Below are 230,060 nucleotides of genomic sequence, written 5' to 3' on the forward strand. Positions count from 1 at the left end.
CCGAACGCACTCCGTCGTCACGGAACGCACCTGCTATTGGGGCGATGGGGTGGGTAGGGTCCCTGCATGGGGCAGGTCGATGACGTTCCGGAGAAGGTGGCCTGGATTCTGGTACGCGAGGGGCGGGTGTTCGTAACGCGGAACCGTGGTGTGGATCTCTTCTACTTTCCGGGTGGGAAGAGGGAGCCAGGTGAATCCGATACCGAGACTTTGGCGCGCGAGATCGCCGAGGAACTCCAGTCCCACGTCGATACGGCAACGATGGTGCACGTCGGCACCTTCGAGACGCGGAGGGATCACGACGGAGGCGCCGAGTTCCGGATGATCTGTTACACCGCCGAGTACACCGGTCCGCTGCTGCCCTCGGCGGAAATCGCGGAGTCGGCTTGGTTCGGCTATGACGATCGTGCGCGGGTGTCACCCGTAGATCAGATGGTGTTCGACGTTCTTCATACCTCTGGCCAACTGCTTTGAGGAGTTCTGAACGGCGATCGCCGCGAAGACCGGCTTCGCCCTTGAAGGCGTACGGCGCCGAGCGTCGCTCCACACCGCAAGGGAATCCCCTCAGCGCGGGCGCCCGCGGCGTCGCAGCTTGTGGGTGAAGCGGTGCATGTGCGGGTCCATGCTTTCCAACGGCTCGTCGAGGATCTGTGTCTCGGTCAGCCACCGGATGCCGTCGAACTCGCCCTGGTCGTAGGAGGTGACGCTGTCCCGGCCGGCCCGGAGCAGGTACCAGAGGGAGACATCCGTGTGGGAGCCCGGCCCTCGGGTCGGCGTCACTGTGACGAAGAACGGCTGCTGCCCGGTGAGTGGCGAGGCGACGGCATCCATGTGGAGTTCCTCGCGGCATTCGCGGACCACGGTGGTCCACGGATCCTCGCCGGGCTCGACGTGCCCACCGGGCGGCAGCCACAGGCCGGCCTTGCGGTGCGCGACCAGGAGCAGCTCGTGTCGGGTTTCGTCGTGGACGGCGAAGTAGCTCACCAGGTGCATCGCGGGCACATCCGGCTTCCGGGTCCGGTGGAGGGGCGCGCCGCTGCTCGCCCACTGTGCTGCGCTCTGTAGATGGGCGCGTTCCTGTTCGTCCCACGGCTCGATGGCCTGCAACGTGTCCAGCAGGCGGGTACGCAAGAGGTCGTCGTGCAAGAGGTCGTCGTGTGAAGGGCCATCGTGCGAAGGGCCTTGAGGAGGCAGGTCTGCAGGCATCCGGTCATCGTGGCAGGCAGCACTGACATCCCGGCTCGCGCACGTGCTCCGCCCACGCGATCCGACGACGCGGGAGGGAGTGACACCGTGGCCACTCCCCCGCACCGCGCCCCTCCGCCATGGTCCTGATCAGCCCTGCCCCAGCGGGCGGGCCCGACGAAGGTCTCCCAGGTCAGACGAGGAGCTTGGCCTTCAGGGCTGCGACGGTTGCCGCATCGATCTTGAGGCCGTCCCGTACGTAGGCGTCGAAGCTGCCGTAGAGGTGGTCGACCTCGCTGAAGGCCGCGCGCAGCCAGGACAGTTCCACGGCGTCCGTGCGGCCCAGGTACGCGTTGCTCGCCAGGAAGTCGGCCTCCACGGTGGACCGGGGGACGCCGAGGAGCGTCAGCAGCACGGCGTTGCTCCAGCCGGTGCGGTCCTTGCCGGCGCTGCAGTGGAAGACGGTGGCGCCGTCGTTGGCGGCGACCGCTGTGAGCAGGTCGTGGAACGCGTAGTCCGCACCGACGAAGTCGACCATGAACGGATAGCCGATGGACTGGCCGAGGTCCGAGGATCCGGACAGCAGGCCCGCGGCCAGTGCCTTGACCAGCGTGATCGTGGCCGACTCGTGGAACTTCAGTCCGTGGCTGACCGAGACGACGTCGGCGACCTGGTAGCGGATGCCGGCCGGGAGCGCGTCGGGGTCGTCGTAGCGTTCCTTGATGTTGCGCAGGTCCACGTCCAGGGAGATGCCCTGGGACAGGAGCGTGGTCTGCTCGGCCGCGGTGAGCGTGCTGAGCTTGTTGGACCGGTAGACCTTGCCCATGCGGACCCAGTGTCCGTCGGTGGTGCGGTAGCCGCCGGCGTCGCGGAAGTTCTTCGCCGAGGCGAGGCCCAGCGAACGGTCGGCGACGACGAGCGCCGCTCCCTGGTCGGGTACGAGCCGGAAGTACCAGCGTGCGGCGGACGGCAGCTTTCCGGCGGGGACGTCGAGGGTTGCCGTGCCTGCCGTGGTGCCGACCGTCGTACCGGTGACGGCGTTCGGATCGGTGACGGCGACGACGGTCACGGACTGCGCCGGTGAGGCGTAGCTGAGGGTGTAGCCGCCGTCGGCGGCCTGGTGTGCTTCGGCCGTGGTGAACGGCACGGCAGCGGTGATCGAGCTGGCCGCGGCAAGGGGCGCGGCCGCGGCCGGTGCGCCGAACGCGGTGCCGGTGCCGACGCCGGCGAGCAGTGCCGCAGCGACGGCGACTCCGGTCAGCTTCGGATGTGTGCGCACGAGGTGGGGGTCCTCTCCGATGAATGCGGGGGGGCGGATCGGGGGCGGGGACTCAGGCGCCGAGCCGGTTGAGGACGATGTCGGCGTAGGCGGCTTCACCGGCCGCGTTGGGGTGCAGGGGCGCCGCGAGGTTGCCGGGGATGTAGCCCTCGACCCACCGCACGCTCGCCGACTGGCAGGAGTCGTGGCCCTTGCTCGGCGTGCGGACGTCCACGTACTCGGCGTTGTTGGCGGCGGCCTGGGCGGCGATCACGCTGTTCATGCCGTCCACGCTCCCCTGGAGCCAGTCGGCGTCCTTGCCCAGGACTGGCACGCGCGGCCAGCAGCCGCCTGGCTTGATGTAGTCGCCGTATCCGGTCACCAGGACACGGGCCTGGGGTGAGCGCGCGTGGATCTCGTCGAGCACGGCGTCGAGTTTGGGACCGAGGGCGGCGATGCGCTGCGCGACCTGGTCGACCCCGTCCTTGACGAACTCGTCCTTGCAGGGGTCCGCGAACGGGTTGAGCTGCAGGCAGTCCTGGGCCACGCCGACCAGGCCGACGTCGTTGCCGCCGATGGTGAGGGTGACCAGGGTGGTGTCGGCGCTGAGCGCGTCGAACTGCGGGGCGGCGGTACCCGCGTCGATGCCGCCGACCGACAGCGGCTGGGGGTGCGTCATGTCCTGGGTGTCGGCACCGCTGCACGTCACGTCGCGGAACGCGTCCACCTGCAGCTTCGCGGCGAGCAGGTGTGCGTAGTTCCGCTCGGACCGCCCGCAGGCGATCGGCCCGGTGATCGGCGGGACGAGCGGCCCGGAGGCCATCGAATCGCCCAGCGCCACGTAGACCTCCCGGTCGGCGGACGGGGCGGCCGCGGCCGGGGTGCTCAGGGAGGCACCGAGGGCCGCGACGGCCAGGGTCACCGCCGCGAGGGAGGCGCGGGCCGGACGGTGGGAGCGGTGCTGGGTTCTGGAACGAGCAGGTGAGTTCAAGGCGACCCTCCAGGCAGATTCCGAGCGGATACGGAGCAGATTCCGGGCACGTTCCGATGGGGAAGTGCTGTCGGACAGCCTGATGGCCTGGGCAACGGCGGTGTACTGGCAGGTAATGCAGAGTCTTGGCGGCATGTTTGTGACGCGTGACAACACGGCTGATCCGAACCGACGACTTCCGGCCGTCCCCTCTCCTGCCTCGGCCCACGGCCCGGCCGCACCGGAATCGTTCAGGTGGTCACGGTGAGCGGTCCGGGCCGGGGACGGGATGACGGCTGCGTCGCGCGACCAGCGCCGCGTTGATCTGGTGAAGGTCGGACGTGCTCGACGGAGACAGGCCGGTCAGCTGCGTGATGCGCCGGATCCGGTAGTCCACCGTGTTCGGGTGGATGAACAGCGCGGCCGCGGCGGCGCGCCGGTCCAAGTCGCAGGCCAGGTACACCTCCAGGGTCCGCAGCAGGCCCGGCTTCGGCTCCAACGGAGCCAGAAGGTTGGCGAGTTCGTCGAGGGCCGCGCCGGGGCGGGACAGTTGGTAGTCCAGCAGGACGTCCGCCAGCCGGTACAGCCCGGGCGGACGACCTGTGCGGCGGACCAGCTCCACGACCTCCGCATTGCGCCGGACCGCCTCTGGCAGGGCCGCGGTCTCTACGACGCTCGCTGCCGCGGTGATGGCGACGGCCGCCGATCGGGACGCCTGTTCCACCACACCGCACAGTTCGCTCCAGGGCGGCGGTTCGGTCACCGGCAGCAGTACCGTGCCGCCCTCGCTGTCCAGGGCGGTGAGGGCGGGCTCGTGGCCGCCGCGGTCGATGGCGGCGCGCAGCCGACGGATCTTGCGGCGTGCGGCGATCGCGGCGCCGGGCCCGGCTGCCTTCTCGTCCGGGTGCAGGTCGACGGCGAGGGTGAAGGCCGCGTAGTACGGCGTCGGGCGGGGCGCGCCTCGGCCGCCCGGTTCCTCTCCGGACAGCAGCGCGGCCATCAAGGCTCGGCGCCCGTCCTGTTCCTGACTGTCGATGAGCAGCCGGGTCTCCAGATAGGCCGCGCTCACCGCGGCCGTCAGCTGCTGCAGCAGGGTCAGCACGCGGTCGATCGCTTCCTGCACCGCCGGGAGCTCGTGCGGTTCCGCGTCGGCCGTGATCTCGCGCCAGCACATCGCCGAACCCATGTGGTACGCGGTCAGGATGGCGTCGAGCGGAACTCCCTCCTCGGCGCGCTGCGAGGCGGAGTCGCGCTGCTCGGTCAGCTCGGACTCGGTGGCCGGCCGGCGGTGTTCCAGGACGTCCGCGCACAGCCGGAGGTTGTGCTGCACGATCTCGGTGATGTCGCCGGACATCGCCTCGGCCGGAAGTCCCGCGTAGACGGGCAGTTCCGTGCGCAGGCGACCGACCACCGCGCGGCTGAGTTCCGGGACGCGGGCACGGAGGTACGGGCCGATCTGCCGCCCGGCGATCTGCAGCGGCGCCCGTCGCCGGCTTGCCGCTGAAGCGCGTAACGCCTGCTCACCCATCACACCAGCTCCCGGCGAGGTCCCTGCTCATCGGTATCGGCCGGGGCCGAGTGTGCCGAAAGATTCATCGCAAAGCGATGGGCCGGCGAAAACCGGCACGTGCCCCGCGCGGGAGGCGCCGAGACGATCGCCCTCCTCGATGAGGCCCAGGAGCAACGACTTCCGCGCCCCGGCGGTGTGCCCCGCGGCAGATTGCGTGTCCAAGGCGTTGACGCGCCGTCAGGCCGTACGCCATAACTTCTCTTACAACGATGTAAGGGCGGCGTGACGATCCGTACCTCCGGCACGCCTCCTCCCCACTGGGATGCCTGAATCCGACCCTTTCAGCACCTCTCCCGTACAGCGTTGTAAGGATCGACGACCAGAACCGGGCACCCCGCGTGCTCCAGCACCTCCGTACCGCCGTCCGGCGGCCCGTCCGGCCGCGCCCTGCGACACGAGGAGCCCCGATGCACCACCCGTCCACCCCCCTCAGACCGGCACGCCTCCCCCGTGCCCTGTCCGCGTCCCGCTGGGGCCGCGCGCTCGGCATCCTGCTGACCGCCCTCGCGCTGCTCCTGGGCGGCGCCACCGTCGTGGCCCCCGCCGCGCAGGCCGCGGCCACCGCCTGGACCCCCAAACCGGCGCCGATGACGACGCCGTGGACCGACCAGGTCTCCCGGGACAATCCGCTGCCGGAGTATCCGCGGCCGCAGCTGACCCGGCCCGACTGGGCCAATCTCAACGGCATCTGGGACTTCGCCGTGACCTCGGCGGACGCCGGGCAGCCGGCCTCCTTCACCGAGCAGATCCGGGTCCCGTTCGTCGCGGAATCCGCGCTCTCCGGCATCCAGCGCAAGATCACCCAGAACGACAAGCTCTGGTACAAGCGCACGTTCACCGTTCCCGCCGCGTGGAACGGCCGCCGCGTCCAGCTCAACTTCGGCGCCAGCGACTGGCGTACGACGGTGTGGGTCAACGGCCAGCAGGCGGGCACCGCCCACAGCGGCGGCTACGACGCATTCGGCTACGACATCACGCCCCTGCTGAACGGCGGCACCAACACCATCGTGGTCTCGGTGTTCGACCCCACCCAGACCGGCGGCCAGGCCGTGGGCAAGCAGCGCATCAACGACGTGACGCCGCACCCCGGTGGCGGCATCTTCTACACCGCCGCCTCCGGCATCTGGCAGACCGTGTGGCTGGAGCCCACCGCCCCGGCCCACGTCACCCGCCTCGACATGGTGCCGAACCTCGCCGACTCCACCCTCCGGGTCACCGTCCGCGGCGACGGGATCAGCGGCCAGAGCGCACGCGTCACCGTCAGCTCGGGCGGCACGACGGTCGGCACGGCGACCGGCGCGGTCGGCTCGCAACTGACGGTCCGCATATCCAACCCGCACCTCTGGTCCCCCGACGACCCGTTCCTCTACGACGTCAAGGCCGACCTCCTCTCCGGCTCCACGGTGTCCGACTCCGTCGGCAGCTACGCCGGCCTGCGGTCGATCTCGCGCGGCACGGTCGACGGAAAGCAACGGCTGCTGCTCAACGGAAAGTTCCTGTTCCAGACCGGCACCCTCGACCAGGGGTACTGGCCCGACGGCATCTACACCGCGCCCACCGACGACGCCCTCAAGTACGACCTCCAGAAGCACAAGGACCTCGGCTTCAACATGGTCCGCAAGCACATCAAGGTCGAACCGCAGCGCTGGTTCTACTGGGCCGACCGGCTCGGACTGCTCGTGTGGCAGGACATGCCCGCGATGGACACCCGCACCCCGGACGCGGCCGCCCGCACGCAGTGGGAGGCCGAGTACGACCAGATCATCGACGAGCACCGCAGTTCTCCCTCGCTCGTGATGTGGGTCAATGAGAACGAGGGCTGGGGCCAGTACGACCAGGCCCGCATCGCCGACAAGGTGAAGGCGGCCGACCCTTCGCGCCTGGTCGACAACATGAGCGGCATCAACTGCTGCGGCTCGGTCGACGGGGGCAACGGCGACGTGATCGACCACCACATCTACGTGGGCCCTGGCGTGACCACCCCGTCCTCGACCCGGGCCGCCGTCCTCGGCGAGTACGGCGGCCTCGGACTCCGGGTGTCCGGCCACGAATGGTCGCCGGGCAACGGCTTCTCGTACGAGGACCAGGCCGACGCCGCCCACCTCAACAACCGCTTCATCGGCCTGATCGACGCCCTGCGCCTCCAGCAGATGCCGGCCGGCCTGTCCGCGTCGGTCTACACCGAGATCACCGACGTCGAGAACGAGGTCAACGGCCTGCTCACGTACGACCGCCAGGTCGTCAAGGTCGACGCGGGACGGGTCAAGGCGGCGAACCAGGCGTTGATCAACGCCTCGAAGAGTCCGACGGCGCCGACGACCCTGCCCACCGGTCTCAAATCCCTGCGGGTCACCACGCCCGGCTACACCGACCGCTACATCCGCCACAAGGACGCCCTCGCGTACACCGAGGTCGTGAACAGCGGCAGCAGCGACCTGCTGAAGAACGACGCCACTTGGCGGATCGTGCCCGGCCTGGCCGACAGCTCCTGCTACTCCTTCGAATCCCGCAACTACCCGGGCGAGTACCTGCGCCACCGCGAGTTCCGTGTGCACCGGGAGGCCGGTGACGGATCGGCACTGTTCCGCGCGGACGCCACGTTCTGCGCGGTGCCGGGGCAGGGCGGCGTGCGCCTGATGGCCCAGAACTACCCGGGCCAGTACCTGCGCCACTACAACTCCGAGGTGTACCTCGCCGTCCCCGGCGGCTCCCGCGCCGCGGACAACCCCAGTCTGTTCACCGAGGACACCACCTGGGCCGTGGAAGCGCCCTGGGCTCCCTGATCCGTCCCGTTCCTCGTTCCCCCGGGCTGCCGCGCGCATCTCCCCACAAGGGGCATGTGCGCGGCAGCGTCTCTGAGGGGCAGAATCGGCAATCCCGGGAAGTACGGGGACGGCGCGTGCTTGTCTGACCACATATACGGGGGGTAGGTCATGCCGGAGCCATCTCCAGGAGTTTCACACCGCACGAGCAATCAGGTCTCGGGGAGCGGTTCGTTCCACGGCCCGGTGATTCAGGCCGGTCGTATCCACGGCGACATCAACATCCACCCGACGGACCCTCCCCCGGAGGTCCCCCTCCTGGTGTCCGTCGAGGATCGCAGGCGGTCGAACGACATCGTCGAACTCGACGACGGCACCCTCCTCGGCCTCGGCATGGGCGTCCGTGTGCAGATCGAGGGCCTCACCCAACAGGCCGTCATCCTCAAGGAGTTGCGCCCCATCGTTCTGTCTCGCACGCCTCCGCGTCCCGCCGTGGACAGGGGCTTCACGCACGGCAGGCTCGAAGTAAAGGGCTTCGAAGCCGACTTCGATCGCACGCCCCCTTCGTTGAAGCCGCTTCGCTCCGCACCACAGAGCGGGCAGACCTCGGGCCCGCCCGCAGAACGGCCCCCGGACTTTCTGTTCACGGTGACGAGCAGCGATCCGGAAGTGTTCGAGATCTACCCCTGCTCGCGGTCCGATGCCACCTGGCGCCTGGAACTGGACTGGAGCAGCGCCGGCCGGAGCGGCACGGTCACCATCACGGGCCCTGAGGGACCGTTCCGCTACTGGGCCGACCCTCCGATGGCGCCGGAACTGAAGGGATAGGTTCTCCGCATGCCTGCACATCTCAGCCCCGGCGCTTCGGGAGCCCTGCGTCGCTTCGCCGGCTGGCTCGCCCGCGGGTCGGTGGGCCAGCCGATGCTGGATGGGATCGACTACTGGGAAGAGTTGCGCGCGTCGCCCTCACAGATGGAGATCGTCGTCGCGATCTTCGTCAACGTCCTCGAACTGGACGAGGAGGGAGAACCGGTCAACGAGAAGCACGCGGAGCGTCGCGCTGCCGCTTGGCTCCATCGATACTGCACCGGGGAGCTGCCCCCGGGAGAGCCCGACATCGAGCCGTGGGAATGCCGGCTCCACTGAGCAGAGCACCAGCCCCCAACCCTCTCACCTGCCCTCCGCCAGGGCTTGGACCTGCTGACGCAACTGCCTGACCTCGGCGATGAGTCGGGGCACGCTCTCGCGGGCGGCGGCTATGAAGCGCGCGTTCTCGTCCCACTGCTTGTCGGCGACGTCGACGTAACGCGGCTGCTGGACCAGGGTGGCGGCGACGATCTCGCGGTGGTCGAAGTCCGGCCATCGCTCGCCCAGGCCGGTGTCGGGGACGGTGCTCACCGCCACGAGGTTCATGGCCCAGTCGTCATCGAGGAAGCGGACGTACCAAGGCCCTGGGGTCGCGGCCTGCACCGCCTCGTCCAGTTCGTCAAGTTCCGCCTCGGTAAGGGCAGGTGGGATCGTCATCGACTTCGTGCTCCTCTCAGCACCGTGAACAGGGCCATTCTCGATTGACGCAATCCTTCGGGCCAACGGATTTCCTTCGAGGGCGACGGCACTGACCAAGCGGCAGCCTATCGGCACCCGGGTTCCTTTTACGAGAGCGCACTGCTACCTTCCTACGTAACGGAACCACGATCCCGTTAGTGGTGGCGATGGCGGTTCCGAACCTACTCAGCCCTGCCCTGCCCTGCCCTGCCGCGCACCGCCGCATCGGCGAGCGGAGGGAACGAAAGGAAGTCCCGCCATGGCCATGGTCAAGACGAAGGCCGCAGCCGCCCCTGACGAGTCGCGACCGGCGCACGGCACGACCACTCCCTCGGGAGACGACCCAAGACCCCAACCACAGCTCCTGACCGGCCGGTTGAAGCTGATCCTGGCCGTCCTGCTCGTCTCCCAGTTCATGCTGGCCGTCGACTTCTCGATCCTGAACGTCGCCCTCCCCGCGATCGGTGACGGGCTCGGCTTCTCGCTGTCCAACCTGCAGTGGATCGCGACCACGTTCGCCCTCTCGGCAGCCGGATTCACGCTCTTCTTCGGGCGGATCGGCGATCTGATCGGCCGCAAGAAGATCTTCGTCGGGAGCCTGGCGCTGCTCGGCCTCGCCTCACTCGTCGGAGGACTCGCCACCTCGCCGGAGGTGCTGCTGGTCGCTCGCGTCGCGCAGGGTCTGGCCACGGCTGCCGCCACTCCGGCCGGGCTCGCCCTCCTGACCACGTCCTTCCCCGAAGGGCCCCTGCGCCAGAAGGCGCTGGGCATCAACGGCGCTCTGATGTCCGCAGGATTCACCGCCGGCGCCATCCTCGGCGGCGTCCTCACCGACCTGCTCTCCTGGCGCTGGGCCTTCTTCATCAACGTGCCCGTCGCACTGGCCGTCGTCCTCATCGCGCCCACCGTCATCAAGGAGTCGAAGCCGGCCACCCGCCCCAAGCTGGACCTGCCCGGCGCGCTCACGGTCACCCTCGGTCTGCTCGGTCTGGTCTACGGCCTCACCCAGGCCGGTGAACACGGCTGGACCGACACGCACGCGGTCGTCGGCCTCGGCGGCGGTGCCGTGCTCCTCGCCGCGTTCTTCCTGATCGAGCGCAAGGTCGCCGATCCGCTCGTCCCGCTGAAGACGCTGGGACGCCGCAACGTCGCCTGGGGCAACGTGCTCGGTCTGCTCGCCTTCGTCACCGAGACCTCGCTCGTCTACCTGCTCACGCTCTACCTGCAGAAGACCCTCGACTTCTCCCCGCTGACCGCCGGCATCTCGTTCGGCGTCCTCGGCATCGGTACGGTCGCCGGCGGACTGCTCGCCCCCAAGGTCATCGCGAGGACCTCCACCCTCACCGCCCTGGTCGCCGGCGGCGTCATCCAGACCGTCTTCACCGCCGCCCTGTTGTTCCTGGGCACGACCACCACCGCCTCCATGGCCCTGCTCCTGCCCGCGACCTTCTTCGGCGGCATCGGCAACATGCTCGTCATCGTCGGCTTCATGGTCACCGCCACCAGCGGGCTCCCGGACGAGGAACAGGGCCTGGCCACCGGTCTCGCCTCGATGTCCCAACAGGTCGGCATCACGCTCGGCACGCCCATCATGTCGACGGTGGTGACGGCCACCGCAACCGGCGCGACGACCGCCTCGGCCATCCACCACGGCGTCACCCTCGCCATCGCCGTCAACGCGGCTCTGGTCTTCCTCGGCGTCGTCCTCGCGGCGGTGTTCCTGCGCACGAAGCGGCAGCCAACTGGTGCCGCATCAGGCGACGTTCGCCCTGGCGAGTAGCCAAGCCAGCACAGCCACACCAGTGGGTAACCCAACAAGGTAGCCGACGAGCACTCCGACGCCCGGATCAGCCAGCGCAGGAAAAGCCCAGTTCAATGCTGCCGCCACGAACAGTCTCACCGCTACCAGCGCAAGGAGGGCGGCAACAGCGGCAAGGCGACGCGGCGGGCCCGCCCGGCTGTACAACTCAGCCGCGGGCCCGATCGCGATCACGCCGGTCACGATCCCGACGAAACTGGTGTCGGGCAGCCACCCGAACGGCCACCCCACCAGAGCGACCAGCCCGGAGACAGCGAGACCGAACAGTTCCAGCGCGACGGTGGACACCACCGGGTCCCACGAGCGGCGCCGGATCGAGCCGCTCCCACTGTCCTTCTCATCGGCCACGTCGTCAGAGTAGCCACCGACAAGGTGAACATCGCCCCAGCGGATCCGCAATCGACGGAACCACTACGGGTCGGCGAACGCGCCCTCCACGCCCCGGCGTTGCTTGCCCGCGCCGGGGCCGTGCTCGGTGCCGCGGCAGGCGATCCGCGGTTTCACGCCGAGGTTCCAGACGAGGCACAGCCTGAAGGCGTGAGGGAACGTGCCGTTGGCCGCGCTCTTACCCAGGGCGCGGCACGAACCGGCTCAGCCGGTAGGTGGTCGGAAGCTCCAGGCGCCCGCACAACGTGTCGATCCGGATCATCGACCCGTCGACTCCTGCTTCCCGAAGGCGGCGGAGCTGCGTGCGCATCTCCGCCTGATCGCGAGTCTCGACGACCAGCTCCCACTGACCCGCGTCCGGCGCGGTGCGAACGGCGAGCTGCCGCCTGGCGGCCTCTTCCCGCCGCCTTCTCTTCCCCTGTCCTGGCATCGGCCCACGATCACGGATCGGCATCAGGACGGCAAGCCGATTTGGATCAGCCGGGCCCGCGCATGCATGTCAGGCGCGTGGCGGTAAGGTGAAGGTCCGTGAGAGAACATGCTGCTCAGCGCCCGTTCCACCCGCTCCCCTCGCGTCCGATTCGCATCGCTGCCGCACAGGCTCAGGCAGTGGCCGGCGACGTCGAAGCCAACGTGGCCACCGTGGCCGACATCATCCGTGACGCTGCGAGGGCCGAGGCCCAGCTCGTGGTTCTTCCGGAGAAGTTCCTCAGCGGCTACGAACCCGACCTCATCCGGGCCGCCCCCGACACGTGCGCCGTACAGCCCGGTGACCCGCGGCTGGCCCCGATCGCCGACGCCTGCCGGGAGACCGGCACGGCAGCCGTCGTCGGCGCCGCCTTCCACGACGGCGGGGACCTGTACGTCTCGGCGCTGGTCTTCGATGCGAGCGGCGAGCTCGTCACCCGCTACGACAAGCAGCACCTGTTCAAGTCGGAACGCGAGATCTATCGCGACGGTGCGGCCGGGTGCACCCTGCAGATCGAGGGCTGGCGGCTCGGCCTGGGCATCTGCTACGACTCCGGCTTCCCCGAGCACGCGCGTGCGGCGGCGCTGGACGGCTGCCACGCCTACGTCGTCGGCGCCCTGTTCAGCGTGGGCAACGGCTACCACGAATCGCGCACGTGGTTCCCGGCACGAGCCCTGGACAACACCTGCTACGCCGTACTGGCCAATCACATCGGCACGACCGGCGGCTGGCACGCCTGCGGCTCCAGCGCCATCTGGGGCCCGGACGGGCGCCCGCTCGCCGAGGCCGGCACGGACCGGCCCGAGCTGATCACCGCCGACCTCGATCCGCAGGCCCTGCTCGCCGTCCGCGACTCCGAGCCCATGCTGCGCGACCTGCACAACTCGACCGGTCACGCGCGCGCCAGCCATCAGCTCGGCTGACTCGCTGCCGGCGGCCCGTCACGGACTCCTTTCCGCGTCCAGGTGACGGAGCCTTTCCCGGGTCCGCTCGGCGTCCACGCGGTCGAACTCCTTGAGAATGGCCAGCGCCTCCTGCCAACTCTCGCGCGCCCTGTCGGGCCTGCCGGTGGCCAGGTGGACGTGGCCGAGGTTGTCGAGAGCGTGAGCCTGCCCCAAACGGTTGCCGATCTCATCGTGGTGGTCGAACGCCTGCCGGTAGCACTCGATCGCGTCGTCGTGGTGCCCGAGTCTCCGGTGGGCGGTGCCGAGGAACTCGAGGGCGACGGCTTCGCACCAGCGGTCGCCCTCGGCGCGCAGGACGGGCAGCGCCTGCTCCAGGACGCCGATGGCCTCGTCGAACCGCCCGAGCTGCTGGTAGGAGTCGCCCAGATTGGCCAGGACGTTCCCCTTGCGGAAGTCGTCACCGAGGACCCGGAAGACGGCCAATGCCCTGCGGCAGTACTCGACGCTCTTCTCCGGTCGGCCGATCCGGCGGTAGATGTAGCCCAGGTTGACCAGGGACTGGCACCTGCCGTATTCGTCCCCGAGTTCCCGGCAGCGGGCCATCGACAGCCGGAAGTGGTCGATGGCCTCGTCGTACCGGTGGTTCTGGGTCAGGGCGCAGGCCACGTCGCTGAGGCTCCACGCCTCGCCCCTTCGGTCGTGGGCGTCGCGGACGGCGACGAGCGCGGTCTGAGCCGTGTCGAGCCAGTCGTGCAGATAACCGCGGAGGTAGAAGAACCCCCACAAGGCACCGGCCAGTCTCCAGGCGGCCCCCGGCCGGCCGACGGCGACGGCCTGGTGCACGGCGGCGACGAGGTTGGCATGTTCCTCTTCGCACCATTCCAGGGCCTGGTCGTAGGTGCTGAACGCAAGGGGATGACACGAGGCGGGCAACGGGCCGAGGGGAACCCGCCGTCGGTACGGGGTGAAGAACGGATAGGCGGCGTCCGCGGTGTGCAGGTACCAGGTGAGGACCCGCTCGACGGCCCGGTCCCGCTCCGCCGATGTCTCCTCGGCGAGGGCGCGTTCGGCGCCGTAGACCCGCAGCAGGTCGTGCCGCGTGTACCGCCCGGGCAAGTGCTCGGTGAGCAGGTGGGCGCGGGTGAGTTCGACGAGCAGCCCAGAGGTCTCCCGGAGCGGCATCCCGGCGAGGGCGGCCGCGGCGGCCGTGCGGATGTCGGGTCCTGCGTGCAGGCCCAGCAGGCGGAACAGACGGGCGGCCGGGGCGGACAAGGCACGGTACGACCAGGAGAAGACGGCCCGTACGTCGGTGGTGAGGTCGCCCCCGGTGAAGGCGTCGAGACTGCCGTGGCTGTCGCGGAGCTCCGCCGCGACGGCGCTGAGCGGGAAGCCGGGGTGGGTGGCGGCGCGGGCCGTGACGATGGTCAGGGCCAGCGGTAGCCCTGCGCAGCGCGTGATGATCTCCCGCACGGCGTCCGGTTCCGCCGCCACCCGGTCTTCGCCGAGCCGGTGAGCGAGCAGATCGTGGGCTTCGGCCGGGGAGAGCAGGTCCAGGACCAGCGGGTGAGCGCCCTCGGTGGCGACCAGTCCCGCGAGCTGGCTCCGGCTGGTCACCACGGCCAGACAGCCGGCCGAGCCGGGGAGCAGCGGGCGGACCTGGTCGGCGTCGCGGGCGTTGTCCAGCACCACCAGCACCCGCCGCCCCGCCAGCATGCTGCGGTACAGGCTGACCCGCGTCTGCAGGTCCGCCGGGACCTGCTGGGCGGGCACGCCCAACGCGTCGAGGAAGCTCCGCACGGCCTGATCGGGCGCCACCGCTGCCTGGGAGGGATCGAAGCCGCGCAGGTTCACGTACAGCTGGCCGTCCGGGAAGCGGTCGGCCGTCCGGTGGGCCCAGTGGACGGCCAGCGCCGTCTTGCCCACGCCGGCGGTGCCCGACACGGCCGAGACCACCACCGCGGCCGGCCGCTCGACGGTGGTGGGCAGGATCCCGTCCAGCCGGGTCAGTTCCTCCGTCCGGCCGGTGAATCCCCGCGCCCTCAGAGGCAACTGGGCCGGGACCACGCGATCGGCTCTCGTGACGGCGGACGGCCGCATGCCGCTCGCCACGGTCGGGGCGGATTCGCCGCGCAGAATCGCCTGATACAGCTGCTGCGCCTCTGCATTCGGGTCCGTACCCAACTCCTCGGCCAATCGCTTCCGCAGGCTGGCGTAGCGCGCCAGGGCCTCCGGATTGCGACCGGCGGCCTGCAGAGCCCGCAGGAGCGCCACGGTCAGCGGCTCCACCAGCGGATGCTCGTCGACCAGAGCGGTCAGTTCGTTGATCACCACCGCGTGACTGCCCACGCGGATCTCGGCATCCGCCCAGGCCAGTACCGTCTCGATCCGCTCCTGGGCCCAGCGCTGCCGGGTGCGCCGGACCCATGCTCCGCTCAGCTCGGCCAGCGGTTCGCCGCGCCACGTCTCGAGTGCCTCCCGGAGCAGCAGCACCCGCTCGGCGTCCGTGTGGTCCACGGCGCGGGCCTGCCCGACCAGCTGCCGGAACCGGTGCAGGTCGACCCGGTCCGCCGGAACGTCGAGCAGATAGCCGCCGGGGCCACGCCGTAACTGCGGCTCCGCATCGGCACCCGTCGAGCCGCCCGCGCCGAGAGGTGCCGCCGTCGCTGCCAGCATCCGGCGGATCCGGGCGATGTACGCGTAGAGCGAGGGGCGCACCTGGGCGGGGAGATCCTGCCCCCACACCCGGTCGATCAACGTCTCGGTCGCCACCCACCGGCCGGCGTCCACCAGCAACGCCACCAGCACGGCGCGCTGCTTGGCCGGACCCGCATCGACGGCCACGCCGTCCGCACCCCGCACCTCGACCGTTCCCAGCAGCAGAAACTCCGTCATTCCCGTTCGCCCCGCAGTCGCTCTGCATCATCCCGTGCACTGGGTCTCCGTCGTCCCGCCCGCTTCATGACTCAACCCGCCCTGACCAGTGAAGCAAGGTTCACGCAAGGTTCCTGCCCACATTCACGCCACACCCTGGGACCACCGGCCGCCGGCCATGCCTACCGGTCGTGATCGCCGTGCCCGGTACCTCAACTGCCAGTCGATGGGACACAGATGAAGAAGCCAATCCCGTTCGTGACCATGCTGGTGTCGGCGCTGCTCCTCGCAGTGGTCGGATCCACCACAGCCACGGCGTCAGCCACAGCCACGGCCCGGACAGCCCGCGCCGGATACGTCGCGCAGGCGCAAGCGGCGGGGCTCTCCGCCGGTCAGGCGACGGCCCTGCAGGCCAAGGTCGACGACTACTTGGTCACGTTCGACGGCCAGGGCACCCAGGTGTCACCCAACCAGGTCGACCTCGACGGAGCCGTCCTGAACGTCACCGTGCCGGGCGAGAACCGACCGCGACCGCTGGGCGACCAGTCCGCGCAGGTGTACAACGCCTACGACTGCACCGGCTGGACGAACTACGGATGGTTCTGCGCGTACAAGTACGAGAACCGGTCCGGCGACAACATCGGCATGTACGCCTGCGCCAAGTACGCCATTCCCTGGGTCACCGTCGGGTCCTGGGTGAACAACCAACTGACCGGCACCGAGCCGATGATGTACTACTCGAACCACGGCAGCGAACTGCTGCCTCCCGCCTACAGTTCCCGCAGCAAAGGCGTGAAGTGGCGTGACGTGACACAGATCCGCAACTGTGTATGACGCCTCCGGCGGCTCACGGGCGTGCCGCGGCGAAGCGGCCCTCCGACAAGTCCTGGCCCCGCTCCTCGGAGCGGGGCCAGGACTGTGTGCGCCCAGCAGCCCCAACTGCCGGACCCACGAGGACGAGCCACCGGGCCTCCCAGCACAGCCCGCCCGGGGGCCGTACGCACCGGATGTCCCCAATCGCACGGATCAAACCTCCGTCCGCCACAACGCGCTCGGCCCCTCCCGCCATCTGCGCGATGCCCACCCCTCCGTCACGGCACCTACACACCACCGCACTCGTGATCAGAGCCGGGCCAGGGCACCCGACCAGCACAGCTGACCGGGAGGACCTTCGCCGTGATAGCCGTGGCCGTGCTGCTCCTGCCCACACTCGCCCTCATCCTCTTCGGACTCGACCGCATCGAGGACCGGATGTTCCACCCAGCCCGTCCCCCAGCCCCGGGCCACGCCCGGCGTCGTCGACACCTACGGCTGATCACCAACCCGGTGCAGAACAACCAGCCCGACGAGAGTCGACATCGCAGGGACGCGGCGTGAGCCGTTGAGACACAATCCCCTGGACCGCGCCGGCGTGCCGTTCGATCACGGTGTCCTGGTGGAACGAGGGGAGCAGGCCGCATGGACAGCCACACCATCCAGCAGGTCCCGGATGAACACGTTCGCTTCTCGGCCTACCTCACGGCGCTCCAGCAGGTCGCCGAACCGGACGAGTTCGACCTGGTCAGTCGCGTGCTCACAGATCCGGACCACACGATGGCCCAGTCCGCCGTGCTGCGGCACCTGGACCGTCGAGCCGCCGACCTCTGTACCGGGCCCGCCTACGAGGGGTGGGTGCGGGCGATGACCCGGGCCACGAGCGATCGTCCCTTCCTCACTCAGCGCCTGCGGGAGTGGTCACTCTTCCGCGCCATCACTCTCGAGCTTTCCTGGCAGCCCGACGACCTGCTCGCCTCGTCCAACTGGCTCCAGCTCAAGACGGCCGACGGGACGAACACCGAGGCCATGGAGATCCTGGCCGCGGCGGGCCGCACCAAGCGGATCCGCTACACCGCCGAGACGCGTCGCGACCGCCTGAGCAAGGCCTGAATTCCAGACGTCGGTGGAGAAGCACCAGTGGTGGGTGACCTCGTGCAGGAAGGTCAGCAGTTGCTCGGGCGGGCCGTGGCCCACGGGCCGAGCCACTGCCGGGAATCCTCTTTCAACCGCTTTGCCCTCATCAGCCCAGTGGGTTTCGCCAACCCCTGAGTGCACGGGAAGACCGGGTCCGGGCCCGCCGTCAGTGGGCCGCGCCCTCCCAGCCGTCCCCGCACGGTCCCCCACCCACGGCCTCGGGGATCGTGACGTCGGCTCCGGTGGACACCTCGACGAGTGGCAGGTACCAGTGGGAGACCTCTTCGCTGGCCGTCGGCACGTAGTGGAAGATCAGGGAGCGGCGGAAGCGGGTTGCGGAGGTGTTCGGGAGTGAGCCGTGGACCGCGCTGCCGTGGAAGAACAGCACGTCGCCGGCGCGCATCCGGGTCTGCCTGCTCACCGTCCCCGCCGGGGCGCGGACGAGTCCGTGGGTGAACGACTCGCTGGAGTCGGCCTGTTCGGGGCAGGCGACCTCCATCGTGTGGGAGCCGGGGACGACGGCGAGCGCGCCGTTCTCCGCGTCGCAGTCGTCGATCGCGATCCAGGCGGCGATGCAGGTCTCGGGGTGGGCCCGCAGGAAGAAGTTGTCCTGGTGCATCGCCTGGCCCCGGGCCGTGGGCGGCTTGAAGTAGAACATGGACTGGGCGCCGTGCACGGGGCCCACGAGTTCCTGGACGACATCGACGATCCGTGGGTCCGTGAGGTAGCGCCGGGCCAGTCTCCCGATGGCGAGGTCGGCGCGCCGGTGCGGTTGCATGAAGCGTGGATAGCGCGCGAGTACGTCGTCCGGTGCCACCTCGTCGACCGCGCCCACTGCCCCGCGGTCGCGGGTGACCTGCTCCATGAACGCCTCGCGGATGACGTCGGTCTCGGGGTCCGGGAGCAACGCGTCGACCTGGATGACCCCGTCGCGCTCGTAGCGTGTCCGGCGGTCCGTGGGTGAGTTCGTCACTGTCGTCATGCCGTTCAGACTGCCGGTCCACCTCGGTGCAGGGCATGGACGGGAGCGTCGAGTGCATGGAGAATCCTGCTGTGCCCGCCTCCCCCTTCCGCCGGGACGACGGGAGCCCCGACGTCGACCGGATCCTTCCCGGCCACTTCGTCTCCGGCGCCGACTACGACACGTTGCGCCCGCACGGGACCAGCGAGTGGCTGATCATCCTCACCGTCGACGGTGCCGGCTGCGCATGGAACGGCTCCACGACGGTCGCCGTCCCGCCGCGGTCGATCGTGGCGTTCACGCCGCACACCCCGCAGCACTACGGAACGAACCCGGCCGTCGGACGGTGGGACCTGCTCTGGGCGCACGTGCGGCCGCGCCCGGAGTGGTCGGCGCTCCTCGAATGGCCCGAGGCCGCCCCGGGGATCCTCCGCCTCGACCTGACTCCCGTCATCGCCGAACGGGTCGCCGCGGCGCTCCGGTCCGCCGTCGCCCATCACGGGGCGAGACTGCGGCAGGGTCCGGCCTTCGCCATGAACGCCATGGAGCAGGCCCTGTTGTGGTGCAGCACCCAGAGTCCCCGGCGGGACGGCCTCGACCCGCTCGTCCTGGCCGTGGTCGAACACGTCGGCGCGCACCTGGACCGGCCCCACACGGTGGCGTCCCTGGCCGCCCACGTCGGCGTCTCCGCGTCCCGGCTCGCGCATCGGTTCCGCGAACGGGCCGGAACGTCGGTGATGGCGCGGGTGCATCAGATGCGGATCAGCGCGGCGAAGGAGCTGCTGGAACTCACCGACCTTCCTGTGGCCCACATCGCCGCACGGGTCGGCTTCACCGACCCTTTGTTCTTCTCACGGCGTTTCCGTCAGACGACAGGGTTCGCGCCGACGGCCTATCGCGCCAGTCGTTGACTCAGCAGGTGCCGGGCCACCTCGACGTCGGTGATCAGGATGTTGATCCATCCGCCACGTACCGCGCCCCGGATCGCGGCGACCTTGTCCATGCCGCCCGCCACCCCGATGCGGCGTTCCACCTCGTGCAGCTGATCGGGCCCGATGCCGATCAGGCGGTCGTTGAAGGGAGCGTCCACCGGGTTGCCGTCGGCATCGAAGTAGCGGGCACAGACGTCCCCCACCGCGCCGAGCTTCCGGAGCTGTTCCTGGTCACGATCGGTGATGGCGTTGCCCGAGCGGCGCAGAAGTGGTGAGGGGTCCAGGCTGCCGATGCCCAGCAGGGCCAGGGTGAGGCGGGACCAGGATTGAATGACGTCGGCCATCGCGGGCTCCTGGGACAGCAGGTCACGCAGCTCACGGCTGCCGACCAACGCCGCGGACGGCGCGAACACCGGCCTGGCGCCCGTGAGTTCGGCCAGGCGGCCGGCGAGCCGGGTGGCGTGCAGCTGGACCTCCGGGCTGCCGGATCCCCCGACCAGTTGCACGACTTCGCCTGCGACCGACGACGTCTTCGCCCTCATGACCTTGACCGCTTCGAGCAGGGTGGCGCTCCACGAGGAGACACCGATGACGTCTCCGCCCTTGAGCGTCGCGTCCAGGTACGTGGCCGTCGCCGCCGCGAGCGCGGGGATGACGTCGGCCCCTGCTCCTTCGACCTCCACGACGACGGCGTCGCGCAGTCCGTACCGCTCGACCAGCGCGTCTTCGAGTTCAGCGTGGACGCCGTCGGGTGACACCACGACGGTGCGCACCACTCCCCGGTCGACCGCCTCTTTCAGGAGGCGCGAGACGCGGGGCTGGGACATGTTGAGGTGCGCCGCTATTTCGGGCTGGCGCACTCCGCGCTCGTGGTACATGCGGGCCACTTTCACCAGCAGCCGCAGGTGGTCCGGGCTGGGAGTGGACGACGCTGCCGCCACCATGTCTCCGTTCTCGTTCTCGGTCGCTCTTGTCCTTCTGGGCGGCCGGGCCGTTTGCCGGGCTGCCTGGCTGCGCCGCTCGACAGCCTAGCGTCGGGTGCCGAGGTGTCGGGCGGCTGTGAGGCGCTGGTGCCAGTGTCCCAGCGCGCTGCGGCGCTGCTCGTCGCTCCAGGTCGGTTCGAAGGTCTGCAGGTCGCTGTCGGCTCGCTGTGCCAAGTCTTCGGTGGTCCACCAGCCGAGTCCCAGTCCGGCCAGATGTGCGGCGCCGGCGGCGGAGAGTTCGTGGTGGCGGGTGCGGGCCACGGTGACGCCGCTGATGTCGGCCTGGAGCTGCAGGAGCGCGTCGCTTCGGCTCAGGCCGCCGTCGGCGACGATCTGTCGCGGCCCGGGGAGGGCCGCCAGGACGTCGCCGACCTGGAAGGCGACGGATTCCAGGGCGGCGCGGGCCAGTTGGGCGCGTCCGGTTCCCAGGCCGAATCCGGCCAGGAGGGGGACGGCCTGGGCGTCCCACCACGGTGCGCCGATGCCGCCGAAGGCCGGCACCAAGGTCACATCGCCCGCGTCGGCGTCGGCCGCGAGCCGGATGAGGTGTTCCGGCTCGGTGCCGAGCAGGTCCGCCAGCCAGGTCAGGGTGCGCCCGGCCGAGCGGATGTTGGCTTCGTGGGCGTAGGCGGGAAGCCCTGTGGACCAGGCGATGGTGCTGCACACATCGGCGGCGGGCGCGGGTGAGTCAGCGATGGTCATCACCGACGAACCGGTGCCGTACGTGGCTTTCACGGTGCCCGGCCGCCAGCCGGCGTGGGCGAACAGAGCGGCATGCGAGTCGCCCATGACGGCCAGCACCGGGGTGCCGTCGACGAGCGGGGCGAACCCTCGAAGTGTCCCGAAGGGGCCGGTGGAGGGGACGATCCGGCTCAACGCCGCCCGCGGGACGTCGAACCAGTCGAGCAGTTCGTCGTCCCAGTCGCCGGTCGCGAGGTCGAGCAGCTGGGTGCGGGAGGCGTTGCCCGCCTCGGTGACCGGCACTCCGGTGAGTGCGTGCAACAGGTAGGCGTCCACGGTGCCCAGGCGCAGGGAGCCGGCGGTGCTGTGTGCACGGGAGGGGTCATGGCTGTCGAGCAGGGCCGCCATCCTCAGAGCGGAGAACATCGGATCGAGTGGGAGGCCCGTCCGGCGACGGACTTCCTGACCGACTCCCGCGGCGGCGAGCCGGGCCGCACGTTCTCCTCCCCGCTGGTCCTGCCAACTGACCAGCGGGCAGACCGGCTTGGTGGTCGCGGCGTCCCACAGGACCACCGATTCGCGTTGGGTGCTCAGGGCCAGGCCGGCCACGTCGCGCGGGTCGGTGCCCCGTACGCAGTCGGCGACGGCGGCGCGCACGCCGTCGAGGAGCTCTGTCGCGTCCTGCTCCACCAGACCCGGGCCCGGATGGAACTGGCCCAGAGCCGCTCGGCCACGGGAGACGATGCCGCCCGCGGCGTCCACGAGCAGCGCCTTGGTGGAGCTGGTTCCCTGGTCGACGGCGAGAACGTACGGCTTCATCAGGCCCGCCCCAGGACCTGGCGGGCGGTGCCGGCGATGCCGTCGGCGGTCAGTCCGAAGTGGTCGAGCAGGAACGCCGCGCTGCCGGTCGGGGCGAAGGCGGGCACGCCCAGCATGCGTACGGCGACCGGGTGGCTCTCGGCCACGACCTTGGCCACGGCCGCGCCCAGGCCGCCGGAGAGCAGTCCTTCCTCCACGGTGACGATCGCTCCGGTCTCCCGCGCGGCGGCCACCACGGCGTCCACGTCGAGCGGCTCCACGAAGGTCATGTTGAGGACGCGGGCACGGACGCCTTCCTGAGCGAGGAGGGCTGCGGCTTCCAGGGCACGCGAGACCATCGTGCCCACGGCCATCAGCGTGATGTCGCTCCCGTCGGTGAGGCGCACGGCCCGGCCGGCCTCGAAGGGTGCGTCCTCGGGGGTGACGGCGGGAACCTTGAACCGGGGCACGCGAATGTAGGTGGGCCGGCCCGACGCGGCGGCCCGGCGCACGGCGCTGCGGGTCTGCGCCGGGTCCGCCGGCACGATGATCTCCAGGCCCGGGACGGCGCGCATCCAGGACAGGTCCTCGATGGAGTGGTGGGTGGGCCCTAGCTCGCCGTAGGCCATGCCGGGGCTCTGGCCGCACAGCACGACATGGCGGTGCGTGTAGGCGATGTCGGCCTTGATCTGTTCCAGGGCGCGGCCGGTCAGGAAGGGCGCGGCTGCGGATGCGAAGGGGATGAACCCCGCGTTGGCGAGGCCGGCCGAGACGCCGACCAGGTCCTGTTCGGCAATGCCCACGTTGACCAGTCGGGTGGGGAACTCCGCGCGGAACCCGGTGAGGTTGCTGGAGCCCACCGAGTCGTTGCACACGGCCACGATCCGCTCGTCGGCGCGGGCCAGTACGGCGAGCTCGTCGGCGAAGTCGACCCTGCAGTCGAACGTGGCGGCCGGGGCGGCGACGGTGCTCATCGGCTCAGCTCCTCGAGCGCACGGCGTACCTGCTCGTCGGTGGGCACCTTGTGATGCCACTCGACCCGGTCCTCCATGAACGACACGCCCTTGCCCTTGGTCGTGTTGGCGATGACGGCGACCGGGCGACCGGTGGTGGACGGCGCGTACGCCTCCTTGATCGCCCGGTGGTCGTGGCCGTCGATGACGCGGACCTCCCACCCGAAGCTGGCCCACTTCGCGTCCAGCGGTTCGAGGGACTTGGTGTCCTCGGTGCGGGCTCCCTGCTGCAGGCGGTTGCGGTCGACGACGGCGGTGAGGCCGGCCAGTTCGTGGTGGGCCGCCGTCATCGCGGCCTCCCAGTTGCTCCCTTCCTGCATCTCTCCGTCGCCGAGCACGACGACGGTCCGCCAGGTCTCGCCGCGCAGCCTCGCACCGAGCGCGCAGCCGGTGGCGATGGGGAAGCCGTGACCGAGGGGGCCGGTGTTGGTCTCCACGCCGGGGACCTTCAGCCGGGCGGGGTGGCCGTTGAGCGGGGACAGCGGGGCCATGAAGTCGGTCAGCCGGGCCCGGGGGAAGAAGCCGCAGGACGCCAGCGTGGAGTAGAGGGCCGCGGCGCAGTGGCCCTTGCTGAGGATGATGCGGTCGCGTTGCGGGTTGCCGGGCTGGGTCGGGTGCATGCGCAGGGTGCCCCACATGGCGGTCACCAGCAGGTCGGTGACGGACAGGTCACCGCCGACGTGTCCCATGCCCGCCGCTTGGACGGCGGTGAGGATGTCGCGCCGGACGGAGGCCGAGATCTCGGCGAGCTCGTCCGCGGCGTCGGCGGGCGACGCGGCGCGCAGGCGTGCGCTGCGCCGGTGATAGGCGCGGGCTGCGTCCCCGTCGGCCCTGAGTGGCCCCGCCGCCTCCCGGACGGTGGTCACGGGGCCTCGCTTTCCGCGAGGGCGCGAAAGAGGGCCCGCTTCGCGAGGCGCTGCGCGGTGAGGGCGTCCTGCGCCGCCTGCGCGGCGGCGAGTTCCTCCCGGTCGAGGTAGCCCAGTGCCTGGTGGAAGGCGCGCATGGTGCGGATGCCGGTGCGGGCGGCTTCGACCGGGTCCTCGCGGAAGGGGAACTGGTCGAGCTGCCAGACGCCGTCCCAGCCGGCGTCCTGGAGGGCGAAGAAGAACTCGAAGGTCTCCAGCAGGTGGACGGAGCCGACGACCATGTCGTCGTCCCAGCCTCGGAAGTTGTCGTTGACGTCGATCGCGAACAGCTTGTCGCGGGCGATCGCGAGGCGGGCGGCTTCGGCCGGTGTCTCGCCGCCGTACAGGGAGTGTCCGAAGTCCAGCAGGATCCCGACGTTGTCCACGCCCATGTCCTGGATCGCCAGCAGCGTGCGGGCGACGGAGGAGAAGACCATGCGGTTGCGCGGCTCGCGGGGCTTGTACTCGATGGCGAACTTCACATCCGGGTAGCCCTGGGCGAGTTCGCGGAGGGCGTCCACCGACTTCGTCCACAGGTCGCTGTAGTCGGCCTGGAAGGGGTAGTCGTACCCGTCCTGTCCCGGCCAGATCTTGATGTAGTCCACGCCCAGCTCGCGGCCGACCTCGGCGGAGGCGGCGACCAGGTCGACGGCCTGGCGGCGGACGGCGGCGTCGGGGTTGGTGAAGCCGCCCTTGGCGAACTTGCCGGTGTAGAACTCCGGTGTCACGGCGATGGCCCGCAGGTTCTGCTCGGCCAGGGCCGCACGCACTTCTGCCGTGCTGATGTCACCGGGCGGGAAGGGCCAGTTCAGGTCGAGGACGGACAGGTCGCCGACGGCGCCCGCGAGTTTGATGGCGTCGAGGACGGTGCGCGGTTCGCCGTATCCGTCCGTGGCGTACCGGTCGACGTAGGTCGCGAAGTGCCAGACGCCCGCGCCGTAGACCGGCTCGCTCCGTAACGACTCTCGAATGTCTATGCGTTGTTGAGTCGACATGCGGGACAAGGTACGAACGCACGTCTGACGCGTCAACCCCTCAGAACCCGGGAACCGCTCCTCCGGATCCTGCGTGACCTTCCAGATGATCCCGACCGCCGCGATCAAGGCCTCCGTCACCTTCTCCGAGGGCCAGCTCGGCGGCAGCACCCTGGAGTACCTCAAGAACAACTGGTTCATCACCGACTGAGCCCAGCCGCACCGTCCTTGGAGTCGCCTGCCGCCGGGATGCCGGGGGTCACGACGTGGTTGACGCGGCGTCGGTCAGCGGCTTCGGCGGATACTCGCGAAGCACCAGTGACGTGGTGACCGGGCCGTAGCGGGCACATGCGTCGACGACTTCTTCGAGCCGTCCTGCCTGCGGGCAGTGGACTTCCAGGATGAGGCAGTCCTCCCCGGTGACCCTCAGGGTGGAGGTGACCTCGGGCGTTCTCGCAGCGAAGTCCAGGGCGCGTCGGAGCTGGGCATGCGTGGTGCGCAGGCGGATGACGGCGTGAATGTTCAGGCCGAGTGCCGCCGGATCGACGACGGCCCGGTAACCGGTGATGACGCCGTTCTTCTCCAGTCGCTGGATGCGCGCGCTCGCCGCGGGCTGCGAGAGTCCGACGCGGCGGCCCACCTCGGCGCCGGTCAGCCTGCCGTCGGCCTGGAGCAGGCTGAGGATGTCCTGGTCTATCCGGTCGAGTGATTCCATCGTCGTCAGCACCATCTTCTTTGAGATCACTTGCGCCGCTGTCGCCGCGCTGCTGCTGCCAACAGAATGTGGGCCAGGCATCCCCAGGATCGCAGCGGGGTGACGAGTGGAACGGTGGCAAGCAGTGGTCGCATACGTCGTCATCCCCGGTATCGACGGCTCCGACGGTCAGCACTGGCAGACCCTGTGGGAGCGCGCGTGGGGCGCCGATGCCGTGCGGATCTCCCCCGCCTCGTGGTCCGCACCCGATCTGGACGACTGGGTCGACGCCGTGCAGGAGGCGTACGACACCGCTTCTCGGCGGGACAGCCGCGTCGTGCTGGTGGCGCACAGCCTGGGCTGCTGGGCGGCATCCGTCTGGTGGAGCAGGAACCCGGCGAGCCCGGTCGCCGGCGCCTTCCTGGTCGCACCGCCCGACCCCCAGGGGCCGGCGTTCCCACGCCGGGCGGCCGCGACGTTCGTCGAGGTGTCCCCGCAGCCGTTGCCAGGGCCGGCCCTGGTGGTGGGCAGTGCCGACGACCCGTACTGCACCGACGATGCGGCCACCGCCTTCGCGGCGCGGTGGGCGGCGCGATGGCACCTGGCGGGCTCCTTCGGACACCTCAACTCCGCCAGCGGCCTCGGTTCGTGGCCGCACGGCCGTGAGCTCCTGGACGCGCTGACGCAGCAGTGATCAGCGAACTCCAGAACCGTCGGCCACCACCCCTGCGCAGGCCCGGCCGGGCTCATCACGGTGCTTCTTCTTCGGGCGTGCCGCAGTCGCAGGGCTCGCGGGGTACGAAGGGGTGGCCGATCGGGGACGGGGGCCAGGGCGGTGCGGCGTAGGGGACGGAGAAGGCGTGGCGCCCGGAGCCGCGTTCCCACGTCTCCCCCGTGTCCGGGAGCGTGATCTCCGCCCGGGTGCCGGGCGGGACCACCGCCTCCACGACGAGCCGGCCCTCCTCGATGCGCCAGCCCGCCTCGGTGATCCCGTACGGGGTGCGGTGCGTGGCCCGGGCGTGGGCGAGGGTGCCGCCGGGGCGCGGTGCGATCCGGATGCGGCGCCACCCGGGCTCGGCAGGGGCGAGTCCGGCGACTGTGCGGTGCATCCAGTCGGCGACGGAGCCGAGGGCGTAGTGGTTGAAGGAGGTCATCTGCCCCGGGTTGACCGTGCCGTCGGGCAACAGGGAGTCCCAGCGCTCCCAGACGGTCGTCGCGCCCATGGTCACGGGGTACAGCCAGGACGGGCAGTGCCGCTCGGCCAGCATCCGGTGGGCGAGCTGCGGTGCACCGGCGTCGCAGAGGGCGTCGCAGATCAGCGGGGTGCCCGCGAAGCCGGTGGCGATGCGGAAGCCCGCCCGGCGCACGAGGTGGGCCAGGCGCTGACCGGCCGCACGGCGGCGCCTCTCGTCGGTGAGCAGGCCGAAGCGGAGGGCAAGGGCGTAGGCGGTCTGGGAGTCGGAGGTCAGGCGTCCGGCCGGGGTGACGAACTCGTCGGTGAAGGCGGCCCGCCAGCGCGCGGCCAGGGCGGTGAGGTGGGCTGCTTCGTCCTTCTCGTCGAGCAGGCGGCAGGCCTCGGCGACGAGGTCGGCGGCGTGGACGGCGTACGCGGTGGCGACGAGGTCGGGGTCGGTGCGGGCGGCGGCGGGGTCGTCGGGCGGGGCCGCGGGGTCGAGCCAGTCGCCGAGCTGGCCGGGGTCGCGCCACAGTCCGCCGCCCGCCTCGATGCGCTCGGCGACCTTCGCCAACCAAGCTGTCATTGAAGGCAGTTGGGTGCGCAGGAGCTGCAGGTCCCCGCTCGCCCGGTACAGGGCCCAGGGCACGAGGACGGCGGCGTCGCCCCACAGGGCGTGCGCGCCGTCGGCCATGGGCGGGTCGAGGATGTCGGGGACGACGAGGGGCACGGACCGGTCGGGGCGGGCGAGTTGTTCGGCGGCGAGGTCGCGCAGCCAGCCGGTGAGCATGCCGGAGCAGTCGTGGAGGAAGGCGGCGGTGGGGGCGAAGACGGCGATGTCGCCGGTCCAGCCGAGCCGTTCGTCGCGCTGCGGGCAGTCGGTGGGCAGGTCGAGGAAGTTGCCGCGCAGGGAGTGCACGACGTTCTCGTGGAGCCGGTTCAGCAGCGGGTCACTGCTCTCGAACCAGCCGGTGCGCTCCAGGTCGGTGTGGAGCACGACGGCCTCTACGCAGGCGGGGTCGAGCGGGCCGGGCCAGCCGTCGACCTCGGCGTAGCGGAAGCCGTGGAAGGTGAACCGCGGCTCGTAGGTCTCGGGTTCCGGTCCGCCGCGCAGGGTGTAGGTGTCGGTGGCGGCGGCCCCGCGCAGGGGACGGCGGGCGAGCTCGCCGCCTTCGAGGACTTCGGCGTGGCGGAGGGTGACGGTGTGTCCGGCGGGTCCGGAGACGCGGATGCGCAGCCGGCCGACGAGGTTCTGGCCGAAGTCGAGGACGGTCCGCCCGGACGGTGTCGTGTGCACCGCGCGGACGGCGACGGTCTCGGTACGCCGCGTCGGCGGCCCGGTGGGAGCAACCAACTCGGCTTCAGGAAATGGCAGTTCAAGCACGGAGCGCCAGTCGTGGGCGTCGTGTCCGGGGCTCGACCAGCCGGGACGTTCGCGCCGCGCGTCGTACTCCTCGCCGTCGTAGAGCTCGGAGCGGAGCAGCGGGCCGGTCGTCCAGTGCCAGGTACCGTCCGTGGCGACGGTGGTGGTGCTGCCGTCGGTGTGGCGGAGCTCCAGTTGGGCGAGGAGGGCGCGGTGCGGGCCGTAGCGGGCCCGCCGGCCGCCGTCCCAGCCGAGGCGGCCTGTGTACCAGCCCTCGCCCAGGAGCGCGCCGATGACGTTCTCGCCGGGGCGGACCAGTCCGGTGACGTCGTGGGTGCGGTAGCGCAGGCGGTGGTGGTAGGAGGTCCAGCCGGGCTCGAGGACCTCGTCACCGATGCGCCGTCCGTTGAGTTCGGCCTCGTACACGCCGTACGCGGTGCTGTAGAGGCGGGCCGCCGCCACCGGCTTGGTGACGGTGAATCCCTTCTTCAGCAGCGCGACCGGGAGCGGTCCCTGGGGTGCGCTGGTGTCAGGGGTGACGGGGCGGGCGATCCAGTCCCCCGGGTGGAGAAGACCCGTCTCCACCGCCACGGGCGCGGACCAGTCGGCCGGCTCGTCGCGCGCGCCGCCCCACACGCGGACACTGACGGTGGCGCGCTGCCGGGAGGCGAGCGGCGGGCCGGGCCACGGCACCAGGACGGATTCGGCGCTCGGGACGCGCCCGGTGTCGGTGAGGACCCGCCCGTCGGGACCCGTCACCCTGATCTGGTGGGCGCTCTGGGTCCAGTCGGGTTCGTCGGTCTCGGTGCGCCAGGTCAGTCGGGGCACCGCCGTGCCGATGCCGAGGGCGTCGCGGAGGTGCTCGATGACGACGGGGGTGGTGAGGGCGGGGCTCATGGGCACCTTTCAGGCCGAGGCGAGGCGCAGGACCTGGACGTAGGGGGTGGGTGGCCGGTCGGGCAGGCGCACCTCCAGGCCGTCGGGTCCGCCGCGCCAGGTGACGGGCTCCGGTGAACCCAGCAGGGTGACGGTGGCGGGGGTGGTGTCGAGACTGCGGATGCGAACCTTGCGGTCGTCGGGCCAGGACATGACGAAGGCGTACACGACGCCCGGTTCGGCGGCCCGGGTGAAGCGGAGGTCCTGAGCGGTGTAGTCGAGCCGGGCCTCGCGGGAGCGCTCACCCGAGACGTTGGTGGGGCCTTCGCCGTACACGGTCCAGGGGCGGGTGCCGTAGATCGCTTCGCCGCAGGTGCGCAGCCAGGCGCCGAGCGAGTCGAGGACGTGGCTGACCTCGTCGTCGAGGGTGCCGTCGGGCAGCTGGGGCACGTTCAGCAGGAGGCAGCCGTTCTTGCTGACGGTGTCGACGAGGAGGTGGACGATCTCCTGTGCGGACTTGTACGTCTCGCCGTCGCTGTGGAACCAGTCGCCGATGCTGGTGTCGTACTGCCAAGGGTGCGGGTCGAGCCCGCCGAACTGGTGGCGCTCGACGTCGAGGAGGACGGCGCCGCGGTCCGCGCCGGCGACGGTCTTGATGCTGACGGCTCCTTCCGGGGTGCGGTTGTAGTAGGCGGCGAGGAAGTCCAGGCCGCGGGCCCGGTCGGCCGGCGCCGCCTCGCACACGCTGCCGTCGTCGAAGGGGAGCCGGGAGTCGTCGAGGTACACCAGTTCCGCGCCGTACCGTTCGGTGACCTCGGTGAGCCGGGCGTAGAAGTCCTCGACGAACGCCGTGGTGGGGGTGTCGCCTGGCCGGCGCGGCGGGCCGTACAGGGCGCGCGGGTCGAGCCCCTCCCACCAGGTGCCGTGCCCGTCGGCGGCGGTGAGGTGCCCGTCGTAGGGCCCGTCGGAGTCCCGGCCGAACGCGGCGTCGAGCCAGCGCCAGGTCCACGATCCGGCGTGCATGCTGATGCCGAAGCGCAGCCCGGCGGCGCGGGCGGCGGCCTCCCAGCGGGCGACGACGTCCGTGCGGGGGCCCACGTTCACCGCGTTCCACGGCTGCCGGGTCGAGTCCCACAGGTCGAAGTTGTCGCAGTGCGCGGCGAGGGACACGAAGTAGCGGGCTCCGGCGCGCCGGAAGCGGTCCATCAGGGCATCGGGGTCGAAGCGTTCGGCGCGCCAGGTGTGGCAGAGGTCCTTGTGGCCGAAGCGGGAGGGGTGTCCGTGGCGTGCGCGATGGTGGGCGGTCTGACGGGCGGTGCGGTCGCGTTCGAAGTCCTCGGTTCCCGCGTAGGGGCCGTACAGGTGGCGGGCGTACCAGTCGCCGCGGCGGGCGGCGGACTGCGGCCCCCAGTGGGCCCAGATGCCGAGCTTGGCGTCACGGAACCAGTCGGGCACGTGGTGGCGGCGCAGCGATGCCCAGTCGGGCGTGTAGCGGGCGCCGGTCGCGTCCGTCGGCTCGCGCAGTTCGTCGATGCTCACGCAACTCCCTCTCGCTGTATGGCGGTTGTGGTGTCGGCCGGATTGACCGGGCCGGGGTGGCATGCCACCTTCTGGGCATGTCGAACTCTGAGCGGCACCCTGCGTCGGCGGATGCGGACCGGGCGCGGGTCGGCACCGCGTACTACTTCGAGTACGGTCCGCCCGGCCGTCTGGACCTCGACCTCGACCTGATCGCCGGGGCGGGGCTCTCGCTGATCCGGGTCGGCGAGTCCGTCTGGTCCACCTGGGAACCGTCCGACGGCCGCTTCGACCTCGGCTGGATCGTGCCGGTCCTGGACGGCGCGCACCGGAGGGGCCTTCGGGTGCTGCTGGGGACGCCCACGTACGCGGTGCCGCCGTGGCTGCAGCGGGCCCACCCGGAGATCGCGGCGGTCCGCTCGGACGGGTCCCGGGTGCCGTGGGGCGGCCGGCAGGAGGTCGACTTCACGCATCCGGTGTTCCGTCGGTATGCCGAGCGGATCGTGCGACGGATCGTGGGCGCGCACACCGGGCACCCGGCGGTCGCCGGCTTCCAGGTGGACAACGAGCCGGGGCTCCACCTCCTGCACAACGAGGGCGTGTTCGCGTCGTTCGTCGCACGACTCAAGGAGCGGTACGGCACCGTGTCGGCGCTCAACGAGGCGTGGGGTCTGACCTATTGGTCGCACCGCCTGTCGTCGTGGGACGAGCTGTGGGAGCCGCGGGGCGACACGACGCCGTCGTACGACCTGGCGTGGCGGCGCCACCAGGCCGAACTGACGGCGGAGTTCGTCGCCTGGCAGGCCGGCATCGTGCGCCGTCTCGCGCACCCCGGCCAGTACGTGACGACGTGCCTGGCGGTGACCCGGCCCGCCGTCGACGAGGAGGCCGTGTGCGCGACGCTCGACGTGACGGCGGGGAACGTCTACTACGCCGCACAGGACGAGCTGGCGCTGCCGGACCCGGGACGCCGGCACGAGGGCGGCTGGTTCGGGCAGGGCGTGTGGCAGCTGTACCAGTCGGCCGACCGACTGTGGGGCGCACGCCAGGAACCGTTCCTCGTCACGGAGACCAACGCGACGTCCATCGGCGGCTCGCACACCAACCACCCGCCGTACTCCGGCCAGTTGCGCCAGGTCGCCTGGGCGCTCGCGGCGCGGGGCGCGCGCCTTGTCCAGTACTGGCACTGGCACTCGCTGCCCTTCGGCGCGGAGACGTTCTGGGGCGGCATCCTCGGCCACGGCTACGAACCGGGGCGCATCCTCGACGAAGTGGCCCGGACGGCCCGGGAATTCGAGGCAGCGGGCCGGGAGCTGACCGGGCTCGTGCCGGACGCGGACGCCGTGTTCGTGCGGTCGGTCGACAGCGACTGGGCGATGCAGTGCCAGCCGCCCCTGGCGCGACCCGGCACGTCTGCGCCGGACCCGGGCTCGTACGGCCGCATCTTCGGGACGTTCTACCAGGCCTTCTTCGACGCGGGCGCCCAGGCGCGCATCGTCTCGCCCGACCAGCTGCACCAGCTCCTGACCGGGACGGGTGCGGTGCCGCGCATGCTGGTGGTGCCGGCCCTGTACGTCGCCGACGACGAGACGCTGACGCTGCTCGACGGCTACGCGCGCTCCGGCGGGCACCTCGTGCTGACCTTCCGTACCGGATACGCCGACGAGGAGGCGCGGGCACGCTCCATGGTGGCGCCCGGGCTGCTGCGGAAGGTGGCCGGGGTGCGCTGCGAGGAGTACGCGAACCTGACCGGGCCCGTGCCCCTGGCAGGGACGCCGGAGCTGGACCTGGGCCCCGGCGCGCAAGCCGAGGGATGGGTGGACGCGCTCGTCGAGGAGGGGGCGCGACCGCTGGCCCACTACCGTCATCCGCACTTCGGGCAGTGGCCTGCGGCGACGGTGCGCGAGCACGGGCGAGGCCGGGTGACCTGGGTGGGGACGCTGCCGGACGCGCAATCGGCGCGCGCCCTGGCTGCGTCCGTGGCGGGCGGGGCGACGCGGCGTGCGCCGTGGGAACCGCTGCCCGCGTCGGTGACGGTCACCTCCGCCCGCAACTCCGACGGCGCCCGGCTGTGGTTCGTGCACAACTGGAGCTGGCAACCGGCCCGGGTCACGGTGCCGGAAGCGGTCCGGGACGTGCTCGGCACGGAGCGTCTGGCGGCCGGTGAGGCGCTGGGTCTCGGACCGTGGGGCGTCCGGGTGCTGTGCGCACGGTCCGGTCACGATGCGGCCCCCGGGGCAATGGTGCGCAACAACAGCACGAACGACCGTCCGGAGGGCCGCAGTTGATGCTCGTCCAGGGGGCCGGGGCCGCAGGAGGCGCTGCCGAGGCCGTGCTGACCGACGTCGATGTGCAGATGGACTCGGCCGTCGGGGACGAGGTCGCAGGGGTGCGCGGCGGCTTCGAGGGCCTCGGTGCTCCAGGGGCGGACGGTGAGGCCGAAGGGCCGGTCCGGGTCCGCGGCCTCGACGCGCAGCCCGGCCCCGGTCGCCGGGTCGGTGAGTTCGGCCCAGCGCACGGCGGCGCGGCGGCCGTTCTCCTGGGGTACGACGTAGGGCGTCTGGAGCCCGGCCAGGTCCGAGGTGAACAGGCCCACCCGCGCCGCCTGTTCACTGTCCGGGTAGGCCTCCCCGGGCCCCTTGCCGTACCAGCGCACCCGCTGGAGCGTGCCGGGCAGGGTGAAGCGGATCCCGGCCCTGGGCAGCGTCAGGTCCCGCCACGGACCGTCCGGGGCGATCTCGACGGCCAGACGCAGTGCGTCTCCCTCGGCGGTCCACGTGTGGCGCAGGACCAGCCCGTGCGGGAGTCCTTCGGGGGCGTGGCGGACGACGCCGGGCGCCAGGGTGCGGGGCACGAGCCGGTCGAGGCCCGCCGCCCGCCACGAGCGCAGCACGGAGTTGTCGCCCATGCCGCGGTCGTTGTCGGTGGGGGCGCGCCACACGTCCAGGTGGGGCCCGTCGAAGGGAGGCGGAGCCACCGGCCGCGACGGGTGCGCTGAGGGCGGCGCGGGCGGGCGGGGCAGGCGCGCCTGCGCCCAGGCGATCTCCTGACCCGCCCCGGCCCACGGTTCGTCCGCGGCCAGCACGGCGCGCACGGTCAGCCAGGCCTCTCCCCCGCCCACGGCGGGCAGGTCGGGCACGGAGATCTCCCCGGTGTCCCGTGCGGCCACGTCGGGCGTCTTCAACTCGCCCCGCGCGCACGGCACCCCTTCGACCTCCAGGGTCCACAGGAAGCGCAGGTGCGCGAGGTCCCGCACGTCGTACCTGTTCCGGACGCTCACCCGGCCCGCCACGAGGTCGATCGCCATGCGTACGGGTTCGAGGGCCTTCCGGTAGGCGGCCAGTCCCGGGGACGGCGTGCGGTCGGGGCGGATCAGCCCGTCGACACAGAACGTGCCGCCGTGCGGCCGGTCGCCGAAGTCGCCGCCGTACGCGAAGTACTCCCGGCCGTCCTCGGTGGTGCGGCGGAATCCGTGGTCGATCCACTCCCAGACGAACGCCCCGGCGCACCGCGGATGCCGCTCCAGCACCTCCTGGTAGTCCTCCAGTGAGCCGGGGCCGTTGCCCATCGCGTGGGCGTACTCGCACAGCAGGAACGGCTGGCCCCTCCTGCGCTCCTCCAGTTCGGGCAGCCCTTCCGTCTCCGGCGGCGCGTCCTCGGCGCAGCGGCCGATGCGGTCGACCTCGGCGACGGGCGCGTACATGAGGCTGTAGAAGTCGGAGTGCCGGTAGGTGCGGTCGCGTTCGTAGTGCAGGGGCCGGGAGGGGTCGCGGTCGCGCGTCCAGGCTTCGAGGGCGGCGAGGTTCTCGCCCGCGTGGCTCTCGTTGCCGAGCGACCAGATGACGATGCTCGGGTGGTTCTTGTCGCGCTCCACCATGCGGCGCATCCGGTCCAGGAGCATCGGCCGCCAGCGCGGGTCGTCGACGGGGTTGCCCTCCCATGCCGCGTGGATGAAGCCGTGGGTCTCGATGTCGCACTCGTCGACGACCCACAGGCCCAGTTCGTCACAGAGGTCGAGGAAGGCCGGGTGGGGCGGGTAGTGGGCGGTGCGGACCGCGTTGACGTGGTGCTGCTTCATCAGGAGCAGGTCGGCGCGCATCGTGTCGACGGTGAGGACGCGGCCGTGGTCGGGGTCGTGCTCGTGGCGGTTGACGCCGCGCAGCAGGACGGGGCGGCCGTTGACGGTGAAGCGCCCGTCGACGACGGCGACCGTGCGGAACCCGATCCGCAGCCGGACCCGCTCCCCCGCGGACGCCAACTCGGCTTCGTACAGGCGGGGTTGTTCGGCGCTCCAGGGCGCGACGCCGGGCAGGGTGACGGGTTCGTCGGCCGGGTGGCCGTGCAGGCCGAGTTCGGGGACGGAGACGCGGGCGGGCAGCGGGGTGTCGATGCGCAGGTGCCCGAGGCGCCGCTCGTGGTCGTAGCCGGCGTGCACGAAGTAGTCGTCGATGCCGTCCGCGGGGCGTTCCAGCAGGGTCACGTCGCGGAAGACGCCGGGCAGCCACCACATGTCCTGGTCCTCCAGGTAGCTGCCGGACGACCAGCGGTGGACACGCACGGCGAGGTGGTTGCGGCCGGTGCGCAGTGCGGTTCCCGCAGCGAACTCCGACGGGAGTCTGCTGCCCTTGGACATGCCGAGCTCGCGGCCGTTCAGCCAGACCTTGAAGCACGAGTCGACCCCGTCGAACCGCAGCACAGTGCCGTGCCGGCGCCATCCCGCGGGCAGGTCGAAGACACGGTGATGGTCACCGGTCGGGTTGGCGTCGGGGACGTGCGGCGGGTCGATGGGGAACGGGTAGGCGGTGTTGGTGTAGCGGGGCGTGCCGTGACCGTGCAGCACCCAGTGCGACGGCACGGGCAGCGGGGACCAGGCGGGGTCGGCGGGCGCGGGTCCGGCGAGGAAGTCGAGCGGCGCGTCGGCGGTCGGCGAGAGCCGGAAGGACCAGGTGCCGCAGAGGTCGAGCCGGGCGGCGTCGGAGGGCGGCGGCGCGACGCGGGGCGGGCGCAGGCCCAAGCCCGGGGTCAGGTCCTCCCAGTACGGCAGCGCTTCCGTGGCGTCCGGCATCAACGGCCCGTCCCCTCTTGACTTTTGACCTGCGTGGCATCTCCATGGACACAATGGAGACATATACGGAGATACCGGCTGGAAGCGTGCGACTGCTTCCGCATCTCGGCCGCATCGACTACCTGGACGTCCCCAACCCCTTCGCCCAGCGCCTCGCCCTGGTCAGGGCGTATCTCATGAGCCTGGACAGCGACTGCCTGCTGCGCGCCCACCGCTTCGAGGCCGGCCTCTTCGCGCCGGGCGCACCCGCGCCGACGACCGCCTGGCACGGCGGCTGGGAGGCCCTCTACTCGCAGCTGCGCGGCCACTTCCTCGGGCACTGGCTGTCCGCCGCCGCGCGCCTGTGCGCCACGGCCGCCGACGGCGATCCGGTGCTGCGGGCCCGCGTCGACGACGTCATCGCCCAACTCGACCTGCTCCAGCGGGAGAACGGCGGCGCCTGGGTGTTCTCGATCCCCGAGAAGTACCTGCACCGCATCGCCTCGGGCCGGCCCGTGTGGGCACCGCACTACACCGTGCACAAGACCCTGATGGGCCTGATGGACGCCCACCGCCTGCTGGACAGCAAGGTCGCGCTCGACACCGTGGTGCGGGCCGCGCCCTGGTTCCACCGCTTCACCCAGGACCTCGACCGGACCGCGCTCGACGATCTGCTCGACCACGAGACGGGCGGCATGCTGGAGGTGTGGGCGGACCTGTACGCCGCGACGGGCGACAAGACGCATCTCGACCTCGTCCGCCGCTACAACCGGCCGCGCCTGTTCGAGCCGCTGCTCGCGGGCGACGACCCGCTCACGAACCGGCACGCGAACACCACGATCCCCGAAGTCCTCGGCGCGGCACGGGCATTCGAGGCGACCGGCGACGAACGGTGGCGGGCCGTCGTCGAGGCGTACTGGCGGTGCGCGGTGACCGACCGCGGCCGGTTCGCGACGGGCGGGCAGACCAGCGAGGAGGTGTGGACACCACCGCACGAGTTCGCCGCCCGCCTCGGCACGCGCACCCAGGAGCACTGCGTCGTGCACCACATGATCCGGCTGGCCCACACCCTGCTGCGCTGGACCGGAGACCTCGCCTACGCCGACCACATCGAGCGCACCGTCCACAACGGCGTCCTCGCCCAGCAGCATCCGCGGACCGGGATGCCCGCCTACTACCTGCCGCTGCGGCCCGGCTCGGTGAAGAAGTGGGGCACGCCCACCGACAGCTTCTGGTGCTGCCACGGCACGATGGTGCAGGCCCACACCCTGCACACCGCGCACGCCTGGTACCTCCACGGCGACGGGAGCGGGCTGCTGCTCGCCCAGTACGTGCCGTCCACGGTGCGGTGCGAACTGCAAGGCGTTCAGGTCGAGTTGGAGCAGCGCCCCGACACGGGGATCGGTTCGCACATCACCGCGGGCGGGGCGTCGGGGGCGGTGCGGCGGCCGGCCCGTTGGGCCGTGGAGGTGGTGGTGCGGGCCCGGCGGCCCGTGGAGTTCACGCTCGGGCTGCGGGTGCCGGAGTGGGTGACCGGTCCCGTGACGGTCGAGGTCGACGGGGTGCCGCAGCCGGCGCCCGACGGGCCGGGGCTCGTGGAGGTACGCCGGTCCTGGCACCGGCAGACGGTGCGGATCGAGCTGCCGACCGGGCTGCGCGCCGAGCCGCTGCCGGACCGGCCCGACACCGTCGCGTTCCTCGACGGGCCGGTGGTGCTGGCGGGCCTGTGCGACGAGGAGCGTGAGCTGGTGGGGGACGTGACGCGCCCCGAGTCGTTCCTGGCTCCCGACGAGGAGCGCGAACCGTTCCGCTGGAGCGGCGCGTGGCGGGCCCGCGGGCAGAGCGCCGGACTGCGGTTCGTTCCCCTGCACGAGGTGACCGACGAGCGGTTCGCGGTGTACTTCCCGGTGCGGCCCGCCCCGCTCACGCATCGGGACCCCACTCCCCCGGCACCGTGAACTCGTGACTGCCGGGCGGTACTTCGCGAACGTCGCGGCCGCCGCCCGGCAGCGGCAGCTCCACCCGTGAGTCCGCGCCGGGCGGCAGGGTGACGGTGAGCCGGAACGCTTCGGGCGTCCGGTGCCAGGCCACGGACGCCCGGCCGCGCGGGGTGTCGTACCAGGCGCTCGCACAGGTCAGTTCGCCGACCGGGGCGGGCCGGACCACGATCCGCTCGTACGCGACGGAGTCCGCGGCCTGCCGCAGCCCCGCCAGCGACCCGGTGAGCCATTCGGCGGCGGCGCCCAGCATGTAGTGGTTCTGCGAGGAGCCGCGCGTGGGCCCGTCCCAGCGTTCGGTCAACGCGGTCGCGCCGTGGGCGAGTTGATACCCGTAGCTGGGGTTGTCGGTACGGCTGAGCAGGTCCAGGACGACGTCGTCACGGTCGCCGTCGGACAGCACGCGCAGCAGGGACGGCAGGGCGATCTCGCCGACGGTCACGTGGTCACCCGCCGCCCTGATGCCCGCGACCAGGTGGTCGAGGACGGCCGCCCGCTCCTCCTCCGGCACGGCGCCGGCGGCCAGCGCGAGCGCGTCGCAGGCCTGGCTGCCGCTGCCGTACGTGGGGTGGCGCGGGTCGGAGAACTCGGCGTGGAAGGCGCGGGCGACGGCGGCGGCGCGGGCCCGGTGGGCGGCGGCGTCCCCGGTCCTGCCGATCGCTTCGGCGATGTCGCCGAGCGCGGCGAGGATCCGCTGGAGGGCGAAGGTCGCGGTGACGGCCTTGGGCGTGGAGTCGTCGAACGCGATCCAGTCGCCGAGGCCGTGCTCCAGGATCAGTCCCGCGCCGTCGCGGGAGCGGGAGTCGAGGTGGGCGAGGTAGCGCAGCATGTGCGGGTAGTGGGCGCGCAGGGTGGCGGTGTCGCCGTAGGTGCGGTGCAGCCACCAGGGGGCGAGGACGATCGCGCCGCCCCAGTTCGCGTCGTCGCGGAACTTGTCCTCGAAGACGGTGTACTCGGGGGCGATGTCCGGGACGAGTCCGGTGTCGGTCTGCGCGTCGGCCATGTCGCGGACGAGTTTGCGGTAGTACGCGGCGACATCATAGCCACCCACGACGGCGGGGAACACGAGGTGGGCCTGTTCCAGCCAGCCGAGCTTCTCGCGGTGCGGGCAGTCGGTGAGGACGCTGTACATGTTGCCCTGCACGGCCCGATCGATGAGGCGGTGGATGCCGTTCAGCAGGTCGGACGAACAACGGAAGCCGCCCGCCCGGGTGTTGGCGACACGCATCACCTCACCGCGCACCGCGTCCGGGGCGGGTGGTGCGGGCAGCCCTTCGACCTGGAGGTAGCGGAAGCCGTGGTAGACGGTCGCCGGGTGCCAGCTCTCGCCGTCCGGGTCGCCGCGCAGGGTGTAGCGGTCGAAGCAGGGGGTGCCGGTGAAGCGCTGGTTCACCGTGCCGTCGGGGGCGAGGAGTTCGGCGGGGCGGATCACGACCGAGGTGCCCGCGGGACCGGTGACGTCGAGGCGGGGGCGTCCGGCGATGTTCACGCCGAGGTCGAAGACGTGGACGCCGGGCCGGGGTTCGCTCAGGGCGACGGGGGTCAGGGTCTCGACGACCTCGATCGGTGGGTGGGCCCGCGCGGTCAGCGCCACCGCTCCCGGCAGGGGCGCGGCGACCGCCGGACGCCATCCGCCGCGGTCGGCGCCGGGGCGGTGCCAGTCGGCCTGCTCCAGGCGTGCGTCGTGCTCCTCGCCGCCGAACCAGGCCGAGACGGTGACGGGACCGGGCGCGGCGGACCAGTGTTCGTCGCTCACGAGGGTCGTCGACGTGCCGTCGGCGAACTCGGCGTACAGCAGGACGAGAGCGCGCGGGTCGCCGTGGTCGGCGCGCAGTTTGGTGTAGCGGCCGTCGGTGTCGAGGACGCGCGCGATGCCGTTGCCCAGGCTGATGCCAACGGTGTTGGGCCCCGCGCGCAGGGCGTCGGTGATGTCGTACGTGGCGTACAGCAGACGCTGGTCGTAGGCGGTGCAGCCGGGTTCGAGGAGGGCGTCGCCGGCCCGGGTGCCGTTGACGAACGCCTCGTACACGCCGAGCGCGGTGGCGTACAGGCGGGCCCGCACCGGGGCGTCGGGCAAGGTGAAGTCGCGTGCGAGCAGCGGCAGTCGGTCGCCCGCGCCCAGGCCTGGTGCCGTGATCCACCGAGCGCCCGACCAGTCGTCCTCGGTGGGCAGGCCGGTCTCCCAGGTGGCGGCGGCGCTCCACGGCGAGGGGCCCTCGTCCCCCCAGACGCGCACCCGCCACCACACGCGTTGCCGGGCGCCCGGAGCCTTCCCCGCGTAGCGGACGCCGGCGTGCGCCGCGCCGGGTAGCCGTCCGCTGTCCCACAGGTCGCAGGTGCCGGCGGCGAGGAGCCCTGGAGCGGTCGCCGCCTGGATCTGGTGGGCCCGTTGGGTTCCTGTCGTCACCATCCAGGCGAGGTCGGGGTGTTGCTGGTCGATGCCGAGCGGGTCGGAGAGGTGGTCGGTGCGCAGGGTGTGCGGGGCGGCGGTCATGGGGCGGGCTCCCTGGGGGCAGACGTGGTCGGTACGGCTCCGGTGCGGCCGGCGGCCCGTTCGAACAGGTCGACCGGTCCGGCCTGACCGCCTTTGAGGAGCGCGGTGACACCGTTCAGGGCCGGGTCGGCGAAGGTCGGTCGGACCAGGGCCGCGCCGGGGGCGAGCAGCGTGTCGATCTCGGCGGTGCGGGCGTCCAGGCGGCGCAGCACACGGCCTGCGGTGTCGCCGCCCGCCACGACGAGCCGGGTCGCCCCGGCGTCGGTGACGGCGGTGCGGGCGGCGTGCGCGAGAGCGTCACCGAGGGTGTCCCCGGGGTCGGTCCCGCTGTCGGGGCCCGCGTGGACCACGGCGCCGGGCACCTCTCCGTCCAGGGCTGCGGATACGGCGTCCCGTAGACGGGCGAGCGCGGCAGGTGTGGTGTCGCAGCCCAGCCTCGGGTCGACGGGCACCTCCACGGTGCGCCAGCCGCGGTCACGGGCGTGGGCGATCTGGGCGGCGGTGCGCGGGGCCCGGCTGCCGGAGACGACGAGGGTGAGGGCGGGCGAAGGCGCCTCGTACGGTCTCGTCACCGTTGCTCCGGCCAGGACTTGGGCCACGGCCAGGGTGAGGCCGCCCGAGCCGATGGCGAACCGGGCCGGCTCGTCGACTTCGGAGGCATCGGTCGTACCGGCTGCATCGGTGGCATCGGTGGTGAGGACGAGCCGGGCCGCGTACCGGGCGTGCGCGACGGTCAGCGCGTCGAGGACGACCACGCCCGGCGCGTCGGCGAGGACGGCCTCGTAGCGCGATCTGGCCTGCGCGAGGGGCAGTTCGTAGGCGCTTACGTCGAGCGAGGCGACGGGAAGCCGGGTCTGTCGTGCCAGGTGGCGGCGCAGATCCGACTCGGTCATGGGGGTCACCGGGTGCCGGGACATGGTGGGCTGCCGGTCGAGGCGGTGCACGTGGCCGTCGTCGTCGGTGGCGAAGTGGTGGCCGAAGACGGTGTGGCGGCCGAAGTCGGGCTGTGCGGCGAGCAGCGGGACGGGCGCGGCGCCGAAGACGTCCCGGCCGATCTCCGCGGCTCGTCCCAGGCTGCCCCGGTGCGGGGCCGAGTCGGCGGTGGAGCACATCTTGTACTGGACGAACCCTGCGCCGGTCGCGCGCAGCGCTTCGAGCGCGGGCCCCACCTCGGCGGCCATGGCGTCGGTGGACAGGACGCGGGCGGTGCCGGCGAGGCCGATGACGTCGCCGACGGGAGCAAGCGACGCGGCGTCGCGGCCCGCCCAGGAGAAGACCAGCGTGCCGCGCAGTCCGGCCCGATGGCACTGCGCGAGGGCGTCCGTGGAGCCCGTCACGTCGTCGCCGTAGAACGCGAGGCGGGGCCGAGGGGTCATGCGCCGAACCGTTCGAGGGCGCGGGCGAGCGGCCGGTCGCGGGCGGCGCGCCGGTCGAGGGACTCGCCCGTCACGGCGGCGTGCCAGGCCGAGCGCATGGCCGCGACCCCGTCGGCGGGCCCGTCCGGGTGGGCGTGGATGCCGCCGCCCGCGAGCACCAGCAGGTCGGTGGTGCCCAGGAGCCGGTAGGTGCGGTGGGCAAGGCCCGGGTGCTGGCCGGAGGACAGGACGGGCAGCGTCTCGTAGCCGTCGAACAGCGGGGTGCGGACGGCGCGCACGGATGCGGCGACGTCGGCGTCGGACTCGTAGAACTTGCTCGCGACACCGCCCACGTGCAGCTGGTCGACGCCGACCAGGCGGGCCAGCTTCTGGAAGACGACCGGGCCGAGGCCGATCTGCGGGCTGCGCAGCAGGGCGCCGCTCATCGCCCGGTGGCCGTGGATCGGCAGGGTGCTGCGGCGGCGCAGGTGCGCGACGCCCGCCGGGCCGACGGTCTGGACGCACACCATGACGCAGGTGCCGCCCGCGTCCCGCACGAGGTCGTGATGGGCGGCGAGGCGGTCGATGTCGTCGGTGATGTTGAAGGCGTACATGGTGCGCCGGCCGGTGCGGCGCGCGGCCTTGTCGAGTTCCTCGGTGACCACGGCGACGCGGTCGCGCAGCGGGGCGTGCGGCGGGTTCGCGGTGAGTTCGTCGTCCTTGATGAAGTCGATGCCGGCGCGGGCGAGTTCGCGGACGAGGGTGCGCAGCGCGTCCGGGTCGAGGCCGATCCCCGGTTTGACGATGGTGCCGATCAGGGTGCCGTCGGGCCTGCCGACGAGGTGCCGGGTGCCGGCGACGCCGAACGCGGGGCCCGGGTAGCGGCGGGCGAACGCGGACGGCAGGTCGAGGTCGACGAGGCGTACGGCGGCGAGCTCGCGCAGTTCGAAGAGGTTGCCCGCGACGGCCGCGAGGAGGTTCGGCAGGGAGGGGCCGAAGTTGTGGAGCGGGAACGCGATCCGGACGCGGGCCCGGTGCGGCACGGTCGTGGCGCCCGAGGGCGGTCCGGCGGCGCCGGGCAGCGGCGGGAGACCGTCGTCGGGCAGCTCGGTCACCTCGATGACGCGTGCCCCGAAGCGTTCCCGCAGCCGTGCGGACTCACCGGGTACGCGCACGAACGTGCCGGTCGACTGCTCGCCGGCGAGGATCTCTGCGGCTTCCGGGGGTGGCAGATGGGTCGCGATGTCGTAGGTGGCCAGCACGTGTGCGGCGGTCATCAGGGCCTCCTCACTGTTCGGCGCGGGTCAGCGGGTCGACGGGCCAGCCAGGAAGCGGGCCGGCCAGTCAGCGGGTCGACGGGCCAGCCAGGAAGCGGGCCGGCCGGTCAGCTGGTCAACGGGACGGATCCAGGCGGTACTTGACGGTGTCGTGGCCCTCGTCGAACGCCTCGAAGACGTCCTGTGCGGCATCGAGGGGCACCGCCTCCGCCGTCGTGAGCGGGCGTACGTCGAGCGTGCGGGCTCCCACGGCACGGGCCGCCGCCCGGAAGTCGTCGGGGGTGTACAGGCAGGCGCCCCTGACGTGGATCTCCTTGAGGACGAGCGGGTTGAGGGCGGCCGTGACGGGCCGGGCGAACATGGGCAGGACGATCACGGTGCCGCGCGGGCGGCACAGGGTGAGCGCCTCGTCCAGGCAGGTGGGGTGGCCGGAGGCGACGACGACCGCGTCGAAGGCGTCGGCGAGCCCCGTGAGGTCCTCCGTGCCGACGTCGCCGACGCGGCGGGTCCGGCAGCCCGAGAGGTGTCCGGCCAGCGTCAGGGCCGCTTCGCGCACATCGCTGACCAGGACGTCCGATGCCCCGTGGAGCCGGGCCGTGGCCGCGGTGAGCGCGCCGACGGCGCCCGCGCCGAGCACCGCGACCCGGCTGCCGTGCCGGACGCCGGCCGCACGCACGGTGTGCCATGCCACGGCGGCCGGTTCGATCAACGCGCCCTCGTCGTAGGTGACTTCGCCGTCGAGCGGGATCAGCGTCTCGGTGGGCAGAGCGACCTGGGCGGCGAGCAGTCCCGGCAGTCCGGCGCCGGGCACTCTGCGGTGCGGGCACAGGTGGGCGAGTCCGCTCTCGCACCGCTCGCAGTGGCGGCAGGCGGCCAGGGGCAGGACGGCGACGCGCGTGCCCTCGGCCGGCCCTCCGTCGGACGCGGCGCGCACGATGCGGCCCGCGCCCTCGTGGCCGAGGACGACGGGCGGACTGCGGAACGGGTGGTGGCCGCGGAACGCGGCGAGGTCGCTGCCGCACAGGCCGACCGACCGCAGCTCGACGAGCGCCTCGCCCGCCGCGGGCCGCGGAGCCGCGGCCCGCTCGACCTCGATTCTCCGGACCTGTCTCAGTACGGCTGTGCGCATCAGCCCTCCGAACCGTCTCCGTCCACCCGATCCGAGCAGCTGGCATGCCACCTGGCGCGAGCGGTTGTCCGGAACCGTAAATCCGGTACGACGCCCCGTCAACACCCCTGCTTGGTCGACGAGTTGGCTCTGTCCTGCGCTTTCTGACCTCTTGACGCTCCTCGTCGGCCGCGCCTAGCGTTCTTGACGTTCGCCCTCATCAGCGCTCCTCCGGACTCCGAGACGGCGAGATCCCCATGCCTGGCATACCAGCAACACTCCTTCTGGAAGAACGGGCCGAGCTGGCCATGAACGCGGTCGTGAACCTGGCCGACCCGGACCTCGACGGCCTCCCCTTCTTCAGCGCGGACCTGCTCGCCGACCCGGCGGAACTGCGGCACGGCGACTGGGACTACGGCTCCAGCCACGGCCGGCTCACCGACGCCTGCGTGCTCGCTCGGCGGATGACGGGCGCCGCCTGGTGGGCGCCGGCCGAGAAGGCGTACAAGAAGACGCTCCTGGACCTGCTCGGCCCCGACGGACTGACCTGGCGACGCACCCATCCGCGCGGCCACTGGGAGGCCACCGCCGGCCTGATCGACCAGCGGGCGACGCTGCTCGCGCTCACCACCTGGTTCCAGGACGACGGCGACGAGCAGGTGCGCGCTGCCGCCGACCGGCTGGTCGGGGCCCTGCACCGGATCGCGGTGAAGGAACGCGACGTCTGGTACTACCCGGCCTCCGAGTACATGCGCGACGGCTGGCCGTCGGCGCACGCCGTGCAATTGCACCTGGCGCCGGACCCGGCGTCGTTCTGCGGCCGGCTGATCATGCCGCTGCTGCGCTGGCACCGGCTCACGGGCAACGCACAGGCCTTGGAGCTGTGCGGCTGGTTCACCCGGCTGATCACCGAGTACAGCGGGGTGTTCGCCGAGGACGGCTCGTTCAACGCGGCGCTCGCCTACCGCAGCGGCCACTTCCACACCCGCCTCGGCACTCTCGACGGGCTCGCCAAGTACGCCGTGCACACCGGTGATCACGCGCTGACCGCGTACGTACGCCGTTCGTTCGACTGGGCGCTCGCGCAGTGCACCGCGTACGGTTGGACGCCCGGCGATCTGGCCGGGCAGCGGTTCGAGCACGAGACGTGCTCCCTCGTCGACCTGATCGGCATCGGGACGACGCTCGCCGGGGCGGGGCACACCCGCTACTGGGCGGTCGTCGAGCGGTTCCTGCGCGGGCACCTGACGGCGTCGCAGCTGACCGACGTCGACTGGGTGCGCTCCGCGCCCGACCGCAGCGGCGACGAGCCGGGCTGGGTGACCCGGCACCGGGTCGGCGAGCGGGTGCGCGGCGCGTTCGCCGGATACGGCGCACCGAACGACTACGTGAACGACGCGGTCCTCGGCCGCGGCCACACCGCCGACGTGCAGGCGTGCTGCGTGGGCTCGGGCGTGCGGGGCCTGTTCACCGGGTGGGCGGCGGCCGTGACCGGCGACGAGCGGCTCGTCCGGGTCAACCTGTTGCTGAACCGCGGCAGTTCCTTCGTCGACGTGCACAGCCATCTGCCGCACGAGGGCCGTGTCGACCTCCATGTCCGCCGCGACTGCGCGGAGTTGCGGATGCGGGTGCCCGACTGGGCGGGCCACGCGCGGCTGCTCGTCGCCCGTGACGGGCACACGGCGCGCGGCGGCGAACCGGGCGTGTGGGCGCCGGACGGCACGCTGCGGTTTCCGGCGCCGCGCGCGGGCGAGCGGATCACCGTCACGTTCCCCCTCGCGGAGCGTGTCACCGAGGAGACCGCGGCCGGCCGCTCGTACCGGGTGCGCTGGCGCGGCGACGACGTCATCGGCATCGAACCGGAAGGCAGGACCCGCCCCATGTACACCGCCCGCACCGTCGACCCGCACGCGCCGCTGCGCGAGCGCGCCCTGCACGTACCGGCCGAGGAGTGGTCCTGGTGAGCGCACCTCGACGCAGAACGTTCCTGGCCGCCGCGACGGGGGCGTCGGCCGCGCTGTGGCTGTCCGCGGGCCCCGCGCGGGCCGCGACCGGGACCGACCGGCGGGCCGCCCGCATCCTCGCCGGCATCCGCACCCCACGCTTCCCACGCCGCTCCGTGCCGATCACCGACCACGGTGCGGTGGGCGACGGCGTGCACGACTGCACGAGCGCGATCCGCGCCGCGATCGACGCCTGCGCGGCGGCGGGCGGCGGGCGGGTGGTGGTGCCGCCCGGCGACTGGCTGACCGGCGCCGTCCATCTGCGCGACCGCATCGACCTGCACCTGGAGCAGGGCGCCACCCTGCGGTTCCGCCAGGACCCGGCCGCGTACCTGCCCGCGGTGTACACCCGCTACGAGGGCACCGAGTGCGTGAACTACTCGCCGTTCGTGTACGCCTACGGCTGCCGGACGGTGGCGCTGACCGGGCGCGGCGTCCTGGAAGGGCAGGCCGACGCGGAACACTGGTGGAACTGGACGAAGGGCGTCGACGGCGGCCCCTCCCCCGAGTCCCCCGACAAACAGCAGCTGCTCGCCTGGGCCGAGGCCGGTGTGCCCGTCGAGGAGCGGGTCTTCGGCGAAGGGCACCATCTGCGGCCGAACATGGTGCAGTTCTACCGCTGCCGTGACGTCCTCATCGAGGACGTCACCGTGCGCAACTCGCCGATGTGGAACATCCACCCGGTCCTGTGCACCAACGTGACCGTGCGCGGCGTCACCGTGGACAGTCCGAACGGCCCCAACAACGACGGCTGCGACCCGGAGTCCTGCGCCTACGTCCTCATCCAGGACTGCGTGTTCGACACGGGCGACGACTGCATCGCCTTCAAGGCCGGGAAGAACGCCGACGGCCGGCGCGTCGACGTGCCCATGGCGCACGCCCTGGTGGAGCGGTGCGAGATGCGCGACGGACACGGCGGCGTCACCATCGGCAGCGAGACGACCGGCGGGGTCCACGACATCGTGGCCCGCGACTGCCGCATGTCCAGCCCCGACCTGGACCGGGCCATCCGGATCAAGTCGAACCCCGTGCGCGGCGGACACGTCCGGGACGTCCTGTGCGACGGCATCGAGGTCGGGCAGGTCGGCGAGGTCGTCGTCGAGGTCGCCCTCAACTACGAGCGGATCGACAGCGGCCCCTACTACCCCGACGTGCGCGGCATCCAGGTACGGAACCTGACAGCACGGAGCGGGCCGCGCGCGTGGACACTCCTCGGCAACGACGCGAACCCGATCCGGGACGTCCGGTTCACCGACTGCCGCTTCGACGGCATGACGGGCCCCAACGAAGTGCTGAACGTCGAGGGCCTGGTGCTGAGCCGGGTCACCGTGAACGGCCAGGAGGCGACGGCCTGATGGAGACCGCAGCTCCCTGGCGGGAGGCCGACGCGATCGTGGCGCGGGTGGTGCGCCCCCGCTTCCCCGACCGGGACTTCCCCGCCCCCCGGTACGGCGCGGTGGGCGACGGCCGCACCGACTGCACGACGGCACTGCGCCGCGCGATCGCCGCCTGCCACACGGCGGGCGGCGGACGGGTCACCGTCCCCCCGGGCACCTACCTCACCGGCGCCGTGCGGCTGCGCAGCGACGTCGAGCTCCATCTGGAGGAGGGCGCCACACTGCGCTTCAGCCAGGACCCGGCCGCGTACCTGCCGCCGGTCCTGACCCGCTTCCAGGGCGTGGAGTGCTACGGCTACGCGCCGTTCGTGTACGCGCGCGACGAGCGGAACGTGGCGGTGACCGGGCGCGGGGTCCTCGACGGGCAGGCCGACGAGGAGCACTGGTGGCCGTGGTCGGGGCAGGCCGAGTTCGGCTGGCGGCGCGGCATCCGGCACCAGGAGGAGGACTGGCCGCGACTGTGGCGGCAGGCCGAGGACGGCGACCCGGTGGAGCGCCGCGTCTACGCGGACGGCTGCCGGTTCCGGCCCAACTTCGTGGAGTTCCAGAGCTGCCACGGGGTCCTCGTCGAAGGGGTCACCATCATCCGCTCCCCCATGTGGGAGATCCACCCGGTGCTGTGCAGCAACGTGCTGATCCAGGACGTGACGATCGACAGTCCAGGACCCAACAACGACGGCATCGACCCCGAGTCCTGCCGAGACGTCGTCATCCGGCGCTGCGACATCACCGCGGGCGACGACTGCATCGCCATCAAGTCGGGCCGCGAGGCCGACGGCCGCCGGATCGCGACGCCCAGCGAGAACATCGTCGTCGAGGACTGCGTCCTGCGGCACCGGTACGGGGCCGTCACCCTCGGCAGCGACATGACGGGCGGCATCCGCAACGTGTACGTGCGCCGCTGCCGGATCGGCGGACCCGGACTCTACTTCGGCCTGTACATCAAGACGAACTCCGTGCGCGGCGGCTTCGCCGAGAACATCCACCTCGCCGACCTCACCGTCACGCACCTCACCAAGGAGTTCGTGACCTGCGACTTCGAGCGCGGCGAGGGCGACACGGGCGGCTACCCGCCGCGGGTGCGGGACATCAGCATCAGCCGCGCCACCGTGGGCCGGGCCCGTCGCGCCGTCCTCGCCCGCGGCTACGCCCACGCCCCGATCCGTGAACTGCGCCTGTCCGACGTGCACTTCGGGAACCTCGCCGAGCCCGATCTCGTACAGCATGTGGAAGGTCTCGTACGGGAGAAGGTGACCGGTGGAGGGTGACATGCGGCCCGGAAGGTTCGACCACTGCCCCTGGGAGTTCTGGAGTCGGAGCGACGAGCGCCAGCAGGCCGACCAGCTCGCCCATCAGAAGGAGCTGGCGGAGCGGATCGGGGACGCCGCCTTCGGCGAGCGGGTGTTCGTGTCGCCGTGGGCGGGGGTGCACGCCGACGTGCTGCGCCTGGGCGACCGCTCGTACATCGGCGCGCACGCCGTCGTGACGGACGACGTGCGGGCCGGACGGGACTGCACCCTCAACCCGTTCTCGACGGTCCGCGGCCGGATCGTGCTCGGCGACGGGGTGCGGGTGGGCGCCCACACCTCGCTGCTCGGCTTCAACCACGGGTTCGCACCCGAGGAGCCGGTGCACCGCCAGCCGCTCACCTCGCAGGGCATCGTCATCGGAGACGACGTGTGGATCGGGTCGCACGTCGTGGTCCTCGACGGCGTCACGATCGGCGACCACTGCGTCGTCGGCGCGGGCGCGGTCGTGACGAAGGACCTGCCCGCGTGGTCGGTGGCGGTGGGCAACCCGGCTCGGCGGGTACGGGACCGGCGCGACACCGGGGGTGCCCCGAAGCCGCCGACCAGCCTTGACGCGCGGCTGGAACGGTTCGCGGAGCGGGCCAGGGAGCAGGTGCCCGCGCTCCTCGCCCGCTGCCGCACCGGGGACGCCTGGACGGACCGCCCGGGCGCCGCACCGACCGTGCGTGCGCCGTGCGACGCCGTGGAGATCTCGGCGCTGCTGCTCGACGGGCCGCCACCGGGCACCGACGGGGCCCACCTCGCCTCTGAACTGGAGCAGTTGCAGGACCCGGAGACCGGGCTCGTCCCCGAGGTCGGAGGGACCGCGCCGTCACTGGACGACGACGCGGCGATGTACCACGTCCTGTGCGTCGGATACGCCCTGGACCTGCTCGGTTCGCGGTTCGCGCACCCGGTGCGGGCCGTCACCAAGCTGTCGCCGGAGGAGCTCGTCGCGCGGCTGGACCGGTTGCCGTGGCGGACGGAGGCGTGGCGCAGCGGGCACTGGGTGGACGGGGTGGGCACGGCCCTGCGGTTCGCGGCGCCGTCGCCGCTCACCGAGACCCTCTTCGGATGGCTGCTGACCCGGGCCGACCCGGTGCACGGCCTGTACGGGGCGCCGGGCCCCAAGGACGGGTGGCGGCAGCCGGTGAACGGGTTCTACCGGGCGACGCGCGGCACGTTCGCGCAGTTCGGGCTGCCGCTGCCGTATCCCGAGCGGGTCGTGGACAGCGTGCTCGGGCACAGCAGGGACCCGGCCTGGTTCGGCTCGGACCGGGGCACCGCCTGTGACGTCCTCGACGTGATCCATCCGCTGTGGCTGTGCGCCCGGCAGACCGGGCACCGGGGCGGCGAGGGCCGGGACTGGGCGCGGGGGCAGCTGGAGCGGGTCCTGGGCCGCTGGCAGGACGACGCCGGGTTCTCCTTCGCGCTCGAACCCGGCGACCGCGCCCCGCACACGCCGGGCCTCCAGGGCACCGAGATGTGGCTCGCGGTCACCTGGCTCCTCGCCGACCACCTGGGCCTCTCGGACGCGCTCGGCTACCGCCCGCGCGGTGTTCACCGCCCCGAGCCGGCGCGCACCGGCACGGGCTGAGCGGCGAGGCCGCCCGCGGCCCGCATCCGCAGCGCCTGCGACAACACCTGGGCCGTCACCCACGACGGGTTCCAGGTGTTGCTCGTGCCGCGGTCCTGCCAGTTGGTGGGGAAGAACCCCTCGGCCTGCTCGCCCGGCTGCCGGAACCCCCACTCGCCGGGCCGCGTGCAGACGCCCTGCCCGAAGGCGCCGAGGGTCGTCTCGCCGAGCCGCCGGTACACCGGCCGTTCCACCAAGTCGCCGAGGCGGGCCAGTTCATGGGCGGGGAAGAACACGTCGACGTGGTGGTTCTGCACGCTGACCCCCGGCCACCCCGTCGTCTCGAAGCCGCCCTGGAAGGCCGGATTCCACTGGTAGACCCAGGTGAGCAGCCAGTCCGCGGCCTCCTGCGCGCAGAGCGCCCAGCGCTTCTTGCCGGTGAGCCGCAGCAGTTCGTACGCGCACAGGAAGTAGCCGATGCCGCCCTCCTTGTCCTCGCAGGCGGCGTCGAGGGTGGCGTGGGCGAACGGGGTGGCGAAGTCGTCCGCGTGGCGGCGCCGGTACTCCTCCGTCAGTGCCTCGGCGTGACGCAGCAGGGAGCGGTCGCCGGTGACGCGGTGGGCCTTCAACAGGGCGAGGACGCACGGGAGTCCGGCCGCCGAACCGGCACCGGGCAGCGGCGTGCCGTCCGGCCGCCAGCCGTACGGGGGCGGCCCCTCCCCGCTGGTGGCGCGCACCCCGTCGGTGAGCGCGCGCACCCAGCCGTACGGCACGGCGTGGCCGTGCGCGCGGAACAGCAGGATGACGTCGGCGAGGTCGGCCAGGGTGTCGCCGTAGGCGCGGGCGGAGACGAAGGGGCCGGTGCCGTCCCGCTCGAACCCCGACCAGGTGCCCGTGTCGGTGGCGAAGAAGCTGAGGCGCAGTCCCGGGGCGTCGGGGGCGACGCTGCCGTCGAGGTAGAAGTTGACGGCGCGGCGGGCCCGTTCGACGCGCCACGAGGCGCCTTCCTCGACGCCGATGCGGGCGTCGCACCACGCGAGTTTGAGGGCCTGCCCGGTCCAGCCGTACAGGAATCCCGGGGTGTGGTCGGGTCCGGTGAACTTCAGGTAGCCCGCCGCGCCGTCGCGGTCGTGCCAGCGGCGGTCCAGGGCCGATGTCTTGAGCCGGATCAGGTCGTCGAGTTCCAGCGGGCGCGCGCCGTGCGGCCGGTAGAGGTCGAGGCCCCGGTGGACCAGGTCGCGGAAGCCGTGCCCCGGGCGGGTGGGGCGGCCCCAGTCGACGGCGTGGCGGCTGTGGTGCTCGGCGCCCGGCGGCAGCGTCCGGTATCCGTCGTCGTAGGGGGCGGTCCTGCCCTTGTGCACGTAGGCCGTGTCCGGTTGCCCGGCGAAGAGCAGGGCGCCGCTGACGCCCAGCAGACAGATGCCGCGCCCGCCGGACAGTGCGCCCAGGGATCCGTCCCCGGGTTCCGCCGCGTACAGGGTGGCATACCACCTGCGGGTGGGCCCGCCCCACTCCGCGTGGGCGGCGGGCACGGGGAGCCGGTGGTCCTCGACGACCAGGCCCTCGTCGGGGCACGGGCCGAGCCGCGGCACGATGCGTGAGGGGTCGGCCGAGGGGTTGCCGCGGTAGAGGACCTGGGGCAGCGTGACGGACTCGGGGCGCAGTGCGGGCAGGGGCAGGCACACGCCCAGCACGGCTTCCCGGATGTGGTCCCGGGACGTGTTGCGCCAGGTCACGTCCAGGCGGAGCATCCCCCGGACGAAGGCGCAGCGCAGGTCGGCGACGAGTCCCGGCGGCCCGTCGTCGAGCTCCACGCTCACCGCGAGGGTCCGGTCGTCGCATGCGGCCCGCCAGCTGCGGAGTCCGGGGCGCAGGACCGCCCACGGACGTCCCACGGACACCACGAAGAGGTCGCGCAGGTCGACCTCGAAGCACCGGCCCCCCTGGTGCGCCGCGTGTCCGAAGCCGAGCCGTGGCCGGCCGTCAGGCCCTTCGGCCAGTTCCAGCCACCTGTCACCGTCAGCGATGCGAGACATTACCAACTCCCCATCCATGCACAGGTGTTGACCGCACTCACGGTCGACGGAACCATTGTGGCATTCGAGTGGCATGCCAGTGGAGTACCGCGACGAAAGGGACCCCGCATGAATGCACAACCACACGACCAGAACCCCGGGCAGGAGCCGTCGGGGCCGAGCCGCCGGAAGATCGTGTCGGCCGGGGCGGCGGTGGGGGCCGCGGCCCTCACCGGCGTCTCGCTGGCCGCGTCGAGCCCGGCGCAGGCCCGTCCGGTGACCGCCCCGAAGAGCGCGGCGGGGGCGGCCGCGTGCACGACGATCCCGAACAAGTACGACGAGCCGTTCGAGGTCTGCGACGACGAGCTGTTCGTCTTCATGGCGAACTACAAGCCGTTCGAGAACCCGGGCTTCTTCGACAAGGTCATCGGGGACAAGATGCGCGCGGCGTTCCCCGGCCTGAAGATCAAGACCGTGGCCTGGGACTACCCGGTCCGCTACGAGGACCTCGACAAGGCCGGTGTGGTGCCGGACATCATCATCGAGGACCCGCGCCGACGGGTCGACCGCGACCTGGAGCCGCGCGGCTGGGTGCGCGACCTCACCGCCGACCTGGCCACCGCGGGCATCGACGTCGGCTCCCTCAACCCGGCCACCGTGGAACTGGTCAGAGCCCGCTCGGACGGCGGCCTGTACGGCGTGCCGCTGTTCGTCGACGACTTCGTCCTGTTCCACAACAAGAAGATCTTCGACATGAAGGGGCTCAGGCCGCCGACGAACGGAGTCACGTACGACGAGGCGTTCCGCCTGGCCAAGAAGCTCACGTTCGAGCAGGACCTGGTGGCGTACAAGGGCTATCTCCAGCACCCGGACCTGTACCTGGAGTTCAACCAGCTCGGCCTGTACCCGTTCGTGCCGGGGTCGAGCGAGAACCCGGCGCCCGAGGACATCCGGGTGAACATCACCTCGGCGGGCTGGCAGCGGCTCGGCACCAACCTGGAGCGCTTCCTGCTCCACCCGCACAACATCTTCACCACGGTCGACGACTACCTGCTGACCGGTCACGTGGCGATGGCGGTGGACAGTCTGTGGAAGCTCCCCGCGTACGCGCTCAGCCCGCTCTACCTCCAGGAGGACGACGCCGAGGAGTGGCGGGAGCTGGCCAAGGGCGTCCAGCTGGGGGTCACGTCGGTGCCGGTGCTCGGCAGCGGTGACACGTCGGGGTACCAGCCCAACACCATCGCCGCGTTCCTGCCGCCGCAGTCCACGAAGAAGGCCGAGGCCCTCCAGGTCCTCAAGTGGCTGGTCTCCCAGGAGGCGCAGGTGGAGCTGGCCCGGCACGCCATCAAGCCGGCGCTGCGCTCGGGCGCGGTCGAGGCGGCGTTCGGCGAGGCGATCCCGGAGCTGGCGGGCGTCGACACCTCGGGCGTCTTCTGGGCCGAGAACGCGGCGGTGAAGAACTACCAGAACACCGAGTACTGGGACCTGCCGATGTACATGGTGTTCCGGCAGCACGTCCTCAAGGACGGCCTGCGGGTGTCGTCGGCCCTGAAGGTGGCGGAGACCGTCGACATCCCCGCCTACATCAAGGCGCAGGCCGCCTCCGGCAAGGACTGGTGAGGACCGTCCTCAGCTCCTGCGCAGCCGTATCGCGAGGTACGGCTGCGCGGGGAGTTCGACCTGGAAGGCTCCGCCGGACACGGGCGCCCGCGGACTGACGGTCATGTTCCAGGTGTCGATCACGTCGACGGTCCAACGGCCGCCGGCGAGGTCGAAGGGGCGACGGGGATAGCGGTGCGGGCCCAGGTACTGGAGCACGTACTCCCCCGCCGCCTCCAGGGTCGAGGCGTCGTACGTCTCCGGGGTGTGCGCCAGACCCTCGCCCGGTGCGTCGTCGAGGACGGCGCGCAGGAACGCGACCCGCTCGACCGCCGTGCCGCTGAGCTCCCCGCCGCCCTCGCTCCACGGCGTGGGGCCCCAGGCCTCGGCGTGCGCCGCATAGCCGCCCCGGCACACGGCCTCCCACAGACGGGCGGTCAACTCCTGCCCAGGAAGCGCTTGTTCGGGGTCGTCGGCGGCGTCGCCCTCGGCGCCGCAGTAGTCGACGACGACCGGCTTGCCGAGGGTGTGCACGAGGCCGGAGACGGCGCGGGTCTGTGCGTGCCGCACGGAGGCGTGGGTGATCCACGGCGCGCCGAAGTCCGTGTCGGGCGGGCCGTGCACGGTGAGCGGGTGGTGGCCGTGGTCGTGCTCCTGGATGTCGGTCTGCGCCTCGTGGTCGGGCGGCGCGCTCCACCAGACGTGGGGGTGGTGGGCCAGGCGTCGGACGGTGGCCGCGACGGCGGACCGGTCCCTGAGGACGATCTCGGCCTGGAGGCCCGACCGGCCGCAGGCGGCCACCTGTTGGTCGAGGACGTCCAGCGGGAGCGCCGCGGACGCGGTGAGGCGGACCCGGTTGAAGGGCCCGCCCGCGAGTGCCCGCAACGTCCTGGGGTCGGCCTGCGGGACGGTCGTCGTGATCGGATGGTAGGGAGTGCCGTCCGCGTGGCGGAATCGGGTGCCGTGCGCGTGGACCGGGCCCTGGGCGCCGTTCATGGGTCTCCTGGTGGGCGAGTGCGGATGGGATACGGGCGGCCGCGCCCCTACGCGGTCCCTGCCCGGCTCAACCGGACCGCCATGTCCGGGCGGTGGTCCAGGGGGACGCGGACCCGGCCCCTGCGCGGCGGCCCCGACAGCGGGGCGACCGTCATGTTCCACGTGTCGATCAGGTCCACTCGCCAAGGGCCTCCGGCTGCCGGCAGCTCGACGTCCCGGTGCGGGTGCCGACGGTCGCCGAAGTAGACGAAGCGGTCGTCGGGCGCCGCCTGCTCCCACAGACGGCGCAGGAACGCCACCCTGGGGACCGCCTCGCCCTGCAGCCGGCCGCCCCGGGAGATCCAGGCTGCGCCGTCCGGATCCTCTTCCGGGTAGCACTCGCCGTGGCCCACGTACGCGCCGGCCGTCATGCCGTGCCAGAACTGGCGCAGCAGTGCCTGGCCGGTGAGGTTGCCCCACCGGCGGCCGAGGATGCCCTCGTAGCCGATCTCGTCGAGCACGACCGGCTTGGGCACGCGGTCGAGCCACTCGGGGGCGAACGAGGCGTCCCAGTGCTGGACGGACTGGTGGGTGGTCCACGGCGCACGGAAGTCGAAGACGCTCTCGTACTCGTACATGCGGGTGCCGTTGTGGATGGACCTCAAGTGCTGGTAGGGGTCCAGGCGTTGGACGTGGCGGCCGATGTGGTGCCAGTCGTCGAGGGTCTTGGCCTTGTTGAAGTCGTACTCGTTGGCGATGGACCACCAGACGTTGCGGTGGGCGGCGAGGCGCGCGACGGCGTACCGGACGAGGGCGAGATCGGCCTCACGGCTCATGTCGTCGACGCCCCAGTGCCCCTCGTCGTAGGGGTGGAAGAGGATGACGTCGGCTTCGATGCCGAGGTCGCTCAGGTCGCGGACGCGGCGTTCGAAGCGGGCGAAGAACTCCGGATCGAACCGCGTCGTGTCCAACGCGCCCGGTCTGGGCGGCTGTCGGTCGCGCCCCGGGTAGGGCAGCCGTGGCGGGTTCATCGCGCGGGTCGGCAGGAGGCACATGCGGACCTTGTTGAACGGCGAGTCGGCGAGCGAGCGCAGGGTGCGCTCCTCCAGCTTCTCGTCCTCGTCGTGGGTCCAGTGGTAGCAGGTGGTGCCGAAGGGGTGGTACGGGGTGCCGTCGGCGTGGGCGAAGGTCCGCGGGCCGGCGACGCGCACCGGTCCGTGGTTGCCGGGGCCCGCGGGCAGACAGTGGAACCCGCCCTCGGTGCCGTCCAGCCGGGGCGCGTTCGAGCGGGTCGTGTACGTCCAGGGTCCCGTCCTGTCCGGCATGAACCGCACCCGGTAGGTGCCGTCGCCGTCGTAGAAGCCGTCGGCCCGCACCACGCGGTGCCCGTGGCGGAACTCGGCGCCGAACTCGACGTCCTGGTAGGGGTTTCCGTCGGCCGGGCCCCGCAGTGCCAGTTCGAAGAGGCCCCATCGCTCGACCGTGTCCACCGCGTTCACCGTCGCCCCTGCCTGATCCATTCCTCGGTCACCGTCGCGTGCCTGATGGTCTTGCGGAGGTAGGAGTACGCGACGTGGATCCGGTCGTCGCGGGCCTGCAGGAGGCACGGGTAGGAGTAGCCGTACTCGGTCTCCCGGTACTCGTCGTCGGCGGTCTGCAGATCACGGCGCCAGGGCCAGGTGCGACCTTCGTCGTCGGACAGGGCCAGGGTGAGCGGCGTACGCAGGGCCTTCTTCCGACGGCCCGCACCCGATCCGACCCAGCGGTACTCGCCGCGCTCCAGGCTCGCGTGGTTGTAGACGAGGGCGAGAGCGCCGCTGCGCAGCCGTACGGCCTGAACCGCCGAGTTGTTGTTGGGGAGTTCGGTGGGCACGGGTGGGGTCCAGGTGCGGCCGGCGTCCGTGGACACGGTCGCGTGGATGCGGTCGGCGGCGCGGCTGCGGAGCAGCCCGAGGAGGGATCCGTCCGACCGGGGCACGACGGACAGCTGCACCAGGTGGTCGCTGCCGGGGACGTCGTACTCCTTCCAACTGCCGCCCTGGTCCTCGCTGATGAGGACCGTGGAGTGCTCGCCCGTGCTGCGGCAGCGGTAGGCGGGCAGCAGCCAGGAGCCGTCGCCCGGGTCGAGCGGCGGGTTGCGGACGAAGATGCCGGGCCCGTCGTGGGCGGTGCGCGGGGCGTCCCAGGTGTGTCCGCCGTCGCGGGAGGTGCGCGTGACCAGGCGGGCCGTCTTCTGGTCGTGCGGTTCGTCTGAGGGGTGGAACAGGTGGATCGTGCCGTCGGGGAGCCGGGCGATGACCGGGTTCTGTTCGGCGCGGTCCGGGTCGGCGGAGAGGGCGACGGGCGTCGTCCACCGGTCGGTGCCCGACGGCAGCCGCGACAGGACGACGTTCGTGTCGCGGTCGCCCTCGTCGGGGCCGTTGAACCAGGCGCAGAGCAGGTCGCCGTCGTCGAGTTCGAGGAGGCACGCGGCGTGGCTGTCGCGGGGGTGCAGGGTGGGCAGCAGCGCTTCGTGGACGGTGGGGTCGCCGGGGCGTTCCCGGACGACGCCGTCGAAGCGCGGGTCGTGCGTCACCTGGTCGTCGGTCACGGTCCGTCGACTCCCTTCAGGTCGAGCTGGCCGGCGAAGTGGCAGGCCGAGGTACGGCCGGGTGCGACGGGCCGCAGGGCGGGCACGTCGGTGCGGCACACGTCCTGGGCGTAGGCGCAGCGGGGGTGGAACGGGCAGCCGGCCGGCACGTTCGACGCGTCGGCGACCTCGCCGCGCAGCACGATCCGCTCACGGCGCCGGGCGGCCGGGTCGGGGTCGGGCACGGCCGACAGGAGTGCCTCGGTGTAGGGGTGGAGGGGTTGGCCGTACATCTCCTCGGTGGCGCCGGTCTCCACCACGCGGCCCACGTACATGACGGCGACCTCGTCGGCCATGTACTCGACGACGCCGAGGTCGTGCGAGATGAACAGGTAGGTGAGGTCGGACTCGTCCTGGAGGTCCTTCAGGAGGTTGAGGATCTGGGCGCGGACGGACACGTCGAGGGCGCTGACCGCCTCGTCGGCGACGACCAGGCGCGGTGCGAGCGCCAACGCCCGTGCGATGCCGACGCGCTGGCGCTGTCCGCCGCTGAACGCGTTCGGGTAGCGGCGCAGGTACTCGGGGCGCAGTCCGACGCGGCGCAGCAGTTCGGCGACGCGTTCCTCGGTCTCCTTGGCGCTCAGGCGCAGGTTCACGCGCAGGGGTTCGCCGACGATCTGGAGGAGGGTCATCCGCGGGTTGAGGGAGGCGAACGGGTCCTGGAAGACGAGGCGGATCTCGCTGCGGTAGGGCTTGAGGCCCTTCTCGTCGAGGGCGGCGAGGTCGACGGCGGTGCCGTCGGTGCGGTGGTAGACGATCTCGCCGGACGTCGGCGGGTGGACGCGCAGCAGGCAGCGGCCGAGGGTGCTCTTGCCGCAGCCGGACTCGCCGACGAGTGCGACGGTGCGGCCGGCGGGGACCGTCAGGTCGACGCCGTCGACGGCCCGTACGGTGCCGACGGTGCGGCCGAACAGGCCGCGGCGGATGGGAAAGTGCTTGGTCAGGCCGCGGGTCCGCAGCAGGGCGGTGTCGGTGCGGGTGGCGGCGACGGTCATGAGGCGGCCTTCCCCTCGTCGTCGCCCACGTCCTCGTAGCGCAGGCAGCTGACCGTGCCGTCGGTGCCGGCGGCCGGTGCGGGCAGCGGTGCCGGGACCCGGCCGGGGACGGTGCTGTCGCAGCGGCCGGCCATGAACTCCTCGCAGCGCGGATGGAACGGGCAGCCCGCCGGTCGCGCGTACGGGCCCGGCACCATGCCCCGGACGGGACGCAGCCGTTCGCGTCCGCCCGAGCCGAGCTTGGGGACCGACCGCAGCAGCGCCCGGGTGTACGGGTGGCGGGGGCTGCGCAGGACCGTGTCGGTGGTGCCGGTCTCGACGACCGAGCCGAGGTACATGACGGCGATCCGGTCGGCCATCTGCGCGGCCACCCCCAGGTCGTGGGTGATGAGCATGACGGCCATGCCGGTGTCCCGCTGGAGTTCGCGCAGCAGGTCCAGGATCTGTGCCTGGGTGGTGACGTCGAGGGCGGTGGTGGGTTCGTCGGCGATGAGCAGGTCGGGGCCGCAGGACAGGGCCATGGCGATCATGGCGCGCTGCAGCATGCCGCCGCTCATCTGGAACGGGTACTCGTCGGCGCGCCGCTCGGGCGCGGCGATGCCGACGCGGCGCAGCAGGTCGACGACGCGGGTGCGGGCCTCGGCCTTCGTGGCCTGTCCGTGCAGGACGAGCGACTCGCCGATCTGGTTGCCGAGGGTGTGCATGGGGCTCATCGAGGCGATGGGCTCCTGGAACACCATGGCGACCTTGCGGCCGCGCACCGAGCGCAGTTCGGGGCCGGGCGCGGTGACCATGTCGACGACGCGGTCCGCGTCGTGGACCCGGATGCTGCCGCCGGTGATGCGGCCCGGCTTGTCGATCAGGCGCAGCACGGAGCGGGCCATGACGCTCTTGCCGCACCCCGACTCCCCCACCACCGCGAGGACCTCGCCCCGGCCGATGGTGAGATCGACGCCGGACACGGCGCGTACGGTGCCGTCGTCGAGTTCGAAGCAGGTGTGCAGGTCCTCGATCTCCAGGATCGGCGCGGCTCGGCTGCTCACGTCACTCCCCTCCTCGGGCGGATCTCTTGGCGGATTCCTTGGCGGATCACTTGTACGGGTCGGCGGAGTCGCGCAGACCGTCGCCGACGAAGTTCATGGCGAGGACGGTGACGAACACCGCGACGCCGGGGATCAGCAGCCACGGAGCGGTCTCCACGGTGCGGATGTTCTGGGCCTCCTGGAGCAGCACGCCCCAGCTGACGGCGGGTGACTGCAGGCCGAGGCCGAGGAAGCTCATCGCGGTCTCGCCGAGGATCATTCCGGGGACGGCCATGGTGAGCGAGGCGATCACGTGGCTGGACATCGACGGCACCATGTGCCGGAAGATGATCCGGCCCCGGCCGCAGCCGTCGAGCCGTGCCGCGGTGACGAAGTCCTCCTCGCGCAGTGAGAAGAAGCGGCCGCGCACCACGCGCGCCAGGCCCGTCCAGCCGATCACCGACAGGATCGTGGTGATGGCGAAGTAGCGGGCCAGCGGCCCCCATTGATCGGGCACGGCCGCGGACAGGGAGAGCCACAGCGGCAGCGTGGGGATCGACATCAGGAACTCGATGACGCGCTGGATGGCCAGGTCGGGGGTGCCGCCGAAGTAGCCGGAGATGCCACCGAAGAGGAGTCCGAGCACGAAGCTGACGGCGACGCCGACGAGTCCGATGGAGAGCGAGACGCGCGCCCCGTGGATGATCCGGGAGAACACGTCGCGGCCCGCCCGGTCGGTGCCGAGGAAGTACACCTTCTGGTCCGGGTCGGCGGACGCGAACAGGTGCCGGTCCCAGGGGATGACGCCCCACATCTTGTACGCGTCGCCCTTGGCGAAGAAGGTCACCGGGATCCGCTTGCCGGGGTCGACGGTGTGGATCTGCTCGAACGTCTCCGGGTCGCGCTTGGTGGTGTAGCCGTTGGCGTACAGCCGCAGCCCGTCGTCCCAGCTGAGGTCGACCTTGACGATCTGCGGCGGGGCGTAGGTGTGCTTCTCGTCGACGGCGCTGGGCGAGCCGGGCGCCAGGATCTCGGCGAAGGCGACGACGAAGTAGGCGAACAGCACGATGACGGCGCCCGCGAGGGCGAGCCGGTGCTTGCGGAAGCGGCGCCAGACCAGGCGCCAGGGCGAGGCCTGCCCGCCGACGACGGGTGCGTCGTCGGCCTCGTCGACCGTTCGCTCGACCGTGGTGGTCACCATGGGCCGCTCACCCTCCCTCGTAGCTGTGCCGGATCCTGGGGTCCCACCAGGCGAGGGCGAGATCGCTGATCAGGGTGCCGATGACGGTCAGGGTGGAGAGGATCAGGATGAAGCTGCCGACGAGGTACATGTCCTGGTTGAGGACGCCGCCGAGCATGAGGGGCCCGGTGGTCGGCAGGTTCATCACGATCGAGATGATCGTCTCGCCGCTGATGAGTCCGGGCAGCAGCCAGCCGACGGTGGAGAAGAACGGGCTCATCGACGTCCGGACCGGGTACTTGAGCAGCAGTTTCCACTCGGGCAGTCCCTTCGCCCGCGCGGCGACGACGTACGGCTTGTACAGCTCGTCGAGGAGGTTGGCGCGGATGATGCGGATGGCGCCGGCGGTGCCGGAGACCGCGATGATGAGGATCGGCAGCCACAGGTGGCTCGCGGCGTCCAGGACCTTGCCGAGGTTCCAGGCGGCGTCCTGGTACTCCGGTGAGAACAGGCCGCCGGGACTCTGTCCGAACCAGCGCATGCCGACCCACATGAGGACGAGGGCGAGCATGAACTCCGGGACGGCCATGCCGATGAAGCCGAAGAACGTGGCGGCGTAGTCACCGGGCGAGTACTGGCGCACCGCGGAGTAGATGCCGATGGGCCAGGCGATCGCCCAGATGAGGAGCATGGTGGCGATGGAGAGGAAGAAGGACAGGCCGATCCGGTCCCAGATGAGGTCGCTGACGGGCCGCATGTTCCAGGCGAAGGCCTGGCCGAAGTCGCCGTGGAACACGATGTTCGTGATCCACTTCCAGTACTGGGCGAAGAAGGACTGGCCGAGGCCGTAGCGGTCGCGCAGTGCGGCGACCTCGGCGGGTCCCATGATCTCGCCGCGCTCCTCGGCGTTGGCCTGGAGCGTCGAGACGTAGTCGCCCGGCGGAAGACTGATGATGAAGAACGTCGCCAGCGAGACGGCCCACAGGGTGACGGCCATCCATCCCAGGCGCCGGACGAGGAACGCGAGCATGCGCTGAACTCCCGTCCGCCGTCAGGCCTTCGACTTGAAGTAGTACGTGCTGGGGTTGCTGGGCCCCGGTGCCTGGTGCATGCCGGCGGCGCTGAACGACGTCGGGACGTTGCGCAGGGCCGTCTTGGTGATGCCGTAGTCCTTGGGCGGGGTGGAGATGCCGATGTAGTAGAACTCCTCCTTCGTGATCTCCAGGATCTGCCGGGCGAGTCGGGTCGCCCGGGCGGTGTCGAAGGTGGCGCGCATCTGGTCGAAGAGTTCGAGCTGCCGCTTGACGCGGGCCGGCGGTTCCTCGCCGTCCTTGCCCTCCCGCAGGTACCACTTGGCCCACTGGCCGCCGTAGCGGGAGGAGCCGCGGGGGTTGCTCGGCAGGTAGTAGTGGTCGCCGCCGTCCCCGGTGCGGACGTCGAAGTTGTTGCAGTCCCAGGTGGACGCCTCGGCCTTGCCGGCCTCGACCCGCTCCCAGTAGAGGGTCTCGGCGACGCGGGAGACGGTGGCGTCGACGCCGACCTTCCGCCAGTCCGAGCGGATCAGGTCCATGGCGTCGACCTGGTCGGCCATGTCGGAGACGACGAGGACGGTGAAGGCGAGCGGGTCGCCGTCCTTGGTGAGCCGGATGCCGTCGCCGTTGCGTTTGGTGTAACCGCCCCGGTCCAGCGCCTCGTTCGCCTTGGCGACGGAGTACTCGGTGTACTGCGTGCCCAGTTCCTCGTCGTACAGCTCGTTGCCGGGATTGGGACCGGCCTGCCAGGGCTTGCCCTGTCCGGCGAAGACCGTGTCGATGATCTTCTGCCGGTTGATGGCGTACGAGAGCCCGACGCGGAAGTCCTTGTCGGCGTACAGGGCCCGCTTCTTCTTGTCGGGGTGGGTCTGGTTGAAGCCGATGATCATCGTGTTGGCGGAGTCGGGCTCGACGTCGATGATGCGGTAGCCGCCCTTGGCGCGGTTGCGGGAGATCACCGGCTTGTTGCGGACGGTGCCGAACTGGTAGAGCTGCATGTCCAGGTCGCCGTTGGAGATCTTGAGGACCTCGACCTCCACTTCCTGGAGGATGTCGACGACGACCTTGTCGATGTACGGCAGTTGCGCGCCGTCGGAGTCGACCTTCCAGTAGTAGGGGTTGCGCACACAGGTCACGCTGCTGCCCTTGGTGACCTCGGTCCTCGGCAGCCAGGCGTTGACGGTGGGCATCTTCGGGTTGCTCCACGCCTCGGAGACGACCGGCAGATAGGCGATCCAGTCGGCCAGCCCGGCGTCCTTGGCCAGCTTGTTCGCGTCCTTGTTGTACGTGGGGTGGAACTGCTTGAGGTAGTGCTTGGGCAGGAACATGAAGATGCCGGTGGTACCGGCGATCTCCTCCAGGAAGCCGGGCTTGGGCTCGTCGAAGACGTACCTGACGGTGAGGTCGTCGACGGCTTCGAAGCGGGCGGGCTTGCCGTTCTTGTTCAGCCACAGCGCGTAGAGGCCGTAGGGGTGGTACTTGGCGTCCGCGTTGTAGTCGTTGAAGGCGAACGCGAAGTCGTCGACGGTGAGCGGCTCGCCGTCGGACCACTTCATGCCCTTGCGCAGGTGGAACACGAACTCCTTGCCGCCGCCGATCACTTCGTACTTCTCGCAGACGTTCGGCAGGATCTTCGTCTTCGTCACGCCCTGCCACTCGGGTGCCCAGCGCACCAGAGGCTCGTAGCCCATGCTGAAGCGCAGCCAGCCCATGTCCTCCGGCGTGATCATCGCGGAGTGCCAGGTGCCGCCGTACACACCGGTCTCCTGGAGCGGCTTCACCTCGAGCGGCTTGTCGGGCAGGCGCTCCTCGACCTTGGGCAGTTTTCCGGCGTCGGCCTGCTTCTTCAGAGACGGCGCCTCCTTGCCCTTCTGGCCGCCGGCCGAGTCGCCGTTGTCGGCGTCGGTGTCGAAGAAGCCGCAGCCGGACAGGGCGCCCGAGAGTGAGGCGGCGGCGAGGACGCCGCCGCCCGCGCGCAGCAGGGTGCGGCGGGGCAGACGGGTGCGGTCAGGAGTCATCTCCACGCTCCTTTGCGTCGAGTGCCGCCGCCTCGAGGTCATGGACGAGAGGCACCACGGTGGCGGTGAGGCCGCGCTCCTCCTCGGCGCTGAGGCGCGCGAGCGGGGGTGCGGCATGGGCGGACGTGATGCGGCCCTGGGCCGCGAGGACGTATTTGGCGGTGCTGACGGTGGTGGACAGGGTGGGTTCGCTGCGGGCGCCGGCCATCGCGTCGAGGAGGTCCTCCAGTTGTTCCTGGAGGGCGCGGGCCCGCGCGAAGTCGCCGGCGCGGGCCGCCTCGTACAGGGCGACGAGGTGGCGTGGTGTGAGGTTGGCGAGCGAGCTGGTGGCGCCCGCGGCGCCGGCGTACAGGGACAGGTCGGACAGGCCGCTGGCACCTGCGAAGCAGTCGAGGCGGATGCCCCGGCGCGCGGCGCGGCGCATCAGGCGGCGCAGCCAGGTCAGGTCGCCGGTGCTGTCCTTGATGCCGGACAGCACGCCTTCGGCGGCGAGTTCGAGGACGCAGTCCGTCGTCAGGGCGGACTTGGTGAGCTGCGGGAAGTGGTAGGCGAGGACGGGGAACCCGGCGGCGTCGGCGATCGCGCGGTAGTGGTCGCGCAGCTCAGCGGTCCCGTACGGGGTGAAGTACGGGGCGATCACGGCGAGTTCGTCGGCCCCGGCGTCCACGGCGGAGCGTGCCTGGCGGACGCTGAGGGCGGTCGCCGCGTCGCCGACGTGGGCGATGACGGGGACGCGGCCGGCCGCCGTCTTGGCGGCCACGGTCACGGCGAGGCTCCGCTCGTCCTCGTCCAGGGCGTGGAACTCCCCCGTGGTGCCGTTGATCCACAGGCCGTGCACGCCCGCGTCGATCAGTGCGTTCAGGTGGCATTCCAGGGAAGGCCGGTCGAGCTGACCCACATCGGTCATGGGTAACACGGTCGGCACGATGATCCCATGGAGCGCTTGTCGCGGCATGGTCACCTCGGAGAAGCTCAGAGGGATGTCGGTGGTATGCCACGAGTTTGTTGAGGGGCGCCAAGGCCGTCAACCCCCGTGACACACCCAATAGTTGACTTCGCATCTCCCGAGACGCGCGGCTCACCTGCGGCATACCATGAGGGCGCACTTGCACCGGCAGCACTGGGAGGCGGCATGATCCGAGCGCGAGCGGCACAGCAGGCCCGCGCTGAGGAGGGCACGAGCGTGGAGAACGCGACGGGCACGGACCTCGGACCGGACGAGAGCCTGGAGGCACGGGCCTCACGGGCCATCGTGGAATGGCTGACGGTGGAGAACCCGGCCCCGGGGCAGGCGGTGCCGGTGCGGGAGTTCGCGCGCCGCCTCGGCATGAGCCGCACGCCGGTGCGCAGCGCGGTGGGCCGCCTCTACGAGCGGGGCCTGCTCGCCTACGACGCGACGGTGGGCTTCACGGTGGCGATACCGTCACTGTCCAGCGTGTACGAGCTGTTCGAGCTGCGGCTGATGCTGGAGTCGCACGCGCTGCGGCTCTTCGCCGACCGCACCGACCGCGAGCCGCCCGCCCGGCTGCGCGAACTGGTCGTCGAGGCCGAGGAGTTGGCGCGGGAGGCGCTGGCGGACCCGACGCGGTACGCCGACTTCCGGGACAACGACGCCCGCTTCCACCAGGAGCTCGTGAAGCTGGGCAGCCTGCCCATGCTGCTCGACCTGCACGACGACCTGAATCTGAGCATCCACGTGACGCGCGCCGGCCTGAAGGCGCCCATCACCCCGTCGCGGCTGAACGTCGCGGTGGACGAGCACCGGGCGATCGTCGACGCGCTGCAGTCCGGCGAGCGGCTGCGGGCGCGGGAACTGCTGGAGGCGCACATCCTGCGGGTCCGCGACCAGACGATCGCCTTCCTGGCACGGCCCAGTCTGTGAACCCCTGACTCCTGGAGGTCCTGTGGACGGCCCGGTACTCCCCTCCCCCGGCGCCCTGTCGGCGCACCGCCCGCCGCCCGACGCCGGGGTGCGGGTGACCGGCGGCCTGTTCGGCCGGTGGCTCGACGTGAACCGCGCCGACAGCATTCCGCTGGCGCTGCACCATCTGGAGACGTCCGGCGCGCTCGGCAACCTGCGGATCGCGGCCGGTCTGGAGTCCGGGTCCTTCCGGGGGCCGGTGTACGCGGACTCCGACGTCCACAAGATGCTGGAGTCGGCGGCCTGGCAGCTGCACCACACGGATCACGACGTCGAGTTGAGCACGTTCCTTGACGAGGGTGCGCGCCTGCTGGCCCGCGCCCAGGAGGACGACGGCTATCTCGACTCCCACTATCAGGTGGCGGAGCCGGAGCGCCGGTACGCGCGCCTGGTCGACAGCCACGAGCTGTACTGCGCGGGCCATCTCCTCCAGGCCGCGGTGGCCGTGCACCGGACCACGGGCGGCACGGAACTGCTGACGGTGGCGCGACGGCTCGCCGACCATCTGTGCGCGGTGTTCCTCGACGACTCGGGTCCCGGGCTCGACGGACATCCCGAGGCGGAGACCGCGCTGGTGGAGCTGTACCGGGTCACCGGCGACGAGCGCTACCTGACGCTGGCGACGCGGCTGGTGGAGCGGCGGGGGCACGGGCTTGTGGGCCGGCACAAGCACGGGACGCGACACCGCCTCGACCACCTCCCGGTCCGTTCGGCGCCGTCGGTCACCGGGCACGTGGTGCGGGCGCTGTACCTGGAGGCGGGCGCGGTCGACGTGGCGGTGGAGACGGGCGACAAGGAACTCCTCGCCGCCAGCGCCGCACGCTGGACGGACATGGCGGCCACCCGCACCGCGCTGACCGGTGGCCTGGGGTCGCGGCAGGTCGGGGAGGTGTTCGGCGAGCGGTACGAACTCCCGCCCGACCTGGCGTACAACGAGACGTGCGCGTCGGCGGCGAGCATCCAGTGGTCGTGGCGGCTGCTGCTCGCCACCGGCGAGGGCCGGTACGCGGATCTCCTGGAGCGCACGCTGTACAACGCGTTCGCGGCGGCCCGCTCCGCCGACGGGCGCACCTACTACAAGGGCAACCCGCTCCAGCGCCGCCCCGATCACGCGGAGGCCGTGGGCGATCCCCGCTGCCGCGACGAGTGGTTCTGGTCGGCGTGCTGCCCGCCCTCCGTGACCCGCCTGGTCGCCTCGCTGCCGCATTACACGACGACCACGGCCGACGACACCCTGTTCCTGCACCTGTACGCGCCGATGCGCATCGCGTGCGCGCTGTCCGCCGGGCAGGTGGCGCTGCGGGTGGAGACGGAGTACCCGTGGGACGGCACGGTCCGCATCACGGTGGACGACGCCCCGGGCGGTGACTGGACACTGGCGCTGCGGGTACCGCCGTGGAGCGCGCGGACCCGCCTCGACGGGGAGCCGGTGACCCCCGACGCGCAGGGGCGGCTGCTGCTGCGGCGCGCCTGGCGGGCGGGCGACGAGGTGGTGCTCGACCTCGACATGACGCCACGGCTGACCTCGGCCCACCCGAGGATCGACGCGCTGCGCGGCAGCGTCGCCGTCGAACGGGGCCCGCTCGTCTACTGCTTCGAGCAGACGGACCAGCCGGCGGGCACCGACGTGGACGAGCTGGCGCTCCCGGCCGACGCGGAGCTCCACGTCACCCACGTGTCCGACCTGCCGGGCGTCGGCCGGACCGTGCGGATCGAGGCCGGTGCACAGACCGTGCGGGCCCCGCACCGGGACGGGCTGCCGTACCTCAGCCCGGACACGCCGCTGGAGCGCCGCCCGGCGACCGCCACCGCGGTGCCCTACTTCCAGTGGGACAACCGCGGCGACGGTGCGATGCGCGTGTGGGTTCCGGTCACTTATTGATCTTGACGAGGCTGAACTTCGCCGTCGCGTAGTGCGCGACGGCGTTCGCCTCCTTGTTGCCCTCGACGAACAGCCCCGCGTACACCTGGTCCCCCATGGGGATGCGTTCGTAGCCGGCCCGTGTCCACTGCAGGGAGTCCGGGGAGATCTCCGAGGTGAACTCGTCGCCGCGCAGGGTGATCCGCAGCCAGTACGGCTTGTCGTCGAGCAGCTCGTCCTCCTCGTAGGGGTACCGGCCGTCGCTCATCTCCGGGCCGTTCGCGTGGATGCGCTTCACGGCGCACTTCAGCCCGCCGTTGGCCACGTAGAGGCCGATGAGGTTGAACGGCGAGTCGGGCGTCAGGTTGTCGCGGATCATGATGCCCGCGATGACCTCCTGGTAGACGGCGCTGAGCGAGTCGACGCGGGCGATCAGCTCCACCACCTCGTCGCCGGGGCTGTCGATCTTCTGGTAGACGAAGTGGCAGCTGTCCTTGCGGCCCTTCATCTTGCCGGAGCCGCTCAGGGTGAACTTGCCGGATTCCAGGGCCGCGGCGCCCGCGATGGGCACGTCTCCGAGGTCCATCGCCGTCCAACTCCCCAGGTCCGTCGTCTTGTTGACGTGGACGGGGACCGGTGAGGAGGTGGTGGACGTGCCGGTGGAGTCGGTGGCGCGGGCGGTGAGGTGGTGGGTGCCGGCCGGGGCGCCCTTCCAGGTGATCTCGTACGGGGCGGAGGTGGCCTCGCCGATCTTCTCGGCGTCGGCGTAGAACGCGACGGACGCGATGTCGGCGCCGCCACGGGCGGTGGCGTCGGCGCGCAGGGTGAGGTCCGCGGTCCCCGTGGCGTTCGATGTCACGCTGTCGGCGGCCGGTCCGGTGAGGGTGACCTCGGGGTTCGGCGCGCCCACGGACTTCAGGGAGTTGAGGTACAGCTCCAGGTTGCTGTATCCGGTCTGCGGGTCGATGGCGGCGCCGTCCGCGGGGTCCTTGGGGTCGAGGCCGTGGGCCTTCTCCCAGGCATCGGGGATGCCGTCGTGGTCGCTGTCCTTGGGCGCCTCCGCGGCGGCCAGCGGAACGACGCCACCGACCTCATTCTGTGAGTTGATCATGCGGCCGGTGCCGTTGCGCACGTCGTTGATCACGCGGGCGTCGACGGCGTCGCGGCGCGGCAGGAGCGCGCCCGCGTTCGCCAGGACGGAGGCGTAGGCGTCCTTCGCCGACTGCGCCTCGATCGGGTCGGGGAACTCCAGGGGCTCCGCGGTCAGCGTGCAGCCGCCCGCCGAGAAGTCGATCCCGCGGACGTTGTCGGCGGTGATGTCCGAGTGGCCCTCGATGACGTTGCCGCTGACGTGCCAGGTACCGCCGCGGTCCGGCGAGACGATGACCGGTGCGATGGCGGCGAGGGTGTCGGGGCCCGGCTTGTAGTAGTTGCCGATCATGTTGACCCCGGCGACCCACTCCCCGCCGTAGCAGGACGTGTAGCCGTAGTTGTAGATCACGTTGTTGCGGTGGTCCACGTTGCTCGGCACGTCCTCGACGAAGCTGAACCGCGGGTTCCGGCCGCCCTGGTGGACCAGGAGGTTGTGGTGGTACGTGACGTTGTCGCCGCCCCACAGCCCGCCGTAGCCGTGCAGTCCCTTCGGGTGCACGGACTGGGCGAGGCCCTCGGCGATGATGCACCACTGCAGGGTGACGTTCTCGTTGCCGTACACGGAGCAGCACTCGTCGACCGCCCAGCTGAAGGAGCAGTGGTCGATGATGACGTTCCTGCATCCCTCCATGCCGAAGGTGTCGATGGGGGTGCCGAGGGTGTCCGTGCCGCGGAAGCGCAGGTGGCGCAGGATGATGTTCGACTGGTCGTTGATCTTCGTCTCGTTGCCGACGACGCAGATGCCGTCGCCGGGGGCGGTCTGGCCGGCAATGGTGATGTTGGAGCCGAGGACGTCGAGTCCGCCCTTGAGCTCGATGTTCCCGGAGACGCGGAAGACGACGGTGCGGTCGCCTGCGGAGACGGCGTCGCGCAGGGAGCCGGGGCCTGAGTCGGCGAGGGTGGTGACCTCGTAGACCGACAGGCCGCGCCCGCCGGTGGCGTAGCGGCCGCCGCCCTCCGCGCCGGGGAAGGCGAGGACCTCGCCCGCCGCGTCGGCCGCGGCGGCGAGCTTCTCGGCTGCCTGGGCGGAGGGCAGGTGCAGGGCGGCGGCGCCGATCAGCGCGCCCGCGCCGACGACGAAGGCCCGGCGGCCGAGCGGTCTCGCTGTGTCGTCGACATCGGCTGCGTCGGCGGCCGGATGTCCGTTGAGCTGGGTCATGTCTGAGCTCCTCAGGGAGTTTTGGGCATGCGGTGGCCACGTCGGTGGCTCGGGTGGTGGGCGCGCGGGGTCAGGTGGTGCGCGCGATCAGGCAGTGATCGAGGTCAAGCGGTGCGCTGAATCAGGCGGTGCGCAGGGCCAAGCGGTGCGCCGGACCAGACAGTGCGCAGGGTCAGGCAGTGCGCGGAACGATGCGGTACGTGGCGCCGGGGCGCGTCGCGCAGACGACGACGTTCGCCTCGGGGCGGTCCGTGCGGGGTGCGCCGGCCACGTCCACCGGTGCTTCGGTGCGCAGCCGCAGTGCGCGGCCCTGGAGGGAGCGCACGGTGGCGCCGGTCAGTACGCCGTCGGACCAGTGCGCGTCGATCTCGAAGCCGCCGCGCGCCCGCAGGCCGCGGAACGAGCCGGCGGGCCAGGCGGCGGGCAGGGTCGGCAGCAGCGCCACCTCGTCAGCGTGGCTCTGCAGCAGCATCTCGGTGATGCCGGAGACCCCGCCGAAGTTGCCGTCGATCTGGAACGGCGGGTGCAGGTCGAACAGGTTGGGGGCGGTGCGCGCCGGGGTGAGCAGGCTCGCCAGGTGCTGGTAGGCGCGCTCGCGGTCGAGCAGCCGCGCCCACATGTTGATCTTCCAGGCCAGGGACCAGCCCTGGCCCGCGGTGCCGCGCAGTTCGAGGCTGCGCACGGCGGCCGCGGCCAGGTCGGGGGTGCGCCGGGGGTCGATCTGGGCGCTGGGGAACAGCCCGTACAGGTGGGAGACGTGACGGCTCCTGACCAGAGCGGCCTCTTCCCAGTCGGTCAGCCACTCCTGGATCTGGCCGAGGTAGCCGATCCGGGTCGGGGCGAGCCGGTCGCGGGCCTCGCGCACCCGCTCGCGCAGTCCCTGGTCGCGGTCGAGGACCCGGGCGGCTCCGCCGAAGGCGTCGAAGAGGTCGCGCAACAGCTGCATGTCCATGGTGGGGCCCGCGCAGATGCTGACGCTCTCGCCCTCGTCCTGGTGGTGGGTGACCTCGGGCGACTGCGACGGGTTGGTGATGAGCCAGCCGTGCTCCGGGTCCTGCGTGAGGGTGTCGAGGAAGAACTCCACGGCGCCCTTCATCACGCGGTAGTCGTCGCGCAGCGCGTCTTCGTCACCGGTGAAGCGGTAGCGCTCCCACAGCATCAGGCAGAGCCAGGCACCGCCGGTGGGCCACATCCCGTACTGGGCGAAGTCGACCGGGGCGGTGCCGCGCCAGCCGTCGGTGTTGTGGTGGGTGACCCAGCCGGGCGCGCCGTAGTGCGTGCGTGCGGTACGGGCGCCGGACTCGGCCAGCTCGTGGATCATGGCGGCCGCGGGTTCCCAGCACTCGGCGAGGTTGGCGGGTCCGGCCGGCCAGTAGTTCATCTCGAAGTTGATGTTGACGGTGTACTTGGACTCCCAGGCAGGCGCCATGCTGTCGTTCCACAGCCCTTGGAGGTTGGCGGGCCGGCCGGGCGAGCGGGAGCAGGACATCAGCAGGTAACGGCCGTACTGGAAGTAGAGGGCGGCGAACTGCGGGTCCTGCCCGTCGCCGAACCGGCCGATCCGTTCGTCGGTGGGCAGCGCCACCCGCTCCGAGGTGCCGAGGTCGATGCCGACCCGTCCGAACAGCCGCCGGTGGTCCTTGACGTGCCGCTCGCGCAGCCGGCCGTACGGGGTGCGGACTGCCGGATCCGACCAGCGGCGGGCGCGGGCGACCGGGTCGGCGCCGACGTCCAGGTAGGTGCGGTAGCTGGTGGCCATGGAGACGACGAGGGTGACGGCGTCGGCGCCGGTCACGGTGAGGGTGCCTGCCGCCGCGTCGGTGCCGACCCGGCCGCCCTCGGCGACGGCGTGCGCGGTGGCCCGGAAGCGTACGGCGCCGTCCCGTCCCTGCCAGGCGCCGCTCACGCCGTCGAGGGCGATGGTGCGGTCGTCGACCGCCGACGGCGTGGCCTGTTGCGGGGTGGTGAAGCGGGCCGTGAAACCGACCTCGCCCGGGGTGTCCGCGGTGAGGCGGACGACGACGACCTGGTCGGGGACGCTGGCGAAGACCTCACGGGTGTGGCGGACGCCGCCGCGGGTGTAGCGGACGCGGGTGACCGCGGTCTCCAGGTCGAGTTCGCGTTCGTAGTCGGCGACGTCGCCGGTGGCGGTGAGGTCGAGTTCGAGGTCGCCCAGGACCTGGTAGGCGGCCTGCTCGCTGGGACTGCCCATGAAGGAGCTGTCGACGAGCTTCTGGGCCTGGTTCCACTTCTCGGCGAGGACGAGGCGGCGGATCTCCTCGAGGTGGTCGACGGCGCCGGGCCGGTCGTAGTCGTGGGGGCTGCCGGCCCACAGGCTGTCCTCGTTGAGCTGGAGCCGTTCGGTGCCGGTGCCGCCGAACACCATGGCGCCGATCCGGCCGTTGCCGACGGGCAGCGCCTGGAGCCACTCGTCGGCCGGGGCGAGGTACCAGAGCCGCATCGGGTTGGGGGCGGCCTCGCCGTCGGCGGCCGTGGCGGTCGTGAGGGGCAGCGCGGTGGCCGCCGCGGTGGCGCCCGCCACCGCGAGGACCCCGCGTCTGCTGATGTCAGTCATCGTCAACTCCTCTGCCTGTGCAGGCGATTGAGATCGGACACGACACGTCGGGCGGGCCGCCGTTCGACCAGGGCGGTGCGCAACAGCTCGGACGCCGCGCGCTGGAACGCGGGGAAGCCGACTCCGCGGGGCCGCACCCAGGAACCGTCGACGGTGTCGAGCGTGGTGCGGAAGAAGCCGCCCCAGCGGCGGTCGGTGCGCGGGTCGGTCCAGGCGGCGCGGGCGGCGGGCTGTCCGCCGGTGACCGGGAAGAGTCCGCACTGGACGGGGTCCGCGAGCAGCCGCCCGAGGTGGTCGCGCAGCGCCTCGCGGATGAGCGGGTCGGCGGCGCGGCGGCGGGACACGGCGAGCCCGGTGCCGCCGAAGACGCTGCCGCGGGTGCCGCCGGGCCGGGCGGTGGGGGCGGCACCGAAGGTGAGCGGGTAGGGGCCGCACCGGGTGGCGGCCGCGTGGCCCGGGACCAGGGGGCAGTACGTCGGACCGTCGGCGCCCGCGAGGGCCGCGAGGACGTCGTCGGGCCGCTGCCGCCACAGGCGTTCGTCGCTGCGCGCGGCCAGCGACGCCATGGTCTCCAGCGCCCGTTCGCCGACGCCCGCCGACACGAACTCGGCCCCCTCGCCCGGTCGTTCGCCGAGGCCGAGGCTGAGCGCGCACAGGGTGAGCAGGGCGTGCGGGCCGCCCAGGCACAGGGTCATCGGCAGCGCCGACGCCAGCACCTCGTCCCAGGTGGCGGGGAGCACCTCGCCGCGCAGGAGGTCCGTGCGGGCGGCCGACATCTGCGCAGTCACGTCGTACGGCACCGCCCACGGACGGCCGCCCCACTCGTACGCCGTGAAGGCAGGTCCGACGGAGCCCGCCCGCCACCGCGCCAGGGGCGCCGTGCCGAGGAGGTCGTCGAGCGGCATCAGACAGTCCGCGGCGACCGCGGCGCCCAGCCAGGCGTGCTCGATCTCCAACAGGTCGTACTCCGCCGCGAGTTCGGCGACGGGCACGTCGTCCGTGCGCCGGTGGGTCCAGCGCACGGGCAGGCCGACGGTCTCGCAGCCCGGCGGCAGCCCGGCGTCGATGCGGGAGAGTTCGGCCAGCGGTGCCGAGGCGCCGGGGCGGTCGCGGGTGAGGCCGCGCAGCGCGTCCGTCGTGGTGGGCGGTGCGTCGGGAGGGCTGCTCGACGAGGGGTTCATCTGGGCTCCTGACGGGCGGCGGATGAAGGGTGGAGGCGGGGCGCGGGCGGGCCCGGAGCCGTCGGGCCCGCCCGCCGTGCGCGCGTCAGTCCCGTGTCACCTGGGGCTGGGGGTAGGGGAACGAGTCCGTGACGCCGATCTTGTCGTACTCCATGAGGGAGGCGTCGAAGCCGTCCTCCCAGTCGCCGTTGGTGACCTTGTTGCACTGGTACGCCTGGTACTTCTGGTCGGTCACCTTGCCGACCTGCACGTTGGAGATGGCCCAGCCGCAGCCGCCCGCGTCCATGTGCACGCCGCGGGTGCCGGAGTCCGGCATGGAGGCGTCGGGGAGGACATCGCCGATCACGACCTGGTTCAGCGCGTTGACGACCGGATGGTCGTCGGAGGCGTTCTGCAGGCCGTACGTGTAGAAGGCGCCCATGTCACCGCTGTCCATGCCGGTGTTCTCCAGGCGGATGTAGGAGATGTCGTTGCCGTCGGTGTAGGTCCGGCCGTTGACGGAGACCTCGGGGCGGCTGCGCAGGCTGATGCCGTACCGGGCGCTGTGGTTGACGACGATGTGGCTGATCGTGTTGCGCCCGGTGTCCTGCAGTTCGAGGCCGGAGGCGTCGCCGGGCACCAGTTCGCCGACGTGGTCGATGAACAGGTTGCGGAAGGTGTTCTCGTGCGCGACGTCGCCCTCGCCCGGGTAGGGTCCTTCGACCCGGATCCCGTCGGCGCCGAGCCGTTCGAGCAGGCTGTCCGTAATGCGTACGTGGTCGTTGGCGGTGAGCAGGTAAATCGCGGTGAATCCGGTGTCGGTGATGTGCATCCGGGTCAGGTCGATGCCGGTGGTGTTGGTCAGGCGGATCGCGCCGAACCGGTTGCGGGGCATCTCGATCTGGCGGTCGTACGTGGGGTATTCGTGCACCACTCCGGAGTCGCCGGACTCGTTCCAGCCGTAGCGGTACCAGTCGGGGAAGTCGGTCTGGGTGACGCCGAGTCCGTCGAGGGCGACGTCGTGCAGCCGCTTCTTCTGCGAGGAGCCCGCCAGGTCGAGGACCGTCCTGACGACGGGCCTGCGCACGTCCGCCTTCGCGATGTCGCCGTCCTGCGGCTTGTAGTAGAGCCAGCCGTCCTTACGGTCGGCGTACCACTCGCCGGCCTGGTCGAGGAAGTCGAGCGAGTTCTCCAGGAAGTAGCGGGAGCCGCCGCGGCTGTTGTGGAGCGCGAAGCGGGTCGGGTACTTGAAGGTGAGCTGGCTCTTCTTCATGTTGTAGTCGCGGATGTCGACGGTGTCGGTGAACCAGGACCAGCTGCCGCCCGACCAGACCGTCACCCGTCCCTGGCTGAGGTCCCAGTCGGGGTTCCAGTCACCGGGGTTGGCCCACAGCCAGGTGTGCACCGCCTCGTACGTCGGCTCGGGCAGGTACGAGGTCAGGTACGGCGCCCATTCGTCGGCGGCCTGCCGGTTGGGGTAGCGGGCGTTGGTGACCCGGGCTCCGCCGTCGTACAGGGTGTAGAACGGCTGGTCGACGGGGACCTTGGCGCGGTAGACGCCGTCTCTGTAGGCCTCCCAGCCGGTGACCGGGACGGAGCCGGTCAGCCGGGCCTTGCCGGGGCCGTCGACGCTGCGGTAGACGACCTGGTGGCCGTCGGTTCCGGAGTCGCGTTCGTCGAGGCCGATGGCCTTGTCCACCGGGTAGTCGCCGGCGCGCAGGTCGACGTGGACGTCGCAGCGCATGCGGCCCGGCCGGTTCAGGCCCTTGTCGCGGATCTCGTCGCGGGCGCGGGTGACGGTCTTGTAGGGGTCGTGCTCGGTGCCCTTCGCCCTGTCGTCGCCGTCGGTGGCGACGTACAGCTCGACGGGAGCGCACTGCGAGGGCGCCGCGTCCGCCGGGGAGGAGCCGGGAACGAAGGACGTGCCGACCAGGAGCAGTCCGGCAGCGGCGAGCAGCCAGGTTCTCGCGCGGCGGGGTGCGGGGGTGACGGATGTGCCTGACACGGGGCCTCCTTGCCTCGTGGGCGGGGCGTACGGGGGTCGTACCGGTCCCTTCACTCGGCGGTCGCGCGCCAGCGCTCGTACTCGGCGCGCGTGTCGGGGGTCAGCGGGTAGTAGTCGGTGAGCGCGCCGCCGCCCTCGATGCGGGCGCGGCTGAACCGCTCCCACTGCTCGTGGTCCCGGGCGGCGGCGATGATGTCGGGGGCGGTGCGCCGGGGTACGACGACGGGGCCGTCGTCGTCGGCGACGACCAGGTCGCCGGGGAGCGCGAGCACGCCGCCGCAGGCGATCGGCACGTCGTAGGCCCAGGGGAAGAGTTCGGCCTGCGAGGCGTAGTGCGGGGTGACGCCGGTGGTCCAGATCGGCACCCCGGTCTCGCGCACCCGCGGTGCGTCGCGGACGCAGCCGTCGACGACGATCCCGGCGCCGCCCTTCTGCCGGAAGTAGCGCACCAGCATGTCGCCGAAGCAGCCGGTTGTGGCCGAACCGTACGCCTGGACGACCAGTACGTCGCCCGGCTCGATCGTCTCCAGCACGGCCCACAGGGCGGTGTGCCGTTCGACGTACTCCTGGCCGAGCCCGGAGGCGATGTCCTCGCGCTGCGGCATGAACTGGAGCGTCCGGACGCGTCCGGCGATCTTCTGTCCGGGGTGCAGGGGGCGGGGGCCCGTGACGAAGGTGCGGCGGATGCCCTGGGCGTGGAGTTTGGCGCAGGCGGTGGCGGAGGACACGGCGGCCAGGCCCTGGACCGTGTCGGTGTCGGCGGGGGCGGGCAGCGCGCCGCGCACGGGCAGCTGCCAGATGGGTTCGTCGGCCACGAAGTCTCCTTGGGGCGGGGGGGTGGTTTCGGGGGCGTTGGACGGGGGTCGGGGCGCGCCTGGAGGTGCACGGAGTGCGCCCTTCAGGGGCGCGGGGAAATGCGCGAGCAACCCCCACGGGCCCGCGGTCGCAACCCCGACGTGGTGGTCTAGACGGGAGCGGTCTGATGGGACGGCGGACGGTGGCGCGGCGTCAGACGGAGGTCGAGACGGATCCGGCGCCCCGGCGGCAGCTCCACCGTCAGGTGACCGGCCTCCACGACCAGCTCGTCCGTGCTGAGTACGGGTTCGGGCGCCACATAGGCACGCGGATCCCCGGGATGGCCGGAGGCCGCGCTCTCCGTCACGACCCGCTCGATGCGGGCCTCACCGAATCCGCCGGCCTGCACGACGACCGTGCGCGGATGGCGGTGCCCGGTGTGGACCAGCTCGACCCGCACCCGGTCCGCGGTCACCGTGTCGACGAGGGCCGCGACGTCCGGCGGCAGACCGGGGCGGCCGCGCCGGGCGTCCCAGTAGGCGAGCCGGGTGGGCAACAGGCCGCCGTTGTAGAGGACTTGGGGCGTACCCGTGGTCAGCTGGAGGAGCGCCTCGGTCAGCACGGGGTTGATCCGCTGCCAGTGGTGGATGTGCATCTCGGACGGGCCGGTGGTGTCGGCGGCGATGAGTTCGAGGCGCCGGGCCGCCTGGCCGAGGGCGACGCGCAGGATCTCGGCCGGGTAGTCGGGGTTGTCGCCGTTCAGGTAGGCGAGCCAGGGTGCCTCGTGCCCGGCCTCCTCCTTGTTGCGGAAGGCCCGGACCGTGCGCCAGTCGTAGCCGCTCGCCTTCCTGATGCGTTCGAGGCGGTCCCGGTCGCTCTCGGCGCCCGTGACGTGCGACAGCCAGAGCGGGAGTCCCAGTTGGGGCGGCTGGTGGTCGAACCAGCCGGTATCGGCGTGCCGGTTGGGCACCAGGAGGGTGGGGCGGTCGGCGTCGTCGCCCAGTTCGGCGAGCCAGCGGTCGGAGATGCTCATGTCGGTGCCGGTGACGGGCGCCTCGATGGCGTGGTCGAGGACCGCGTCGAGCGGGGCCCGGCCCAGCGTGAGCAGCTCGTCCCCGCCGCCCAGCAGCACGGAGTTGACGGAGGCGACCACGGCGGCGTTGCCGACGCTGTAGAGGCCGTGCGGCCAGTTCCACCCGTACAGGCCCCCGTACCAGCGGCCGTCGTGCAGTTCGCCGACGGTGCCCCCGGGTCCGACGTTGTCGGGGAGCACTCCCCCGCACGCTACGGCGCGTTCGTGCCAGGCCCCGAGGTAGTCGAGGGCCCAGTCGCGGTAGCGGTCGTCGTGGTCGTACAGCCAGGCGTTGACGGCGAGGCTGGTGGCGGCGAGGTCGACGGCGGTGTCGCCGCGGCCGATCCGGGCGTTCATGGCGTCACCCATGCGGCGGGCGTTGGCCGGGTCGGCGAGGTCGTCCCACCGGGTCATGCCGTCGAGGTCGCGCAGGGGGAGGCCGAAGGGGCTCATGGACGTCAGGTCGGCGCCGTAGGAAGCCCATTCCTTCTGGAGGCCGTAGCGGGGGCCGGCCGCGCCGTTGTGCGGGGCACGGATGATCCGGGCGACGGGGTCGTAGTTGCCCGACGGCGATCCCGGCAGGTAGAGGTCGGCGAACTTCCGTGCCCGGGCGGCGAATTCGGGGTCGGCGGGGTCGGCGGCGCAGATGCCGTAGAACAGGAGCATGGACTCGCCGAGGTGGAACCAGTCGTATCCGCGCTCGAACTCGTCGACGACGAGGCCGAGTTCGGTGAGCTGCGCGGTGACGCCGCGCCAGTGGTGCTTGCTCGCGTCGAGGAGGTCGTCGGCGCCGCCGAGGCGGTAGAGGACGGGCCAGTTGAAGAACGCCTCGTAGAAGTCGTCGCCGCCGTCGCGTTCCTCGACCCGTCCTGCGTAGCGGAGGCTGCCGTCGGGGGCGCAGTAGCGGTCGGCGAAGGCGCGCCAGGCGTCGTCGAGGACGTCGAAGAGGCGACGCTGGAGCAGTGCCCAGACCGGCGGGGTGCCCACGGGCACGGTGGCGGTCAGGACCACGGATCTGTCGGACGTCACGGTCAGCCTCTCGTCGCACCGGCCGCGAGGCCGCTGATGATGTGGCGTTGCATGAGGACGAAGAAGACGATCAGGGGGGCCACGGCGAGCAGCAGTGTCGGGAAGACCACGGTGTAGTCGGTCTGGTACTGGCTGACAGCCGCGTAGACGCCGGTCGTCACCGTGTAGAGGCCGCTGCCGGGGCCGAGGATGATCTGCGGGTTCACGAAGTCGTTCCACACCGAGAAGGTGTTGAGGATGACCATGGTCGCGACGACCGGCCGCATCAGCGGGAACACGATGCGCCAGAAGGTGCGGTTGCGGCCGCAGCCGTCGAGCGCGGCCGCCTCGTCGAGCGCGCGGGGGACGGTGGTGATGTACCCGGCGTACAGGAACACGGAGAACGGGAGCGTGAGCACGGTCTCGAAGAGGACGAAGCCGCGCACGGTGCCCATCAGGCCGACGGTCTTGAGGACGTAGACGACGGGGATCACGAGGACCTGGCTGGGGATGAACGTCCCGGCGAGGAAGAACAGCATGAGCGCCCGGAAGCGGCGGCGCGGGCTGCGGGCGATGACGTACGCGACGGGTCCGGCGAGGGCGATGGACAGGACGTTGACGCAGACGACGAAGAGCAGGGTGACGGCGTAGCCGCGCACGAGGTCGAACTCCTCGCCCTGCAAGGCTCGGCGGATCGGCTCCAAGGTGCCGGAGGCCGGCAGTCCGAACGGGTCGGTGAGGATCTGCGACTGCGACTTGAATGCATTCACTACGAGGACGTAGAGCGGCACGAGCATGATCGTGGCGACGATCGCCAGGAACACCAGGCGCGCGGTGCGTCCTGGGCGCGGAACCCGGTGCGGTACCGGAGCCGCGGGCTCGGGCGTCCTCGGCGGTGCGGCGGCGGGGACCCTCTTCGGCAGGCTGTCGAGGCTCATGAGTACACCGCGCCCTCTCCGCGCCTGCGCAGCTGGGCGACGGCCACGGCGAGTGCGGCCGTCACGGCCATGAGCACCACGGACTGCGCCGAGCCGAGGCCGAGCCGGCCGTCGTGGAAGGAGTTCCAGAGGATGAGGTAGGCGATGGTCTGCGTCTGTCCGGCCGGTCCTCCGCCGGTGAGCGAGACCACCAGGTCGTACGTCTTCAGGAGCGTGACCAGGGACAGCACGATGTTGACCGTGACGGAGGGGCCGAGCGCCGGGAGCGTGACGTGGCGCAGGACCTGCCACCGGCTCGCGCCGTCGATGCGGGCGGCCTCGGTGAGGGAGCGCGGCACGGCCTGGAGTCCGGCGAGGTACAGCACGACGTTCACGCCGAACGCGGCCCACACCACGACGCCGACCAGGGTGCCGAGCGCCCAGTCCGGGTCGGCGAGGAACGGCAGGACGTCGCCGCCGTGCGAGGTGATCAGCCCGTTCACGGCGCCGGTCGTGCCGAGGATGGCGCTCCACAGGAAGCCGACGACGAGGGCGCTGAGGACGTGCGGGTAGAAGAGCACCATCCGGAAGAAGGTGTTGACGCGCGAGCGGCCGTTGAGGAGGAGGGCGAAGCCCAGCCCGAGGACGTTGAGCCCCACGGTGCCGAACGCGGCGAGCAGCAGGGTCACGACGAGGGACCGGCCGAGGTCCGGATCGTCAGCCAGAGCGCGGTAGTTGGCGCCTCCGACGAAGGACGGGGCGGCACTGAATCCGTCCCAGTCGGTGAGGCTCAGATAGCAGGCGAGGGCGACCGGCACGGCGAGCAGTGCCGTGTAGAGCACGGTCGCGGGCAGCACCATGACGGTGGTCGCGAGTCCGGCGCGGCGATCGCGGGCCCGGCGGGTCGGTGCGGCGGGTCGGTGGGTCGGTGCGGCGGCGCGGCGGGTCGGTGCGGCAGCCCGGTTCATCGGTGCGCCTCGACCCAGCGGTCGACGGCCTTGGCCACGTCGTCGGGCGAGCGGCCCGTGTACAGGCCCTGCACCTCGGTGTTCCAGGCGGTGTTGAAGCCCTTGGGGAGGGTGTCGTCGCCATAGCCCTCGCCCTGGGCGACCCGGGCCGAAGCGTCGTCGAGGATCTTCTGGACGTCCCGCTCCAGCGGGGAGAGGTCGCGGTCGAAGCCGCCGCGGAAGTTGCCGTCCTGCTTCAGCTGGGCGGTCACGGCCTTCTTGTCGGTGACGAGCCATTCGACGAGCTCGCGCGCGGTGTCCTTGCTGCCGCTCTTCTTGAGGATCATGTATGGGGCGGCGAGCGTGGCGCCCTGCGGCCCCGGTGCCTTCTGTCCCTTGTCGACCGGCGCGGGGAAGGCGCCGACCTCGAAGTCCTTGTCGTCGGCTGCGGCCTCGGTGGCGGTGAACCAGCTGCCCATCACGTACATGGCGGACTTGCCGGAGAGGAAGCTCGTCTCGCCGTCGGCGTACTTGAGGCCCAGGGCGTTCTTGTCGATGTAGCCGCGGTCGATCCACGTCTTGTACTGCTTGAGGTAGGGCCGCATGGTCTCGCCCACGGTGAGGTCGCCCGCCTGGACCTTCTGGTACCAGTCGGGGTGGCGCTGGGCGAGCGAGGGGTCGGTGAGCTGGAGCAGCTGGAGGCCGGTGGTGAAGTCGCCCGCGGTCTGCAGCGGCAGGTAGCCGGCCCTCTTGAGCTTGCCCATGGCCGCGGTGAACTCGCCGGTGGTCCTGGGGAGTTCGTCGATGCCCGCCTCGCGGAAGGCGTCCTTGTTGTAGAAGACCAGGGACTGGGCCTGTTCGCCGACGCCGACGGCGTACACCCGGCCGTCGAGGGACGCCTCCTCGACGAGCGGAGTGCCCTTGGTCCACGGCTCGTCCGTGAGGTCGAGCATCTGGGGGGCGAGGGTCTTGTCGGGCAGCAGCGTCTCCACGACGTCCGGGGCATCGCCCGCGGCGAGCTGTTGCTGGAGGGTGTCCGCGACGCCCTTGCCGGTGGGAGCCTCGATCTTGACGTCGACGCCGGGGTGGGCCTTCTCGAAGGGGGCGACGAGGTCGTTCCAGAACGTCTTGGTGAGGTTGGGGGTGATGTTGACCAGGACCCGGACGGTGCGGTCGCCGCCGTCACCACCCTTGCCGCTGTCGCCGTCACCGTCCGAGAACCCGCCTCCTCCGCAGGCGGTGAGGCCGAGCAGGAGGGTCGCGGTCACGGACGCCCGGGCGAGCGAGCCGGTTCTTGCACTTGTTGCCGTACGCCGATTCCGCATGGGTTCTCCAGGTCGGCTCGGGGCGCCGGGGCGCGCTGGACCAGCATGGTTTATTGGGTCAATAATCGAGCAACGATTACTTCATAAATGCCTTGTGATACAGCGTCAAGACGGTGCGCTCACCCAAAAGTTCGTGATGTCCCCCGGGTCACCGCCGGTCGAGCGAGTCACAAGTCCGTGGCCTGCAGGGAGGGCAACGCATGACGGAGCAGCCTGAGTTCAGGACCCCGACCGAGGCGGACCTGGCCGTTCTCACCACCTGGACGCGGGACGGTTCCCAGGCTTTGCGGCTGCGCAGCAGCATCGTCCTCGCGCGTGCCGAGGGCCGCGGCGCGGGGGAGGTGGCCCGGGCGCTCGGGGTCAGCGCGGCGACCGTCGCCAAGTGGTCCCGGCGGTTCGCCGAGCGGGGTGTCGACGGCCTCGCGGACGCCCCGCGTTCGGGCCGGCCGCGCAGCCAGGCGAGGCCCGACGCGGAGCGCCTGGTGGCCGAGGCACTGCTCCGGGCGGCCGCCGGCGAACCGGCCCCTTCGACCCGAGTGCTGGCGGAGCGGCTGGGCCTGTCGCAGTCGACGGTGGCCCGGATCTGGCAGGAGCAGGAGCAGTTGCGGACGCGCAGGCCCCAGGGCGACGAGGACGGCGCACGCGAACCTGGTGCACCGCAGGACACCCCCACGCCCCACCCCATGGCGCCCGCTCCCGCCGACCCGCAATTCCCTGTCGCGGATCCGCCCTCGCCACTCCCCTCCCCCGCTGGGCGCCACGCTTCCGGATCGGCCCGCGCGACGGCTCCGGCTCCAGCCGCCGCCCCGGCCCTCGCCACCCCGGCCGTCCCCCGCCGCCTCCTTTCGGACCACGTCTACGCCCTGCTGCGCGACATGATCGTGAGCGGTGAGCTCGCGCCGGGGCAGCGGATCGTGGAGTCCGACATCGCCCGCCGGGTGGGCACGAGTCAGGCCCCCGCCCGCGAGGCGATCAAGCGGCTCGCGCACGAGGGCCTGGTCAACTCCCAGCCGCACCGCGGCACTTACGTCACCGAAGTGTCCGACCAGCAGGCCCAGGACGTGCGCGAGATACGGGTGCTCCTGGAGATGTACGCGGCCCGGCGCACGGCGGGGCATCTCACGGCCGAGTTCGCCGGGCGGCTCGGCCAGAGCGTGGACGCGATGCGGCGGGCCGCGCAGGACGGCAGCATCGGCGATTTCCGGGACGCCGACATGACCTTCCACCGCACGGTCTGCGCGGCGTGCGGGAACGGACTGTTGCTGCGGCTGTGGCGCCTCATCGAGCCGAGCATGTGGGGCCTGCACGTGGTGAGCAATCCTCGGTACGGGGGTGACTGGCGGGCGATGGCCGAGCTGCACGTCGACCTGCTCGACGCGCTGCGGCACGGTTCCCCGGAGACGACGGCCGAACTGTTCGCGGCGCACGCGGCCGGCGAGGCGTCCCGCTACCGCCGTGAGCATCCGACTCCCTGACCGGACCGGGGCGAGGCGGCGTCGGTGCGCGCCGCTGAACAGTTCGGCCGGGCGCTCCCTGCCGCCTCGGCCGACCTGTTCACGGAGCGTTCCTGACGAGGATCCGCCGGGCCACGGGCGAGCCGCGCCAGAGGACTGAACACGCTGGACACCAGGTGCGACCGGCCGCCCTGCGCTGACCGGGACCGTCATGGCCGGCCGGTAACTGCCCGCCGGTCAGGGCCGGCCGGCACAGGCCACGTCGAGGTCCCACAGGATCACGTCGAGCGCGTGGGGACTGATGGTGTGCTCCCCGTGCGTGGCGTCCTCCAGGAGCTCCCAGTGGCCGTTGCCGATGATCTCGATCCGCTGGCGCACCACGGGTTCGTAGCTGCGGTGCCCGACGCCGTTGAAGCAGCAGGCGTCGAACCGGTTGAGGATCTGCATCTGCCGCCGGTCGCGGCCGACGGCGGCCAGGGCGTACAGGTCGGGCCAGTCGCAGATCCCGTAGAACGCCGGGTGCCGGTCGCGTCGTTGCTCCCAGTCGCCGGTGGTCGGGCTGGGCTTGGGCGGCGCGGAGCGCAGGAAGAACGGCAGGGATCCGGCGGTGGGATAGCTGCGGGTGATCCGTGGGTCGAGCGCGGGGTAGACCGTGGTCGCCCAGCCGCCGCCGGAGAGCCCGATCATCTGGAGCGACGGCGGGTCGTACGTCCGCACGAGGTGGTTGACGGCGACGGCGAGGGGTTCGAGGAAGAGGCGCAGGGTGGAGAAGGTCTCGCTCTCCCAGGGCTCGAACTCGTTGTGGTTGCCGACGGTCACCGTGGTGCCGGGGTCCGCCGGGTCGCGCATCTCCTTCGGGTTCCAGTGGTAGAGCGGCATGGCGCACAGCAGGACGCCGTACCCGGCGTCGACGAGCGCCTGCGCGGTGCGCTGCATGGTGTCGAGGGGTTCGCCGTGCCCGTTGTGGTAGAGCGCGAACCGGCCGTGCGCGCCGGCCCGTCGGGGCAGCAGCAGATAGGCGTGCCAGCGCAGTCCGTAGGGCAGCTCGACGGTGAGGCGGTCGATGCGGCGCAGACCGGTGAAGGCGGGCAACTCCGTGGCGGAGACGGCCTGTTCGACGGTGGGCAGGGTGTCGGGCAGCCGTCCGTCGGCGGACTTCCAGACCTCGGCGACCAGACGCTGCCGCAGCGGTGCGATGTCGCTCGCGGCGTGCACGGTCATGAGCTGTTCGACGTCGACACCCACGACCTGCTGGGGCATCGCCTTGTAGTCGATGCTGTGGGCCGCCGCGACGTCCTGGTCGACGGGGGCGACGGGGCGCGGCCGGGAGCCGGTGGCGGCTGACTGCGCGACCGCGGCGGGCGCGGTGGCGCCGACGAACGCACCGGTGCCCGCGGCGCTCACGGCACCGAGCAGGGTTCTACGGTTCAGGGCGGACATGACGTGGCCTCACTTCCCTTCCGTACGAGCTGACTTGGGGCGTGGGTCCCAGCCGTCGAGGAGCTGGGCCGGGTCGCGCCACCGCTCGGCCTCGGCGGCATCGAGCTGCCGGGAGCAGGCCAGGCGCGCGCTGGTGTCGACGGGCCGCCCGTCGAGGGTCCTGCTGCCGTACTCCCAGAACCGCAGCTGCTGACCCGACGTGCAGTCGAACCCGGTGAGGCCCCAGCCGACGGGTGCGATGTGGGCGTCCATGGCGGTGTCGATGAACACGGCCTGGCTGGCCGGGAAGCGGCTGTCGATGCGACTGAGCAGCACGCTGCCGTCGGCCACCGAACTCCCGCGGGTGAGGCGGGTGTTGACGAAGACGTTGCCGGGCCCTTCGGGTGCGTTGCGGACCTGGCTGAGGTAGCCGAGGTCGAGGGCCTTCAGCTCGGAGTCCTGCATGAAGACCCCGCCGGTCCCCCAGACGAAGTCGACGTCTCCCTCGATGTAGCTGTCGGTGACGAACGCCCTGCCCTGCAGTCGCAGGCTGTCCTGGAAGCTCAGGACGCGGACGTGGTCCAGGACGATCCGGTCGCCGTTGCCGCGGAACGCCTCGGCCTGCGAGCCGCCCTCCGGGGTGAGGTTGTGGACGGTGACGTCCTGGATGCGGAAGTCGTCGGCGTCGACGCCGAACGCGGCGCGCCAGCAGTTGAACCGGTCCGGCTGGGGCAGTACCCGGCGCGGGCAGTAGCTCTGCTCGGGCGGTACGTCGGCCATCGCCGAGTCGCCGTTGAGCACGCTGTTGTTGGGGTAGCCGATGACGGTGCGGCCCGCGCCCGCGCCGCGCAGCCGCAGATGGGGCCGGTCCTGGCCGACGTACACGATCTCCCGGTACGTGCCGGGCGCGACGTCGATGGTGACCTTGCGGGTGTTGCCGTGCGGGACGAAGTCGACGGCGCCCTGCACGGTGCAGAAGTCGGCGCCGCCGGCCGCGTCCACGCTCAGCTCGGTACTGCCGGGCCGCGGTCCGCCGGCCGTCCGGAACCGCCAGGTGCGGGGCGAGTCGATGCCCTGGTGACCGCGGAAGAAGCCGGGGTCGACGGTGACGTAGTACTCCTGTCCCGGGTCGAGGGGGTGGTGGGGCAGGACCGTGGCCGTACGGCCGTCCACGACCACGGGCTCGTAGGTCCAGCGGTGCGGCTCGCCGTAGTCGGACCGGGCGTCGCCGATCAGCCGCTGGTACGTCGCGGGATCGGCGAGGTCGACGACGTCCGCGACGCCGTCGTCGGCGGCCCGGTGCACGGTCAGCCGCCCTTCTGTCCCGAGCTGCACCGCCGAGCCGAAGGTGAGCCGCAGCGGAGTATCGGCGCAGACCGGCCGCGCGACTCCGCTGGGAGCGAGCCCGACCCGCGCGTCCGTGGCGACGGCCGGGGCGGCCGTGGCGGGAGGGGCGGTGGCCAGGGGAATCAGCAGGGCGGCCAGGAGGGGGCCCGCGCGCAGCAGGGGGCGGATCGGGGACACGAGCTGTCGGAACATCGATCTCATGGAAGCTGCTCCTCATCTCCGGCATGCCTGTGGCATGCCAGTGATGGAAGCACAGCGGAACGGTGTCTGAGAACCCCTGGGGCTTCAGTCAACTAGGCGTAAGGTGCGGCGAGTTGCACCCGGATCACGCGAGTCGGACCGTTCCGGTGGGGGGCATGTCGTGTGGTTCGCCGGCGCGGGCGTCGCGAGGCCGCGGGGCGACGTCCGCACCGGTGGTGTGCCGGATCACGGCCCGACGGGGCGGATCAGGCCGTGGGGAGCTTGTGGATCAGGCTGGTGAGTTCCGCGAGCTCCGTCTCCGTGAGGTCGGTGAGCGGCGGGCGGACCGGGCCCGCCGGGTGGCCCGTGGCGGTCATGCCGGCCTTGACGATACTGACCGCGTACCCGGCCTGCCGGTTGCGGATCTCCGTGTAGGGGAGGACGAAGTCGGTGAGCATGCGGGTGACGGCGTCGTGGTTGCGCGCGCGGACCGCGGTGTAGAAGTCGAGGGCGAACTCGGGCAGGAAGTTGAAGATGGCCGACGAGTAGGTGGTGACGCCCAGTTCGAGGTAGGGCAGGGCGAACGTCTCGGCGGTGGGCAGGCCGCCGATGAAGGTGAGCCGCTCGCGCAGTCGGGCGTAGATGCGCGTCATGGTGTCGATGTCGCCGACGCCGTCCTTGTAGCCGATGAGGTTGGGGCAGTTCTCGGCGAGGCGGGCCACGGTGTCGGCGGAGTAGACGGCGTTGGCGCGGCTGTAGATGACGACGCCCAGGGACGTGGAGCGGCAGACCGCCTCCACGTGGCGGGCGAGCCCTTCCTGATTGGCCTCGGTCAGGTAGGGCGGGAAGAGCAGGATGCCGTCGGCGCCGGCCCGCTCCGCCGCTGCGGCGTGCTCGATCGCGGCGGCCGTGCCGTATCCGGCCGGGGCCAGGATCGGCGTGTCGTCGGGGGCGCTGTCCGCGGCCGCGGTGACGACCCGTTCGACCTCCGCCGCCGTGAGCGAGAAGAACTCGCCGGTTCCGCCGGCCGCGAAGAGCCCTCCCACGTCGTACTTGGCCAGCCTGACGATGTTCTCCCGGTAGGCGTCCTCGTCGAAGGACAGGTCGCTCTTGAAGTGCGTCACGGGAAAGGAGAGCAGTCCGGAGCCGAGGCGCGTGCGCAGGTCGGCCGGAGTGTAGGACGTCGTCATGGGTTACTGCTCCTGAGGATCAGGTCGGATGGGAGGAGTGACGGCGCATCAGGGCGGGCGCCGGTCGGGCGGTGGTTCCGGCGCGGGCAGCGCGGCTGTCCATGACTGCGCTGCCCGCACCGGGGTCCATGGGGCACCGGAGCCCGCTGTGGGCGGTGGGTGGGCCCGTCGGTTCGGGCCCGTCGGCGGGCCGTCAGGGGCGCGAACCCACCTCGTGCTCGGCGACGGTCCAGGCCCTGGCCTGGTCGCTCAGGGTGAAACCGAGCCCGGGCCGGGACGAGACGTGCATGCGCCCGTCGTGGATCTCGAGGCGCTCGTTGAACAGCGGCTCCAGCCAGTCGAAGTGCTCGACCCACGGCTCGATCGGGTAGGCCGCCGCGAGGTGGAGGTGGATCTCCATGGCGAAGTGCGGGGCGAGCTGGAGATGGTGGTGCTCGGCGAGGGCGGCGAGCTTGAGGAACTGGGTGATGCCGCCGATGCGGGGAGCGTCGGGCTGGATGACGTCGGCCGCGTTGTGCCGGATCAGCTCGACGTGTTCGGCGACGCTGGCCAGCATCTCGCCGGTGGCGACGGGGGTGTCGAGCGACGCGGCGAGTGCCGCGTGGCCCTGCGCGTCGTAGGCGTCGAGGGGCTCCTCGATCCAGACGAGGTCGAACCCCTCCAGGGCGCGGCCCATGCGCTGGGCGGTGGGCCGGTCCCACTGCTGGTTGGCGTCGACCATGAGCGGGACGTCGTCGCCGATGTGCTCGCGCACCGCGGTCAGGCGCGCCAGGTCGAACTTGCCGTCGGGGTGCCCGACCTTGATCTTGATGCCGCCGATGCCGCTGCTCAGCGAGGCGCTCGCGTTGTCCAGGACCTGCTCGGTGGGCGTGTGCAGGAATCCACCCGAGGTGTTGTAGCACCGCACCGAGTCGCGGTGCGCGCCGAGGAGCTTGGCCAGCGGCAGTCCGGCGCGCTTGGCCTTGAGGTCCCACAGCGCCACGTCGAAGGCGGCGACGGCCTGGGTGGCCAGACCGCTGCGGCCGACGGAGGCGCCCGCCCACACGAGCTTGGTCCAGATCTTGCCGATGTCGCTGGGGTCCTCGCCGATCAGCGTGTCGGCTATCTCCTTGGCATGGGCGAACTGGCCGGGACCGCCGGCCCGCTTCGAGTAGCTGAAGCCGACGCCTTCGTACCCCTGCTCGGTGACGATCTCCACGAAGAGGAAGGCCACCTCCGTCATCGGCTTCTGGCGGCCGGTCAGCACCTTGGCGTCACTGATGGGCGTGGCGAGCGGCAGCGTGACCGAGGAGAGTCGCAGCCAGGCGATGCGGTCGAGGGTGGCCTCGCCGGCGGTGTGAGCGGTGTGAGCGGTCGTGTGTGTCGTGGTCACCACTTCGTGTCCCTTGGGTCGGTGCGGGTGGGGGGCGTTCGGGCCGGCGAGGGAGGACCCGCGAGACCGGCTGCTGCTCTCCCCGCCACCGCCCCGTGGCGCGGTGTGCGACTTGAGGAGCGCCTTGCCGAATACGGTCGACGCTACGTGTGTGATTGATTTACGTCCAACATAAGTTTTGGATGTACCCATACAAGGAGAGCATCATTGTTCACGCTGACCCAGCTCACCTGCTTCGTGGCCGTGGCGGAAGAACTGCACTTCACCCGGGCCGCGGAGCGTCTGAACATGACGCAGCCGCCGCTGAGTCGGCAGATCCAGATCCTGGAGGGGGAACTGGGGGTGACGCTGCTGGACCGCACCAACCGGACGGTGCGGATGACGCCCGCCGGCCGCGCCTTCCTCGCGGAAGCCCGCCGCATCCTCCGCCAGGCCGAGCACGCCGCACTCGCCGTACGCCAGGTCTCCACGGGTGAGGCCGGTGCGATCGCCGTCGGCTTCACCGCCGCCAGTGCCTACTCCGCGCTCGGCGAGCTCCTCCAGAGCGCCCGAGCGGCTCTGCCCGAGGTGGAGATCGTCCTGCAGGAGCTCGTGACCCGCGATCAGCTGGAGGCGCTGAGCGAGGGTTCGCTGGACCTCGGGCTCATTCGCCCCTCGGCGGTCGGCGCCGATCTGATGGCGCGCACCGCGGTGCGCGAGGGACTGGTGGCCGCCCTGCCGACCGGCCATCCGCTGGCGGCGGACACCGGCCCCATGGAGCTGTCGGACCTGGACGGCCAGGACTTCCTCATGTACTCCCCCGTCGAGGCCCGGTACTTCCACGAGTTGCTGCTGACCACGTTCCGCTCCGCCGACGTGCGGCCGGTGTTCACCCAGTACCTCAGCCAGGTGCACAGCATCCTCGCCCTGGTGAACACGGGTTGGGGAGTGGCGCTCGTCCCGGAGGCCGCCGCGAAGATGCAGCACTCCGGCGTCGTCTACCGCCCCCTGCACCTGCCCGGACAGTCGCGCCCCGTGGAGCTGGACTACGTGTGGCGGAAAACGAACGACAATCCGGCACTGCTGGCCCTCCTGCACCACCTGTGAGCCGAGACCGACCCTCCCTCCGACACGCCCACGGCATACGCACGACACGAGTTGGTCATACAGAAGCGGTATCGCACGCAACAAAATTCGACATGGACGTGTATCGAAAGGGTCTCTACGGTCAACTCAGCCACCACTTCTGTGGCTCGGACCACATACGGCAGTGCAGCCGTACCCCCTAGGTCTAGGAGACCGACCATGCCCGCTCTCGACCGGCAGGACATGCCGGCGACCGCCGTCCCCGTCGGCACCGCCAAAGCCGGCCGCATCAGGTATCTGATTCTGGCCATGCTGTTCGTCGTCACGACGATCAACTACGCGGACCGCTCCACCCTGTCGATCGCCGGCGACTCCATGCAGAACGACCTGCACATCAGCTCGGGCGAGCTCGGCGTGCTCTTCTCGGCCTTCTCCTGGTCCTACCTCGTGGCCCAACTCCCCGGCGGCTGGCTGCTCGACCGCTTCGGCTCCAAGAAGGTCTACGGCATCGCGATCTTCCTGTGGTCCGTGTTCACGATGCTGCAGGGTGCCATCGGCTTCTTCGCCGGGGCCGCGGTCGTCCTGCTGTTCGTCCTCCGCTTCGCCGTCGGCTTCGCCGAAGCGCCCTCCTTCCCCGGCAACTCCCGCATCGTCGCCGCCTGGTTCCCGACCAAGGAACGCGGCTTCGCCTCGGCGCTGTTCAACTCGGCCCAGTACTTCGCCACCGTGGCCTTCGCCCCGCTGATGGGCTGGCTCGTCACCGCCATGGGCTGGGAGCACGTCTTCACGGTCATCGGTGGCGTCGGCGTCGTGCTCGCCCTCGTCTGGACCAAGGTCATCTACGCGCCCCGCAGCCACCCGCGCGTCAGCCAGGGTGAACTGGACTACATATCCTCCGGCGGCGCCCTGGTGGACATGGACGCCCCCACCGCCGAGCAGGACATGGCCGCCAAGCAGGCCTCGTCCGGCAAGGAGAACCTGCGGCACATCGGCACGCTGCTGAAGAACCGCACCACCCTGGGCGTCTTCGTCGGTCAGTACTTCATCAACACCATCACCTGGTTCTTCCTGACCTGGTTTCCGGTCTACCTCGTCCAGGAACGCGACATGAGCATCCTGGAGGCCGGCTTCGTCGCGTCGCTGCCGGCGCTGTGCGGCTTCATCGGCGGCGTCTCCGGCGGCTGGATCTCCGACCGGATCGCCCAGCGCGGCACGAGCCTCACGGCAGCCCGCAAGATCCCCATCGTCACCGGCCTGCTGCTGTCCACGAGCATCATCATCTGCAACTACGTCAGCGCCTCGTGGCTCGTCGTCCTGATCATGTCCCTCGCCTTCTTCGGCAAGGGCATGGGCGCGCTCGGCTGGGCCGTCATGTCCGACGTCGCCCCGAAGCAGATCGCCGGGCTCGCGGGCGGCCTGTTCAACACCTTCGGCGCGGTCGCCGGCATCGTCACCCCCCTCGTCATCGGCTACATCCTCGACGCCACCGGCTCCTTCGACCTCGCCCTGGCCTTCGTCAGCGTCTGCGCCGCCCTGGCAGTGGCCAGCTATCTCGTCATCGTCCGCGAGATCAAGCGCGTCGAGCTTCCCGGCTACGAACCCGCCACCTCGGCCACCGTCTAGACACGGCGTCGGCGGCGTGCAGCTCATCGCGCCGCCGCTCCAACTGGTCGCCTGACCCAGTCCCTCAGGCGTGACCGGGCGGAGGACCGAGGATCTCGATGCGGTGGCGAGCGGCGGCGTGACCGAGGGCAGCGGGATCGAACGGCCCCGGATCGGGGAGCCGGTGCTCACCGGCAGGGACCCCGATGTCCGTGGCGAAGTCCTCGAAGCCGGAGGGCGTGGTGATCTGCAGGCAGCGCAGCGGCCCCTCCGGACCGACGACGAACGTGTGCGGCAGACCTACCGGCAGGAGGACGAAGTCCCCTGTCCGGGCCGCGAGTTCCTCCCCGTCGCAGAGGAAGCGAGCCGTCCCGGACAGGATGTAGAACATCTCGTCCTCTTCCAGATGCCGGTGCAGGGGCGGAGCGAATCCGGTCGGATTGAGGAACTCCGCCACGGTGAGTCCGCCCCGGGTCTGCGCTCCCGCGGCCTTGACGGTGACGAGGTTTCCGAGGAACCACAGGTCCTGCCCCTCGGCGCTCCCCAGGACGTACGGACGGTTGACGGACGACATGGCCGCCTCCCAATTGGAGAGACATCGTCTGATCAATAAAACGGTAGTATGTCGGAACATGGACGTCAACAGCAGTCCGGCCGATCGCGGGCGGCGCCGCTACGACTCGCCGCTCCGCGCCCAGCAGGCCCGTCGAACCCGTCAGGCGATCGTCACCGCGGCGAACCGGCTCTTCGTCGCCCGCGGCTACGCAGGCACGTCCCTCGCCGACATCGCCAGGGACGCCGCGGTGGCGCGGCCGACCGTGTTCTCCGCGTTCGGATCCAAGGTCGCCCTGCTTCGTGAGGTCGTGGACCAGGCGCTGGCGGGCGACGACGAACCGGTACCGGTGGCCGAGCGCCCCTGGTTCCGGCCCGTACGGGAAGGCCGGACGCCACAGGTGGTCCTGCGGGCCTACGCCGAGGTCTGCCGCGTCATCGGCGGACGTGCGGCCGAGATCTTCGAGGTGGTGCGTCGCGCCGCGGACGAGGGCCCCGAGCTGGCGGACCTGTGGGAAGCGATGCAGCGCAACCGACGGGCCGGGGCCGCCATGGTGATCGACCGCATCGAGGCGCTCGGCCTCGAAGCTCACGGGCTCGACCACGAGAGGGCGGTGGACGTCGTGTGGATGTTCAACGACCCTTCCCACTACCGGTCCCTGGTCCGGGACTGCGGCTGGACCGAGCGGGAGTACGCCGCCTGGGTCGCTGACCAGATGCACCACGGCCTCGGCGTCGATGCGTGACCACATCCCCATCACCACGGTGCGCGCCGACGACGCGGGCACGCCGTGCAGTCGCACCGTTGCACGACTTCAACGAGACTGTTAGGGGCAGCTCGGCGGTATGAGCCCACGCGTCGAGCGGCAATGACCCCAGCTCAGGAGGTCGGTGACCATGTCGGAATCAAGTGCCGGACGACTGCCGGGTTCAACGGGCGAGCACCAGGACGCACCGGTGACCGGGGTGCCCATGTTCGCCGGGTTGGCGTTGGAACTGAGCGGCTCGCTGAGTTTTCTCATGGGGATCGCCGGCATCGCCGGGGACAACCTCTTCCACGCGTCGCAGTACGCGTACCGGTTCAACCTGACGACGTGGGGCTGGGCCCATCTGGTGATCGGCCTCGCCCTGATCGTCACGGGTCTGGCCGTGCTCCTGGGCAAGAGCTGGAGCCGGGGGGCCGGTCTGGTGCTCGGCGCCGTCAGCCTGATCACCCAGTTCCTCTTCATCCCGTACTACCCCCTGTGGTCGATCAGCGTCATGGTGCTCGACCTGCTGGCGGTCTGGGCGCTCACCAGGTCCGGCACGTTCGCGACGCGCTGAGCCGCCTGGCGCGGCCGGTCCTCAGGCCCTCGGATGCTCAGGACGTCAGGCGGCGTGCCAGGCGATCGGAGTCCACCGCCGTCCAGTCCGGTGGCCCGGTGATCTCGGCCCATGCGCTGGTCGGCATGGCGCCGTACCGGTGTCCGTACCCCTCGGGGACCTCCGCCGCACCGGCCAGGTCGCAGGCCACCTGCCAGAACGTGACCAGTGGATACCACCGCATGGCGGGGGAAACGTCCCTGGCCCGCGGCGTGTGGAGCCAGTCCGGCTCGTGGAAGGCCAGACCGGGCGACCACCACACCACCGGATCCGAGCCGTTCTGGAGGTAGACCGCCCGCGGTCGCCCCCACCGGGTGTCCGGCACCGCGTAGTCCGCGGGGACCTGGGCGAACCGCACGCTCACCCCGTCGTCGAAGACCGGCCGCCACTGCGGACTGCCGGGTTGGCGGTCGTCGGTCACCCGGTTCCACAGGGGGTTGCTGTAGGTGGGGCCGACGAAGAGCGCTCCGTCCACCTTCGACGTGAGGGCGGCGGGTGATCCGCCGAGGGCGTTCTCCATGGCGTAGGAGCCCAGGCTTTCGCCGTAGACGAGCAGTTGGGGCCTGCTGTCCTCGGGCAGGGTGAGCCACTTGTCGTGCACCGCGTCGAACAGCGCCGCGCCGGCGTCCGCGGCCTCGTCCTCCGTGATGGCCGACACCCAGCTGGGCAGGTACGAGTACTGCATGGCTGCCAGGGCGCTGTCGCCGCCCCACATGTATTCCAGGGGCTTGCTGCCCTGCTCGTTGATCCAGCCGGTGCCGGTGGTACCCATCACGGCCAGCACCTTGCGGGTGAACCCGCCGGTGCGTTCCAGTTCGCGCACCGCCAGGTCGGCCCGTTCCTGGAGGGTGTCGGCCGAGCGCAGACCCACGTAGACTCGCACCGGGTTCTTGGCGGTTCTCCCCGTGAACGCTTCGATGTCCGCGCGCCGGGCGGTCTCTCCGATGAAGTCCCGCCCCTTGGCACCCAAGGTGTCCCACGCCGCCGCGGAGTGCGGGCTGCCGGACAGTGTGGGCAGATCCGGCTGCACGATGCCTTCGGTGGTGCCCTGGTCCGTCAGGGAGGCGGCGCTCTCGACGATCCCCAGCACCCGGTTCAGCAGGAAGCCCTGGGCGAAACCGATGCCGACGAGGGCGACGAGCGTGATGCCGATGGCGTACGCGGCGGGCCGTGGCACATGGACTCCGGCGGCGTTCGCCACGACCCGGGTCGCCAGGCGCACCGTCCGGGCCGCTCCCAGCAGGAGCAACGCCAGCAGGGCGGCGACGAGCGGCACCAGGGCCCACTGCCACCACACCACCTCGGGCGGCATCGACACCGCGCGGCGCACGTCGCCCTGCCAGCGCACGCTCCACGCCGTCATCACCACGACGGCCGCGACGGCGAGCGCGGCCAGCGCCCGCTGCGTCCATCGACGGCGGCCGGAGGAGGGAAGCAGTCCCGCACGGCGAACCATCCCCTGCGTGGTCGCCTGCAGGGTCGCGCCGACGGCATAGCCGAGGACTGCCGTGACGCCCGCCGCGATCCCCTGCAGCCACCAGGCACGGGGCAGCAGGGACGGGGTCAGTGACACACAGTAGAACGCCGCGGCCATCAGGCAGCCGCTCCAGCAGAGCCCTCTGAACACGACCCGTCCGGGCCCCGCGTGCCGATGGAACCAGGCCCGCGGCCTGCTGTGCACCTGATACGAGCTGTGCTCCACCACAGGCACCCCTCAGACCGCGCGTCACACCTTCACCGAGGTGTTCACGGCCACCCGCTCGGACAATTTGCCAGTAATGTCGCATTAATCAATGCTTCGCACTACTTGGAATACGCCTATCCGGTTCGCGGCCGACGAGGTGACCCACTCATGCAGGCCCCTTTTACCGGACGCCTTTCCGACGCCTCGGCCCTCGCGGGCGCGGTGGGCATCCTGGTGTTCGCCAATCTCGCCAACAACCTATGGTTCCCGTCCTGGATCCTGGTCACCGCGCCGGTCTGCACCGGACTGCTCGTCCTGCTGCTGTTCCGGGCCGGCGGGGACCGGGCCGATCTCGGTCTGGCCCGGGGCTCCCTGGGGACCGGTGCGCGCTGGGCTCTCGCCCTGATCGGCATCGTCGCCGCCGGCTACCTGTGCGCCGCCGTCCTCCCCGCCACGCGCCACCTCTTCGAGGACACCCGCAACGAGGGCCTGACCGGCGCCGAGGTGCTCCTCAAGTCGTTCGTCATGGTGCCCGTCGGGACGGTGCTCCTGGAGGAGGTGGCGTTCCGCGGCGTCCTGTACGGGCTCATCCTGCGGATGCGCGGTCCGGTCCCGGCCGTGGTGTGGTCGTCGCTGCTCTTCGGCCTGTGGCACATCCTGCCGTCGCTCGACCTCGCCAGCGACAAACCGGCGCTGAACTCCACGTTCGGCGGTTCCGTGCTCGGGACCGTCCTGGTGGAACTCGGCACGGTCCTCTTCACCGCGGCAGCCGGATGCCTCTTCTGTCTCCTTCGCCGGCGCAGCACCAGTCTGCTGGCGCCCATGGGTCTCCACTGGGCGACCAACGCCTGGGGATACGTGTTCGGGTACCTCATCGGCGCGCTCACGCACGGTTGACGCCCTCCGGGGGCGAGAACCGTCGCGCCGTGGGGAACAGGGCGGCCGCGGCCGGAGCCAGGAAGCAGGTCAGCGCGCACCCCAGCAGAACAGGTCCGGCGCCGAACGCGTCCACGGCGGGTGCGATGAGGGCGAGGCCGAGCGGGGCCAGTCCGTAGGAGAGCAGGAAGTCGAGGGACGAGACCCGGGCCAGTTTCTCGGGGGCGACCTCACGCTGCGTGGCGGTGAACCAGGGCACGTTGAACAGTTCGATGCCCATGCCGGCCACCGCGTAGGCGGCGACGACGACTGCGGGATGCACCGGCAGCATCAGGCTGAGCGGGGCGAAGCCGTAGACCGCCAGGCCCGCGAGGGCCGCCCAGCCCCGTGAGCGCGGCCGCCAGCGGGCGATGACCAGTGCGCCGCCGAGGGCGCCCACGGTGTACGCGGTGGTGGCGGCGGCGAGGACCACCTCGGTGCCGTACCGGTCGCGGCTGATCAGCGGCAGGGCCACGGCGGTCGCGGAGTAGCCCGTGGCGATCACGGCGGTGAGGGCGCCCAGTCCGGCGACGAACCAGGGGTGGCGGCGGGCCTCGCGCACACCGTCCAGGAACTCCTGCCGGAACGAGGCCCGTGCAGGCGTCTGCATGACGGCGGTGGTCGCGGCGGAGGGCTTGCGCACGCCGCGGCCCGGTACGAGTGCCGCGATCAGCCAGAGGGCTCCGATGCCCAGGAGCAGCGCCTGGACATCGAGGACCGTGGCGAGCAGGGCGGCCAGTGACGGTCCCGTCAGGGTGCTCACGCGGACCGCCAACGTCGTTGCGGCGTTGGCCTGTTGGCGCTGCCCGGCGTCGACGATCTCCGCGGTGAGGGCCTGGAAGGCGGGCCGGCACGCGCCCTGTCCCGCACCGGCGAGCAGGGCGGCACCGGACATCAGGAGCAGTGAGCGGCCCAGGCCGGCGGCCAGCAGTGGAGCGGCCACGGCCGCGGCCGTGGCGGACCACAGCACCACGGCTCGCCGCGAGTGACGGTCGGCCAGGACTCCCCCGACGGCCACCGCGCCGAGGAAGCCCGCGGTCCTCGCCGCCAGGACGAGGCCCAGGCCGCCGGCAGTGAGGTCGCGCTCCAGTACGGCGAGCCCGAGGACGAACGGCAGGGCCCACGTGGCGAGGCCCGACGCCGTGGTCCCGGTCCACAGGCGCAGGAACGCGGGGTCGAGCAGGACGGGCCGCGGGGGCGACGGGTCGGTGGTGGTGGGTGCCTGGGCCGGCGAGGTGGTCACGAGTGGGGCTCCTTCGGGGTCGGGGCGGCGGTCGGTGGGCGGCCTGTGATGTGTCGCGATCGGGAGTCGAGCAAGGCAGCGCCCCGCCAACGACACGGATTCACCTGCGCATTGGGACGGGGACGAGAGCCAGGCCACAGATCGGATCTTGGGCACGGACTAGCTTACTGAAAACGATTGTCGTTACAGTACCTTTCGGATCCAGGCCCCCGCATCGGGGGTGCCGGGGTTCCCGTGCTTCCCCCTGCCGTCATGCGCGCCACCGAAGCCGCGCCGACGTCGATCGACCTTGTCGCCGTCAACACCCCCTGAGGAGCAAGCCCCTTGGAACGCCGAACCTCCACCGGAGCCGCACTGTCGAGGCGGCTTCCGCCGCCGCTGCCCGCGGAGCAGAACATCACCCTCAACCAGCACAAAGCGGACCCGCACATGATCGTGCGGGACGCCTTCGGCCACGGGTTCCTACCCGACGTCGCCCATCTCCACGAAGGGCAGGACGCCGTTCTCACCTTCCTGTTCCGCACGACCCGCACCACCCAAGGAGCCTCCGCGTGAAGCACACCGACGACCTCTTCGCCGCCGCATTGGGCCGCGAACTGGGTCCCGATCCAGCGCAGTTGACGGCGACCAGCGTGTTCTGGATCCACCACGGCACCCGGCTCGCGGGCGGCGACGTGACGTATCTCAACCAGTACGTCCTCGTCCGGCTCGGCGGTTCCTTCGGCGGCTGCGCCTTCGAAGCGGGCGAGATCGGTCCCGAGGTGTGCCGTGCCGCCTCCGGCAGCCCTCTCGACGCACTGCTGCGGGACGGGCCACGGCCGCTGCGGATCGCCGCTCTCGACGCCTACCTCGCCGAGCTGCGGCCGCACCGCGACGCCGCCGACGCCGAACCCGTGACGCTTCCCGCGGGCCCGCCCGAAGTGCGTGCCGTCGCCCGGGACACCGCCATCGCCAGGCTCCTCGACCTCCCGCCGGGCGCCAGGGTCGGTCTCATCGGCGTCGTCAACCCGCTGGTCGCGGCCATCCGGGAGCGCGGCGGGACACCGCTGCCCTGCGACTTCAACCTGCGCACCACGCAGTGGGGCGACAAGGTCACCGACGACATGCACCAGGTCCTCGACACGGCCGACGCGGTGGTCGCCACCGGCATGACCCTCGGCAACGGCAGTTTCGACACCGTCCTGGAACGCTGCCGCAGCCGCGCCGTCCCCCTCATCGTCTACGCCCAGTCCGGCAGCGCCGTCGCCCGCGCCTTCCTCGGCGCCGGAGTGACCGCGCTGTCCGCGGAGCCCTTCCCGTTCTCCCAGTTCAGCGCCGAGCCGAGCACCCTGTACCGCTACCGCGCCGCGAGCCGCTCGTGACGGCAGGAACCCGCCGCCCCGCCCGTGACGCCGTACGGACCGGCACCGGGTACGCGCCCTGTCACCACGGCGAGATCCTGCAAGGCGTCTTCCGGGACGAACAGGGAGGTCACTGTCCGGGACTGGTCACGCTGCCCATGAACGAGCCGGGCACCCACGCCCGGTTCGTACCGCGCCACGGCGCGCTCACCGTCACCCCGGCCGACCGCACGAAGGCGCTGCGCGCGGCCGCCCTCACCATCGAGGAGTGCGCCGTCCTGCGCCAACAGGATGTGTGCGGTGGCGAGTTGCGGCTCACCGGGAGCATTCCCGTCGGCCTGGGCATGGGCAGCTCCACCAGCGACGTGCTGGCCGCGGTACGGGCCGTGGCCGACGCCTTCGCGCTGCACCTCGCGCCCGGCACCGTCACCCGGATCGCCCTGCACGCCGAACTCGCCTGCGACCCGCTGATGCTGGACGACCGTCCACGCCTGTTCGCCCAGCGCCACGGCCGGGTTCTCGAAGTCCTCGGCGAGACACTGCCTCCGGTCGTCATCGTGGGCTGCGCCATGGCCGGCGGCACCCCGGTGGACACTCTCGCCCTGCCCGCCCCCTCCTGCACCGACGCCGACATCGACACCTACGAAACGCTGCGCACCCACATACGACGTGCGGTCCGCGACCGTGATCCCCACCTGCTCGGGCACGTCGCCACGGCCAGCGCCCGCCTCGGCCAACTGCGCCTGCGCCACGCCGGGTTCGACACGCTCACCGCCCTCGCCGACCGCGCGGGCGCCGTCGGCGTGCAGATCGCGCACAGCGGCTCCGTCGCCGGAGTCCTCTTCGACCCGGCCGCCCCCGGCGCCCGCCGCCGCATTCACCGCTGCGCACAGGACCTGGAACGCGAAGGCCTGCCCGTCACCCGCACGTTCACGACCTTCCCCACCCCCGAGGAGTCCCCCCATGGACCAGCACATCGCCGAGGCGATCGGCCGCCCCGACCTGATACGCCTCGACGACCGGCTCGTCTGCCTGCGTTTTGAGACCATGAAGGTGGTCTCCGCCCTCGCGGCCGTGGAGCACCTGCTGGCCACCGGCACGGTGCGTCGCGGCGACACCCTCCTCGACAGCTCCAGCGGCATCTACGCCTACGCCCTGGCACTGGCCTGCCATCGCCACGACATGCGCTGCCACATCGTCGGATCCACCACCGTCGACCACACCCTGCGCACCCAACTCGCCCTGCTTGGAGCGACGTTGGAGCAGATGGAGCCGTGCGCCGACCTCAAGCTCGACCAGAAGCGGCGGGTCGCCCGCATCCAGGAGATACTCGCCGAGCACCCCGACTACCACTGGATGCGCCAGTACCACGACGACATCCACTACCTCGGCTACCGGGCGGTCGCCGACAGGCTGCGAGAGGAGCTCGGCGCGAGCGAGCTGCTCACGGTCGTCGGCGGCGTCGGCTCCGGCGTCTCGACCGGGGCGCTCGCCCGCCATCTCCGCGAGCCGGGCGGCGACGTGCGCCTCGTCGGCGTGCAGCCCTTCGGGAGCATCACCTTCGGCAGCGAGCACGTCGCCGACCCGGAGATCATCATCGCCGGGATCGGCAGCTCCATCCCGTTCGGCAACGTCCACCACAGGCAGTACGACGTCGTCCACTGGGTCTCGTTCGACGCCGCGCTCACCGGCAGCGTCGACCTGCTGCGCCGCCACGCCGTCTTCGCGGGCCTGTCCACGGGAGCCGGACACCTCACGGCACGCTGGGAACACGCCCAGGACCCGCGGCGCACCGTGGTGTTCATCGCCGCCGACACCGGCCACCGCTACGTGGACAGCGTCTTCGCCCGCTACCAGGGTGCGGCCCCGATCGAGGACCTCGCTCCGCGCGCGATCACCTCCCGGGACGAACTCGGCCTGCCCTGGTGCCGGATGAGCTGGGACGGGGCGGAAGCCCCCACCGCCGCGGTGGCGTAGCCGCATCCGCTCGACCTGTGCCACGACCCGCTCACCTCCATGGAAAGGGTGGCCGCATGCCCCCGCCCGTCACCTCCGAGCCGACCGCACCGACCGCACGCGCCGGTGACACCCGTCCGACACCGGCGCCGATTGACCTCCCGACGGCAACACCGGGCCGGAAGCGGCTCCTTGCCACCGGCCCCGGGCTGCTCCTGACCTGCACGGTTCTCGGTGCTTTGCTCGTCGTCTCCGTCGTGGTCGCCATCGGCACCGGCGCGGCCGTGATCCCCCCGGGAAAGACCGCCCGCTACCTGTGGGCCGCCCTCACCGGCGGGACGATCCGGGCCGACGAGGTCACCACGTACCAGATCGTCTGGCAGATCCGCACCCCCCGGGTTCTGCTGGCCGCGCTCGTCGGCGCCGGGCTGAGCGCCGTCGGCGTCGCCGTCCAGGCCATGGTGCGCAACGCGCTCGCCGACCCGTTCGTCCTGGGCGTCTCGTCCGGGGCGTCGGTCGGAGCTGTCACCGTCACGGTCACCGGAGGTCTGGCGGCACTGGGCCTGTACGCCGTCTCCGCCGGGGCGTTCCTCGGCGCGCTGGCCGCGTCGGTCCTCGTGTACGCCGCCTCGACGAGCCGCGGCGCGCTCTCCCCGCTGCGTCTCGTACTGACCGGCGTGGCCTTGTCGTTCGGGTTCCAGGCCCTCATGAGCGTCATCGTCTACCTCGCCCCCGACAGCGAGGCCACCAGCACCGTCCTGCACTGGACGCTCGGCGGCTTCGGCGCCGCCACCTGGGGTGTGCTGCCGCTCGTGACGGCCGTGGTGGCGGCCGGTCTGTTCGTCCTGCAGCGGCACGCGCGCGCCCTGGACCTCCTCGCGCTCGGCGACGAGACCGCCACCAGCCTGGGCATCGATCCCGACCGGCACCGCAAGGCGCTGCTCGTCCTGGTCTCCCTCGTCACCGGCGTGCTGGTGTCGGTCAGTGGCGCCATCGCCTTCGTCGGCCTGGTCCTGCCCCATGTGGTCCGCATGGTCGTGGGCGCCACCCACGCGCGCGTACTGGCCGTCGCGCCCCTGGCCGGCGCCGTGTTCATGGTCTGGGTAGACCTCGTCTCCCGCACCCTGGCCGCGCCGCGCGAACTGCCCCTCGGTGTCGTCACGGCCCTCGTCGGCGTGCCGGTCTTCATCGCCTTGATGCGGCGCAACGGCTATGCGTTCGGGGGCCGTTGAGATGGCACTGCGACTGGACGGCCTCTCGGTCGTCACCGACGGCAAGAGCCTGGTGCGCGACCTGTCCCTCGACGTGCCCGACGGCACCGTCGTGGGCCTGGTCGGCCCGAACGGCAGTGGAAAGTCCACCGCGCTGCGCTGTGTGTACCGGGCCCTGCGCCCCACGTCCGGTGCCGTCCGGGTGAACGGCGACGACCTCGCACGCCTGCCCCTGCGGCGCAGCGCGCAGCTGATCGCGGCCATGACCCAGGACGGCGCCGTCGACCTCGACTTCACCGTGGAGGAGGTCGTGGCCCTGGGCCGGGCGCCCCATCTCCGGGGTGCCCAGCGCCTCGGCCGGGACGAGCGCGACGCGTGCGCCGCGGCCATGGACCACCTGGGCATCGGCCACCTCGCCGACCGCGGCGTCCTGACGCTGTCCGGCGGTGAACGTCAGCGCGTCCTGCTCGCCCGCGCGCTCGTCCAGGACCCCGAGATCCTGGTCCTGGACGAGCCGACCAACCACCTCGACGTACGCCACCAGGTGCAACTCCTGTCCCTCCTGCGGCAGTCGGGGCTCACCGTCCTGGTCGTGCTGCACGACCTGAACCTCGCCGCGGCCGCCTGCGACCGGATCGGCGTGCTGTCGCAAGGTCATCTGGTGGCTGCCGGCACCCCCGGGGACGTCCTCACTCCCGAGCTCGTCCTGGACGTGTTCGGCGTCGGGGCCAGCGTCGTCCCCCACCCCCTGACCGGAGATCCGCAGCTCCTCTACTCGCTCGGCCCCGCCCACTGATCCGCCCTGCCGTCCCCGCCGTCCCCCACCGTCCCCTGCCATCGCCCTCCGTCACCCGCCGAAAGGTGCACCACCCATGTCCCGATTCCTCCCGTCCCACGCCTTGCGCCGACGCACCGCGCTCGGCTCGGCCGTCGCCATCACGGCGCTCCTGGTCAGCGGCTGCGGCGCCGCCGTGGAGTCCGACCCCAAGGCGGGCACCGCCAAGAAGGCCACCGTCGAACGCTGCGGCGAGCGCGTCACGTACACCGAACCGAAGCGTGCCGTCGCCTACGAGGGCGGCAGCGCAGACAAGCTGTTCAGCCTGGGCCTCACCGACCGGGTGCTCGGCTATGTGATGCCGCCCGCGAACCCGCCGGTGGAACAGTCGCCCTGGGCCGCGGAGTACGCCAAGGTCAAGAAGCTCAGCGACGACCTCCTCAACAAGGAGGTCGTGGTCGACGCCAAGGCGGACTTCGTGGTCGCCGGCTGGAACTCCGGCTTCAGCGACCAGCGGGGCATCACGCCCGAGATCCTCGACAGGCTGGGCGTGCAGAGCTTCATGCACACCGAGAGCTGCTTCAACTACCCGAAGTACCCGCAGAGGCTGACGCCGTTCGACGCCCTCTACTCCGACCTCGACCGGCTCGGCAGGATCTTCGGTGTGCAGGAGCGGGCCGAGAACGTCGTCGGCGAGCTCAAGCAGCGCGTGCGGGCCGTCGAAGCCAGAGCCCCCAAGGGCGAGCGCGTGCCCGTCTTCCTGTACGACTCGGGCACCGACCAGCCGTTCACCGCTGGCGGCCAGGTGCCGCCCACCGACATCATCAGGAGCGCGGGCGGCCGGAACGTCTTCGAAGACCTCGACCAGCGCTGGACACAGGTCAGCTGGGAGGCCGTCGCCACCAGTGGGCCCGAGGTCGTCGTCATCCTGGACTACGGCGACCAGCCCGCCGAGAAGAAGATCGAGTTCCTCAGGACCTCGCCGCACACGAAGAACCTGCCCGCGGTCAAGAAGAACCACTTCTTCGTCCTCGACTACAACGAGGGCATCAGCGGCCCCCGGAACATCGACGGCCTGGAGAAGTTCGGCACGTACCTGCGCTCCCTGAAGGACTGACGGGGGACGCCGCCGGCCCACCGGGCGACGGCCTGCCCCTCTCCTGACTCTTCTGAGCGTCGCGCTGGGCAGCGCGGGCACCGACGACGGCGTCGGCGCCCGCGCCAAGGCGCTCTCGGACGACAACGCGGACGTCAGTGCGTACACGTCGCGAGGCACGTACACCAACGCGCGTATCCAGGGCCCAACGTGTCGGCCATGGGTGGCCATCACACTGCACCCCCGCCACACCTGGCTCGCCTACACATGTCGCAGCCACCCCGACCGCCCAGATGATGCACGGCACACCGACGTTCCGGCCCGCCCTTCCCCACTCCCGGGCGTGTCCGTCTCATCTGGAGTCAGTCGTCATGACAGAGCCGCACTCCCCGTTCCGCCCCACCGGAAGCCGCCACCCCGCCAAGGGCCGCCGCATCACCAGAGGCCTGCGCCGCTGGGCCACTGCCGCCGTGGGAACCCTCGTGCTCACCGCGGGCCTGCTGGCCGCCGCACCCCAGGCGTCGGCCGCGGGCCTGACCCAGGTGACCGGGTTCGGGTCCAATCCCGGGAACCTGTCCATGTACACGTACGCGCCCGACAGCCTGCCGTCGGACGCTCCGCTCGTGATCGCCCTGCACGGCTGTACGCAGAGCGCGACCGACTACTACAGCAACTCGGGCTGGCCGAAGTTCGCCGACAGCTACGGTTTCGCGCTGGTCTTCCCCCAGACCAGCAGCTCGAACAACGCCAACTCCTGCTTCAACTGGTTCCAGACGGGCGACAGTGCGCGCGGTCAGGGCGAGGCGCTGTCCATCAAGCAGATGGTCGACAAGGCCGTCGCGCAGTACGGCAGCGACAGCCGACGGGTCTACATCACCGGGCTGTCCGCAGGCGCCGGCATGACCGCCAACATGCTCGCCGCCTACCCCGACGTCTTCGCGGGCGGCTCCATCGACTCGGGCCTGCCCGCCGGGTGTGCGACCAGCGTGTCCGCCGCCTACACGTGCATGTACAGCCCGGCGGACAAGACACCCGCCCAGTGGGGTGACCTCGTACGCTCCGCCGCGCCCGCCGGCACCACCTCCTGGCCGCGGGTGGCGATCTGGCAGGGCACCGCGGACACCACCGTCGTCCCCGCCAACGCCACCGAACTGCGCGACCAGTGGACGAACGTCTGGGGCATCGGCCAGACCCCGTCGCGCACCGAGAGCCTCGGCGCGGGCACCACGCTGAGCGTCTACGACGACACCGCGGGCAAGCCCGCCGTCGAGGTCTACTCCATCGCCGGCATGCAGCACGGCCTGGCCGTCGACCCGGGCAGCGGCGCCGAGCAGTGCGGCACCGCGGGCACCTACTACCTGGATACCATCTGCTCCAGCTACCACACCGCCCGCTTCTGGGGCCTCGACGGGGGCGGCGGCGGGGAGACTCCCGGCACGCTGCCCGCGCCCACGGGGCTGACGGTCTCCGGCACCACCGACACGACCGCCTCCCTGAAGTGGAACGCGGTGGACGGCGCGGCCTCCTACACGGTCTACCGGGGCGGGTCGAAGGTGGGCACAGCGACCTCCGGCTCCTACACCGACACGGGCCTGAACACCGGCACGGCCTACGCCTACACGGTGGCCGCCGTGGACACCGCAGGGGCCACCGGCGCGGTGTCCACGTCGGTGACCGCCACCACCACCGGCTTCACGCCCACGTGCTACACGGCGAGCAACTACCAGCACACCGTGGCCGGACGCGCCTACCAGAGCGGCGGCAACACCTACGCCAACGGTTCCCATGAGGCCATGGGCCTGTGGAACACCTTCACCACGCACACCCTCAAGCAGACGGCCCCCGACTACTACGTCATCGCGGACTCCGGCTGCTCGGCCTGACCTTCCGTGTACGAGTACGGCCCCGGAGGAGGCTTCCTCCGGGGCCGTACTCCGTCGTGGCGCCATCGGCGACGGCCAGGGCCTTCCTTCCGCCCGTCCGTCCGTCCCTCCCTTCATGACCCGTCTTCGCGATTCGAGCATGGGGACTCTTGATTCGAGCGTATGGAACAGGCATCGTGCTCGCAACAGCATTCAGGTTCACTGTTCGGGCGTCGAAGGGCACCTCATGGACGAGATCGACCGGGCCATCCTGCGGGAGTTGCAGGTGGACGGCCGGATCCCGTACGCCGATCTGGGCCCGAAGGTGGGCCTGTCGCCCTCGGCCGCGCGGCTCCGGCTCCAGCGCCTGATCGACGCGAAAGCGGTTCAGGTGGTGGGCGTCACCGATCCGATGACCATGGGCCGTCAGACGATGGCCCTGCTCGGCCTGCACATCGACGGCGACTCCCGGGCGGTGGCCGACGAACTGTCCCGGCACGACGAAGTCGTGTACGCGGTGCTGACCGCCGGGACGTTCGACCTGTTCGTCGAGGTCGTCTGCGCGCGGCCCCACGACCTGCTGGACTTCGTCAACGACGTCGTGCGCACGGTCGAGGGCGTCACGGGCGTGGAGAACTTCCCCTACTTCGGGATCCACACCCACCGCTTCCTGTGGCACGTCGACTGAGGCGTCCCCCGCCCCGATCCGCCACCACCACCGCCACGCACCGCGCACCCCCGTCGAGGACCTCGCCATGCCGCACCCGGAGCCCCGCACCATCGACTTCTTCGCCGAGGACGCGCTTCCCGCGCCACGGACCACGCCGGCCGAGGCCGAAGTCATAGCCGCTCAGCACCTCGGCATGGACGCCCGGGCGCAGCCGCTGGGGAGCCAGCAGGACGCCAACTTCCGCCTGCAGGACGAGGAAGGGGCGGTCCTGGCCGTCCTGAAGATCGCCAACCCGGCCTTCGGTCCGGTGGAGATCGAGGCGCAGGACACCGCCGCCGACCTGATCGCCGCCGCCCACCCCGACCTGCGCGTCGCCACGGTCCTGCGCCACCCGGACGGCAGTCCTCGCCGCACGCTGGTGGACAGCGACGGCGGACCGGCCGTCGCCCGGCTCCTGCGGTACCTCCCCGGCGGCGCACTGTCCGGGCCGCGACACCTCTCCCCCGGCACGGTGGCGGCAATGGGCACGATCGCCGCGAAGGTGAGCACCGCCCTGCGGGAGTTCCGTCACCCGGGCCTCGACCGCGTCCTGCAGTGGGACCTGCGGCACGCCGACCGCGTCGTCGCGACCCTCGCCGGACACATCACCGAGCCCGAGCGACGGGCCGCCGTCCAGGACGCCGCCGCCGAAGCATGGAAGCTCGTCCAGGGGATCGCCGACGTGCTGCCGCAGCAGGCCGTGCACCTGGACCTCACGGACGACAACCTGATCCGCCGGCCCGGCAGCCCCGTGCCGATGCCCGACGGCGTCATCGACTTCGGTGATCTGACGACGAGTTGGGCGGTGAGCGAGCTCGCCGTGTCGCTCTCCTCGCTGCTCCACCACGACGGCGTCGAACCGCATCACGTGCTGCCGGCCGTCCGCGCCTTCCACGCCCTGCGTCCGCTGTCCGCCGCAGAGGCCGAGGCGCTGTGGCCGCTCGTGGTGCTGCGTGCCGCCGGCCTCGTCGTGAGCGGGCGCCAGCAGGCCGCCGTCGACGCGGACAACGCCTACGCCACCGCCGCGCTCGACCGCGAGTGGCGCATCTTCGAGCAGGCCGTCCACCTCCCGACCCCCGTAATGACCCACCTCGTGCGGACCGCGATCGGTCTCACGGACACCCCGGCCGCCCCCGGTGTTCCCGAACTCCCGCTGCTGCGCGGCATCTCCGCGGACCGCATCGCCGTCCTCGACCTGTCCGTCGACTCCGACGCCATGGACGCGGGCGCCTGGCTCGACGCCGATGCCGAGGAGGCGTGCTCGGCCGCCGCGCTCGCCGACGGCGCCGCCGCGACGGCCACCCGGTACGCCCAGGCCCGGCCGAACCTCGGCCCGGCCCTGTCGACGCGTTCCGGCGCGACGGTTCCCACCGGGATCGACCTGCGGCTCGGCCGCGCGGCGGTCCTCCAGGCCCCTGCCGCGGGGCGGATCCTCACCGCACGCGCGGGGACCGTGGAGATCACCCACGGCTCCCTCGTCCTGACAGCGTCCTTCCCCACCACCGCCACACCCCTCGTCACCGACGGCGCGACGGTCCGGCCGGGCGACGACCTCGTCCACCTTCCCGCCGGAAGCCGGACCCACCTCTCCCTGCGCGCACCCGGCGGCCCCGCCGTCCCGCCCCTGGTACGTCCCGAACACGCCCCCGGTTGGCTGTCCCTCACCGCCGACCCCGCCCCGCTCCTGGGCCTGTCCACCGTCGACCGCACGCACGACGCCGACCTGCTGGAGCGGCGCGGCGCCGTGTTCGCGACGGTGCAGGAGCACTACTACGCCACTCCGCCCCGCATCGAACGGGGCTGGCGCCACCACCTGCTGTCCACCGACGGCCGCTCCTACCTCGACATCGTCAACAACGTCACCCCGCTCGGACACGCCCACCCCCGCGTGGAACAGGCCGTGGCCAGGCAGCTGCGGCGGCTCAACACCAACTCCCGGTTCCACTACGCCTCGGTGGTGGAGTTCACCGAACGCCTCGCCGCCCTGCTGCCCGACCCGCTGGACACCGTGTTCCTGGTGAACTCCGGCTCCGAGGCGGTGGACCTGGCCCTGCGGCTGGCCACCGGCGCTTCCGGCCGGCCCGACGTGGTCGCCGTCCGCGAGGCGTACCACGGCTGGACGTACGCCTCGGACGCCGTCTCCACCTCCCTCCAGGACAACCCCAACGCCCTGGCCACGCGCCCCGACTGGGTCCACACCGTGGACTCGCCCAACTCCTACCGGGGCCGCCACCGCGGACCGGACGCGGCACGCTACGCACCCCGGGCAGCCGCCGTGATCGACGAACTGGCCGCGGCCGGGCGTCCGGCCGGAGCGTTCGTCAGCGAGACCTTCTACGGCAACGCGGGCGGGGTCGCCCTGCCCGACGGCTACCTGACCGAGGTGTACGCGGCCGTGCGGCGGCACGGGGGCCTGGCCGTCGCCGACGAGGTCCAGGCGGGCTACGGCCGGCTCGGGCACTGGTTCTGGGGCTTCGAGCAGCAGCAGGTCGTCCCCGACGTCGTCTGCGTCGCGAAGGCGATGGGCAACGGGCATCCGCTCGGCGCCGTCATCACCTCACGGGCGGTCGCCGACCGGTACCGCGAGCAGGGCTACTTCTTCTCCTCCACCGGAGGCAGCCCGGTCTCCAGCGTCGTCGGCGTCACCGTCCTGGACACGCTGCGCGACGAGGACCTCCAGGGCAACGCGGTCCGCGTCGGCGGGCACCTCAAGCGCCGGCTCAGCGCCCTGGCGGACCGCCACCCGGTCGTCGGCACCGTCCACGGCTCCGGCCTCTACCTCGGCCTCGAACTCGTCCGCGACCGGGGCACTCTCGAACCGGCCACCGAGGAGACCGCCGAACTGTGCGAGCGCATGCTCGACCTCGGCGTGATCGTCCAGCCGACCGGCGACCACCTCAACATCCTGAAGATCAAGCCCCCGCTGTGCATCGACACCGAGGCCGCGGACTTCTTCGCCGACACGCTCGACCTGGCCCTGACCCAGCTCGGCCACGCAGGCTGACCCCGAACTCCCCTGGAGCACAGTCAAGATGATGGACACGATCGTCGTCGGCGCGGGAATCGCCGGCCTCACCGCCGCGCGGCTGCTGCACTCGGCGGGACAACGGGTGGTCGTGCTGGAAGCGCGGGACCGCGTCGGCGGCCGGATGTGGACGGACCGCACGGCAGGGTTCTGCGTCGACCGCGGCGCCTCGTGGATCCACGGCCTGACCGGCAATCCGCTCACGGACCTCGTCCCGGCGTTCGGGGTGGAGACCCGCGAGTTCACCGTCGGGAGCTTCCAGGCGGGCGGGCGGCCGATCGCCGACTACGACGAGTCCCAGCAACTGCTGGACGACGACGCGACCCGGCGGTGGATCAGCGACGTCGACACGGCGGACGCGCTCTTCCAGCGGACCGTCGCGGACTCCGGCCACGACGAGAGCTACGCCACCGCGGCCGAGCGGACCCTCGCCGCGATCGGATGGAAGCCCGAACGCGCCGAGCGGCTCCGCGCGTTCTACCGGCACCGTACGGAGGAGCAGTGCGGCGCGGAGGTCGAGCAGGTCGCCGCGCACGCCCTCGACGAGGACGCCATCGAGGGCGACGAAGTGATCTTCCCCGGCGGCTTCGACGTGCTCCCGCGCGCGTTCGCGGAGGGCCTCGACGTCCGTACGGGCCAGGCCGTGACCGCGATCTCCCGGTCGGCCGGCCGGGTACGGGTCGACACGGAGGACGCGTCGTTCGACGCCGCGCGGGTGATCGTCACGGTGCCGCTGGGGGTGCTGAAGAGCGGGGCGATCGCGTTCACGCCCGCGCTGCCGGACGCCGTGGCGGGACCGATCGGCCGGCTCGGCATGGGCGTGTTCAACAAGGTCTTCCTCCAGTTCCCCCGGCGGTTCTGGCAGGACGGCGTCTACGCGATCCGGCAGCACGGACAGGCCGGCTTCCCCTGGCACACCTGGTACGACGTCTCCGTGGTGAGCGGCGAGCCGATGCTGCTGACCTTCGCGGGCGGGACCTGGGGCCGGGAGATCGAGGCGATGACCGACGCAGAGGTGGTCTCCTCGGTGCTCGGCTCCCTCCGCAAGATCTACGGCCCCTCCGTCCCCGACCCCGTGGGTCACTGGATCACCCGCTGGGGCAGCGACCCGCTGGCCCAGGGTTCGTACTCCTACGTCGCCGTCGGTTCCTCGCACGACGACCACGACGCGCTGGCGGGCCCCGTCGACGGTGTCCTCCACTTCGCCGGGGAGGCGACGTACGGGCACGAGCCGGCCACCGTTCACGGTGCTCTGCTCTCCGGGCATCGTGCGGCCGAGCGCATCCTCGGCTCACCGGTCTCCCTGAGCGAGCTCGTCCCGGGTGCTCACGCTTCGCGGACCGACGTGATGGAGGTGCCGCCGCACCAGGCGTGACGCTTCGTCCAGGCACCGTTCCGGTGGCCGTGACCGACGGGTCAGCAGATGCGGGGCAGCAGCTCGCCCAGCGGCATGTCGACGATGCGTCGGGAGCCGACCATGGTGCGCGCCACCACGCGGTCCGCCGGCGCCTGCTCGACCGTTCCGATCCGGACTGCCTCGCTTCCCTCCGGCAGGGCGCGCAGCGCGTCCAGCGCGCTGTCGGCGGCCTGCGGAGCCACGAAGGCGACGAGGCAGCCCTCATTGGCCACAACGAGCGGGTCGAGGCCGAGCAGGTCGCACGCCGCGGTGACGGCCCGGGGCACGGGCAGGGCAGCCTCGTCGATCTCGACACCGACGTGAGCGTCACGGGCGATCTCGTTGAGCGCCGCCGCGAGCCCTCCCCGCGTGGGGTCGCGCAGCGTGTGCACGTGCCCGCCCAACGGGGCGAGCGCGGCGACGAGCCGGTGCAGCGGCTGGGTGTCGGAGGCGATGTCGGCCTCGAAACCGAGACCTGCGCGGGCCGAGAGGACGGTGATGCCGTGCAGGCCGACGGGCCCCGAGAGGAGGATCGCGTCGCCGGGCCCGGCCCGCACGGCGGACGGGGTGAGGCCGGGGATGCGGCGGCCGATGCCGGTGGTGGTGAGGAAGAGCCGGTCGGCGGCGCCGCGGCCCACCACCTTGGTGTCGCCGGTGACGACGGGAACGCCGATGTCGCGGGCGGCCTTGCCCGCGGACTGCAGCACGCAGCGCAGATCGGGGACCGGCAGCCCTTCCTCGGCGATCACCGCGAGGGCGAGCGCGACGGGGAGGGCACCGCGCATCGCCAGGTCGTTGACCGTGCCGTGCACGGCGAGCGACCCGATGTCGCCCCCGGGGAAGAACAGCGGGTCCACCACGAACGCGTCCGTGGTGACGGCCAGTTCGCTGTCACCGGGAAGCAGCGCCGCATCCTCCAGAGCGCCGTCCGCCGGAACACCGAGAGCGGGCAGGACGACGTCGCGCAGGAGCTCGCCGGTGAGCAGGCCCCCTGCGCCGTGGCCGAGGAGGATCGTGTCCTGTGCGGGGCGGGGTGTGGGACAGGCCGGTGTCATGGAGCCCTCCTGGTGGGCGACGGGGGCGTGCTTCGGGTGCGGCCGGCCGAGTGGAACGCCGCGCAGGTGCCCTCCGACGAGACCATCGGGGCGCCGAGCGGGGTACGCGGCGTGCACCGGGTGCCGTACGCGGTGCAGTCGGTGGGCAGCGCGGCTCCTGTGAGGACGGCGCCCGCGATGCACTCGGGGTCCTCCGCCGGGTGCAGGCCGGTGACGTCGAAGCGGCGGGCCGCGTCGAACCGGGCGTACCGCTCGGCGAGTTCGAGGCCGCCGGCAGGCACGGTGCCGATGCCGCGCCAGGCCCGGTCGGTGACCCGGAAGACGCGGGAGATCGCGTCCTGCGCCTGGAGGTTCCCGCTCCGGCGCACCGCTCGCGCGTACTGGTTCTCGACGCGGTGGCGCCCGGATTCCAGCTGGCGTACGGCCATCAGGACACCTTCGAGGAGGTCCAGCGGTTCGAAGCCGGTCACCACGATCGGGACCCGGTAGCGGGCGGCGATCGGTTCGTACTCGCGCCAGCCCATCACCGCGCACACGTGCCCGGCCGCGAGAAATGCCTGGACCTCGCAGTCGGGATCGTCGAGCAGGGCGGTCATGGCGGGCGGCACCAGGACGTGGCTGACCACGACGGAGAAGTTCGTCAGCCCGAGCCGTTCCGCATGCAGCACCGCCATCGCGTTGGCGGGGGCCGTCGTCTCGAACCCCACGGCGAGGAACACGACGTCCTTGTCGGTGAGTTCGGCCGCGAGTCGGACCGCGTCCATCGGGGTGTAGACGACGCGTACGTCGGCGCCCTCGGCTCGCAAGGTCAGCAGGTCCGTCGTGGAGCCGGGGACGCGCAGCATGTCGCCGAAGCTCGCGAGGACCGTTCCGGGACGGGCCGCGATGGCCATGACCCGATCGAGGGTTTCCAGCGGGGTGACGCAGACAGGGCAGCCGGGTCCGTGGATCATGCGGATCCCGGCGGGCAGCAGTTCGTCGATTCCCTGGCGGACCAGGGTGTGGGTCTGACCGCCGCACACCTCCATGATCCGCCAGGAACCGGTGGCCGTCGCGGTCAGTTCGGCGAGCAGACGTCGGGCCAGCACCGGGTCCCGGTACTCCTCCAGGTACTTCATGGCGTACTGAAGTCCATGCGGATGTCGACGACTCCCTCCACGGCACGGGCGAGACGTGCCGCGACGGGCACCAGATTGCGATGCCGCAGGGTGCCGCCGAAGGTGACCACCCCCTCGGCGACCGTGACCGTCACGTTCTGCCCGGGAAAGAGGTAGGACGCCACGGTGCGGCGCACCTCCTCGGCGATGTCGTCGTCGGACCGCAGGAAGACCTTGAGCAGGTCGGAGCGGCTGACGATGCCTTCGAGCCTGCCCTCGGCGTCGACGACGGGGAGCCGCTTGACCTTGCGCAGGGCCATGATCCGGGCGGCCTCGGCCAGGGTGGCGTTCGCCCGCACGCACACGGCCGGACTCGTCATCAGTTCCCCGGCGGACACCGCGCCCGCCTTGGCCAGGTCGGACAGACGGCGCAGCTGGTCACGCCGGTCCGGATCGGAGTCGCGGAACTCCTCCTTGGGGAGCAGATCGGCCTCGGACACCACACCGACGACCCGGCCCTCACCTTCCTGTACGGGCAGGGCGCTCACCCGCCACTGGTCCATCACCTCGACGATCTCCTTGAACGGTGCGTCACGGCCGACGGCGACGACGGTCTGGGTCATCACGTCACTGACGATGTGTGGGCTCTCGCTCACGGCAGCCTCCTTCGGGTGGTGCGACGCGATCGACGGTGAGGTCGAGGAAGTGGGTGGAGCAGGAGATGCACGGGTCGTGGTTGCGGATCCCGTGCTCGCACAGACGCGTCAGCTCCTCGTCGGTGAGCGGCCGCCCGGCCAGGGCCGTCCTGGCGAGACGGCGCAGGTCCTCCTCGATGGCGCTCTGGTTCTGTGCGGTGGGCGGGACGAGCCGTGCGTCGGTGACGGTGCCGTCTGCGGCCAGGCCATAGCGGTGGTAGAGCAGTCCGCGCGGTGCCTCCGTCGCTCCGTGCCCGACTCCCGCGCGCGGTGGCACGTCGACGTACGCGCGCGCGGGCGCTTCGTAGTCGTCGATGATCCGCAGCGCCTCGTCGACGGCGTACACGGTTTCCACGGCCCGCACGAGGATGCTGCGGAAGGGGTTGCGGCACACGGCACCGAGCCCCGCCTCCCGTGCGGTCTGCCGGGCGAGCGGCGACAGGAGCCGACCGTTGATCGCGTACCGGGCGAGGCAACCGGTCAGGTACCGGCGGCCCCGCAGCCTCGCGTGCAGTGCGGTGGAGTGCGGGACCTGTTCCTCGACGACCTCGCGGGAGAAGTCGGCGAGTGCGAACCGGCGTACCTCGGCGGCTCCTTGGCGCATCACGGTGGGCGTGCCGGTCTCGATGGCGTACCGGCCCTCCGCGGACAGGGCGAGGAAGTCGTGGTCGCAGTCGGCGTCGGGGAAGTCGAAGCCCGACACCCAGCGCACGGTCGCCCACGCGTCGTCGAGCGCCTGGCGCAACCGCTCGGCCAGCGGCCGTAGTTCGTCCTGGGTGGGGGCGCGGTGGAAGCCGCCGACGCGGACATTGACGGGGTGGACGGCACGGCCCCCGAGCAGTTCCAGCAGAGCGTTGCCCGCCTGCTTCAGCCGCAGGCCGCGCTCGACGTCGGCGCGGTGGGTGCGGGCCAGGTCGATGGCCCCGTCACACCCCAGGAAGTCCGGGGCGTGCAGCAGGTAGATGTGCAGGGCCTGGCTCTCGATCCACTCGCCGCAGTACAGCAGCCTGCGCAACTCCCCGATCCCCCGCGGGATGTGGACCCCGCACGCGTCCTCGATCGCCGCACACGCGCTCAGCTGGTACGCGACGGGGCAGATGCCGCACACCCGCGCGGTGATGTCGGGCGGCTCGGTGTGCCCGCGACCGCGCAGGAACGCCTCGAAGAAGCGCGGCGGCTCGTAGATCGCCAGCCGGGCGGCCGTGACGTCGTCGCCGTCGACCGTCAGGTGCAGCGCGCCCTCGCCCTCCACGCGGGCGAGCGAGCCGACGTGCAGGACGCGGGTTCCGCGGTGGGTCACGGGACGGGTTCCTTGTCGTGGGTGGCGAAGGCGGCGACGTTGAAGGTGCTCAACAGGCGTTCGGTGTCACGGTCGTCGAGTCCGTCCCGGCGCAGCACCGGGTTCAACGCCGGGAGGTTCACCGAGGCCGACGGACCGAAGCAGCCGTAGCAGCCCCGCCCGTACGCGGGGCAGATCGCCCCACAGCCCGCGTGCGTGATCGGGCCGAGGCAGGGAGTGCCGTGGGCGACGGTGACACAGACCGTGCCACGCCGCTTGCACTCGAAACAGACACTGTGATCGGGAATGTCGGGCCTGCGGTCCGCGAGGAACGCCGTGATGACTTCGAGGAGTTGACGGCGGTCGATGGGGCAGCCGCGCAGTTCGAGATCGACGTCGACGTGGGCGGAGACGGGAGTGGACGTGGCGAGGGTGTCGATGTAGTCGGGGCGGGCGTAGACGGTGCGCCGGAACTCCTCGACGTCCGCGAAGTTGCGCAGCGCCTGGATGCCGCCCGCCGTCGCGCAGGCGCCGATGGTGACCAGGCGCCTCGACGCGGACCGGATCGCGCGGATCCGTTCCGCGTCCGCCGCCGTGGTGATCGAGCCCTCGACCAGAGACAGGTCGTACGGTCCCGGCAGCACCTCGCTCGACGCCTCCAGGAAGTGCGCGATCCGTACCCGCCCGGCGAGCGCGAGGAGCTCGTCCTCGCAGTCGAGCAGGGTGAGCTGGCAACCGTCGCAGGAGGCCAGTTTGAAGACGGCGAGCGTCGGGGTGACCGGCATCTCGTTCACAACTCCCTCGTTCGCAGGAGAGGTTCGGCGCGGTCGAAGCCGATCACCGGCCCGTCCCGGCACAGCAGCACGGGGCCGAGCTGGCAGTGACCGCAGTGCGCGGTGGCGCAGCGCATGTTCCGTTCGAGGGAGACCCGGACACGAGCGGCGGGCACTCCCCGGTGGACCAGATCGCGGGCGGTGGCACGGATCATCGGCTCGGGTCCGCAGACGAACGCCGTCGTCCGTCCGGGTTCGAACTGCGCGCCGTCCAGCAGTCGCGTGACGAGCCCGATCTCGCCACACCAGTCCCCGTCGGGATGGTCGACGGTCACACCGGTGTACGCCGTGACCCACTGCCGGGTCTCGGCACGGGAGACGAGGTCGGCCGGGGTGCGTGCGCCGACCAGGACATTGATCCTGCCGTACGATCGCGGACCGGCCACCGCGCGCCGGATCAGCGGGCGCAGCGGGGCCAGACCGATCCCGCCCGCGACGACCACCAGGTCCCGGCCCCGCGCCTTCTCCAGCTCCCAGCCGGTGCCGAACGGGCCGCGCAGGCCCACCGTGTCGCCGACCCGCTTGCGGCACAGGGCGTCGGAGACGGCGCCGACGGCACGGATCGTGTGGGCCGGCCCGCCGTCGGCCGGGATCCCGCTCACCGAGACCGGGATCTCCCCCGTCCCGAAGGCGTACACCATCGCGAACTGTCCGGGCAGGAAGGGCGCGAGCCGTTCTCCCACCGGGTCGAGCCGCAGGGTGACCGTGTCCCGGGTCTCGACTCGGCGGCCGGTCACCCGGTACGGCACGGGGACGACGCTCATCGCGGCAGTCCGCTGCCGTGCGGTGCGTACAGATCGAGGAGCCGGGTGCGCGCGGCCAGCAGCCGGTGGGCGAGGACCTTGCCGACCCAGAGGCCGACCTCGCGCCCCAGGGCCGCGTCGGTCCCGCACAGTTCCCTCACTCCCGCAGCGTCGAACTCGAGGGCGCGCACCGGGGTGGCCGCCTCCGCGCCGAGTTGCCAGACGTGCGGCTCGAACAGCCAGGACCAGCCGACGAGTTCGCCGAAGCCGAGGGTCTCGATGACGGCCGGTCGGCGACCCGGCACGTACATGTCGAGGGCGACGGTCCCGGTGCGGACGATCCAGAACCGGTCGGCGTGCCCGCCCTCCTCGAACAGCCGGGTGCCCGACGAGAAGTTCACCTGCCGGGCCAGGCGCATCAGGCGCTCCCGGTGGACGGCGGGCAGCGCCTGCCCCATGCGGGGCGTACTCGTCGCCATCATGACCTGGCCTCCTCAGCGAGAGCGGTGACCTCTTCGGTGATGTCGATGCCGACGGGGCACCAGGTGATGCAGCGGCCGCAGCCGACGCATCCCGTGGAGTCGAACTGGTCGTGCCAGGTGGAGAGTTTGTGGGTGAGCCACTGCCGGTAGCGGCTGCGGGCCGAGGCACGCACCGGACCGCCGTTCAGATGGCTGAAGTCGAGGTCGAAGCAGGAGTCCCAGCGCTGCCACCGCTCGGCGTGGTCACCGGTGAGATCGGTGACCTCCTCCGTGGTGGTGCAGAAGCAGGTGGGGCACACCATGGTGCAGTTGCCGCAGGTCAGGCAGCGGGTGGCCACATCGTCCCACCGCTTCGCGTCCGGGTTCGCCCCCAGCAGCGCGCGCAGATCCGTCGGAGGCATCGCGCGGCCCATGCGGTCACGGGCCGCGTCGACGGCGGAGCGGGCCGCGCCGGCCGTGGCCGGGTCGCTGTTCTCGTACGGGACCCCGTCCAGGATTCGCGCGCCCTCCGAGCTGCCGATCCGGACCACGAAGCGGTGTGCCCCGGTGTCGACGAGCTCGGTCAGGGCGAGATCGAAGCCGGTGTCCGCCGCGGGTCCGCTCCCCATCGACAGGCAGAAGCACGTCGCCCCCGGTTCGGTGCACTCGACGGCGACGAGGAAGGCTCCCCTGCGGCGTGCCGCGTAGCCGTCGTCCTGGAAGTGTCCGCCGGCCAGGACACGGTCCTGGATGGCGATGGCCCGCAGGTCGCAGGGGCGCACTCCCAGGAAGGCGTACGACGGCGACTCCTGCCGGGCCGGGCGCACGGCGAGTTCGCCGTCGGCGTCGCGGTCGACGTCCCACAGTTTCTCGCGCTGCGGGTGCAGGTAGGACTTCCAGGACTGCGGACCCGAGGTGTGCGCGAAGGCCGCACCGTCGTCGCGGCGCACCAACCGGTAGCGCCCTGCCTCCAGTTCGGTTCCCCAGCCCCAGGGCAAGGCGTCAGCGCCGTCGAGTTCCGCGAGGACGACAGCGCCGTCCCTGACCGTCGGTCCGACGACCGTGCGTCCGTCGGCCGCCAGCGCCGCGACGAGCGCGTCGAGCCCCGCCCGATCGAGTACCGCTGTCCCTCCGGTGTCCGGCATCGCCCGTCCTCCCTCGTCGTCACGCCGCCGTTCCCGTTCCACTCCCAGCCTCACGCGGGCGCCCTGTTGCGGGGATGGGCCGGGTGGCCCCAGTACCAGGGCCTGCCGGGTCCGCTGCCTGCTCCTGCGCGGCCTGGGTGGTGGCGTGGGAGTCGCCGTCGTCCGGCGGACGACGGCCTCGTGGTCTCAGTCGTGCGGCACCACGGCGACGGGACAGTCGGCGTGGTGGATCAGCGCGTGAGCGACCGGTCCGGTGCGAGAGCCGACCGCGCGGCGGCGGGTCCGGCGTCCGATGACGAGGAGACCCGCACCGCGGGCGGCTCGCCCGGCCTGGTGCGACGGCCGCCCTTCCAGGACGCAGTCCCGGACCGGCACCCGGGGGAACTTCTCCCGCCATGGCCGCAGCACCGCCCCGAGAGCCCGGTCCGCCTCCGCCTTGAGGGCGGCGCGGTGCTCGGGGTCCGGCAGGGCGGTGGTGAACGGAACGTGCCAGACGTACACCGCACGCAGCGGCGCGTCGCGCAACTCGGCTTCGCGGAAGGCGAATTCGACGACCCGGCCGCAGCTCCCGGCCATGTCGACGGCGAGCGCCACGTCACGGCTGGGCCCCGGTGTGCCGTCATGTGCCGGCAGAAGCTCGTCCGCGGCGCCGAATCCGGCGCGGACGAGGACGAGCGGGCAGGCCGCGTGCCCCACCGTGGCGAGGGCCACGGAGCCGACCAGGACGCCGCCGACGCTGCCGAGCCCCTGGTTGCCCAGCACGAGCAGTTCCGCGTGCCCGGTCTCGGAGATCAGGGCGGGCGCGGGCGGGCGTCGGATCTGCGCGGTCAGGATCCTCAACTCCGGGTGGCGGTCGGTGAGTCGCTCGGCGGTGCCGCGGAGCACCTGGTGGGCCAGGTCCTGCGGTGCGCGCAGTTCCGGCAGGGTCGCCGCCGGGCCGTCCGGGGGCAGTCCCGCACCGGCATGGACCAGGCGCAGTGGCCGCTGCCTGCGCAATGCTTCGCGGGCAGCCCATTCCGCGGCTGCGTGCGCCTCGCGCGAACCGTCGACCCCGGCGACGATCGGCCTGGGCATCGCCGTCACCTGCTCTCCGGGATCGGGGCACGGCTTTCGAGCGCGGCACGACCCGCCTCCAGGCGGGCGGCCGGGATCCGGAAGGGCGAGCAGGAGAGGTAGTCCAGACCCGCACGGTGGAAGAAGTGGACGGACCAGGGATCACCCCCGTGTTCGCCGCACACCCCGGTCTGCAACCGGGCACGGGCAGCACGTCCCTCCCGGACCGCGATGGTGACGAGCCGGCCGACGCCTTCCTCGTCGAGGCTCTCGAACGGGGATGCCGTCATCAGTCCCCGGTCGAGGTACTGCGGCAGGAAGGAGGCTTCCGCGTCGTCGCGGGACAGTCCCCAGGTCGTCTGTGTCAGGTCGTTGGTGCCGAAGGAGAAGAAGTCGGCGGCCGTGGCGAGGGCGCCCGCGGTGAGGGCCGCGCGGGGCAGTTCGATCATCGTGCCGATGGGCAGTCGCAGCGGGCGGCCGGTCTCGGCAGCCACCTCGGCGAGCGTCTGCTCGACCGCTTCCCTGGTGACCCGCAGCTCCTCGTACGTCGCGACGAGCGGGATCATGATCTCGGCCCGTGGGGATCCGCCGTCGCTCAGCCGCCGCGCGACGGCCTGGCCGATCGCCCGGACCTGGGTGGCGACAAGGCCCGGCACGGTCAGTCCGAGGCGCACACCGCGCAGACCGAGCATGGGGTTGCGTTCGTGCAACCGGCTGACGGCGGCGAGGAGTGCACGGTCGTGCCGGCTGGGGTGCGCGGTCGACGCCACGTGCGTCGACAGGTCCGTGAGATCGGGCAGGAACTCGTGCAACGGCGGGTCGAGCAGGCGGATGGTCACGGGCAGCCCGTCCATCTCCTTGAGGATCCCGGTGAAGTCCCGGCACTGCAGCGGCAGCAGGGCGTCGAGCGCCCTGCGGCGTTCCGCCTCGTCGGCGGCCAGGACCATCGTCTCGACGAGCTCCCGGCGGGCCCCGAGGAACATGTGCTCGGTCCGGCACAGGCCGATGCCCCGGGCACCGAGCCGACGGGCGAGTGCCGCGTCCTGCGGGGTGTCGGCGTTGCCCCGCACCTCCAAGCGGGAGACGGAGTCGGCGTGGTCGAGCGCGCGATGCACGGCGGTCGCCAACGGGTCTGCGCGGACACCGCCGATCAGCGACTGCCGGACGGCGGAGTCGGTCATCGGCAGAGCGCCCAGGTGGACAGTGCCCGCCGTCCCGTCCACCGAGATGACGTCCCCCTCCCGGACGACCGCTCCCGTGTCCGCGGTGAGCGTGCGCGCGGCGGGGTCGACGACGAGGCTGTCGGCGCCGCAGACACACACCTTGCCCATGCCGCGCGCGACCACGGCGGCATGGCTGGTCTTGCCGCCGCGGCTGGTGAGAACCGCCTCGGCGGCAATCATGCCGGGCAGGTCGTCGGGGCTCGTCTCCCGTCGTACGAGGACGGTCCGCTGGCCAGCCCTGGCACGGCGCACGGCCGCGGCCGAGTCGAAGACGACGGCTCCGACGGCCGCGCCGGGCGAGGCGGGCACGCCGTGGGCGAGCGGCACGTCCGTGGTCCTGACCGCGAAGCGTGGGAACATCAGGCGGGTCAGGGCGCCACCGTCCACACGGCTCAGCGCCTCGTCCTCGGTCAGGGCCTTCTCGTCGCACAGGTCGTAGGCGACACGGAACGCGGCTTCGGCGGTTCGCTGCCCGACGCGGGTCTGCAGAATCCACAGCCGCCCGCGCTCGACCGTGAACTCGACGTCGCACAGGTCCCGATAGTGACGCTCCAACGTGCGCAGGTGCGCTTCGAGTTCCTGGAACGCACGGGGCATCGTCTCGCGGAGCGCTTCGAGCGGACGGGTGGCGCGCGTACCCGCGACGACATCCTCGCCCTGGGCGTTCGCGAGATAGTCGCCGTAGGCGCCCGGCTCGCCCGTCGCGGGGTCACGGGTGAAGGCGACTCCGGTGCCGGAGTCCTCTCCGAGGTTGCCGAAGACCATGGCCTGCACGGTCACCGCAGTGCCGAGGTCGTCGGGAATGCCGTGGCGGCCGCGGTAGACGCGGGCGCGCTCTCCGTTCCAGGAGGTGAACACGGCGCGGATGGCGCGCTGCAGTTGCTCGGCGGGGTCCTGCGGAAAGTCCTCGCCGGTCTCGCTCCTGATGATCGCCTTGAAGTCGTCGACCAGTCCGGCGCCGTCGTCGGGACTACGGCCGGCGCGGAGGGTGCGCCCGTGCCGGGTCAGTGCCCGCGCGAAGAGTGTGGCGTCCACACCCATGACGGTGTGCCCGAACATCTGCAACAGCCGTCGATAGGAGTCCCAGGCGAAGCGCGCCTGCCCCGTCGCCCGGGCGAGTCCGGTGACCGTGGTGTCGTTCAGTCCGATGTCCAGGATCGTCTCCATCATGCCGGGCATCGAGTAGCGGGCGCCGGAGCGCACGGACACCAGCAGGGGGTCGTCGCCGGCTCCGAGGGTGCGGCCCAGGGCCCGCTCCAGCCCGGCGAGCGCGTGGGCCACCTCGACGCCGAGCTCCGCCGGCTCCTCGCCGGTGGCCAGATAGCGCCGGCAGGCCTCGGTGGTCAGGGTGAAACCGGGTGGCACGGGCAGGCCGAGTCGGGTCATCTCCGCCAGGCCGGCGCCCTTGCCGCCCAGCAGGCCGGTCAGCTCCCGGCTGCCGTCGGCGAAGGCGTACACGTAGCGCACGGGTGCTGGGTTCCTCGTCTGCATGGCTGACCTCTCAGTCGTGCGGCACCACGGCCACGGGGCAGAGCGCGTGTTGCAGGACGGCGTGTGCCACGGGGCCGGTGCGCCGGCCGATGTACGGCTCGTGCCGACGGCGCCTGCCGACGACCACGATTCCGGCCCCGGACGCGGCGGACAGCAGTGCCGACTGCGGACGGCCATCGGTCAGGGTCCGGCGCACGTCGACATCGGGATACTTGTCGCGCCAGGCGCGCAGCACCGCTTCCTGGAAGCCGTCCCACTCCCGGGCCTGTCGCGACCCTTCGATCAGGGCGACTTCGCCGGGGCCGACGGTGAGCGGGTCGGACCGGGGCCAGGCGGACACCACGTGCAGGTGGGCACGGTGGATCCGGGCGGCCTCGAAGGCGAAGTCCATCACGTCGTCACAGGGGTCGCCCAGGTCGAGGCCGAGGACCACGTCGTGGGAGTCCACTGCGTGGCCCGCGACGTCGGCGCCGTCCTTGACCAGGACCACGGGGCACGACGCCCTCGCCGTCACGGCGGCCGCGACGGATCCGACGAGCACCCCTGCCACGGCGCCGAGACCGCGGGATCCGAGCACCAGCATGCCCGCCCCCTCAGCAGCCTTCAGGAGCGCGGACGTGGCCGGCCCCTGGACGGTCCTGGTGGTCGCGTAGCCCGCGGGCACGACGTCCACCAGACGCTCGGCCGCGGCTGCCACGGCCCGGGCAGCACGCTGCCGCTGTCCGGTCCCTCCCGTCGTGCCGGTGGGCGGATCCGGGGACCAGGCCCAGGCGTGCAGGAGGTGCAGCGGCGCGTCCCGACACCGTGCTTCGCATGCCGCCCACCGCGCGGCGACCGCGCTCTCACGGGACTCGTCGACACCGACGACGATGCGCGGGTGTGACATGGCAGGTCACCTCCGGCTGTGTGTTGTCCGTCGCTGTCATCCTTGTGCGGGACGGACACGTGGAGCAGGGGCCACCGGTCCTCCGTGCAGGCCCACTCGGCCCGGTGCGCCTCTCGCGCCCGTGGCCGATCGTCGTGCCGTCGGCGTCCTGAGCCGCGGGTCGTGCCCGGATCAGGTGGCGGCCGGGGCGGGCCGTGCCTCACGGTCCACGGGCGACGTTCCGCGGACCCCTGGTGGGAAGCCGTTCCCGGGGTCCTCGACGACGTTCAGGACCGTGTCCAGACGTGTCAGCCGGAACAGGCGCCGGTGGAACGGGTTGGCGACGACGACGGTCAGGTGTCCGTGCCGCAGTTGCAGGCGGCGGTGGACGCGCAGCAGCAGCGACAGACCGCTGCAGTCCACGAACGTCACGTCCCGCAGATCGAGGACGAGCACGTCTCGCTCCTGGGGCACCAGTCGCAGCAGCCGGTCGGCGGCGAGGATGTCGAGTTCGCCCCACAGTTCGACGACCAGGGCGGATCCGTGCTGGCGGATTCTGAGACCGAAGGCGGCGTCGTCGGGCATGGTCCCCTCCCAGTGGAGTGGCGCGTGGAGTCCCGGATGGGATCGAGCACGCCGTCCACCGGGGTCCCGGGTGGACCTGCATCGATGCCTCTGGCATACCCGCGATGGATGGAGGGAATCAACCCCCCGCGCGCAGACTGCAGCAGACCGAGCCGACACCCGGCGCCCCCTGTCGGAGCGACGGCGCGGCGGATTCGCACGCCACCGTCATCGGCACGGTGCGCCCCGCATGCGTCACGCCTCCTCGCGCCGAGCCCGGACGGTGGCGAGGTCGTGGGCGATCCGCTCGGCCCAGGCGGTGATCGCCGTGAAGTCCCGGAAATCGCCGCCCTTTCCGGACCTGACGATCATCCGGGCCAACCGGCCGCGGGCGCTCTCGTCGAGCCTGCCGCCGAAGGCGACGTGCTCCCGTGCGTCGAGCCGGTCCGCGATGCGCCGCACACCCGGCACGGGCGGGATGTCGCGGTCCGACGCGGAGCCGTCGAGCGGTCCGCTGCTGAACAGCCACACCGGGCGTGTGCCCGGCGCCCGGCGGGCGCGGCGCGCGAACCGCCGGGCGTCGCGGTGCCAGCGGCCCGCGTAGAGTGCCCCACCGAGCACCACCGCGTCGTACGCGGAGAGGCTCTCCGCCACCTCACCGGCCGGGCGGACGGTCGTGGCGTACCCGGCCTCGGTCAGCACACCGGCGACGCGGACAGCGATCTCACCGGTGGATCCGTTCTTCGTGCCGTAGGCCACGAGCACCCGGGGCTCCCTGCGAGTCATCTCCGTCAACCCCCTTTCGTGAGAGGGACGTTGTCCCGCAGGACGGCGAGGCGCCTGCGGTACTCGTCGTCGTCCAGTTCTCCTCGGGCGAACCGCTCGGCGAGCAGCCGCTCGGGTGGCGTGACCGGTGCTTGCGGCCGTCCGGATCCGCGCGACACCGCCCGGGTCACGGCGAAGGCCACAAGACCGAACACGACCCAGAAGACGACGGTGCTCGCGGTGAACCACACGTAGCCCCACGTGCTGACGTCGTGCCCCCAGTTGCCGTACATGTCCGCCTCCTCCTCTCGCTCTTCGTCGCCGCCGCGCTCACGGCCTGCGCAGCCAGTCGTCCGCGATTCCGTGCAGCGCCTGCTCGTCCGGCCGAAGGTGGGAGTCGTCGAGCCGGTAGGTCAGCTCGTCGACCAGGGCGACGACTCCGTCGATGTGGCCGGTCATGCGCGCGGCCATCTCCTTCTCGCTGCGCCGCTCGACCTGCCCGCCCAGAGTGACCACGCCTTCGTGGACCCGTACGTCGAGGGTCCCCGGCGTCAGCCACAGGGTGCGCACGAGGACCTCGTCGACGACCTCGCGGCGGATCTCCTCGTCCGGGCGGAGGAACACCTGGAGCAGGTCCCGGCGCGTGATGATGCCGACGAGGCGTTCCTCCTCGTCGACCACCGGCAGTCGCTCCACCTTGTGGTGGGCCATGCTGCGAGCGGCCTCGGCGATCGTGTCGTCGGCGTGCGCGGTGACGGGCGGCTGGGACATCAGCTGGCCGGCCGTACGGGCCTCGGCCCGGCGACGCTCGGCGCGGGAGCCGCGGCCGACGCCGGGGAGGTGGAAGCGGCGCTGCGCCGCGGAGGAGCCGTCCACCGTCCGGGCCTGACGGGCCATGAGGTCCGTCTCGGAGATCACCCCGATCACCCGCTGCTCCTCGTCGACGACCGGGAGACCACTGATGCGGTGCCGGTCCAGGAGTCGCGCGATCTCCTTGAACGGGGTGGCGTACTGAACGTGGACGACCTCGCTCACCATGACGGAACCCACCTTGCTGTGTTTCATCTCCCGTGCCCCCTTTCGTCATTCGTCTTTCGTCTTTCGTCTTTCGTCTTTCGTCTTTCGTCTTTCGTCTTTCGTCTTTCGTCTTTCGTCTTTCGTCTTTCGCCATTCGTCGTTTCGTCGTGCCGGGTCAGCGCAGACGCCGCAGATACGGGTCGGCGACCCGTGCGGGCGCAAGGCGCACCCGCACGTCGAGAACGGTGACGCCCCCCGGCCACGCGAGCACCGGGTTGAGGTCGGCCTCGGCCAGTTGCGGCAGATCGCCCGCCATCGCGGAGACGCGCAGCAGCAGTTGCTCCAGTGCCTCCAGATCGACGGGGCCCTCACCGCTGCGCCCGAACAGCAGGGGGGCGCAGCGGGGCGCCGTGATCAGGTCGTGCACGTCGTGGTCGGTGAGCGGGGCGAGGCGTGCGGCGTGGTCCGCGAGGACCTCGGTGGCGGTGCCCCCGAGCCCGAACAGCACCAGCGGACCGAACACCGCGTCCTGGACGACCCCCAGGAACAGTTCGATGCCGCGCCGGGCCAGCGGCTGCACCACGGCCCCGGTCAGCAGCCCGGCGAACCGGGTCTCCAGGTCCCGCCAGCCCGCCCGCACCTGGGCGTCTCCGCGCAGGTCCAGGAGGACGGCGCGCTCCTGGGTCTTGTGCAGCAGACCCGGCCAGTACGCCTTCATCACCGTGCGGTCGTCGGGCCCTTTGAGCCGTTCGGCGGCGAGGACGGCCTCGTCCTCGGTCTCCGCCCAGGCCCAGGGCAGTTGCGGAATCCGGTAGCAGTCGAGGAGTTCGGCGCAGGCGCGCGGATCGAGCCAACCACCGTCCTCGTGCTCCGCGAGATACCGGTCGACGACGCTCCTTGCGCGAACCGGATCGGTCTCGGCGAGCTCCGGTACGGTACCCGGCGGCCGGGCGAGCCACGTCGCGCGACGCACCGCGTGGGCGAGGGCGCGCGCGGCGGCCTGTGGGTCGGCGTACGTGGGCACGCGCCCCGTGCCGGCCGGCAGCAGGCGGACGGGTTTCGCCTGGTCGAGGAGGACCGCGGCGAGCGTACGGAGGCCACCCCGTCCGGGGGCGTGGGTGAGCGCACGGACGAGGTCTTCGCCGGTCGCCGCGGAAACCGCCGTCGGGACCAGAGCCACGAGGACCGCGTCGACCGCACCGGTGGCCATGAGCCTGTCGAGGCAGGCGCTCAACTGCTGTTCGGACACGGCGGCGGTGGCGTCGACGGGATTGGTCGCGACGGCCCCGGACGGCAGGACCGACAGCAACTCGGCGACGAGTTCCGTGCCCAGTTCCGGCACCGAGAGTCCGGCCTCGGCACAGGCGTCGGCCGCGAGCACACCGGCGCCCCCCGCGTTCGTGACCACGACGACCCGATTGCCGGCCGGAAGTGGCTGACTGTGCAACAGGGCGGCGGTGTGCAGGAGTTCAGGGATGGTGCGGGTGGCGGTGATGCCGGCCTGGGTGAACAGGGCCTGCCGGGTCATCGTCCGGGTGACAGCTGCCGCGGTGTGCGAGGCGGCCGCGCGGCGCCCGGCCGCCGTGCGTCCCGCGTCGACGGTCAGCAGGGGCATACGGCGGGTGACGCGGCGCGCGGTACGGGAGAACGCCCTCGGGTTTCCGAACGACTCCAGATGCAGCAGCGCGAGATCCGTGCGCCCGTCGCTCTCCCACCACTGCAACAGGTCGTTGCCGCTGACGTCGTACTTGTCGCCCAGCGACACGAAGCTGGACACACCGATACCGAGACGGGTCAGGCCGCCGAGCAACGCGATGCCGACACCGCCCGACTGCACGGCGACCCCGGCCGTCCCGGGGCTCGGATGCGCGGCGGCGAACGTGGCATCCATCCGGACGGTGTCCTCGGCGTTGGCGAGACCGAGGCAGTTGGGGCCGACGAGGCGCATGCCGTGAGCACGGCAGGTCTCCAGGAGCTCGGCGCCCTGCGCCGCGTCGAGCCCGGCAGTGACGACGAGCAGGGCACGCACCCCCGCCTTGCCGCACTCCGCGGCAACCGCCGCGACCCCGGGCGCGGGCACCGCCACCACCACCAGATCCGGCACCGTCGGCAGTGCGGCCACGGACGACACCGCGTGGATCCCGAGGATCGCGGCGGCCTGCGGATGGACGACGTACAGACGACCGGTGTAGCCGCCGGTGGACAGATTGCGCAGGACGGCCCGCCCGACGGAGCCGGGCTTGCGCCCCGCACCGACCACGGCCACCGACCTCGGTCGCAGCAACGGGACGAGGCTGAGCACATCGGCAGCACGTCCGCGCTCCTGCACGGCCGTCACATACCTTTCCTCCTCGGCGAGTTGGACCGTGCAGTGGACTTCGGGGCCGTCGAACCGGCGGGCCGTGCGCAGCCCCAGATCGGCGAAGACCGTCAGCATCTCGTGGTTCTCGGCGAGGGCGTCCGCGGTGAACGCGGTGATGCCCTCGGCGCGTGCCGCGGACACCAGGTGCTCGATGAGGATCGTGCCGACGCCCCGGTGGTGCCATGCGTCGCCGACGGCGAGTGCGATCTCCGCAAGATCCGTGTCCGGCGTCCGCTCGTACTCCGCGACGCCGACGGGTCGCCCTTCCACCTCCGCGAGCAGACCGAGGTGACCCGGGTGGTCGGGCCCGCACATACGGTCCGCTGCACTGCGCGCCGAACGGCGGCTCGCGCCGAAGAACCGCAGTCGCAGGTTCTCCGGGGACATCGCCTCGTAGAAGGCCACCACGGTGTCGTGGTCACGGGCGTCGGCCGCCCGGATCCGTGCGGTCGTCCCGTCCGCCAGGAGCGCATGCGCCTCGGCCACGGTCTCTCGCCTGTGCGTCATGTCCTTCGCCTTCCGGGTCTCGGCGGGGCCGGCTCGACCGTCGGCTCTTCCCCTTCAGCCTCCGGGGCGGGGCCCGGCTCCCCCATGGGCTGCCCGGGTGTCGCTCCGGGGCCGTTCGGCCCCCTCGCGCTCGCCGTCCGGCCCGGCGGCGAGCGGCTCGCCGAGCTCTCCCTCGACGGCCGTGCCCATCGCCCGCAGCACCTCCAGCGTGCGGTGCGCCTCCGTCTCGTCGACGGTGGTGATGGCGAATCCGACGTGCACGACGACGTACCCGCCCTCGTCCGCGTCGGGCGTGTAGGCGAGGCACACCTCGCGGCGCACACCGCCGAAGTCGACGGTGGCCATGCGCAGTCCGGCGTCGTCGTACACGTCCAGGATCCGTCCGGGAATTCCCAGGCACATGATGCGTGCTCACTCCCTCCCCATCGCCCCTGTCGTCCTCGTTCCGGCCCCGGCCAGCCGGGCGGCCGCGACGGCCGCCTGCCCGAAGCTGATGCCGCCGTCGCCGACGGGTACGGCACGGCCCACCAGGACGCGCAGTCCCTGTGCGCGCAGCAGCCGCCGCACGTCGGCGAGCAGGCGACGGTTGACGAAGCAGCCGCCCGCCAGGCACACCGTGCGCGGGGCACCCGACTCGACGGCGCGGCCGACGAGTTCGGCGGTCACCTCCGCGACCGTGCTGTGGAAAGCGGCCGCCAGCACGGGCACGGACTCTCCGTGCGCCCGGCGCGCCAGCAGGTCGGTGAGGGTCGGCACCGGGTCGTACACCCAGAGCTCTCCGGCCCGCACGAGACGCCGATCGAGCGCGTCGACGCGTATCCGTCCTGCCACGCTCTCCACCGCGATGGCCGCCTCTCCCTCGTACGAGACGCTGTCCACCAGACCGAGCAGGCTCGCCACCGTGTCGAACAGGCGGCCCGCGCTGGACGCCCGCGGGCAGTTGACACCGCGTTCGATCATGGCGGTCACCGTCCTGGCCCCGCCCGGATCCAGCCGCTCGGTGAAGGCTCGGATCAGCTCCCCCGCCGGACCCGGCACTCCCAGCGGCTCGGCGCCGTACAGATGTCCGAGCGCGGTGCGCCAGGGGTGTCGTACGGCTGCGTCCCCTCCGGGCAGCGGAGCGGTGGCGAAACGGCCCACGCGCCGGTACGTCGTGAGGTCGGCGACCATCACCTCGCCGCCCCACAGCGTGCCGTCGTCGCCGAGCCCGAGGCCGTCGTAGGCGACTCCCGTGAAGGGACGGGTCAGTCCGTGCTCAGCGGCACACGCGGCCAGGTGGGCGTGGTGGTGCTGAACGGGCGTGCGGTGCCGAGCCGTGGTGCGCGCCCACCGGGTGGAGAGGTATCCGGGGTGCAGGTCGTGGGCGACCACCTGCGGGATGATCCCGGTCAGCGAGCACAGATCCGCGTACGAGGAACGGAAGGCTTCGTACGTCGCCGGGTTCGCCAGGTCGCCGGTGTGCGCCGCCAGATGAGCTCGCCCGTCCTCGGCGAGCGTGAAGGTGTGCTTGAGCTGGGCTCCCGCCCCGGCCACCGGCACGGGGCCCCGAAGGGGCAGCCGCAGCGGAGCCGGCGACAGACCCCGGGCCCTGCGGACCGTCACGACGGTGCGGCCGCTCACCTGGACCACCGAGTCGTCGTAGCGGGCCCGGATCGGCCGGTCGTGCCCGAGGAACCCGTCGGCCACCCCACCGAGACCGTGCCGGGCGGCCGCGTCGTCCACCGCGATCGGCTCGTCCGCGGTGTTGCCACTGGTGACGACGAGCGGTCGGTCGAGTGCGGCCAGGAGCAGGTGGTGCAGCCCCGTGGTGGGCAGGAACAGGCCGATCCGGTCCGTACCCGGGTGGACTGCCGTGGGGAGCCGGACGGTACCGGCGGTCAGCAGCACCACCGGCCGCACGGACGAGGTGAGGGCCTCGCGCGCCGTGGAGCCGACGTGGGCGAGGCGCCGTGCCGCGCCCAGGTCGCGCACCATCACGGCGAACGCCTTGCCCGGGCGCCGCTTGCGCAGCCGAAGCCGCGCCACCGCCTCCTCATCGGTCGCGTCGCACACCAACTGGTAGCCGCCGAGCCCCTTGACCGCGACGATTCCGCCCGCCTGCACGGCCCGCACCGTCGCCTGCAGCGCCGGCTCGCCGCGCAGGTCCTCCCAGCAGAGCCGCGGCCCGCAGGCCGCGCAGGCGATCGGTTCGGCGTGAAAGCGCCGGTCGCCGGGGTCCGCGTACTCGGCCGCGCACGCACCGCACATCGGGAAGCGTCGCATCGTGGTGCGGACGCGGTCGTAGGGCAGGTCCTCGATGATCGTGGCGCGCGGTCCGCAGTCGGCGCAGTTGACGAACGGGTAGCGGTGCCGACGGTCGTGCGGGTCGAACAGCTCGGTCACGCACGCCGGGCAGGTCGCCGCGTCCGGCGGAATCTCGCGCGGCCGCACGGCCGGCCACCGGCGCGGACCGCCGGAGCGCACCTCGAAGCCGCTGCCCGGTGGCGGCGACGTCGACGGCGCGGCGGCCATCCGCACCGACCGCACGCGCGCCAGGGGCGGCGGCGCGGACCGCAGGAAGCGGGCGAACTCCTCGACGTCGTCCGGCACCCCGGCGACCGTGCCCTGCACCTGTCCGTCCACGTTGGCCACCCAGCCGTCCAGCCCCAGCGATGTCGCCGTGCGGTGCACGAACGGCCGGAAGCCCACGCCCTGCACGATCCCGGTGACCTGGAAGTCCCGCACGACCCGCTGCACCTCGTCACCCCCGCGCGGCGGCGTCGCGATGCCGGACGATCTCGTCCTCCACCATCGTGGCGAGCGGCTCCACCGTGGCCGCCACCGCACGGGACATCTCGGTGCCGAGCGAACTGTCGGCGCCTTCCACCGCGTACACGACGAGGCGATCCGGCAACCGGCCCAGGACGCGGGCGAGTTCGACGGCCTCGCCCAGGCCCATCCCGTGCGAGCTCGTCGTGGGCGACCGGTTCAGCCGCTCGGAGTCGAGCTCGATGCGGTGCACCCGGCCGGGTCGGCCCGGGTGGGCGTGCGCGGCGTCCACGACGACCGCGAACCCTGCGCCTTCCCACAGGCCGATCAGATGCCCCGGATCGCCGTCGCAGGTGGCGAGGGCGGTCCCCGCGGGCAGCGGCCGGTGCGCGGCGCGCTCCCGCAGCCGTCGCACCACGGCACAGCCGATGGCGTCGTCGCGCCGGAACTCGTTGCCCACCCCGATGACCGCGATACGCGTACGTCCGTCCATGACCGCTCCGCTCTCCCTCCACTCTGCTCCGGGCCACTGCCGGGGTCGCTACGGCAGTCGGGCGCCGACGTACTCGGTGAGGTCGAGGAGCCGGTTGGTATAGCCCCACTCGTTGTCGTACCAGCCGAACACCTTGGCCAGATCGCCGTTGACCTGGGTGAGCGGGGCGTCCAGGACGCACGACGCGGGATCGCTCACCACGTCCCGCGAGACGATCGGGGCGTCGGACACCCGCAGGATCCCCTTCAGGGATCCGTCGGCCGCCTCACGGAACGCGGCGTTGACCTCGTCGGCGCTCCCCGGCCGGTCCAGGACGACGGTCAGGTCGGTCAGCGAACCGTCCTCCACCGGCACCCGCACCGCCAGCCCGTCCAGCGTTCCCGCCAGTCCGGGCAGCACCACGCCCACGGCCCTGGCCGCCCCCGTGCTCGTGGGGATGATGTTCACCGCGGCGCTGCGGCCGCGACGCGGGTCCTTGTGCGGCCCGTCCAGGACCACCTGGTCGTTCGTGTAGCCGTGGATCGTGGTCATCAGCCCCCTGGCGATGCCGAACCGCTCGTCGAGGACCTTGACCATCGGCGCGACGCAGTTCGTGGTGCACGAGGCGTTGGAGATCACGTGGTGCGCCCGCGGGTCGTACGTGTCCTCGTTGACGCCCATGACCAGGGTCGTGTCAACTCCCCTGCCCGGTACGGACAACAGCACCTTGCGCACGCCCGACCCCAGATGCGCTCCGGCCTCCTCTCGGGTCCGGAACCGGCCGGTCGACTCGATGACCACGTCCACCCCGGTCGCGCCCCAGGGCACGGCGGCCGGATCCCGCTCGGCGGTCACGACGATGCGCCGCCCGTCCACGGACAGGGACGTGTCGTCGCAGGCCACCGTGCGGCGCAGCCTGCCGTACGTGGAGTCGTACTCCAGTAGTTGCGCCAGCGCCGCGGGCGAGGTGATGTCGTTGACGGCCACGATCTCGACCGGGCAACGTGCCCCGTGATCGGCTCGTTCCAGCGCGCAGCGCAGATAGTTGCGCCCGATCCGGCCGAACCCGTTGATGCCCACGCGTACGCCCATGTCCGGTCTCCTCCCGGTCCTCTCGCCGACCCGTGCGGTCAGCCTGCCGGGGCGGCGACGGCACGGGCATGGGCCGTGCGGGGTGCGCGGCCGGGACGTTCGGCCCCTGCCGCACCCCGTTCAGTCGCCGGCCTGCCGGTGCCGTTCGTGCGTCTCGGTGGCCAGGACCGCGGCCTGGATGCGCCGCTCGACGCCCAGTTTGTGGAGCACCCGGGAGATGTGGTTCTTGACGGTCTTCTCGGCCAGGTAGAGGCGTCGGCCGATCTCCCGGTTGGTGAGGCCCTCACCGATGAGGTCGAGGATCTGCCGTTCCCGTTCCGTGAGCCGGGCGAGGGCGTCCGGTTCGGCCTCCTTCGTCTGCTCGCCGCGCAGTCGGGCCATCACCTTGGTCGCGGCACTCGGGTCGAGGAGGGACTGGCCGGAGGCCACCGTGCGCACGGCGCCGACCAGGTTCGAGCCCTCGATCTGCTTCAGCACGTACCCCGCCGCACCCGCCATGATCGAGTCGAGCAGGGCCTCCTCGTCATCGAAGGAGGTGAGCATGAGGCAGGCCAGTTCGGGCATGCGCGAGCGCAGTTCCCGGCAGACGGTGACGCCGTCGCCGTCCGGCAGCCTGACGTCGAGCACGGCGACGTGCGGGCGCAACGCGGGGACACGCGCCAGCGCCTGTTCGACCGTGGCGGCCTCGCCGACGACCGTGATGTCCTGCTCGTCCTCCAGCAGGTCGTGGACTCCGCGCCGGACCACCTCGTGGTCGTCGAGGAGGAAGACCCGGATGGGAGTGCTGGGGCCGAGCTTCCCGTTGTCCGTCATCGACGGCTCCTTCCCACGCGTCGGACCCTGGCACCCCGATCCTTCGCGGTTCCGGACCCCGGGTCCAGGGCCGACCGGCCCTGGAGGGGCGGCACTTCGCCATCCGTCCACCACGCACCGCAGGTACCTGTCGTCACCCTGGACTCGAGCACCGGTGTCCGAGAGCATGCGGAGGGAGACATGAACCCGCCGTGAAAGCGCACAGGCACTCGACCACCGGCTCCATGCGGTTGATGCCTCGACCCCGAGCTCACACGCCGCGGCGGTCTGGCCGATACGCGCGCCCGCGCCGCCGCCCTCCACGGCTCGTTCACGGTCACCGCCGACGCACCTCACGGAACGATCCTCCAATGGACCGTCGCGCTGGACTCCGCGCCCCCATGAGACGGCACGCACCCCTGCGACGCGTGCCCTTCCGCCCCACCCGTCCATGGGCCGGACGCCCCATGCCCGGGGACCGGTTCGCACCTCCACCCCTCACCGCAGCGGTGCCAGCCTGGGCCGGGCGGGACTCGGGGAGACGGGTCCCCGAAAGGAGGCGGGGACAGTGGAAGGTCTGCTGATCGTGGGGGTGGACGGCTCGGAGTCCAGCCTGCGGGCCCTGGACTGGGCAGTCGACGAGGCCGAACGCCGCGGCACGGGTCTGCGCGTGGTCCACGCCTCGCGCTGGGAGCGGTACGAGGGACATCAGCCGTCCTTCGACGTCAACCGCCGTTCTGTCGAACAGTACGCCGAGCACATCGCCGCACAGGCCGCCGAGCGCGCCCGGCAACGCGCGCCCCGATCGACGATCACCACCCATGTGGTGCCACAGGACCCGGCAGCCGCACTCATCGAGGCGTCAAGGGAAGCGTCCGCGGTGGTCGTGGGAAGTCGCGGGCGCGGCACGTTCGCCGGTCTGCTGCTCGGCTCGGTGAGCCTGCCCGTGGCCGCGCACGCCGAGACGCCCGTCATCGTCGTACGCGGCGACGACAAGAACGTGAACGGCGGTCTCGGCCGGATCACCCTGGGGGTCGGCCCGCCCGAACGGGCCGCAGCGGCAGCCGAGTTCGCCCTCCGCGAGGCCGAACTGCGGGGCTGCGACGTCCTGGCACTGCGCGCCTGGCGATGCCCGGCCCACGAGCTGCCCGACTACCCGACCGCCGACTTCGCGAACCACGTCGTCCATGCCGAGAACGAGCTGACGGCAGCCCTGCACGACGCCCGGAAGGCTCACCCGGCCGTGACCGTGCACGCGACACCGCACGAAGGGCGGGCGCGGGACGTGCTGGTGGAGTCGTCTGCGCTCTCGGACCTCCTGGTCGTCGGAGCCCGCCGCCGCGGCAGTGGCCTCGGGCTGCAACTGGGCCCTGTGGGGCATGCGGCGCTTCACCACTCCGCATGTCCGGTCGCGATGGTCCCGCACATCTGATCTCGGCCTGCGGCGCTGGACCAGCGGGTCGCCCGAGAGGCCCCACAGCGGCGGCGCGAACGGACGCTCGTCGCCAGACCGCGCCCCCGGGCGGGAGGGGGCGCGGCGCCGTTGTCGGGCGGGTCAGTCCTTCGCGCTCACCGCCGCCGTGTTGTAGCCCTGCGCCCGCAGGACCGGGCGGTGGTCACGGCCGAGCGCGGAGGAGGGCCAGGAGACGGTGACCGTGCGGGACTCACCGGGCAGCAACCAGAGGTAGTTGTCGCCGTACTCGGTCGGCAGCACCCGCGCGCCGTGCTCGTCCAGGAGCGAGAGACGCACCATCGCGGCCACGGACGAGCCGGTGTTGCGGAGCACGGCCGTCGCCTGCTGCCGGGAGCCGGACGGATCGGATCGCCGCAGCGACAGGGAGAGTTTCGTCTTCTTCGCGGAGTTGAGCGCCTTCATGGCGGACGGTTCGCGGTAGCGCCAGTACGTGTTGCGGGACAGGACGGTGCCGCGGGACGAGGTCAGGGTCAGGCGCAGCAGGTGGAGGTCGGGCAGCTTCTTGTCGAAGGGCACCGTGAAGGCCTTCGCGATCGCCGACGGGGCGATGTCGAGGCGGGTCCGCTCGGTGCCGGCCACCCGCCTGCCGTTCAGGTCGTACGCCTCGGCGGTGACCACGGCGTCCTTCAGCGCGTCCGGGGTGTGGTTGAGCGCCGTCACCTGGCCGGTGGTCGGGTCGGCCTGCACGTGATGGCGCTCGCAGGCGGAACGAGAGCCGTAGTAGAAGCCGTTGACGTCGAAGTCGTAGTCGTACGTCTGCCAGACCGTGCTGTGCCAGGCCGGATGGGACATCCACAGCATCAGTCCGCTGGCGTCGTCCCACATGCGGGCGTTCCACGCCTCGAACATCGCCCGGCTGTTCTCGAAGTTGACGAACTGCGCCTTGCGCACCAGGTCGTCCAGGCCGGTCGCCTCGCCCAGCCGTGCCTCGATCGCGGCCAGGTACTGCTGCGGCGCCTGGTTACCGTGCTCGCTCCAGTCGTGGTAGTACCACGAACCGCCGATCGGCCAGTCCGGCTGCTCGTCGCCGATCAGGTTCCGCATGCTCGCCTCGGTCGAGACGACCGGCATCCCGATCTCGGTGTGGAAGCCGAAGCTGTGGCTGCCGTAGAGCGACGGGTCGTAGTAGCGGTCCGGCTCCACCCAGTTGTAGGGGCCGCCGCCGCTGATGATCCCGCCGGCGGAGTTGTTCTGGTAGAGGATGCCGGGCGCCTGCGACTGCACGGCCTGCCGCATGCCGTCGTCGATGGCCTTGGGCGGGTTGCCCTCGTTGGCACCGCACCAGACGACCACGCTCGGGTGGATGCGGTACCGCAGCACCGTGTCGGCGGCGATGGAGTTGTACGCCTCGTGGTCCGGCGGGTCCATGCCCCAGGCGTTGGGGAAGTCGTTCCACACCAGCAGCCCGTGCTCGTCGCACTTCGCGAAGAACTCCTCGCGGTTGCTGGAGCCGACCCAGTTGCGGATCATCGTGAAGTTCATGTCGCGGTGCATGCGCACGGCGGTGTCCATCCGGGAGGACGGCATCCGGCGGAGCAGCTCGTCCCAGCCCCAGTTGCCGCCCCTGACCAGCACCCGGGTGCCGTTGACGCTGATCTTCAGCGGCTCCGGGGTGTTGTCGACCGTCTTGAGGTCGGTCCAGTTCTCGTTGTCGTCGGAGGACTGGATCACGTACGTCTTGGGATACGCCGCCTCCCACAGGACCGCGACCTCGTCGAACCGCTGCGCGGAGCCCAGGTCCACCGTGATCCACTGGTTGTCCTCGTAGGCGGAGGACCAGCGGGAGCCGGCATCGCCGTCGGTGGCGTTCGCGGCCGGGTGCGACGACTCCTCGCTGGAGGCGCCGACCTTGGCGTGCAGCGCCAGATCGGTGCCGGGAGTGCCGCTGTGGATCACCGAGAACGCCCACAGCGAGTTGCCCCAACTGGTGTTCCGCTCACCGCACTTCAGCCGCACGTACCGGGCCGTGGTCTCCGGCACGGTCTCGCGCCGCAGGCTCGCGTCGCCGCCGTTGAAGGGCAGCGGCACGGCGCTGTTGTCGACGGCCTTGGCGTCCGTCCACGTGTCGCCGTCCGTGGACGTCTGCACCACGTACGTCTTCGCGTACGCCCTCTCCCAGGTCACGTCCACCCGGTCGAAGGACTGGACCGCGCCCAGGTCGACCTGGACCCACTGGTCGTCCGCGTAGTCCGACACCCATCGTGTCTTGTCGTCACCGTCACTGACGGCCGCCGGGTCGGTGCCGTCCGCGCTGCTGGAGGCCGTGGCCTTGCCGTGCAGGGCCAGGTCGGTGCCCGCGTTCGCCCGGTCCACGACCGAGAGCCCCCACAGGGAGAAGCCCCAGTCGGTCGCGCGCTTCCCGCACGTGATGCGCACGTGGCGGGCCCGGACCGCGGAGTCGAGGACCACCTGCTGCGTGTACGCGTCCGATGAGGCGGTGAAGGGCAGCGGCACCGCGTACTCGTAGCCGAACTGCCGGATGCCGAAGCGGGTGGTGCGGCGGTCGCTGGTGCGTCCGGAGACCGCCGCGGTCAGGGTGAGGTCGTGCAGGGCCGGGTCGCCGTAGCCGTTGGGCCACCACAGCTTCGGGTCGCGCAGCTTCAGCGCGGGGAAGTCGCCGGGGGCGAAGGTGACCTCGGTGCTCTTCCCGGCCGCGACGGTGACCTTCGTGCTGACCCGCACCCCGCCGAACGCGGCGGTGACGGTGACGTCGTGGGCCGTGGTGTCGGCGTTGCGCACCGGCACCACGATCGTCACCTCGGCGGTCGAGGTGTCCGGAAGCTTCGGCAGAACGGTGTCCACGCGGGGATCGCCGATCACGGCGTGCCCGGTCGAGCGCAGCCGCACGTGGTTCCAGATGCCGGCCGCCCGGTCGCGCACGGCGGGCATCCAGTCCCAGCCCGAAGAGGCGAGGTAGGTCGGCGAGTTGAGGTTCATCTGGCCCGCACCGGCGTCCACCCACGCCTCACCGGCCGGACCCTTGTCGCCGGGGCTGCCGGGCACCGGCATCGGGGTGATCCGCACCGCCAGGGCCTGCGTGCCGCTGGCCAGCAGTCCGGTCACGTCGTACGCGGCACGGGCGAAGGGGAAGGTGAGCGTGCCGGCCTCGTGTCCGTTCAGCCACACCTCCGCCTCGTGGTTGACGCCGTCGAACTCCAGCCAGACGTGCCGTCCCCGGCCGGTGTCCAGGCCGTGCGGCAGCTCGAAGTCCCGCTTGTACCACCAGGAGTGACGCGACAGGGCCTCGGGAGCGTGCAGGTTGCCGAACCCGGCCACCGGGTCGGGCAGCCTGCCCTGCTCGACGAGCGCCCCGTGCACCGTCCCGGGCACCACCGCGGGCAGCCAGCCGCTGGTGTCCACGCCCTTGCGCGACAGGTCACCGCCCGCGCCGTCCGCCCAGTCGTCCATGGTCAGCACCCAGCCGGACTCCAGCGGCACCGTGCCGTCGGCGGCGAGCTCCAGGCGCGGCGGCCGGTGGTCATGCCGGCCCCAGTCGGTCCACCCGGTGGCCGCGGGACGACCGGCGGGCGCGGTGCCGTGCACCTCGAACCCGTTCAGGCCCAGCGGGTTGGCGGAGGACCGCTTGGTGGACGTCATCCGCACCCAGCGCGCCCGCACCGGCTTGGCCGGGGTGATGTCCACCGTGCCGCCGGTCCCAGAGGTCGTGCGGTGGATGCCCGTCCAGGACTTTCCGTCCAGTGACGTCTCCACCGTGAACGCGGTGGCGTAACTGGACAGGATCTCCTTGCCGGTGGTGCCGTCCGACCAGTTGCCGGTCGGCTTCGGCACGAACACCGGGTCGCCCTCGGCGGCTTCGAACGTCAGCCGCACCGAAGCCACCTCGCAGGGCGCCTGCAGATCCACCGACACCCACTGCGGATCGCCGTCCGCGGCCCGCCAGCCGGTGCCCTTGACGCCGGCCGACGTCACCTTGTCCACCACGAACTCCGCGGGCGTGGGCGCGTAGGCGGTGGAGGAGACCCGGACCGGCCGGTACGCGGCCAACTCGCCCTCGGCGGCCGATGATCCGTGCCCTGCGGGCGAGCCCGCCGCGCTCGGCGCTGCGGCAACGCTCCGGCCGGGCAGCGCGGCGGCCAACCCGAACCCGGCGAGCAGGGTCGAACCGGCGGTGACGACCGATCGGCGGGAAGGACGGGAGGGCTGATCCGGTCTTGGTGCCATGGCGAATGTCCCATCGGGTGCGGAAAGGTGGGGCGGGTGCGGCCCTGACCACCGCACCCACCGGGGTGACAACGTTGTCTACGCATGTCCGGACGGAGCCGTCGAGACATGGGGGTGCCCAGGCGGCGAAGTCGCCGGAACCTGAACCGGAATGACAACGTTGCCAAGATTCCGGCCGAGCCTGCTCAAAAGTCAAGGACTGCGCCAGGATTGGTTCACCGGAGAGCACTTGGCCACCCGGACCGACCTGCGCAATCCCGAGAGTTGCGCCGTGCTCGGCCGGGACGTCCAGGTACCCCCGACCTGCTCGCCCCGGTACTGGCTGACTTCTTCGGCGCCACGACGCTGGGGTGAGCGGCGGCGGCTGGTGGCCGCGTTTCGAACGCGACGTGCTGGTCGCATCACTGGCGGAGAACGCCCGACGGTCCTTCTGGGACGAATGGTCGCAGGTCACCTGCCCGACGTGGCCGTCGTCGGTCAGTCCGGCGTCATCTCGCCCGCGGAGATCGACGAGATGTTCCGGCGGCGACAGGGGACCGTGGCCCTGAGCGCCCTGGGTGCGGGACACGACGTTCACCTGGAACGTCCGGCAGTCCTGCGGGGCGTCGCCCTCGAGTTCCTTGCAGGTGCCGACCGAGCCGCCGGCGAACGGACGGCGTAACGGCGCTTTCGCCCCCGGCCGTCGGCCGGTGTTCCGGCCTGGCCCAGCACCGGCCGAGCACTGACCCATCGCGGCCCGATCGTAGGAATCCCCATCACGGCGACACCCCGCCCAGTAAGCTCCCCATCGGCATAGTGAGCATTACATGACGACGGAAGCGGCCTTGCCGCGGGAGGCGCGATGCTTGCGGACACCGTGAGGACATGGGTGGCGGGCTGGGCGATGTCACGGCGCACACCCGCGCCGGTCGAACTGCCGTGGGGGTTCTACATCGAGGTGAGCGACAACCCCGCCGAAGTGGGGCGGCATGTCCTGCCGGAGACCGATGAGGCGCTGGTCCGCAGCGCCGTCGCCTCGGTGACGGTGCCGCGGACCTGGATGAAGATGCCTGCCGAGCCCGACGAGGTCGAGCCCTGGCTTTCGCCGGAGTGGGTGGTCGCCTGGGAGGAGACCGGGCACCTGATGGCCAAGGACCTGACGCACACGCGCCCGGTCGCGCCCAAGGGATACACCGTGACCGTCGAGGACGTCGACGGCGTCGTCCACGTGCGCGTACTGGACGCCACCGGCCGTCCGGCGGCCAACGGGCAGGCCGCGATCCTCGGAGACGCCGCGGTGGTGGACCGGGTGGTGACCGAGGAGGCTCATCGGCGGCGCGGGCTCGGCGGCTTCGTGATGCACACGCTCGCCGACCAGGCCGTGGACCGGGGCGTGGCCGTTGGCGTGCTCGGCGCGACGGACGCCGGGCGCGCGCTGTACGAGACCCTGGGCTGGAAGAAGCATTCGACCTTGGCGGAATGCATCTACCGGCCCTGACCTTGGAAGTTCACCCGGTAGCGCAGGTGCGTGACGCCCCGTCCCTCCAGCCGGCGGACGGGCTCGAGCTCGATGTGGTCACTGCCGAGGTGGTCGAAGAGCCGTCGGCCCTCTCCGAGGAGCACCGGAACCAGGTGGATCTCCATCTCGTCGAGCTGCCCCGCGCGCAGCAGCGCTTGTGCCGCGCCGGCGCCGTGCACCATGACGGGGAGTCCTCCGGCGGCCGCGCGGGCCTGCCGGGCGCAGTCCTCGACGTCGGTGACGAACCGGGCCTGGCCGGGCGGTACGTCGCCGTCGGCGACGTGGTGGGTGAGGACGAAGATCGGTACGCCGTCGTGGTGGTCGCCCTGCCAGCGCCCGGCGAGTTCGAAGGTCCGGCGGCCGGAGATCACCGCGCGGGTCGCCAGTGCTTCGCGGTAGACCTGTCCGTCGGGGCCGTCGGAGTCCCGGTCGTCGAGCCAGTTGAAGAGGCGTCCGCCGTCGCGCCCGAGCTCCTGGCCCGGTTTGTCGTCCGGGCCCGCGATGTAGCCGTCGAGGGACATCGACATGTACAGCCGAATCGGATTGCGCATGCTGGCCTCCGGCGTCCCCCGCGGTGATGGGTGTGTTGCAAGAGATGACCGCCGGCGACCGGCAAACTCATCGGCGCGGCTGGTTCACAGCTCCGCACGGCTAGACGTGACGGGTGTCACAACCTCTCCGCCCAGAAAGATTGTCCCTCCCTGGGGCGTGCCACCGCCGATAGGTGAAACCGTTCTTTCTGCACCGGGAGGAAGCCCACCATGTCCGGCAACACCACTGCGCAAGGTCCAGCCGTTCCCGCTCGAAGGCGCACCGAGCTGCCGGTTGGCGCCACAGCCCTCGCCCGGCCAACGCCCGAGCCCGCGTCGCAGGCGCCGCATCCCCAGGACGCCTCCGTGGACAGGCATGTGCTGGAGGCGCTCCTGGCGGGGCTCGAGGATCTCGTTGCCGGTCGGCACTCGCCCGACACCGCACTCGTCGACCTCACGGACGAGCAGGTCGTCGCGCTCGCCGAGAGCGCGCTGGTCGACATGCTGGCGACCGCGTTGCCGGGCGCGGACGCGTCGAAGGCGACGAACAGCCTCGCCTTCGAGCGAGTGCGGTGCGGGGTCTACTCCGTGCGCGTCCACAGTGCGGTCACGGTCCGCCCCTTCGAGGACTGGCCGCACCTGCGGTCGACGGTCGCGACACAGCTCAAGGGCATCGCCTTGAACGTCGAGTTCGTCGCTCAGATGCGACTGGCATCGGACGGCCGGGCCCACGGGAACCTGGAGGTGGCCGCCGTGCACTACGACGCCATCGCGGCCCTGCAAGCGCGTGAGGCTGCCCTTCAGGGTCAGGTCGAGCCCGTGGCCGGCCTCGCCTCGCTCGTCCTGGGACTGCACCGCTCGGAGCGATGGAACGAAGCGGTGTCCACCGCTCTGCTGGGAAGCTGGACACAGCCGCTGCTGAGCGACCCGGGCAACAGCCGGTCGGCCATGGAACGGCTCAAGGCCGAGGCGCGGACCATTCACACCCAGCTCGTCCCCCTGTGGCGGCGTGAGACAAGTGGCGCGCGCGTATTGCTTCTTGACGCCCCCGCGGGGAACGGCACGACCCTCTACGACCTGGTCGTCAGCGGCACGGCCAGGGAGGACACAACCTCCTTCGACGCGGCCGACGACGCCCGGCTCGGCGTACTGCTCCGCGCCTTGCGACCCGAGGAACGCGCGGTGGTGCTGGCCCGCGCCTGCCCAGGGGTGGCCTCCTGGGAAGAGGCCGCCCTCGTCGCGGGTGCCGCCGACCCTGGCGCCATGGGCAGGCGGGTGCGGCGCAAGGTCAACCGCATCAAGTCCCGCCACGCAGCACGTGCCGCCGCAGCGCTTCGGCGGGGCTCGGAACTCCGGTCGGACCGTCCGGAGTCGGGTGGGCGAGGTGAATAGCGACCGGCAGGTCAGCCTGCGTACGGCCGTTCTCCTCCTGGCAGGCGCGGTCACCGTCCTGGTGGCCGTGCGCAATCCCCAGCTGGGCATGGCCGTGGGGATCGGCGTCGCCGTGGTCACCCTGCTGGACCTGCTGATGGAGTAGCCACGGGGCCCGGCCCGGCACCCGTACCGATGTGACCGCACACGGATCAAGCAGTCGGGCCGGGGCCGCCGGCAGATCTTCCGCCATGTAGATCCGCCGGCGGCCTTCCACGCGCTGAAGGAGATCGTCCTTCAGGGAAGGTCGCTGCTGCCGCCCAGGTTCGCGATCATTCGCCGCAGGACGTTGAGCGCCGCCACATACTCAGCCGCCGGGATGCCGTCATGTATCTGGGCGTGAGCGCGTGCGTTGCGCTCCTTCGCACGGAGTCGTCCGGCCTCACCGGCCTCGGTGAGCGTCAGCGTCCCGCCCTCCTCGTCCATCCAGCCACGCGCGACCAGATCGTCGAAGACGCCGCCGAAATCGATCCCGAGATCATCGAAGGGGACCAGCCGCTCGCTGAGCGTCTCGCGGTTCCAGGTGCCCGGAGCACCGGCGACGTGGTTGAGCGTCCACCAATGCGGCTGAGTGAGGTCTTCCACCGCCAACTCCGCACGAATCCGCCCCACCACGGTGCGGCACGCCACCCCGCTCCAGTAGCCGATGGGCTGGGAAGCAAGCGCCTCCTGGGAGTAGTTCTTCATGATCACGCCCATGCGTTTCTTCTCTCTCCGACGAACTCAGACGAACTCAAACGAACCAGCGAGAGCACGCTAGAAACCCAAGTGCACTTGAGGTCAAGGCCCGACCATCACGACCCGATGGTCACGTCCCTCCGCGCTTGTGGCGATCCCCCGGCGTTGAGAACATGCCGGTCATGTCCAGTTCAGTGGTGACCCAAGGCGACTTTGACGTGCAGGAGTTTCGCAGTCATGGCCGGGTCGACATTCGCAGCACGGTGGACCCGATCTCGCTTCAGGCCAGTCCGGTCCGGAAGGCAGAGTTCAAGGACGCACTCGGGTCAGCCGTCCAGAAAGCCACCAAGGGGATCTTCACCCACGACGTCGAAGTGACGCTGGTGTGGTTCCTCGACGAGTCCCGCCGCTACCAGACCCACTTGGTGGCCGATCTCGACAATGTCCTCAAGCCGATCCTCGATGCGGTCACCGGGCCCGCCGGCATCATGATCGATGACAACCAGATCCAGTCCATCCGCGCCTCCTGGATGACACCTGGACCGCCGACGGGCTTCGAGCTGCGGTTCACGGCGTTGACGGGTGACGACTACCAGGATCGTGAAGGGCTGTCCTTCGTAGAGTTCAGCGCAGATCGCTGCTACAGCCTGCCGCGGGCCGAGAGGTCCGTTCAGGCTTCTCTCGTGCGCGCATACGGAGCATGTCTGGCGGAGTACCAGAAGATGCTCGACGCGGGAGTCTCCGAGAGCGAGGCACGGATGGTGCTGCCCGTCGCGCGGCCGTTCCCGCGCGCACGGCTGGGCAGGTTCGAGGTTGCTCACCCTGCGGATTTCTGACCGCTCCAAGGCTCAGTGGCAGTGGGGAGCGGGTGACTTGCGTCGCCGGCGGGCCAGGTAGAACCCCACGTAGACCGATGTCACCACGAACATCAAGGCGAGTCCGCCCGCGGTCCAGGCCAACGCGATCGCGCCCCCGCCTCCGAGGTCCGCTTCGCGGACGGCCGTCTCGGGGTCGTCCGCCCGGTATCGGACGACCCATCGAGCGCCGTCGGAGCTCTTTCCGCCGCTGCTGCCGACCGGCAGCGTGGCCACCACGGCCCGCCCGTCAGCCATGAACTCGACCTGGCAGTGGCCGATCATGCAGGAGCCGGAGTGGACGAGCGTCGCCTGCGCCCGCTCCCCGTCCCGCAGGGACCGCAGGTGATCGGCCGCCGGGAACATCACCAGCAGCGACAGCGCCCCCAGAAGCAGAGCCATCACCATCGACACCACGATGCCCACGCGCGGCGACGGCTTGCCCGTGGCCGCGGCGTGGTCGTAGACGCTGGGGCCCTTCACTCTCGACAGGTCGTCCACGTCTCTCGCCATCCGATTCCGTCCGGGACACAGCGGCACGTCAATCACGTCACGTCACGCACGTCCGAGCACACGCGCAGCGCTCCGCCGCAGCTCTGTCGCCGGACGACACAGTGGGCTCTTGACCTGGCATGACTCGTTGATCTTTGCACAACCTCGCGCGAACGGCGTCGAGTTGATTCCCGCACGGCCCCACACCGCCTCGCTGCGCCCGGGCGCACGCACGAGGGGCGCGTGCCCCTCACGGCAAGGAGCGGGTGAGCCACAGGAGTTCGCCGCGGTCGTCCGCCGCGGCATGGTCGTGCTCGAACCCGAGCTTCTCCAGGACGCGCAAGGAGGGCGCGTTCCAGGGGCGAACGGTCGACCACAGCCGCGTCCGACCCGTCGCGATCGCGGCGTTCAGCACGGCAGTGGCCGCCTCGGTCGCATAACCCTGTCCGTGCACGCGGCGGAACAACTCGTAGGCGATCTCGGGCTCGTCGACAGAGGCCCGCCCGACCGTCAGCCCGCAGTAACCGATGAAGTCGCCCACATCCCGGCGGACGACGGCCAGCAGGGCGATTCCCGTCCGCACCGATGCGGTGCGCTGATCCTCGATCATCCGCCGGTTGTCCTCGATGGACGGCATACCACCGCCCCGCTCGGCGACGAGCGTGCGATGGGCATCCACATCCGACTCGGTCCAGGGCCGCAACGTCAGTCGCGCCGTGTCGAGTGGGAACGCCATCGGCGGGTACTCCATGGCGCCACCCTAGCCACCGCCCCGCCCGCCCCGCCCGCCCCGCCCCGCCCCGCCCGAGCCGAGCTGAGTGCGACGATCGCGCGACGCTATGCAGCGTTTGCATTTAACCCGCGTGTGCAACTATTGTGGTCGCTCGTAAGGCGCTACCGCATCAACGTCAACGATCAGGGGACCACACCGTGACCTCCATCCCCACCGTCACCCTCAACAACGGCGTCACCATGCCGCAGCTCGGCTTCGGCGTCTTCCAGGTCCCCGACGAGGAGACCACCGCCGCCGTCGCCACCGCCCTGCGCGCCGGATACCGCAGCATCGACACGGCCGCGATCTACGGCAACGAGCGCGGCGTCGGCCAGGCGCTCGCCGACTCCGGCATCGCCCGCGACGAGCTGTTCGTCACCACGAAGCTGTGGAACGCCGACCAGGGCTACGACGCCACGCTCGCCGCCTTCGACGCCTCCCTCGACAAGCTCGGCCTGGACCACGTCGACCTGTACCTCATCCACTGGCCGACCCCGGCCCGTGACCTCTACCTCGACACCTGGCGCGCCCTGGAGAAGCTGTACGCGGACGGCCGCACCCGTGCCATCGGCGTCTCCAACTTCCAGCCCGCGCACCTGGAGCGACTGCTCGGCGTCGCCTCCGTCGTGCCGGCCGTGAACCAGATCGAGCTCCACCCGGGCCTGCAGCAGGCCGAGTTGCGCGCGTTCCACGCCCGGCACGGCATCGCCACCGAGGCCTGGAGCCCGCTCGCCCAGGGCGCCGTCCTCGGCGACGACGCGGTCACCACGATCGCCGCGGCCCACGGCAGGAGCGCGGCGCAGGTCGTCCTGCGCTGGCACCTGCAGACCGGCAACGTCGTCATCCCCAAGTCCGTCACCGAGTCCCGCATCCGGGAGAACCTCGACGTCTTCGACTTCGAGCTGAGCCCGCAGGAGATCGAGGCACTCGGCGCGCTCGACCGCGGCCTGCGCACGGGCCCGGACCCCGACACCCTCAACTGACCCCACCCCCGCCACTCCCCTACTCGAACCCCCCACACGCAGGACAGATCGAGGTACCACCATGAGCATCCGCTCCCTGCTGCCGGGCCGCGTCGGCTTCGGCACCGCCCCGCTGGGCAACATGTTCCGCGCCATCCCCGACGACGAGGCCGCGGCCACCGTGCAGGCCGCCTGGGACCAGGGCATCCGCTACTTCGACACCGCGCCGCTCTACGGCGCGGGCCTCGCGGAGATCCGGCTCGGCGACGTCCTCGCCGACAAGCCCCGCGACGAGTACGTCCTGTCGACCAAGGTCGGGCGGATCATCCTCGACGAGGTCGAGGACCCCACGAGCCGTGAACTCGGCGAGAAGGGCGCCCTGTTCGAGCACGGCCGCCCCAACAAGATGGTCAACGACTACAGCGCCGACGCCACGCTCCGCTCCGTCGAGGACAGCCTGAAGCGCCTGAAGACCGACCGCCTCGACATCGTCTGGGTCCACGACGTCGCGCAGGACTTCTACGGCGACGCCTGGGTCGGCGTGTACGAGAGCGCCCGCACGGGCGCGTTCCGCGCCCTGACCCGGCTGCGCGAGGAGGGCGTCATCAAGGCCTGGGGCCTCGGTGTCAACAAGGTCGAGCCGCTGGAGATGACCCTCGACCTGGACGAGCCGCGGCCCGACGCCTTCCTGCTCGCCGGCCGCTACACCCTGCTCGACCACGAGCGGTCCCTCCAGCGGCTGCTGCCCGCGGCCGCCGAGCAGGGCGTCGACCTCGTCGTCGGCGGCCCCTACAGCTCCGGCATCCTCGCCGGCGGCAGCCACTTCGAGTACGCCGAGGCGCCCGCGCACATCGTGGAGAAGGTCGGCCGCATCAAGGCGCTGGCGCAGGAGCACGGCATCGGCATCAAGTCCGCCGCGATCCAGTTCGTCCTGGCCCACCCGGCCGTCGCCGCCGTCATCCCCGGGGCCTCACGCCCCGGCCGCATCGCCGAGGACCTCGCCGCCGCGGCCCAGGACGTCCCGTACGCCTTCTGGAAGGCCCTGCGCGACCAGAAGATCATCGCGAACGACGCGCCGGTCCCCGTGAAGGACGCCGCCTGATGAGCGCCGAACCCACCACGGACCCGGCCGAGGCCTCGACCACGGTCACGCTGGACCTGACGCACCCCGCCGATCACGTCTGGGAGCTCATCGGCGGCTTCGGGTCCCTGCCGGACTGGCTCCCGTACATCACGGACAGCCGGCTCGACCGCGGCGGCCGGCTGCGCACGCTGACGAACGCCGACGGCGGCGTCATCGTCGAGCGCCTGGAGACCTACGACGCGTCGGCCCGCAGCTACGGCTACTCCATCGCGCAGGCCCCCTTCCCCGTCAGGGGCTACCGCTCCACCCTCCAGGTCGTCGACCGGGGCGACGGCGGCTCCCGGGTGGAGTGGTCGGGCACGTTCACCCCGCACGGCGCCACGGCCGACGAGGCGATCGCCCTGTTCGAGGGCATCTACCGGGACGGTCTGGCCGCGCTGGCCGACACGCTCGCACGCCCCCGCGCCTGAGCGAGAGCCGTCACGACGGAGTCCCTGGCCCGATCGGGCCAGGGACTCCGTCGTTCACGTGCGCAGGCTGCGCAGGTCCACGGCGTCCGCCATGGCGCGCATCCCCGCGTCGTCGGGGTGGATGTGGTCGCCGGAGTCGTAGTCGGGGTTGAGGGCCGCGGGATCGGCCGGGTCGCGCATGACGCGGTCGAAGTCGATGACGTCGTCGAAGGCTCCGCCGGTACGGATCCAGTGGTTGACGTCCTGGCGGATCGCCTCGGCGGCCGGGCTGTAGTAGCCGTTGCCCTTGTCCGGCATCAGGGTCGCTCCGATGATCCGGACGTGGGCGCCGTGGGCCTCGTCGATCAGCGTGCGGTAGCCGTCGATGAGGTGCTGGGCGGTGAGGGGCGCTCCGTCCGGTCCGGCGTTGTTGCCGATGTCGTTGATGCCCTCGAAGAGGATCACGTCCTTGACGCCGGGCCGGCCGAGGGCGTCGTGCCGGAAGCGCTTCAGGGCGCTCACGCCCTGCCAGAGGTTGGGCACGTCGGTCAGGACGCGGTTGCCGCCGATCCCGGCGTCGACGACGCCGAGCCGCTGCGGGCCGTGGCCCGCGGCGAGGCGCACCGCGAGGAGGTCGGGCCAGCGGGTGTAGGTGCCGGTCGAGGAGTGGTAGCCGTCGGTGATGGAGTCACCGAACGCGACGACGGTGCCCTTCGCGGTCGACGGCACGACGTCGAGGCCCGCGAGGTAGTACCAGGACGTCGTGGTCGCCGTGAACGCCGCGGGGCTGTCGTCGGCGGTATGGTCCCCGGAGGCCACGTAGGTCGTGTCGAAGGCGTCCGAGTGCCAGGTCGACGTGCCGGTCGGGCCGGGCAGATGGAGGCTGACGAGCAGGTTCTGTTCGGCGCCGACCGTCATGGGGACGGCGTCACTCACCGCCTCCGCGCCCGCGTCGACGGTCAGTCGCCCGGATCCGCCGAAGGTGACGCGGCGGCTCGTTCCGGTTTTCGCCTCGCCGCCGCTCGCCTGGACGGCGACGTCCACGGCGTCGACGCGCAGCGGCTCGGGGCTGTAGCGGTTGGACAGGGTGATGCGGGGCTGCGAGCCCGCGACGCTGCTGTGCACCACCATGCGGAGCGTCGTGTCGGTGAACGACGGGCCGCCCGTGGTCATGCTCGGCGACCATGCGGCGACGCGCCGTCCGGTGGCGTCGGGCGCCGCGGCGGTGGGTGGGGCGGTGGCCAGGCCGAGCGCCAGGAGCATGCCGAGCAGCGGCGCGAGGGCTCTGGCGCCCGTTCGGCGCCCGCTCCTCGCCGGACGGCGGTCGGGCCTGCCGGGTCGTCGGCTCATTCAGACCACCAGACCCGTGAGCGCGGCCGTCTCGCCGGGCTTCAGCGTCACGCGCGTACTGCGGCCGCCCGCCGTCACGGTGGTCGTGCCGCCCGCGGCGCTGTGCAGGGACGCCTCTCGTACCCGGCCCCGTTCCCAGGCCATGTCGAGGGTGAACCCGCCTCGCGCGCCCGCCCCCTTGACGGAGCCGGCGGCCGCCCACGCGTCGGGCAGGGCGGGAAGCAGTTCGATGTGGCCGGGCCGGGAGTAGACGAGCATCTCCAGCATGGCCGTCGGCGTGCCGAGGTTGGCGTCGATCTGGAAGATGGCGCGGGTGTCGGAGACCCGGTACATGTCGAAGAAGTTCATCGCGGTGCCGGTGTCGCCGCCCGCCCAGGGCTTCAGGTTGGTGAGCACCAGGTCGTAGGCGTTGTCGGCGTGCTTGAGCCGTGCCCAGCACGCGGCCCGCCAGGCGCACGCCCACCCGTAGCTCTCCATGCCGCGCGCGGTGAGCAGTTCGGTGGCGCCCTTGAGGATGACGGGGTCGCCGGCGTCCGGGCGGATCCGGTCGCCGGGGAAGAGGTTGATGAGCGGGGAGAGGTGCCGGTGCGTGGTCTCGCCGAGGTTGTCCTCGCTCATCCACTCCTCCAGCCAGCCGGTCTTCGGGCTGACGCGCGGCAGGTAGAGGCGTTCGCGGAGGGCGGCGACGGTCGTGGCGTGTGCGGTGTCGCGGCCCAGGGTGCGGCACGCCTGCTCGTAGTGGCCGAACAGGGACCACAGGAGTTCCTGGGTGTAAGTGATGCCGCGGGCGTCCTGCGGACCGTGCTCGGGCGACCAGTCGTGGTCGTCGACGAGGACCTGGCGGCCGTCGACCGTGGTCTCGATCAGGCGCGCCTCCCAGAACTCGCAGGCGCCCTTCAGCAGGGGGTGGATGCGTGCGAGGTAGGCCGCGTCCTGGGTGAACTCGTAGTGCTCGTAGAGCGATTCGCACAGCCAGGCGTTGCCCGCCGGGTGCCACCACCAGCCGAGGCCGCCGTACGGGTTGGTGGAGAACGCGACCGTCCAGCCGGCGACCTCGCCCGAGGTGTTGCGGTAGCGGTTGCGGGGGTCCTGGAACTTCTCCTGGGTGACCTTGTTCCACGCGGGCAGCTGGGCCAGGCAGTAGTCGGCGAACGCCGTGAAGGTGTCGCTGTCACCGGCCCGGTCGGCGAGCCAGTAGTTCATCTGGATGTTGATGTCGGTGTGGTAGTCGCCCATCCAGTCCGGGGTGTTGCCCTCCAGCCACACTCCTTGGAGGCCCATGGGCAGTCCGTCGCGCGACCCGCAGAGGGTGAGGTAGCGGCCGAACTGCAGGTAACTCGCCTCCAGTTCGGGATCCGGTGCCGCTCCGGCGGCGGCGCGCGCCTTGAGCCGCGCCCAGGTGTCGAGCCGGCGCTGCCGCGAGGTGGAGGAGCCGAGGTCGAGGGTGAAGCGCTCGTAGCGGGGCCGGTAGTCGGCGACGTGCGTGTCGCGCAGGACGGTGCCGGAGTGTGCGACCGCGGCGCGGGCCTTGGTCCGGGCGAGCTCCAGGGGGTCGGCGCCCGGGTCGCGGAAGCCGTTGGCGTGGTCGGGGGCGTAGTCGGTGCCGCCGCTGATGACGATCACGACTTCGGCGCAGTCCGTGAAGGTGACCCGCGAGCCGCTCGCGGCCACCTCTCCCCCGCCCTGGCCTGCGGCCGCCGTGGCGGCGGCCGCGTAACGCAGGCCGTTGCCGAGGGTCGCGGCGAACGAGGCGACGCGGCGAGCGGCGTCCGGGGTGGTCGACTCGCCGTGGGTGCCGGACAGGGCGAGGGCTCCGGTGAGCTTGCCGCCGCCGCTCTGGCTGAGCCGGATGACGAGGGCGTCGTCGGGGGCGCTGACGAACATCTCCCGCGTGTAGCGGACCTTGCCCTTGGTGTACGTGGTGGTGACCAGGCCGTTGCTGAGGTCGAGGGTGCGCCGGTAGTCGGTGACGGCCGCGCGGTCGTGGCCCGGCATCATCAGGGTCGTGCGCGCGAGGAGGGTGAGGCTTCCGAAGTCGTCGCGACCGTAGGGGAGTTGGCCGTCCGAGTCGGGGGTGTCGTTGGCGCCTCCCGTCCACATCGAGGCGTCGGTGAGGTGGCAGATCTCGGCGGCCGGGTCGCCGCCGACGAGGGCGCCGAGCCGGCCGTTGCCGAGCGGCAGGCCCTGCTCGATGAGGAGCTCGTCGTCGGCGGGTTCCGGGTACCAGAGGGTGGTGGCCCTGGCGGCGGGGACGAGGGGGGAGCCGGCCGGGCGGCGTGGTGCGGCGTGCGCGCTGAAGGCGGGGACGCCGCTCAGGGCGAGGGCGGCGCCGAGTCCGAGGACGAGGCGGCGGGACGGTCCGGTGCTCATGGGTGCGGGGATCCTTCCGTGCGGCGGCAAGGGAGGCCCGGCGCGGCGGCGACGGCCGCGCCGGACCGGAGGTGAGCTGGGACCGTCGGCTACGACAGCTTGATCAGGCGGGAGCCGTGCGCCGGCACGTCCGACGCGGTCCAGCCGCGCTTGAACGAGCCGAGGTTCTCGCGCGCGACGACGTCCCGCAGCCGCTGGGGACCGTGCACGCCGAGGTCCTTGAAGTCCACGCTGATGGAGGCGGGCGACGAGCCCATGTTGTAGACGGCGAGGTAGGTGTCGCCGCCGACCTTCTTCGTCCACACCTGCGTGTCGCCGTCACGCAGCTGCTTGGGCAGCACGGCGGCCTGATCGACGGCGATGACCTCGGGGTTGGTGAGGATGGCCCGGGCCTTGTCGTCGAGGAAGTAGATGTCGCCGCCCACGTACAGCGGGGCGGACGCCATCGACCAGAAGGTCATCACGGACTGCCGCTCGGTGTCGTTGATGCCGTCCTGGAGGCCACTGCCGGTGTTGTTGTTGATCGGCATGGAGTCGAGGTCGGCGAGGTAGTCGGGGGCGCGCACCTTGTCGAGCCACTTGGGCAGGTCGGTCCACCGGTCGTCGACGGAGCTGGTCCAGCTGCTGGTGGTCTCGCAGTAGCACTCGACGTCGGTGTCGACGCGCACCCCGTTCGCGTAGGGCCGCAGGCCGTCACCGGCCTCCAGGTCGACGGGCCAGGCGCTCGCGGTCAGCCACATCTTGCGGCCGCTGTGGTCGATGGCGGTCGACCAGGCCTTGATGTCGGCAACGTTGTCCTTCGTCACGCCGTCGATCTTGATGAAGTCGACGCCCCAGGCGGCGAGCCGGGCGACGATGGAGTCGATGTAGTCCTGGGCGCACGGGTTGGAGTAGTCGATCTTCCAGCTGCCGCCCCACTTGTTGGTCGGGGTCAGCGGCTTGACCGCGATGTCCTGGGCGTGGCAGTCGGTGCCCAGGATCGGCGCGTTCTTGTCGTAGACCTCCTTCTCCAGGCCGGCCGCCCCGTACAGGCCGAGCTTGAGGCCCTTGCCGTGCGCGTAGTCGGCGATCGCGCCCATGCCGTTGGGGAAGCGGTCCTTGTCGGCGTCCGGGATGCCGTTGGCGTCCGAGTGGTAGGTCCAGTCGTAGGTGAAGTTCCAGCCGGCGTCGATGTTGAGGTATTTGTAGCCGGCCGAGGACAGCTTGCCGCTGAGCGCGTCGGCGGCGTTCCTGATGTTGCCCTCGTTCAGCCAGCGGGTGCCGTAGCCCTCGCGGGAGGACGACTCCACGCTCCAGCTGCTCCAGCCCATGAACGGCTTCACGTACGGGGTCTTGGCCTCGGCCGAGCCGGCGGACAGCGCCAGGGACAGGGGCAGGGTGCAGGCGGCGGCGAACGCCAGGGTACGGGTGCGGGATCTCACGGAAGTGCCTCCAGGCGGTGGGGAGTTACTACGGGTGAGCTACGACTTGAGACCGGACATCGCGATGCCCTGGACGATGTGGCGCTGCGCCACCAGGAACATCACCACGAGCGGCAGGATCGCCACGACCGTCCCGGCGAACAGCTCGGGCAGGTTGACGGTCTGGGACGTGAGGAAACTGGACAGGGCGATCTGCACGGTCCAGCTGCTGGGGTCCTGGCCGATCATCAGCGGCCACAGGAAGGAGTTCCACGCCTCGATGAAGGAGAGCGCGCCGAGCGAGGCGATCATCGTGGTCGAGTTGGGCAGGATGATCCGCCCGTACACACCGAGGTAGCTGAGGCCGTCCAGGCGGCCCGCTTCCTCGATCTCGGCGGGGAAGGACAGGTAGAAGCTGCGGAAGAGGACGACGGCGAAGGCGTTGAACACGCCGGGCGCGATCAGCCCCCACATGGTGTTGACGCCGCCCAGGGAGCCGACCACGACGAACGTCGGCAGGAACGTGACGGCCTGCGGGATCATCAGCGTGCCCACGATGACGGCGAGGACGGCGGAGCGGCCCGGCACGGCGATCCGGGCCAGGGCGTAGCCGGCCATCGACGCGAACAGGGTGGACAGCGGTGCCGTGATGACGGCGATGACGAGGGAGTTGACGATCGAGCGGCCGAAGGGACGCTCCGGGTTGTCGAAGAGCGAGCTGAAGTTGTCCCAGTGGAGCGCGGACGGCAGCCAGTGCCAGTCGGTGGCGGTGACCTCGGGCGTGCTCATGAAGGCGTTGCGCAGCAGGACGTAGAACGGGATCAGGAAGACCGCGGCCAGCAGGCACAGCACGAGGTACGTGAGGGCGGAGCCGAGGGCGCCGCCTCGATATCGGTTCATGACTTCAGTCCTTGTCGCGGGCGAACCCGAGGATGCGCCCCTGCAGGAACGTGACCAGCACGATCAGCAGTGTCAGCAGGAACGCGCCGGCCGAACCGACGCCGTAGTCCTGGTCCTGGAGGGCGACGCCGTACAGGTGCGTGAGCGGGGTGCGCACGGGCTCGCTGCCGAGCGAGGCGCCGGTGGAGAAGATCGCGTAGAACTCGTCGAAGGCCTGCAGCGCCGCGATGAACATCAGGAGCAGGATGGCGATGGAGGTGTTGCGCAGCATGGGGAAGGTGATGCTGCGGAAGGTCCGCCACGCTCCGGCGCCGTCCAACGAGGCCGCCTCGTAGAGGTGCTGGGGGATGGACTGGAGTCCGGCGATGAACAGGATCATGTAGAGGCCGACCTGGAGCCAGAGGCGCAGGGTGACCAGGACGATCCAGTACAGGGGCGGGCTCTGGGTCTGGATCCACGGGGTGGGGTCGGCGCCGAAGAGGGCGCCGAGGGTGTTGGCGAGGCCCGAGGGGACCCCGCTGAACAGGGCCATCTTCCAGATCATCGCGGCGGCGACGTAGCTGACCGCGGCGGGCAGCAGGAACGCGGTGCGGAAGAAGGACCGGCCGCGCCTGACCCGGTTGACCAGGACGGCCAGGGCGAGGGACGCGACGAAGGTGAGGGGGACGATGAGCGCGGTGAACAGCACGATCATCGTGAGCGAGTCGCGGAAGCGCTCGTCGGCGAGGAGTTCCTGGTAGTTGTCGAGCCCCACCCAGTTGCCGAGGGCGATGGTGCGGCGGGCCTCGCTGAAGCTGAGCAGGAAGCTCCAGCCGATGGCGACGTAGCGGAACAGGCCGAGGCCGAGCAGCATCGGCGCGGTCAGGACGATGAACGCGAGGGCCTTGGACCGCCGTTCGGTCAGCCGCCGACGGCGCGGGGCCGCGGCGGACGCGGGGCGCGCCGCACTTCCCCGTAGGGGCGTGGTGACGGTCATGCCGGGTCAGCCCATCTGCTTGTCGAGTGCGCTCTGCGCGGTGGCCTGGGCCTTGCTCAGGGCCTTCTCCGGCGCGGCGCCCTTGGCTATCTCGGCTGCCGCGGCGATGAAGGATGCCTGCATCGCCTGGGTCCACTCGGCAGGGAAGGAGATGCCGTTCTTGTTCGCGATGGCCACGGCGTCCTTGGCGGCCCCCTTCTTCAACTCCGGCGTCTTCGCGGCGACTTCCGCCTGCGGCGGAACGTGGAAGCCGTACTTGACCGCCCAGTCGATCTGGATGTCGGTCTGCTTGATCCACAGCCACTGGAGGTACTTCTTGGCCTCCGCCACGTGCTTGCTCTTGGCATTGACCGCCTGTGTCCAGCCGCCGAGCCGGGCGACGGGCTTGCCTGCGGAGTCGTACGCCGGCCAGGGCACGACGCCGAAGTCGTCGCCGAGCTCCTTCTCGATGGCGGGCAGCGACCACATGCCGCCCCACTGCATGGCGGCCGCGCCCTGGTTGAAGGCGCCGGGGTCGTACCAGTCGGTGGTGAAGCCGAGCAGTACCGACTTGTCGGAGTGCAGTTGGTGCAGGCCGCCGATGGAGCGGGCGGCGTCCGCGTAGACGACCTTCTTGCCGTCGATGAGGTCGACGCCCTGTGACCAGGCCAGCAGGTAGGGGCTGTCGCCGATGCCGTCGTTGCCGATGAACAGGCCCTTGACCCCGTCGGTGGTCAACTTCTTCGCCGCGTCGACGAGTTCGGCGAAGGTGGTGGGCGGGGTGACGCCGGCCTTCTTGAGCAGGGACTTGCGGTAGTAGAGGACCATCACGTCGTCGATGGTTTTGATGCCGTAGAGCTTGCCGTCGACGGTGAGGTAGTCGAGGTCCGCCTTATTGAAGCCGCCCTTGGCCGCGCCGTAGACGTCGTCGAGCGGTTCGAGCTGGCCGGCCCGGGCCATCTCCGCCCGGAAGTCGCCGAGTTCGAAGATGTCGGGGGCGTCGGCGCCGAGCAGCGCCGCGTTCAGCTTGGTCTCGTACTGGGAGGTGTCGGCGCCCCACACCACGTTGATCGCGACGTCCGGGTTGGCCTTCGTGTACTGCTCCGCGTACCGCTTGACCGCGGCCTGCGTGCCCTCCTCGCCGTACTGGTGGTACCACTGCGTGAGCGTGACCTTGGCGCCCTTGGCGGCGGCGGTGCCCTGCGGGTTGCTGGAGCAGGCGACGGCCGCGCCCGCGACGAACAGGAGGGACGTGCCGAGGAAGCCTCGGCGGGACAGCGCGGAGCTGGCGGACATGGCAGTGCCTTTCCGGGGACGGACGGGTGTGGTGTCTGGGCGCTGAGCGTGTGCGACGTCGGTCGGGTCTGGTGCGTGCGGGTCAGGTGCGTGCGGGTCAGGTGCGTGCGGGTCAGGTGCGTGCGGGTCAGGTGCGTGCGGGTCAGGCGGTGAAGAGCGACTGGATGCCGACGGCGGCCGCGCCGCGCGCCCATTCCTCCCAAGGCAGTGGGCGCACGATGAGCGGGCAGCGGGCGGCCGCGCCGAAGACCTGCGTGGCGAAGGCGGCGCGGATCTGCTCCTCGAAGAGGTCGTACGCGGCCAGGCCCTCGCCGGAGACCACGACGCGCTCGGGGCCGACCACATTGACGACGGCGGCCAGGCCCAGACCGATGGCCTGCCCCGCCTCGGCGAACACGGCGCGCACGGCCGTGTCTCCGGCGTGGGCGCGGTCCATGGCACCGGTGAGGTCCAGGGCGTCGTCGCCCGCGGCCGCGCGGGCCCGGGCCACGATGGCCTGTTCGGAGGCGATGGCCTCGACGCAGCCGCGGCCGCCGCAGTGACAGTCGGGGCCCGAGCCCGCGGCGACCGGGATGTGCCCGATCTCGCCGGCGACGCCGAAGCCGCCCGCCACCACGTGCCCGCCGACCACGAGTCCGCAGCCGATGCCGGCGCCGACCGTGACCAGGGCGAAGGAGTCGGCGCCCACGCCTTCACCGAACCACTGCTCGGCGACGGTGAGCGCCTTGACGTCGTTCTCCACCGTGGTGGTCAGCCCGGTCGCCTCGCCGAGGAGTTCGGCGAGCGGCACCTCGCGCCAGCCGAGGAACGGCGAGTAGCGCACCACTCCCCCGGCCCGGTCCACGTCACCCGAGACCGACACCCCGAGGGACTGCGTCCGCCCCTGGAACTCGGGCAGCAACTCGGCGACCAGCGCGGCGATGTCGGCGACCACCGCATCGACCTCGTTGCCGGACACGGGCATCCGCCGGGCCGCCCTGACCTGCGCCCGCAAGTCCGTGACGACGCCGATCAGTTCGTCCGCGGTGACCTTGACGCCGACGAAGAACTCCCGGTCCGCGCGGACGGCGACGGGGTGTGCGGGCCGTCCCGCCCCCTCCACCGCCCGCTCCTGCTCGGGCAGTTCCTCCAGGTACCCGGCGTCGAGGAGCGGCCGGACCGCCTTGGTGACGGCGGCGGAGGAGAGTCCGGTGATTCGGGCGATCTCGGGGCGGGCGACGGGTCCGCGGGTCAGCACGGTGGTGAACACCGAGTGGGCGGCCGGGGACGAGAGCACCTGCGCTCGGCTCAGCAACATGGAGGCAACGTAGGGGTAATAATTTCCTTCGTCAATATTTGATTTCAAGGAATCCGGGGCCTACGCTCCGGCCCATGTCTCAGGTGTCCTACGCAGCGTCCAGCCGCACGTTCCTGCTCACCACGCCGTCCACGTCCTACGCACTGCGCATCGCCGAGGACGGCGATACCCCCCAACACCTGCACTGGGGCGGCCCTTTGACACTTGATCAGGCCGCCACCCTCACGCCGTACGACGGGGTCACGAGCAGCTTCGCCTCAACGGGCGGCGAGGAACTGGCCGTTGAGGCGGGACCGCGCTTCGGCCCGCCCTCGCTCCTCGTCCGGTACGCGAACGGCGCACGCGGCGTGGAGTGGGTCCACGAGGGCCACCACATCGACGGCGGCCGTCTGGACATACGTCTGCGCGACCGTCACCATCCCCTGGAGATCACCCTCCACTACGTCGTCCACGACGACAGCGACGTCATCGAGCGCTCGCTCTCCCTGCACCACGGCGGAAAGCCCGGCGACGATCCCGTGGAAGTGCTGCGCGGCGACGCCGCCTGCTGGTCCGTACCCGCGCGGTCCGCCGAGCGCCTCAGTCACGCGGTCGGCGACTGGTCGGGCGAGACACAGCTGCGGCGCACCCCCGCCCCGTACGCCGAGACGACCTTCACCAGCCGCCGCGGCATCAGCAGCCACCAGGCCGCGCCGTGGCTGATGGTCGACGCGGGCGACGCCGACGAGGTGCACGGCGAGGTGTGGAGCACCGTCCTCGCCTGGTCCGGGAGCTGGCGGATCACCGCGCACCGGGACCACACCGGGGGCCCGCTCACCGTCACAGGCGGATCCGGGCACGACGGCACCACCTGGCACCTGTCACCGGGCGAGACGTGGCGGTCCCCCGTGTTCGCGGGACTGTTCAGCACGGGCGGCTTCGGCGCCACGAGCCGGGCCTGGCACGCGTACACCGCGACCCACGTCCTGCCACGGCCCGACGAAGTGCGGCCCATCGTCTACAACGGCTGGGAGGCCGCCGGCTGGGACGTCACCCTGCACGGCCAGACCGAACTGGCCGCGCGGGCCGCGGACCTCGGCGTGGAACTCTTCGTCGTCGACGACGGCTGGTTCGGACAGCGCACCAGCGACGCCGCGGGACTCGGCGACTGGCACCCCAACCCGGAGCGCTTCCCCGACGGCCTCACCCCCCTCATCGACGAGGTCCGCACACTCGGCATGCGGTTCGGCCTGTGGGTGGAACCCGAGATGACCAACCCGGACAGCGACCTGTACCGCGCCCACCCCGACTGGGTGCTGCACCAGCCGCACCGCCGCCGCACCGAACTCCGCAACCAGCTCGTCCTCAACTTCGCCCGCCCCGACGTCACCGACTGGGCCCACGAGTGGCTCGACCGGCTGGTCGGCGACCACGCGATCGACTTCCTCAAGTGGGACATGAACCGCGCGTTCACCGAGGCCGGCTGGCCGGGCGCGCCGGACGGCGAACGGCTCTGGGAGGCGCACACCCGCGGCGTGTACGCGGTCATCGACCGGCTGCGCCGGGACCACCCGCACCTGCGGATCGAAGGCTGCTCGGGCGGCGGCGGCCGCGCCGACCTCGGCATGCTCGCCCACACCGACCAGACCTGGATCTCCGACAACACCGACGCCGTCGACCGGATCGCCATCCAGCACGGCTACAGCCAGATCCACCCCGCCCGCACCATGTCCGCCTGGGTGACGGACAGCCCCAACCCCCACACCGCCCGCACCACCCCCCTCCGCTTCCGCTTCCACATCGCCATGGCCGGCGCCCTCGGCATCGGCGGCGACCTCACGCGCTGGAGCGCGGACGAACTCGCCGAAGCCCGCGAGCAGATCGCCCTGTACAAGGACGTCCGCCCCGTCGTGCAGTTCGGACAGCAGCACCGCCTGCCCGATGCCGTCCAGTACGTCCTGGACGACCGCGCCGTGATCATCGCCTGGGGCCCGGCCCGTACCCTCCGACTGACCGGCCTCGATCCCGCAGCACGGTACGAGGACCAGGACACCGGCGCGGTGCACGAAGGGGCGGTGCTGCTCGGGCACGGGCTGCGGCTCGCCCCCGAGAAGGGGGATCATCCGAGCGTGCTGATGCGTCTGCGGCGCCGATAGCCGGTAGCCGGTAGCCGACGCACCCGGGGCGGGCGCGCCGACCTACCGGCCCGCCCCGGGTCACAGGCCGGCAGCGGTGAGGATGCGGTACATCCGGGTCGGCGGTAGTGCGGCGTTGGCAGCGGCATCGTCGGCGACCTGCGGGTCCGGGTCGGACAGCAGTTGCTCCAGCAGGTCGTCCGTCGTGTTGGGGTGACGGGCGACCCCGCGGCGCACGAAGGGCTCGGCAGCGGTGGCGAGTCGCCGGAGGCCCGGCACGGGCAGGTCCGCGTCCTGAAGGGCGACGTAGCGTACGTGGGGATCTGGTTCGTCGAGGAACGTGCGCAGCACGTGCCGGGGGAAGTTGGGGTGCTCGACGAGCGGCGGCCGGATGTGTGACACGTCGCCGTGTCCTCGCACCAGCGCTTCCAGGACGTCCGGTGGGGTGTCCGGCCGGCGGGCGGCAGCGCGGCGGACCGCGAGGTCCGGATCGTCGTCCAGCCGACGCCATGCTTCTTCGGGGAGGTCGCGGCAGGAGGCCAGTACGCGCCGGAACGCCGTGTGCCGACTGTCCAGGTAGGTCATCCGCTCGTCGAGAGGCGCTGCGCGCAGCCAGCCAGGTTCGGCGAAGTTCCAGCTCAGAGCCACCTCGGCCGCAATGTTTCCCTCCGCGCGCTCGGCTTCCACGAGCGCATACAGTCGGTCCCGGGTCGCGGCGTCCACATGGCGACCCTGCGCCACCGCGACCCGCACGAGCGGGTCGTCGATCGCCATGAGCCGCTCGGCCATCTCCGCCGAGAGATGGGGGTTCTCCGCGACAGCCTGATACGTCTCCTCGTCCTCGCTCCCCAGGAGCCGCGCGAACTGCTCCGACGTGAGCGGGACGTAGCGCGCCACGTTGTTGCGGACGGCAGGGGCGGGGTCGGCCAGGCAACGTTCCCTCCACTCCGGCGGGACACCTGGCTGCCGGTGCTCGGTGGCGGCGGCACGGACCTGCGGATCCGGGTCGGCGAGCAGTGCCACCTGCACGGCGAGGGGCCGGTCGGACCAGGCCCGGGCGACCGCCGCGCGCAGGCTCGGACTCGGCGCACCGACGAGCTCCGTCCGGGGCCGGCCGTAGGCTTCCTCCAGGGCGTCGATCCCGATCGTCACTTCCCGCTCCACCTGCCGCGGACGAAGTCCGCGTACCCGTCGCGGATCGCCGGATCGGGATGCCCGGCGATCCGCGCGCGCATCGCCGCGGAGATCCGGTCTCCGTGGAGGCCCACGGCGGTGCTGTCGTCGCCGTGCGTCAGCAGAGCTTCGACCACGGCGTCCGCCAGCCGCCCGGGACGCAGCGAGATCCCGTCCCGGCCGGCCGCATGTGCGGCCAGGCGCACCAGGACGTCGTGCGGGGCCGCCGGGTTCCGCCCCAGGCCGGACAGGTGCGGATGAGCGAGGCTTGTCATGCGCCCAACCTAGCGAGGCCCCCTTCGCTGAAGGTCAACAGCCCGTTCTCCGTGACGAGATGCTGGGGAAGACATTGAATGCCGGTTCTCGGTCAGTCCCCGGTCAGCCGGGCGGCGGCCTCCCAGTTGCGCAGCCACAGGACGAGGTGCCAGTCCTGGTCGTTGGCGAGCGGGTCCGCCGTGTGCGCGGCCCGTCCGTCGACGGCGGACGGCATGACGAAGGCGCAGGTGGCCGAGCCGTCCTCGCGATAGTTGGCCATCCCTGCCCGCAGGATGTGCGCGGCGATGCCGTCCGTGTGATCGGTGCGCAACTCTTCGGGCAGGCGTAGCAGTGTGCAGGCGGTCAGGGTGCTCCAGTGGTGCGGGAAGACGTCTCCCCACAGCCGGTCGGCTCCGAACCAGTAGCCGTCCCAGTGTCTGATCGGGATGCCGTGCAGGCGCACGTGCGGCTGTGGGCCGGAGAAGGCCAGCAGCCATGGCAGTCGCTCCTTGACGGCGGTGAGGAACACCGGGTCGCCGGTGAGCCGGTGGGCGTCGGTCAGCAGGTCGAGCAGCGGGGCGACCATGGACTGTTCGTAGGCCACTTCGTGCGGCGGCAGGCGCGGGCCGGCCTTCACGAAGTACCGGGCGCTGTCGAGGATGTTGCTCCGCAGGGCGTCGGCGCGGCGGTCCTGCCCCGGCGGCCCGAGAGCGTCGGCCACGGCGGAGGCCGTCTGCGAGAGCCCGATCGACAGGTGCTCACGGCCGCCGAGTTCGAAGTTGCGTTCCAGGATGCGGGCGGACAGGTCCAGGTCGGCGTCGTCCCCGGCCAGTCCGTACCGGTCGTGGAAGAACTGGGCGAGCCACGGGGAGTCGTAGAGCCGCGGGCCCAGGTGCCCGAGTTGTGAGCCGCGCCGGGGGGCCGCGGTCTCGTCCAGCAGGTGCGCTCGTGCGAAACGTGCCCAGCCGTCGAGGAGCGGCCCGGTCGTGGTCCTGTCCAACCACCCGATGTGAGTGCCCAGTTGGAGCAGCAGCGGCATGGCGACGCGCTCGGATCCGTCGCTCCAGTCCGCCCAGCCGTTCGCCGGCTGGGTCAGGCCGGTGCGGGTGTCGACCGGGACGAAGGCGTGGCCGAGCAGCCCTGGGCGTTCCCGGGCGACGTGGTCCTTCATGATGACGCGGGCCCGGCGACGGACCATCTCGTCCACTGGCAGGTGGAACAGCACTTCGCTCCGTGCTCCGCCGCCGATGTGCACGGGGTAGGTGCCGTGCACTTCGGCGGTCAGCCGGTGCCGCGTCGGGCTCTCACGCACTACGCGCACGGCTCGGTCGGGGCAGTTCACTTCCTGGCCGCCTTCCACGACGAGGTCGTGTCCGGTCTCGGCGGCGTACACCGGCAGTCGGGCGGGAGCGCGTGTGGCGGCGAGGAAGGCGTCCGTCGAGTCGTACCAGCCGAGTTCCCACTGGAGGACCCACTCCTGACCGGGGGCGACGACGACGGGTGGCTGACCGCCGAACGCTTTGGGGTTGCGTGCGCGATCGGTGGCGAGGAGCACCAGGTGGCCGCGGACGTTGGACAGCGTGTCCTTGTTCCGGGTCTCCACGGCGTACGCGTGCAGCGCGCCCTCGCGCACGATCAGTCCGAGGCTGCGCCCTTGCCCCGACATCGGCTGGGCCAGGGCCCAGGCCCAGCTTCCTCCCGTGAACACATGGGCGTGTACGGCGCGGTCGAGTGCCCGCTGGGCGCCTTCGTAGAGATCGGCGAACGGTGTCTGGACCCCGAGCCCGGTGATGGTGAGCGGTGTCGTTCCGGTGTTGCGGAACGCGTACCGCTCGACGAGCCTGTCACCTGCCACTGTGCGTCGCACGTGGAGCCGCAGGCCGGGCACCAGGTCGTACTCGGCCTCGACCGCGCCGGCTTCGATCCGCAGGGCGTCCGGCGTGTGCCACCTGGCACTCCCCCGGTCGGACACGACGTGCCCGGATCCCCATTGGTGGGTGCGGTCGTGCCAGTGCGCCAAGGCGGTGTCGAGCAGGAAGGCACGCCGGGGCCATGCCTCGTCGACGAAGCGGTCCGGTGCTCCTGTCTCAGGGTCCAGCACGGCATGCCCGCCTCCGAAGGCCAGCAGGTGTTCCGGACGGTCAGGAGTGGATTCCACGTCGACTCGCTTCCTCGAACTGATGGGGCTGAGATGCGGTGGAGCGCGACCGGAAGACGCCGATACAGTCATCTCCGAGAGTTGAAACGACTCAATTCCGTGATTCGAGCTGAACGCTATGAAGCAACAGGCACAGTGTCAACAGCCTCGACAGGAGGATCACGAAGCGCCTCGCGCTCCACCCACCCGCTACCCAACTGCACGGTCACAGCGGCGAGTTCGAGCACGTGCGAGCGGAGTCACCGGACGATCGCAGCAATCTGCACCGAGATATTGACGCGTGCTCAAATCTGCATCAAGGTGCAGGCGCTGGGGGCGACGCCTGCCGTCGGACGGCCCGCGCCCCCTCTCCCGCGTGACCTCCTCGACGCTGAAGGGAATCAGTCATGCCTTCCACCCCATCGATCCGCAGAGCCACGCACACAACTGCCCTGGTCACCACCGTGGTGGGACTGGCGACGCTGCTGGCGGGCCCCGCCCATGCCACGCAGCGCCACACCCCCGGGCTGCCGCCCGAGTGCTCGGGAACCACCAGCATCGTCTGCCACTTCGACGTGCCTCCCGGCAACTACACCGTCAATACCCTGCTCGGCGGACGGGCCGCGGGCAGCACCAGCGTCTCCGCCGAGACGCGCCGTGCGATGCTCCCGGAGACCTCGACCGCCGCCGGCCGCGTGACGCCGCGCAGCTTCACCGTGAACGTCCGCGACCCCGAGGGCGAGCCGACCGGGCCCACGGGGAGTCCCGGCCTGGATCTGCGGTTCGAAGGAGCCGCCCCGCAGGTCGCCGGGGTGAAGGTCACCCCGGCCAGGCGGGTGCCCAAGATCCTCCTGGCCGGCGATTCGACCGTGTGCGACCAGGCCGCCGAGCCCTACACGGGATGGGGTCAGGAGATCACCCAGTTCCTCCGGCGCGGCATCTCGGTCGCCAACTTCGCGGACTCGGGCGAGTCGTCGCAGACCTTCGTGGACGACCCGGCGCTGTTCGACGCCCTCGAAGCCCAGATCCGCAAGGGCGACCTGGTACTCATCCAGCTCGCCCACAACGACAAGACCACCACGGCCACCGACTACCGCAGGAACCTCACCACCATGGCGCAGCGGGTCAGGGCCAAGGGCGGCGAACCGGTCTTCGTCACTCCCATCGTGCGCCGCCGGTTCAACGGCGACGGCACCCTCAACTCCGTCGCCCTGCACGTCATGGCCGCCGACCTCCCCGTCGAGATGCGCTCCCTGGCCGCGGAACTGGACGTACCCCTCGTCGACCTGACGGCCAGGACCCAGCAGCTCGTCGAGAGCCTGGGCCCCGCCGGGTCCGCCGACCTCTACCTGACCAACATCAACGGGGACAACACGCACACCTCGGTGTACGGAGCCACCACGTTCGCCGGTCTCGTGCTGGAGGACCTCAAGGCCCAGAAGCTCATCCCCGCAGCCGTCGTCCGGTGACCCGTCCGACGAATCGGAGTGTGCCGATGAGACCGTCCCGACCCGTGGCACGAGCTCTGCTGAGCTCGGCCGTCATCGCGAGCGTCATCGCCGTCATCACCGGCCCGACCGCCGCGTACGGCGCACCAGCACCTCACACGCCGCGCCCGGCGGCCGACGGCGTGTACTACGTCGCACCCGGTGGCAGCGACAGCGCGGCCGGTACCAAGGACTCCCCCTGGGCATCGATCGCCCATGCCCAGACCGTCGCCGAGCCGGGCGACACCGTCTACCTCCGCGGCGGCACGTACGACTACACCCACGCCACCACCAGCTGCGCCGGGCAGACCGCCCGGGTCGACGCCGTCACGCTGGACAAGAGCGGCACCGCGGGCAGCCCGATCCGCTACTGGGCCTACCCCGGCGAGGTCCCTGTCCTCGACTTCACCGGCATGACGGACGACTGCCGGATCAAGGGCGTCGACGTCACCGGAAGCTGGATCCACCTGAAGGGTCTGGAGATCACCGGTGTCCCGCAGAACAACACCCTCAACCACGAGTCCTGGGGCGTGTGGAACTCCGGCAGCAACAACACCTACGAGCAGCTCGACATCCACCACATCATGGGTCCTGGCCTGTTCGTCCAGGGCGGTGGCGGCAACCTCGTCCTGGACACCGACTCGCACGACAACTACGACCCGAACAGCTCCAGCGGTGCCGGGACCAATGCCGACGGGTTCGGCGCGCACATCCCCGCGAACAACCCCGGCAACGTGTTCCGGGCCTGCCGGGCCTGGAACAACTCGGACGACGGTTTCGACCTCATCAGCGCACGGTCGTCGGTGACCATCGATTCGTCATGGGCGTGGTCCAGCGGCTACGTCCCGGGCACCACCACCCGGTCCGGTGACGGCAACGGCTTCAAGGCCGGTGGGTACGGCGGCACGTACGTCACGGGCGGGGTGAAGCACACGGTGCGCCGGTCCGTCGCCTTCGGCAACCGGGCGGCCGGCTTCTACGCGAACCACCACACCGTCGCGAACGACTTCTTCAACAACACCGGTTTCGCCAACCACCCCGACTTCAACATGCTCGGCGTCTCCCCCACCGGCGAGGCCACCGGTCTGGGCAACCTCCGCAACAACGTCGCCTACGGCGGCACGCCGACGTCGAACATGACCGGCACGGACGCGGACCACAACACGTGGGACCTCGGCACACCGCTGTCCGACGACCAGTTCCAGAGCGTGGCGACCACCGGGTGGGACGCCCCGCGCCGTCCTGACGGCGGTCTGCCCGACCTGCCGTACCTGCGGCCCACGGCGACGAGCGACCTGATCGACCAGGGCACGCCCGTGGGACTGCCGTACAAGGGCCGGGCTCCCGACCTCGGCGCGTTCGAGGTCTCCTGAACCACCCCACGTCGAAGCAACTCGATTCGCTCAGCGCACGACTGAGGCCCGCTCGGGGTGCCGAGCGGGCCTCAGGAGGTCAGCGGGTCGCGGGGCAGGGGGCGGTTCAGACGGTTCCGCAGGACGACCTGATCGTCAGGCGGGGCTGCAGGAGCATCTGACGGATGGGTACGGCAGCCGGATCCGGCGCCGCCAGGCGGTCGAGGAGCAGGCGTGCCGCGTACTCGCCGAGCGTGTGCTTGGGCGGGGCCACCGCGGTGAGCGGGACGTCGGCGAGGGACGCGATCTCGTCGTCGTACGCGATGAGCGCCAGGTCCTTCGGGGCCTGGAGCCCCTGCAGCCGCATCCGGCGGAGCAGTTCGATCGCGTCGTGGTCGGAGTGGACGAGCGCGGCCCGGACACCGCCGTCGCGGCAGGCGCTGAGGAACTGGTCGTAGCACTGCGTCGCCTCGGCCGATCCCAGCGTCGGTCGCCCGCTGTCCACGACCGGCACGTCCGCGTCCAGGCCGAGGTTGTCCAGGGCCGCCCTGTGCCCTTCGCGCAGCAGCGCGGCGGTGGGGCTCCCGTTGGTGAACAGCGCCACCTTCTGGTGACCGAGTCCGGCGAGGTGCCGTACTGCGGCGAAGGCGCCCTGGCGGTGGTCGGACGCCACGAACTCGCAGGCCGCGAAGGGGTCGTGGGGCTGCCGCTCGAGCAGTACGAAGGGAAGCCCCAGGTCTTCGAGGTCCCGCAGGTCCTTCTCCGGCAGATCGTGGCCGCCGGGCAGGGCCACCAGGAGCCCGGAGACTCCCGATGCGGCGAGTTCCGCGATGCGCTGTGCGTCGCTGTCGCCGCTGTAGTCGGAGAGGGTAATCACCACCCGGGCTCCCCGCTCGGCCGCCACGGCCTGGACGCCGGCGACGACCCGCGGGTAGTAGTACGTCGCCGACGGCACGATCAGGCCCACCGTCGGCCCGTCCGGCACGACGGCCGAGCGGGGCGCCGGCACGGCGGCCCGCGCCGGAGCCGCGCCGTCGTGCGTGGTGGCCAGCATCGCGCCACCCCGTACGCGGCTCAGTTTCCCTTCGTTCTCCAGGTCGAGAAGGTCGCGCCGGACGGTCGCGCGGGAGACGCCCAGGCGTGCTGCGAGGTCGATGACCTTGAGGCCGCCGGACGCCTGCAGCTCGTTGAGCAGTTGCTCACGTCGCTGGGCGACGAGCATGTCAGTCATGAGGCTCCCTCTGGTGAACAATTCTTGACGATCGTAGAGGAAGCTGCTCGATCATGCTCCGAGCTGGGGCGTTCCCTGCGACAGGTTGTCGTCGATGTCAGATTTCGTCACCGACGAGGGCCAGGCACTGGATGGCGGCCAGGCCGAACTGGGCGCTGGCGTTGGCTGACAGACTGGCTTCGTCGACCGGGTTGAGCACGTCCGGGCCCTCGACACGGTGTGCGGAGAAGTCGTGGTCGTCCGGGTACCCGGCGTGGCCGGTCCGCAGTTCCTGCCAGGCCCGCTCGGCCAGGGCGGTGTCGTCGAGCTGGCTGGCGGCGTAGGCGGTGGCGCGGGAGTAGGCCTGCCGCAGGTTGAGGTTGCCCCAGTCCGAGCCCGTGGCCTCCTTCTGCTCGGCCTTGGTCGCGTTGTACAACCGGCAGAAGTTCACCCACTGCTTCGTGACCGTCTCGTCGTCGGTGAGGGCGACGACCTCGGTCATGACCTCGATGAGACCGAAGACCGAACTGAGCGATCCCACCGACACGCTGGGCTCGCCGGGTCCGGTGAACTTCCCGTCGGCGAGGTTGTAGGTGATGGCTCCGCTCTGCACCCAGCCGTTGGGCAGGGCCGCGATGGTCCGCGCTCCGTTGAGGAGCTTCTTCTTCGCGATCGGGTTGCCGCCCCGCTCCCATTCGGCGAGCCAGGCCATGGCCAGCGCGCCCCAGTCGGTGGTGGTGCTGACCGGCATGGCCTTGGGGTCGGGCTCGAACGGGTCGCCCTCCCTGATCTTGCGGCCGGGGTCGAGGACGAGGAAGCTGCGGTCGGCGTCGACGAGTTCGTGGAGGATGTCGCCGACCCGCTCGTCGGCGGTGAGGAAGTAGTGGAAGCGCTTGTAACCGGCGTTGCTGATGCGCACCTGCTTGGCGCTGTCGCCCCAGTGCATGACGCCGTGCCGGGTGCCCAGGCCCTGATACTTGCCGATGTGGTACATGTCCACCTCACCCGTGTGACGGGACATGGCCTCGACGAAGCGGAAGGCCGTGGCGTCGCCGGTGCGCAGGTAGTGGTACCAGAGCCACAGGTCCGTGGAGAGCTCGGAGTTGTCCCAGGCGTAACCGCCGACGTCGTACGACCAGGTGTGCCGGGTGCCGTCGTAGCTGTGCATGATGTCGCCGTAGTCCCAGAACCCGTACCAGGAACGCTGGTCCACCTGACCGCGGTGATAGTCGTGCATCGCCTGCAGCTTGTCCTCGAGCACGGCCTTGGCGGCGGCGGTCCGGTCGACCGGGCTCCAGGAGCCGAACACCTTGGCGGAGTGGTTGTGCTCGGGGCTGCTGGCCGGCAGCGGGGGTGTGGCGTTGGCGGCCGCGAGCTGGGAGAAGCGCTCGGCGGTCGGCGTCCCGCCCAGGGCCCAGAAGGTCATCTCGGTCGTGCGGGCCACGCCGTAGGGCGTGCCGAAGCCCGGCTCGTAGTCCTCGTACGTGATCTCCAGGGCGTCGAGCTGCTCGGGGTAGGTGTCCTGGCCCATCCCGTCGTGGTAGAAGCGCAGGTCCATGGCGCCGGCCCGCGGCGACCACATCCACACCGTTGTCTGCGCCTCGTCCCCGGCGGCGCCCTCGATCTGCAGCTCGGTGGGGTGCAGCTGCCAGAAGTTGCGCATGCCGAAGGCGAATCCACCGCTCGGCGAGCCCACGTACGCCAGGCCCTCGGCGCGCTTGCCGCCGTCGACGCGGACCCAGGAGTGGCCCAGCTTGGTGCGCTTGCGCAGTTCGAAGCCGTGGGCGTTGAGCTGGCTCAGGCTGTAGTCGCCCCACGCGGGGATCCACTGCAGGCGGGAGGTGACCCGGCTGTCCCAGGTGCTGGTGGCCGGGGTCGCCCTGCCCTCGTACTGCGCGGTACGCACGGCCGCCCCGGGGTCGCGGCGCAGCCCGGTGATGCCGCGCACCGCCTCGGAGAGGACGCCCTTGCCCTGGCCGGCGAAGCGGACGTGCCGGTCGTGCAGTTCGCCGCGCATCGGCACGGTGAAGCGGATGCCGAGCCCGTTCAGGAAGTCCTTGTTCTCGTTGCCGTCGAAGACGAAGGTGTGCACGGTGCGGATCGCGTCGGATCCCGCGTAGAAGTAGAACCGCACGCTGAAGGGCAGCCAGGCGCGGCGTCCCTTCTGGTGCTTGCCCTCGACCTTGATCACCGCGCGGACGGGTCCGTCCTGCTCCACCGTGACGGAGCTGACGAAGCCGGTGAAGGATTCTGTCTTGATCACCGGGGCGCCGTCGGTGTCGGGCCGGTCCTGCCGGGACGCGACGAGCCGGCCGTCCTTGGCGATCACCGTGTCGCCGCGGCGGATGGTGGAGATGAGGCGGTCGCCCTTGCGCGGGAAGACCACGTCGATCACGCCCGTGCTCACGGTGTACTGGTCACGGCCCGCGTGCACGGTGACCGCGTCGTCCACCGTGGCCGGCTCTCCGGCGGCGAGCGTGTAGGTGGCGGCGCGAGGGGCCGTCGAACTGAGCGCGTGGGCCGTCCACTTGACCGAGCCGTCCGGCCAGTAGCCCGTCGGCCAGCTCTGCACCGGCACCTGCTCCCCCGACGGCGTGGCGAGGGAGAACTTCTGGTCGGGGCCGAAGGAGCCGGCCGGCCACGGGACTCCCCACGTGGCTCCGCCGGTCAACTCGGCCGGGGTGTCCTTCTCCAGCCAGTGGAGGGTGACCGGGTCGTGCCCTTCGGCTCTCAGCGGGGTGCTCGCGGCCCGGTCGCGCACCTGGTCGGCGCGCGCCGCCGAGGGCGGAGTGAGCAGGACAGCGGCTCCGCCCGCTGCCGCGCCGGCAAGCATGGATCGTCGGCTGATCTGGACCACAGGGTTCAACTCCCTTGTGACGGCGCCACGATGACGCCATGCGGTGAGCGAGGAAGCACGGACGGGGACGCCCTGATCCGGCCGGTGGTGAGGCGCTCGCGGTGATCGGGGGATCACGGCGAGCGCGAGCTGGGGCGTCGGCTCGTCCGAAACGGTCACCCCCGGTTCGGTGGTGCACGAAGGATGACGACTACGAGCAGCATGAAGTGGCGTGGCGCGAGCGGCCGTTGGGTTCGGCGAGGATGCGCTGCCGACGGACATGCTTACACCATGCGCATCAGCAGGACCAGATCTGACGCAAAATGCGTCGATCGGTTGGGGCAGTTCCAGGGAGTGAACCCGTCCCTCACGGATCCATCGGCCCGGTGCATCACGGGCTCTGCCGCAGGTCGGGAGCCTCGGTGCGCAACCTGCCCAGCCCCCCGCCGCACCACGCACCAATGAATCAACATGATTCTGTGTGAAGAATATTGTCCAAGCGACGCTCTCCGTGCACAATGCGTATCGCCGCGACGTCAGCGGCTCTCTTGAATCGTTTTTCCTCACGCTCCCGCCCCATCGCAGCCATGCGGTCACCGGGGCACACCTGCGCGACGAGAGGAGGGGGCATGGCTTTCCAACTGCCCACGGACGGCTGCCTGTTGTTCCAGGGCGACAGCATCACGGCCGCGAAACGCGACCCCGGCGACAGCTCCGACCTGGGCCACGGCTTCGTCAGCCGCATCGCCCACACCCTGGCCGGTACCCGTCCGGACCTGCGCGTCGTCAACCGCGGCATCAGCGGCGACCGCGCCGCGGATCTGGCCCGGCGCTGGCAGGAGGACACCCTCGCGCAGCGCCCGGACCTGGTGTCGGTCCTGGTCGGCGTGAACGACACGTGGCGCCGCTTCGACCGCGACGACCCCACCTCGACCGACGCGTACGAACGCTCGTACCGCGACGTCCTGGCACGTTCCACGAAGCAGGGCAGCCTGCTGGTCCTGGTGGAGCCCTTCCTGATACCCGTACGGGCGCAGCAGTGGGCCTGGCGCGAGGACCTCGACCGGCGCATCACCGTGGTGCGGCGCCTGGCCGAGGAGTTCGACGCGCAGCTGCTCGCCGCTGACGGCCTGCTCAACCAGGCCGCCCGCACACACGGCGACCCGTCGGCCCTCACCTCGGACGGCATCCACCTGACCGAGACCGGGCACGACGTCCTCGCCACGGCCTGGCTGGCCCTGACCACCTCGTCATGAAACCGCCGGCCCCACACCGTCCGCCGGAGCGATCCGGCCCCTCCCGGCCCGTCGCACCGGTCCGGGGAACTCCCCATCATTCGAAGGAGCATCGGTTGTCCTCGCGTCTTCGGGCCGCTGTCGTCCTGGGTCCCGCGCTCAGAGGCGAAGTGTTCGGCCCGGCCCAATGGGAAGAACTCGCGGGCCTGGTCGACGTCGTGGCCGACTGCCACGACGGTCAGGCCCTGGCCCTGCACCCGCGACGCGCCGAGATCGACGTTCTCATCACGTCCTGGGGCATGCCCCGCCTGACCGAGGACCTCCTGCGCGAACTGCCGTCGCTGAGGGTCGTGGTCCACGCAGCGGGATCCGTCCGCAAGATCGTCAGTGATGCGGTCTGGGCCCGCGGGATCGTCGTGGTCTCGGCCGCCGACGCCAACAACGAACCGGTGGCCGAGTACGTCTACGCCCAGACCGTCCTCGCGCTCAAGGACGTGCACCGACGGTCCCACCGCATCAAGTCCGAGACCGGGCTCCCGCCCCTCGATCACATCCCTGGCATCTACCGGCAGACCGTGGGACTGATCTCCTTCGGGTCCGTGGCCCGCAAGACGGCCGCGCTGCTGCGCCGGCTGGAGGCGGACGTCATCGCCTGGGACCCCTTCGTCACCGACGAGGCCTTCGGTGCCGCGCAGGTGGAGCGGGCGGCGAGCATCGACGAACTGTTCCGCCGGGCCCAAGTGCTCAGCGTGCACACCCCGTTGATCCCGGGCCGCACGGAGAGGCTGATCACCGAGGACCTGCTGCGCCTGCTGCCGCGGAACGCCACGCTGATCAACACCGCACGCGGTGCGGTGCTCGACGAGGACGGACTCATTCGCGTACTGCAGCAGCGCCCCGACCTGTACGCCGTGCTCGATGTGACCACCGTGGAACCCCTGCCGGCCTCTTCCCTCCTGTACGCGCTGCCCAACGTGATGCTCACCGGTCACGTCGCCGGCACGGTCGGCGGCGAACGGCGTGGGATGGGCCGTCTGGTGATCGCCGAACTCCGCCGCATCAGCGGGGGATCGGCTCCCCTGCACTCCGTGTCCTCACAGGCCCTGCTGCTGCGCGCCTGACCCGTCCGGGCCGGTCCGCACCACCGGACCGGCACCACCCGCCCGCACCACACTCAAACGTTTCCGTCCCGTCCGACATCCCTTCACAGCCGAGGAGGCTCCGTGGCACACCTGCTGCGCGAGCGCCCCGGAAGAACGGCACAAGGTCGTCCTTCCCCGCCAGCGTCCGGCGCTCGAACCAAGCGACACCACCCTCGCAGCAGGCGCAGCCTCGTGCTGTCCCTGCTCATGTTCGGCACCTTCACCTACTTCCTGGTCTTCCACTACGGGGCCCTCGTCGGCAACGTCATCGCCTTCAAGGACTACGTGCCGTTCGACGGCATCTGGGGCAGCCCCTGGGTCGGCCTCGACAACTTCCAACGGATGCTCCAGGACGGCGACTTCTGGCACTCGGTGATCAACACCATGCTGATCGCCGTGCTCCAGCTGGTCTTCTACTTCCCGGTCCCGCTGGCCCTCGCCCTGCTGCTGCACAGCCTCACGTGGGGCACCGTCCGCCGGTTCGTCCAGTCGGTCGCCTACCTGCCGCACTTCGTGTCGTGGGTGATCGTCGTCGCCCTGTTCCAGCAGGTGCTCGGCGACACCGGGATGGTGAACGGGTTCCTCGGCGACGCGGGTCTGCACACCGTCGACATCGTCGGCAATCCCGACGCCTTCAAACCGCTCGTCGTCGCCCAGGTGATCTGGAAGGACGCCGGCTGGGGCACCATCATCTTCCTCGCCGCCCTCTCCCAGGTCGACGAGCAGCAGTACGAGGCCGCCGCCATCGACGGCGCGGGCCCCTGGCGGCGCTTCTGGCACGTCACCCTGCCCTCGATCCGCCCCGTGGTCGTGCTGCTGCTGATCATGCGGCTCGGCGACATCCTCTCCGTCGGCTTCGAGCAGATGCTGCTGCAGCGCGACGCGGTCGGCCCGCAGGCCGCCGAGATCATCGACACGTTCGTCTACTACCAGGGCATCGTCGGCGGCGACTACGGATACGCCGCGGCGGCCGGACTCTTCAAGGGCCTCATCGGGGCCGCACTCGTCTACGCGGCCAACAAGGTGGCCCACCGTCTCGGGGAGCAGGGGGTCTACAGATGAGCACGCAAGCACGCCCCGGCTGGATGGAGAAGCCCAGGCCCGTCACGCAGGCGGGCAAGGTGGTCGCCCTCGTCGCCGTCGTCGCGCTGGTGTGCGTCCCCTTCCTGACCATCGTGGCGACCTCACTCGCGTCCCCGCGCGAAGTGGTGGCCAACGGCGGCTGGGTCCTGTGGCCGCAACACCCCACCCTGGACGCGTACCGCGACATCCTCGACGGCGGCATCGTCACCCACGCACTCGGCGTCAGCGTCGGCGTCACCCTGATCGGTACGCTGCTCAGCCTCGCCGCCACGGTGTTCCTGGCCTACGCGCTGTCCCGCCCCCAGGTCTACGGCCGCAAGCCGATCCTGCTGCTGGTCCTGTTCACCTTCCTGTTCCCGCCCGGCATGATCCCCAGCTTCCTCGTGGTCAAGGAGCTGGGCCTGCTGGACAGTTACGCCTCGCTGGTCCTGCCCGTGCTGGTCAACGTCTTCAACCTCGTCGTCCTGCGCGGCTTCTTCCAGGGCATCCCCGAGGAGCTGTACGAAGCCGCCCGTCTCGACGGCGCCGGCGACCTGCGCGTCCTGTTCAGCATCGTGCTCCCGCTGTCGAAGGCCGCCCTCGCCGTGGTCGGCCTGTTCTACGCGGTGGCGTACTGGAACTCCTGGTTCTACGCCTCGCTGTACATGGAGAGCGACCACTGGCCGCTCCAACAGGTGCTGCGCACCTACGTGGTGGCCGGTGAGGGACTGACCGACACCACCACCGGCGAGGGCACGGTCAACGCCCCGCAGACCGTGCAGATGGCCGTCCTGGTGCTCGCCACCGCCCCCATCCTGCTGGTCTACCCCTTCCTTCAGAAGTACTTCACCAAGGGCGTGCTCACCGGCGCCATCAAGAGCTGAACCCCACCTTCCTCCGTACGAGCCGCTCGAAAGGTCGATCAGTCATGCCCGGAATATCGCGGAGAACCGTCCTGCGCACCGTGGCCGTCGCGGGAGCCGCGGCCGCCGCCTCCCCGCTGCTCACCGCCTGCTCCGACTCCTCGGGAGGCGGGGACGTCACCAACGCGGGAAAGAAGCAGGCCCCTTGGCCCGCGTACAAGGCACCCGCCGGTGCCAAGCCGGACCTCGCCCCGACCGAGGCGGGCGTCCAGGCCGGGTACACGCGCTACCCCTCCGACCTGGCCACGGCGGTCAAGCGCACCCCGGGCGACGGCAGCACGATCAGGGTCATGTCCGTCACCTTCGGTACTCCCCCGAAGGCCGCGGCCCAGAACCAGTACTGGAAGGCCGTCGAGAAGGCCCTCGGCATCAAGATCGAGTACACGGTCATCCCGCAGGCCGACTACCAGAAGAAGATGGCCACGGTCATGGCCGGTGACGCGGACAGGCTGCCGGACATCATCAACATGTTCTCCGGCTACACCCTGCCGCGCGAGCAGCAGTTCGTGCAGACACGCGCCCAGGACCTCACGCCCTACCTGTCCGGCGACGCGGTCGGTGACTACCCCAATCTGGCGGGCATCCCCACCCACGCCTGGCGCGACATGGGCCGCATCGGCGGGCAGATCTACGGCATCCCGCTCGAACGTCCGGTGACCGGATCGACCCTCTGGGTCAACCAGGGCATGTTCGAGGACGCCGGCATGAAGGACGGCTGGACCGACGACGACTTCGCCGCCGTCGCCAAGAAGGCCACGCACGGCAAGACGTACGCGCTGGGCGCGGCCGTCGGCTCCAACTTCTGCAACGGCGTCCACTCCGCCGCCCACCGCGCCCCGCAGGGCTGGGCCGTCGACAAGAGCGGCGCCTTCCACGCTCAACTACACCGACGAGCGGTACCGGCAGGCCGTCGCCTACCAGGTCAGCTGCGCAAGAACGCTCGTACCACCCGGACGCGACGTCCCTGTCCTCCCCGACCTCAACACGCTGTTCCTCAACATGGCACGGTCGGCTCGATGCAGAACGGCTTCGGCGCGTACACGACAGCTGTACCCGGACACGAAGGGACTGCTGACGCCGGCACCTGCGCTGCCCTACGCGGTCGACGGCACGCCCGGAGGCCACGTCGCGGCCCGCCGTTCCTTCGGTACACCATCCTGAAGAAGGCCAGAAGGAGCGCATCCAGATGCTGCTGCGCGTCCTCGACTACCTGGCGTCACCCTTCGGCACGAAGGAGTGGGAGCTGATGCAGTTCGGTGTCGAGGGCGTCCGCCTGCGACCGGGCGAAGGACGGTTCCCCGGAGCGCACCAGGCTCGGTGAGGTGGAGAACATCACCAGCCTGCCCTTCCGCGCTATGCTGGCCGAGGGACCGCAGGTGCGCTGTTCGTGCCGGGGCGCCGAAGCGGTCCGGGCGCTGCACGCCTGGCCGCAGAAGGTCGTCGGTGACCATTCGCACGACGCCTCGTTCGGTCTCGTCTCGCGCACCCCTCTCTCGTCTCCCAGGGCGCCACGCTGCGGGCCCTGATGGACTGACGCCGTCACGGCGGTGATCGCCAGGTCGGTCCTCCATGTCCGACCTCGACGCGGCGGTGAAGAAGTGGCGCTCCCGCGGAGGCGACAAGATCGCCGAGGAACTCGCCAAGGAGCAGGCTGCCAACAGCTGACGTTGCGATGGCCCCGGTCGGGCGCTGGTTCCCGGAGATGGCGCCCGCCGGACGGAAGTTGACCTTGGTATGTGGAGCAGCGAGCAGCTCGGCCTGGACGCCTACACCTCAGTCACCTCGGATACGAGGGCGACCGGGCCCCACCCTCACCACGCTGCGGGCCTGCAGCGCGCCTCATGTGCTGACCCTGCGGTGGGACACCCTCGACAGTTTCCTGCATGCCCGCGAGGTGCGCCTCGACCTGCCCTCGGTGCGGGACAGAAGCTGATCCGCCGTGGCCGGGGCGGCTGCTGTACGAGCACACCGTGCTCTTCGCCGCCGCGCTGGAGAAACTCGGGTTCCGCTTCACCGCCGTCTCGGGCCGGGTCCAGCTGGGTGCGGACTCCACCAGCGTCCGGCGACGCACGCCATGCTGATCGTCGGCCTGGACGGCACCCGCTGGCTGGTCGACATCGGCTTCGGCGCCAGCCCCTGGAGCCCATCGAGCTCGTGGACGGCGCCCGCAGCGACGCCGGTCCGTGGCCGTTGCCTGCTCCGCCGCCAGGTCATCACCCACGGCGCTCGCCGGGCTGGGCGGTCCTCCAGCGCGGGGAGAGGCGAGAAGCCCGACGGCTGGACGGTGCGCCAGGTCGTCACCGAGACCGCGGTACCCCATCGACTACACCCTCGGAAAGCCGCTCCGTCGCCACCCACGACCGCTCTTCGTGCATCGCTACATCCAGCGGCTGACGACTGAGCGGCACGACACCCTGGACACCCTCCTCTGGACGCCGAACGCCCGGAGCCAGGACCCGTGTCCGAGACGATCCGCCCCACGACGCACCGAAACTCCTCGCGCCGACGTCGCTCGCCATCCACCTCGATCACGGAGGCCGAACTCCTGGTCTCGCAGGCTCACGGAACTCGCCGCTGCCTCTGCAGCCCACGCTCGTAGCCACTGTCCCGCCCCGGTACGTCCGCCGGGAACGAGCCGTCAGCCGCCACCAGTCCCCTGGGTCCTCCATGGCTCTGACGCGAGATAGTCCTCCAGCCCGTTCGCCGCCCTACGAACGCCCGTCCTCTCGTGGTCCCAGACGAACACGCTCCTCACGCTCTGGGATCACTGACGAAGGCGAACTGGTCTCCGCCACCGTTGTCCCCGAAGAACATCAGCGGCTCGAAGGGCATGCGAGAGCTCGGCGAGAGTCCGCCGAGGTACGGAGGACGCGTTCTCCTTACGCCATCCGTTCGGCGCTCCACACCACGTCGGTTCCGCAGTGCGCGCACTCCGTCGCACTCGCGGAGCAGGAGCGCGAGATCCGCGGGCAGCGGCTGCCCAGCTTGCACGCTCGGCCTCGGCCAAGGCCCCGCTGGTCGCAGGCTCGGCGAGTTCCGCGTCCGCCGACAGTTCCAGGATCAGTTCGCGCCACATCGGGCGAGCATCTCAGGAGCACTGAAGATCACGACAACCCGGCCGTTCCGCAGGGCGTCGCCGTATTACGAATTTGAGGTCGAATGACCCAGGGAGACCACGATCGGGTCGGTGACGATGCGAGCCCGTGCCCAGCCAGCGGTCCATCAGCGAGGCAGAGAGCTCGCGGAGGCGAAGCTCGGGGATTCCCGTCCGCCGGGAGCAGATGGCCGCGGTGGCCAGCATCTACCGGGCCGCGTCCGCCGTGCGTCAGCATCTGGAGGGCGCTCGGTGCTGCGCGGGTCGGATCTCACCTGGACCGCGTTCGTGCCGTGCTGTGGGTGGTCTGGGTGTGGGGCGAGTCGGAGACCCGGCACGTCGCCGAGAGGCGGGCATCTCCAAGGGCACGCTGACCGGCGTGGCCCGCACGCTGGTGTCGCGCGCGGGCTGTTGCGCCGGGCCGGTCATCCGACCGACGGACGGCTCGTGTTGCTGGCCTGACAGCGGACGAGGGCTGAGGACTTCATGCGCGAGGTGTTCCCCGCGTTCAACGGCGAGGAAGCGTTCGTGACGTCCCGGCTGAGCGACGACGGGTGCCGTGGTCTCGCCGACGGGTTGCGCAAGGTGGTGCTCCAGGTCGAGGAGGACGGCGAGGAGCGCCGTCAGTCGCTTCTGCTCCTCAACGGCGAGGCGCCGACGCCGCGCCGGAGCGGGCGTCAGCTCGAGCTGAGCCCTGCTGGACGTCAGAGGGTGCCGCCGCCCGTACCAGCGCGTCGACGAGGCGCTGCTGGGCGATCCTCGTGCGCGGTGTCTTCCGGTGCCACTGCACCGCTACAAAGCAGGGCACGGGCGTCGGCGAGTTCGACCGCCTCGATCGTTTCGTCGGCGGCCCGGGCGGTGACGATGCAGGCCCTCCCCAGGCGGTCCGCGTGCTGAGTGGTGGTAGCAGCGCTTCGGTCTTGTCGGTCGCGGTGATGCGGGCCGGGGCCGAGCCGGGGGCGAGTGTGCCCAGGCGGGATGCCGGACGTGCCGGTGTTCGCGGCGCGAGGCCGCCCATGTCCTGGTGGAGGGTGCCGCCCAGGACGGTGTTGACCACTTGCAGTCCGCGCGGCAGATCGCCAGGAGCGGGAGTCCGCCCGCCAGTGCCTGGCGGGCGACGCTTCGAGTCGAACGCACGCGTCCTGCAGGTCGTCGACGTCGTGAGACCGCCATCGATGGGCGTCCGGTGCTCCGTAGCGGTGCGGTGCGGGGTGCTCGCCGCCGAGCAGGACGCCGTCGAAGCGACAGGCGAGGCAGGCGGCGGCGACGTCGCTGTCGGCCGGGTCGGTGGGGTGGATGGTGGCCGGTTCTGCTACCGCCCGCCCGCCAGACGGCCTCGATCAGCGCGCGGGCGTTGACGCCTCTGCGGCGCAGCGCAGGGCGGAGGTGGCGCGGAGAAGCGGGCGGATCGCGATGAGGGCGCGGGCCGTCGTCGTCACAGCTGGATCCAGGTCGTCTTCGGTTCCACATGTGCCGCGCCTCCAGGGCGTGGGCGGACTCGTCGCGTCCGTTGCCACGGCTGCTTCATGCCGCCGAAGGGGACGGTGAGTCACGCCCTCCTCGTAGCGGATTGACCCAGACCGTGCCGGCCTTGAGGGCGCGAGACCTGGAATGGGCGGTCGACAGGTCGGAGGTCCACAGGCCGGCTGGCGAGGCCGTACTCGGTCGCGTTGGCGAGGGCGACGGCCTCGTCGAGGTCGTCGAAGGTGAGCACGGACAGGACGGGGCCGAAGATCTCCTCGCGGGCGAGGCGGCTGTCGGGGGCGACGTGATCGAAGACGGTGGGTTCGAGGTAGACGCCGCCGGTGTCGGTGAGTGCGCGCTCCGCCGGTGCGGATGCGGGCGCCAAAGTCAGTCTCCGCCCGCGCGGACGTGCGGGAAGTCGAGGACGCGGGCGAGGTGACTCTCGCCCGCGAGTGGCGCCCATCTCGGTGGCCGGGTCGAGGGGTCGCCGACGCGCAGCGGCGCGGGCGCGGGCCACGGCGGCTTCGGTGACCTGTTCGGCGACGGAGGCGTGCACGAGGAGGCGGGAGGGCGCGGTGCACATCTCGCCCTGGTTGAAGAAGATGCCCCAGGCGAGCGGTGGCGAAGCGGCCTTCTCCAGGTCGGGGGCGTCGGGAAGCGATGATGCCGGTGACTTGCCGCCGAGTTCGGAAATGCCAGACCCGCTGAGGTTGGAGTCGGCGGCGTAGTGCAGGAAGTGGCGGCCGACGGCGGTAAGGAGCCGGTGAAGGCCAGGACGTCGACGTCGGGGTGCAGGGCGCCGAGGGCGCGGCCGGTCACGGGTCCGGTGCCGTTAGACGACGTTGAGGACGCCCGGCGGGAGGCCGTGGCCTCCAGGAGCGATGCGGCCCAGGAGGAGCGCGACAGGGAGCGAGTTCTCGGACGGCTTGAGTACGACGGTGCAGCCTGCGGCCCGGTGCGGGGGCGACCTTCCAGCCCGCCAGGGTCAGCGGGAGGTTCCAGGGCACGAGCTTCGCGCCGACGACGCCGGCGGGCTCGCGGGTCGACGAGGGCGAGGGCGTCGTGCGTGTGCGGGAGGGACTCGTCGGTGAGTTTGTCGGCGAGCTGGCCGTACCAGCGGAACGTGCTGATGACGGCCCGCAGTTCGATGTCGTGGGCGTCGGTGATGGGCTTGCCCATTTCGAGGCTGACGGTGAGGGCCAGTTCGGCGGTGTGCGTCGAGGAGTTCGGCGACCCGGATCAGGGTGCGGCCGCGGTCCGCGGGTGCCGTAATGCGGGGCCAGGGGCCGTGGTCGAAAGCGCGGCGTGCGGCGGCGACGGCGGCGTTCACCTCGGCTTCGCCGCCGTCGGCGACCGAGGCGAGCTTCCGGCCGTCGCGCGGTGAGATCGCGGTGAACTCGCCCCCGCCTCCGGCCTCTTCGGCACACGTCGATCAGGTGGGCGCCGGACGGCTGGAGACGCCTTGGCCCGCTGGAGCCGGCGCGTCGTGGTGGCGGTCATGCGTGGTCCTCCAGGGAACGGAGCCAGAGAAGGGAAGTCGGGGGCGGGCCGGTCCGCCGCTCGGCTCGCGTGCGAGTTCCGCGTGCCGAGGGACGCGAGCCGTACGACGCGAGCCGAGCGGTGAGCGGGTCAGCCGCCGGTGGGAGCGGTGGTGCTTCGGCGCCGGAGCCGTTGGTTGAGCACGCCGAGAGGGCGAGGACGACGGGGACGCTGAGCACCAGCCAGATCGCGGTGCCGCCTCGCCGCCGATCAGGGTGGTGAAGTTGGCGAGATCAGCCAGATCGCACCGGCGATGCCGAGCGCGCCGAGCAGGGGCGCGATCAGGGTGTTCCAGACCCGCTGGTCGACGCGGCGACGGCGGAAGAACACGATGAGCCCGACACCGAGGTCAGCAGGTAGAGCAGCATCATCGCGAGCACGGCGAGGCCGCTGAACCAGGAGAGAGGGTGAGGACGGGGTCCTTGCCGGCCAGGGCGAACGGCACGACGAGGAGCACGGCGATCACGGTCTGGACGCAGCCGGCCGTCCACGGCGAGTGCCGGGCGTTGAGGCGGCACAGCCGGGCGGGGAGCTGTCCGTCGCGGACCGAGGGCGAACAGGTAGCGGTTGGCGGAGTTGTGGAAGGTGAGGATGCCGGCGAACAGGGAGGTGGCGAGCAGGATCGGCAGGACGTCGTTGACCCAGCCGCCGAACTGGTCGGCGATCGGGGCGAAGACGAAGCCCGAAGAGTCTCCGGAGGCCAGGGCGGCGCCCGCCGCGCGGAGTGCTCCTTGGAGGCTCCGTAGGCCGAGATCGGCATCCAGGAGGTGAGGGCGAAGAATCCGGTGACGACGACGACCGAGAGGTAGGTCGCGCGGGCACGGTCTTCTTGGGTTCCTTGGCTCCTCGCCGTAGATGGCGGTGGCCTCGAAGCCGAGACATCGAAGCTCGGCGAACATCACCGCGACGCCAGCGCCCTGCAGCGCGGCCGACGGGAGAAGCTGTCGGCGGCGCCGAGCCTCGGGCCGCCGCCCTTGATGAGGGTGACCAGGCCGAAGACGAGCAGGATGCTGAACTCGGCGAGAGCACGAAGACGGCGAGCACCTTGGCGCCCATCTCGATGCCCATGGCTGCCCAGTGCCTGCACCACGGCCATGGTCACCAGAGTGTAGACCCACCAGGGCAGGTCGAGGGGTAGTGGTCGGCGACGAGGGCGGCGACGGTGGCGCCGTAGAGCCCGTACATCGCGGCCTGGATGACGCGAGTAGGCGAACAGGGCGACGCTGGCGCTGCCGGCGCCGGCGCGGTGCGGCCGAGTCCGGTGCGATGTAGGTGTAGAAGGCTCCGGCGTCGACGACGTGGCGGCCCATGGCGACCAAGCCGACGGAGAAGAGGAGGATCACGGCTCCGGCCGGCACGTAGGCGGCCGGGGTGCCGGATCCGTTGCCGGTGGCGATCGAGATCGGGACGGCTCCGGCGATGCCGGTGAGCGGGGCCTGACCCGACGAGCACGAAGAAGAGGATGCCCAGAACGCCGAGGGCGTTGGGTTTGAGCGTGGCTGCAGTGGGGGCGTCCCGTACGGTCCGCTCCGCGGAAACCGTCTGACTGTCCACTCGGATCACCTGCCAGGGAGAGAGAAGGATCGTTTCAGGCCAAACGAGTTGCCTCATCGTCGGGCCGAACGCTATCCGTTTGACAGGGGGTGAGGGCAGCGAGATCCCGCGGGAACGGGACGGGAGTTCCCGCGACGACCACGCTGCGTGCGCGGCGGCGACCCGGCGGCGATGTGCCGGAGGTGTTCAGTCGGTGTCCGGGTCCTCGGACAGCCGCTCCAGCGAGACCCCTGAGCTCGGCGAGTGCCTCTTCGGTGACCTCGCGCTCACCGAAGGCCAGCTGGTGCAGGACCGAGGCCCTCCAGCGCGGCGAACACGAGCCGCGAGCATGCCGCGGCTCACCGGCCACGGTCCAGGATGCGGGTCAGCTCCCGCGCGCGCTGGCCCCGAAGTACTCCTCGTACAGGCTGCGCAGCTGTGCGGCAGGAGTTCGGGGCGTCGGCGCGCCTCCGGCGGCAACTCGTGCTGGAACGCCTGGAGTTCGGGCCCGGAGTCGACCATGTCACACCGAGCGGCGGCGAAGTCGGCGGGCTTGCCCGTGCCGATCTCCAGGGCGCTGCTGTTCAGCGAGGAGTGGATGGCGTGGCTGACCGCCTCCTCGGTCAGCGCGTCGCGCGAACCGAAGTGGTGCACGTACGAGCCGTGGGTGACCCCGGCCTCTGGGCGACGGCCCGGTAGGTGAGGCTGCGCAGACCGCCGCGGGCCACCACGCGGACCGCGGCGTCCAGCAGGGCGGCCCGGCCACGTGCCGTAGTTCGTGACGCGCGCTTGCGGGAGCGGCAGGTGCGCGGCGGGCTCGACGGGGTCGGTCATGCCGTCGACCCTACGCCGTGACCTCGCCGTCAGCGCTTCGGCGGCCTGATGCCACGGAATTCCCGGTCGCCGCCGAGGGCGGTGGACAGCACTGCCTCCGACTCGGTCGGCTGCGCGCCACGACGTCGCCGCGGATCGCGGTGGGACCCGTGACGACGATGGTTTATGAGGCGATCCCGGAGGCCCTCGACCTCCACCTCGACCACGTCACCGGGCTGCACCGGCCGGGAGTTGGCCGGGGTGCCGGAGAGAGCAGGACGTCGCCGGGGTACAGGGTGATGGTGCGGGCGATGTCGGCGACGAGGTAGTGCATGTCCCACTTCATCTCGTCGGTCGAGCCGTCCTGGACGACCTCGCCGTTGACGTACGTGCGCAGCCGCTTGCCGCGGAAGTCCCGGTCGGTGACGGCCGGGGCCGAGCGGGCACGTGTCGAGCCCGCTGACCCGGAGCATGGACCCGGCGTCGGTGTCGCGGAAGTCGTGCAGGCCGTAGTCGTTGGCGACGGATGGCAGCGCGGCGATGTACTCCGCGTCGGCCGGGGCGATGTTGCGCGCGGTCTGCGATGACGGTGGCGACACTCGCCCTCGCTGGATTGAGCCACTTGCAGCCCTCTGGGCGGACGATGTCGCGCCCTGGTGGCTGTTGAGCGAGGAGGTCGGCTTGTGGAGGTACGATGGGGGTGTCGGGCAGGCCGATCTGGAGCTCGTCGACGCGGCTGCGGTGGTTGAGGTGGACCGCGATCACCTTGGAGGGGACGACCGGCTGGCAGGTGGTGGGCCTCGTCGGTCTTGACGCGGCGGCCGTCACCGGCGACGAGTTCGTCCGTCGACGGCGACCTCGACGGCGGCGCCGTCGAGGAGGAGGCAACTGCGCGGTACTCGGAGCGGGCGAGACATGAGCCTTTCTAGGCGCGGCTGTGCGTCCGGGGTGCGGTGCGCGTTCGGCAGCCGGTCCAGCCGTCGGCCGGGCGGTCCAGACCAGAGGTGGACCTGACCGGTGCCGATCGAGTTCTCGTAATCGCCGTACTGGCGGCCCTGGCGGTGCAGGCCTGCTCACCGAGGGCGCCCGCCATCTCATCAGGTAGTGGAAGAACTTCGCCTCGGGCTTGTACTTCCCGAACTCGTCCATGGTGTCGAGGACCTTGTCGTGGCGGCCCTCACTTGAACCAGGCGATGCGTTCCAGGTCGGCCTCGCGGGCCTCGGCGGTGAAGATGTGCGCCGAGGTCGCGCTGGACTCGTGGTCGCGCGGATTCGCGCGGCGGCCAGAAGGTGATGCGACAGCGCGCCGGAGGCGCGATCGGCAGGACGCGGCGCCCGGGAGTGGCGAAGCGATGCCGTCGGCGAGGGCCCGGCAGGCGCAGATGGTCCTCCATGTCACCGGTCTGGCAGACGCCGATGGTCGCACCGCTTGTCGGGCAGACCCTCGCCGAGGTACGTCCACAGGTTGATCGTGGCGCGGTGAGATCGGCAGGTACGCGTCGGCGTGATCGCGGTGATCAGGTGCCGTGTGCCGGTCGGCGGACTTCGCGATGTTCGCGGCGAGTTCGGGGTCCCCGGGAAGTCGTAGGGCATGCGGCACATGCCGCGCGGCAGCTCCTCGGAGGTGGGCAGGCCCGCGCGGCGGTCCTGTCCGGTGACGACGAACTCGACGGTCGTGGCCCAGTGGGAGTCCAGGACGACGACGGTGTCGTAACTGTCGGGCCCTCCCGCTCGAAGGCTTCCCTGCGCGGTTCCTGGAGCCCCGTGACGAGGTGATCTCCTTGCCTCGTTCAGTTCGAGGCGGGTCTCCTCGGGCAGCACGATGGTGGGGACGTGGGCGAGCAGGCCCGCCCCGACGATCTCACCCATGGTCCTTCCATCCCTTCGGGGCGGGCTGACGGTGTTCTTGAGGTCGCAGTAGAAGTCGAAGCTCCAGGTGCCGCCCTCACGGCCGACGCCGGACTCGCGCGAGCCGCCGAAGGGGGCCTGGAGGTCGCGGACGAAGAAGCAGTTGACCCAGACGGTGCCGGCGACGAGCTGCGCGGTGACGCGGTCGGCGCGCTCGTGGTCGCCGGTGGCGAGGGTGGCGGCCAGGCCGAAGCGGGTGTCGTTGGCCAGGCGGACGGCCTCGTCCTCGTCGCGGAAGGTCTGGAGGGTCAGGACGGGGCCGAGACCTCTTCCTGCACGATCTCGGAGTCCTGGGCGACGTCGGTGAGGAAGCGCGTCGGGGCGTAGTACTGGCCCTCGCCCGGGTGGCCGCCGACTCGACGGTACGGGCGCCGGCCGCGAGCGCGCGCCGCACGAAGCCGATCGATCTTCTCCAGCTGGCGAGGGTGGATGTTGGGGCCGACGTCGGTGGCCTCGCTCAGTCGCGCAGGTCGCCCTGCTGGATTCCGGCCGCCTTCTCGGTGAAACGGCGGGTGAACTCCTCGGCGATCGGCTCCTCGACGAGGATGCGGGTCGCGGCGAGGCGGACCTGCGCGATTGTCGTGCTGCTCGACGGCCAGGTCGACGGCGGCCAGGTCGAGGTCGGCGTCGGCGGAAGAACACCAACAGCGGTGACTTGCCGCCGGTCGAAGCCGGTGGGGGTGAGGTTCCGGGGCCGAGGAGGCGGCGATGTGCTTGGCGGTGGGCACCGATCCGGTGAAGCTGATGCGGCGGACGTCGGGGTGCGAGTCAGCGCGTCGCCGATCTCGGAGCCGTAGCCCTGCACGATGTTGAGGACACCGGCGGGCAGTGCCGGCCTCGGCGGCGATGATCGGCGAGCAGCGAAGGCGGTCAGCGGGGTCCACTCGGCGGAAGCTTGAGGACCACGGTGGCCGCCCGCGGCGAGCGCCGGGGCGACCTTCCACGGCGCCATCATCAGCGGCGCGTTCCACGGCGTGGGCTGCGAGGACGCAGGGGCCGGCCGGGTCCCAGCGATGACGTGGTTGAGCCTGGCACGCGGGTCTCGAGAGAAATCGTCGTGGTCAGAGCGTGAGCGGCCAGTCGGCGAAGAAGCGGAAGTTGTGGGCGACGCGCGGCGCTGACGCCACGGCGGTGCGAGCGCAGCAGGAGACGCCGATTGTCGGTGGTCTCACGACGACGGCGAGAGTTCTTCGAGGCGCTTCTCGACGCCGTCGGCGATCGCGTGCAGGATGCGGGCGCGATCGGCGCGCGGGTGGCGGCGCCGGGGAAGGCGGCCTTGCGGCGGCGGCGACGGCCTCGGCGGCCTCGGCCGAAGGGTGCGGGAGATCGCGCCGATGGCGCTGCCGTCGATGGGCGACACGTCGGTGAGCGATGCCGGCGGAGGCGACGCGTCGGCCGCCGATCCAGTGCCGGGTGTCGACGGTGACCCCGAGCGACCGTGAGGGTGTGCTCGGTCATCTGTCGGAGGCTCCTGTGGGTCGGTGGGGCGGGGTCACTCGGCGCCGGACGTGTGTGAAAGGACTCCAGGGGCCGGCCGCCGTCCCAGACTGACGCCGATCTGGCGGTAGTGAGGCGCCGGTCGGCTCGCGGACCTCAAGACGAGGCCAGTTCCTCGGTGGGTGCCTCGAACAGCTCCAACTCGGCGTCACCGGCCCACGGTTGACCGCCTTCGAAGGAGGCGGCGCCGGTCTAGCGATCAGCTCGTCGAGGGCGAGGCCCGCGCGCCTTCTCGATGGAGGGCAGCCAGCGGTGGTGGGCCATCGGGTGGGCGTTGACGAACCCGTTGGTCTCGGACGGTTCGCGCAGGGTGACGACGGCCTGGGCCAGGCGCCGGTCGGCGGCGGCGAGCGTGGCGCCGAAGCGGGCGCCGGCCTCGATGCGCGGGGCGGGACCGTAGGGGTGGGGGCGGGTCTGGTGGATGGAGCCGAGCTTCTTCGGGTAGCCCTGGTGCAGTCCGCGGGCGATGGCGAAGTCACTTGCATCGACCCGAGATGTTCACGCAGCGGGTGTAGGTACGGCCTGGTACTTGCAGCGGACGACCGCGAAGGCCTCCTTGTACTGGGCGAGCACCGGGTCGAGGAGTTCGTGGCCGTCGGCGGAGCAGGACTGCCAGTCGGCCCAGATGAGGGCGACCGCTCCGGGGTCCTCGTCGACCAGTTCCAGCGGTTCGGGCAGCAGTTCGCGCACCCGGGCCGGGTCGGTGCGGTACTCGACGGTGAGCAGGTCGCGGAGTAGCGCCACGGCGGCGAGGGGATCAGGGACGAGGCGCGTCGCCGATCTTGGGGTGGAAGTATCGCGGACCTGGGAGATGTCGGGCACTTGCAGGGGTTCCTTAGGCGGTGAGGGCGGGCTGCCGAGGAGTTCGGCGCGGTAGCGGAGCGGCGGAGAGCGACGGCGGACTGGCCGCCCAGGGCCACGACGCCGACGAGGCGGTCCGCCCGGTGGTAGCCGAGCGAGGACGTCGCCGTCGAGGTCGCCGTCCAGAGACGCGCATGTCGTCCTGCCGAGGACGGGGGCGCCGAAGGACTGGGGCCGGAGGTCGTGCTGGTCGCTCCAGAAGGTGGGCAGCGGACCGAACGGCGCAAGGTCGGCGTCGGTGCCGGCCAGGTGGGCGGCGAGCACCTTGGCGGCGTGCTGGCGGTGTCCGAGGGGATGGACCAGTGCTCGACGCGGCGGGGCGCGCCGTCGTAGCGGGCGCTGGGGAAGCGGGCGACGTCGCCGACGGCGACGACGTCGGGCGGCCGCCGACGCGGAGGTGCTCGTCGGTGAGACGCCGTCGGTGAGGTCGAGGCCGTTGCCGTCGAGCCATTCGGTGTTGGCGACGGAGCCCACCGATTCGACGACGACGTCCGCCGCGAGGACGGTGCCGTCCGCGAGTCATCGCCGGTGACGTGGTCCTCGCCCTCGAAGCCGGCCACGCCGGTGCCGCAGCGAAGCGGACGCCGCGCTGTTCGTGGCGGGTCAGCAGAGCCCGCGCGAGGTTCGCCGAGCGAGGCCGACGCATGGGCGGCGGCAGCGGGTCGGCGACGGTGACCTCGGCGGCGCCGAGCGCCACGGCGGTGGCGGCGACCTCGCAGTGACGATGATCCGGCGCCGACGCGACGACGCGAACTCCCTTGCAGTGAGAGCGGTCTCGCAGGTCTGGGCGTCGTCCAGGGTGCGTACGGTGTGGCGTCCGGCGGTGAGGGCCGGGGCAGCGCAGGCGGCGCGCGGGCGCATGCCGGTGGCCACGACGAGGCCGCTGTACGGGACCGTCTCGTCCCAGTCGGCGAGTGCGACGGTGCGCAGGTCGAGGTCGGCGCGCTCGTCGCGCGGTGCCAGAGCGCCAGTCGACATCGGTCACGCTGGCCCGCGGAAGGCGAGCGGGTCGAGGGACGCCTTCGGCGAGGACCTCACTGCGAGAGGCCAGGTTGTCAGGGCATAGTGGGGCTCGTCGCCGACGACGGTGATCGGTCCGCCCAGCCGGCGGCGCGCAGCTGTTCGGCGGCGCGCGGTCCGGCCATGGAGGCGCCGAGCCACCACGAGGGGTGCGCTCACGGCGCTCAGCTCGATCCGGGTGGCCTGGAGCGGACGGGCGTGTCGGCGGCTTCCTCGACCTCGTCGACGCAGCGCGTCGTCCGGGTCCGGGACGTACGCCAGGCGTCCGGCGTCGTCGCAGCTGAAGACGTGCGGGGCGGCAGAAGCGCACTGGCCGTGGTCCTGGCACTTGTTCATGTCGACGACGACCTTCATGGGCCTGTCTCCTGGGACTGCGGGGGCGTCAATGAGTCAAAGAGGGGGAAAAGGGGCCCGGTCACGCAAAGGGCCGGGCCCCGCCAAGGGCTGCGGACTCGCCGACCCCAACTCGTTTGGCTTCAAAGCAACATAGGAAGCGGCCGGGCCCTGGTCAATAGCTATCCGGATGGATAAATTTCTGCGACGGAACCCTTGCGGGAAGGTGGCGGCGTCCATACCGTTTGGCATCAAACAAGTGAGTGGCTCCTGCGCCTGCCGCGGTTCGCAGCCTGCCGCCCTCTCGCTCCCCAGCGCCCCGCGTGCTGGGAGGCGCCTTCCCGCAGAGGAGACACCGGTGAGCGCATCCGGCACCGCGTCCGCCAGCACATGGAACGCGGCTCGCCGCCCAGGGCATCGGCACGTGGTCCGGGTGACCTACCCCGACCTCATCGGCACCGACCGGGCCCGCGGCGTCCTGCTCGACCACTTGCCCTCGGCCTGCGACCACACGGCCTCGCCTTCTGCCGCGCCGTCTACCACACCGGCCCGCAGGGCGACGTGGTCGGTCGCCGGCGGGCTGGACGCCGGCCTGCCCGGCATCTGCGTACGCCCCGACCTCGACACCCTCACCGCGCTGCCGTGGGAACCCGGCGTCGCCACCTGCCTCGGCAACGTCACCGACCCGGCCACCGGGCGGCCGGCGCCCGAGTCGCCCCGCGACCTGCTGCGCTCCGTCGTCGACCGCTGCGCCCGCACGGCCTGCACCCCGTCGTGGGACCGGAGCTGGAGTACTTCCTGTGCGACGCGGCCCCCGACGCCCCGCAGGGCTGGCGCCGCCACAGCGACGCGGCCGGCGTCGTCTACACCGCCGGCCTGCGCGCCGACGGCGACAACCGCCCTGCTGCGCACCCTGCGCGCTGCTGCGCGACCTCGACATCGGCGTCAGCAGCGGCAACCACGAGTTCGACGGCTCGCAGTTCGAGATCAACCTGACCCACTCGCACGCCATGGACGCCGCCGGCCGCGCCTTCCGCTTCAAGGCGGCGGTCAAGGAACTCGCCGCAAGCAAGGCCGGTTGGCCACCTTCATGGCGAAGCCACCGTTCTAACGACACGCGGGTGGCTCGGGCTTCCACCTGCACCTGTCCTGCGTCGACGGCGAAGGCGCAACACCTTCAGGACCCGTCCGCACCGCACAGCCTGTCCGCCACCGCACGGCACGCGATCGCGGGCATCCTCGCCCACGCCCCCGCCCTCACCGCGCTGGCCAGCCCGACGGTCGACTCGTACAGCGCCTCGGCCCCGACACCCTCGCCCCCTGGCTGATCGACTGGGGCCTGGACGGCGTCGCAGCACCATGGTCCGCGTCCCGCCCGAGCGCGGCGCGGGATCCCGCCTCGAGGCTGCGCCTCGGTGACGCCAGCGCCAGCCCGTGCACCTGCTGGTGCGCCGCCACCCTGGCCGCCGCCCTGCTCGGCGTCCGGCCGGCGAGGAGCCGGCCGCCCGCTGGAGGGCTACGGCTGCGGCACCACCAAGTCCCCGATGCTGCCGACGACGCTGCCCGCCGCGCTCGACGCCCTGGAGGAGCGGACGCCGCGCTCGCCGAGCTGCTCGGCAGGACTTCACCGCTCTCCTACCTCTCGTACAAAGCGCATTCGCGACGAGGTCGAGCGCTGCCAGCGGCACGTCACCGGCTGGAGTTCACCGAGTACGCCTTCCACCTCTGAACGCCCCGGCCGCCGCACCCCAGGAGACCACGCGTGCCAGCCCACCGTCGCCACCCCCACCACCGCGGCCGAGCTGCGCGAACGCCTCGCCGAGCCGCTGCCGCTGGCCGACGTCGACCTCGCCGACCTGAGCCTAAACTTCGCGACCGAGCCACGCCCTGGCGGATGTTCGCACACACACTGCGCCACGAGGACGGTCCACTGGCAGGAGGAGGACACCCCCAACTCGGGCTTCTGGGCGGTCACCGGCTTACGCCGACATCGCGGCCGTCGACCGCGACGCGCAGACGTTCACGTCGACGGAGTTCGTCAGCCTCGAAGAGGTCGACGAGGACCAGATCAGAGAAGCGCGCCTCCATCCTGGAGATGGACGGCGTCCGCCACCGCGCCCTGCGCAGCGTCATCCAGCGCCAGTTCGGCGCAGCGAGCGTCATCAACGGCTACGCGGACTTCTGCGCGGCCTGACCGCCCAGACCCTGGACGCCGCCCTGCCCAGGGCCGCTTCGACTTCGTCCAGGAGATCTCGGCCGACTTCCCCATCAACAGTGCTCGCCGCCTCCTCGACGTCCCGCCGGAGGACAGCCAGCAGCTGATCGACTGGGGCAGCCGCATCATCGGCAACACCGACCCCGACTACGCCGACGTGCTGCTGCACGGCGCCGAGAGCGAGCAGTACCGCGACCTGCCGTTCCGCTCGCCTCCCTCGAAGTCTTCGAGTACGGGCGGGAGCTGGCCCGCGAGCGGCGCGGCGGGACGGCACCGACATCGTCTCGCGGCTCGTCAACGAGACCCCGCGCGACGGAGTGCCGCTCTCCGCCCAGGACTTCGACAACTACTTCCTGCTGCTGGTCGTCGCCGGCAACGAGACGACCCGGCACGCCATGTCCCACGCCATGCTGGCGCTGCTCCAGCACCCCGAGCAGCTGGCCCGCCTGCGGGACGACCCGTCGCTGATCCCTCGGCCACGGAGGAGTTCCTGCGCTGGGCCTCCCCGTCTACCACTTCCGTCGCACCGCCACCCGCGACGTCGAGCTCGGCGGCAAGCGCGCATCAGGAGGGCGACAAGGTCGTCATGTGGTACGCGTCCGGCAACCGTGACGAGGCCGTCTTCACCGACCCGTACGACCTGGACGTGGCGCGCGAGAACAACGACCACGTCACCTTCGGCAAGGGCAGCCCGCACCTGTGCCTGGGCAACCTCCTCGCCCGTGCCGAGATCCGCATCATGTTCGAGAACTCGTCCCGCGCCTGGCCGACATCAAGCTGGCCGGTGACGTGCCGCGCGTGCGCTCCAACTTCGTCAACGGCATCAAGAAGCTGCCGGTCGAGGTCACCCTGGCCTGACCCGGCCCGGTGGCCCGCGGCAGGTGGCGAGGGACGCCACCTGCCGCGGACCCTCACTCCTCGGGCGCTGACGCGGTTGATGTCGGGGTTGCGCAGCTCGTCGCTCGCGTCGTCCCGGGCACCGGCCGCTCGGATCGGATCAAGGCCCCGACATGCGCGAGCACCTGCCGCAGGAGTACGCCACGCCCGCCCTGCATCTCGTTCTGCACCGCCTCGGACAGCGCCTCCTGCGGGGTGAACCACACCAGGTCGAGGGCGTCCTGGCGAGTGCGCAGTCGCCGCTGACCGGAACCACGTACACCAGTGACACCGCGTGCTGGCGCGGGTCGTGGAAGGGGTCACCCCGGGCGTGGGGAAGTACTCGGCGACCGTCACCGGCTGCAGCGACTGCCGGGATACGAGGGCAGCGCAACCGGGCCGAGGTCCTTCTCCAGGTGCCGCAGGAGCGCGGTGCGCGGCTGCTCGTGGTGGAGCACGCGCCCTGAGACCAGGCTCCGGCTCACCGTTCCGTCGGGGCCGATGCGCAGCAGCAGGCCCACGTGCGTGACCTGGCCACTGTCGTCCACCCGTACCGGGACGCGCCTCTACATACAGGATCGGCATACGGCCCCGCGCGGACTCGAGCTCGTCGCTCGCCAGCCAGCCGGTTGCGCTCTCGGTCGTCATCTCAGACATCTGGTGATCATACGTTTCCCGGCAGCTGATCGGGCCGTACCGAGGGCCGCGTCACCGCCACCGAGCAACAGCCGCGGATCACGTGCCTACGCACCAGGACGCATGCGTGGCTGGTGCGTACGCACCAGAGGCAGACGGCTGCGGGGACGATGCCCGGCAGGGGTGCCGGAAGGAAGTGTGGAAGGCGCGCTCATCTCGCGCATTCCCTCAGCCTGACGGCGTCTGGAGTGATCCACGCGTGTGGAATGACTCGTCCGAATCCGTATCCGCATCCGTATCCGAATCCATGTCCAGAACCACGTCCGGATCAGTATCCGTATCCCCATTCGAAGGGCGGACCTCGCCGGGCGGCCCGGCCCGCATCGGCAAGCTGTCGATCGCTGCCCTCGGTCTCTGGCCCTCGCCCTCGGCACCTTGCAGTCCGTGCTGGAGCCCGCACTTCCGTTGCTTCAGGGCGAGTTGGGGGTCAGTCCTGCCGAAGGGGCCCTGATCAGCTGCAACACCTTGCTCGTCACCGGCGCGGTCGTCGCACCCGTCGCGGGCAAGCTCGGTGACCGTTACGGCGGCAAGCGGGTCCTGATCCTGCTGATGGCCGTCGTCTCGGCCGGAGGACTGCTGGCCGCCCTCGCACCGAACCTGCCGGTGCTGTTGCTCGGTCGGGTACTGCAGGGCGTCATGGTGGGCGCCCTGCCGCTCTCCTTCATCCTGGTGCGCAGGCACCTGCCGCAGCGGGCTCGCAGGTGGCGATCGGTGTGGTCATGGCACTGTTCACCGGCGGCGGCATGGTGGGGACGTCGTTCGCCGGGCCGATCTCGGAGGGCCTGTCCTGGCACTGGATGTTCGCGCTGCCGACGATCGTCATCGTCGCGGCGACGCTCGTCCTGACCCGGCAGATGCCGCATGATCCGCCGTCCCGGTCGGACGAGGGCATCGACTGGCCCGGTGTGCTCCTGCTGAGCGGAACCCTGCTCGTGTTCATGGTCGGGCTCGTCAAGGTCACCGGCTCCGGCCTGCCGCCCCTCGCGGTCGTCGCACTCGTCCTGCTCGTGGCCGCCCTCGCGACCACGTGGGTGGCCGTCGAGCGCCGGACCGCCTCGCCGATGGTCGATCTGCGCATGCTGGCCAAGCCCGCCATGTGGCACGCGTGCGTGCTCACCCTCGTCATAGCCGCCGGCTTCGGCATGGTCGTCTTCCTGCTGCCGCAGCTGTTCGCGCTGCCGGCGGACGGCTGCGGCTTCGAGCGAGCACCACCGACATCGGACTGTTCCTGCTGCCGGGCGCGATCGCCGGATCGCTGAGCGACTCGGTCGGCGGAGTCGCGGCGCGGCGCTTCGGCGCACGTGCCAGCGGTGGCCACGGGCGCCGTCGTGACGGCGGCGACGATGTTCGCTCTGGTGTGGCTGCACTCCGCGCAGTGGCAACTGGTCCTGGCGAAGGTGCTGGTCGGGTTCGCCGCGGCCGTCGCTTCCACGGCCCTGCTGTCCAGCGCCGCCACCGCTGTCGCCACCAAGCGACACCGGCATCGCCACCAGCCTGCTCGTCGTGACCCGCGTGATCGGTGTCGCCGTGGGGGCCCAGATCGGCGGCGCGTCCTCGACGCCGGAGCCGACGCGAAGACGGGCCTGCCGGCCGAGTCGGCGTTCGTCACCGGGTTCGCCGTCGCCGGACTCGTCGCCGCACTGTCCCTGCTCGTCGTCCGTGTCACGAAGACCCGCACCACCACTACGTCCGCTACTACCACTCGCCGTGCCGAAGAGAAGGTCACGGAGAAGGTCACGGAGAGGGCCACGGAGAAGGGAGCCCAGGCATGACCCCCACCAAGGTTCTGATCTCGGGGCCAGCATCGCCGGACCCACCCTGGCGTACTGGCTGCACGGGTACGGATTCGCGGTCACGGTGGTGGAGAGGGCGGATGCGCTAGCGCGCCGGCGGCTACCCGATCGAGCATCCGCGGCACCGCGATCGAGGTGGTCCGGCGCATGGAGATCCTGCGCCGCGGCTGCGCGACTGCGCACATCGACGCGCGCCGCTACACCTTCCTCAACTCCGAGGGCAGCCAGGTGACTTCAGTCCCGGGAGCAGGTGCCGGGGACGTGCCGGGCCAGGACCTGGAGGTGCGCCGCGGGGATCTGGCCGACGCCCTGTACGCGTCGGTCCGCGACGACGTGGAGTTCCTCTTCGGTGACGCCATCGACACTCTCGACCAGTCCCCTCCGGGCGGGCCGGGTGTCGAGGTCACTTTCCTCAGCGGGCGACGGCGCACGTTCGACCTGGTGATCGGCGCCGACGGGATGCACTCGCAGACCCGCCGGGCCGTGTTCGGGGCCGAGGAGCAGTTCCACCGGTACCTCGGCTACTGCTTCGCCCTGTTCACCATGCCGAACGCCTTCGGGCTCTCCGCGAACTGATGATGTGGAACGCCCGGGTGAGGCCGCGGCCCTCTGCGCCGTCGGCGGTCGCGGCGACGTGCACGCCTTCCTGACCCTTCATCGGCCACAGCCGCCCATCGACGCCCTCCGAAACCGCGCCGCGCAGCGGAGTTGATGGCTGATGCCTGCTCCGGGGCTGGCTGGGAGGTCCCCACACCCTGGTGGACGCGATGGGCGACGCGACCGACCTGTTCTTTGACCTGGCCGGCCAGATCCGTATGCCCCGCTGGTCCAGCGGCCGCGTCGCGCTCGTCGGCGACGCAGCGTACGCCCGTCGTTCCTGACGGGACAGGGTTCAGTCTGGCCCTGGTCGGCGCCTACATGCTCGCCCACGCCCTGGCCACGCACCGGACCACTCCTCGGCCTTCACCGCCTACGAACGCACGGTGCGCCCCTTCGTGAGCGCCAACCAGGCGCTGGTCGACAACGGTGCGGCCACCCTCTTCCCCACCACGGTGCGGGCGCTGGAGCAGCGCAACACCATGCTGCGCGGCCTGGACACCATGCCGGCCGCGACATCCCGACCGGCCCACACGGCCCTCACACTCCCCGGGCCCCCGCCCTCCCTATTCGGGCAGGGCGCGAGGCCCGAGGCCCGTCCGGTAGGCGATGACGACGAGTTGCGCCCGGTCGCGGGCCTCAAGCTTCGTCATGGCGCGCTGCACGTGGGCGCGCACGGTGAGCGGGCTGAGGAACATCTGCTCGAGCAGCGATCTCCTGAGTTGGACAGCCCCGTCGCGACCATCGCCACCATCTCCCGTTCGCGCAGGGGTGAGTGCGGCCAGCTGGTCACGGTGTGGTGCGGCGGGGCCTCCTCCGGCGTGGCCAGGAAAGCGGGCGACCAGGGAGCGCGCGTCGCCGCGCAGGCGACAACAGCGTGTCGCCGGCCGCGATCGTGCGCGCGGCGTCCAGCAGGTCCTCGGCCCCGATGCCTCTCGCCGATGAATCCGCCGGCGCCCGCGCGCAGCGCCTGCGCCACGTTCTCGTCGGTCTCGTACGTGGTGAGGATCAGGATGCGGCTGGCCCGCAGTTCCGGGTCGCGCGCAGATCTGCGTCGTGGCGGCCAGACCGTCCACCTCCGGCATCCGGATGTCCCGCATGATCACCACGTCCGGGCGCAGCTCGCGGGTCAGTCGCACGGCTTCCCGCCGTCGGCGGCCTCACCGACCACGGTGATGTCGTCGGCGGATTCCAACAGCAACCGGAAGGCGCCGCGCAGCGGGGCCTGGTCGTCGGCGAGGACCACCCGGAGGTCATCGTGCCTCGCCTGCCTCTCCTGGTTCGCGCTGCGTGCCGTGTTCCGGGCGGGAGGCAGGGGCGGTTGGGCGCGTACGAGGAAGCCGCCCTCGGGCTGCCGCCCGCGAGAGCAGGCCGCCTACCGCGGTGGCGCGTTCCCGCATCGATCAGACCGTAGCCGGGTGCCCGGTCCGCCCCGTGCGGGTGGCGCCGCCGTTTCCGTCGTCGACGACGGTAAGAGGGTCACGCTGCTCACTCAGCCAGACGAGGCGCACCTGGGCGGTGCAGGTGGTTCCGGCGTGCTTGGTCACGTTGGTCAAGGCCTCCTGGACGATGCGGTAGGCGGTGAGGTCGACGCCCGGCGGCAACGGCCTGGCCGTGCCCTCCTCGTGCAGCGACACGTGCAGGCCCGCCCGGCGGAACGAGTCGAGCAGCGTGGGCGGTTGGGACAGTCCGGGGGCGGGCTCGCCCGGCGCGGCCGGGTCCCCGACTGGCGCAGCAGAGCCGACCGTGGCCGTAGGTCGTCGAGCGCGCGTCGCCGGTGGTCGCGACGAGTTCGCCGAGACTCTTGCGGGTCTGCTCGGGCGGGAGTCGAAGAGGTGGGCGGCGACCGTGGCCTGCGCGTTGGCCAGGGTGATCTGGTGCGCCACCAGATCGTGCAGTTCCCGGGCGATGCGCAGCCGTTCCTCGGCCACTCTCGGCGCGCCTCGCTCTCGCGGTCCTCACTCCGCCCACCGAGGCCCCTCCTCCGACGGCCGCCAGATACGCCCGCCAGGTTCTGCACCGAGTTCCCGAGCACGCCCGCCACCAGCGGGAACGCCGCCACCGCCGCCATCCGGCTCGCGTCCTTCCACGAAAGATCGCGAAGAACGGGATCGGGGCAGGCGAGGAGCGCCTGCGGACGCCGACAGCACCACACTCGCCACACGCCGTTCGGTGCGTACGGCGAACGAATACGCGGTAATCACAGCGGGCGCCACGATGAGGGGGGTGAGCAGCAGGCCCAGGGGTTGTACCAGCAACCCGCACGCGGTCGTGGCCGCACGGCGGCAACGGCGAACGGTGCCGGAAGGGCGGCACCGCGCAGGACACCACAGCGATGCCGTAAGCCGCGGCGTGCGGCGCTGACGGCGTGTCATCGACCTGTATCACGCCACCGAGCAGACAGAGCACGAGCGCGAGCCACGCATGACCGCACCCTCCCGCCACCACGTGCCGCGTGACGGCGGAAGGGTGCCGAGTGAGTTCGTCATGCCCGACCCAGTGCCAGGGACTGTGACTGTGGCTGGGGCTGGGGCTGGGGCCAGTGGACACGGGGGCGCTGCGCACGACCGCGTTCCTCGCCCTCAGCGCCCACATTCGGCAGCATACGATTCAGGATAGTAGGACTGGCTCGGTCCTCTCAGCGACGGTGGTTTCGGAGAACGGACGGACATGCGGACAGATGGCCTCGACAAGGACCGGCATGGTGCGAGCAGCAGCCGCGCCGGTTCCGGCCGGCCGACGTTCTTCGGATGGAGTGTCCGTTCACCAAGACCACGGTCGCCGAGGCCTCTCGCTTCCACGTCTCCGTGCGGTGGCCCACGTGGTTGCGGGTGGACCCAGAAGCGAGGCAGTTCAGGTGGAACGGCCAGCGGGCGCTTCCGACACCTCGTCCCACGACTGGGAGAGTCTTCGATCGAACCCGCGGAAGCCTCACTGAGGTCGAGGGCGACGACCTGTCGAGTGGGAATCCCTCCTACGGTGGTGCACGATCTGTCGGTGCATCACTTCGATCCGCCCGGGTGACAGGGATGCTGCCGCGGCCGCGTCCTACCTGGAAGTCCTGCGACGGGGTGAAACCCACGACCCCGATCGCGAGGACCAGGGCTACGCCCTCGACCCGGCGGGCGGCGAACCGATCCGCATCGAACTGCTCTTCGCCCCTACGCCTTCCTCGAGAGCCAGGCGATGAGGTCGCCGGTCACTGACGGGCGCGTCTGGCGGTTCGATGCGGCCTGGGACTGGCGCCTTCGGCGAAGCCCAGCCCAGCGACGCGTGGCCTGGTTCTGATCTCCCGCAACGGCGAGCCCACGCCCGAGGAGGCCGCCGCCGTCACCTGGCGACAGCGGCGGGCAGCCACGCCGAGGAACTGGAGCGGTGGACCGAACTTGCGCTCACCAGGCCGGCCGCTCGCCGGCGGTGAGACGTGCCGCGACCGAACAGGGTCAGCGGCAGGGGACGGCGATCCGGTGACCGGCATGCTCAGGGCCGACCGGGACGGCGGGCCTTGAGCGCTGTCGCACCTTGCTGGGCGAGCGGCCTGAGTTCCGTGTCGCCCGGCCGAGGACACAGAACTCGTTGCCCTCGGGTCGGCCAGAACGACCCAGGAGGCGATCACCCTGCCCCACGTCGGCCCGAGTTGCGACCGAGCCCTTCGAGCCGGGCAGACCTCCTTCGCCTGATCGGTGACGGGGTCGGACATCACATCGAGGTGGACGCGGTTCCATGTGACCTCGTCGTCCGGCGTACGGCGGAACTCCAGGTACGGCCAACGCCCTTGACGGAGCGCAGCAGAGCACGATCGTCGGTCAGCTCGTGAACCGTCCAGTCGATGGCCTCCCAGAACCGGACCATGGCCCGCGGGTCGGCGCATTCGACGTCAACGGCGCCGATCGGCCCGAGTGTCACGGTAGAGCTCACGAGGCTCCAGGACGCTGAACATGTTGCCTTCGGGGTCGGCCATCACCGTCCACGGCACGGCGGCGCCCCGGCCCGCATCCGCGGTTGTCGCCCCGAGCCCCTTCAAGCGTTCGACCAACTCCGCGTGATGGGCCTCGGAAGCGGTGGCGAGTTCGAGTGCACGCGGTACTTCACCGTCTCCGGGTTCGGAACGCGCACCAGATCGACGCACACGGCAGCCGGATCCGGCCAGTCAGAAGCCCACGGGCTCCAGGTTGGTGACTCCGGGCGCCTCACTGGAGACTCCCCAGCCGAGCGCCTCCGCCCAGAACCGCCCGAGCGCCGAGTCGTCCCCGGCCTTGAAGTTCACCTGAACAAGTTGCAGCGTCATGCCCCACACCTAAGTCGTACTTCAACTCGGCCGGGTGGGCCGCCACTAGAGTGTCGGTCACCCGTCAGTCTGCCGCGGCGAAAGCGTCGATGCCCGTGAGTTCGGCCGACAGGGCCCACAGGCGCGCGGCCTGCTCGGGGTCGGTCGCGTGTGCATGCGCGCCGCCCTCCGAGCCCTCGGCGGCCGGCTCGGCGATGTCGCAGTCCTCGCGGTACACGCCACCCAGGTCCGCCAGCTGCGGGGAGGTCGCCGCCCATACCTGCGTCGCCGCGCCCTGCCCGGGCGTCTTGAAGGTGGGATCGGTCGGGTTGCCCTTCTCGTCGATCCAGCCCGCGTCGACCATCTCCGTCTTCGGCAGGTGGCGTTGCAGTGGGGTCGGGATGCTGCCCGGATGCACCGCGAACGCCCTGACTCCGGCGTCGCGGCCAAGTGCGTCGAGGTGCACGGCGAACGGCACGTTCGCCGCCTTCGCTCTGCCCGTACGCCTGCCACCTGTCGTAGCCGCGCTCGAAGTGCACGTCGTCCCACCGCACACCCATGCCGTGGGCGCCGGAGGACACGGCGACCACGCGTGCGCCACCGGGCGCGATCGCGGGCCAGAGACGGTTGATCAGCGCGTGAGTGGCCGAGGTGGTTGGTGGCGAACTGCGCTTCCCAGCCCGGGCCGACCCGTGTCTCGGGGCGAGGCCATGATCCCCGCGCTGTTGATCACGATGTCGATGTTGCGGCCCGAGTCAGGAACCGTTCGGCGAACCCCCGGACGCTTTCGAGGTCGGACGGGTCGAGGTCGCCGGTCTCGACGCCATCGCTGCCCTCGATGCCCTCGATGGCTTCCTGAGCGGCCGCCCGCCGCCGGGCCCTGGGACTGACGACATGGGCTCCGGCAGCCGCCAGGGCGCGGGTCGTCTCCAGACCGAGGCCCGAGTAGCCGCCGGTGACGATCGCGGTGCGGCCGGACAGGTCGATCCCGTCGAGGACGTCCTCCGTGGTGCTCCGGGCGCCGAAGCCCGATCGATCTTGTGCTGCGGTGTCGTCATGACGAAGACGCTAGGTGCTGAACTGCGCTCTAGGGCAAGGCAGTTACTCGCATTCGCCTCCCCGCTTCCCGTGCTTTCTTGGTGAACGGCTCACCGGGCGCGACCCGTTCGGACGAACGACGTTCAGTTGATGATCTCGGCGCGGTCGTCCACCCGGATGGCGGCCAGCCGGTCTGCCACATCTTGAGCGCCTCGGGAGTCTGGCGCGTCCAATCGGTGACCTCGCCGACGACCGGAGCGGTTCCTTGCTGCGATAGGAACGGGTGGGGTTGCCGGGAAACTTCTTGTCGGTGACGTTCGGGTCGTTCTCGACTCACCCGTCGGTTCGACGACGTACACGCGCGGGTGCCGTCGCCGGCGGCGAGCTCGGCGGCGAGTCCCGCGCCGTCGCGCAACGCGGTGAAGTAGATGTGGTTCATCACGATTTCGGGCCGGTAGTTGGAGCCGAAACCGGCAGTGAGGTGATCTCCGGCCCGCAGCTCAGCGCTGTGTACCGTGGAAGAACGGCCCCTCGTCCAACACCTCGTCCATCGCGCAGTCTATCAACCAGCATGACGGAGACCGAAAGCAGCGGTCGTCACCGGCCGGACGAGGTACAGAACCAAGACCAGAACCAATCAGGACCAGACGCACGGCGAGTAGGAGAAGGCAGCATGCGGATTCAGCGGATGGACGACGTCGGCATCGTCGTCGGCGTCATGGACGCCACCATCGCGTTCTTCGCGGAGCTCGGTATGGAACTGGAGGGCAGGACAGAGATCGAGGGGCTCGTCGCCGACCAGTGCACGGGGCTCAAGGACGTCCACTGTGACATCGCGATGCTCCGGACCCCGGACGGGCACGGCCGGCTGGAGCTGTCGAAGTACGCGCAGCCCAGCGGTGATCAGCGACGAGCCCCGCGACCGGCCGCACGGCGTCCTCGGTACGCACCGCGTCATGTTCGCCGTCGACGACCTCGAGGACACCGTTGCGCGTCTGCGCCCGCACGGCGCGGAGAGTCATCGGCGAGATCGCCCGGTACGAGGACAGCTATCTGCTCTGCTACCTGCGCGGGCCGGCGGGCATCATCGTCGGGCTGGCCGAGCAGCTGGGCTGAGCGGGAGGGCCGGCCGGCTCAGGTGTTGGTGCCGTCGGGCGGTACGTCGTCCGGGAGTTCGGCCGCGGCCCCGCTGCCCTCGTTCGCGCCGGGGCAGTCGCGTCAGGGTGTAGGCCGTCATCGACAGCGATCCGTAGGAGTAGCGTCGACGAGGACGTCGGTGCGCGCGGCCGGACGCGGCGGCGAGGCCCGCGATGTAGAGCAGGGGGATGAAGTGGTCCGGAGTGGGGACGGCGTTGCGGAAGTCGCCGTGGGTCTGGAGTCCGGCTGATCCGGCGGGGTCGTGGAGCATCAGCTCCTTGGCGCTGTCGTCGAAGCGCCGCGCTCCAGTCGAAGCCGTCCTCCGGGAGCCGTGGATCGATGCCGCGCAGGTTGTGCACGACGTTGCCGCTGCCCAGGACGAGCACGCCGCTGTCCCGCAGCGACGCCAGCGCTTGGTGCCGAGGTCGAGTGGTAGTCGAGCGGCTTGTCGGCGTTGATGCTCAACTGCGCGACCGGGATGTCCGCGTCGGGGAACGCGTGCCGCAGCACCGACCACGAGCCGTGGTCGATGCCCCAGCTGTCGGCGTCGGCGCCCACCCAGGTGGGCTTGACCGCCTCGCTGACCTCCTCGACCAGTTGCGGCAGTCCCGGAGCCGGATACTCGACGTCGAACGGTTCCTGCGGGAAGCCGTAGAAGTCGTGGATGGTGCGCGGTCGGGGCATCGCCGTCACGGCCGTGGCGTTGATGTGCCAGTGGGCCGAGACGCGACGAGGATCGCGCGGGGCCGGGGCACGGCGCGTCCGAAGGCCTGACCATGCGGTGGTGTAGCGGTTGTGCTCGATGGCGTTCATCGGGCTGCCGATTGCCCGAGGAGGCCGCGGGCATCGCCGCTCCCCCGCTGGCCGGGTCGGCCGGGCTGTCGACTGTCACGATCAGGCTCCCTCGTACGGGACAGGGACGGGAATGGTCGGAGCGCCAGTGTCGGTGCCCTGCCGCTCAGTTCCTGGCACGGCTCGCGGGCCGTACGGGCGGTGCCGCCCGGCGAGCTCGTCCTGGCCTCAGGCGTGCCGGGTGGGGTGCAGTCCCAGCCAGCCCGGCGTGGGCTCGCCGCGCACCTCGCCCAGGTGGAGGACCATCGTCTGCCGCCACCGCTCGACCTCGGCGCGGTCCTCCATGAACGCGGTGAACTCGGCGACATGGGCGTTGTCGTACGTCAGATCGGGCCGCCCTCGGGGACCACGTCCGTGCGCACGTTCCAGCCGTTGAACCCGCTCGCCTGCACCGCACGCGACAGCATCAGTTCGGGTACGAGCTTCGCGGCCTCGGGGTGCAGGGGCGTCCCGGAGCAGTGCCGCGCGCTGGCCCCAGGCGAGGAAGGGTGGCCCGCGTCCGGAGTGGACCAGGTGGTACCCGCTCCGCCGCTCGCGGCACCGGCCAGGCCGACCCTCTTCAGTCCGGCGTCGACGGCCTCGCCGGGCGTGTTGGTGCCGCGGTGGAAGTGGACGTCCTGTCGGGCGAGGGCTTCGAGCCACTCCCAGCCGTAGGTGTCCACGTACTTCTTGAAGAGGAAGAGGGTGGCGTCGTCGTCACCGGGGTGGGACGAGGCGATCTGCCCCTTCCACTCAGGGGTCGACGAGGTCGCGCGGCGTCGCCGGGCCGCCTTCGGGGCCGTACATGTAGCTGAAGGCGAAGACGTTGACGGCGACCCAGGAACCCGCCGGGTCCTTGAACAGGTCGTGCACCTGGGAGAAGCCGGCGGGCTTGTACTCCTGGAGCACGCCGAGGCGCTGCCAGCGCGGGAGAGTCGAACGACGTCTGCAAGTGCGTGACGTCCGCGACCAGGGTGCCGGTGCTCGAGCTGCCGGTCGATGCGTACGTCGTGGTACTTGCTGTAGTCCACGATCATGTTCAGCTCGATGTCGGGAAGGCGGCACGGAAGGCGGTCACCGTGGCGTCCTGCTGGCCGGCGAAGTCGCCGCCCGCGTACACGGTGAGGGTGCCGCCCTCGGCGCGCGCGCCGCCGCGTGCAGTTCGTCGAGGGTCACTGGTGCTCCTCGGGCGTGTGGACGGTCTCGGTCATGGCCTGCTCATTTCTTGTGTCGAGAGCGGTCGGGGCCAGTCGGGACCGGCGCCCTGACCTGCTCTCTTTGCCTCTTTCGCGTCTCATTCGACCGTAGAGAGAGGGCAAACCAGGCAAAGGTGACATAGTGCAATGTTATGGTGAAAGTGAGAAACGCGGTGACGGGTGCGCCTTCTGCGCTGCCGGAGCAGGAGGTCGACACCGCGGGCTATCTGCCGACCCCCGGCCCGGTGGACGGGATGCGCGTGGACCGGGCGCGGGACATCCCGGCATCGAGACCCGTCTCGACGTCACCCGCCCCCACCGCATCCGGTTCCGCTACCTGCTCTTCGTGCTCGACGGGAGGCCGGCGCACTCGGTGGACTTCGACGTCCACCACCTGGAACCAGGCGCGACGTCCTGTGGGTCCGGCCCGGCCAGGTCCGCGCCTTCGACCCGCCTTCGACCGGTACGAAGCCCTCAGCGTCGCGCTGCGCCCCGGATTCCTCGGCCCGGCCACGGTCGCCGCCGCCCACGTCGACTCCCTGACCGCCCCGGCCGTGCTGCGCGGCACGCCCGCCGAGCAAACCCTGGTCACGCACGGCCTCGACCGACTGCGCGAGGAGTACGACCACCGCACCGGACTGCCGCCGGACACCGCCACGGAGCTGGTCCGCCACTGCCTGTCCGCGCTCCTGCTCAGGCTCTCCCAGGTCACGGGCGCGCGCCCCACGGAGGCAGAGCCGCACCCTCTCGCCACCGCGTTCCGCGCCGCCGTCGAAGCGGACTTCGCGCGCACCCGCAGCGTCACCGAGTACGCCCACCGGCTCGGCTGCTCCCGCCGCACCCTCGCCACCGTGGTCGGGCAGGCCGCGGGGCACACCCCAAGAGTACATCGACGCACGCGTCGTACTGGAGGCGAAGCGGCTCCTGGTGCACACCCGCATGCCGGTCGCCCGTGTGGGTGCGCGCGTCGGATTCCTGGACGCCGCGAACTTCGGCCGCTACTTCCACGACCGGACGGGCGAGACTCCCGCGGTCTTCCGCGCCACCCGGAGCCTGAACGGCGACGGGGCGCGCGGACGAGTACAGGTGTCTAGCGCTTGGCGGCAGGCGGGACCGCTTCGGTGGCGGGGGCGTCACGCGAGGCCGAGACGTAGGTGCTCGACGTGGAGAGAGGGCCTGCTCCAGCAGCTCGGCGACGTGGTTGTCGTAGAGGGCGTAGACGATGGAACGGCCCCGGCGCTCTCCGGTGACGAGCCGAGAGTGCGCAGCAGGCGGAGCTGGTGGGAGCAGGCCGAGGCCTCCATGCCCACCGCCTCGGCGAGATCGCCGACCGCACAGGGGCCCTCCCTGAGCCGGGCCAGGATGTACAGCCGCGAAGGGGTGGCCAGGGCCTGGAGGGTGGCGGCGACATCGGTGGCCCCCGCCGCGTCCAGGCGCTCGCGGGGGTGGCGTGGCTCATGTCGTCGGCTCCGTGACCCATGGTTCCCATCCTACTGGCGACACCTGAAGACCTGTTCAGATGTTCCTGTACGGTGGGTGCGTCGCATCGTCTTCCGCCCCGAGGGGTTCCTCCGTCATGCCTTCCGACCTGATCACGCGCGCCGAGCGGGCAGTTCCGGCTGTCCCGTCCACGGCGCCGAGGCGCGCACCCGGGTGTTCGCCCTGGCCGAGGCACGCTGGGCCGCCGCGGCGCTCACCCTGTTCCTGGTCGCCCTGCCGCTCCAGTTGACCGGCGCGCGTCTGTCTGGTCGTGCGCTCTACGCCGCCGCCTACGTCACCGGAGGTGCGGGAGCCGGCCTGGGCGGGGCTCACGGCGCTGCGCGAGAAGACCCTGGACGTGGACCTGCTGATGATCGTGGCGGCGATCGGCGCCGCCTCGATCGGAGCGGGCGATGGACGGCGCTGCTGCTGATCGTCATCTTCGCCACCTCCGGCGCGCTTGAGGCCTGGCCACCGCCCGTACCCAGGAAGCCGTGCGCGGGCTCCTCGACCTCGCGCCGACCGTCGCCACGCGCCTTGCGGACGACGGGAGCGAGGTGACGGTCCCGACGCGGGACCTGGTGGTCGGGGACACCGTCCTGGTCCGCCCGGGGAGCGGGTCGGCGCGGACGGGCGCGTCCTCGGCGGGGCGAGCGAGGTGGACCAGGCGAGCATCACCGGCGAGCCGCTGCCCGTCGCCAAGAGCGGGGACGAGGTCTTCGCCGGCACGCTCAGCGGCACGGGCGTGCTGCGGGTGAAGGTCGGGCGGGACGCCTCTGACTCGGTGATCGCCCGGATCGTGGCGATGGTCAGGAGGCGTCGGAGACAAAGCGCCCACCCAGCTGTTCATCGAGAAGGTCGAGCAGCGGTACAGCCTGGGCATGGTCGTCGCGACCCTGGCGGTCTTCCTGGTCCCCCTCGCGTCCGGCACGGACCTGACGCGCCGCGCTGCTGCGGGCGATGACGTTCATGATCGTGGCCTCGCCCTGCGCCGTGGTCCTGGCGACGATGCCGCCCCTGCTGTCGGCGATCGCACCGCCGGACGCCACGGTGTGCTGGTGAAGTCCGCCGTGGTGATGGAGCGGCTGGGGCAGGTCGGCGCGGTCGCCCTGGACAAGACCGGCACGCTGACCGAGGGAACTCCTCGTGTCACCGAGACCGCTCCCTGCCCGGCTCCGGGCTGACCGAGGGCGCCCTGCGCTGGCCCTGGCGGCCGCGGCCGAGCAGTCCAGCGAACACCCGTCGGCGTGCCGTGGCCGACGCCGCTCGCACCGCCGCCTGTCCCCCGCCGCCGCGCGGACTTCACCTCCACGCCCGGTGTCGGTGTCACCGCCACCGTCGACGGCCGCCAGGTCGAGGTCGGCGCCCCCGCCCGCCTCCTCGACAGCCACAGCCGGCACGGCGGTCACGACGGCACCCTTTCGGGGTGCGCCGCGAAGGAAGTGGCCGATCTGGAGGACGGCGGCCGCACGGCCGTCCTGGTCCTGCGCGACGGCGTCCCCGTCGGCGTGCTGGGCATCGCCGACCGGCTTCGTCCCGACGCCGCCGCGACCGTCGCCGCCCTGACCGCTCTCACCAGCAGCACGCCGCTCCTCGTCACGAGGTGACAACCCCCGTGCCGCCGGCCGCCTGGCCGCCGACGTAGGCATCACCTCCGACGCGATCCACGCGGGCCTCCCATGCCTCAGGACAAGGTCGAAGCGGTACGGCGTCTGGAGGCCCGAGGCCGCCGAGTGCTGGTCGTGGGCGACGGCATCAACGACGCGCCCGCCCTGGCGGCGCACACACCGGCATCGCCATGGGCCGTGCGGGCTCCGACCTCGCACTCGAAACCGCCGACGCCGTCATCGTCCGCGACGAACTCGCCACCGTCCCCAAGGTGATCGCCCTGTCACGCGCGGCACGCACGCCTGGTGGTGCAGAACCTCGTCATCGCCGGAGTGTTCGTCTCCGGCCATGGTCGTCTGGGACTTGGCGGGCACCCTGCCACTGCCGCTCGGCGTCCTCGGTCACGAAGGCTCGACCGTCATCGTCGGCCTCAACGGGCTGCGCCTGCTGCGGGACGCCGCCTGGAACCGCGCCGCGCGCAGGACGTCCGGTGAGCCGCCGCGCCAAGAAGACCGCCCCCGCTCGGGAGCGGCCCGGCCCACCGTCACGGTCTGCCGCGGCTGCTGCTGCGGCACCCCGGCCAAGATCCCCTACCTGAATCACGAGGCCCAGCTCACCGACCTGCGCACCCAGCTGGCAGGAGTCGCGATGGTCCGGCGAACCGACTGTCTGGACGCGTGCGAGCGTGCCAACGTCATCGTCATCCAGCCCTCCGCCGAGGGCCGCAGGGCCGGCGGACGTCCGGTCTGGCTCGGGCAGGTCAACGACCCGGGCGCCGCCGCCGACATCACCGCCTGGGTCGAGGCCGGCGGCCCCGGCCTCGCCGAGCCGCCCGGCATCCTCGACCTCTACACGTTCAGTCCGTCCCGACGCGTCCGCCACGAGCTCGACGAGGACTGACCGAGCCTTCGGGGTTCCGGAACACTCGGCGACACCCACCACCGCCCGCTGCGGCCCGAGGCACACCCGGCGCCCGGCGAGTGCGCTGTCGTGTACTGCCGGTACACCCATCGAGAGAAGCTCTGACCGCTGCAAAGGCGGTTCTCTTGAGATCGGCGAGGCCCCCTGTCTGCTCGCTTTCACGGCCGGGCAGTCGCCGTCGGCCCGGCGCCGAGTCGTCTCTTGTTTCTCTCCGGTTGGAGTCGAGTGAGCGTACCCCTTTGTTCCCGAGTGCGCCGCCCGAGCGGCCGGTCGGGCGATCCGCTGACCGTCGTACTGGCTCTCCTCACCGTGTTCGGGCCGATCTCGATGGATCTCTACCTGCCCGTCCTTCCCACGTTGACCAGCGAGCTGGGGGCGGCGACAGCCACCGCGCAGCTGACGGTGACCGCGTGTCTGATCGGTCTTGCGCTGGGACAGCTGGTCGCCGGACCCCTGTCGGACCGGCTCGAGGCGGCGGCGTCCGCTGCTGTGCTGGCGTCGCTGCCTACATCGGCGCCTCGGCGCTGTGCGCGCTGAGTCCGAGCATCGGAACGCTGATCATCGCGCGTTTCCTGCAGAGACTGGCCGGCGCGGTCGGCATCGTGATCGCGCAGGCCGCCGGCCGTGATCTGTACACGGGCAGCGAGCTGGTGCGGTACTACAGCCGCCTGACGGTGATCGGCGGACTCGCCGCGATCGTCGGGCCGGTGCTCGGCGGGCGGTTGGCCGCGGTCACCGACTGGCGCGGCCTGTTCCTGTTCCTGGCCGGTGCCGGCGCGGTGATCCTGGGCGCCGTCCTGTTCGTCTTCCGTGAGACGTTGCCCCACCACAAGCGCAGCACCGGCGGGATTGAGGCGGAGCCGGGTCGCGACTTCCGCCGACTGCTGTCGGACCGGGCGCTTTCTGCGCCGCCGTACTCGTCATCGGCTTCGCCTACGCCGCGCTGTTCGCCTACCTCAGTGGCGCTACCTACGTACTGCAGGGCATCCACGGAGGCTCTCGCCGCAGGGCTACTCGTTCGCGTTCGGTGCTGAACTCGCTCGATTCATGCTGTGCGGCTTGGGCGCCGGGCGCCTGGCCGGGCGCTGGGCACAGAAAGCGCACGCTGCTGATCGGCTCCTGATGTGCCTCGTGGGCGCGGGCGGCGTCCTGGTCACACCGCGGCACTTCGGCTGCCGCTGCCCGCCATGAGATCGCCTCACTGTTCCTCGCTGGTCGGCGGCGTGGCCGCCTGCAGGCACCGCCGGCCACATCGCTCGCCCTGTCGGACCATCCCGACATCGCCGGTACGGCGTCGTGCCCTCCTGGGCCTGACGCGAGTTCGCCTTCGGTGGTCTCATGCCGCCCGCTGGTCGGGCTCGGCGGCGCGGGCACCGCTCGTCCCGCTCGGCCTGGTCACGGTCGCCGCCGCCGCACTCGCCGCTCTCGTCTACGTGGTCACCATCCGCCCGCACTCCCGCACCTCCCCGAGCACGTGCGCTGCCGGCGCCCCTCGAGTGCCTGACAGCCGGCTCGTGACAGCACCAGCCGGTGCCGGACGGGCCCGCTTCCCGCCCGCGTGGTGCTGTCGGAGGGCGCGCTGCGTCGGCTCGACGAGATCTGAGCGGGCCCGGTGCTGAGGCCCCTGAGCGTACGCCTGGTAGCAGGGTCACACGATCGGCGTCGCCCGGTGCGGGGTGACGGGGCCGGTCGTCAGTCAGATCATGGGCCGCGCGGGCGGCGGCGGGTCTCCGCTGCGTGGCGGCCCAGGAAGCCAGCAGACGCAGGCCCTCACTCGGACGGCGAGCCGGGCTCGGCGGCGTAGACGGTGAGGTCAGGCCGGGCTCCGCGGCCGGTTCCAGGCCCTCGAGGCGAGGGTGACCTCGCCGACGATCTCGTGGTGGAAGCGTTTCGTTCCGGTGCCGTGGTGGCGGACGTCGTGGGCGCCAGCGGGTGCGGAACTCCTCGCTGCGGGTGGACAGTTCACCCACGAGGTCGTGGAGGTCCTTGTCGTACGGATTGCGGCCGGCTTCCGTACGCAGGATGGCGACGGCGACGTCCGCGAACCGGTCCCAGTCGGGGTAGAAGCGCCGCGAGGCGGGGTCGAGGAACTGGAAGCGGGCGAGGTTCGCCTGGTTGCCGGGAGCGGCGTAGAGGTCACGGTAGAAGGCGCGGGCGAGGCGGTTGGTGGCGAGGACGTCCATGCGGCCGTTGCGCACGAACGCCGGCCCCGCGGTGATCGCGTCCAGCGTCCACTGCAGGCTGCGGTGCACCTTCCAGCCCTCCTTGGCGCGCCGGCGCCTGGGGCGGGTGAGGGCGTCGGTGCCGTCGGCCGCCTGCGCCAGGTTCAGCAGGTGGGCGCGTTCGGCGTCGTCGAGCTGGAGCACGCGGGCGACCGCTTCGAGAACGGCCGGGGAGACACCGGCGAGATTGCCGCGCTCCAGCTTGGCGTAGTACTCGACGCTCATGTCGGCCAGCGCCGCGACCTCGCTGCGCCGCAGGCCGGGCACCCGGCGCCGGGAGCCCGCGGGCAGTCCGGCCCGCTCGGGGCTGATCTTGGCTCGCCGCGAGGTCAGGAACTCGCGGACCTCGTCACGGTTGTCCATGCCTCGACCGTACGGCGCGTACGGCGCCGGAGCGATGTACTGCTGGTACACCCCTCATCAGTGACTCGCAGCGCGCGCCGAAGCGCGGTTCCCTGGAAGAGGCAGGACACCCCGGACCCGGACCCCCGTCCCCGGAAGCCGCACATCGGCCGTCCTGCCCGATCGCCCGCGGGCCCAGCGGCCCGTTTTCCCCCTCAGCACGTAAGGAAGCACCCTCATGCGCGGAGCAGTGATCCATGCCCCCGGCGACGTCCGCTTCGAGACGCTCGCCGACCCGAAGATCCTCGAACCGACCGACGCCATCATCCGCACCGCCGTGACCTGCGTCTGCGGATCGGACCTGTGGCCCTTCCGCGGCCTGGACACGGTCGACGAACCGCACCCGATGGGCCATGAGTACGTCGGCTTCGTCGAGGAGGTCGGCAGCGAGGTCACCGCGGTGCGGCCCGGCCAGTTCGTCGTCGGCTCGTTCGCCACGTCGGACAACACCTGCGCCAACTGCCGCAACGGCTTCCAGTCGAACTGCCTGAACCGTGCGTTCATGGGCACCTGCCAGGCCGACTACGTCCGCATCCCCAACGCCCAGGGCACGCTCGTCGCCACCGACGAGGTCCCGGACGAGAAGTACTGGCCGGGGCTGCTGGCCGTCTCCGACGTGATGGGCACCGGCTGGTGGGCCGCCGACGCCGCGGAGGTGCGGCCCGGCTCGACCGCCGTCGTGGTCGGCGACGGCGCGGTCGGCCTGTGCGCGGTGATCGCCGCCAAGGAGCTGGGCGCCGAGCGCATCATCGCGATGTCCCGGCACGAACCGCGCCAGCGACTCGCCCGCGAGTTCGGCGCCACCGACATCGTCACGGAGCGTGGCGAGGAGGGGGTGGCCCGGATCAAGGAGCTGACCGGTGGCATCGGCGCCGACAGCGTCCTGGAGTGCGTCGGCACCGAACAGTCCATGCAGCAGGCCCTCCACTCGGCTCGGCCCGGCGGCAACGTCGGCTTCGTCGGCGTCCCGCACGACGTCGCCGTCGACGGCCAGCAGCTGTTCTTCTCGCACGTCGGCCTGCGCGGCGGTCCCGCGCCCGTGCGCCGCTACCTGCCGGACCTGATCGACCGCGTCCTGACGGGCGCCATCGACCCCGGCAAGGTCTTCGACCTCACCCTGCCCCTGGACCAGGTCGCCGAGGGCTACAAGGCGATGGACGAGCGACGCGCGATCAAGACCCTCCTCAAGCCGTGACCACCGGGGCGGCCCACGGCCTGCCCCACCCCTCTCCCCCCGACTCCTCTCACGAAGGATTCCCTGTGACCACGTTCGCCGCCGACAGCGCGTGCGCGGCGATGGTCCGCATCTCGCTCGCCCCGGAGAACATCCACGCGGCCCGGCTGATCGTGCCGGGCGCGATCCGCACCGACAGGAACACCCATGGAATTCGTCAAGTCCCAGCCCACCAGCAAGGCCCCCGCCGACTGGTTCACCGGTGATGTCTGGTGGGACGTCGTCGTCGCCGGGCAGGCACCCTCCCGGATGCGGGCGAACCTCGTACGGTTCTCGCCCGGCGCCCGCACCAACTGGCACGCGCACGCCGTCGGCCAGACCCTGCACGTGGTCTCCGGCATCGCCCTCGTCGGGACCCGCGACGGCACGATCCTGGAAGCCCACCCCGGCGAGACCGTCAGCTGCCCGCCCGACGAGGAGCACTGGCACGGCGCCACCGCCGACCGCTTCATGGAACACATCGCCATGTGGGAAGGCACCACGGACGGTTCCCCCGAAACCCGCTGGGCCGAGCCCGTCACGGAGACCCAGTACGGCGGCCCGCGCAGCCGCAACCAGTAGCGGGTTCGCGAAGGGAGCGCGGCGGGGGCAGCGGCCGGACGTGCTCTGTGGCGGCCGGGTGAGCGTGAGAAGAGGTTCGCGCCCACCGACCGCGCGTCGGCGCACGGGCCTTGACCAGCCACGACCCACGCCACGCATCATGTCGAGGTGAGGGCGAGCAGCGGAGAGTCCGTACTGACCAGGGCCGTGCGCATTCTGGAGGCGTTCGATCAGACGGACCCGGTCCTGGGTGTCTCGGAGATCGCTCGGCGGACCGGGCTGCACGTGGCGACGGCCTCCCGGCTGGTGGCCGAGCTCGTCGCGCACGACCTGCTGGTCCGGGAGCCGGACCGGCGGGTCCGGGTGGGCATGCGGTTGTGGGAGCTGGGGACGCGGGCCTCGCCCGCGCTGCGGCTCAGGGTCGTCGCGATGCCCTTCCTCGAAGGGGTCCACGACGTCGTGGGCCAGCACGTGCAGCTCGGCGTGCTCGACGGCGGTGAGGTGCTGTTCGTCGAGCGACTCTCGGCGCCCGGCGCGGTGATCAACTACACGCGGATCGCCGGCCGGCTGCCGCTGCACGTCTCCTCCAGCGGGCTGCTGCTCCTGGCGCACGGACCCGCCGCGTTGCGCGAGCGCGTGCTCTCCGAGCCGTTGCCCCGCTACACCGACAACACCCCCGCCACGGATACGGAGTTGCGGGCCCGGCTCGCGCAGGTGCGCCGGCAGGGATTCTCGTACTGTCCCGGTTTCGTGCACGACGACGCGCTCGGCGTCGCGGCGCCGGTCCGCGACGCCACGGGAACGGTGATCGCCGCCTTCTCCGTGATCGTTCCGAACGAGCCCGGTGCGGCAGCGGTCGTCCCGGTCGTCCGGACAGCCGCGCGCGGGCTCTCCCGGGCCCTCGGGGCGCAAGCCGCTGACGCGCCGCACGACACCGAGAAGCCGGTCTCTCGCTGAGTGAGAATGCCGTCGCGGACGCGGTGGCGCGGCTCGCATGCTTCCCGCAACCCAACGACGGGAGGCGACGACGTGGTTGCTCAGGACACGGCTCAAGGGCTGGTGGTCGCGGCGAGGGAGGACGTGGCCGAGGGCGTGGCCGCTCTCACCCTCGCCCGCTCGGACGGGGCGCGGCTGCCCGACTGGACGCCCGGCGCCCACATCGACCTGGTCCTCCCCGACGGCACGACGCGCCAGTACTCGCTGTGCGGTGACCGCTGGGACGCGTACCGCTACCGCATCGCCGTGCTGCGCGAGCCGGAGGGCCGGGGCGGATCCGCATACGTGCACGACCGGCTGCGTCCCGGTGACCGGGTGGGTGTCGGCGGGCCGCGCAACAACTTCCCTCTCGTACCGGCCGAGACGTACCTGTTCATCGCGGGCGGGATCGGCATCACGCCTCTCGTTCCCATGCTGCACCAGGCGGAACTCGTGGGCGCCGACTGGCAGTTGCTGTACGGCGGGCGGTCCAGGGACTCGATGGCGTTCCGGGACGAGCTCACCTCTGCCTACGGAGGCCGCGTGCACGTCGCCCCGCAGGACGAGACCGGGCTCCTCGATCTGACCCACTGGCTCGGGACTTCGCGCGCGGACTGTCCCGTGTACTGCTGTGGCCCGGGCCCACTCCTGGCTGCCGTCGAGGACGCGGTGCGCGCGACCGGCCGGCCCGGCCACGCCCTGCGCACCGAGCGATTCACCGCCGCCGCGCAGGCGGCACCCGTCCGTGACACGCCCTTCGACGTCGAGCTGCGCCGCAGCGGGACCACCGTGACCGTCCCGCCGGACACGTCGGTGCTCGCGGCCGTCCGGGCCGCGGGCGCGGACGTGCTCTCCTCCTGCGAGCAGGGCACCTGCGGCACCTGCCTGACAACCGTGGTGGAAGGCCGCCCCGACCATCGTGACTCGGTGCTCGCCGACCACGAGCGCGCCACCGGCGACTGCATGCTCCTGTGCGTCTCCCGCTCCTGCGGCGACCGCCTCGTACTCGACCTGTGACCCGTACGCCGCGCGCCCGTACGAGCAACCCGGGCCCAGCCACCTCGGCCGCGGCCTCGGCCTCCGCACCCGCACTCACGTCACAAGGAGCCGCAGTGACACAGCCTTTGGAGCATGCCGTCGGCACCACGCCCGTCAGCGACGCCGACCCGTTCGCCGTCGACGTCCTCCTCGATCCCGAGCCGCTGCAACGCACGCTGCGCGAGACCGGACCGGTGGTCTACCTGAAGCGCTACGGCGTGCACGCGTTCGCCCGCTACGAGCAGGTGCACGCGGCGCTCACCGACTGGCAGAGCTTCGCTTCGGGGGCAGGTGCCGGGCTCGCCAACTTCCACCACGAGAAGCCCTGGCGCCCACCGAGCCTGCTGCTCGAAGCCGATCCGCCGCAGCACGACGCTCCGCGCCGGGTCCTGCGCGAGATCCTCGCCCCGCCCGCGCTTCGACGACTGCGGGCGGACTGGTTCGCTCTCGCGGAGCAGCTCGTGGTGCAGCTCATGGACCAAGTCATGCACGGCCAGGCCGAGTTCGACGCGTTCGCCGAGCTGGCGAGGACGTTCCCGCTGCGGGCGTTCCCCGACGCCGTCGGGCTCGGTCCGCACGGCCGCGAGAACCTGCTGCCCTACGGCAACATGGCGTTCAACGCCTTCGGCCCGCGCAACGAACTCGTCGCAGCGGACCTGCCCCGCATGGGCGCTCTGTCGGCCTGGGTGGGCGCCCAGTGCCGCCGCGAGGCGCTCACGGAGGACGGCTTCGGCGCGCGCATCTGGGCGGCCGCCGACCGCGGCGACATCACCCACGAACAGGCGCCGCTCGTCGTGCGCTCCCTGCTCACCGCCGGCGTCGACACCACCGTGCACGGCCTCGCCGCGTGCCTGTACGCGTTCGCCACGCACCCCGAGGAGTGGCAACGGCTGCGCGAGCGGCCCGAGTTGGTGCAGATGGCGTTCGACGAGGCAGTGCGCTGGCAGTCACCGGTGCAGACCTTCTTCCGTACGGCGACGCGCGACGTCACGATCGCGGGGACGACGGTTCCCCGCGACACCAAGATCCTGATGTTCCTGGGCTCGGCCAACCACGACCCCGAGCGCTGGCACCGGCCCGACCGCTTCGACCTCACCCGCGACCCGTCGGGCCACGTGGGATTCGGCATGGGCCTGCACCAGTGCGTCGGCCAGCACGTGGCCCGGCTGGAGGCGGAGGCGTTGCTCACGGCGCTCGTACGGCGCGTGGAGCACATCGAACTCGCAGGTCCTCCGCGACGGCATCCGAACAACACGCTGCGTTCCTTCACGGCGCTGCCGGTGCGGATACGCGCGGCCAGTCGCACGGCCACGTAGGCGGTGGCGACAGGGGGCGGGCGGCAGAGGGCGGGCGGCAGGGATCCCGCCCGCGGTGGTTGCCCGTCAGGACCGGCGACCACCGCGGCCGGGCACTTTGCTAGTTCGTCGTGTGCGTGGGGTAGACCTCGACGTCGGTGTAGGCACCCTTGATGTCCCCCGCGCCCTCGGGCCACTTCAGGGTGACGGTGTGGGTCTCGTTCGGGGGCGTCACCAGGATCTCGGTCGGGCTGGCGAGGCTGTTGCCGCTGCTGTCGATCGTGTACGCCAGGTCGAAGACGGCCGCGTCACCGGGCTTCAGGACGGTGACGCGCGGCTGGGCGTGGCCACGGGCGATGGGGCTCGTGGTGTGGTCCTCGTCCGTGATGTCGACGCCCGGGAAGCCGGTCGCCGAGCAGGTGGTCGAACCCCGGTTGATCATGGTGATGTTGATCCGGCCTGCCTCCGCGTCGGGCGCGGCGTCCTGGGCGTCGATGGCCAGGTCGGCCGTCTTGCAGAACGTGACCTTCCCGCCGGTCGCCGCCCCGCCGTTCCCGGCGGCTCCCGTCCCGGAGCCCTTCCCGGAGTCGGTCTTCGCGTTGCTGGCCTGCTGACCATTCGAACCGGAGCCGCCGCCCGCCTTCGCCCCGTCGTCCGAGGACGAGGACGAAGAGGACCCCGAGGAAGAAGAGGAGGAAGAGGAGGAAGGCGAGGACGCGGACGATGCGGAACCCTTGGACGCCGAGTCCTTCCCCGAGCCGTCGCCGCCACAGGCGGTGAGCGAAAGGGTGGCGGCGACGCCGACGGCGGCCAGAGCGGCGATTCGGGTGTGCTTCACGGTGTTCCCCCAGAACGAGCGCGGTGCGTGTGGTCGGAAATATTTGTATCTCGCACCGAGTCACAGGCGGTCCCCCGACACGTCTTCGTTCTGTCACAGGGTTCTGCCACAGGCACAAAAGCGCCTCACTGGGCGAGAGCCCCGTCGAGCAGGTCGAGTACCGGACCCCCGGCCAGCCCCAGCACCACCGATCCGGCAGCCGCGGCGTACGCGACCGTCGCCGCCGGTCTGCGTGCGCTCGGCGGCGGAGCCGTGGTCGCGCCCGTGGTGAGCGTGGGGGCGATCCAGCGCAGGTAGTAGAAGAGCGAGGCGACCGTGTTGAGCGCGGCGACGACGGCGAGCCAGGCGTACCCGCCGTCGAGCGCGGCGCTGAACACCTCCAGTTTGCCCAGGAACACGGCGGTGGGCGGGGTTCCGACGAGTCCCAGGAGGCAGATCACGAGCGCGCCCGCAAGCGCCGGGTGGCTGCGGGCCGCGCCGCGGTAGTCGCCGAGGGTGCGCAGCCCGGGCAGCGCGCAGACGACCGCGAAGGCGCCGAGGTTCGTCAGCGCGTATCCGACACAGGCGCCATGGGCGGCGCGTAAGTCTGTTCAGTCGGACTGGAACGTCATGGACCGGTTCACCGGGACCCTGACGCGACTCGGCCCGCCGCCCCGGCCGACCCAAGACGCACGAGTCGCGGGCCGCGTCACTGCGGGAAGCGATCCAGGAACGGCCGACCGTGCACCCGCATCGCCTCGATGGCCCGCTCGCACTCCTCCTCGTCCTCCAGGAGAAGCGCCATCCGGGTGTCCACGTTGTAGATCGTGCCCAGACCCAGATCCGACGCGATCACGACCCAGTTGCCGTCGGTCCCGTCCCACAGGTGGGCGAGCGCTTCGAACTCTTCCGTCATGACGTCACCCCGTCACCCCGTACTCGACCACGGCGAACGCGAGGAACATACCGCCGTTCCCGACCGGGCGATCCGGGACGTCGGCGATGCGCCGAGGCACTGGCCGCACCCACTACTCGGTGATACCGTGTAGTGGTACTCGGTACTACGCAGTACCGACAGTGCCGAGGAGGATCCGCAGTGGACGATCTGACGGAGATGTTGAAAGGCACGCTCGAAGGATGCGTGCTCGAGATCATCAGCACCGAAGAGACCTACGGGTACGCCATCACCCGCCGGCTGAACGACCTCGGCTTCGCCGACGTCGTCGAGGGAACGGTGTACACCATCCTGCTGCGCCTGGAGCGGAACGGACTCGTCCAGGTGACCAAGCGGCCGTCCGGGGTCGGCCCGCCGCGCAAGTTCTACGCGCTCAACGACGCGGGCCGCGAGCACCTCGCAAGCTTCTGGACGAAGTGGCAGTACCTCTCATCGCGCATCAACAAGCTGAAGGAGGGCGGGAGATGAACTTCTGGGAGACCATCACCGGCAGCGATCTCACCAGGGACTGGAAGGCGTTCGAAGTACGGGCCGCGGCCCTGCCCGACGACCACCGGGCCGCATGGGAACAGATCAAGGCCCACCTCTTCCCTCACGGGAACTTCACCGGCCGCAACCTCATGCCGATCCTCGACGCCGCCCTGGGGCTGCTGGAGGAGACATCGGCGGACGGGCAGAGCGTCGACGAGGTGCTCGGCGACGACATCCCGGGCTTCTGCACGGCGCTGGTCGGCGGAGAGGGAGCTCGTACCTATCGCGACCGGTGGCGCGACCAGTTGAACAGGAACGTCGCCAGGAAACTGAGCCGGCTGGGAGGCTGACATGGGCATCCAGGACATCATCGAGGGCAAGAAGCAGTGGCGAGCGCACACCGCTCGGGTCAAGGCGCTCCCGCCGGACTACCAGATCGTCTACAAGGAGATGCAGAAGTACCTGTTCAAGGTCGGGCCGGTCGACCTCTTCGAAGGGGCCCTGCTCTCCGAGATCGTCGACTTCTTCGAGGAGGGCGTCGCCGCGGGCAAAGGGGTGGTGGAACTCATCGGCACGGACGTCGCCGCGTTCTGCGACGACCTGATCAAGGACTCCCGCACCTACGCGGACGTCTACCAGGAGTCCCTCACCAAGGATTCCGGCGCAGCCGAGAAGTAGCGCCCCGCCGCCAGACGCCCTGGACCGCCGCAGATCTGGTCCGCGCCACCCGGCGTACAGGTCTGCGGAGGGCGGGCCATCCACCCGACACGCCCGCAGAGGCTGACGACTGACGTGTAGTCACGGACCGTCGCCCACTCCCCCGGCTCGGGTCAACTCCCTGAATCTTCGACCTCCCGAAGGAAGTCGCCATGCCTTCATCTGTCATGCCCACATCCATATCGAACGGCGGTCACCCGTCCCCGGCGGCCGCGGTCTCCACCGTCGGTCTGCGCAAGTCCTACGGCGACAAGACCGTCCTCGACGGCATCGACCTGCACATCCCGGCCGGCTCCGTCTTCGCCCTCCTCGGGCCGAACGGCGCCGGCAAGACCACCGCCGTCAAGATCCTCTCCACCCTCATCAGGGCCGACGGCGGACAGGCCCAGGTCGCCGGACACGACGTCGCCACCTCGCCCGACGGCGTCCGCGCCGCGATCGGTGTCACCGGCCAGTTCTCCGCCGTCGACGGCCTCATCACCGGCGAGGAGAACATGCTCCTCATGGCCGACCTGCACCACCTGCCCAAGCAGGAAGGCCGCCGCGTCGCCGCCGAACTCCTGACCCGCTTCGACCTCACCGACGCCGCCAAGAAGCCCGCCTCCACCTACTCCGGCGGCATGAAGCGCCGCCTCGACATCGCCATGACCCTGGTCGGCAACCCCCGGATCATCTTCCTCGACGAACCGACCACCGGCCTCGACCCCCGCTCCCGCCACAACATGTGGGGCATCATCCGCGAACTCGTCAACGACGGCGTCACCGTCTTCCTCACCACCCAGTACCTCGAAGAAGCCGACGAACTCGCCGACCGCATCGCCGTGCTCAACGACGGCAAGATCGCCGCCGAAGGCACCGCCGACGAACTCAAGCGCCTCATCCCCGGCGGCCACATCCGGCTCCGCTTCACCGACCCGGCCGCCTACCAGACGGCCGCCGCCACCCTCAGCGACGTCACCCGCGACGACGACGCCCTCGCCCTGCAGATCCCCAGCGACGGCAGCCAGCGCGAACTCCGCTCCATCCTCGACCGGCTCGACGCCGCCGCCATCGAGGCCGACGAACTCACCGTCCACACCCCCGACCTCGACGACGTGTTCTTCGCCCTCACCGGCGGCACCGACCACACCAAGGAGACCGTCCGATGAGTGCCCAGCTCGCCACCGCCCACCGTCCTTCCCGCTTCTCCCTCGCGGTCCGTGACTCGTCCACGATGCTGCGCCGCAACCTCCTGCACGCCCGGCGCTACCCCTCGCTCACCCTGAACCTGCTGCTGACACCGGTCATGCTGCTCCTGCTGTTCGTCTACATCTTCGGCACCGCCATGAGCGGTGGCGCGGGCCGCGACGCCTACATCGCGTACGTCGTCCCGGGCATCCTGCTGATGACCGTCGGCTCCACCGTGGTGGGCACGGCCGTGTCCGTCGCGATGGACATGAGCGAGGGCATCATCGCCCGCTTCCGCACGATGGCCATCCACCGCGGCTCGATCCTCATCGGGCACGTCATCGGCAGCGTGCTCCAGTCCGTCGTCAGCGTGGTGTTCGTGGGCGCCGTCGGCGTCGCCATCGGCTTCCGGTCCACCGACGCCACCGTCCTGGAGTGGGTCGCGGCCTTCGCTCTCCTGGTGCTCTTCGCCACCTCGCTGACCTGGATCGCCGTCGGCATGGGGCTGACCAGCCCGAACGCGGAGGGCGCCAGCAACAACGCGACGCCGCTGATCCTGCTGCCGCTGATCTCCAGCGCGTTCGTCCCGCTGCACTCGATGCCCGGCTGGTTCCAGCCGATCGCCGAGTACCAGCCCTTCACGCCCGCCATCGAGACCCTGCGCGGTCTGCTCCTCGGTACCGAGATCGGCAACAACGGCTGGATCGCCCTCGTCTGGTCCGTGGCGCTCATCTCGCTCGGCTACTTCTGGTCGAAGTCGGTCTTCGACCGCGACCCGAAGTAACCGGGGCGAGGAACCGGTCAGAACCGCAGCTCCCCATGGGCGCCCGCCGGCACGGCGGGCGCCTTCGGCATGACCGGCCTCAACTCCTGGTACGCGGCGCCCTGTTCGGGCCGCGGATCGCTCTCGCCCCGGTTCGGCCAGTACGCCATCGCCCGCTCGGCCTGCGCCGTGATGGTCAGGGACGGGTTGACGCCGAGGTTCGCGGAGACCGCCGAGCCGTCGACGACCGAGATGCCCGGATGGCCGTAGAGCCGGTGGTAGGGGTCGATGACGCCGCTGCGCTCCGAGTCGCCGATGACGCAGCCGCCGAGGAAGTGCGCGGTGAGCGGTTTGCCCAGCAGCTCGCCGAGGTTCGTCCCGGCGAAGCCGTTGATGGACTCGGCGATCAGGCCCGCCGCCTGCCAGCCCTCCGGAATGTGCACGGGGTTGGGCCGCCCGTGCCCCTGCTCCGCGGTGAGCGCGCCCTTCCTGGTGAGGCCGGTGGTGAGCGAGTTGTCGTGGGTCTGCATGACGAGCCCGATGATGGTCCGCTCGGACCAGTGGCGCAGGGCGACCGTCCGGGCGACGAGCACCGGGTGGGAGAGGAACGCGAGGGCGGCGGCCAGGGGCTTGGGCAGGTTCTGCCGGTACTGCGGCACGCAGATCAGGGCCATCAGGTTGGAGCCCTTGCCGTAGCGGACGTTCTCGATGTGGGTGTTCTCGTTCGGGTGGACGGAGGAGGTGATGGCCACGCCCCGGGTGAAGTCGACGTCACGCCGTCCGAGCCGCCGCGGCCAGGTCAACGCCCCTACCAGCGCTTCGGAGTTGGTGCGGGTGAGCACGCCGAGCCGGTCGGACAGGCGGGGCAGGGTGCCGTCGGCCTTCATCCGGTGCAGCAGGGTCTGGGTGCCGTACGTGCCCGCGGCCAGGACCACGCGGCGGGCGCGCAGGACGGTGCGGCGGCCGCGGCGCGGTCTGCCGGTGGGGACGGTCGTGACCTCGTACGTGCCGTCGTCCAGCTCGCGCACCGAGGTGACGGTCGTCAGGGGCCGCACCTCGGCGCCGGCCCGTTCGGCGAGGTGGAGGTAGTTCTCCGTGAGGGTGTTCTTGGCGCCGACACGGCAGCCGGTCATGCAGGAGCCGCATTCGGTGCAGGCGGCGCGGGCGGGCCCGGCGCCACCGAAGTAGGGGTCGCGAACCTCCGTGCCCGGCTCGGCGGTCGTGCCGCCGTCGGCGTCCTTGCCGTCGCCGAAGAAGACGCCGACGGGGGTGAGCCGGAAGGTGTCCTCCGCGCCCATCCGGCCGGCCGCCGCGCGCAGCAGTTCGTCGGCCTCGGTCGTGGTCGGGTTGGTGCGTACGCCGAGCATGCGGCGGGCCTGGTCGTAGTACGGGGCGAGTTCGGTGCGCCAGTCCGTGATGCCCGCCCACTGCCGGTCCCGGAAGAACGCGGGCGGCGGCACGTACAGCGTGTTGGCGTAGTTGAGCGAGCCGCCGCCGACGCCCGCCCCGGCGAGCACCATCACGTTCTTCATGAGGTGGACGCGCTGGATGCCGTACAGGCCGAGGCGGGGTGCCCACAGGTAGTCGCGCAGTTTCAGCGACGTGCGGGGCAGGGTGTCACGGGTGTAGCGGCGGCCCGCCTCCAGCACGCCCACCCGGTAGCCCTTCTCGGTCAGCCGGAGCGCGGAGACGGAGCCGCCGAAGCCGGAGCCGACGACGAGGACGTCGAAGACGTCGACGTCCTGGGTGTCCGCGGTGGCTGCGGTGTCTGTGGTGTCTGCGGTGTCTGCGGTGTCTGCGGTGTCTGTGGGCTCAGGCACCGTACAGCTCCTCGATCTCCCGCTCGTACGCCGCCGTGACGGCCCGCCGTTTGATCTTCAGGGAGGGGGTGAGCAGTCCGTTGTCCTCGGTGAACTCCCCCTCCACCAGGGTGAACTTGCGGATGGACTCGGCTCGCGAGACGGCCTCGTTGGCGTAGTCGACGGCCTGCTGCACGGCCGCGACCATGCGCGGGTCCCGGATCACCTCGGACATCGGGGTGTCGGCGGGGAGTTTGCGCACGGCCAGCCAGTGGGTCACGGACTCGGGTTCGAGGGTGATGACGGCGCCGACGTAGGACCGGTTGTCGCCGACGACGATGCACTGGCCGATCGGCGAGCGGCTGCGCAGCCGGTCCTCCAGGACGGCGGGCGAGACGTTCTTGCCGCCGCTGGTGACGAGGATGTCCTTCTTGCGGCCGGTGATCGCGAGGTAGCCGTCGTCGTCGAGCGCGCCGAGGTCGCCGGTCGCGAACCAGCCGTCGGCGTCGAGGACTTCGGCGGTCGCCGTCTCGTTCTGCCAGTACGCGCCGAAGACGATGCCGCCCCTGACGAGGACCTCGCCGTCGTCGGCGATCCGGATCGTGGTGCCGGGCACGGGCAGGCCGACGGTGCCGGGGCGGGGCCGCAGGGGCGGGGTGATGGTGGCGGCGGCGGTCGTCTCGGTCAGGCCGTAGCCCTCGTAGATGACGATTCCGGCGGTGTAGAAGAACAGGTTGAGGCTGCGGTCGAGCGGGGAGCCGCCGCTGATCGCGTACCGGAGGCGGCCGCCCAGTTCCTTGCGGACGCGGCGGTAGACGAGCAGGTCGTAGAGGCCCGCGGCGAGGGTGAGACCGAGCGAGGGGCCCTTGCCGTTCTTCTCCAGGAAGCGGGCCAGGTGCTCCTCGCCGAACCGCACCGCGATCCGGTCGGCCCGCTCGAAGGAGGCGCCGCGGCCGATCTTCTCGGCGGTGGCCCGGCCGGTCTCGTGGATCTTCTCGAAGAGGTACGGGACGCCGACGACGAACGTCGGCCGGAACGAGCGGAGTTCGGGCCGCAGCTCGTCCGGTTTGATGCTCGGGCAGTGGCCGAGCTCGATCCGGGCGAGCAGGCACGCCACCTGGATGGTGCGGCCCAGGATGTGCGCGAGCGGCAGGAAGAGCAGCGTCGAGGCGGTCTGTCCGGTGATGGCCTTGAAGATGGGGTGGAGCAGTTCGACGGTGTTGGCGGCCTCGGCGTAGAGGTTGCCGTGGGTGAGGACGCAGCCCTTGGGGCGGCCCGTCGTCCCGGAGGTGTAGCAGACGGTGGCGACACTGTCGGGGGTCAGGGCGGCGCGCCGCTTGGTGACCTCCTCGTCGGGGACTTCCCGTCCCGTGGTGGCGAGTTCGAGGACGGCGCCCGCGTCGAGCTGCCACATGCTCGGCCGGTCGGCGTCGGGCAGGGCGGCGAGTCCGGCCGCGGCGGTGGCGACGTTCTCGGGCGTCTCCACGATGAGGATGCGGGCGCCCGAGTCCCGGACGATCCACTCGATCTGCTCGGCCGACGAGGTGGCGTAGATGGGGACGGTCTGGCCGCCGGCCGCCCAGATCGCGAAGTCGAGTACCTGCCATTCGTAGCGGGTCCTGGACATCAGGGCGACCCGTCCGCCCGGTTCGAGTCCGGCGGCGATCAACCCCTTGGCAGCGGCGGTGACTTCACGGGCGAAGGCGGCCGCGGTGACCGGTTTCCACTCGCCGGCCTCCTTGCGCCGCACCACGACGGCGTCCGGTTCCTCCGCGGCGTTCCTGAAGGGGATGTCGGCGGGGGTGGACCCGTCGGCGGGCGGTTCGGCGAGCGGCGCGACGCGCGCCTCGCGGACCACGCCCCGCTCGTCCCTGACGAGTTCGACGGTGGCGCGGTCGGCCAGGTCGCTGCGCTCCCTGGCCCGCTTCAGATCCTTGCGTACGCCCATGACGGCTCCCGGTCGCGCGGCGGCACGTGCTGGTACTTACTCGGGGGTCAACTTACCGACGCGTAAGGAAAATTCAATGGGTCGTACGGGAATTGGTCCGCGGCCGACGCGGCAGGTCACGCCTGCGGCAGCCACGCCTCGCCGTCGAGCACGTCGCGCATGCCCACCCACACCATGTTCATCAGGCGCAGGGTGATGCCCTCCGGGGACTGGTCGGGGTTGCGCTCCATCCAGTCGGTGAGCGAGTCCGCCGCGCCCACCAGCGCGTGGGCGACGAAGTCGGCGTCCTGGTCGCCCAGCCGGGAGCCGCGGCCGCTGTCCGAGATGCCGTCCCTGATCAGCCCGGCGACCTCGCCCATCACCGCGCGCCGCGCCTCGGCGACGGCGTCGGCGATGGCCTCGCTCAGCTCGGAGGCCTGCCGGTGCAGGACCACCCAGCTGTCGCGGTGCGCGGCGACGAACGCGAAGAAGGCCGAAAGTCCTGCGTAGAGCCGGAGTTCGGGCGCGGCTCCGGCGCCGCGCGCGGCCTCCTGGAAGGCGCTGACGAGCCGCTCGGCCTCGCGCCGCAGGCAGGCGAGGAAGAGCCCTTCCTTGGAATCCAGGTACAGATAGACCATCGGCTTGGAGATCCCGGCGAGTTCGGCGATCTCGTCGACCGAGGCCGCGTGGTAGCCGCGCTTGGCGAAGACCCGGACCGCCACGTCGATGATCTGCTGCTCGCGCACTTGTCGCGGCACGCGCTTCCGGCGCCCCGCCGTGCGCCCTTGAGCTGCTCCCGATGTCCCCGTCACCCTTGTCAGCCTACCTACGTCGCCGTAACCTTACCAATCAGTAAGTTTACTAAACAGTAAGGAGTATGGGCATGAGCGGTGCCGACGAGATCGCGGCCCTCGACTTCGCGAGCGTCACGCCCGAGGAGTTCGCGCGGATCGTGAAGGGCCTGTCCGCGAAGGAGATCAGCACGATCGCGCAGGACGGCGCGCTGCGCACCCGCATCCTGAAGGAGGTCTTCGGGCGCATGGAGCGGCAGTTCAAGCCGGATGTCGCCGGCTCCCTCGAAGCGGTCGTCCGCTGGAAGATCACCGGCCAGGGCGACAACCCCGAGGTGGTCTACGAGACGCGGATCAGCGGCGGCACGTGCACGGTCACCGAGGGCCGCTCGGAAGGCGAGCCGCGGGTCACGCTCGTCATGGGCGACGCGGAGTTCCTCAAGCTGGTGTCGGGCAACTCCTCGCCCGTCACGATGTTCATGATGCGCAAGGTGAAGATCGCGGGCGATGTGGCGCTCGCGTCCGGCCTGACCCGCTACTTCGACATTCCCAAGGCGTGAGGGGAGGCTTCCGTCCGTCATGGCTTTCTCTCTTGAACTGAGCGAAGAACAGCGGGACCTGCGCGACTGGGTGCACGGTTTCGCGGTGGACGTGGTGCGTCCCGCGGCCGCCGAGTGGGACGAGCGCGAGGAGACGCCCTGGCCGGTGATCCGGGAGGCCGCGAAGATCGGCCTGTACGGATTCGAGTCGCTCGCCGAGCTGTTCGGCGACCCGAGCGGCATCTCGCTCCAGATCGCCAACGAGGAGCTGTTCTGGGGCGACGCGGGCATCGGCATGGCCCTGTTCGGCACGTCGCTCGCGGTGGCCGGGATCTTCGCCTCCGGCACGCCCGACCAGCTGGCCGAGTGGGTGCCGCAGTGCTTCGGCGACGAGGCGGACCCGAAGGTGGCCGCGTTCTGCGTGTCCGAGCCGCAGGCCGGTTCGGACGTCGCGGCGATGCGGACGCGGGCGCGGTACGACGAGGCCAGGGACGAGTGGGTGCTGTCCGGCCAGAAGGCCTGGATCACCAACGGCGGCATCGCGAACGTGCACGTCGTCGTCGCGTCCGTCGATCCCGCCCTGGGCTCCCGCGGACAGGCGGCGTTCGTCGTGCCGCCGGGCACCGCGGGCCTCGAAGGCGCCAAGAAGATACGGAAGCTGGGACTGCGGGCGTCCCACACGGCCGACGTCTTCCTCGACGACGTCCGCGTCCCCGGCCACTGCCTGCTCGGCGGCAAGGAGAAGCTCGACGCGCGGCTCGCCCGCGCCCGGGAGGGCACCGCGGGCGGCCGCGGCCAGGCCGCGATGTCCACCTTCGAGGTGAGCCGGCCGACCGTGGGCGCGCAGGCGCTCGGGATCGCCAGGGCCGCCTACGAGTACGCGCTGGAGTACGCGGGCGACCGGGAGGCGTTCGGCCGCCCCATCATCGAGAACCAGGCGATCGCGTTCGCCCTCGCGGACCTGCGGACCGAGATCGAGGCGTGCCGGCTGCTCATCTGGCAGGCGGCGTGGATGGCCCGCAACGACAAGGTCTTCGACGCGGGGCAGGGCTCCATGTCGAAGCTGCGGGCCGGTGAACTGGCCGTTGCCGCCAGCGAGAAGGCGATTCAGGTGCTGGGCGGCGCCGGGTACAGCCGGGAGCATCCGGTGGAGCGGATGTACCGGGACGCGAAGATCTACACGATCTTCGAGGGCACCAGCGAGATCCAGCGTCTGGTGATCGCGCGGGCCATCTCGGGGCGGCAGATTCGCTGAGGGGGCCGTGGGGCGCGTTAGTCGGGTGCGGGTGCGGGTGCGGGTGCGGGTGCGGGTGCGGGCGGTGGGGCTTCTCGCGCCGTTCCCCGCGCCCCTGGGCGTGTGCCGGGTGGCGGCCGGTTCTTCGAGTGCGGGGATCGTCGTGGTCGGTCGCGCCGTTCCCCGCGCCCCTGGGTGTGTGCCGGGTGGCGGCCGGTTCTTCGAGTGCGGGTCCGTCGTGGCCTGTCGCGCAGTTCCCCGCGCCCCTGAAGGCAACCGCCGGGGAGAGGTCTGGCGGGAGGGGCACGAACGTGACGGGGCCGGACCGGGCCAGCGGCCTCGGCAGTCTGCTGGACGAGCTCGCCGCCGCCGGCGGGGCGCACGTCCGGCACGGGCTCCTGTCCGCGCCGCCCGACCCGGCGACGTGGCTGGAGCACGGCCTGGGCGCGGGTCGACACCCACGTCCAGCCGCCGACCCCGCTCCCCCGGATCCGGGCCGGTCTCGAGCCCGTCGCCGCGTCCGAGGCGACCGCCCACCTGACGAGGTTCGCCTCGACGTCCCGGGTGGTCGCCGAGCTCGGGCCGACGGCCCGCTCGTACGGCCTGACGGGCTGCACGGTCGACGGCCTGGTCGCGGGCACCGACGGCACCCGCTTCGGACGGGGGTGCGGCGGGCCGCCTACTGCCGCAGCTGGTCCGCCTGCCGCACCGACTTCGCCAACGCGCGCACGTCCGAGTCCTCGGTCTCGTCCGCCAACGCGCCCACGTAGGCCGAGAGTTGACCGAGCGACGGCTCGCCGGGGAACGGCTCGTCCGACGCCCCGCCCAGGCGGTGGGCGAAGTAGGCCGCGGCGGCCGAGACGCGCAGGCGCGGTGTCGTGCCGTGCGACCACAGGGAGCCGTCGAGCGCGGAGACCGCGACCGAGCCGGACTGCTCGCGGGGCGCGCGGCTCGACGGGTCGAGCCAGCGCACCGTGGCCCTGGCCACCTCGCCCTCCGCGCCGTCGCGCAGCTTGACCGCGTAGAGCGCCGTCACGGTGTGGCCCGGGCCGATCTCGCCGCCGTCGACCCGGTCGTCGCGGAAGTCGTCGTTCGCGACGCGCCGGTCGTCGTAGCCGAGGAGCTTGAACTCGGAGACCGCGTCCCGGTCGAAGACGACCTGCGCCTTGGCGTCCCGCGCCCGCAACTCGACGTTCGCGGGCAGCTGTTGGACGAAGACCTTGCGGGCGTCCGAGGGCGACGAGACGTACGTGGTGTTGCCGTCGCCCTTGTTCGTGAGCTGCTCCATCAGCGCGTCGCCGTAGTCACTGCCGACGCCGACCCCGAAGAGGGTGATGCCGTGGTCGCGGCGGGCCTTCGCGATGCGTTCGAGGATCGAGTCGGCGTCCGTGTCACCGGTGTTGGCGAGGGCGTCGGAGAGCAGGACGACCCGGTTCGTGGCGCCGGACCTGGCGCCCTCGACGGCGGTCGCGTAGCCGGTGCGGATGCCCGCGCCCAGGTTGGTGGAGTCGGTGGGTTCGAGGGTGTCGACCGCGTTCCTGACGCGCTCGCGGACCTCGCCGCCCGGCCGCCCGAGCCGGGTCATCGGGAGGACCGTCCTGGCCTCGTCGCTGAAGGTGACCAGGGCGATCGAGTCGTCGGCGCGGAGCTGCCCGGTGAGCGTCGACAGGGACGTCTTGACCAGGTCGAGGCGGCCCGGCTCGCCCATCGAGCCGGAGATGTCGATGACGAACGTGAGGGCCGCGGGCGGCCGTTCCCCGGACGCCGGGGCCTGCGCCGTCGCGAGGCCGACCCGCATCAGGCGCCAGCCGTCCTCGCCGGTGCGGGCGCCGTCCACGGTCACCGAGAAGCCGTTGCCCTCGGGGCGCGGGTAGTTCTGCCGGAAGCTGTTGACGAACTCCTCGGGCCGCACCGTCCCCGGCTCCGGCAGCCGCCCCTCGTCGAGGGTGCGGCGCGCGTACCCGTACGAGGCGGTGTCGACGTCCAGGGCGAACGTCGACCGGTAGTCGGGCGCGGCCTCCTCCTTCCCCGCGCTCGGGGCGACGGAGGCCGCGGGCTCGTCGGCGGCCCGCGGACCGCGCGCCTTGCTGCCCGAGCTGTCCGAGCTGTCCGAGCTGCCGCCCGGCCCGCCGCAGCCCGTCAGCAGCAGCCCGCCGACGAGCCCCGCGGCGAGCAGCGCCCCGCCGCGGCGGCGCAGCCGCCCCCGTATCCGCATCCCCGTGCCGTCCGGACCGATCCCCATGCCCGCCCCTCCCACCGCGTCACGCGCCGGTGGTACCGGCGCCTTGTGACTGTGACGCGCGGGGCGCCCCGAGTGTTCGACCCGAGCGATTGCGCCTTGGCCTCAAAGCGGTTACGGGGGAAGGCAGTTGTGACCGGTGGGTGATCCTCCGGAGACCGCTCCGTCGCGTTACGACACGATGTCCTTGCGGGCGAAGCCGCGGAACGCCAGCGCGAACAGCACCACCGCGTACGCCACCGACACCGCCGTGCCCTGGATCATGCCGCTCCACTCCGGCTGCGGCTGGATCACGTCCGCCCAGGCGAACTGCCAGTGCGCGGGCAGGAAGTCCCGCCAGTCGCCGAGGGCGGTCACCGCGTCCAGCACGTTCCCCACGATGGTCAGGAACACCGCGCCGCCGACCGCGCCCAGCGGGTTGTCGGTCTTCGTCGACAGCCAGAACGCCAGCCCGGCCGTGACCAGTTGGGACACGAAGACGTAGGCGATGACGACGACGAGCCGCTGCGCCGCCGTGCCCGCGTCCAGCGACCCGCCGGTCGGGATCTCCAGCGGCCCCCACCCGTACGCGACCGTGCCCACCGCGAGCGCGACCACCGGCAGCAGCACCATCGCGGCGAGGCTGAGCCCGAGCGCGACGGTCAGCTTGGACCAGAGCAGCCGGGCCCGTGGCACGGGCGCCGCGAGCAGATAGCGCAGGCTCGACCAGTTCGCCTCTGAGGCGATGGTGTCGCCGCAGAACAGGGCGACGGGGATGACGAGCAGGAACCCGGCGGACACGAACAGGCACGTCGCCGCGAAGTTCGCGCCGGACGCCGTCGCCGTGTCCATCAGCGTCACCCGGCCGCTGCGTCCGCCCGGCTCGCCGCCGATGGCGAAGGCGACGACGAGCACGAAGGGCAGCAGGCCGAGCACGGCGCCCATGACGAGGGTGCGGCGCCGCTTCACCTGCCGGACCAGCTCGACGCGGAGCGGCAGGGTGCGGCCCGGCCGGTAGCCGTGGGCGAGCTCGGGCCCTCCGGTGCCGCTGGGGTGTCCCGTAGTGCCGGTGCTGGTGGTCGTCATGCCGGCTCCCCTCCGATCAGCGTCAGGAACGCGTCCTCCAGGCGTCGGTGCGGGCCGACGGCCGTCACCGGTACGTCGAGCCGGACCAGGTCGGCCACCAGGGCGGCGGCCGATCCGGTGGCGGTGAGCCGGACCAGCAGTCCGCCGTCGACGCGCACCGCCGACTCCACTCCGCCGAGCGCGCCGACCTTCTCGACCAGCGGGTCGGCGATGTCGGCGGCGAGACCGATGAGCAGGGTGCCGCCGGAGCCGACGATGTCCGCGACCGGGCCCGCCTGCACCAGCCGGCCGCGGTCCATCACGACGAGGTGCGTGCAGGACTGCTCGACCTCGGCGAGGAGGTGGCTGGAGACGATGACGGTGCGGCCGGCCCGCGCGTACCGGATCATCACCTCGCGCATCTCGCGGATCTGCGGCGGGTCGAGTCCGTTCGTCGGCTCGTCGAGGATCAGCAGGTCCGGCAGGCCGAGCATGGCCTGCGCGATGGCCAGGCGCTGCCGCATGCCCTGCGAGTACGTGCGCACGGCGCGGGCCAGGGCGTCGCCGAGGCCGGCGATCTCCAGGGCCTCGTCCAGGTGCGCGTCCTCGGGCGGCCGGCCCGTGGCCTTCCAGTACAGCTCCAGGTTCTCCCGGCCCGACAGGTGCGGCAGGAAGCCCGCGCCCTCGACGAACGCGCCGACCCGGGAGAGGACGGGCGCGCCCGGCCGGATCGCGTGCCCGAAGACGCGGATCTCGCCCTCGTCGGGCCGGATGAGGCCCATGAGCATGCGCAGGGTCGTCGTCTTGCCCGCGCCGTTCGGCCCGAGCAGGCCGAGGACCTGGCCCTTCTCGACACGGAAGGACAGGTCACGGACCGCGTACCGGTCGGCCGACTTCGCGTACCGCTTGCTCAGGTCCGTGATCTGCAGCGGGACCTCGGCGAGCGCCGGGTCGGGGGCGGGCGCGTTCGTCCGGCGGCGGGCGGTGAGCAGCAGGCCCGCCGCGACGGCGACCGCAGCGACCGGCAGCCACCACACCCAGGCGGGCAGCGGCGCGGCGGCGGTCTCCACGCTCGGCGCGGTGGGCAGGCTCAGCCCGCCGTTCACCGACACCTCGTACGTGGCGGGCTTCACCGGGGACGCGTACCCGAGGTCGGTCGAGGAGACGACGAGCCGCAGCCGGTGCCCCTTCTGCACCTGGTGGTCGATCGCCGGGAGCGTGATCCGCACGTCCTTGCCCGCGCCGCCCGCGCCCGTCACCTTCACCGGCGACACCAGCTGCGACGGCAGCACCTCGCGGGCCCCGCCGGGCCCGGCGTCGTACACCTTCGCGAACAGGACGGCGGTGCCGGTCGAGGACTTCACGTGCGCGGTGACGGTCGGCGAACCGGTGATGCGCACGGACCTGCCCAGCGGCGCCGAGTCGAACCGGGCGAACTGGCCGGGGAAGTCGAGCGCGACGCTCAGTCCCAGCGACGAGGAGAGGGAGGACACGCTGCCGAGCCCGGGCACCGCCGAGATGGACGGCGGGCCGCCGCCCGGCGGGTTCTGGAACTTCTCCGTCGCCGACTTCAGCGGCACCGGCACCCGCTTCTCGCCGCGCAGCCCCGGGTACGAGTCGCCGCTCGCGCCGCGCAGGGTGGCCGCGCCGTCCGTGGAGTCGACGCCGCCGGTGCGGGTGACCCGGAACGCGGGCCCGGTACCGGCGCCCTCGTCGTCCTTCAGGTACCGGTCGAACCAGGACGCCACCCGGCCGCCGACCCGGTCGATCTCCATGTCGCCGCCGTCGTGCCCGCCG

The 230,060-nt window shown here is 71.5% G+C and carries 181 protein-coding genes and 20 pseudogenes (1 of these 201 cut by a window edge); 79 read left to right on the top strand and 122 right to left on the bottom strand.

Translation table 11 applies throughout. From position 1 onward, the window contains the following. Positions 1-66: 66 nt before the first annotated feature. The gene (locus tag RBJ77_RS51015) at positions 67-474 is read left to right on the top strand and encodes an NUDIX domain-containing protein (RefSeq protein ID WP_372351191.1); all 408 of its coding nucleotides are present in this window, start codon (positions 67-69) and stop codon (positions 472-474) included. 90 nt (positions 475-564) lie between these two features. Here RBJ77_RS51015 and RBJ77_RS51020 read toward each other — a convergent pair whose 3' ends face one another. The 4 genes from RBJ77_RS51020 to RBJ77_RS51035 form a co-directional block, all read right to left on the bottom strand. Beyond that, positions 565-1,131, bottom strand: coding sequence for an NUDIX domain-containing protein (locus tag RBJ77_RS51020; RefSeq protein ID WP_372351192.1), 567 nt, complete (start codon positions 1,129-1,131; stop codon positions 565-567). A gap of 247 nt (positions 1,132-1,378) precedes the next feature. Next, the gene (locus RBJ77_RS51025; protein WP_372351193.1) at positions 1,379-2,464 is read right to left on the bottom strand and encodes a tyrosine-protein phosphatase; all 1,086 of its coding nucleotides are present in this window, start codon (positions 2,462-2,464) and stop codon (positions 1,379-1,381) included. 52 nt (positions 2,465-2,516) lie between these two features. Beyond that, complete coding sequence (locus tag RBJ77_RS51030) at positions 2,517-3,434, bottom strand: SGNH/GDSL hydrolase family protein (protein WP_372351194.1); 918 nt, start codon at positions 3,432-3,434, stop codon at positions 2,517-2,519. 238 nt (positions 3,435-3,672) lie between these two features. Next, positions 3,673-4,941: a PucR family transcriptional regulator gene (locus RBJ77_RS51035; protein WP_372351195.1), complete on the bottom strand. Its 1,269-nt coding sequence runs from the start codon at positions 4,939-4,941 to the stop codon at positions 3,673-3,675. 449 nt (positions 4,942-5,390) lie between these two features. Here RBJ77_RS51035 and RBJ77_RS51040 point away from each other — a divergent pair, with 449 nt between their 5' ends. The 3 genes from RBJ77_RS51040 to RBJ77_RS51050 all read left to right on the top strand — a co-directional run bounded on the left by RBJ77_RS51040 (position 5,391) and on the right by RBJ77_RS51050 (position 8,891). Beyond that, positions 5,391-7,766 carry an AbfB domain-containing protein gene (locus RBJ77_RS51040; protein WP_372351196.1) on the top strand — a complete coding sequence of 792 codons (2,376 nt, stop codon included), beginning with the start codon at positions 5,391-5,393 and terminating at the stop codon, positions 7,764-7,766. A gap of 225 nt (positions 7,767-7,991) precedes the next feature. Continuing rightward, entirely contained in the window at positions 7,992-8,573 is a 582-nt protein-coding gene (locus tag RBJ77_RS51045) for a hypothetical protein (protein WP_372351197.1), read from the top strand. 9 nt (positions 8,574-8,582) lie between these two features. After that, a complete protein-coding gene (locus RBJ77_RS51050; RefSeq protein WP_372351198.1) occupies positions 8,583-8,891 on the top strand; it encodes a hypothetical protein in 309 nt (102 codons plus the stop codon). Positions 8,892-8,915: 24 nt separating this feature from the next. Here RBJ77_RS51050 and RBJ77_RS51055 read toward each other — a convergent pair whose 3' ends face one another. Next, entirely contained in the window at positions 8,916-9,269 is a 354-nt protein-coding gene (locus tag RBJ77_RS51055; RefSeq protein ID WP_372351199.1) for a hypothetical protein, read from the bottom strand. 286 nt (positions 9,270-9,555) lie between these two features. On the opposite strand from RBJ77_RS51055, the gene RBJ77_RS51060 reads away from it, so the two are divergent. After that, positions 9,556-11,070 carry an MFS transporter gene (locus RBJ77_RS51060; RefSeq protein WP_372351560.1) on the top strand — a complete coding sequence of 505 codons (1,515 nt, stop codon included), beginning with the start codon at positions 9,556-9,558 and terminating at the stop codon, positions 11,068-11,070. Here RBJ77_RS51060 and RBJ77_RS51065 read toward each other — a convergent pair. Next, a complete protein-coding gene (locus tag RBJ77_RS51065) occupies positions 11,044-11,457 on the bottom strand; it encodes a hypothetical protein (protein WP_372351200.1) in 414 nt (137 codons plus the stop codon). The two genes, RBJ77_RS51060 and RBJ77_RS51065, sit on opposite strands and share 27 nt — an antisense overlap. 567 nt (positions 11,458-12,024) lie before the next feature. On the opposite strand from RBJ77_RS51065, the gene RBJ77_RS51070 reads away from it, so the two are divergent. Further along, positions 12,025-12,888 carry a carbon-nitrogen hydrolase family protein gene (locus RBJ77_RS51070; protein WP_372351201.1) on the top strand — a complete coding sequence of 288 codons (864 nt, stop codon included), beginning with the start codon at positions 12,025-12,027 and terminating at the stop codon, positions 12,886-12,888. Between the two features lie 18 nt (positions 12,889-12,906). Here the strand turns inward: RBJ77_RS51070 and RBJ77_RS51075 are convergent, their stop codons facing one another. Next, positions 12,907-15,762 carry a tetratricopeptide repeat protein gene (locus RBJ77_RS51075; RefSeq protein WP_372351202.1) on the bottom strand — a complete coding sequence of 952 codons (2,856 nt, stop codon included), beginning with the start codon at positions 15,760-15,762 and terminating at the stop codon, positions 12,907-12,909. Positions 15,763-15,978: 216 nt separating this feature from the next. Here RBJ77_RS51075 and RBJ77_RS51080 point away from each other — a divergent pair, with 216 nt between their 5' ends. The 3 genes from RBJ77_RS51080 (at position 15,979) to RBJ77_RS51090 (ending at position 17,667) form a co-directional block, all read left to right on the top strand. Beyond that, on the top strand, positions 15,979-16,575 hold the full coding sequence (locus tag RBJ77_RS51080) for a hypothetical protein (protein WP_372351203.1): 597 nt from the start codon (positions 15,979-15,981) through the stop codon (positions 16,573-16,575). A gap of 342 nt (positions 16,576-16,917) precedes the next feature. After that, complete coding sequence (locus RBJ77_RS51085) at positions 16,918-17,118, top strand: hypothetical protein (RefSeq protein ID WP_372351204.1); 201 nt, start codon at positions 16,918-16,920, stop codon at positions 17,116-17,118. 81 nt (positions 17,119-17,199) lie between these two features. After that, the gene (locus tag RBJ77_RS51090; RefSeq protein WP_372351205.1) at positions 17,200-17,667 is read left to right on the top strand and encodes a hypothetical protein; all 468 of its coding nucleotides are present in this window, start codon (positions 17,200-17,202) and stop codon (positions 17,665-17,667) included. A 190-nt stretch (positions 17,668-17,857) separates the two neighbouring features. Here the strand turns inward: RBJ77_RS51090 and RBJ77_RS51095 are convergent, their stop codons facing one another. Then, positions 17,858-18,673, bottom strand: coding sequence for a phytanoyl-CoA dioxygenase family protein (locus tag RBJ77_RS51095; protein WP_372351206.1), 816 nt, complete (start codon positions 18,671-18,673; stop codon positions 17,858-17,860). A gap of 56 nt (positions 18,674-18,729) precedes the next feature. Between RBJ77_RS51095 and RBJ77_RS51100 the strand changes: the two genes are divergently transcribed. Beyond that, positions 18,730-19,563, top strand: coding sequence for a helix-turn-helix domain-containing protein (locus RBJ77_RS51100; protein ID WP_372351207.1), 834 nt, complete (start codon positions 18,730-18,732; stop codon positions 19,561-19,563). Here the strand turns inward: RBJ77_RS51100 and RBJ77_RS51105 are convergent. The 6 genes from RBJ77_RS51105 to RBJ77_RS51130 form a co-directional block, all read right to left on the bottom strand. Beyond that, positions 19,545-20,528 (bottom strand): sugar-binding transcriptional regulator, encoded by a 984-nt coding sequence (locus RBJ77_RS51105; RefSeq protein ID WP_372351208.1) that lies wholly within the window; start codon positions 20,526-20,528, stop codon positions 19,545-19,547. The genes RBJ77_RS51100 and RBJ77_RS51105 overlap by 19 nt on opposite strands. 84 nt (positions 20,529-20,612) lie before the next feature. Further along, complete coding sequence (locus tag RBJ77_RS51110) at positions 20,613-22,067, bottom strand: FGGY family carbohydrate kinase (protein ID WP_372351209.1); 1,455 nt, start codon at positions 22,065-22,067, stop codon at positions 20,613-20,615. Further along, positions 22,067-23,020 (bottom strand): transketolase family protein, encoded by a 954-nt coding sequence (locus RBJ77_RS51115; RefSeq protein WP_372351210.1) that lies wholly within the window; start codon positions 23,018-23,020, stop codon positions 22,067-22,069. The genes RBJ77_RS51110 and RBJ77_RS51115 overlap by 1 nt, the downstream gene beginning before the upstream one ends. Further along, positions 23,017-23,925: a transketolase gene (locus RBJ77_RS51120; protein WP_372351211.1), complete on the bottom strand. Its 909-nt coding sequence runs from the start codon at positions 23,923-23,925 to the stop codon at positions 23,017-23,019. The genes RBJ77_RS51115 and RBJ77_RS51120 overlap by 4 nt, the downstream gene beginning before the upstream one ends. Beyond that, complete coding sequence (locus RBJ77_RS51125) at positions 23,922-24,959, bottom strand: sugar phosphate isomerase/epimerase family protein (RefSeq protein WP_372351212.1); 1,038 nt, start codon at positions 24,957-24,959, stop codon at positions 23,922-23,924. Before RBJ77_RS51125 ends, RBJ77_RS51120 begins: the two co-directional genes overlap by 4 nt. A gap of 238 nt (positions 24,960-25,197) precedes the next feature. Next, positions 25,198-25,797, bottom strand: a complete 600-nt coding sequence (locus tag RBJ77_RS51130) for an Lrp/AsnC family transcriptional regulator (protein ID WP_372351213.1) — start codon at positions 25,795-25,797, stop codon at positions 25,198-25,200. Between RBJ77_RS51130 and RBJ77_RS51135 the strand changes: the two genes are divergently transcribed. Continuing rightward, positions 25,778-26,326, top strand: a complete 549-nt coding sequence (locus tag RBJ77_RS51135) for an RBBP9/YdeN family alpha/beta hydrolase (RefSeq protein WP_372351214.1) — start codon at positions 25,778-25,780, stop codon at positions 26,324-26,326. The two genes, RBJ77_RS51130 and RBJ77_RS51135, sit on opposite strands and share 20 nt — an antisense overlap. Positions 26,327-26,381: 55 nt before the next feature. Here the strand turns inward: RBJ77_RS51135 and RBJ77_RS51140 are convergent, their stop codons facing one another. Both RBJ77_RS51140 and RBJ77_RS51145 read right to left on the bottom strand, forming a co-directional pair. After that, complete coding sequence (locus RBJ77_RS51140; RefSeq protein ID WP_372351215.1) at positions 26,382-29,066, bottom strand: family 78 glycoside hydrolase catalytic domain; 2,685 nt, start codon at positions 29,064-29,066, stop codon at positions 26,382-26,384. Positions 29,067-29,075: 9 nt separating this feature from the next. Beyond that, the gene (locus tag RBJ77_RS51145) at positions 29,076-30,584 is read right to left on the bottom strand and encodes an alpha-L-fucosidase (protein WP_372351216.1); all 1,509 of its coding nucleotides are present in this window, start codon (positions 30,582-30,584) and stop codon (positions 29,076-29,078) included. A gap of 77 nt (positions 30,585-30,661) precedes the next feature. On the opposite strand from RBJ77_RS51145, the gene RBJ77_RS51150 reads away from it, so the two are divergent. Beyond that, positions 30,662-32,851: a beta-galactosidase gene (locus RBJ77_RS51150; protein WP_372351217.1), complete on the top strand. Its 2,190-nt coding sequence runs from the start codon at positions 30,662-30,664 to the stop codon at positions 32,849-32,851. On the opposite strand, the gene RBJ77_RS51155 is transcribed toward RBJ77_RS51150, so the two are convergent. Further along, positions 32,782-35,628, bottom strand: a complete 2,847-nt coding sequence (locus tag RBJ77_RS51155; protein WP_372351218.1) for a glycoside hydrolase family 2 TIM barrel-domain containing protein — start codon at positions 35,626-35,628, stop codon at positions 32,782-32,784. The genes RBJ77_RS51150 and RBJ77_RS51155 overlap by 70 nt on opposite strands. Positions 35,629-35,714: 86 nt before the next feature. Here RBJ77_RS51155 and RBJ77_RS51160 point away from each other — a divergent pair, with 86 nt between their 5' ends. Then, positions 35,715-37,565, top strand: a complete 1,851-nt coding sequence (locus RBJ77_RS51160; protein WP_372351219.1) for a beta-L-arabinofuranosidase domain-containing protein — start codon at positions 35,715-35,717, stop codon at positions 37,563-37,565. On the opposite strand, the gene RBJ77_RS51165 is transcribed toward RBJ77_RS51160, so the two are convergent. The 4 genes from RBJ77_RS51165 to RBJ77_RS51180 all read right to left on the bottom strand — a co-directional run bounded on the left by RBJ77_RS51165 (position 37,531) and on the right by RBJ77_RS51180 (position 43,859). Next, positions 37,531-40,098 (bottom strand): family 78 glycoside hydrolase catalytic domain, encoded by a 2,568-nt coding sequence (locus RBJ77_RS51165; RefSeq protein ID WP_372351220.1) that lies wholly within the window; start codon positions 40,096-40,098, stop codon positions 37,531-37,533. The two genes, RBJ77_RS51160 and RBJ77_RS51165, sit on opposite strands and share 35 nt — an antisense overlap. Beyond that, the gene (locus RBJ77_RS51170; RefSeq protein WP_372351221.1) at positions 40,095-41,474 is read right to left on the bottom strand and encodes a four-carbon acid sugar kinase family protein; all 1,380 of its coding nucleotides are present in this window, start codon (positions 41,472-41,474) and stop codon (positions 40,095-40,097) included. Before RBJ77_RS51170 ends, RBJ77_RS51165 begins: the two co-directional genes overlap by 4 nt. Beyond that, positions 41,471-42,730, bottom strand: coding sequence for a RuBisCO large subunit C-terminal-like domain-containing protein (locus RBJ77_RS51175; RefSeq protein WP_372351222.1), 1,260 nt, complete (start codon positions 42,728-42,730; stop codon positions 41,471-41,473). The genes RBJ77_RS51170 and RBJ77_RS51175 overlap by 4 nt, the downstream gene beginning before the upstream one ends. A gap of 115 nt (positions 42,731-42,845) precedes the next feature. Continuing rightward, entirely contained in the window at positions 42,846-43,859 is a 1,014-nt protein-coding gene (locus tag RBJ77_RS51180; protein WP_372351223.1) for a zinc-binding dehydrogenase, read from the bottom strand. A gap of 236 nt (positions 43,860-44,095) precedes the next feature. Between RBJ77_RS51180 and RBJ77_RS51185 the strand changes: the two genes are divergently transcribed. Genes RBJ77_RS51185 through RBJ77_RS51200 form a run of 4 tightly spaced genes read left to right on the top strand, consistent with a single transcriptional unit; the run spans position 44,096 to position 50,124 of the window. Next, positions 44,096-45,802, top strand: coding sequence for a hypothetical protein (locus tag RBJ77_RS51185; protein ID WP_372351224.1), 1,707 nt, complete (start codon positions 44,096-44,098; stop codon positions 45,800-45,802). Beyond that, on the top strand, positions 45,799-47,196 hold the full coding sequence (locus RBJ77_RS51190; RefSeq protein WP_372351225.1) for a glycoside hydrolase family 28 protein: 1,398 nt from the start codon (positions 45,799-45,801) through the stop codon (positions 47,194-47,196). The genes RBJ77_RS51185 and RBJ77_RS51190 overlap by 4 nt, the downstream gene beginning before the upstream one ends. Then, positions 47,196-48,506, top strand: a complete 1,311-nt coding sequence (locus RBJ77_RS51195; protein WP_372351226.1) for a glycoside hydrolase family 28 protein — start codon at positions 47,196-47,198, stop codon at positions 48,504-48,506. The genes RBJ77_RS51190 and RBJ77_RS51195 overlap by 1 nt, the downstream gene beginning before the upstream one ends. Before the next feature lies 1 nt (position 48,507). Next, positions 48,508-50,124 carry an acyltransferase gene (locus RBJ77_RS51200; protein WP_372351227.1) on the top strand — a complete coding sequence of 539 codons (1,617 nt, stop codon included), beginning with the start codon at positions 48,508-48,510 and terminating at the stop codon, positions 50,122-50,124. On the opposite strand, the gene RBJ77_RS51205 is transcribed toward RBJ77_RS51200, so the two are convergent. Then, entirely contained in the window at positions 50,088-52,139 is a 2,052-nt protein-coding gene (locus RBJ77_RS51205; protein WP_372351228.1) for a hypothetical protein, read from the bottom strand. The two genes, RBJ77_RS51200 and RBJ77_RS51205, sit on opposite strands and share 37 nt — an antisense overlap. A 108-nt stretch (positions 52,140-52,247) precedes the next feature. Here RBJ77_RS51205 and RBJ77_RS51210 point away from each other — a divergent pair, with 108 nt between their 5' ends. Beyond that, positions 52,248-53,738 (top strand): ABC transporter substrate-binding protein, encoded by a 1,491-nt coding sequence (locus RBJ77_RS51210; protein WP_372351229.1) that lies wholly within the window; start codon positions 52,248-52,250, stop codon positions 53,736-53,738. A 9-nt stretch (positions 53,739-53,747) separates the two neighbouring features. On the opposite strand, the gene RBJ77_RS51215 is transcribed toward RBJ77_RS51210, so the two are convergent. The 9 genes from RBJ77_RS51215 to RBJ77_RS51255 are packed head-to-tail and all read right to left on the bottom strand — an operon-like array spanning position 53,748 to position 64,522. Then, positions 53,748-54,713, bottom strand: a complete 966-nt coding sequence (locus RBJ77_RS51215) for a DUF5605 domain-containing protein (RefSeq protein ID WP_372351230.1) — start codon at positions 54,711-54,713, stop codon at positions 53,748-53,750. Between the two features lie 47 nt (positions 54,714-54,760). Beyond that, positions 54,761-56,212 (bottom strand): DUF5060 domain-containing protein, encoded by a 1,452-nt coding sequence (locus RBJ77_RS51220; protein WP_372351231.1) that lies wholly within the window; start codon positions 56,210-56,212, stop codon positions 54,761-54,763. Next, positions 56,188-57,282: an exo-alpha-sialidase gene (locus RBJ77_RS51225; protein ID WP_372351232.1), complete on the bottom strand. Its 1,095-nt coding sequence runs from the start codon at positions 57,280-57,282 to the stop codon at positions 56,188-56,190. Before RBJ77_RS51225 ends, RBJ77_RS51220 begins: the two co-directional genes overlap by 25 nt. Then, positions 57,279-58,316, bottom strand: coding sequence for an ABC transporter ATP-binding protein (locus RBJ77_RS51230; protein WP_372351233.1), 1,038 nt, complete (start codon positions 58,314-58,316; stop codon positions 57,279-57,281). Before RBJ77_RS51230 ends, RBJ77_RS51225 begins: the two co-directional genes overlap by 4 nt. After that, positions 58,313-59,359: an ABC transporter ATP-binding protein gene (locus tag RBJ77_RS51235; protein ID WP_372351234.1), complete on the bottom strand. Its 1,047-nt coding sequence runs from the start codon at positions 59,357-59,359 to the stop codon at positions 58,313-58,315. Before RBJ77_RS51235 ends, RBJ77_RS51230 begins: the two co-directional genes overlap by 4 nt. Positions 59,360-59,405: 46 nt before the next feature. Then, on the bottom strand, positions 59,406-60,539 hold the full coding sequence (locus RBJ77_RS51240; RefSeq protein ID WP_372351235.1) for an ABC transporter permease: 1,134 nt from the start codon (positions 60,537-60,539) through the stop codon (positions 59,406-59,408). A gap of 7 nt (positions 60,540-60,546) precedes the next feature. Further along, positions 60,547-61,548 (bottom strand): ABC transporter permease, encoded by a 1,002-nt coding sequence (locus RBJ77_RS51245; protein ID WP_372351236.1) that lies wholly within the window; start codon positions 61,546-61,548, stop codon positions 60,547-60,549. 21 nt (positions 61,549-61,569) lie between these two features. Then, positions 61,570-63,567, bottom strand: coding sequence for an ABC transporter substrate-binding protein (locus RBJ77_RS51250; RefSeq protein ID WP_372351237.1), 1,998 nt, complete (start codon positions 63,565-63,567; stop codon positions 61,570-61,572). Beyond that, entirely contained in the window at positions 63,557-64,522 is a 966-nt protein-coding gene (locus RBJ77_RS51255) for a dihydrodipicolinate synthase family protein (protein WP_372351561.1), read from the bottom strand. Before RBJ77_RS51255 ends, RBJ77_RS51250 begins: the two co-directional genes overlap by 11 nt. A 228-nt stretch (positions 64,523-64,750) precedes the next feature. Between RBJ77_RS51255 and RBJ77_RS51260 the strand changes: the two genes are divergently transcribed. Beyond that, positions 64,751-65,449, top strand: a complete 699-nt coding sequence (locus tag RBJ77_RS51260; protein ID WP_372351238.1) for a GntR family transcriptional regulator — start codon at positions 64,751-64,753, stop codon at positions 65,447-65,449. 22 nt (positions 65,450-65,471) lie between these two features. After that, positions 65,472-67,370, top strand: a complete 1,899-nt coding sequence (locus RBJ77_RS51265) for a glycoside hydrolase family 127 protein (RefSeq protein WP_372351239.1) — start codon at positions 65,472-65,474, stop codon at positions 67,368-67,370. Here the strand turns inward: RBJ77_RS51265 and RBJ77_RS51270 are convergent. From RBJ77_RS51270 to RBJ77_RS51310, 9 genes are all read right to left on the bottom strand, one after another. Further along, positions 67,360-69,660 carry an Ig-like domain-containing protein gene (locus tag RBJ77_RS51270; protein WP_372351240.1) on the bottom strand — a complete coding sequence of 767 codons (2,301 nt, stop codon included), beginning with the start codon at positions 69,658-69,660 and terminating at the stop codon, positions 67,360-67,362. The genes RBJ77_RS51265 and RBJ77_RS51270 overlap by 11 nt on opposite strands. Before the next feature lie 172 nt (positions 69,661-69,832). Beyond that, positions 69,833-72,235: a glycoside hydrolase N-terminal domain-containing protein gene (locus RBJ77_RS51275; RefSeq protein WP_372351241.1), complete on the bottom strand. Its 2,403-nt coding sequence runs from the start codon at positions 72,233-72,235 to the stop codon at positions 69,833-69,835. A gap of 2 nt (positions 72,236-72,237) precedes the next feature. After that, positions 72,238-73,416 (bottom strand): extracellular solute-binding protein, encoded by a 1,179-nt coding sequence (locus tag RBJ77_RS51280; protein WP_372351242.1) that lies wholly within the window; start codon positions 73,414-73,416, stop codon positions 72,238-72,240. Positions 73,417-73,501: 85 nt separating this feature from the next. Beyond that, positions 73,502-75,400, bottom strand: coding sequence for a right-handed parallel beta-helix repeat-containing protein (locus RBJ77_RS51285; RefSeq protein ID WP_372351243.1), 1,899 nt, complete (start codon positions 75,398-75,400; stop codon positions 73,502-73,504). Between the two features lie 50 nt (positions 75,401-75,450). Then, on the bottom strand, positions 75,451-76,215 hold the full coding sequence (locus RBJ77_RS51290; RefSeq protein WP_372351244.1) for a ribonuclease activity regulator RraA: 765 nt from the start codon (positions 76,213-76,215) through the stop codon (positions 75,451-75,453). A 149-nt stretch (positions 76,216-76,364) separates the two neighbouring features. Then, on the bottom strand, positions 76,365-78,296 hold the full coding sequence (locus tag RBJ77_RS51295) for a hypothetical protein (RefSeq protein ID WP_372351245.1): 1,932 nt from the start codon (positions 78,294-78,296) through the stop codon (positions 76,365-76,367). A gap of 2 nt (positions 78,297-78,298) precedes the next feature. Next, complete coding sequence (locus RBJ77_RS51300) at positions 78,299-79,213, bottom strand: carbohydrate ABC transporter permease (protein WP_372351246.1); 915 nt, start codon at positions 79,211-79,213, stop codon at positions 78,299-78,301. Beyond that, positions 79,210-80,160, bottom strand: a complete 951-nt coding sequence (locus RBJ77_RS51305) for a carbohydrate ABC transporter permease (RefSeq protein ID WP_372351247.1) — start codon at positions 80,158-80,160, stop codon at positions 79,210-79,212. The genes RBJ77_RS51300 and RBJ77_RS51305 overlap by 4 nt, the downstream gene beginning before the upstream one ends. Beyond that, positions 80,157-81,407 carry an ABC transporter substrate-binding protein gene (locus tag RBJ77_RS51310; protein ID WP_372351248.1) on the bottom strand — a complete coding sequence of 417 codons (1,251 nt, stop codon included), beginning with the start codon at positions 81,405-81,407 and terminating at the stop codon, positions 80,157-80,159. The genes RBJ77_RS51305 and RBJ77_RS51310 overlap by 4 nt, the downstream gene beginning before the upstream one ends. A 257-nt stretch (positions 81,408-81,664) precedes the next feature. On the opposite strand from RBJ77_RS51310, the gene RBJ77_RS51315 reads away from it, so the two are divergent. Then, the gene (locus RBJ77_RS51315) at positions 81,665-82,939 is read left to right on the top strand and encodes an FCD domain-containing protein (RefSeq protein WP_372351249.1); all 1,275 of its coding nucleotides are present in this window, start codon (positions 81,665-81,667) and stop codon (positions 82,937-82,939) included. A 216-nt stretch (positions 82,940-83,155) separates the two neighbouring features. Here RBJ77_RS51315 and RBJ77_RS51320 read toward each other — a convergent pair whose 3' ends face one another. The 4 genes from RBJ77_RS51320 to RBJ77_RS51335 form a co-directional block, all read right to left on the bottom strand. Further along, positions 83,156-84,358 carry a hypothetical protein gene (locus RBJ77_RS51320; protein ID WP_372351250.1) on the bottom strand — a complete coding sequence of 401 codons (1,203 nt, stop codon included), beginning with the start codon at positions 84,356-84,358 and terminating at the stop codon, positions 83,156-83,158. A 9-nt stretch (positions 84,359-84,367) separates the two neighbouring features. Further along, complete coding sequence (locus tag RBJ77_RS51325; RefSeq protein WP_372351251.1) at positions 84,368-85,876, bottom strand: pectinesterase family protein; 1,509 nt, start codon at positions 85,874-85,876, stop codon at positions 84,368-84,370. Between the two features lie 254 nt (positions 85,877-86,130). Further along, the gene (gene kdgD / locus RBJ77_RS51330) at positions 86,131-87,054 is read right to left on the bottom strand and encodes a 5-dehydro-4-deoxyglucarate dehydratase (protein ID WP_372351252.1); all 924 of its coding nucleotides are present in this window, start codon (positions 87,052-87,054) and stop codon (positions 86,131-86,133) included. 193 nt (positions 87,055-87,247) lie between these two features. Then, positions 87,248-88,429, bottom strand: a complete 1,182-nt coding sequence (locus RBJ77_RS51335; protein WP_372351253.1) for a mandelate racemase/muconate lactonizing enzyme family protein — start codon at positions 88,427-88,429, stop codon at positions 87,248-87,250. Between the two features lie 204 nt (positions 88,430-88,633). On the opposite strand from RBJ77_RS51335, the gene RBJ77_RS51340 reads away from it, so the two are divergent. Both RBJ77_RS51340 and RBJ77_RS51345 read left to right on the top strand, forming a co-directional pair. Then, positions 88,634-89,512, top strand: coding sequence for a LysR substrate-binding domain-containing protein (locus tag RBJ77_RS51340; protein WP_372351254.1), 879 nt, complete (start codon positions 88,634-88,636; stop codon positions 89,510-89,512). Positions 89,513-89,710: 198 nt separating this feature from the next. Beyond that, on the top strand, positions 89,711-91,114 hold the full coding sequence (locus RBJ77_RS51345; protein WP_372351255.1) for an MFS transporter: 1,404 nt from the start codon (positions 89,711-89,713) through the stop codon (positions 91,112-91,114). A 64-nt stretch (positions 91,115-91,178) separates the two neighbouring features. Here RBJ77_RS51345 and RBJ77_RS51350 read toward each other — a convergent pair whose 3' ends face one another. After that, positions 91,179-91,667 carry a cupin domain-containing protein gene (locus RBJ77_RS51350; RefSeq protein ID WP_372351256.1) on the bottom strand — a complete coding sequence of 163 codons (489 nt, stop codon included), beginning with the start codon at positions 91,665-91,667 and terminating at the stop codon, positions 91,179-91,181. Here RBJ77_RS51350 and RBJ77_RS51355 point away from each other — a divergent pair. Beyond that, positions 91,654-92,391 carry a TetR/AcrR family transcriptional regulator gene (locus RBJ77_RS51355; protein ID WP_372351257.1) on the top strand — a complete coding sequence of 246 codons (738 nt, stop codon included), beginning with the start codon at positions 91,654-91,656 and terminating at the stop codon, positions 92,389-92,391. The two genes, RBJ77_RS51350 and RBJ77_RS51355, sit on opposite strands and share 14 nt — an antisense overlap. Before the next feature lie 151 nt (positions 92,392-92,542). Beyond that, positions 92,543-92,968 (top strand): hypothetical protein, encoded by a 426-nt coding sequence (locus tag RBJ77_RS51360; protein WP_372351258.1) that lies wholly within the window; start codon positions 92,543-92,545, stop codon positions 92,966-92,968. A 37-nt stretch (positions 92,969-93,005) separates the two neighbouring features. Here RBJ77_RS51360 and RBJ77_RS51365 read toward each other — a convergent pair whose 3' ends face one another. After that, entirely contained in the window at positions 93,006-94,601 is a 1,596-nt protein-coding gene (locus tag RBJ77_RS51365; RefSeq protein ID WP_372351259.1) for an alpha/beta hydrolase, read from the bottom strand. A 258-nt stretch (positions 94,602-94,859) separates the two neighbouring features. Here RBJ77_RS51365 and RBJ77_RS51370 point away from each other — a divergent pair, with 258 nt between their 5' ends. After that, the gene (locus RBJ77_RS51370; RefSeq protein WP_372351260.1) at positions 94,860-95,588 is read left to right on the top strand and encodes a lysostaphin resistance A-like protein; all 729 of its coding nucleotides are present in this window, start codon (positions 94,860-94,862) and stop codon (positions 95,586-95,588) included. Here RBJ77_RS51370 and RBJ77_RS51375 read toward each other — a convergent pair. Then, a complete protein-coding gene (locus RBJ77_RS51375) occupies positions 95,575-96,771 on the bottom strand; it encodes an MFS transporter (protein WP_372351562.1) in 1,197 nt (398 codons plus the stop codon). The genes RBJ77_RS51370 and RBJ77_RS51375 overlap by 14 nt on opposite strands. 402 nt (positions 96,772-97,173) lie before the next feature. Between RBJ77_RS51375 and RBJ77_RS51380 the strand changes: the two genes are divergently transcribed. The 11 genes and pseudogenes from RBJ77_RS51380 to RBJ77_RS51430 form a co-directional block, all read left to right on the top strand. Further along, positions 97,174-97,404 (top strand): hypothetical protein, encoded by a 231-nt coding sequence (locus tag RBJ77_RS51380; protein ID WP_372351261.1) that lies wholly within the window; start codon positions 97,174-97,176, stop codon positions 97,402-97,404. Further along, a complete protein-coding gene (locus RBJ77_RS51385; protein ID WP_372351262.1) occupies positions 97,401-98,210 on the top strand; it encodes a Rossmann-like domain-containing protein in 810 nt (269 codons plus the stop codon). The genes RBJ77_RS51380 and RBJ77_RS51385 overlap by 4 nt, the downstream gene beginning before the upstream one ends. After that, positions 98,207-99,232, top strand: a complete 1,026-nt coding sequence (locus RBJ77_RS51390) for a GHMP kinase (protein ID WP_372351263.1) — start codon at positions 98,207-98,209, stop codon at positions 99,230-99,232. Before RBJ77_RS51385 ends, RBJ77_RS51390 begins: the two co-directional genes overlap by 4 nt. Further along, entirely contained in the window at positions 99,153-100,166 is a 1,014-nt protein-coding gene (locus tag RBJ77_RS51395; RefSeq protein WP_372351264.1) for a pyridoxal-phosphate dependent enzyme, read from the top strand. Before RBJ77_RS51390 ends, RBJ77_RS51395 begins: the two co-directional genes overlap by 80 nt. A 56-nt stretch (positions 100,167-100,222) precedes the next feature. Continuing rightward, the gene (locus RBJ77_RS51400; protein ID WP_372351265.1) at positions 100,223-101,377 is read left to right on the top strand and encodes a FecCD family ABC transporter permease; all 1,155 of its coding nucleotides are present in this window, start codon (positions 100,223-100,225) and stop codon (positions 101,375-101,377) included. Position 101,378: 1 nt separating this feature from the next. Then, positions 101,379-102,152, top strand: coding sequence for an ABC transporter ATP-binding protein (locus RBJ77_RS51405; RefSeq protein WP_372351266.1), 774 nt, complete (start codon positions 101,379-101,381; stop codon positions 102,150-102,152). Positions 102,153-102,228: 76 nt separating this feature from the next. Further along, on the top strand, positions 102,229-103,248 hold the full coding sequence (locus RBJ77_RS51410; RefSeq protein ID WP_372351267.1) for an ABC transporter substrate-binding protein: 1,020 nt from the start codon (positions 102,229-102,231) through the stop codon (positions 103,246-103,248). A gap of 350 nt (positions 103,249-103,598) precedes the next feature. After that, positions 103,599-105,110 carry a PHB depolymerase family esterase gene (locus RBJ77_RS51415; protein WP_372351268.1) on the top strand — a complete coding sequence of 504 codons (1,512 nt, stop codon included), beginning with the start codon at positions 103,599-103,601 and terminating at the stop codon, positions 105,108-105,110. A gap of 226 nt (positions 105,111-105,336) precedes the next feature. Beyond that, positions 105,337-105,777, top strand: a complete 441-nt coding sequence (locus RBJ77_RS51420) for an Lrp/AsnC family transcriptional regulator (protein ID WP_372351269.1) — start codon at positions 105,337-105,339, stop codon at positions 105,775-105,777. 67 nt (positions 105,778-105,844) lie between these two features. Then, a complete protein-coding gene (locus RBJ77_RS51425) occupies positions 105,845-108,802 on the top strand; it encodes an aminotransferase (protein WP_372351270.1) in 2,958 nt (985 codons plus the stop codon). 25 nt (positions 108,803-108,827) lie between these two features. After that, a pseudogene (locus RBJ77_RS51430) lies at positions 108,828-110,198 on the top strand (flavin monoamine oxidase family protein); the annotation flags it as partial. A 41-nt stretch (positions 110,199-110,239) separates the two neighbouring features. Here RBJ77_RS51430 and hypE read toward each other — a convergent pair. The 21 genes from hypE to RBJ77_RS51535 all read right to left on the bottom strand — a co-directional run bounded on the left by hypE (position 110,240) and on the right by RBJ77_RS51535 (position 132,499). Beyond that, positions 110,240-111,274, bottom strand: a complete 1,035-nt coding sequence (gene hypE / locus RBJ77_RS51435) for a hydrogenase expression/formation protein HypE (protein WP_372351271.1) — start codon at positions 111,272-111,274, stop codon at positions 110,240-110,242. Further along, positions 111,271-112,392 carry a hydrogenase formation protein HypD gene (gene hypD / locus RBJ77_RS51440; RefSeq protein WP_372351272.1) on the bottom strand — a complete coding sequence of 374 codons (1,122 nt, stop codon included), beginning with the start codon at positions 112,390-112,392 and terminating at the stop codon, positions 111,271-111,273. The genes hypE and hypD overlap by 4 nt, the downstream gene beginning before the upstream one ends. Then, positions 112,389-113,027 carry a CBS domain-containing protein gene (locus RBJ77_RS51445; protein WP_372351273.1) on the bottom strand — a complete coding sequence of 213 codons (639 nt, stop codon included), beginning with the start codon at positions 113,025-113,027 and terminating at the stop codon, positions 112,389-112,391. The genes hypD and RBJ77_RS51445 overlap by 4 nt, the downstream gene beginning before the upstream one ends. Further along, positions 112,999-114,366 (bottom strand): Ni/Fe hydrogenase subunit alpha, encoded by a 1,368-nt coding sequence (locus RBJ77_RS51450; RefSeq protein ID WP_372351274.1) that lies wholly within the window; start codon positions 114,364-114,366, stop codon positions 112,999-113,001. The genes RBJ77_RS51445 and RBJ77_RS51450 overlap by 29 nt, the downstream gene beginning before the upstream one ends. Next, a complete protein-coding gene (locus RBJ77_RS51455; protein ID WP_372351563.1) occupies positions 114,363-115,130 on the bottom strand; it encodes an oxidoreductase in 768 nt (255 codons plus the stop codon). Before RBJ77_RS51455 ends, RBJ77_RS51450 begins: the two co-directional genes overlap by 4 nt. 5 nt (positions 115,131-115,135) lie before the next feature. After that, positions 115,136-115,942 carry an FAD/NAD(P)-binding protein gene (locus tag RBJ77_RS51460; RefSeq protein ID WP_372351275.1) on the bottom strand — a complete coding sequence of 269 codons (807 nt, stop codon included), beginning with the start codon at positions 115,940-115,942 and terminating at the stop codon, positions 115,136-115,138. Continuing rightward, entirely contained in the window at positions 115,939-116,403 is a 465-nt protein-coding gene (locus tag RBJ77_RS51465) for a Crp/Fnr family transcriptional regulator (protein WP_372351276.1), read from the bottom strand. The genes RBJ77_RS51460 and RBJ77_RS51465 overlap by 4 nt, the downstream gene beginning before the upstream one ends. Further along, positions 116,400-117,527, bottom strand: coding sequence for a 4Fe-4S dicluster domain-containing protein (locus RBJ77_RS51470; protein ID WP_372351277.1), 1,128 nt, complete (start codon positions 117,525-117,527; stop codon positions 116,400-116,402). Before RBJ77_RS51470 ends, RBJ77_RS51465 begins: the two co-directional genes overlap by 4 nt. A 186-nt stretch (positions 117,528-117,713) precedes the next feature. Next, the gene (locus RBJ77_RS51475) at positions 117,714-118,601 is read right to left on the bottom strand and encodes a universal stress protein (protein ID WP_372351278.1); all 888 of its coding nucleotides are present in this window, start codon (positions 118,599-118,601) and stop codon (positions 117,714-117,716) included. 5 nt (positions 118,602-118,606) lie between these two features. Further along, a complete protein-coding gene (ppdK, locus tag RBJ77_RS51480; RefSeq protein WP_372351279.1) occupies positions 118,607-121,294 on the bottom strand; it encodes a pyruvate, phosphate dikinase in 2,688 nt (895 codons plus the stop codon). Positions 121,295-121,304: 10 nt separating this feature from the next. Continuing rightward, positions 121,305-122,180, bottom strand: a complete 876-nt coding sequence (locus tag RBJ77_RS51485) for a universal stress protein (protein ID WP_372351280.1) — start codon at positions 122,178-122,180, stop codon at positions 121,305-121,307. A gap of 171 nt (positions 122,181-122,351) precedes the next feature. Then, positions 122,352-122,744, bottom strand: coding sequence for an STAS domain-containing protein (locus RBJ77_RS51490; RefSeq protein ID WP_372351281.1), 393 nt, complete (start codon positions 122,742-122,744; stop codon positions 122,352-122,354). A gap of 234 nt (positions 122,745-122,978) precedes the next feature. Then, on the bottom strand, positions 122,979-123,509 hold the full coding sequence (locus tag RBJ77_RS51495; protein ID WP_372351282.1) for a flavodoxin domain-containing protein: 531 nt from the start codon (positions 123,507-123,509) through the stop codon (positions 122,979-122,981). Between the two features lie 5 nt (positions 123,510-123,514). Beyond that, positions 123,515-123,781, bottom strand: coding sequence for an SHOCT domain-containing protein (locus tag RBJ77_RS51500; RefSeq protein WP_372351283.1), 267 nt, complete (start codon positions 123,779-123,781; stop codon positions 123,515-123,517). 37 nt (positions 123,782-123,818) lie between these two features. Then, positions 123,819-124,553: a CBS domain-containing protein gene (locus tag RBJ77_RS51505; protein WP_372351284.1), complete on the bottom strand. Its 735-nt coding sequence runs from the start codon at positions 124,551-124,553 to the stop codon at positions 123,819-123,821. A 127-nt stretch (positions 124,554-124,680) separates the two neighbouring features. Beyond that, positions 124,681-127,374 carry a GNAT family N-acetyltransferase gene (locus tag RBJ77_RS51510; RefSeq protein WP_372351285.1) on the bottom strand — a complete coding sequence of 898 codons (2,694 nt, stop codon included), beginning with the start codon at positions 127,372-127,374 and terminating at the stop codon, positions 124,681-124,683. Positions 127,375-127,428: 54 nt separating this feature from the next. Further along, positions 127,429-127,776 (bottom strand): HypC/HybG/HupF family hydrogenase formation chaperone, encoded by a 348-nt coding sequence (locus tag RBJ77_RS51515; RefSeq protein WP_372351286.1) that lies wholly within the window; start codon positions 127,774-127,776, stop codon positions 127,429-127,431. A 9-nt stretch (positions 127,777-127,785) separates the two neighbouring features. Next, positions 127,786-130,098: a carbamoyltransferase HypF gene (gene hypF, locus RBJ77_RS51520; protein ID WP_372351287.1), complete on the bottom strand. Its 2,313-nt coding sequence runs from the start codon at positions 130,096-130,098 to the stop codon at positions 127,786-127,788. Positions 130,099-130,114: 16 nt separating this feature from the next. After that, a complete protein-coding gene (locus RBJ77_RS51525) occupies positions 130,115-130,615 on the bottom strand; it encodes a hydrogenase maturation protease (protein ID WP_372351288.1) in 501 nt (166 codons plus the stop codon). A 48-nt stretch (positions 130,616-130,663) separates the two neighbouring features. Next, the gene (gap, locus tag RBJ77_RS51530; RefSeq protein WP_372351289.1) at positions 130,664-131,686 is read right to left on the bottom strand and encodes a type I glyceraldehyde-3-phosphate dehydrogenase; all 1,023 of its coding nucleotides are present in this window, start codon (positions 131,684-131,686) and stop codon (positions 130,664-130,666) included. A 120-nt stretch (positions 131,687-131,806) separates the two neighbouring features. After that, complete coding sequence (locus RBJ77_RS51535) at positions 131,807-132,499, bottom strand: response regulator (RefSeq protein ID WP_372351290.1); 693 nt, start codon at positions 132,497-132,499, stop codon at positions 131,807-131,809. Between the two features lie 547 nt (positions 132,500-133,046). Here RBJ77_RS51535 and RBJ77_RS51540 point away from each other — a divergent pair. Continuing rightward, entirely contained in the window at positions 133,047-133,910 is an 864-nt protein-coding gene (locus RBJ77_RS51540) for a universal stress protein (protein WP_372351291.1), read from the top strand. A 123-nt stretch (positions 133,911-134,033) separates the two neighbouring features. On the opposite strand, the gene RBJ77_RS51545 is transcribed toward RBJ77_RS51540, so the two are convergent. After that, positions 134,034-138,134: a discoidin domain-containing protein gene (locus tag RBJ77_RS51545; protein WP_372351292.1), complete on the bottom strand. Its 4,101-nt coding sequence runs from the start codon at positions 138,132-138,134 to the stop codon at positions 134,034-134,036. A gap of 439 nt (positions 138,135-138,573) precedes the next feature. On the opposite strand from RBJ77_RS51545, the gene RBJ77_RS51550 reads away from it, so the two are divergent. Continuing rightward, complete coding sequence (locus tag RBJ77_RS51550; RefSeq protein WP_372351293.1) at positions 138,574-138,795, top strand: hypothetical protein; 222 nt, start codon at positions 138,574-138,576, stop codon at positions 138,793-138,795. 180 nt (positions 138,796-138,975) lie between these two features. After that, positions 138,976-139,611 carry a GNAT family N-acetyltransferase gene (locus RBJ77_RS51555; RefSeq protein WP_372351294.1) on the top strand — a complete coding sequence of 212 codons (636 nt, stop codon included), beginning with the start codon at positions 138,976-138,978 and terminating at the stop codon, positions 139,609-139,611. Here RBJ77_RS51555 and RBJ77_RS51560 read toward each other — a convergent pair. Next, positions 139,599-140,183, bottom strand: a complete 585-nt coding sequence (locus tag RBJ77_RS51560; protein WP_372351295.1) for a dihydrofolate reductase family protein — start codon at positions 140,181-140,183, stop codon at positions 139,599-139,601. The two genes, RBJ77_RS51555 and RBJ77_RS51560, sit on opposite strands and share 13 nt — an antisense overlap. A 345-nt stretch (positions 140,184-140,528) precedes the next feature. On the opposite strand from RBJ77_RS51560, the gene RBJ77_RS51565 reads away from it, so the two are divergent. Together RBJ77_RS51565 and RBJ77_RS51570 are read left to right on the top strand one after the other, a co-directional pair. Beyond that, on the top strand, positions 140,529-141,554 hold the full coding sequence (locus RBJ77_RS51565; RefSeq protein ID WP_372351296.1) for a hypothetical protein: 1,026 nt from the start codon (positions 140,529-140,531) through the stop codon (positions 141,552-141,554). Further along, complete coding sequence (locus RBJ77_RS51570) at positions 141,538-141,699, top strand: hypothetical protein (RefSeq protein WP_372351297.1); 162 nt, start codon at positions 141,538-141,540, stop codon at positions 141,697-141,699. The genes RBJ77_RS51565 and RBJ77_RS51570 overlap by 17 nt, the downstream gene beginning before the upstream one ends. A gap of 131 nt (positions 141,700-141,830) precedes the next feature. Here the strand turns inward: RBJ77_RS51570 and RBJ77_RS51575 are convergent, their stop codons facing one another. After that, positions 141,831-142,292, bottom strand: coding sequence for a MarR family winged helix-turn-helix transcriptional regulator (locus tag RBJ77_RS51575; protein WP_372351298.1), 462 nt, complete (start codon positions 142,290-142,292; stop codon positions 141,831-141,833). Positions 142,293-142,453: 161 nt separating this feature from the next. Between RBJ77_RS51575 and RBJ77_RS51580 the strand changes: the two genes are divergently transcribed. Beyond that, complete coding sequence (locus RBJ77_RS51580; protein WP_372351299.1) at positions 142,454-143,107, top strand: RusA family crossover junction endodeoxyribonuclease; 654 nt, start codon at positions 142,454-142,456, stop codon at positions 143,105-143,107. Between the two features lie 12 nt (positions 143,108-143,119). Here the strand turns inward: RBJ77_RS51580 and RBJ77_RS51585 are convergent, their stop codons facing one another. After that, a complete protein-coding gene (locus RBJ77_RS51585; protein ID WP_372351300.1) occupies positions 143,120-143,638 on the bottom strand; it encodes a hypothetical protein in 519 nt (172 codons plus the stop codon). Positions 143,639-143,867: 229 nt separating this feature from the next. Next, positions 143,868-144,368, bottom strand: coding sequence for a GNAT family N-acetyltransferase (locus RBJ77_RS51590; protein WP_372351301.1), 501 nt, complete (start codon positions 144,366-144,368; stop codon positions 143,868-143,870). A 221-nt stretch (positions 144,369-144,589) separates the two neighbouring features. Between RBJ77_RS51590 and RBJ77_RS51595 the strand changes: the two genes are divergently transcribed. The 3 genes from RBJ77_RS51595 to RBJ77_RS51605 all read left to right on the top strand — a co-directional run bounded on the left by RBJ77_RS51595 (position 144,590) and on the right by RBJ77_RS51605 (position 146,905). Beyond that, entirely contained in the window at positions 144,590-145,372 is a 783-nt protein-coding gene (locus RBJ77_RS51595) for an aldo/keto reductase (protein WP_372351564.1), read from the top strand. 61 nt (positions 145,373-145,433) lie between these two features. Then, a complete protein-coding gene (locus RBJ77_RS51600; protein WP_372351302.1) occupies positions 145,434-146,453 on the top strand; it encodes an aldo/keto reductase in 1,020 nt (339 codons plus the stop codon). After that, the gene (locus RBJ77_RS51605; protein WP_372351303.1) at positions 146,453-146,905 is read left to right on the top strand and encodes an SRPBCC family protein; all 453 of its coding nucleotides are present in this window, start codon (positions 146,453-146,455) and stop codon (positions 146,903-146,905) included. Before RBJ77_RS51600 ends, RBJ77_RS51605 begins: the two co-directional genes overlap by 1 nt. Before the next feature lie 54 nt (positions 146,906-146,959). Here the strand turns inward: RBJ77_RS51605 and RBJ77_RS51610 are convergent, their stop codons facing one another. The 7 genes from RBJ77_RS51610 to RBJ77_RS51640 all read right to left on the bottom strand — a co-directional run bounded on the left by RBJ77_RS51610 (position 146,960) and on the right by RBJ77_RS51640 (position 156,452). Further along, a complete protein-coding gene (locus RBJ77_RS51610; RefSeq protein ID WP_372351304.1) occupies positions 146,960-148,234 on the bottom strand; it encodes an SGNH/GDSL hydrolase family protein in 1,275 nt (424 codons plus the stop codon). Then, entirely contained in the window at positions 148,235-150,604 is a 2,370-nt protein-coding gene (locus RBJ77_RS51615; protein WP_372351305.1) for a glycoside hydrolase N-terminal domain-containing protein, read from the bottom strand. Positions 150,605-150,693: 89 nt separating this feature from the next. Then, complete coding sequence (locus tag RBJ77_RS51620) at positions 150,694-152,025, bottom strand: glycoside hydrolase family 27 protein (RefSeq protein WP_372351306.1); 1,332 nt, start codon at positions 152,023-152,025, stop codon at positions 150,694-150,696. A 39-nt stretch (positions 152,026-152,064) separates the two neighbouring features. Beyond that, complete coding sequence (locus RBJ77_RS51625) at positions 152,065-152,904, bottom strand: carbohydrate ABC transporter permease (RefSeq protein ID WP_372351307.1); 840 nt, start codon at positions 152,902-152,904, stop codon at positions 152,065-152,067. A 4-nt stretch (positions 152,905-152,908) separates the two neighbouring features. Then, positions 152,909-153,880 (bottom strand): carbohydrate ABC transporter permease, encoded by a 972-nt coding sequence (locus RBJ77_RS51630; RefSeq protein WP_372351308.1) that lies wholly within the window; start codon positions 153,878-153,880, stop codon positions 152,909-152,911. Between the two features lie 6 nt (positions 153,881-153,886). Next, positions 153,887-155,155: an ABC transporter substrate-binding protein gene (locus tag RBJ77_RS51635; protein ID WP_372351309.1), complete on the bottom strand. Its 1,269-nt coding sequence runs from the start codon at positions 155,153-155,155 to the stop codon at positions 153,887-153,889. A 142-nt stretch (positions 155,156-155,297) separates the two neighbouring features. Further along, the gene (locus RBJ77_RS51640) at positions 155,298-156,452 is read right to left on the bottom strand and encodes an ROK family protein (protein ID WP_372351310.1); all 1,155 of its coding nucleotides are present in this window, start codon (positions 156,450-156,452) and stop codon (positions 155,298-155,300) included. A gap of 74 nt (positions 156,453-156,526) precedes the next feature. Between RBJ77_RS51640 and RBJ77_RS51645 the strand changes: the two genes are divergently transcribed. Beyond that, positions 156,527-158,587 carry an alpha-galactosidase gene (locus RBJ77_RS51645; protein WP_372351311.1) on the top strand — a complete coding sequence of 687 codons (2,061 nt, stop codon included), beginning with the start codon at positions 156,527-156,529 and terminating at the stop codon, positions 158,585-158,587. A gap of 60 nt (positions 158,588-158,647) precedes the next feature. Here RBJ77_RS51645 and RBJ77_RS51650 read toward each other — a convergent pair whose 3' ends face one another. The 3 genes from RBJ77_RS51650 to RBJ77_RS51660 form a co-directional block, all read right to left on the bottom strand. Further along, on the bottom strand, positions 158,648-159,718 hold the full coding sequence (locus tag RBJ77_RS51650; RefSeq protein WP_372351312.1) for a hypothetical protein: 1,071 nt from the start codon (positions 159,716-159,718) through the stop codon (positions 158,648-158,650). After that, positions 159,715-160,014, bottom strand: coding sequence for a hypothetical protein (locus tag RBJ77_RS51655; RefSeq protein WP_372351313.1), 300 nt, complete (start codon positions 160,012-160,014; stop codon positions 159,715-159,717). The genes RBJ77_RS51650 and RBJ77_RS51655 overlap by 4 nt, the downstream gene beginning before the upstream one ends. A 92-nt stretch (positions 160,015-160,106) precedes the next feature. Then, on the bottom strand, positions 160,107-162,095 hold the full coding sequence (locus RBJ77_RS51660) for a hypothetical protein (protein WP_372351314.1): 1,989 nt from the start codon (positions 162,093-162,095) through the stop codon (positions 160,107-160,109). Between the two features lie 443 nt (positions 162,096-162,538). Between RBJ77_RS51660 and RBJ77_RS51665 the strand changes: the two genes are divergently transcribed. Beyond that, the gene (locus RBJ77_RS51665; protein WP_372351315.1) at positions 162,539-163,600 is read left to right on the top strand and encodes a rhamnogalacturonan acetylesterase; all 1,062 of its coding nucleotides are present in this window, start codon (positions 162,539-162,541) and stop codon (positions 163,598-163,600) included. A 44-nt stretch (positions 163,601-163,644) separates the two neighbouring features. Further along, positions 163,645-164,991: a right-handed parallel beta-helix repeat-containing protein gene (locus tag RBJ77_RS51670; RefSeq protein ID WP_372351316.1), complete on the top strand. Its 1,347-nt coding sequence runs from the start codon at positions 163,645-163,647 to the stop codon at positions 164,989-164,991. Positions 164,992-165,097: 106 nt separating this feature from the next. On the opposite strand, the gene RBJ77_RS51675 is transcribed toward RBJ77_RS51670, so the two are convergent. Further along, a complete protein-coding gene (locus RBJ77_RS51675) occupies positions 165,098-166,201 on the bottom strand; it encodes a substrate-binding domain-containing protein (RefSeq protein ID WP_372351317.1) in 1,104 nt (367 codons plus the stop codon). A gap of 97 nt (positions 166,202-166,298) precedes the next feature. Continuing rightward, complete coding sequence (locus RBJ77_RS51680; RefSeq protein WP_372351565.1) at positions 166,299-169,013, bottom strand: Tat pathway signal sequence domain protein; 2,715 nt, start codon at positions 169,011-169,013, stop codon at positions 166,299-166,301. A 632-nt stretch (positions 169,014-169,645) separates the two neighbouring features. Here RBJ77_RS51680 and RBJ77_RS51685 point away from each other — a divergent pair. From RBJ77_RS51685 to RBJ77_RS51720, 8 genes and pseudogenes are all read left to right on the top strand, one after another. Next, complete coding sequence (locus RBJ77_RS51685; RefSeq protein WP_372351318.1) at positions 169,646-170,272, top strand: SGNH/GDSL hydrolase family protein; 627 nt, start codon at positions 169,646-169,648, stop codon at positions 170,270-170,272. 95 nt (positions 170,273-170,367) lie between these two features. After that, a complete protein-coding gene (locus RBJ77_RS51690; protein ID WP_372351319.1) occupies positions 170,368-171,372 on the top strand; it encodes a hydroxyacid dehydrogenase in 1,005 nt (334 codons plus the stop codon). A gap of 228 nt (positions 171,373-171,600) precedes the next feature. Continuing rightward, a complete protein-coding gene (locus RBJ77_RS51695) occupies positions 171,601-172,455 on the top strand; it encodes a sugar ABC transporter permease (RefSeq protein WP_255975683.1) in 855 nt (284 codons plus the stop codon). Next, a complete protein-coding gene (locus RBJ77_RS51700) occupies positions 172,452-173,339 on the top strand; it encodes a carbohydrate ABC transporter permease (protein WP_255975667.1) in 888 nt (295 codons plus the stop codon). Before RBJ77_RS51695 ends, RBJ77_RS51700 begins: the two co-directional genes overlap by 4 nt. Positions 173,340-173,383: 44 nt before the next feature. Next, positions 173,384-174,625, top strand: a complete 1,242-nt coding sequence (locus RBJ77_RS51705) for an extracellular solute-binding protein (protein ID WP_372351320.1) — start codon at positions 173,384-173,386, stop codon at positions 174,623-174,625. 636 nt (positions 174,626-175,261) lie between these two features. Continuing rightward, positions 175,262-175,459, top strand: coding sequence for a hypothetical protein (locus tag RBJ77_RS51710; protein WP_372351321.1), 198 nt, complete (start codon positions 175,262-175,264; stop codon positions 175,457-175,459). Then, complete coding sequence (locus RBJ77_RS51715) at positions 175,453-175,779, top strand: hypothetical protein (protein ID WP_372351322.1); 327 nt, start codon at positions 175,453-175,455, stop codon at positions 175,777-175,779. The genes RBJ77_RS51710 and RBJ77_RS51715 overlap by 7 nt, the downstream gene beginning before the upstream one ends. A gap of 802 nt (positions 175,780-176,581) precedes the next feature. Continuing rightward, positions 176,582-177,153, top strand: a pseudogene (locus tag RBJ77_RS51720) (MarR family winged helix-turn-helix transcriptional regulator); the annotation flags it as partial. A gap of 868 nt (positions 177,154-178,021) precedes the next feature. Here RBJ77_RS51720 and RBJ77_RS51725 read toward each other — a convergent pair. The 13 genes and pseudogenes from RBJ77_RS51725 to RBJ77_RS51785 all read right to left on the bottom strand — a co-directional run. Continuing rightward, positions 178,022-178,831, bottom strand: a pseudogene (locus tag RBJ77_RS51725) (aldehyde dehydrogenase family protein); the annotation flags it as partial. Positions 178,832-179,043: 212 nt separating this feature from the next. Continuing rightward, a pseudogene (locus RBJ77_RS51730) lies at positions 179,044-179,323 on the bottom strand (aldehyde dehydrogenase family protein); the annotation flags it as partial. Between the two features lie 433 nt (positions 179,324-179,756). After that, entirely contained in the window at positions 179,757-180,374 is a 618-nt protein-coding gene (locus RBJ77_RS51735) for a hypothetical protein (protein WP_372351323.1), read from the bottom strand. Further along, positions 180,374-180,571 carry a hypothetical protein gene (locus RBJ77_RS51740; protein ID WP_372351324.1) on the bottom strand — a complete coding sequence of 66 codons (198 nt, stop codon included), beginning with the start codon at positions 180,569-180,571 and terminating at the stop codon, positions 180,374-180,376. The genes RBJ77_RS51735 and RBJ77_RS51740 overlap by 1 nt, the downstream gene beginning before the upstream one ends. A gap of 644 nt (positions 180,572-181,215) precedes the next feature. Further along, a complete protein-coding gene (locus RBJ77_RS51745) occupies positions 181,216-181,842 on the bottom strand; it encodes a TetR/AcrR family transcriptional regulator (protein ID WP_372351325.1) in 627 nt (208 codons plus the stop codon). A gap of 29 nt (positions 181,843-181,871) precedes the next feature. Continuing rightward, positions 181,872-182,738: pseudogene (locus tag RBJ77_RS51750) on the bottom strand (fumarylacetoacetate hydrolase family protein). Between the two features lie 8 nt (positions 182,739-182,746). Beyond that, a pseudogene (locus RBJ77_RS51755) lies at positions 182,747-183,690 on the bottom strand (catechol 1,2-dioxygenase). A 93-nt stretch (positions 183,691-183,783) separates the two neighbouring features. Beyond that, positions 183,784-184,190 (bottom strand): annotated as a pseudogene (locus RBJ77_RS51760) (aldehyde dehydrogenase family protein); the annotation flags it as partial. Further along, on the bottom strand, positions 184,187-184,684 hold the full coding sequence (locus tag RBJ77_RS51765) for an aldehyde dehydrogenase family protein (protein ID WP_372351326.1): 498 nt from the start codon (positions 184,682-184,684) through the stop codon (positions 184,187-184,189). The pseudogene RBJ77_RS51760 and the gene RBJ77_RS51765, both read right to left, overlap by 4 nt. Before the next feature lie 213 nt (positions 184,685-184,897). Further along, positions 184,898-185,089, bottom strand: a complete 192-nt coding sequence (locus RBJ77_RS51770; protein ID WP_372351327.1) for a hypothetical protein — start codon at positions 185,087-185,089, stop codon at positions 184,898-184,900. Positions 185,090-185,418: 329 nt separating this feature from the next. Next, a pseudogene (locus RBJ77_RS51775) lies at positions 185,419-186,561 on the bottom strand (acetoacetate decarboxylase family protein). A 129-nt stretch (positions 186,562-186,690) separates the two neighbouring features. Then, positions 186,691-187,065 carry a hypothetical protein gene (locus RBJ77_RS51780; RefSeq protein ID WP_372351328.1) on the bottom strand — a complete coding sequence of 125 codons (375 nt, stop codon included), beginning with the start codon at positions 187,063-187,065 and terminating at the stop codon, positions 186,691-186,693. A gap of 3 nt (positions 187,066-187,068) precedes the next feature. Beyond that, positions 187,069-187,461 (bottom strand): ferredoxin, encoded by a 393-nt coding sequence (locus RBJ77_RS51785; protein WP_372351329.1) that lies wholly within the window; start codon positions 187,459-187,461, stop codon positions 187,069-187,071. 779 nt (positions 187,462-188,240) lie between these two features. On the opposite strand from RBJ77_RS51785, the gene RBJ77_RS51790 reads away from it, so the two are divergent. Next, positions 188,241-188,768, top strand: a complete 528-nt coding sequence (locus RBJ77_RS51790; RefSeq protein ID WP_372351330.1) for a hypothetical protein — start codon at positions 188,241-188,243, stop codon at positions 188,766-188,768. Positions 188,769-189,242: 474 nt separating this feature from the next. Beyond that, a pseudogene (locus RBJ77_RS51795) lies at positions 189,243-190,513 on the top strand (cytochrome P450). A 140-nt stretch (positions 190,514-190,653) separates the two neighbouring features. On the opposite strand, the pseudogene RBJ77_RS51800 reads toward RBJ77_RS51795, so the two are convergent. Next, positions 190,654-191,188 (bottom strand): annotated as a pseudogene (locus RBJ77_RS51800) (NUDIX hydrolase family protein); the annotation flags it as partial. Between the two features lie 286 nt (positions 191,189-191,474). On the opposite strand from RBJ77_RS51800, the pseudogene RBJ77_RS51805 reads away from it, so the two are divergent. Together RBJ77_RS51805 and RBJ77_RS51810 are read left to right on the top strand one after the other, a co-directional pair. Next, positions 191,475-192,999, top strand: a pseudogene (locus RBJ77_RS51805) (MFS transporter). 31 nt (positions 193,000-193,030) lie between these two features. Continuing rightward, positions 193,031-194,168: pseudogene (locus RBJ77_RS51810) on the top strand (FAD-dependent monooxygenase); the annotation flags it as partial. Positions 194,169-194,183: 15 nt separating this feature from the next. On the opposite strand, the gene RBJ77_RS51815 reads toward RBJ77_RS51810, so the two are convergent. The 8 genes and pseudogenes from RBJ77_RS51815 to RBJ77_RS51850 all read right to left on the bottom strand — a co-directional run. Further along, the gene (locus RBJ77_RS51815; RefSeq protein WP_372351331.1) at positions 194,184-194,315 is read right to left on the bottom strand and encodes a LuxR C-terminal-related transcriptional regulator; all 132 of its coding nucleotides are present in this window, start codon (positions 194,313-194,315) and stop codon (positions 194,184-194,186) included. A gap of 705 nt (positions 194,316-195,020) precedes the next feature. Continuing rightward, positions 195,021-195,548 (bottom strand): sensor histidine kinase, encoded by a 528-nt coding sequence (locus tag RBJ77_RS51820; protein WP_372351332.1) that lies wholly within the window; start codon positions 195,546-195,548, stop codon positions 195,021-195,023. Positions 195,549-196,816: 1,268 nt separating this feature from the next. Continuing rightward, positions 196,817-197,488, bottom strand: a complete 672-nt coding sequence (locus RBJ77_RS51825) for a VOC family protein (RefSeq protein ID WP_372351333.1) — start codon at positions 197,486-197,488, stop codon at positions 196,817-196,819. Between the two features lie 6 nt (positions 197,489-197,494). Beyond that, on the bottom strand, positions 197,495-197,746 hold the full coding sequence (locus RBJ77_RS51830) for a VOC family protein (RefSeq protein WP_372351334.1): 252 nt from the start codon (positions 197,744-197,746) through the stop codon (positions 197,495-197,497). A gap of 21 nt (positions 197,747-197,767) precedes the next feature. Beyond that, positions 197,768-197,905 (bottom strand): hypothetical protein, encoded by a 138-nt coding sequence (locus RBJ77_RS51835; RefSeq protein ID WP_372351335.1) that lies wholly within the window; start codon positions 197,903-197,905, stop codon positions 197,768-197,770. A gap of 64 nt (positions 197,906-197,969) precedes the next feature. Then, a pseudogene (locus RBJ77_RS51840) lies at positions 197,970-198,942 on the bottom strand (SDR family NAD(P)-dependent oxidoreductase). A 43-nt stretch (positions 198,943-198,985) separates the two neighbouring features. Next, positions 198,986-199,219: pseudogene (locus RBJ77_RS51845) on the bottom strand (hypothetical protein); the annotation flags it as partial. Beyond that, a pseudogene (locus tag RBJ77_RS51850) lies at positions 199,212-199,421 on the bottom strand (NAD(+)--rifampin ADP-ribosyltransferase); the annotation flags it as partial. The pseudogenes RBJ77_RS51845 and RBJ77_RS51850, both read right to left, overlap by 8 nt. Before the next feature lie 174 nt (positions 199,422-199,595). Between RBJ77_RS51850 and RBJ77_RS51855 the strand changes: the two are divergent. After that, a pseudogene (locus tag RBJ77_RS51855) lies at positions 199,596-200,038 on the top strand (VOC family protein). On the opposite strand, the gene RBJ77_RS51860 reads toward RBJ77_RS51855, so the two are convergent. From RBJ77_RS51860 to RBJ77_RS51875, 4 genes are all read right to left on the bottom strand, one after another. Further along, positions 200,007-200,330, bottom strand: coding sequence for a hypothetical protein (locus RBJ77_RS51860; RefSeq protein WP_372351336.1), 324 nt, complete (start codon positions 200,328-200,330; stop codon positions 200,007-200,009). The pseudogene RBJ77_RS51855 and the gene RBJ77_RS51860 sit on opposite strands and share 32 nt — an antisense overlap. Further along, complete coding sequence (locus RBJ77_RS51865) at positions 200,330-200,872, bottom strand: hypothetical protein (protein WP_372351337.1); 543 nt, start codon at positions 200,870-200,872, stop codon at positions 200,330-200,332. Before RBJ77_RS51865 ends, RBJ77_RS51860 begins: the two co-directional genes overlap by 1 nt. 362 nt (positions 200,873-201,234) lie before the next feature. Further along, a complete protein-coding gene (locus RBJ77_RS51870; protein WP_372351338.1) occupies positions 201,235-201,573 on the bottom strand; it encodes a hypothetical protein in 339 nt (112 codons plus the stop codon). A 70-nt stretch (positions 201,574-201,643) separates the two neighbouring features. Next, positions 201,644-201,799, bottom strand: coding sequence for a hypothetical protein (locus RBJ77_RS51875; protein WP_372351339.1), 156 nt, complete (start codon positions 201,797-201,799; stop codon positions 201,644-201,646). A 1,214-nt stretch (positions 201,800-203,013) separates the two neighbouring features. On the opposite strand from RBJ77_RS51875, the pseudogene RBJ77_RS51880 reads away from it, so the two are divergent. Next, positions 203,014-203,070, top strand: a pseudogene (locus RBJ77_RS51880) (hypothetical protein); the annotation flags it as partial. A gap of 106 nt (positions 203,071-203,176) precedes the next feature. Here the strand turns inward: RBJ77_RS51880 and RBJ77_RS51885 are convergent. Continuing rightward, positions 203,177-203,566, bottom strand: a pseudogene (locus RBJ77_RS51885) (ArsR/SmtB family transcription factor). 96 nt (positions 203,567-203,662) lie between these two features. Between RBJ77_RS51885 and RBJ77_RS51890 the strand changes: the two are divergent. The 3 genes and pseudogenes from RBJ77_RS51890 to RBJ77_RS51900 form a co-directional block, all read left to right on the top strand. Then, a pseudogene (locus RBJ77_RS51890) lies at positions 203,663-205,653 on the top strand (heavy metal translocating P-type ATPase); the annotation flags it as partial. Between the two features lie 690 nt (positions 205,654-206,343). Further along, complete coding sequence (locus tag RBJ77_RS51895) at positions 206,344-206,631, top strand: MFS transporter (RefSeq protein ID WP_372351586.1); 288 nt, start codon at positions 206,344-206,346, stop codon at positions 206,629-206,631. 20 nt (positions 206,632-206,651) lie between these two features. Then, the gene (locus RBJ77_RS51900) at positions 206,652-207,128 is read left to right on the top strand and encodes an MFS transporter (RefSeq protein ID WP_372351566.1); all 477 of its coding nucleotides are present in this window, start codon (positions 206,652-206,654) and stop codon (positions 207,126-207,128) included. Here RBJ77_RS51900 and RBJ77_RS51905 read toward each other — a convergent pair. Next, positions 207,105-208,679 carry a helix-turn-helix transcriptional regulator gene (locus RBJ77_RS51905; protein WP_372351340.1) on the bottom strand — a complete coding sequence of 525 codons (1,575 nt, stop codon included), beginning with the start codon at positions 208,677-208,679 and terminating at the stop codon, positions 207,105-207,107. The genes RBJ77_RS51900 and RBJ77_RS51905 overlap by 24 nt on opposite strands. A 217-nt stretch (positions 208,680-208,896) precedes the next feature. Between RBJ77_RS51905 and RBJ77_RS51910 the strand changes: the two genes are divergently transcribed. The 6 genes from RBJ77_RS51910 to RBJ77_RS51935 all read left to right on the top strand — a co-directional run bounded on the left by RBJ77_RS51910 (position 208,897) and on the right by RBJ77_RS51935 (position 213,821). Further along, entirely contained in the window at positions 208,897-209,913 is a 1,017-nt protein-coding gene (locus RBJ77_RS51910) for a zinc-dependent alcohol dehydrogenase family protein (RefSeq protein WP_372351341.1), read from the top strand. A gap of 65 nt (positions 209,914-209,978) precedes the next feature. Further along, positions 209,979-210,158, top strand: a complete 180-nt coding sequence (locus RBJ77_RS51915; protein ID WP_372351342.1) for a hypothetical protein — start codon at positions 209,979-209,981, stop codon at positions 210,156-210,158. Beyond that, a complete protein-coding gene (locus RBJ77_RS51920) occupies positions 210,100-210,513 on the top strand; it encodes a cupin domain-containing protein (RefSeq protein ID WP_372351343.1) in 414 nt (137 codons plus the stop codon). Before RBJ77_RS51915 ends, RBJ77_RS51920 begins: the two co-directional genes overlap by 59 nt. Before the next feature lie 147 nt (positions 210,514-210,660). Beyond that, positions 210,661-211,449: an IclR family transcriptional regulator gene (locus RBJ77_RS51925; protein WP_372351344.1), complete on the top strand. Its 789-nt coding sequence runs from the start codon at positions 210,661-210,663 to the stop codon at positions 211,447-211,449. A gap of 72 nt (positions 211,450-211,521) precedes the next feature. Further along, positions 211,522-212,484, top strand: a complete 963-nt coding sequence (locus RBJ77_RS51930) for a 2Fe-2S iron-sulfur cluster-binding protein (protein WP_372351345.1) — start codon at positions 211,522-211,524, stop codon at positions 212,482-212,484. 95 nt (positions 212,485-212,579) lie between these two features. Further along, the gene (locus tag RBJ77_RS51935; protein ID WP_372351346.1) at positions 212,580-213,821 is read left to right on the top strand and encodes a cytochrome P450; all 1,242 of its coding nucleotides are present in this window, start codon (positions 212,580-212,582) and stop codon (positions 213,819-213,821) included. 100 nt (positions 213,822-213,921) lie between these two features. Here RBJ77_RS51935 and RBJ77_RS51940 read toward each other — a convergent pair whose 3' ends face one another. From RBJ77_RS51940 to RBJ77_RS51950, 3 genes and pseudogenes are all read right to left on the bottom strand, one after another. Then, positions 213,922-214,638: a DUF4232 domain-containing protein gene (locus RBJ77_RS51940; protein ID WP_372351347.1), complete on the bottom strand. Its 717-nt coding sequence runs from the start codon at positions 214,636-214,638 to the stop codon at positions 213,922-213,924. A 125-nt stretch (positions 214,639-214,763) separates the two neighbouring features. Then, positions 214,764-215,192 (bottom strand): annotated as a pseudogene (locus tag RBJ77_RS51945) (proton-conducting transporter membrane subunit); the annotation flags it as partial. A gap of 134 nt (positions 215,193-215,326) precedes the next feature. Beyond that, on the bottom strand, positions 215,327-215,533 hold the full coding sequence (locus RBJ77_RS51950) for a hypothetical protein (protein ID WP_372351348.1): 207 nt from the start codon (positions 215,531-215,533) through the stop codon (positions 215,327-215,329). A gap of 180 nt (positions 215,534-215,713) precedes the next feature. Between RBJ77_RS51950 and RBJ77_RS51955 the strand changes: the two genes are divergently transcribed. The 5 genes from RBJ77_RS51955 to RBJ77_RS51975 all read left to right on the top strand — a co-directional run bounded on the left by RBJ77_RS51955 (position 215,714) and on the right by RBJ77_RS51975 (position 218,711). Beyond that, positions 215,714-216,040 carry a PadR family transcriptional regulator gene (locus tag RBJ77_RS51955; protein WP_372351349.1) on the top strand — a complete coding sequence of 109 codons (327 nt, stop codon included), beginning with the start codon at positions 215,714-215,716 and terminating at the stop codon, positions 216,038-216,040. After that, the gene (locus RBJ77_RS51960) at positions 216,037-216,393 is read left to right on the top strand and encodes a DUF1048 domain-containing protein (protein ID WP_372351350.1); all 357 of its coding nucleotides are present in this window, start codon (positions 216,037-216,039) and stop codon (positions 216,391-216,393) included. The genes RBJ77_RS51955 and RBJ77_RS51960 overlap by 4 nt, the downstream gene beginning before the upstream one ends. A gap of 1 nt (position 216,394) precedes the next feature. Continuing rightward, positions 216,395-216,721, top strand: coding sequence for a DUF1048 domain-containing protein (locus RBJ77_RS51965; protein WP_372351351.1), 327 nt, complete (start codon positions 216,395-216,397; stop codon positions 216,719-216,721). A gap of 206 nt (positions 216,722-216,927) precedes the next feature. Next, positions 216,928-217,908 carry an ATP-binding cassette domain-containing protein gene (locus RBJ77_RS51970; RefSeq protein WP_372351352.1) on the top strand — a complete coding sequence of 327 codons (981 nt, stop codon included), beginning with the start codon at positions 216,928-216,930 and terminating at the stop codon, positions 217,906-217,908. Next, positions 217,905-218,711, top strand: a complete 807-nt coding sequence (locus tag RBJ77_RS51975; protein WP_372351353.1) for an ABC transporter permease — start codon at positions 217,905-217,907, stop codon at positions 218,709-218,711. The genes RBJ77_RS51970 and RBJ77_RS51975 overlap by 4 nt, the downstream gene beginning before the upstream one ends. Before the next feature lie 17 nt (positions 218,712-218,728). On the opposite strand, the gene RBJ77_RS51980 is transcribed toward RBJ77_RS51975, so the two are convergent. The 3 genes from RBJ77_RS51980 to RBJ77_RS51990 form a co-directional block, all read right to left on the bottom strand. Continuing rightward, positions 218,729-220,510 carry a GMC family oxidoreductase N-terminal domain-containing protein gene (locus tag RBJ77_RS51980; protein WP_372351354.1) on the bottom strand — a complete coding sequence of 594 codons (1,782 nt, stop codon included), beginning with the start codon at positions 220,508-220,510 and terminating at the stop codon, positions 218,729-218,731. Further along, positions 220,503-222,437, bottom strand: a complete 1,935-nt coding sequence (locus tag RBJ77_RS51985) for a long-chain fatty acid--CoA ligase (RefSeq protein ID WP_372351355.1) — start codon at positions 222,435-222,437, stop codon at positions 220,503-220,505. Before RBJ77_RS51985 ends, RBJ77_RS51980 begins: the two co-directional genes overlap by 8 nt. 116 nt (positions 222,438-222,553) lie before the next feature. After that, the gene (locus tag RBJ77_RS51990; protein WP_372351356.1) at positions 222,554-223,174 is read right to left on the bottom strand and encodes a TetR/AcrR family transcriptional regulator; all 621 of its coding nucleotides are present in this window, start codon (positions 223,172-223,174) and stop codon (positions 222,554-222,556) included. A gap of 125 nt (positions 223,175-223,299) precedes the next feature. On the opposite strand from RBJ77_RS51990, the gene RBJ77_RS51995 reads away from it, so the two are divergent. Together RBJ77_RS51995 and RBJ77_RS52000 are read left to right on the top strand one after the other, a co-directional pair. Further along, positions 223,300-223,767: an SCP2 sterol-binding domain-containing protein gene (locus tag RBJ77_RS51995; RefSeq protein WP_372351357.1), complete on the top strand. Its 468-nt coding sequence runs from the start codon at positions 223,300-223,302 to the stop codon at positions 223,765-223,767. Positions 223,768-223,786: 19 nt separating this feature from the next. After that, a complete protein-coding gene (locus RBJ77_RS52000; protein ID WP_372351358.1) occupies positions 223,787-225,001 on the top strand; it encodes an acyl-CoA dehydrogenase family protein in 1,215 nt (404 codons plus the stop codon). Positions 225,002-225,659: 658 nt separating this feature from the next. Here the strand turns inward: RBJ77_RS52000 and RBJ77_RS52005 are convergent. The 3 genes from RBJ77_RS52005 to RBJ77_RS52015 all read right to left on the bottom strand — a co-directional run. Continuing rightward, positions 225,660-227,222, bottom strand: a complete 1,563-nt coding sequence (locus RBJ77_RS52005; protein WP_372351359.1) for a von Willebrand factor type A domain-containing protein — start codon at positions 227,220-227,222, stop codon at positions 225,660-225,662. A 168-nt stretch (positions 227,223-227,390) separates the two neighbouring features. Further along, positions 227,391-228,284: an ABC transporter permease gene (locus RBJ77_RS52010; protein ID WP_372351360.1), complete on the bottom strand. Its 894-nt coding sequence runs from the start codon at positions 228,282-228,284 to the stop codon at positions 227,391-227,393. Continuing rightward, positions 228,281-230,060 carry the 3' portion of an alpha/beta fold hydrolase gene (locus RBJ77_RS52015; protein WP_372351361.1) on the bottom strand. Its footprint extends 920 nt past the window's final position, so only the last 1,780 of its 2,700 coding nucleotides appear in the window; its start codon lies off the right edge, out of view — the gene reads right to left on this strand; its stop codon occupies positions 228,281-228,283. Before RBJ77_RS52015 ends, RBJ77_RS52010 begins: the two co-directional genes overlap by 4 nt.

The sequence above is a fragment of the Streptomyces sp. KL116D genome (genome assembly GCF_030766975.1).
Lineage (GTDB): Bacteria > Actinomycetota > Actinomycetes > Streptomycetales > Streptomycetaceae > Streptomyces > Streptomyces longispororuber_A.

What these genes read in the sequence shown, in the direction of transcription:
- RBJ77_RS51420 (WP_372351269.1), top strand. Translation starts at nt 105,337, where the DNA reads ATGGACGAGATCGACCGGGCCATCCTGCGGGAGTTGCAGGTGGACGGC.
- RBJ77_RS51975 (WP_372351353.1), top strand. Translation starts at nt 217,905, where the DNA reads ATGAGTGCCCAGCTCGCCACCGCCCACCGTCCTTCCCGCTTCTCCCTC.
- ppdK (WP_372351279.1), bottom strand. Translation starts at nt 121,294, where the DNA reads ATGCAGACGAGGAACCCAGCACCCGTGCGCTACGTGTACGCCTTCGCC.
- RBJ77_RS51585 (WP_372351300.1), bottom strand. Translation starts at nt 143,638, where the DNA reads ATGGCGAGAGACGTGGACGACCTGTCGAGAGTGAAGGGCCCCAGCGTC.
- RBJ77_RS51635 (WP_372351309.1), bottom strand. Translation starts at nt 155,155, where the DNA reads ATGTCCGCCAGCTCCGCGCTGTCCCGCCGAGGCTTCCTCGGCACGTCC.
- RBJ77_RS51495 (WP_372351282.1), bottom strand. Translation starts at nt 123,509, where the DNA reads ATGACTCGCAGGGAGCCCCGGGTGCTCGTGGCCTACGGCACGAAGAAC.
- RBJ77_RS51170 (WP_372351221.1), bottom strand. Translation starts at nt 41,474, where the DNA reads ATGACCCCTCGGCCCCGCCTCGCGTTCTACGGCGACGACGTGACGGGC.
- RBJ77_RS51365 (WP_372351259.1), bottom strand. Translation starts at nt 94,601, where the DNA reads ATGGCCGCGGCGTTCTACTGTGTGTCACTGACCCCGTCCCTGCTGCCC.
- RBJ77_RS51250 (WP_372351237.1), bottom strand. Translation starts at nt 63,567, where the DNA reads ATGACTCCTGACCGCACCCGTCTGCCCCGCCGCACCCTGCTGCGCGCG.
- RBJ77_RS51485 (WP_372351280.1), bottom strand. Translation starts at nt 122,180, where the DNA reads ATGTCACACCCGCGCATCGTCGTCGGTGTCGACGAGTCCCGTGAGAGC.
- RBJ77_RS51695 (WP_255975683.1), top strand. Translation starts at nt 171,601, where the DNA reads ATGTTCGGCACCTTCACCTACTTCCTGGTCTTCCACTACGGGGCCCTC.
- RBJ77_RS51320 (WP_372351250.1), bottom strand. Translation starts at nt 84,358, where the DNA reads ATGTCCGCCCTGAACCGTAGAACCCTGCTCGGTGCCGTGAGCGCCGCG.
- RBJ77_RS51705 (WP_372351320.1), top strand. Translation starts at nt 173,384, where the DNA reads ATGCCCGGAATATCGCGGAGAACCGTCCTGCGCACCGTGGCCGTCGCG.
- RBJ77_RS51950 (WP_372351348.1), bottom strand. Translation starts at nt 215,533, where the DNA reads ATGACGGAAGAGTTCGAAGCGCTCGCCCACCTGTGGGACGGGACCGAC.
- RBJ77_RS51780 (WP_372351328.1), bottom strand. Translation starts at nt 187,065, where the DNA reads ATGTCGACTGGCGCTCTGGCACCGCGCGACGAGCGCGCCGACCTCGAC.
- RBJ77_RS51985 (WP_372351355.1), bottom strand. Translation starts at nt 222,437, where the DNA reads ATGGGCGTACGCAAGGATCTGAAGCGGGCCAGGGAGCGCAGCGACCTG.
- RBJ77_RS51625 (WP_372351307.1), bottom strand. Translation starts at nt 152,904, where the DNA reads ATGAACCGATATCGAGGCGGCGCCCTCGGCTCCGCCCTCACGTACCTC.
- RBJ77_RS51215 (WP_372351230.1), bottom strand. Translation starts at nt 54,713, where the DNA reads ATGAACGGCGCCCAGGGCCCGGTCCACGCGCACGGCACCCGATTCCGC.
- RBJ77_RS51470 (WP_372351277.1), bottom strand. Translation starts at nt 117,527, where the DNA reads ATGCCGGACACCGGAGGGACAGCGGTACTCGATCGGGCGGGGCTCGAC.
- RBJ77_RS51270 (WP_372351240.1), bottom strand. Translation starts at nt 69,660, where the DNA reads ATGACCCAGCTCAACGGACATCCGGCCGCCGACGCAGCCGATGTCGAC.
- RBJ77_RS51175 (WP_372351222.1), bottom strand. Translation starts at nt 42,730, where the DNA reads ATGACCGCCGCACACGTGCTGGCCACCTACGACATCGCGACCCATCTG.
- RBJ77_RS51475 (WP_372351278.1), bottom strand. Translation starts at nt 118,601, where the DNA reads ATGCCCAGGCCGATCGTCGCCGGGGTCGACGGTTCGCGCGAGGCGCAC.
- RBJ77_RS51090 (WP_372351205.1), top strand. Translation starts at nt 17,200, where the DNA reads ATGGACAGCCACACCATCCAGCAGGTCCCGGATGAACACGTTCGCTTC.
- RBJ77_RS51785 (WP_372351329.1), bottom strand. Translation starts at nt 187,461, where the DNA reads ATGAAGGTCGTCGTCGACATGAACAAGTGCCAGGACCACGGCCAGTGC.
- RBJ77_RS51130 (WP_372351213.1), bottom strand. Translation starts at nt 25,797, where the DNA reads ATGACGACGTATGCGACCACTGCTTGCCACCGTTCCACTCGTCACCCC.
- kdgD (WP_372351252.1), bottom strand. Translation starts at nt 87,054, where the DNA reads ATGACGACGTCCTACACTCCGGCCGACCTGCGCACGCGCCTCGGCTCC.
- RBJ77_RS51230 (WP_372351233.1), bottom strand. Translation starts at nt 58,316, where the DNA reads ATGACCGTCGCCGCCACCCGCACCGACACCGCCCTGCTGCGGACCCGC.
- RBJ77_RS51715 (WP_372351322.1), top strand. Translation starts at nt 175,453, where the DNA reads ATGCTGATCGTCGGCCTGGACGGCACCCGCTGGCTGGTCGACATCGGC.
- gap (WP_372351289.1), bottom strand. Translation starts at nt 131,686, where the DNA reads ATGGGCGTACGCGTGGGCATCAACGGGTTCGGCCGGATCGGGCGCAAC.
- RBJ77_RS51360 (WP_372351258.1), top strand. Translation starts at nt 92,543, where the DNA reads ATGTCGGAATCAAGTGCCGGACGACTGCCGGGTTCAACGGGCGAGCAC.
- RBJ77_RS51490 (WP_372351281.1), bottom strand. Translation starts at nt 122,744, where the DNA reads ATGCCCGACGACGCCGCCTTCGGTCTCAGAATCCGCCAGCACGGATCC.
- RBJ77_RS51465 (WP_372351276.1), bottom strand. Translation starts at nt 116,403, where the DNA reads ATGATGGCGACGAGTACGCCCCGCATGGGGCAGGCGCTGCCCGCCGTC.
- RBJ77_RS51655 (WP_372351313.1), bottom strand. Translation starts at nt 160,014, where the DNA reads ATGACAAGCCTCGCTCATCCGCACCTGTCCGGCCTGGGGCGGAACCCG.
- RBJ77_RS51815 (WP_372351331.1), bottom strand. Translation starts at nt 194,315, where the DNA reads ATGTTCCTCAGCCCGCTCACCGTGCGCGCCCACGTGCAGCGCGCCATG.
- RBJ77_RS51835 (WP_372351335.1), bottom strand. Translation starts at nt 197,905, where the DNA reads ATGACGCTGCAACTTGTTCAGGTGAACTTCAAGGCCGGGGACGACTCG.
- RBJ77_RS51180 (WP_372351223.1), bottom strand. Translation starts at nt 43,859, where the DNA reads ATGCGCACAGCCGTACTGAGACAGGTCCGGAGAATCGAGGTCGAGCGG.
- RBJ77_RS51095 (WP_372351206.1), bottom strand. Translation starts at nt 18,673, where the DNA reads ATGACGACAGTGACGAACTCACCCACGGACCGCCGGACACGCTACGAG.
- RBJ77_RS51645 (WP_372351311.1), top strand. Translation starts at nt 156,527, where the DNA reads ATGTCTCAGGTGTCCTACGCAGCGTCCAGCCGCACGTTCCTGCTCACC.
- RBJ77_RS52005 (WP_372351359.1), bottom strand. Translation starts at nt 227,222, where the DNA reads ATGGGGATCGGTCCGGACGGCACGGGGATGCGGATACGGGGGCGGCTG.
- RBJ77_RS51425 (WP_372351270.1), top strand. Translation starts at nt 105,845, where the DNA reads ATGCCGCACCCGGAGCCCCGCACCATCGACTTCTTCGCCGAGGACGCG.
- RBJ77_RS51150 (WP_372351217.1), top strand. Translation starts at nt 30,662, where the DNA reads ATGTCGAACTCTGAGCGGCACCCTGCGTCGGCGGATGCGGACCGGGCG.
- RBJ77_RS52010 (WP_372351360.1), bottom strand. Translation starts at nt 228,284, where the DNA reads ATGACGACCACCAGCACCGGCACTACGGGACACCCCAGCGGCACCGGA.
- RBJ77_RS51035 (WP_372351195.1), bottom strand. Translation starts at nt 4,941, where the DNA reads ATGGGTGAGCAGGCGTTACGCGCTTCAGCGGCAAGCCGGCGACGGGCG.
- RBJ77_RS51710 (WP_372351321.1), top strand. Translation starts at nt 175,262, where the DNA reads ATGCCCGCGAGGTGCGCCTCGACCTGCCCTCGGTGCGGGACAGAAGCT.
- RBJ77_RS51550 (WP_372351293.1), top strand. Translation starts at nt 138,574, where the DNA reads ATGGTCGCAGGTCACCTGCCCGACGTGGCCGTCGTCGGTCAGTCCGGC.
- RBJ77_RS51665 (WP_372351315.1), top strand. Translation starts at nt 162,539, where the DNA reads ATGCCTTCCACCCCATCGATCCGCAGAGCCACGCACACAACTGCCCTG.
- RBJ77_RS52000 (WP_372351358.1), top strand. Translation starts at nt 223,787, where the DNA reads ATGGCTTTCTCTCTTGAACTGAGCGAAGAACAGCGGGACCTGCGCGAC.
- RBJ77_RS51115 (WP_372351210.1), bottom strand. Translation starts at nt 23,020, where the DNA reads ATGAGCACCGTCGCCGCCCCGGCCGCCACGTTCGACTGCAGGGTCGAC.
- RBJ77_RS51995 (WP_372351357.1), top strand. Translation starts at nt 223,300, where the DNA reads ATGAGCGGTGCCGACGAGATCGCGGCCCTCGACTTCGCGAGCGTCACG.
- RBJ77_RS51735 (WP_372351323.1), bottom strand. Translation starts at nt 180,374, where the DNA reads ATGTTCGCCGAGCTTCGATGTCTCGGCTTCGAGGCCACCGCCATCTAC.
- RBJ77_RS51300 (WP_372351246.1), bottom strand. Translation starts at nt 79,213, where the DNA reads ATGAGCCTCGACAGCCTGCCGAAGAGGGTCCCCGCCGCCGCACCGCCG.
- hypE (WP_372351271.1), bottom strand. Translation starts at nt 111,274, where the DNA reads ATGACACCGGCCTGTCCCACACCCCGCCCCGCACAGGACACGATCCTC.
- RBJ77_RS51195 (WP_372351226.1), top strand. Translation starts at nt 47,196, where the DNA reads ATGGAGACCGCAGCTCCCTGGCGGGAGGCCGACGCGATCGTGGCGCGG.
- RBJ77_RS51245 (WP_372351236.1), bottom strand. Translation starts at nt 61,548, where the DNA reads ATGCTCGCGTTCCTCGTCCGGCGCCTGGGATGGATGGCCGTCACCCTG.
- RBJ77_RS51400 (WP_372351265.1), top strand. Translation starts at nt 100,223, where the DNA reads ATGCCCCCGCCCGTCACCTCCGAGCCGACCGCACCGACCGCACGCGCC.
- RBJ77_RS51125 (WP_372351212.1), bottom strand. Translation starts at nt 24,959, where the DNA reads ATGTCGACTCAACAACGCATAGACATTCGAGAGTCGTTACGGAGCGAG.
- RBJ77_RS51315 (WP_372351249.1), top strand. Translation starts at nt 81,665, where the DNA reads ATGACGGAGCAGCCTGAGTTCAGGACCCCGACCGAGGCGGACCTGGCC.
- RBJ77_RS51205 (WP_372351228.1), bottom strand. Translation starts at nt 52,139, where the DNA reads ATGTCTCGCATCGCTGACGGTGACAGGTGGCTGGAACTGGCCGAAGGG.
- RBJ77_RS51960 (WP_372351350.1), top strand. Translation starts at nt 216,037, where the DNA reads ATGAACTTCTGGGAGACCATCACCGGCAGCGATCTCACCAGGGACTGG.
- RBJ77_RS51865 (WP_372351337.1), bottom strand. Translation starts at nt 200,872, where the DNA reads ATGAACGCCATCGAGCACAACCGCTACACCACCGCATGGTCAGGCCTT.
- RBJ77_RS51560 (WP_372351295.1), bottom strand. Translation starts at nt 140,183, where the DNA reads ATGCGCAATCCGATTCGGCTGTACATGTCGATGTCCCTCGACGGCTAC.
- RBJ77_RS51255 (WP_372351561.1), bottom strand. Translation starts at nt 64,522, where the DNA reads ATGCCGCGACAAGCGCTCCATGGGATCATCGTGCCGACCGTGTTACCC.
- RBJ77_RS51350 (WP_372351256.1), bottom strand. Translation starts at nt 91,667, where the DNA reads ATGTCGTCCGTCAACCGTCCGTACGTCCTGGGGAGCGCCGAGGGGCAG.
- RBJ77_RS51590 (WP_372351301.1), bottom strand. Translation starts at nt 144,368, where the DNA reads ATGGAGTACCCGCCGATGGCGTTCCCACTCGACACGGCGCGACTGACG.
- RBJ77_RS51740 (WP_372351324.1), bottom strand. Translation starts at nt 180,571, where the DNA reads ATGGCCGTGGTGCAGGCACTGGGCAGCCATGGGCATCGAGATGGGCGC.
- RBJ77_RS51185 (WP_372351224.1), top strand. Translation starts at nt 44,096, where the DNA reads ATGCCTGGCATACCAGCAACACTCCTTCTGGAAGAACGGGCCGAGCTG.
- RBJ77_RS51200 (WP_372351227.1), top strand. Translation starts at nt 48,508, where the DNA reads ATGCGGCCCGGAAGGTTCGACCACTGCCCCTGGGAGTTCTGGAGTCGG.
- RBJ77_RS51405 (WP_372351266.1), top strand. Translation starts at nt 101,379, where the DNA reads ATGGCACTGCGACTGGACGGCCTCTCGGTCGTCACCGACGGCAAGAGC.
- RBJ77_RS51075 (WP_372351202.1), bottom strand. Translation starts at nt 15,762, where the DNA reads ATGACGGAGTTTCTGCTGCTGGGAACGGTCGAGGTGCGGGGTGCGGAC.
- RBJ77_RS51280 (WP_372351242.1), bottom strand. Translation starts at nt 73,416, where the DNA reads ATGAACCCCTCGTCGAGCAGCCCTCCCGACGCACCGCCCACCACGACG.
- RBJ77_RS51305 (WP_372351247.1), bottom strand. Translation starts at nt 80,160, where the DNA reads ATGAACCGGGCTGCCGCACCGACCCGCCGCGCCGCCGCACCGACCCAC.
- RBJ77_RS51920 (WP_372351343.1), top strand. Translation starts at nt 210,100, where the DNA reads ATGGAATTCGTCAAGTCCCAGCCCACCAGCAAGGCCCCCGCCGACTGG.
- RBJ77_RS51460 (WP_372351275.1), bottom strand. Translation starts at nt 115,942, where the DNA reads ATGAGCGTCGTCCCCGTGCCGTACCGGGTGACCGGCCGCCGAGTCGAG.
- RBJ77_RS51970 (WP_372351352.1), top strand. Translation starts at nt 216,928, where the DNA reads ATGCCCACATCCATATCGAACGGCGGTCACCCGTCCCCGGCGGCCGCG.
- RBJ77_RS51325 (WP_372351251.1), bottom strand. Translation starts at nt 85,876, where the DNA reads ATGTTCCGACAGCTCGTGTCCCCGATCCGCCCCCTGCTGCGCGCGGGC.
- RBJ77_RS51580 (WP_372351299.1), top strand. Translation starts at nt 142,454, where the DNA reads ATGTCCAGTTCAGTGGTGACCCAAGGCGACTTTGACGTGCAGGAGTTT.
- RBJ77_RS51700 (WP_255975667.1), top strand. Translation starts at nt 172,452, where the DNA reads ATGAGCACGCAAGCACGCCCCGGCTGGATGGAGAAGCCCAGGCCCGTC.
- RBJ77_RS51100 (WP_372351207.1), top strand. Translation starts at nt 18,730, where the DNA reads ATGGAGAATCCTGCTGTGCCCGCCTCCCCCTTCCGCCGGGACGACGGG.
- RBJ77_RS51615 (WP_372351305.1), bottom strand. Translation starts at nt 150,604, where the DNA reads ATGAGCACCGGACCGTCCCGCCGCCTCGTCCTCGGACTCGGCGCCGCC.
- RBJ77_RS51605 (WP_372351303.1), top strand. Translation starts at nt 146,453, where the DNA reads ATGAGCGCCGAACCCACCACGGACCCGGCCGAGGCCTCGACCACGGTC.
- RBJ77_RS51745 (WP_372351325.1), bottom strand. Translation starts at nt 181,842, where the DNA reads ATGACCGACCCCGTCGAGCCCGCCGCGCACCTGCCGCTCCCGCAAGCG.
- RBJ77_RS51410 (WP_372351267.1), top strand. Translation starts at nt 102,229, where the DNA reads ATGTCCCGATTCCTCCCGTCCCACGCCTTGCGCCGACGCACCGCGCTC.
- RBJ77_RS51575 (WP_372351298.1), bottom strand. Translation starts at nt 142,292, where the DNA reads ATGGGCGTGATCATGAAGAACTACTCCCAGGAGGCGCTTGCTTCCCAG.
- RBJ77_RS51395 (WP_372351264.1), top strand. Translation starts at nt 99,153, where the DNA reads ATGGACCAGCACATCGCCGAGGCGATCGGCCGCCCCGACCTGATACGC.
- RBJ77_RS51640 (WP_372351310.1), bottom strand. Translation starts at nt 156,452, where the DNA reads ATGTTGCTGAGCCGAGCGCAGGTGCTCTCGTCCCCGGCCGCCCACTCG.
- RBJ77_RS51210 (WP_372351229.1), top strand. Translation starts at nt 52,248, where the DNA reads ATGAATGCACAACCACACGACCAGAACCCCGGGCAGGAGCCGTCGGGG.
- RBJ77_RS51165 (WP_372351220.1), bottom strand. Translation starts at nt 40,098, where the DNA reads ATGACCGCCGCCCCGCACACCCTGCGCACCGACCACCTCTCCGACCCG.
- RBJ77_RS51455 (WP_372351563.1), bottom strand. Translation starts at nt 115,130, where the DNA reads ATGCCGGTCACCCCGACGCTCGCCGTCTTCAAACTGGCCTCCTGCGAC.
- RBJ77_RS51110 (WP_372351209.1), bottom strand. Translation starts at nt 22,067, where the DNA reads ATGAAGCCGTACGTTCTCGCCGTCGACCAGGGAACCAGCTCCACCAAG.
- RBJ77_RS51105 (WP_372351208.1), bottom strand. Translation starts at nt 20,528, where the DNA reads ATGGTGGCGGCAGCGTCGTCCACTCCCAGCCCGGACCACCTGCGGCTG.
- RBJ77_RS51905 (WP_372351340.1), bottom strand. Translation starts at nt 208,679, where the DNA reads ATGGACAACCGTGACGAGGTCCGCGAGTTCCTGACCTCGCGGCGAGCC.
- RBJ77_RS51600 (WP_372351302.1), top strand. Translation starts at nt 145,434, where the DNA reads ATGAGCATCCGCTCCCTGCTGCCGGGCCGCGTCGGCTTCGGCACCGCC.
- RBJ77_RS51505 (WP_372351284.1), bottom strand. Translation starts at nt 124,553, where the DNA reads ATGAAACACAGCAAGGTGGGTTCCGTCATGGTGAGCGAGGTCGTCCAC.
- RBJ77_RS51345 (WP_372351255.1), top strand. Translation starts at nt 89,711, where the DNA reads ATGCCCGCTCTCGACCGGCAGGACATGCCGGCGACCGCCGTCCCCGTC.
- RBJ77_RS51525 (WP_372351288.1), bottom strand. Translation starts at nt 130,615, where the DNA reads ATGGACGGACGTACGCGTATCGCGGTCATCGGGGTGGGCAACGAGTTC.
- RBJ77_RS51415 (WP_372351268.1), top strand. Translation starts at nt 103,599, where the DNA reads ATGACAGAGCCGCACTCCCCGTTCCGCCCCACCGGAAGCCGCCACCCC.
- hypD (WP_372351272.1), bottom strand. Translation starts at nt 112,392, where the DNA reads ATGAAGTACCTGGAGGAGTACCGGGACCCGGTGCTGGCCCGACGTCTG.
- RBJ77_RS51610 (WP_372351304.1), bottom strand. Translation starts at nt 148,234, where the DNA reads ATGAGCCGACGACCCGGCAGGCCCGACCGCCGTCCGGCGAGGAGCGGG.
- RBJ77_RS51595 (WP_372351564.1), top strand. Translation starts at nt 144,590, where the DNA reads ATGCCGCAGCTCGGCTTCGGCGTCTTCCAGGTCCCCGACGAGGAGACC.
- RBJ77_RS51370 (WP_372351260.1), top strand. Translation starts at nt 94,860, where the DNA reads ATGCAGGCCCCTTTTACCGGACGCCTTTCCGACGCCTCGGCCCTCGCG.
- RBJ77_RS51055 (WP_372351199.1), bottom strand. Translation starts at nt 9,269, where the DNA reads ATGACGATCCCACCTGCCCTTACCGAGGCGGAACTTGACGAACTGGAC.
- RBJ77_RS51630 (WP_372351308.1), bottom strand. Translation starts at nt 153,880, where the DNA reads ATGACCGTCACCACGCCCCTACGGGGAAGTGCGGCGCGCCCCGCGTCC.
- RBJ77_RS51050 (WP_372351198.1), top strand. Translation starts at nt 8,583, where the DNA reads ATGCCTGCACATCTCAGCCCCGGCGCTTCGGGAGCCCTGCGTCGCTTC.
- RBJ77_RS51155 (WP_372351218.1), bottom strand. Translation starts at nt 35,628, where the DNA reads ATGCCGGACGCCACGGAAGCGCTGCCGTACTGGGAGGACCTGACCCCG.
- RBJ77_RS51765 (WP_372351326.1), bottom strand. Translation starts at nt 184,684, where the DNA reads ATGATGGCGCCGTGGAAGGTCGCCCCGGCGCTCGCCGCGGGCGGCCAC.
- RBJ77_RS51080 (WP_372351203.1), top strand. Translation starts at nt 15,979, where the DNA reads ATGAAGAAGCCAATCCCGTTCGTGACCATGCTGGTGTCGGCGCTGCTC.
- RBJ77_RS51500 (WP_372351283.1), bottom strand. Translation starts at nt 123,781, where the DNA reads ATGTACGGCAACTGGGGGCACGACGTCAGCACGTGGGGCTACGTGTGG.
- RBJ77_RS51825 (WP_372351333.1), bottom strand. Translation starts at nt 197,488, where the DNA reads ATGCGCCGACCCGCGGGCCATGGTCCGGTTCTGGGAGGCCATCGACTG.
- RBJ77_RS51860 (WP_372351336.1), bottom strand. Translation starts at nt 200,330, where the DNA reads ATGCTCCACGACCCCGCCGGATCAGCCGGACTCCAGACCCACGGCGAC.
- RBJ77_RS51965 (WP_372351351.1), top strand. Translation starts at nt 216,395, where the DNA reads ATGGGCATCCAGGACATCATCGAGGGCAAGAAGCAGTGGCGAGCGCAC.
- RBJ77_RS51545 (WP_372351292.1), bottom strand. Translation starts at nt 138,134, where the DNA reads ATGGCACCAAGACCGGATCAGCCCTCCCGTCCTTCCCGCCGATCGGTC.
- RBJ77_RS51275 (WP_372351241.1), bottom strand. Translation starts at nt 72,235, where the DNA reads ATGACTGACATCAGCAGACGCGGGGTCCTCGCGGTGGCGGGCGCCACC.
- RBJ77_RS51240 (WP_372351235.1), bottom strand. Translation starts at nt 60,539, where the DNA reads ATGGTGACCACCACGGTCGAGCGAACGGTCGACGAGGCCGACGACGCA.
- RBJ77_RS51040 (WP_372351196.1), top strand. Translation starts at nt 5,391, where the DNA reads ATGCACCACCCGTCCACCCCCCTCAGACCGGCACGCCTCCCCCGTGCC.
- RBJ77_RS51675 (WP_372351317.1), bottom strand. Translation starts at nt 166,201, where the DNA reads ATGACTGACATGCTCGTCGCCCAGCGACGTGAGCAACTGCTCAACGAG.
- RBJ77_RS51515 (WP_372351286.1), bottom strand. Translation starts at nt 127,776, where the DNA reads ATGTGCCTGGGAATTCCCGGACGGATCCTGGACGTGTACGACGACGCC.
- RBJ77_RS51015 (WP_372351191.1), top strand. Translation starts at nt 67, where the DNA reads ATGGGGCAGGTCGATGACGTTCCGGAGAAGGTGGCCTGGATTCTGGTA.
- RBJ77_RS51555 (WP_372351294.1), top strand. Translation starts at nt 138,976, where the DNA reads ATGCTTGCGGACACCGTGAGGACATGGGTGGCGGGCTGGGCGATGTCA.
- RBJ77_RS51140 (WP_372351215.1), bottom strand. Translation starts at nt 29,066, where the DNA reads ATGAGCCCCGCCCTCACCACCCCCGTCGTCATCGAGCACCTCCGCGAC.
- RBJ77_RS51685 (WP_372351318.1), top strand. Translation starts at nt 169,646, where the DNA reads ATGGCTTTCCAACTGCCCACGGACGGCTGCCTGTTGTTCCAGGGCGAC.
- RBJ77_RS51910 (WP_372351341.1), top strand. Translation starts at nt 208,897, where the DNA reads ATGCGCGGAGCAGTGATCCATGCCCCCGGCGACGTCCGCTTCGAGACG.
- RBJ77_RS51680 (WP_372351565.1), bottom strand. Translation starts at nt 169,013, where the DNA reads ATGCTTGCCGGCGCGGCAGCGGGCGGAGCCGCTGTCCTGCTCACTCCG.
- RBJ77_RS51220 (WP_372351231.1), bottom strand. Translation starts at nt 56,212, where the DNA reads ATGGATCAGGCAGGGGCGACGGTGAACGCGGTGGACACGGTCGAGCGA.
- RBJ77_RS51510 (WP_372351285.1), bottom strand. Translation starts at nt 127,374, where the DNA reads ATGACGCACAGGCGAGAGACCGTGGCCGAGGCGCATGCGCTCCTGGCG.
- RBJ77_RS51060 (WP_372351560.1), top strand. Translation starts at nt 9,556, where the DNA reads ATGGTCAAGACGAAGGCCGCAGCCGCCCCTGACGAGTCGCGACCGGCG.
- RBJ77_RS51535 (WP_372351290.1), bottom strand. Translation starts at nt 132,499, where the DNA reads ATGACGGACAACGGGAAGCTCGGCCCCAGCACTCCCATCCGGGTCTTC.